The sequence below is a fragment of the Rhizobium mongolense subsp. loessense genome, assembly GCF_900099775.1.
Taxonomy (GTDB): Bacteria; Pseudomonadota; Alphaproteobacteria; order Rhizobiales; family Rhizobiaceae; genus Rhizobium; species Rhizobium loessense.
This window is the reverse complement of sequence record NZ_FMTM01000001.1, coordinates 1,341,161-1,526,119: the sequence shown is the minus strand read 5'-3', so window position 1 is coordinate 1,526,119 and position 184,959 is coordinate 1,341,161. Positions and strand designations below refer to the sequence as shown.

At 59.6% G+C, this 184,959-nt stretch carries 163 protein-coding genes, 2 tRNA genes, 1 rRNA gene, 1 other RNA gene and 9 pseudogenes (1 of these 176 running past the window's edge); 88 read left to right on the top strand and 88 right to left on the bottom strand.

Going from position 1 to position 184,959, the window contains the following annotated elements; all coding sequences use genetic code 11:
- Position 1 precedes the first annotated feature (1 nt).
- Positions 2-116, top strand: a 5S ribosomal RNA gene (rrf, locus tag BLP23_RS07700).
- 103 nt (positions 117-219) lie between these two features.
- Positions 220-296: transfer RNA gene (locus BLP23_RS07695), tRNA-Met, on the top strand.
- A 4-nt stretch (positions 297-300) separates the two neighbouring features.
- Here the strand turns inward: BLP23_RS07695 and BLP23_RS34365 are convergent.
- Positions 301-936, bottom strand: coding sequence for a LysR substrate-binding domain-containing protein (locus BLP23_RS34365; RefSeq protein ID WP_267890074.1), 636 nt, complete (start codon positions 934-936; stop codon positions 301-303).
- A gap of 367 nt (positions 937-1,303) precedes the next feature.
- On the opposite strand from BLP23_RS34365, the pseudogene BLP23_RS07685 reads away from it, so the two are divergent.
- Positions 1,304-2,043 (top strand): annotated as a pseudogene (locus BLP23_RS07685) (SDR family oxidoreductase).
- 150 nt (positions 2,044-2,193) lie between these two features.
- On the opposite strand, the gene BLP23_RS07680 reads toward BLP23_RS07685, so the two are convergent.
- The gene (locus tag BLP23_RS07680) at positions 2,194-3,090 is read right to left on the bottom strand and encodes a LysR family transcriptional regulator (RefSeq protein WP_092584324.1); all 897 of its coding nucleotides are present in this window, start codon (positions 3,088-3,090) and stop codon (positions 2,194-2,196) included.
- Positions 3,091-3,191: 101 nt separating this feature from the next.
- On the opposite strand from BLP23_RS07680, the gene BLP23_RS07675 reads away from it, so the two are divergent.
- Complete coding sequence (locus BLP23_RS07675; RefSeq protein ID WP_092584195.1) at positions 3,192-4,610, top strand: aldehyde dehydrogenase family protein; 1,419 nt, start codon at positions 3,192-3,194, stop codon at positions 4,608-4,610.
- A 32-nt stretch (positions 4,611-4,642) separates the two neighbouring features.
- Here the strand turns inward: BLP23_RS07675 and BLP23_RS07670 are convergent, their stop codons facing one another.
- The gene (locus BLP23_RS07670; RefSeq protein WP_208603125.1) at positions 4,643-4,873 is read right to left on the bottom strand and encodes a hypothetical protein; all 231 of its coding nucleotides are present in this window, start codon (positions 4,871-4,873) and stop codon (positions 4,643-4,645) included.
- Positions 4,874-4,987: 114 nt separating this feature from the next.
- On the opposite strand from BLP23_RS07670, the gene BLP23_RS34360 reads away from it, so the two are divergent.
- On the top strand, positions 4,988-5,329 hold the full coding sequence (locus BLP23_RS34360; RefSeq protein ID WP_376774913.1) for an NAD(P)-dependent oxidoreductase: 342 nt from the start codon (positions 4,988-4,990) through the stop codon (positions 5,327-5,329).
- A gap of 197 nt (positions 5,330-5,526) precedes the next feature.
- On the opposite strand, the gene BLP23_RS07660 is transcribed toward BLP23_RS34360, so the two are convergent.
- The 3 genes from BLP23_RS07660 to BLP23_RS07650 form a co-directional block, all read right to left on the bottom strand.
- Positions 5,527-6,297 (bottom strand): SDR family NAD(P)-dependent oxidoreductase, encoded by a 771-nt coding sequence (locus BLP23_RS07660; RefSeq protein ID WP_092584193.1) that lies wholly within the window; start codon positions 6,295-6,297, stop codon positions 5,527-5,529.
- A gap of 61 nt (positions 6,298-6,358) precedes the next feature.
- Complete coding sequence (locus BLP23_RS07655; protein ID WP_167363835.1) at positions 6,359-7,558, bottom strand: arabinose transporter; 1,200 nt, start codon at positions 7,556-7,558, stop codon at positions 6,359-6,361.
- Between the two features lie 64 nt (positions 7,559-7,622).
- On the bottom strand, positions 7,623-8,972 hold the full coding sequence (locus tag BLP23_RS07650) for an amidohydrolase family protein (protein WP_092584191.1): 1,350 nt from the start codon (positions 8,970-8,972) through the stop codon (positions 7,623-7,625).
- Positions 8,973-9,085: 113 nt separating this feature from the next.
- Between BLP23_RS07650 and BLP23_RS07645 the strand changes: the two genes are divergently transcribed.
- The gene (locus BLP23_RS07645; RefSeq protein WP_092584190.1) at positions 9,086-10,033 is read left to right on the top strand and encodes a LysR family transcriptional regulator; all 948 of its coding nucleotides are present in this window, start codon (positions 9,086-9,088) and stop codon (positions 10,031-10,033) included.
- A gap of 56 nt (positions 10,034-10,089) precedes the next feature.
- Here the strand turns inward: BLP23_RS07645 and BLP23_RS07640 are convergent, their stop codons facing one another.
- Positions 10,090-10,290, bottom strand: a complete 201-nt coding sequence (locus BLP23_RS07640) for a type 2 periplasmic-binding domain-containing protein (protein WP_139187034.1) — start codon at positions 10,288-10,290, stop codon at positions 10,090-10,092.
- 611 nt (positions 10,291-10,901) lie between these two features.
- Positions 10,902-11,291, bottom strand: a pseudogene (locus tag BLP23_RS07635) (substrate-binding domain-containing protein); the annotation flags it as partial.
- A 26-nt stretch (positions 11,292-11,317) separates the two neighbouring features.
- Between BLP23_RS07635 and BLP23_RS34355 the strand changes: the two are divergent.
- Positions 11,318-11,425 (top strand): annotated as a pseudogene (locus tag BLP23_RS34355) (LysR family transcriptional regulator); the annotation flags it as partial.
- Positions 11,426-11,441: 16 nt separating this feature from the next.
- Here the strand turns inward: BLP23_RS34355 and BLP23_RS07630 are convergent.
- From BLP23_RS07630 to BLP23_RS07585, 10 genes are all read right to left on the bottom strand, one after another.
- Positions 11,442-12,479 carry a Gfo/Idh/MocA family protein gene (locus BLP23_RS07630; protein WP_092584188.1) on the bottom strand — a complete coding sequence of 346 codons (1,038 nt, stop codon included), beginning with the start codon at positions 12,477-12,479 and terminating at the stop codon, positions 11,442-11,444.
- Between the two features lie 15 nt (positions 12,480-12,494).
- The gene (gene aroQ / locus BLP23_RS07625; protein ID WP_092584187.1) at positions 12,495-12,944 is read right to left on the bottom strand and encodes a type II 3-dehydroquinate dehydratase; all 450 of its coding nucleotides are present in this window, start codon (positions 12,942-12,944) and stop codon (positions 12,495-12,497) included.
- A gap of 28 nt (positions 12,945-12,972) precedes the next feature.
- A complete protein-coding gene (locus BLP23_RS07620) occupies positions 12,973-13,341 on the bottom strand; it encodes a tautomerase family protein (protein ID WP_092584186.1) in 369 nt (122 codons plus the stop codon).
- Positions 13,342-13,366: 25 nt separating this feature from the next.
- Positions 13,367-14,242, bottom strand: coding sequence for a shikimate dehydrogenase (locus BLP23_RS07615; protein ID WP_167363834.1), 876 nt, complete (start codon positions 14,240-14,242; stop codon positions 13,367-13,369).
- Between the two features lie 12 nt (positions 14,243-14,254).
- Positions 14,255-14,977, bottom strand: coding sequence for an amino acid ABC transporter ATP-binding protein (locus BLP23_RS07610; RefSeq protein ID WP_092584185.1), 723 nt, complete (start codon positions 14,975-14,977; stop codon positions 14,255-14,257).
- A 65-nt stretch (positions 14,978-15,042) separates the two neighbouring features.
- Complete coding sequence (locus BLP23_RS07605; protein ID WP_092584184.1) at positions 15,043-15,885, bottom strand: transporter substrate-binding domain-containing protein; 843 nt, start codon at positions 15,883-15,885, stop codon at positions 15,043-15,045.
- Positions 15,886-15,936: 51 nt separating this feature from the next.
- Positions 15,937-16,587: an amino acid ABC transporter permease gene (locus BLP23_RS07600; RefSeq protein ID WP_092584183.1), complete on the bottom strand. Its 651-nt coding sequence runs from the start codon at positions 16,585-16,587 to the stop codon at positions 15,937-15,939.
- A gap of 11 nt (positions 16,588-16,598) precedes the next feature.
- Positions 16,599-17,267, bottom strand: a complete 669-nt coding sequence (locus tag BLP23_RS07595) for an amino acid ABC transporter permease (RefSeq protein ID WP_092584182.1) — start codon at positions 17,265-17,267, stop codon at positions 16,599-16,601.
- A gap of 76 nt (positions 17,268-17,343) precedes the next feature.
- On the bottom strand, positions 17,344-18,174 hold the full coding sequence (locus BLP23_RS07590) for a sugar phosphate isomerase/epimerase family protein (RefSeq protein WP_092584181.1): 831 nt from the start codon (positions 18,172-18,174) through the stop codon (positions 17,344-17,346).
- The gene (locus BLP23_RS07585; protein WP_092584180.1) at positions 18,175-18,909 is read right to left on the bottom strand and encodes a GntR family transcriptional regulator; all 735 of its coding nucleotides are present in this window, start codon (positions 18,907-18,909) and stop codon (positions 18,175-18,177) included.
- 285 nt (positions 18,910-19,194) lie between these two features.
- Between BLP23_RS07585 and BLP23_RS07580 the strand changes: the two genes are divergently transcribed.
- From BLP23_RS07580 to BLP23_RS07555, 6 genes are all read left to right on the top strand, one after another.
- Positions 19,195-20,088: a dioxygenase family protein gene (locus tag BLP23_RS07580; RefSeq protein WP_092584179.1), complete on the top strand. Its 894-nt coding sequence runs from the start codon at positions 19,195-19,197 to the stop codon at positions 20,086-20,088.
- Between the two features lie 21 nt (positions 20,089-20,109).
- Positions 20,110-20,892 carry a 2-oxo-hept-4-ene-1,7-dioate hydratase gene (gene hpaH / locus BLP23_RS07575; RefSeq protein WP_092584178.1) on the top strand — a complete coding sequence of 261 codons (783 nt, stop codon included), beginning with the start codon at positions 20,110-20,112 and terminating at the stop codon, positions 20,890-20,892.
- An 8-nt stretch (positions 20,893-20,900) separates the two neighbouring features.
- Entirely contained in the window at positions 20,901-21,668 is a 768-nt protein-coding gene (gene hpaI, locus BLP23_RS07570; protein ID WP_092584177.1) for a 4-hydroxy-2-oxoheptanedioate aldolase, read from the top strand.
- 35 nt (positions 21,669-21,703) lie between these two features.
- Positions 21,704-22,432 (top strand): transporter substrate-binding domain-containing protein, encoded by a 729-nt coding sequence (locus BLP23_RS07565; protein WP_092584176.1) that lies wholly within the window; start codon positions 21,704-21,706, stop codon positions 22,430-22,432.
- Between the two features lie 376 nt (positions 22,433-22,808).
- A complete protein-coding gene (locus BLP23_RS07560; protein ID WP_092584175.1) occupies positions 22,809-23,411 on the top strand; it encodes a hypothetical protein in 603 nt (200 codons plus the stop codon).
- Between the two features lie 296 nt (positions 23,412-23,707).
- Complete coding sequence (locus BLP23_RS07555; protein WP_092584322.1) at positions 23,708-24,664, top strand: alpha/beta fold hydrolase domain-containing protein; 957 nt, start codon at positions 23,708-23,710, stop codon at positions 24,662-24,664.
- A 246-nt stretch (positions 24,665-24,910) separates the two neighbouring features.
- On the opposite strand, the gene BLP23_RS07550 is transcribed toward BLP23_RS07555, so the two are convergent.
- The 9 genes from BLP23_RS07550 to BLP23_RS07510 all read right to left on the bottom strand — a co-directional run bounded on the left by BLP23_RS07550 (position 24,911) and on the right by BLP23_RS07510 (position 37,710).
- Entirely contained in the window at positions 24,911-26,230 is a 1,320-nt protein-coding gene (locus BLP23_RS07550) for a glycosyltransferase family 4 protein (protein ID WP_092584174.1), read from the bottom strand.
- Complete coding sequence (locus BLP23_RS07545) at positions 26,227-28,395, bottom strand: hypothetical protein (RefSeq protein ID WP_233426644.1); 2,169 nt, start codon at positions 28,393-28,395, stop codon at positions 26,227-26,229. Before BLP23_RS07545 ends, BLP23_RS07550 begins: the two co-directional genes overlap by 4 nt.
- A gap of 86 nt (positions 28,396-28,481) precedes the next feature.
- Positions 28,482-29,213 (bottom strand): hypothetical protein, encoded by a 732-nt coding sequence (locus BLP23_RS07540; protein ID WP_092584172.1) that lies wholly within the window; start codon positions 29,211-29,213, stop codon positions 28,482-28,484.
- Complete coding sequence (locus BLP23_RS07535; protein WP_092584171.1) at positions 29,210-30,472, bottom strand: glycosyltransferase family 4 protein; 1,263 nt, start codon at positions 30,470-30,472, stop codon at positions 29,210-29,212. Before BLP23_RS07535 ends, BLP23_RS07540 begins: the two co-directional genes overlap by 4 nt.
- On the bottom strand, positions 30,469-31,308 hold the full coding sequence (locus BLP23_RS07530; RefSeq protein ID WP_092584170.1) for a class I SAM-dependent methyltransferase: 840 nt from the start codon (positions 31,306-31,308) through the stop codon (positions 30,469-30,471). Before BLP23_RS07530 ends, BLP23_RS07535 begins: the two co-directional genes overlap by 4 nt.
- Entirely contained in the window at positions 31,305-33,560 is a 2,256-nt protein-coding gene (locus BLP23_RS07525; RefSeq protein ID WP_092584169.1) for a glycosyltransferase family 2 protein, read from the bottom strand. Before BLP23_RS07525 ends, BLP23_RS07530 begins: the two co-directional genes overlap by 4 nt.
- A gap of 65 nt (positions 33,561-33,625) precedes the next feature.
- Entirely contained in the window at positions 33,626-34,285 is a 660-nt protein-coding gene (locus tag BLP23_RS07520; RefSeq protein WP_092584168.1) for a calcium-binding protein, read from the bottom strand.
- A gap of 270 nt (positions 34,286-34,555) precedes the next feature.
- Positions 34,556-35,956 carry an HlyD family type I secretion periplasmic adaptor subunit gene (locus tag BLP23_RS07515; RefSeq protein WP_092584167.1) on the bottom strand — a complete coding sequence of 467 codons (1,401 nt, stop codon included), beginning with the start codon at positions 35,954-35,956 and terminating at the stop codon, positions 34,556-34,558.
- Positions 35,953-37,710 (bottom strand): type I secretion system permease/ATPase, encoded by a 1,758-nt coding sequence (locus BLP23_RS07510; protein WP_092584166.1) that lies wholly within the window; start codon positions 37,708-37,710, stop codon positions 35,953-35,955. The genes BLP23_RS07515 and BLP23_RS07510 overlap by 4 nt, the downstream gene beginning before the upstream one ends.
- 196 nt (positions 37,711-37,906) lie before the next feature.
- On the opposite strand from BLP23_RS07510, the gene BLP23_RS07505 reads away from it, so the two are divergent.
- The 7 genes from BLP23_RS07505 to BLP23_RS07475 all read left to right on the top strand — a co-directional run bounded on the left by BLP23_RS07505 (position 37,907) and on the right by BLP23_RS07475 (position 47,665).
- Positions 37,907-38,479, top strand: a complete 573-nt coding sequence (locus BLP23_RS07505; RefSeq protein ID WP_092584165.1) for a MarR family winged helix-turn-helix transcriptional regulator — start codon at positions 37,907-37,909, stop codon at positions 38,477-38,479.
- A 44-nt stretch (positions 38,480-38,523) separates the two neighbouring features.
- Positions 38,524-39,771, top strand: coding sequence for a glycosyltransferase family 4 protein (locus BLP23_RS07500; protein WP_092584164.1), 1,248 nt, complete (start codon positions 38,524-38,526; stop codon positions 39,769-39,771).
- A gap of 182 nt (positions 39,772-39,953) precedes the next feature.
- Complete coding sequence (locus BLP23_RS07495) at positions 39,954-41,435, top strand: DUF6212 domain-containing protein (protein ID WP_092584163.1); 1,482 nt, start codon at positions 39,954-39,956, stop codon at positions 41,433-41,435.
- Positions 41,425-44,103 (top strand): glycosyltransferase, encoded by a 2,679-nt coding sequence (locus BLP23_RS07490; RefSeq protein WP_092584162.1) that lies wholly within the window; start codon positions 41,425-41,427, stop codon positions 44,101-44,103. The genes BLP23_RS07495 and BLP23_RS07490 overlap by 11 nt, the downstream gene beginning before the upstream one ends.
- A gap of 39 nt (positions 44,104-44,142) precedes the next feature.
- A complete protein-coding gene (locus BLP23_RS07485; RefSeq protein WP_092584161.1) occupies positions 44,143-45,321 on the top strand; it encodes a polysaccharide pyruvyl transferase family protein in 1,179 nt (392 codons plus the stop codon).
- Positions 45,322-45,360: 39 nt separating this feature from the next.
- On the top strand, positions 45,361-46,533 hold the full coding sequence (locus BLP23_RS07480) for a polysaccharide pyruvyl transferase family protein (RefSeq protein ID WP_092584160.1): 1,173 nt from the start codon (positions 45,361-45,363) through the stop codon (positions 46,531-46,533).
- Between the two features lie 4 nt (positions 46,534-46,537).
- Positions 46,538-47,665: a glycoside hydrolase gene (locus BLP23_RS07475; protein WP_233426643.1), complete on the top strand. Its 1,128-nt coding sequence runs from the start codon at positions 46,538-46,540 to the stop codon at positions 47,663-47,665.
- A 190-nt stretch (positions 47,666-47,855) separates the two neighbouring features.
- Here BLP23_RS07475 and BLP23_RS07470 read toward each other — a convergent pair whose 3' ends face one another.
- The 6 genes and pseudogenes from BLP23_RS07470 to BLP23_RS07450 all read right to left on the bottom strand — a co-directional run bounded on the left by BLP23_RS07470 (position 47,856) and on the right by BLP23_RS07450 (position 53,933).
- The gene (locus BLP23_RS07470) at positions 47,856-48,614 is read right to left on the bottom strand and encodes a GGDEF domain-containing protein (protein ID WP_092584158.1); all 759 of its coding nucleotides are present in this window, start codon (positions 48,612-48,614) and stop codon (positions 47,856-47,858) included.
- Between the two features lie 538 nt (positions 48,615-49,152).
- A pseudogene (locus BLP23_RS33010) lies at positions 49,153-49,311 on the bottom strand (transposase domain-containing protein); the annotation flags it as partial.
- A 46-nt stretch (positions 49,312-49,357) separates the two neighbouring features.
- On the bottom strand, positions 49,358-50,554 hold the full coding sequence (locus BLP23_RS07465; RefSeq protein WP_092584157.1) for a mandelate racemase/muconate lactonizing enzyme family protein: 1,197 nt from the start codon (positions 50,552-50,554) through the stop codon (positions 49,358-49,360).
- A gap of 17 nt (positions 50,555-50,571) precedes the next feature.
- Entirely contained in the window at positions 50,572-51,933 is a 1,362-nt protein-coding gene (locus BLP23_RS07460) for a mandelate racemase/muconate lactonizing enzyme family protein (protein ID WP_092584156.1), read from the bottom strand.
- A gap of 68 nt (positions 51,934-52,001) precedes the next feature.
- On the bottom strand, positions 52,002-53,168 hold the full coding sequence (locus tag BLP23_RS07455) for a mandelate racemase/muconate lactonizing enzyme family protein (RefSeq protein ID WP_092584155.1): 1,167 nt from the start codon (positions 53,166-53,168) through the stop codon (positions 52,002-52,004).
- A gap of 54 nt (positions 53,169-53,222) precedes the next feature.
- Positions 53,223-53,933, bottom strand: coding sequence for a GntR family transcriptional regulator (locus BLP23_RS07450; RefSeq protein ID WP_092584154.1), 711 nt, complete (start codon positions 53,931-53,933; stop codon positions 53,223-53,225).
- 207 nt (positions 53,934-54,140) lie between these two features.
- Between BLP23_RS07450 and BLP23_RS07445 the strand changes: the two genes are divergently transcribed.
- The 6 genes from BLP23_RS07445 to BLP23_RS07420 all read left to right on the top strand — a co-directional run bounded on the left by BLP23_RS07445 (position 54,141) and on the right by BLP23_RS07420 (position 60,615).
- A complete protein-coding gene (locus BLP23_RS07445) occupies positions 54,141-55,619 on the top strand; it encodes an ABC transporter substrate-binding protein (protein ID WP_092584153.1) in 1,479 nt (492 codons plus the stop codon).
- Positions 55,620-55,693: 74 nt separating this feature from the next.
- Positions 55,694-56,653, top strand: coding sequence for a carbohydrate ABC transporter permease (locus tag BLP23_RS07440; protein WP_092584152.1), 960 nt, complete (start codon positions 55,694-55,696; stop codon positions 56,651-56,653).
- A complete protein-coding gene (locus BLP23_RS07435; protein ID WP_092584151.1) occupies positions 56,650-57,540 on the top strand; it encodes a carbohydrate ABC transporter permease in 891 nt (296 codons plus the stop codon). Before BLP23_RS07440 ends, BLP23_RS07435 begins: the two co-directional genes overlap by 4 nt.
- A gap of 10 nt (positions 57,541-57,550) precedes the next feature.
- A complete protein-coding gene (locus BLP23_RS07430) occupies positions 57,551-58,648 on the top strand; it encodes an ABC transporter ATP-binding protein (RefSeq protein WP_092584150.1) in 1,098 nt (365 codons plus the stop codon).
- A 32-nt stretch (positions 58,649-58,680) separates the two neighbouring features.
- Positions 58,681-59,844, top strand: a complete 1,164-nt coding sequence (locus BLP23_RS07425) for a mandelate racemase/muconate lactonizing enzyme family protein (RefSeq protein WP_092584149.1) — start codon at positions 58,681-58,683, stop codon at positions 59,842-59,844.
- A 21-nt stretch (positions 59,845-59,865) separates the two neighbouring features.
- Positions 59,866-60,615 (top strand): ribonuclease activity regulator RraA, encoded by a 750-nt coding sequence (locus BLP23_RS07420; protein WP_092584148.1) that lies wholly within the window; start codon positions 59,866-59,868, stop codon positions 60,613-60,615.
- Positions 60,616-60,943: 328 nt separating this feature from the next.
- On the opposite strand, the gene BLP23_RS07415 is transcribed toward BLP23_RS07420, so the two are convergent.
- A complete protein-coding gene (locus tag BLP23_RS07415; RefSeq protein WP_092584147.1) occupies positions 60,944-61,561 on the bottom strand; it encodes a TetR/AcrR family transcriptional regulator in 618 nt (205 codons plus the stop codon).
- Between the two features lie 124 nt (positions 61,562-61,685).
- Here BLP23_RS07415 and BLP23_RS07410 point away from each other — a divergent pair, with 124 nt between their 5' ends.
- Genes BLP23_RS07410 through BLP23_RS07400 form a run of 3 tightly spaced genes read left to right on the top strand, consistent with a single transcriptional unit; the run spans position 61,686 to position 66,912 of the window.
- A complete protein-coding gene (locus BLP23_RS07410) occupies positions 61,686-62,762 on the top strand; it encodes an efflux RND transporter periplasmic adaptor subunit (RefSeq protein WP_092584146.1) in 1,077 nt (358 codons plus the stop codon).
- Entirely contained in the window at positions 62,759-63,847 is a 1,089-nt protein-coding gene (locus tag BLP23_RS07405; RefSeq protein WP_092584145.1) for an efflux RND transporter periplasmic adaptor subunit, read from the top strand. The genes BLP23_RS07410 and BLP23_RS07405 overlap by 4 nt, the downstream gene beginning before the upstream one ends.
- Complete coding sequence (locus BLP23_RS07400; protein ID WP_092584144.1) at positions 63,844-66,912, top strand: efflux RND transporter permease subunit; 3,069 nt, start codon at positions 63,844-63,846, stop codon at positions 66,910-66,912. Before BLP23_RS07405 ends, BLP23_RS07400 begins: the two co-directional genes overlap by 4 nt.
- 163 nt (positions 66,913-67,075) lie before the next feature.
- Here BLP23_RS07400 and BLP23_RS07395 read toward each other — a convergent pair whose 3' ends face one another.
- Positions 67,076-68,365, bottom strand: a complete 1,290-nt coding sequence (locus BLP23_RS07395) for an ABC transporter substrate-binding protein (RefSeq protein ID WP_092584143.1) — start codon at positions 68,363-68,365, stop codon at positions 67,076-67,078.
- Between the two features lie 139 nt (positions 68,366-68,504).
- On the opposite strand from BLP23_RS07395, the gene BLP23_RS07390 reads away from it, so the two are divergent.
- The 3 genes from BLP23_RS07390 to BLP23_RS07380 are packed head-to-tail and all read left to right on the top strand — an operon-like array spanning position 68,505 to position 72,403.
- Positions 68,505-69,533 carry a LacI family DNA-binding transcriptional regulator gene (locus BLP23_RS07390; protein ID WP_092584142.1) on the top strand — a complete coding sequence of 343 codons (1,029 nt, stop codon included), beginning with the start codon at positions 68,505-68,507 and terminating at the stop codon, positions 69,531-69,533.
- A 9-nt stretch (positions 69,534-69,542) separates the two neighbouring features.
- A complete protein-coding gene (locus tag BLP23_RS07385; protein ID WP_092584321.1) occupies positions 69,543-71,396 on the top strand; it encodes a DUF2264 domain-containing protein in 1,854 nt (617 codons plus the stop codon).
- Positions 71,393-72,403: a hydroxyacid dehydrogenase gene (locus BLP23_RS07380; RefSeq protein WP_092584141.1), complete on the top strand. Its 1,011-nt coding sequence runs from the start codon at positions 71,393-71,395 to the stop codon at positions 72,401-72,403. The genes BLP23_RS07385 and BLP23_RS07380 overlap by 4 nt, the downstream gene beginning before the upstream one ends.
- Before the next feature lie 2 nt (positions 72,404-72,405).
- Here the strand turns inward: BLP23_RS07380 and BLP23_RS07375 are convergent, their stop codons facing one another.
- The 5 genes from BLP23_RS07375 to BLP23_RS07355 form a co-directional block, all read right to left on the bottom strand.
- Positions 72,406-73,680: a Gfo/Idh/MocA family protein gene (locus BLP23_RS07375; RefSeq protein ID WP_092584140.1), complete on the bottom strand. Its 1,275-nt coding sequence runs from the start codon at positions 73,678-73,680 to the stop codon at positions 72,406-72,408.
- 36 nt (positions 73,681-73,716) lie between these two features.
- Entirely contained in the window at positions 73,717-74,547 is an 831-nt protein-coding gene (locus BLP23_RS07370) for a sugar phosphate isomerase/epimerase family protein (RefSeq protein ID WP_092584139.1), read from the bottom strand.
- Between the two features lie 27 nt (positions 74,548-74,574).
- The gene (locus BLP23_RS07365; RefSeq protein ID WP_092584138.1) at positions 74,575-75,738 is read right to left on the bottom strand and encodes a dihydrodipicolinate synthase family protein; all 1,164 of its coding nucleotides are present in this window, start codon (positions 75,736-75,738) and stop codon (positions 74,575-74,577) included.
- A 1-nt stretch (position 75,739) separates the two neighbouring features.
- A complete protein-coding gene (locus BLP23_RS07360) occupies positions 75,740-76,888 on the bottom strand; it encodes a Gfo/Idh/MocA family protein (protein WP_092584137.1) in 1,149 nt (382 codons plus the stop codon).
- A gap of 133 nt (positions 76,889-77,021) precedes the next feature.
- Entirely contained in the window at positions 77,022-77,699 is a 678-nt protein-coding gene (locus BLP23_RS07355) for a TetR/AcrR family transcriptional regulator (protein WP_092584136.1), read from the bottom strand.
- Positions 77,700-77,906: 207 nt separating this feature from the next.
- On the opposite strand from BLP23_RS07355, the gene BLP23_RS07350 reads away from it, so the two are divergent.
- From BLP23_RS07350 to BLP23_RS07320, 7 genes are all read left to right on the top strand, one after another.
- Positions 77,907-79,193: an ABC transporter substrate-binding protein gene (locus BLP23_RS07350; RefSeq protein WP_092584135.1), complete on the top strand. Its 1,287-nt coding sequence runs from the start codon at positions 77,907-77,909 to the stop codon at positions 79,191-79,193.
- 5 nt (positions 79,194-79,198) lie between these two features.
- The gene (locus BLP23_RS07345; RefSeq protein ID WP_092584134.1) at positions 79,199-80,161 is read left to right on the top strand and encodes a carbohydrate ABC transporter permease; all 963 of its coding nucleotides are present in this window, start codon (positions 79,199-79,201) and stop codon (positions 80,159-80,161) included.
- 1 nt (position 80,162) lies between these two features.
- Positions 80,163-81,041, top strand: coding sequence for a carbohydrate ABC transporter permease (locus tag BLP23_RS07340; RefSeq protein ID WP_407691770.1), 879 nt, complete (start codon positions 80,163-80,165; stop codon positions 81,039-81,041).
- Positions 81,042-81,059: 18 nt separating this feature from the next.
- Positions 81,060-82,133, top strand: a complete 1,074-nt coding sequence (locus BLP23_RS07335; RefSeq protein WP_092584132.1) for a Gfo/Idh/MocA family protein — start codon at positions 81,060-81,062, stop codon at positions 82,131-82,133.
- Between the two features lie 23 nt (positions 82,134-82,156).
- Positions 82,157-83,233: an ABC transporter ATP-binding protein gene (locus tag BLP23_RS07330; protein WP_092584131.1), complete on the top strand. Its 1,077-nt coding sequence runs from the start codon at positions 82,157-82,159 to the stop codon at positions 83,231-83,233.
- A gap of 69 nt (positions 83,234-83,302) precedes the next feature.
- Positions 83,303-84,178: a phosphotransferase gene (locus BLP23_RS07325; RefSeq protein WP_092584130.1), complete on the top strand. Its 876-nt coding sequence runs from the start codon at positions 83,303-83,305 to the stop codon at positions 84,176-84,178.
- Position 84,179: 1 nt separating this feature from the next.
- Positions 84,180-86,630 carry a GcvT family protein gene (locus BLP23_RS07320; RefSeq protein ID WP_092584129.1) on the top strand — a complete coding sequence of 817 codons (2,451 nt, stop codon included), beginning with the start codon at positions 84,180-84,182 and terminating at the stop codon, positions 86,628-86,630.
- A 183-nt stretch (positions 86,631-86,813) separates the two neighbouring features.
- On the opposite strand, the gene BLP23_RS07315 is transcribed toward BLP23_RS07320, so the two are convergent.
- Together BLP23_RS07315 and uxaC are read right to left on the bottom strand one after the other, a co-directional pair.
- Positions 86,814-88,268 carry a mannitol dehydrogenase family protein gene (locus tag BLP23_RS07315; RefSeq protein ID WP_092584128.1) on the bottom strand — a complete coding sequence of 485 codons (1,455 nt, stop codon included), beginning with the start codon at positions 88,266-88,268 and terminating at the stop codon, positions 86,814-86,816.
- Positions 88,265-89,680 carry a glucuronate isomerase gene (gene uxaC / locus BLP23_RS07310; RefSeq protein ID WP_092584127.1) on the bottom strand — a complete coding sequence of 472 codons (1,416 nt, stop codon included), beginning with the start codon at positions 89,678-89,680 and terminating at the stop codon, positions 88,265-88,267. The genes BLP23_RS07315 and uxaC overlap by 4 nt, the downstream gene beginning before the upstream one ends.
- Before the next feature lie 168 nt (positions 89,681-89,848).
- On the opposite strand from uxaC, the gene BLP23_RS07305 reads away from it, so the two are divergent.
- Positions 89,849-90,058 (top strand): SlyX family protein, encoded by a 210-nt coding sequence (locus tag BLP23_RS07305; protein WP_092584126.1) that lies wholly within the window; start codon positions 89,849-89,851, stop codon positions 90,056-90,058.
- A gap of 44 nt (positions 90,059-90,102) precedes the next feature.
- Here the strand turns inward: BLP23_RS07305 and BLP23_RS07300 are convergent, their stop codons facing one another.
- Both BLP23_RS07300 and BLP23_RS07295 read right to left on the bottom strand, forming a co-directional pair.
- Positions 90,103-91,584: an NAD-dependent succinate-semialdehyde dehydrogenase gene (locus BLP23_RS07300; protein WP_092584125.1), complete on the bottom strand. Its 1,482-nt coding sequence runs from the start codon at positions 91,582-91,584 to the stop codon at positions 90,103-90,105.
- A 21-nt stretch (positions 91,585-91,605) separates the two neighbouring features.
- Positions 91,606-92,886, bottom strand: a complete 1,281-nt coding sequence (locus BLP23_RS07295) for a 4-aminobutyrate--2-oxoglutarate transaminase (protein WP_092584320.1) — start codon at positions 92,884-92,886, stop codon at positions 91,606-91,608.
- A gap of 209 nt (positions 92,887-93,095) precedes the next feature.
- Here BLP23_RS07295 and BLP23_RS07290 point away from each other — a divergent pair, with 209 nt between their 5' ends.
- The 3 genes from BLP23_RS07290 (at position 93,096) to BLP23_RS07280 (ending at position 96,324) form a co-directional block, all read left to right on the top strand.
- Positions 93,096-93,905 carry a MerR family transcriptional regulator gene (locus BLP23_RS07290; protein ID WP_028739365.1) on the top strand — a complete coding sequence of 270 codons (810 nt, stop codon included), beginning with the start codon at positions 93,096-93,098 and terminating at the stop codon, positions 93,903-93,905.
- An 84-nt stretch (positions 93,906-93,989) separates the two neighbouring features.
- Entirely contained in the window at positions 93,990-94,616 is a 627-nt protein-coding gene (locus tag BLP23_RS07285) for a ribonuclease D (RefSeq protein ID WP_092584124.1), read from the top strand.
- Positions 94,617-94,824: 208 nt separating this feature from the next.
- On the top strand, positions 94,825-96,324 hold the full coding sequence (locus tag BLP23_RS07280; protein ID WP_092584123.1) for a hypothetical protein: 1,500 nt from the start codon (positions 94,825-94,827) through the stop codon (positions 96,322-96,324).
- A 67-nt stretch (positions 96,325-96,391) separates the two neighbouring features.
- On the opposite strand, the gene rpsA is transcribed toward BLP23_RS07280, so the two are convergent.
- Both rpsA and cmk read right to left on the bottom strand, forming a co-directional pair.
- Entirely contained in the window at positions 96,392-98,092 is a 1,701-nt protein-coding gene (gene rpsA, locus BLP23_RS07275; protein WP_022713201.1) for a 30S ribosomal protein S1, read from the bottom strand.
- Between the two features lie 177 nt (positions 98,093-98,269).
- A complete protein-coding gene (gene cmk, locus BLP23_RS07270; protein ID WP_092584122.1) occupies positions 98,270-98,914 on the bottom strand; it encodes a (d)CMP kinase in 645 nt (214 codons plus the stop codon).
- Between the two features lie 501 nt (positions 98,915-99,415).
- On the opposite strand from cmk, the gene BLP23_RS07260 reads away from it, so the two are divergent.
- The 4 genes from BLP23_RS07260 (at position 99,416) to BLP23_RS34350 (ending at position 101,060) form a co-directional block, all read left to right on the top strand.
- Positions 99,416-99,799, top strand: coding sequence for a TIGR02300 family protein (locus BLP23_RS07260; protein WP_022713204.1), 384 nt, complete (start codon positions 99,416-99,418; stop codon positions 99,797-99,799).
- A 147-nt stretch (positions 99,800-99,946) separates the two neighbouring features.
- A tRNA-Ala gene (locus tag BLP23_RS07255) sits at positions 99,947-100,022 on the top strand.
- A gap of 155 nt (positions 100,023-100,177) precedes the next feature.
- On the top strand, positions 100,178-100,624 hold the full coding sequence (locus tag BLP23_RS07250; RefSeq protein ID WP_092584121.1) for a helix-turn-helix domain-containing protein: 447 nt from the start codon (positions 100,178-100,180) through the stop codon (positions 100,622-100,624).
- Between the two features lie 67 nt (positions 100,625-100,691).
- Positions 100,692-101,060, top strand: a complete 369-nt coding sequence (locus BLP23_RS34350) for a PIN domain-containing protein (RefSeq protein WP_233426642.1) — start codon at positions 100,692-100,694, stop codon at positions 101,058-101,060.
- A gap of 466 nt (positions 101,061-101,526) precedes the next feature.
- On the opposite strand, the gene BLP23_RS07235 is transcribed toward BLP23_RS34350, so the two are convergent.
- The gene (locus BLP23_RS07235) at positions 101,527-101,940 is read right to left on the bottom strand and encodes a hypothetical protein (protein WP_208603124.1); all 414 of its coding nucleotides are present in this window, start codon (positions 101,938-101,940) and stop codon (positions 101,527-101,529) included.
- 179 nt (positions 101,941-102,119) lie between these two features.
- Between BLP23_RS07235 and recF the strand changes: the two genes are divergently transcribed.
- The 3 genes from recF to BLP23_RS07220 are packed head-to-tail and all read left to right on the top strand — an operon-like array spanning position 102,120 to position 104,535.
- Positions 102,120-103,244, top strand: a complete 1,125-nt coding sequence (gene recF, locus BLP23_RS07230) for a DNA replication/repair protein RecF (protein ID WP_092584118.1) — start codon at positions 102,120-102,122, stop codon at positions 103,242-103,244.
- Positions 103,241-104,065, top strand: a complete 825-nt coding sequence (locus tag BLP23_RS07225) for a molybdopterin-synthase adenylyltransferase MoeB (RefSeq protein ID WP_092584117.1) — start codon at positions 103,241-103,243, stop codon at positions 104,063-104,065. The genes recF and BLP23_RS07225 overlap by 4 nt, the downstream gene beginning before the upstream one ends.
- The gene (locus BLP23_RS07220) at positions 104,062-104,535 is read left to right on the top strand and encodes a GNAT family N-acetyltransferase (protein WP_092584116.1); all 474 of its coding nucleotides are present in this window, start codon (positions 104,062-104,064) and stop codon (positions 104,533-104,535) included. Before BLP23_RS07225 ends, BLP23_RS07220 begins: the two co-directional genes overlap by 4 nt.
- Here BLP23_RS07220 and BLP23_RS07215 read toward each other — a convergent pair.
- Positions 104,532-105,533 (bottom strand): 2-hydroxyacid dehydrogenase, encoded by a 1,002-nt coding sequence (locus BLP23_RS07215; protein WP_022713210.1) that lies wholly within the window; start codon positions 105,531-105,533, stop codon positions 104,532-104,534. The genes BLP23_RS07220 and BLP23_RS07215 overlap by 4 nt on opposite strands.
- A gap of 186 nt (positions 105,534-105,719) precedes the next feature.
- Between BLP23_RS07215 and BLP23_RS07210 the strand changes: the two genes are divergently transcribed.
- Complete coding sequence (locus tag BLP23_RS07210; protein ID WP_092584319.1) at positions 105,720-106,259, top strand: SH3 domain-containing protein; 540 nt, start codon at positions 105,720-105,722, stop codon at positions 106,257-106,259.
- Here BLP23_RS07210 and BLP23_RS07205 read toward each other — a convergent pair.
- Positions 106,252-107,244, bottom strand: a complete 993-nt coding sequence (locus BLP23_RS07205; protein WP_022713212.1) for an adenosine kinase — start codon at positions 107,242-107,244, stop codon at positions 106,252-106,254. The two genes, BLP23_RS07210 and BLP23_RS07205, sit on opposite strands and share 8 nt — an antisense overlap.
- A 422-nt stretch (positions 107,245-107,666) precedes the next feature.
- Here BLP23_RS07205 and BLP23_RS07200 point away from each other — a divergent pair, with 422 nt between their 5' ends.
- A complete protein-coding gene (locus tag BLP23_RS07200; protein WP_092584115.1) occupies positions 107,667-108,614 on the top strand; it encodes an AEC family transporter in 948 nt (315 codons plus the stop codon).
- Between the two features lie 57 nt (positions 108,615-108,671).
- Here BLP23_RS07200 and BLP23_RS07195 read toward each other — a convergent pair whose 3' ends face one another.
- Positions 108,672-109,250: a c-type cytochrome gene (locus BLP23_RS07195; RefSeq protein WP_092584114.1), complete on the bottom strand. Its 579-nt coding sequence runs from the start codon at positions 109,248-109,250 to the stop codon at positions 108,672-108,674.
- Between the two features lie 155 nt (positions 109,251-109,405).
- On the opposite strand from BLP23_RS07195, the gene BLP23_RS07190 reads away from it, so the two are divergent.
- Both BLP23_RS07190 and BLP23_RS07185 read left to right on the top strand, forming a co-directional pair.
- Entirely contained in the window at positions 109,406-110,161 is a 756-nt protein-coding gene (locus BLP23_RS07190) for a 3-deoxy-manno-octulosonate cytidylyltransferase (protein ID WP_092584113.1), read from the top strand.
- Positions 110,162-110,172: 11 nt separating this feature from the next.
- Positions 110,173-111,033 carry a prephenate dehydratase gene (locus BLP23_RS07185; protein WP_028739366.1) on the top strand — a complete coding sequence of 287 codons (861 nt, stop codon included), beginning with the start codon at positions 110,173-110,175 and terminating at the stop codon, positions 111,031-111,033.
- Positions 111,034-111,064: 31 nt separating this feature from the next.
- Here BLP23_RS07185 and BLP23_RS07180 read toward each other — a convergent pair whose 3' ends face one another.
- The 5 genes from BLP23_RS07180 to BLP23_RS07160 form a co-directional block, all read right to left on the bottom strand.
- Positions 111,065-111,433 carry a VOC family protein gene (locus tag BLP23_RS07180; RefSeq protein ID WP_092584112.1) on the bottom strand — a complete coding sequence of 123 codons (369 nt, stop codon included), beginning with the start codon at positions 111,431-111,433 and terminating at the stop codon, positions 111,065-111,067.
- 123 nt (positions 111,434-111,556) lie between these two features.
- Entirely contained in the window at positions 111,557-111,787 is a 231-nt protein-coding gene (locus tag BLP23_RS07175; protein ID WP_092584111.1) for a hypothetical protein, read from the bottom strand.
- A 70-nt stretch (positions 111,788-111,857) separates the two neighbouring features.
- Positions 111,858-112,541 (bottom strand): helix-turn-helix transcriptional regulator, encoded by a 684-nt coding sequence (locus BLP23_RS07170; protein ID WP_092584110.1) that lies wholly within the window; start codon positions 112,539-112,541, stop codon positions 111,858-111,860.
- A 9-nt stretch (positions 112,542-112,550) separates the two neighbouring features.
- Positions 112,551-113,513, bottom strand: a complete 963-nt coding sequence (nudC, locus tag BLP23_RS07165) for an NAD(+) diphosphatase (RefSeq protein WP_092584109.1) — start codon at positions 113,511-113,513, stop codon at positions 112,551-112,553.
- On the bottom strand, positions 113,510-113,920 hold the full coding sequence (locus BLP23_RS07160) for an HIT domain-containing protein (RefSeq protein WP_028739367.1): 411 nt from the start codon (positions 113,918-113,920) through the stop codon (positions 113,510-113,512). The genes nudC and BLP23_RS07160 overlap by 4 nt, the downstream gene beginning before the upstream one ends.
- Before the next feature lie 89 nt (positions 113,921-114,009).
- On the opposite strand from BLP23_RS07160, the gene ffs reads away from it, so the two are divergent.
- The 4 genes from ffs to BLP23_RS07140 all read left to right on the top strand — a co-directional run bounded on the left by ffs (position 114,010) and on the right by BLP23_RS07140 (position 117,021).
- Positions 114,010-114,106: signal recognition particle sRNA small type (gene ffs / locus BLP23_RS07155), an RNA gene on the top strand.
- 46 nt (positions 114,107-114,152) lie between these two features.
- Complete coding sequence (locus BLP23_RS07150; RefSeq protein ID WP_092584108.1) at positions 114,153-116,030, top strand: DNA polymerase III subunit gamma/tau; 1,878 nt, start codon at positions 114,153-114,155, stop codon at positions 116,028-116,030.
- A gap of 21 nt (positions 116,031-116,051) precedes the next feature.
- Positions 116,052-116,375, top strand: coding sequence for a YbaB/EbfC family nucleoid-associated protein (locus BLP23_RS07145; protein WP_022713223.1), 324 nt, complete (start codon positions 116,052-116,054; stop codon positions 116,373-116,375).
- Between the two features lie 34 nt (positions 116,376-116,409).
- Positions 116,410-117,021 carry a LysE family translocator gene (locus BLP23_RS07140; RefSeq protein ID WP_092584107.1) on the top strand — a complete coding sequence of 204 codons (612 nt, stop codon included), beginning with the start codon at positions 116,410-116,412 and terminating at the stop codon, positions 117,019-117,021.
- A gap of 75 nt (positions 117,022-117,096) precedes the next feature.
- Here BLP23_RS07140 and BLP23_RS07135 read toward each other — a convergent pair.
- Together BLP23_RS07135 and BLP23_RS07130 are read right to left on the bottom strand one after the other, a co-directional pair.
- Positions 117,097-117,297, bottom strand: a pseudogene (locus BLP23_RS07135) (Lrp/AsnC family transcriptional regulator); the annotation flags it as partial.
- A complete protein-coding gene (locus tag BLP23_RS07130; RefSeq protein ID WP_092584318.1) occupies positions 117,276-117,905 on the bottom strand; it encodes an MOSC domain-containing protein in 630 nt (209 codons plus the stop codon). The pseudogene BLP23_RS07135 and the gene BLP23_RS07130, both read right to left, overlap by 22 nt.
- Positions 117,906-117,963: 58 nt before the next feature.
- On the opposite strand from BLP23_RS07130, the gene recR reads away from it, so the two are divergent.
- Positions 117,964-118,569 (top strand): recombination mediator RecR, encoded by a 606-nt coding sequence (recR, locus tag BLP23_RS07125; protein WP_092584106.1) that lies wholly within the window; start codon positions 117,964-117,966, stop codon positions 118,567-118,569.
- Between the two features lie 120 nt (positions 118,570-118,689).
- Positions 118,690-119,955 (top strand): lytic murein transglycosylase, encoded by a 1,266-nt coding sequence (locus BLP23_RS07120; RefSeq protein WP_092584105.1) that lies wholly within the window; start codon positions 118,690-118,692, stop codon positions 119,953-119,955.
- Between the two features lie 5 nt (positions 119,956-119,960).
- On the opposite strand, the gene BLP23_RS07115 is transcribed toward BLP23_RS07120, so the two are convergent.
- Both BLP23_RS07115 and BLP23_RS07110 read right to left on the bottom strand, forming a co-directional pair.
- Entirely contained in the window at positions 119,961-120,416 is a 456-nt protein-coding gene (locus BLP23_RS07115) for a GNAT family N-acetyltransferase (RefSeq protein ID WP_092584317.1), read from the bottom strand.
- Positions 120,417-120,428: 12 nt separating this feature from the next.
- Complete coding sequence (locus BLP23_RS07110) at positions 120,429-122,060, bottom strand: MFS transporter (RefSeq protein WP_092584104.1); 1,632 nt, start codon at positions 122,058-122,060, stop codon at positions 120,429-120,431.
- Between the two features lie 235 nt (positions 122,061-122,295).
- On the opposite strand from BLP23_RS07110, the gene rimP reads away from it, so the two are divergent.
- The 11 genes and pseudogenes from rimP (at position 122,296) to BLP23_RS07055 (ending at position 135,529) form a co-directional block, all read left to right on the top strand.
- Positions 122,296-122,901, top strand: a complete 606-nt coding sequence (gene rimP / locus BLP23_RS07105) for a ribosome maturation factor RimP (RefSeq protein WP_092584103.1) — start codon at positions 122,296-122,298, stop codon at positions 122,899-122,901.
- A 59-nt stretch (positions 122,902-122,960) separates the two neighbouring features.
- Complete coding sequence (nusA, locus tag BLP23_RS07100; protein ID WP_022713231.1) at positions 122,961-124,565, top strand: transcription termination factor NusA; 1,605 nt, start codon at positions 122,961-122,963, stop codon at positions 124,563-124,565.
- Entirely contained in the window at positions 124,565-125,251 is a 687-nt protein-coding gene (locus BLP23_RS07095) for an RNA-binding protein (RefSeq protein ID WP_092584102.1), read from the top strand. The genes nusA and BLP23_RS07095 overlap by 1 nt, the downstream gene beginning before the upstream one ends.
- A gap of 99 nt (positions 125,252-125,350) precedes the next feature.
- Positions 125,351-128,038 (top strand): translation initiation factor IF-2, encoded by a 2,688-nt coding sequence (infB, locus tag BLP23_RS07090; RefSeq protein WP_092584101.1) that lies wholly within the window; start codon positions 125,351-125,353, stop codon positions 128,036-128,038.
- Positions 128,039-128,113: 75 nt separating this feature from the next.
- Entirely contained in the window at positions 128,114-128,521 is a 408-nt protein-coding gene (gene rbfA, locus BLP23_RS07085) for a 30S ribosome-binding factor RbfA (RefSeq protein ID WP_022713234.1), read from the top strand.
- A 12-nt stretch (positions 128,522-128,533) separates the two neighbouring features.
- Entirely contained in the window at positions 128,534-129,466 is a 933-nt protein-coding gene (truB, locus tag BLP23_RS07080; protein ID WP_092584100.1) for a tRNA pseudouridine(55) synthase TruB, read from the top strand.
- Between the two features lie 130 nt (positions 129,467-129,596).
- The gene (locus tag BLP23_RS07075; RefSeq protein WP_092584316.1) at positions 129,597-130,448 is read left to right on the top strand and encodes an alpha/beta fold hydrolase; all 852 of its coding nucleotides are present in this window, start codon (positions 129,597-129,599) and stop codon (positions 130,446-130,448) included.
- A 156-nt stretch (positions 130,449-130,604) separates the two neighbouring features.
- A complete protein-coding gene (gene rpsO, locus BLP23_RS07070) occupies positions 130,605-130,874 on the top strand; it encodes a 30S ribosomal protein S15 (RefSeq protein WP_026283114.1) in 270 nt (89 codons plus the stop codon).
- Positions 130,875-131,212: 338 nt separating this feature from the next.
- The gene (gene pnp, locus BLP23_RS07065) at positions 131,213-133,354 is read left to right on the top strand and encodes a polyribonucleotide nucleotidyltransferase (protein WP_092584099.1); all 2,142 of its coding nucleotides are present in this window, start codon (positions 131,213-131,215) and stop codon (positions 133,352-133,354) included.
- Positions 133,355-133,427: 73 nt separating this feature from the next.
- Positions 133,428-134,444, top strand: a complete 1,017-nt coding sequence (locus BLP23_RS07060) for a class I SAM-dependent methyltransferase (RefSeq protein ID WP_092584098.1) — start codon at positions 133,428-133,430, stop codon at positions 134,442-134,444.
- Positions 134,445-134,622: 178 nt separating this feature from the next.
- Positions 134,623-135,529: pseudogene (locus BLP23_RS07055) on the top strand (nucleotidyltransferase and HEPN domain-containing protein).
- A 118-nt stretch (positions 135,530-135,647) separates the two neighbouring features.
- Here BLP23_RS07055 and fabI read toward each other — a convergent pair.
- The 3 genes from fabI to fabA are packed head-to-tail and all read right to left on the bottom strand — an operon-like array spanning position 135,648 to position 138,257.
- A complete protein-coding gene (gene fabI / locus BLP23_RS07050) occupies positions 135,648-136,454 on the bottom strand; it encodes an enoyl-ACP reductase FabI (RefSeq protein ID WP_092584097.1) in 807 nt (268 codons plus the stop codon).
- 4 nt (positions 136,455-136,458) lie between these two features.
- Entirely contained in the window at positions 136,459-137,682 is a 1,224-nt protein-coding gene (gene fabB / locus BLP23_RS07045) for a beta-ketoacyl-ACP synthase I (RefSeq protein ID WP_092584096.1), read from the bottom strand.
- Positions 137,683-137,741: 59 nt separating this feature from the next.
- Positions 137,742-138,257 carry a 3-hydroxyacyl-[acyl-carrier-protein] dehydratase FabA gene (gene fabA, locus BLP23_RS07040; protein WP_092584095.1) on the bottom strand — a complete coding sequence of 172 codons (516 nt, stop codon included), beginning with the start codon at positions 138,255-138,257 and terminating at the stop codon, positions 137,742-137,744.
- Positions 138,258-138,555: 298 nt separating this feature from the next.
- Here fabA and irrA point away from each other — a divergent pair, with 298 nt between their 5' ends.
- Positions 138,556-138,972: an iron response transcriptional regulator IrrA gene (gene irrA, locus BLP23_RS07035; RefSeq protein ID WP_092584094.1), complete on the top strand. Its 417-nt coding sequence runs from the start codon at positions 138,556-138,558 to the stop codon at positions 138,970-138,972.
- Between the two features lie 3 nt (positions 138,973-138,975).
- On the opposite strand, the pseudogene BLP23_RS07030 reads toward irrA, so the two are convergent.
- Positions 138,976-139,610: pseudogene (locus tag BLP23_RS07030) on the bottom strand (trimeric intracellular cation channel family protein).
- 77 nt (positions 139,611-139,687) lie between these two features.
- Between BLP23_RS07030 and BLP23_RS07025 the strand changes: the two are divergent.
- Positions 139,688-140,197: a hypothetical protein gene (locus BLP23_RS07025; protein WP_092584093.1), complete on the top strand. Its 510-nt coding sequence runs from the start codon at positions 139,688-139,690 to the stop codon at positions 140,195-140,197.
- Between the two features lie 4 nt (positions 140,198-140,201).
- On the opposite strand, the gene BLP23_RS07020 is transcribed toward BLP23_RS07025, so the two are convergent.
- Positions 140,202-140,990, bottom strand: coding sequence for a YdcF family protein (locus BLP23_RS07020; protein ID WP_092584092.1), 789 nt, complete (start codon positions 140,988-140,990; stop codon positions 140,202-140,204).
- Between the two features lie 585 nt (positions 140,991-141,575).
- Here BLP23_RS07020 and BLP23_RS07015 point away from each other — a divergent pair.
- On the top strand, positions 141,576-142,379 hold the full coding sequence (locus tag BLP23_RS07015; protein WP_092584091.1) for a helix-turn-helix domain-containing protein: 804 nt from the start codon (positions 141,576-141,578) through the stop codon (positions 142,377-142,379).
- On the opposite strand, the gene BLP23_RS07010 is transcribed toward BLP23_RS07015, so the two are convergent.
- Positions 142,376-142,594 carry a hypothetical protein gene (locus BLP23_RS07010; protein ID WP_092584090.1) on the bottom strand — a complete coding sequence of 73 codons (219 nt, stop codon included), beginning with the start codon at positions 142,592-142,594 and terminating at the stop codon, positions 142,376-142,378. The two genes, BLP23_RS07015 and BLP23_RS07010, sit on opposite strands and share 4 nt — an antisense overlap.
- A gap of 402 nt (positions 142,595-142,996) precedes the next feature.
- Between BLP23_RS07010 and BLP23_RS07005 the strand changes: the two genes are divergently transcribed.
- Positions 142,997-144,040 carry a SagB/ThcOx family dehydrogenase gene (locus BLP23_RS07005; RefSeq protein ID WP_092584315.1) on the top strand — a complete coding sequence of 348 codons (1,044 nt, stop codon included), beginning with the start codon at positions 142,997-142,999 and terminating at the stop codon, positions 144,038-144,040.
- Between the two features lie 103 nt (positions 144,041-144,143).
- Positions 144,144-144,500: a helix-turn-helix domain-containing protein gene (locus tag BLP23_RS07000; RefSeq protein WP_092584089.1), complete on the top strand. Its 357-nt coding sequence runs from the start codon at positions 144,144-144,146 to the stop codon at positions 144,498-144,500.
- A gap of 80 nt (positions 144,501-144,580) precedes the next feature.
- On the opposite strand, the gene BLP23_RS06995 is transcribed toward BLP23_RS07000, so the two are convergent.
- Positions 144,581-144,787, bottom strand: a complete 207-nt coding sequence (locus BLP23_RS06995) for a hypothetical protein (RefSeq protein ID WP_039843519.1) — start codon at positions 144,785-144,787, stop codon at positions 144,581-144,583.
- Between the two features lie 227 nt (positions 144,788-145,014).
- Here BLP23_RS06995 and BLP23_RS06990 point away from each other — a divergent pair.
- From BLP23_RS06990 to BLP23_RS06975, 4 genes and pseudogenes are all read left to right on the top strand, one after another.
- Positions 145,015-145,347: pseudogene (locus tag BLP23_RS06990) on the top strand (RES family NAD+ phosphorylase); the annotation flags it as partial.
- 333 nt (positions 145,348-145,680) lie between these two features.
- Positions 145,681-146,028, top strand: coding sequence for a DUF2147 domain-containing protein (locus tag BLP23_RS06985; protein WP_092584088.1), 348 nt, complete (start codon positions 145,681-145,683; stop codon positions 146,026-146,028).
- Between the two features lie 28 nt (positions 146,029-146,056).
- The gene (locus BLP23_RS35205; protein ID WP_407691769.1) at positions 146,057-146,269 is read left to right on the top strand and encodes an isoprenylcysteine carboxylmethyltransferase family protein; all 213 of its coding nucleotides are present in this window, start codon (positions 146,057-146,059) and stop codon (positions 146,267-146,269) included.
- Positions 146,253-147,800: a DHA2 family efflux MFS transporter permease subunit gene (locus BLP23_RS06975; RefSeq protein WP_092584086.1), complete on the top strand. Its 1,548-nt coding sequence runs from the start codon at positions 146,253-146,255 to the stop codon at positions 147,798-147,800. The genes BLP23_RS35205 and BLP23_RS06975 overlap by 17 nt, the downstream gene beginning before the upstream one ends.
- Before the next feature lie 341 nt (positions 147,801-148,141).
- Here the strand turns inward: BLP23_RS06975 and dnaJ are convergent, their stop codons facing one another.
- The 6 genes and pseudogenes from dnaJ to BLP23_RS06940 form a co-directional block, all read right to left on the bottom strand.
- Positions 148,142-149,284, bottom strand: coding sequence for a molecular chaperone DnaJ (dnaJ, locus tag BLP23_RS06970; protein WP_092584085.1), 1,143 nt, complete (start codon positions 149,282-149,284; stop codon positions 148,142-148,144).
- Positions 149,285-149,362: 78 nt separating this feature from the next.
- Positions 149,363-151,273, bottom strand: a complete 1,911-nt coding sequence (dnaK, locus tag BLP23_RS06965) for a molecular chaperone DnaK (protein ID WP_028739374.1) — start codon at positions 151,271-151,273, stop codon at positions 149,363-149,365.
- Between the two features lie 279 nt (positions 151,274-151,552).
- The gene (locus BLP23_RS06960; protein WP_092584314.1) at positions 151,553-153,838 is read right to left on the bottom strand and encodes a transglycosylase domain-containing protein; all 2,286 of its coding nucleotides are present in this window, start codon (positions 153,836-153,838) and stop codon (positions 151,553-151,555) included.
- A 914-nt stretch (positions 153,839-154,752) separates the two neighbouring features.
- A pseudogene (locus BLP23_RS06950) lies at positions 154,753-155,415 on the bottom strand (SH3 domain-containing protein); the annotation flags it as partial.
- A gap of 476 nt (positions 155,416-155,891) precedes the next feature.
- Positions 155,892-157,280, bottom strand: coding sequence for a M20/M25/M40 family metallo-hydrolase (locus BLP23_RS06945; protein WP_092584083.1), 1,389 nt, complete (start codon positions 157,278-157,280; stop codon positions 155,892-155,894).
- A gap of 91 nt (positions 157,281-157,371) precedes the next feature.
- Complete coding sequence (locus BLP23_RS06940; protein ID WP_022713262.1) at positions 157,372-157,788, bottom strand: MarR family winged helix-turn-helix transcriptional regulator; 417 nt, start codon at positions 157,786-157,788, stop codon at positions 157,372-157,374.
- 816 nt (positions 157,789-158,604) lie between these two features.
- Here BLP23_RS06940 and polA point away from each other — a divergent pair.
- Together polA and BLP23_RS06925 are read left to right on the top strand one after the other, a co-directional pair.
- Positions 158,605-161,595: a DNA polymerase I gene (gene polA, locus BLP23_RS06930; protein WP_092584082.1), complete on the top strand. Its 2,991-nt coding sequence runs from the start codon at positions 158,605-158,607 to the stop codon at positions 161,593-161,595.
- Positions 161,596-161,760: 165 nt separating this feature from the next.
- Positions 161,761-164,040 (top strand): DNA translocase FtsK, encoded by a 2,280-nt coding sequence (locus BLP23_RS06925; protein ID WP_092584081.1) that lies wholly within the window; start codon positions 161,761-161,763, stop codon positions 164,038-164,040.
- Between the two features lie 6 nt (positions 164,041-164,046).
- On the opposite strand, the gene phnN is transcribed toward BLP23_RS06925, so the two are convergent.
- From phnN to phnG, 10 genes are all read right to left on the bottom strand, one after another.
- Positions 164,047-164,646: a phosphonate metabolism protein/1,5-bisphosphokinase (PRPP-forming) PhnN gene (phnN, locus tag BLP23_RS06920; RefSeq protein ID WP_092584080.1), complete on the bottom strand. Its 600-nt coding sequence runs from the start codon at positions 164,644-164,646 to the stop codon at positions 164,047-164,049.
- The gene (locus BLP23_RS06915; protein ID WP_092584079.1) at positions 164,643-165,782 is read right to left on the bottom strand and encodes an alpha-D-ribose 1-methylphosphonate 5-triphosphate diphosphatase; all 1,140 of its coding nucleotides are present in this window, start codon (positions 165,780-165,782) and stop codon (positions 164,643-164,645) included. The genes phnN and BLP23_RS06915 overlap by 4 nt, the downstream gene beginning before the upstream one ends.
- An 11-nt stretch (positions 165,783-165,793) precedes the next feature.
- Positions 165,794-166,489, bottom strand: a complete 696-nt coding sequence (locus tag BLP23_RS06910; protein WP_092584312.1) for a DUF1045 domain-containing protein — start codon at positions 166,487-166,489, stop codon at positions 165,794-165,796.
- A gap of 164 nt (positions 166,490-166,653) precedes the next feature.
- Positions 166,654-167,271: a DapH/DapD/GlmU-related protein gene (locus BLP23_RS06905; protein ID WP_092584078.1), complete on the bottom strand. Its 618-nt coding sequence runs from the start codon at positions 167,269-167,271 to the stop codon at positions 166,654-166,656.
- A complete protein-coding gene (gene phnL, locus BLP23_RS06900) occupies positions 167,268-167,978 on the bottom strand; it encodes a phosphonate C-P lyase system protein PhnL (protein WP_092584077.1) in 711 nt (236 codons plus the stop codon). Before phnL ends, BLP23_RS06905 begins: the two co-directional genes overlap by 4 nt.
- Positions 167,979-167,990: 12 nt before the next feature.
- Positions 167,991-168,767 carry a phosphonate C-P lyase system protein PhnK gene (gene phnK, locus BLP23_RS06895; RefSeq protein ID WP_092584076.1) on the bottom strand — a complete coding sequence of 259 codons (777 nt, stop codon included), beginning with the start codon at positions 168,765-168,767 and terminating at the stop codon, positions 167,991-167,993.
- The gene (locus tag BLP23_RS06890) at positions 168,764-169,642 is read right to left on the bottom strand and encodes an alpha-D-ribose 1-methylphosphonate 5-phosphate C-P-lyase PhnJ (protein WP_092584075.1); all 879 of its coding nucleotides are present in this window, start codon (positions 169,640-169,642) and stop codon (positions 168,764-168,766) included. The genes phnK and BLP23_RS06890 overlap by 4 nt, the downstream gene beginning before the upstream one ends.
- Positions 169,639-170,745 (bottom strand): carbon-phosphorus lyase complex subunit, encoded by a 1,107-nt coding sequence (locus tag BLP23_RS06885; protein ID WP_092584074.1) that lies wholly within the window; start codon positions 170,743-170,745, stop codon positions 169,639-169,641. The genes BLP23_RS06890 and BLP23_RS06885 overlap by 4 nt, the downstream gene beginning before the upstream one ends.
- A gap of 3 nt (positions 170,746-170,748) precedes the next feature.
- The gene (gene phnH, locus BLP23_RS06880; RefSeq protein ID WP_092584073.1) at positions 170,749-171,357 is read right to left on the bottom strand and encodes a phosphonate C-P lyase system protein PhnH; all 609 of its coding nucleotides are present in this window, start codon (positions 171,355-171,357) and stop codon (positions 170,749-170,751) included.
- Positions 171,357-171,833 (bottom strand): phosphonate C-P lyase system protein PhnG, encoded by a 477-nt coding sequence (phnG, locus tag BLP23_RS06875; protein WP_092584072.1) that lies wholly within the window; start codon positions 171,831-171,833, stop codon positions 171,357-171,359. The genes phnH and phnG overlap by 1 nt, the downstream gene beginning before the upstream one ends.
- Before the next feature lie 116 nt (positions 171,834-171,949).
- Between phnG and phnF the strand changes: the two genes are divergently transcribed.
- Positions 171,950-172,687, top strand: coding sequence for a phosphonate metabolism transcriptional regulator PhnF (phnF, locus tag BLP23_RS06870; RefSeq protein WP_092584071.1), 738 nt, complete (start codon positions 171,950-171,952; stop codon positions 172,685-172,687).
- A gap of 50 nt (positions 172,688-172,737) precedes the next feature.
- On the opposite strand, the gene BLP23_RS06865 is transcribed toward phnF, so the two are convergent.
- The 6 genes from BLP23_RS06865 to mepA all read right to left on the bottom strand — a co-directional run bounded on the left by BLP23_RS06865 (position 172,738) and on the right by mepA (position 178,668).
- On the bottom strand, positions 172,738-173,373 hold the full coding sequence (locus tag BLP23_RS06865; protein ID WP_092584070.1) for a 2,3-bisphosphoglycerate-dependent phosphoglycerate mutase: 636 nt from the start codon (positions 173,371-173,373) through the stop codon (positions 172,738-172,740).
- A 22-nt stretch (positions 173,374-173,395) separates the two neighbouring features.
- Positions 173,396-174,220: a 4-hydroxy-tetrahydrodipicolinate reductase gene (dapB, locus tag BLP23_RS06860; RefSeq protein WP_092584069.1), complete on the bottom strand. Its 825-nt coding sequence runs from the start codon at positions 174,218-174,220 to the stop codon at positions 173,396-173,398.
- 18 nt (positions 174,221-174,238) lie between these two features.
- Complete coding sequence (locus BLP23_RS06855) at positions 174,239-176,026, bottom strand: ABC transporter ATP-binding protein (protein ID WP_092584068.1); 1,788 nt, start codon at positions 176,024-176,026, stop codon at positions 174,239-174,241.
- Between the two features lie 95 nt (positions 176,027-176,121).
- The gene (locus BLP23_RS06850; RefSeq protein ID WP_092584067.1) at positions 176,122-177,147 is read right to left on the bottom strand and encodes a glucokinase; all 1,026 of its coding nucleotides are present in this window, start codon (positions 177,145-177,147) and stop codon (positions 176,122-176,124) included.
- A gap of 14 nt (positions 177,148-177,161) precedes the next feature.
- On the bottom strand, positions 177,162-177,527 hold the full coding sequence (locus tag BLP23_RS06845) for a methylglyoxal synthase (RefSeq protein WP_092584066.1): 366 nt from the start codon (positions 177,525-177,527) through the stop codon (positions 177,162-177,164).
- Positions 177,528-177,612: 85 nt separating this feature from the next.
- Positions 177,613-178,668 carry a penicillin-insensitive murein endopeptidase gene (gene mepA, locus BLP23_RS06840; protein ID WP_092584065.1) on the bottom strand — a complete coding sequence of 352 codons (1,056 nt, stop codon included), beginning with the start codon at positions 178,666-178,668 and terminating at the stop codon, positions 177,613-177,615.
- 295 nt (positions 178,669-178,963) lie between these two features.
- On the opposite strand from mepA, the gene BLP23_RS06835 reads away from it, so the two are divergent.
- The 5 genes from BLP23_RS06835 to BLP23_RS06815 form a co-directional block, all read left to right on the top strand.
- Entirely contained in the window at positions 178,964-180,799 is a 1,836-nt protein-coding gene (locus BLP23_RS06835) for an extracellular solute-binding protein (RefSeq protein WP_092584064.1), read from the top strand.
- A 147-nt stretch (positions 180,800-180,946) separates the two neighbouring features.
- Entirely contained in the window at positions 180,947-182,032 is a 1,086-nt protein-coding gene (locus BLP23_RS06830; protein ID WP_022713284.1) for a microcin C ABC transporter permease YejB, read from the top strand.
- A complete protein-coding gene (locus BLP23_RS06825) occupies positions 182,032-183,180 on the top strand; it encodes an ABC transporter permease (RefSeq protein ID WP_092584063.1) in 1,149 nt (382 codons plus the stop codon). The genes BLP23_RS06830 and BLP23_RS06825 overlap by 1 nt, the downstream gene beginning before the upstream one ends.
- Entirely contained in the window at positions 183,177-184,814 is a 1,638-nt protein-coding gene (locus BLP23_RS06820; protein ID WP_092584062.1) for an ABC transporter ATP-binding protein, read from the top strand. The genes BLP23_RS06825 and BLP23_RS06820 overlap by 4 nt, the downstream gene beginning before the upstream one ends.
- A 9-nt stretch (positions 184,815-184,823) precedes the next feature.
- A protein-coding gene (locus BLP23_RS06815; protein ID WP_092584061.1) for a 2-hydroxyacid dehydrogenase crosses the window boundary here: on the top strand, positions 184,824-184,959 show its beginning. Its footprint extends 824 nt past the window's final position; the window shows 136 of its 960 coding nt (coding positions 1-136); it begins with the start codon at positions 184,824-184,826; its stop codon lies beyond the right edge, outside the window.

Here is a 184,959-nt window from a genome sequence, read left to right as displayed (position 1 = left end):
ACCTGGTGGTTATGGCGGGGTGGCTGCACCCGTTCCCTTTCCGAACACGGCCGTGAAACGCCCCAGCGCCTATGGTACTTCGTCTCAAGACGCGGGAGAGTCGGTCGCCGCCAGGTCTGCAAAACGCAACAAATCAAAATCTTCTCTTAACAAAACAACGGCCATAAGCCGATATAAACCGGCCGCAACAATCGCGGTCCGTTCCGCTCAAAACAATAACGCGGGGTGGAGCAGCCCGGTAGCTCGTCAGGCTCATAACCTGAAGGCCGCAGGTTCAAATCCTGCCCCCGCAACCAAAAATTACCACAAACTCAATGGGCTCCGAGACAATCGGAGCCCTTTTTGCGTTTGCCGCAAAGCGTCATCCCCTCGGCCCAAATCAAAGACGAAAACAGGTGGCAGAGCGAGGCCAGCCACCAAATCCTTGGCAAATGGTCCAGGTTTACCAAGAATTCCGGCCTCGTGACGTCCCTTTGCGAGTTCGGATACAACTCGGTATCGCGGCACCTGGATGATGCCGAGACCAGCGCAGGCCGAGGCGACGTTGGTTTCCGCGCCAGTGACGGTGATGACGGTCAGCAGCAACATCTTGCGGACACGACCGTCTATCTGGAAGGCCAAGGGAGCAACCGAGGGCATATTGGGGGCGAGCATATCGACCATCCGATGGCCGTTTTCCAGATCCTCCGGCGTCGCTGGTGTTCCGAACTTCGTCAAGTAGCTTGGGCTCGCGAATGTGCCGCGCTTAAGTTCAGTGAGCTTGCGTTGGATGAGACTGGAGTCAGAGAGCGCTCCCACCCGCACGATGCAGTCGTAACCCTCGCGTACGATATCCATCGGCTGATGTGTCGCGCTTATAGGAAGATGAATGGGATAGCACTGCAGGAGGCCCGGTAACGTGGGCAGCAGGAAGTGGCGCGCTTGGGTGCCATGCAGGTCGAGCGCGCAGGAGACCGGACGGTTTTGTTCCGCTGAAACCTGCTTCGGCGTCGTCGAGGTCGGCGAGCAGGCGGATGCAACGCTGATAATAGGCCTCGCCGTCCAGCGTTGGACGTACTACGCGCGTCGTGCGCTCCACCGCACCCCAAGCCGCCAGGAGCGCGGCAGGCCCAGGTCTTCTGCCGCGAGTGAGAAGCTATGCCGCTCGGCGACACGCGTGAAGACGCCCATGGCGTCGAACCGGTCCATTGTTCGCCATCTCCGGATGATGATGGCGAATAATGCCTGATTATCTGAAGAGATCAATGAGCCATCTTGTTCTCGTCGAAATGCGCTGCTGCGCGTCGCTTGAAGGAGAACGGAAATGGCAAACATCGAAAACAGGATCGCGATCGTCACCGGCGCTTCGCGTGGCATCGGAGCGGCGATCGCCGGGCGGCTCGCCAGAGAGGGATATGCCGTCGTCGTCAATTATGCCAGCAATGCGAAGGCAGCCGAGGACTGGTCGACCGAATTGAGAGCGCCGGCGGAAAGGCGCTTGCGGCACAGGCCGATGTCAGCGATGCAGCGGCAGTCGGCCGCCTGTTCGACACGACGGAAGCCGCGCTCGGCGGCGTGGACGTGCTGGTCAACAACGCTGGCGTTATGACACTCGCCACGATCGCGGATGGCGACGAGGCCGTCGTTGACGGCCAGATCGCCATCAATCTCAAGGGCAGCATCAACACGCTGCGCGAGGCGGCGCGGAGGCTGCGCACCGGCGGTCGGATCATTAACTTGTCGTCCAGTGTGGTGGGTCTCTATCAACCTGCCTATGGCGTCTATGCGGCTACTAAGGCCGGCATCGAGGCGATGACGCATGTGCTTTCCAAGGAACTGCGAGGCCGCAACATAACGGTCAATGCCGTAGCACCAGGCCCCACCGCGACCGCCCTCTTCCTTGACGGCAAGCCGCAGGCGGTTATCGACAATCTTACCAAGCTGGCCCCACTGGAGCGCCTCGGGCAACCCGAAGACCTTGCCAACACAGTAGCCTTCCTTGCGGGCCCCGACGGCGCCTGGATTAACGGGCAGGTGCTGCGCGCCAACGGCGGGATCATCTGATGCCGCCCCCTTCCCATACGATTTCGATCGACGAGAAAGTAAAAAGGATCCTTACATGAGCAAGAAAATCGCCCTCGTCACTGGCTCGTCCAGCGGTTTCGGCCGCCTGACCGCTCGGGCTCGCGGGCGTCATGAGACCTGCCCGTGAGCTCAAACTCTTGCGGCGAAGCGTTTCGCCAGATCGATGAAAGCTCTTAGCTTTGCCGGTAAGTGCCGGCGGCCACTGTAGTAGAGGCACAGGCCCTCGTGCGAGGGCGTCCAGTCGTCCAGAACCTGGACGAGCCTGCCGTTGGCGACATAGGGCGCTACCGAATGCTCCGCCAAATAGCCAAGCCCGGCTCCGTCAAGTGCCGCCTCCAGCATCAGCCCGCTTTCGTCGAGAACCAGCCGGCCTGGCACATCGATACGGATCTCTTGCCCCTGCTGTTCGAATTCCCAGTGATAGTAGCGTCCACTCGCCATACGCGGGCGGATGCATTCGTGTGTTAGAAGGTCGTGGGGCAGAACAGGTTTATCCCGTTTCTCGAAATAGCTGGGTGCCCCTACCACCACTGAACGCATTGTGGGGATCAATGGAACGGCGATCATATCCGGCGAGACGAATTCCTTCAGCCGCACGCCTGCGTCGAAGCCCTCGCCGATCACGTCGATCAGTGCACCCTCGGTGATGATTTCCACCGCCATGCGCGGGTAGAGGCGCAGATATTCCAGAATCAAGGGCGCAAGCAGCATTCGCGCAGCACCCAGCGCCATGTTAAGACGCAACACGCCTGTAGGATCCGGTCCTTCGCTCCCGGCGTTTTCAAGTGCCACGCCGATTATCGCCAGTGCAGGAGCGATTTCTGCCGCCAGACGTTCGCCTGCCGCGGTCAGCGCCACACTGCGGGACGTGCGGTTGAACAATCTCACGCCGATCCGCGCTTCAAGACCAGATACGGCGTGACTCACGGCAGAGGACGAGATCCCCAGTTCACGTGCTGCGGCTCGAAACCCACCCCTGCGGGCGACGGCCGTAACCGCCTGCAGTTCGGGGAGGCTCGCTTGGATCATTGATCTATTTCCCTCATCAGTCCGTCAACGCTCGCGTGGATTTACTCAACTGTAATGCCTTCATATTTCTCATGCCAGGACAATATGAGGACTGAGGGATGCATAAAGTCGAACACGTTTACATCGATGGCCAATTCGTAATTCCAGACGGGGATCAGAGGCTTGACCTCTATAATCCAGCTACCGAGGAAAGAATCGGCGAGGTGCGGATTGCCAATGAGAAGGACGCACGCAGCGCCGTTCTTGCGGCAAAGCAGGCATTTCCCGCCATGGCCGCCACAACAAAGGCAGAGCGCATTGACATGCTCAACAGCCTGCGTGACGCTGTCGCTGCACGGCCTAGCGAACTAATCGAAACCATGACCGAGGAGTATGGCGCGCCGGCTTATTTCGCGGCGTTCTCAGTACAGAATGCGACTTCCATTTTCGATATTATGGCTGAGACTGTCGGTGGGTACGACTTCGATCGCGTTGCAGGACGAAGCGCTGTGAAGATGCTGCCGCGAGGCGTGATCGCTGCGATCACCCCGTGGAACAGCAATTTCGGCTTTATGGCTACCAAGATCGCTCATGCCATTGGGTCCGGCTCGACCATCGTCATCAAGCCGGCCGAACAGAGTGCAATGCAGACCCAGGTATTTGCAGAGAGGCTGCATGTGGCAGGTCTTCCGGGCGGCATCTTCAACATCGTCAACGGAACCGGCCCGGTGGTGGGTGCGGCCCTTACCGGCGACCCAGATGTGGCGACTATCAGCTTCACGGGCTCCACGGCGGCGGCAAGGATCATCCAGCGCGCAGCAATAGACGGCATGAAGCGGGTCATCCTCGAACTCGGTGGCAAGGGACCTACGGTTCTACTGCCTGACGCAGAACTCGACACGGCAATCCCGATTGCCCTGATGGCTGGCTTCGCCAACAGCGGACAGGCCTGTGTGGCCGGCACCCGCATTCTTGCCCCACGTGCACGGCTCGCCGAGGTGGCGCGGCGCCTAAAGAATGAAACGGAGGGGCTAAAGGTTGGCGATGCTCGCGATCCCCAAATTCGTATCGGACCACTTGCCAATGCGGCTCAGTGGGAGCGGGTACAGTCCTATATCCGACTTGGGCTGCGAGAGGGCGCCACGTTGCTGACGGGCGGGGAGGGGCGTCCCGGTGGTGTCGAGAAAGGCTGGTTCGCTCGGCCGACAATCTTCGCTGATGTGACCAACCAAATGCGGATTGCGCGTGAGGAAATATTCGGACCAGTGATCTGCCTGATCGGCTATGACGATGAGAACGAGGCAGCCGCCATTGCAAACAACAGCGTTTATGGTCTGCAAGCCTATGTACTTTCGGCGGACGTCGACCGTGCACGGTGCTTCGCGGATCGGCTGATGGCTGGCAGGGTCGTGATCAACGGCGCGCCACACGATCCCCGCGCGCCTTTTGGCGGCTTCAAGCAGTCCGGGTTGGGACGCGAAATTGGATCCTACGGTCTAGACGAATTGCTGGAGCCCCGCGCGATCCTTACGCCTTAACCCTTCTGGCGCGGATAAAGGTGACGGACGCCCTAGAGGCGGCAGACGGCAAGCGGGTCTCCGGCCAATAGAGCAGCTTCGCTGCCGAGCGACGGCGTCCAGTCTGCCATGATCTGCAAGATCTCGCCGCTCTCAAGGAAGGGCGCGGCCTCGCGCGCCAAGCCCGCTCGCCGCAGCCTTGCAGCAAGTTCCGTAGGTCCGACGATCAACCTGCGCGACACCTTCGATTCCGCATATTCGCGGGGGCGGCGGCCCATTTCCATGATCACGCCGCTTGGAAGCCGCGCCCTTATGCACTCGTGAGAAAGCAGGTCACCCGGGGTCTATTCATCGGAAAAGAGATATGCCTACCTTGCCGAGACAGACGTCTTGATCCTATGCCTGCGGCCGTCACAGGACAATGCCGGTGTTATCGGCGAGAAGGAACTGCGATCTATGCCGAGAGGCACCGGCTGGTCAATGTCGCTCGGGGCGGCCTCGTGGACTATGAGGCTTTGTTTGACGCGCTGCGCGACGAGCATTTGGGCGGCGCCGGTCTGGATGTTTTTTTCGAAGGAGCCGTTCGACGCCACGGATCCCTTGCTCGATTTGCCGAACGTCATCGCGACGCCGCATTTGGCGGGATCACCAGAAGTTCGATGAGCGACATCGCCAAGGGTGTCGCAGAGAATATTCTGCGTCTTCATGCCGGCGAGCAATTGGTAAATCGCGTTGCGTGAGGTGGGACAGCAACGCGGCGGCGCGGTCGATCACGGGACGACAACTTTTTCACGGCGGAAGCGGTCCGCCAGCAGCGCTGCGCATCCACAGCCTCCTCGAGAGGCAAGGTCGCGGCGATCTCCGCGCGAAGTGCGCCGCGCCCTCACTTCTCCAGCAGATCGCGAACGGGGATCCGCTACAACTGTCAGCAGGTGAATCATCCCGGCAGGGGCATGCCGGAAATCTCCTCGCAGATGGCGATAAGCCGATCTTGAAGCTCCGGATCATGAGCTTGCGGGTTCGCGGACCGACGCTTCATGTGATAGAAATATTCTCCGGTCACATCCGCTTTCGGGTCGTCGCCGGCCGCGAGCCACGCTTGCGTGAGATGCGCCTGCGCCATGTCGTCAGGCGCGCCGGGACCGCCCATCTTGGTGGGCACCCAGCCCGGTTCCAGCGAATTCGAGAATACATCCTTCCAGCGGCGCGCGACCGCGAAGGCGAGCATGGCATCGTGCAGCTTGCTTTCTGCGTAGGCTTCCGATCCGTTCCACCGGCGGGTTTTCCAGAGAATATCGTCGAGATTGGCGTCTGCATGATGATGCATGCCGGAAGAGAGAAAGACGAGCCGTTTGGGCCGGTCGATAAGGGCGGTCAGGATGTAGGCAGAGAGAGTGTTGATGGCGAAGACATGTGGCAGGCCATCGGAGGTGAGGCGATGGGCTTCGCGGTATCCGACGGCGGCATTGTGGATCACGGCATCGAAGTGGCCGAGTTTTTTGACCTCGGCGGCAACAAGCTTGGCGCCCGCGATGGTTTCAAGGTCGCCCGTCACGGCGGCCTCGGCCTGTGGCAGAGCGCGGCGGGCATCGCTGGCACGGGCGGCGCTTCGGGCATGAAGAACGACCTGATGACCTTGCTCGGCTAGCAGCTCAGCCGCCATGAGGCCAAGGCCGGTGGACGATCCGGTAATGAAGATGCGGGACATTAGGAAATCTCCTTTGTGTGGAGGGCGGCGACTTCTTCTCGCCGGCAACGTGGAACAATGGTCAGGATTGCGAAACGCGGGCCATCAGGGCGAGCGTGGCACCGGCGAGGGCGCAGGCGGCACCGAACAGATAAACAGAAGCATAGCCGAATTGTCCGGCGATGACGCCCGCGACTGGACCTGAAACGCCATAGGCAATGTCGAGGAAGGCTACGAAGGCGCCCAAGGCACTGCCGCGGTTGGCGGGAGGCACCCGCTTCAAGGCTTCCACGCCAAGAGCGGGAAAGACCAGCGCGCAACCAAAGCCAGTCACCAGTGCTCCGCCGAGCGCTACAGCCTCGCTTGGCGCTGTCCAAATTATGGCCTGGCCGATTGCCTCGATCACGAATGACCAGAGTGCGATGCGATAGCCGCCCATTCTGTCGGGCAGAGAGCCGAAGACAATCCGTACGAAGATGAAACCGGCACCGAAGGCGGTCATGACCAAGCCGGCATTGTCCCAGTGATGTGCTGCGAAATAAAGCGAGGCGAACGCGGTGAGGCCCGACAGTCCGACGCCTTGTAGCATCAGGCCGGCGCCTTCGCGCCAAATTTGCCCGATTACCTTGTAGAAGGGCAGGCGAGGGCCGGCGGCTGTCGCGTAGGGAATCTCACGCAAGGCGATTGCAGCCGCAGTCACTGGCGCCACAACGCAAGCAACTATTGCGGCTTCCAGGCCATAGCCCTGATAGAGCGCCATGCCAATCGGCGCACCGATCGCCAGAGCCGCGAACATGGCAGTGCCGGTCCACGACATCGACATGCCGGCGCGTTGCGGTCCGACCGAAGCAATCGACCAGGAGACACAGCCAGTGACGAACAGGCTCTCGCCGAGACCGGCGGCTAGGCGGCCGAGAATGACAATTGCAAGACTGACGTTCGGCGACAGCCCGGGCATGGCCACGGCGAGATAAAGCAGCCCTGCGGTCGTGCTGACTGCGGCACCCTGCAAGGCGGAACGCTTGCCGCCGTGGATGTCGGTCAGGCGCCCCGCATAGCCGCGGCTGAGCACAGTGGCGAGGAACTGGATGCCGATCACCAGGCCGACGACGAGATTGCTGAAGCCGAGGTTGTCGTGGATGAAGAGCGGAATGACGGGAAGCGGCAGCCCAACTGCGAGATAGCCACAGAAGAGCGCTGCGATGATGCCGCGGGCAGGGCGGGAAAGATTTGTAGGAGCAGCCTTCGGTTCGGCCGTGGCGTTGATAACAGATGCTGACATGACAGCCTCCATGCTGAATAGCTTGTGGGTGACAGCGCCGCCAGGAGCCGGCAGCGCTTCCGGTTCAGGCCGCCTTTGTGGGAGCGGATGTGTCGAACAGGTCCGGGCGATAGCCGCTCTTTTCCATCAGGTAGGCGCGCGAGGCGGTGACGTCCGCCGTCAGCTTGATGAGATCGGCGCCCACCAGCTTTCCTCCACGCTTGCGGATCTCGCCAGCGACCATGACCGTATCGACATCCGAGCGCGCGACCGCCTGGACGATTGTGCCGACGGCGTTGTTGACGGGGAGGACGGCGACGCCGTCGGTGCGCACCATGATGATGTCGGCTTGCTTGCCGGGCGCCAGCGAGCCGACCGCGCCCTCAAGTCCCGCGGCGCGTGCACCGTTGATGGTTGCCGCGTTGAGGACGCGCTCGACGGTGATCGGCGAAGGCACGTTCTCTTCGCCCCGGAATTTGCGGTAGCGCATGGCCGAGCGCTGCTGCGAAAACAGGGCGTGCATCTCGCCAAACATGTCGCTGCCGAAGGCAGTGTCGAGGTCGATGCCGATGGCCGGGGTCAGGCCGTGGTCGATGGCTTGCTGATAGGCGAAACTCTCGTCATCGAAGCCGAACAGTGCGTCCGAGCGCGGGTTGACCGTGATGTTCACGCCGGCATCGGCAAGCAGTCGCCACGTTTCCTGCGGAACCCGGGTGCAATGATTGAAAATGTTTTGCGGACCCAGCACGCCCTTTTCCGCGAACTCCGGCCCTAACTTGGCAAGATCGCCGATGAACTCGGTCAGGATACGCATATCGAGGCTACGGGCGACCTTCCACCAGTCAAGGTTGAGCTGTCCGAACAGGCCGACGCCCACAAGACCATTACCACTGTTCCAGTTGCTGGCCAGCCGCTTCAGGTCGCCGGGCAGATGCGTAGTAGACGCCTTCCTGTCCATGGCCGCGCCCACCATGTGCAAGGCGCGGATGCCACTGTCGTCAAGGGCATCGAGGGCCGCGTCGGTGTGTTCGGGGCTGCGGGAGGAATGGCACGCATCGATGACGGTCGTGATGCCGGCATCGATACACGCAAGCGCTGTGATCTTTGTGCTGAGATACATGTCGAGCGGGCGGTAATAGGCGCCCAGCTTTTCCGCGACGACATCGATATAGGCAAAGAGATCATCAACATCGGGCATCATGCGGCGCATGACGCCTAGCCACATATGGTGATGGGCGTCGATCAGGCCCGGCATTATTATGCTGCCGGAGGCGTCGATGACGGTTGCATTGCCGAGGGGTACATTTGGGGCGATGGCTGCTATCTTGTCGCCTTCGACAAGCAAGTCGCCGGTTGCAAGATTGGGGACGGTCCTGTCCATCGTTAAGATCGTGCCGCCCTTTAAGAGCGTGCGGTGATTGTTGAGGTTGCTCATGACTTGGTCCTTTCAGCGTTTCTTATCGGGCAGGACCGTTATCGCTCCGCAGAGTGCTTGATTTAATTGCGCTTATGTCAGATGTTTCCTGACGAAAAGTCAGGAGTTGTCGCATGTCTTTCGATGGACGGATTCTCTCCGGGGTAAGCGTACTTGCCGCCGTCGTTGAAGGCGGCAGCTTCGTCAAAGCCGCCGAATTGATCGGCATCACCGACTCCGGCGTCAGCCGAGCGATCGGCCGTCTGGAGACGCGCCTTGGAGTGCGACTGCTCGATCGGACAACGCGCTCGGTGACCCTGACCGACGAAGGACGACGTTTCTACCAAGAGGTGAAACCGCACCTGAACGCGATCGAAGATGCCGCCGTGGTCGCCTCCGGTGCGGCGTCAGCGGTACGCGGCCGCCTGAAAGTGGATATCGATCCGTTCTTTCTGCCACTCGTGCTCGCAGGCCGGCTCGGTACCTTCTGTGAAAGGCATCCCGATCTCTCAATCGAGTTCGTGACCAAGGAGCATGTCGGCGATCTTGTCGCGGACGGGATCGATCTTGCGATCCGTTTCGGTGAGCCACGTCTTGCCAGCCTGGTTGCGCGAAAGCTGATAGAAGCGCCGATCCTGACCGTGGCGTCGCCTCGCTATCTGGAGCGCCATGGTCGCCCGGCGCATCCCCGCGACCTCACCGCTCATCGATGTCTGCAATTTCTCGATCCCTATACCGGGCGGCCCTTCGAATGGGAGTTCATCCGGGGCGACGAGGCCATCGATTTTCCGACAACGGGACCGCTGACCTTCACTGACCCAAAGGCGATGCTCGACGAATGCTTCGCGGGAACGGGCATCGCTCAGGTTATCGGTTGGGGCATTGGGCAGGCCCTGGCGAGAGGATCGTTGGTCGACCTTTTCCCGGACTGGCATGGGGAGCGTTTCCCGCTGTTTGCCTTCCATCCATCGCGCAAACATCCGCCGGCAAAGGTGAGGGCCTTCATAGACTTCTGCGCCGAGATCGCAACGGAACTCGAGCGTTCGGCGCCAAGGGAACAGAGTTGGAAAGAGGGAAGTTGAGATTGTAGTATTGGTAATAAAGCGTGAGGGGGCCGAGCTCGAGAAGCTCCTCTGCGTTAGGCCAACGCGACAACCACCGTGATCTCGGTCTTCGCCGTTGTCATCGGACGGTCTGCGAAATAGGCCGGAGCTGCACAGATCACATAAGGCGTCGCCGGACCGAGCTTGCGTTCGGAAAGACCGGTACGGAACGATTCGTCATCGTCAAAATCGCGGCTGCCGATCACGACATCCACCGCGCGCTCCATCAGGTTCACGCACGTCGCCGAGACCCGTTGAGCGGAAATACCGAAACCGGCATCGCAATAAGCGTACCTTGTATTTCCACGAGTCGGCTAGTGCAGAATGAGGAGCGACTCCGTCGTCGATCCTCGACTGAATGTACGTGGGGTCCGAACCTCCGCATCGTCGGTGGGTCTGTGATGCTGCAGGTACCTTCTACGGCGACCATCACCACTTGCGCCCCATCATGCGGTCCTGTGTCGCTGGTCTCGGACCGTGTCTACCGCAGAAGTGCAGCCGTCGGATGTAGTTCAATCGGCACGTCATCGTTGCCGGCCGTTTGTCCCATCGTTTCGACCGTCACGATACCACTGAATGTCGGTCTTTGCGATCCGGGGAAGGGAGATCGCATGGCCTTCGAATCCTATGCATGCATCATGATTTCGGTGGCCGAGTCGGCAATCAAGACGTTACAAATCTCGGTGGTTTCAGGCCCCCGCAACCAAATTCCATACCAATTCAATGGGCTCCGAGATAAATCGGAGCCCTTTTTGCGTTCAAATCCACGAAAATCGGGTTCGCCAACCCTCGAAAGACCAGAGCAACCGCAGCCAACAAGACGGACATTTTACCCGCCAGCGTCAAGTTAGGCGGTTGCCCCTTCGATCAGCTCAAATCCGAGATCGACGACCTGGGATGGCGCATTATTGACGACAAGCTGTGCGGCCACCTTTCCGGTCTCAACGCGCGGGGTGCGGATGGTCGAGAGCGGTTGCGGCGTTGCCCGGCCGATATCGAGACCGTTATAGCCGAAGATGGCAAGCTGCGAAGGGATCGAAACTCCCGTTGCGAGGCAATGAAAATAACCACCAAGCGCCATGTCGTCGTTCGAAAAATAAACCGCATCGAGATCGGCGGTCCGGGCGAGCAGGCGCTCCAGCCCCAGCCTGCCGTTCTCCACGGATGATGCCCACGCGAGAATTTCTCGATCCGCGAGGCTCGCACCGCCAGAGGCGAGCGCTTCGCAGAAGGAGGATATCCAAGTTTATGGTCGACTTTTCGGATGTCCGCGTCGAATTGACGGTGGATGAGGGATGGACGGATATCGTTGCCGGACACTTCGACGCCGGTGTCCGGCTCGGCGAAAGCCTGGAAAAGGACATGATCGCTGAGTCTAGTTTTTCTTCTACCCTAGAACGATGCGCTCCCCACTTGCTGCCGATTGTTTGACGGCCTCAATGACCTTCAGCGTGTTCAGCCCTTCGCGCCCGCTGATCAGCGGCGGTTCTTCACCACGGATCACCTTGCAGAACTGCCGGATCTGCAGCGCCAGCGGGTCTTCGTCCCGAACGGCGACGCGGCGCTTTTCCAAGGGCTCCCACCAACTGCGTTTCATGCCGTTCTTCCACACGTCGAGCGACGGGATCGTCAGAGATCCGTGCGTCCCGCCGATCAAGTAGCATGCCTCTTGCGTTTTCGGATAAGCCGGGTTTTCGCCCGTCGTCATCTCCCAGCTCCAGGGTGCGACGACGGAGTCCGAAACGGACGCCGTGGCAAGAAGACCGCTTTGGAATTCCATCAGGATCACCGAGGTCTCCTCGACGACATTGCCGCGAACGGCGTTGGATTCGCGGGCCTGGACGGCAGCGATGTCGCCGAACAGGTAGCGCAGGTTGTCGACGTCGTGGATCAGGTTGAGGAAGACCGGGCCGGCTCCGGCTCGGCGTCGCCAGTCGATGTCGAAATAGTCGTCCGGCTTGAACAGCCAGAACATCACATTGGCCACGAGGATGCGGCCAAGCTCGCCGCTGTCGACAATCTCTTTCGCCTTCTGGATCATTGGATTGTGACGGCGATGGTGGCCGACCAGAAGCGGAACGCCAGCGGCTTCCGCTGCGCCGATCAGCTTTTCACCGGCCGCGATATCGTCGGCAATCGGCTTTTCGATCAGTGCCGGCACTCCGGCGGCAACGGCTTCGAGACCGTTGGCGACATGCACCTGATTGGGCGTCGCGACGATGATGCCGTCGGGACGATGCGTTTCGATCATGGCCGCAAAGCTTGGAAACCATTTAGCGCCGGATTCCTGGGCGATCTTCTGCCCAAGCGGCATCGGATCGATGACGGCCAGAAGTTCCGCCTGCGGCTCGGCAAGCACATGCTGGATATGTCGCTTGCCGATCAGGCCGGCGCCGAGCACCGCAAGTCTCACTTTCCGTTCCATGCTGAGCCCTTCCCGTCACTTCTTCTCGCCAGACGTGATCAGGCTTGCCACCCGGCGGATCGCAAACTGATAGCCTTCGGTGCCAAGCCCGGAGATGATCCCGTCGGCGCGGTGCGAGACGAAGGAATGATGGCGGAACGCCTCTCGCTTGTGGACGTTGGAAATATGCACCTCGATGACCGGCTGCTCGAAGGTGTTCAGCGCGTCGAGAATGGCAACGGAGGTGTGGGTGAAGCCGGCTGGGTTGATCACGATACCGGCGCCGTCCTCGCGCGCTTCATGGATCCAGTCGATGATCTCGTATTCGCGGTTGCTCTGGTGAAAGCGGATGTCATGGCCTAGTTCGGAAGCCACCCGGCGGCAATCGGCCTCGACATCGGCGAGCGTCTCGTGGCCGTAGATGTGCGGCTGGCGCTTGCCGAGCAGATTGAGGTTTGGGCCATTGAGAACGTAGATCAGGCTCATGTGTCTTCCTTTCGAATTGCCGGAATGATCACGGCAGTGTGGTCTCGTGGATCGCAAAATCGGGATCCGACTGGATGAGATCGGCCCGCAGGGCGCAGCGCCCCTCATCGAGCGCCGGACGTGCGACGCCTTCGGCTGCGTCATAGACCAACTGCAATATCGCTCGCTTTTCGCCCGCAGAGCGGCCGGGCGCGATCCGCAGGATGATCTGCACGAACTGATTGGCGGAATGCTCGTCGGCGACGAGCGAATGCGTAGCCTCGCGCGCAAAGGTGCGCACGGCATTCGGCTTGACTGCGCCGCTGTCACGCACGCTGCGATGAACGGCCCTCACTAGCGCCGGCATGTCTATGCGACTTCCGGCTCCCTCGCTGTATTCGATGACGATGTGCGGCATCCTGTTCCTCCTTCGCCAGCCTGGATCAGGAGGCACTGCACAGTTCCGTAAAATGGGTGCTCATGCGTTCGGCGTCGGGTTCGATACCGCTGAAAAGCTTGAACGCCGCAGCCGCCTGAAACACTGTCATCCCGCCACCCGGCAAGGTGCGGCAGCCGAGACGAGTGGCAAGCGCCAGAAGCTCAGTTACCAGCGGCATGTAGACGATGTCAGCAACCCAATGATGGGACTCCAGCCAGCTCTCTTCGATCGGCAGGCCCGGATGGTTTTTCATGCCAGTCGGCGTCGCATGGATGAGGCCATCAGCGGTCCGCATCGCTTCACCAACATCGGTGACCGCGAAGGCCCGTTCTGCGGAAAAGCGGCTGTTCAGATCCTCCGCAAGTTTTCTGGCGCGTGCATTATCCTGATCGAAAATCGCGAGATGCTCGATACCAAGTTTCATCGCGGCATGAGCAACGGCCACGCCGGCGCCGCCAGCGCCGAGAAGAACAGCCCGATGCCGCGGGACGTCAGGAAGTCCGCGCCGAAAGTTTTCATAAAAACCGTACCAGTCGGTGTTGTGGCCGGTCCGTTTTCCATTCTCGAACACCACGGTGTTGACCGCACCCAGCATGCGGGCATCGTCGGAGAGATCCGTGAGGTACTCAATCACCGTCTGCTTGCAGGGATGGGTGATATTGCTGCCGGCAAAGCCGCGGGCTTCCATTTCGGCCAGCACATCCGGCAGGGCGCTCGGAGGCAGTCCGCGCTCGGCAAGGTCGAGGAGTTCGTAGCGATAATCGAGACCCTGAAGCGTGCCCTCGCACTCATGCAGGGCAGGGGACTTCGACATCTGGATATCCGCGCCGATCAGTCCCACCGACACAGCGCGCTTCATCGTTTCGTTTGAAACAGTCATATGCGGATCGCCTCAGTGATGGGCCAGGATTTCGCCGAGGAAGGCCTGGGTGCGCGGATGCGTGGGATTGCGGAAGAAAATTTCCGGTGGCGCCTCTTCGATGATCTCGCCGGAGGCCATGAAGATCACGCGGTCGGCCACCTGCCGGGCAAAGCCCATTTCATGGGTGACGCAGATCATCGTCATACCGTCCCTGGCGAGACCGATCATCGTGTCGAGGACTTCCTTGACCATCTCGGGATCGAGCGCGCTGGTCGGCTCATCGAACAGCATGGCTTTCGGCTCCATGCAGAGCGCACGCGCAATGGCAACGCGCTGCTGCTGTCCGCCAGAAAGCTGGGCGGGGTACTTGTCAGCCTGGTCGAGAATGCGGACGCGTTCGAGATATTTGCGGGCGATTTTCTCGGCATCCGCCTTGCTGGTGCCACGGACGCGCATCGGCGCCAGCGAGCAGTTTTCAAGGATGGTCATATGCGGAAACAGATTGAAGCTCTGGAACACCATGCCGACTTCGCGCCGGACGGCGTCGATCGACTTGCCGCTGTCATCGAGCTTTGTCCCCTCGACCATGATCGTGCCTTTCTCGATTTTCTCGAGCGCATTGATGCAACGGATCAGCGTGGACTTGCCGGAGCCGGACGGTCCGCAAAGAACGATTTTCTCGCCTTTGCGAACCGTAAGGCTGATGTTCTTCAACGCATGGAATGCGCCGTACCATTTATCCACAGCTTCCATTGAGAGAAGCGGGCTTTGAGTGTCAACGGCGTGTGGCACGGCAGATCTCCTGCGCAGAACGTGTATCAGTTGATGGTGAAGGGGATGTTCGGAATGGATTCGGGGAACTTCGGAACGTCCATTTTCATCCACTTCGCATAGACCTTGGCGTGCTCGCCATTCGCCATGATCTTGTCGAGGAAGGCGTTGACGGTTTCATTCCAGTCCTTCTCGCCAAGTCGTGTTCCGACGCCATTGAACGTGGTGAGGAAATCGATCTTGCGTTCATATGTACCGGCACTGGCCGCTTCCAGGCGGTCGAGGTAGAACTGGTTGCCGCCGACAGCCTGCACCTGGCCGGAAAGCAGCGCCTGGATGGACGCGGCATCATCGTCGAAACGCCGGACGGTCGCCGTATCGCCGACAGCGGCGGTCACCGCCTTATCCTGCGAGCTTGACTTTGGAACGCCGATCTCCAGGCCTGCGAGATCGCCGATTTCGGCCATCTTCTTGTCCTTCGGTCCGTAAAGCGAAATTGTGTTACCAGCATACGGCTTGCTATATTGGATCGACTTGGCCCGTTCCTCCGTCATCGCCATGGTGGCAAACAGGATATCGACCTTGCCGGTGACAAGCGCCGGAATGCGGTTGGCGACCGCGAGCGGTGCAAATTCGACCTCCACGCCCAGCTCCTTAGCGAAAAGCTTGGCGATGTCGGCATCGAACCCGTCCTGAACGCCACTCGAATTGACAAAGCCCCAGGGCGCGTTGTCGCCCTGAATGCCGACGACGATCTTGCCCTTGGCTTTGACCTCCTCCACCGTCGCGGCCTGGGCAGACATCGGCGTTAGCCACGGGGCCATCACCAGAGCTGCGGCTGCGAACAGAATTCCACGGCGCTTCAGGCCGGTCTTAAAGCTGCTGATCATTACCTTCTCCTCCTTGGTTGATAGAGCTTGTGCGTTCGTTGGATTGCCGACTTACCGGACGGCCTTTGCCATCCGATTTTCGAGCCGGGCCCCATAGAGAGACAGGGGCCAGCAAATGATGAAGTAGATTGCGCCGACGATGCCGAAGATCAGCAATGGTCGATACGTCTGGTTCGAGACGATCTGTCCGGCGCGGGCGAGTTCGATGAAGCCGACGATGGCGGCAAGCGACGTGCCCTTGATGAGCTGGACGAGGAAACCGACGGTTGCCGGCAGCGAGATTTTGAGCGCCTGGGGAAGGACCACATCCTTCATCCGCGACACATAGTGGAGACCCAGCGCATTGGCCGCCTCCGTCTGGCCTTTCGGGATTGCCTGGATGCCGCCGCGCCAGATCTCGCCCAAGAAGGCGCTGGCATGCAGCGTGAAGGCGATGGCGACGGCGAGCCAGGCCTCGATGCTGACGCCGAGAAGCGCAATGCCGTAGTAGACGACGAAGAGCTGCATCAGCAGCGGCGTGCCCTGGAAGATGGAGATATAGCCCGCAGCCGTCTTGCGGAGCGCGGAATGTGCAGACGTCCTGGCAAGCGCGATGACGAGACCGAATATGCCGCCGCCGATGAAGCCGATCGCAGACAGAAGCAATGTCCACTTCAGACCCTGCAGCAGGAAAAGCATTTCGTTTTGGCCGATAACACCCATTGTCCTGCTCCTCATCGCACGGGATAGCTGAAGAAATGACGGGAGATCAGCGCAAACAGCCCAATCATCATCCAGGCGATGGCGAGATACATGAGCGTGATGGTGAAATAGACCTCGAAGCTGCGGAACGTGTCGGACTCGATGATCTGTGCGACGGAGGTCAGTTCATAGGCTGCGATCGACGTGCAGACCGATGTCGTCAGTGTCAGCATGATGAACTGGCTGGTCAGCGAGGGATAAATCGCTCGAAGCGCCGGTTTCAGGACGATCAGGCGAAACACCTGCGCCTTGTGCAGGCCGAGCGCGAGGCCGGCTTCGACCTGACCCTTGTGGATGCTGTCGACACCGCCACGAATGATCTCGATCGCATAGGCGCCGCCATTGACGGCGAGCGCGATGATCGCCGTAAAAGTGGGATTGAGGCGAATGCCCATCATCGGCAGGGCGAAAAAAATGAAGAAGATCTGCACTAGGAACGGGGTATTGCGGACCACTTCGACGAAGGCGATGACGGCCGCGCGCAAGGGACGGATATTCGATGTCCGGGCCGCAACGCCGATGACGCCGATCACCAGCGCTAGCGACGTGCCGGCCAGTGCAAGGCCGATCGTCGCCAGAGCCGCCATCAGCAGATCGGGCATCTTTTCGAAGACAACGCTGAAATCCAGCACGTAGTTCATGACAATATCTCTCTCCCGTCGACGGGCTCCTCTGCCTGTCTCCGTGTTTGGTATCCGTTTTGCGCTGTGCTTCTGGTTAGCCGGTCAACGCTCGGGCGGCATCATGCAGGTGACGCAAATGCTCCTCCGGCGACTGGCTGGCATGGATCGGCACCTCGACAGAGACGGCAGCGCCTGCCGGCAACTCATTTATCAGGCTGGCAACGGGAAGCTCACCCAACCCTGGGGCAAAGCGTCCAGTTCTGGCCTCGCTGACCATTTGATCCGCCGTCGTCGGCGCAGGTCCGCGGGCGTCGCAGAGCTGAATGCTTCGGATCATGCCCTCAGGGACAGACGAGACGTCCTTCGCCTGGCCGCCATTGCGGAAGAAGTGCAGAGCATCGACCAGCGCGCCGGCGTTGTCCCGGCCCGATCCCTGCACGATCGACAGGCTGTCATCAAAGCTGGCAATAGTGCGCCAACCCATGTTCTCCAGGTCGACGCCCATGCCGAAAGTGGCCGCGAGGTCGCAAAGCGCTGCGAAATTGGCAATCAGGCGTCCCCGATCAGGGTCGTCGCCGCAAACGCTGAGACGACGCGCACCGAGCGCGCTTGCGCCTTCGAGCATTGACGTCAGATAAGCGGCATCGAAATCCGGCCCGATGACGACGAATTCGATGTCGTAGAGCGAGATCCCTTCGCCATCCATACGGGCTTTAACGTCACGAGCCGTGTCGCTTCCCGCCGGCAGCTCATAATAGGGAGCGCCGGGAAAGGCCGGATGAAGGCGCAGGCCAACCGACGAAAAGCCGGCTACGGCCGCCATCGACACGAATTTCGCAGGCTCGACGTCGATCGCTGAAAAATGCGCAACCCCCAGCGACGGTGTGGAAGTCCTGGCTGCTATGGTATTCTCTAGGGTCTCCATTCAGGCGATCCCCTTTTCAGCGAGATGCCGTCGCAGATTTGTGCCGGTGCGATGGATGTGCTCGCGCAGCCGGTCGCAGGCATAGTCCATATCCCGCGCCACTGTCCCTTGGGCGATTTCGCTGTGCTCGACGCTGACATTGCGGTCGCCGGATGTACGGGTGAGAAAGGTGCGCCGGTAGCGGTCGTTCAAGTTCAGCATGGTCTTGCAGAAACTGAGAAGCAGCGGCTTACGGCATCCGGAAATCAAAGTGAGATGAAACTCCCGGTGAACGGCTTCCCATTGCTCAAGCGTTTCGGGTTTGGAGGCATCCCGTTCCGTACGGTTCAGGCGGTGCAGCGCACGCATGACATTGCCTTCCCATTCGACATCGCCGACGCGCATGGATTCCCGCAGCGCATAGGTTTCGAATTCCTCGCGCAGGCTAGTGATCTCTTCGAGGTTCGACAGCGAAACGGGCGACACGCGGTAGCCGCGATTGTCTTCGAACTCGACAAGCCCGTCCGAAATAAGACGCGCCAATGCCTCGCGCAAAGGACTGAGGCTAACGTTAAAACTCTGTTTTGCCCGATCGAGATTGATCTTGCTGCCTGCTTCGAGCTGGCCGGAAATGATCGCCTCGCGCAAGCGTGACACCAACTGGCTGGCGATCGTGTTCTTGCCGTCGTCCGGAAAGGATGGCGTTGCCGCCTCCGTGCCGCTTTCCAAAATGAGGCTGCCAGGTCCTGATCGCATTGACATCCTCCCAGATGGCTCCACCACGCTTTTTTGATGGCGAACTTCATTATCGACGATCGATATAATAAACGATTATTTATGTCAAAGCATTTTTGGCGAGATTTGCTGCGATCTTCTATGGTGGCTGCCTGGTGTCGATTTATCTAATTAAATCAGCAGGAGATAGATGGATTTTGAGTGCAAGAAGCACATTTATCCGAAATCGCCTAAGTTGAGGTCGTGGTTGGCTTGACAAATAATCGATGATTTATCAAAACAGGCACTCCCACAGGGAGGTGTGAGATGGTGATACGGACGCAAGAGGATGTGACGGCCGCTGTTCTGAAGGTGATGGAGCAGACCGCAGATGATCGGCTTCGCGAGATCCTGACGGCGCTGGTGAAGCATCTGCATGCCTTCGTCCGGGAAGTACGCTTGACGGAACCGGAGTTTCGCGACGCCACGGCGGTTCTCAACGAAATTGGTCAATTGCAGACGGACAGTCATAACGAGTTCGTCCTGATCTCGGGCTCGCTAGGCGTGTCGACGCTGGTCTGCCTGCTCAACAACGGCGACCAGGGACAAACGGAAACGTCCCAGTCGCTGCTTGGCCCCTTCTGGCGCCTCAACTCACCGCGCGTTAAAAATGGCGGTACCATCGTCCGGTCGGATACGCCGGGTTCTCCTCTTTTCGTTCACGCGCGGGTTGTAGATACACACGGTGAGCCCATTGCAGGCGCCGAAGTGGATGTCTGGCATGCGTCGCCGGTCGGCCTTTATGAAAACCAGGATCCCGATCAGGCCGAGATGAACCTGCGGGGCAAATTCACGACGGATGCAGACGGTCGCTTCTGGTTCAGCACGGTTAAGATGGTGGGCTATCCGATCCCGGTGGACGGTGTCGTCGGCCGGCTTTTGAAGGCGCAGGGACGTCACCCCTTTCGCCCGGCGCATCTGCATGCGCTGATCTTCAAGCGAGGATATAAGACCCTGATTTCGCAGGTCTTCGACCCGAGCGATCCGAATATCGATTCCGACGTTCAGTTCGGCGTCACGTCCGCGCTGACCGGTGATTTCGTGCAGCACGACGAACCGCATCCGGACGATCCAAGTGTCAGTATTCCCTGGTTTTCCCTGGAATACACATACGTGATGGAGCCCGGCGAAGCGGTCCTGCCGCGCGCGCCAATCAAATAAACAAACGGGAGAACCACATCCATGTTGACGGATGAAGAACGCCGCAGCGCGGCACAGGCACTGCTGGGCGCCGACGAAAACCGGGTGCCGATCCCGCAGCTCAGCAAGACCTATCCACACATCGAGATCGAGGATGCTTATCGCATTCAGGATATGTGGGCGGAAGGCAGGATTGCCAAGGGCGCGCGCGTCGCGGGCCACAAGATCGGCCTGACATCGCGGGCCATGCAGATGGCATCGAAGATGACCGAGCCGGACTACGGGCGCATCCTTGATGATGCTCTGTTCAACGACGGCGCCCAGATCAGGGCCGACCTCTTCATCAAGCCGCGCCTCGAAGTAGAGCTTGCCTTCATCATGGGCGAGGATCTCGAAGGCCCGAGCACCCGCGTCTACGACGTTATGCGCGCCACCGAATTCATCGTGCCGGCGCTCGAAATCATCGACTATCGGACCGAGGTTCCGCGCGCAATCACCGATACCATTGCCGACAATGCGGCCTTCGGAGCGATCGTCGTCGGCGGTCGCGTGATACGTCCGATGGATGTCGACATCCGGTGGATCGGGGCAACGCTTTCCAAGAACGGGATCATCGAGGAATCCGGTGTTTCGGCGGCCGTCATGGGACATCCGGCGGCGGGTATCGCCTGGCTTGTCAACAAGCTCCACGCGGTTGGCGGCAAGCTGGAAAAGGGACAGATCGTGCTGGCTGGCTCGTTCACGCGGCCCGTCGATATCACCGCCGGCGATGTCATCCAGGCGGACTACGGTCCGCTCGGCGCGCTCGGTGTTTCATTCCTATAGGTGGTGTCATGAATCTTCCGGAAAATCGCTTCAAGCAGGCCCTGCTCGAAAAAAGGCAGCAGATCGGTCTCTGGTGCAGTCTGCCGGGGAGCTATGCGGCGGAGATCGTTGCGCCCTCCGGGTTCGACTGGCTGCTGTTCGATACCGAACACTCGCCGGGCGACGTCCTGACGGTGCTGCCGCAGTTGCAGGCGGTCGCGGCCTATGATGTCTCGGCGATCGTGCGGCCCGCAAGCAATGATGCAGTTCTGATCAAGCGTTACCTCGATATCGGCGCGCAGACACTCCTCATTCCTTATGTGCAGAACCGTGAGGAAGCGGAAGCGGCGGTGTCCGCCATGCGCTATCCTCCTGCCGGTATCCGCGGTGTATCGGGACTGACGCGAGCGACACGTTTTGGGCGTGTCGCAGGTTATGCCCGGCGGGCGGAAGAGGAACTGTGTCTGCTGGTGCAGTTGGAAACCCGTGCAGCACTCGAGGCATTGGAAGCCATTGCACAGGTTGATGGTGTCGATGGCGTCTTCATCGGACCGGCGGATCTTGCCGCCAGCCTTGGATATCCGGGGGAGCCCGGCCATCCTGAGGTCGTCGCTGCCGTCGAGGATGCGATCACCCGCCTTGCAGCTCTCGGCAAACCAGCAGGCATCCTGACGCCGGACACCGCCTTTGCTGCCCGCTGCATTGAACTCGGAACGACTTTCACCGCGGTCGGCATCGATGTCGGTATTCTCGCTCGCGGGACCGAGGCGCTGGCAGCGAAATTCAGGCAAGAGTGACCGCAAGATTGCGCTGTCCGGCAGGAGATAAAGACATGACCGACGATATCGCAGCTTCGCTCAGCGCACTGATCCCCAAAGGCTATCTTCGGGCGGCGGTAAACCTTGCCAATATCGCCTTGGTGCAGTTCGATCCAGATACAGGAGCCTTTAAAGGTGTCAGCCCGCAACTCGCCAGAGAGTTTGCTGAGTGCCTCGGTTGTCGTGTCCAATTCGTCGCATACCCTTCGGCAGCCAGTATCCTGGACCGGGTCGATCAGGACGAGTGGGACATCGCCTTCCTGGCCGCCGACCCGGCGCGCGAAGACAGGCTGCTGTTTTCGCCTGCCTATGCGCTGATCGAAGGCACGCTTGTCGTTCGAGAGGCAACACCATATCGCACGTTTCACGAGATCGACGCGGAGGGCGTGGAAATTTGCGTCACCCGAAACGCTGCCTATGACCTCTATTTGTCCCGGCGTCTTGCGCATGCCAAAATCGTTCATTCGCCTACGCCGGGGGAAGCTCTTGAAATGCTTGTCGAAGGTAAACATCACGCTGCGGCGGGTGTGCGGCAAGCGCTTGAGCGTTTTGCGAGCACCCATATAGGCTTCCGCGTCTTAGCGGAGCCGTTCCTCGTTATCAGACAAACAATCGCTGTCAGTTGTTCTAATCCAGCCGCGGGTCTGTTGGTGCGCGAATTCGTCGAGGAGATTCTTCAGCAAGGCTTCTCGGAAAACGTCGTTCGCGATGCGCAACGCAACGGCGTTGCATTGCCGAATTGACCCAGCAACAATCGCGCGACTCGCTTACGACACTTGGCCGTGGGTCCGCCTGTTCAGACCCTTGCTCCGACCAACGGGGAGGTCAGAGCCGAGGGGAACAGCGGCACTTAGTTCGGGAAGAACGGTTTTAAGAAAGTCTGCGGCCGGCCTACAAGGATATTACTTGCCTCGATCGCGATTGGTCAGGTTTCTGCCCGAAGGTCACAACACAACCGGTCGCCGCCACCGAACTGCCTCCTGGGCGTCCGGAATCCGCCCCCTCTGACGCTCTTGTTGAAGTCTTTGCTCCGGTTCAGCGCAGCAAATCCGAGACGGTATCCTTCAATGGCGGCGCTGCCCTCTTGAATGCATCCAAAAGCCGACGAACAGAGAAACGTTGACCACTTACCAGGATGTAAATGGCGGCGGATACCCGGAATTGATCTCGAATAGCACTGCCGAGCTGACTTCGCCTGTGGGACTGCCGCGTCGCGAATGGTGGAAGTATTTTCGGCTTCAACCGGGTACGGACGGTCTGGCTAAAGAGATCTTTGTCGATGGTTTCGAAGCGAACGCCACTTCCCGCAGCACCGGTGCCGGCAAAGGGCTTAGTCCGTCAACCGCGGCTCTCTTCAAGAGCCACGGAACAAAGAACAATAACAAGTCCGGTTCGCCCGACCCGAACGTGGAGCCGAGTTTCGAATTCAACGCGGAAAATGGTAACGATACTGATTTTACCGAGTTGCGCGACCTCAACGGCGATGGGCTGGTCGATTCAGTACATGGTAGCACGGTCAATGCGCCGCTAAGACTGGTCTACAACACCGGTAACAGTGTTTTGACCACAGGCGATGGCGCGTTCACCGCAGGTGGCGAGCCGGTTGAAAGCGTATTCTATAACACTAGCCACTCAGCCGGTTTTGGTGTGCGCCTTGGTTACTCGACCGAATCCGGCAGCATCATTTGCTCCAGTTGTTGCTTGCTGCGTTGCAGGGCCTAAGCGTCCTCACCGGAGGGCTTTCCTGCGTCGTCGCAACTAGGCCTGTCTCTCTCTTCTCAAGTAAAGCCGCGTGCGGGAGAGACACGTCATGCGTGAACGCTGGACGTGGGTAATACCTCGGCAAGCTGGATAAGCCTCTTCTGTAACTCGGAGTAAGCCATTAAGAAATATATCGTTCAAGCGCGGGTATAAATTCGGAGTTGAATTTAAGCCTGTTTTTGCGCATACTTCCATCATGGATATTATATTTCAAATATTGAAGTATATTTGTTCTGTAATTGCTGATGGATCGCCGCATGCTCGTATTTTCAGATGAAAATTTGGAGGTGATACATCGTTCAGGATCATCTCCCTATCTTCTCGTCACCTTTAACGAGATGGAAATGAAGGCGAACGGCAGCCGCTTCTGGGGGCAGCGGTTCTGCGAGAAAGCTGACGTTTCGGCACTTGGCTTCATCAGTCGACGGCCGAACTGGTTTCCGGCGGCAAGTGTCGTCAAGGCGGTCGAGGCGACCGCGCCCATCCTCCGCGCAGCACCGGAGCGGATCCTTTACGGGCACTCGCAGGGCGGCTACGCGGCGTTGCGGTACCGAAGGCGCTTCAACGCTGCCGTTGCCATCGCTTTTTGCCCTCAGATCTCGATCGATCCGAAGGCCGTTCCTTTCGATGGCAGGTTTGCAAGCCATTTCTCGCCCGACCTCCACGCCAATATGGGGATCGCGCCTGACCACGCAACTGGCCGGGCCTATCTCTTCTTCGATCCGTTCCACGCCGTCGATCACCAGCACGCGGTTCGAATCGCGACGCTGCAGGCGAGGACGCACCTCGTGCCGGTCCACATGACAGGCCATGGCACCGTTCGGGCGTTCACCGGAACGGCACGCGCCCTGTCGCTGATCGAAGCCTGCCGCGAAGACGATCTTCCGGGTCTACGCGCTCTGGCTCGCGCAGCCCGAGTCATGGCGCCGATGCGACCCTATCAGATCGCTGTGACGGCGATCGCCCGGCATCGGGCCTGGGCCGACCGGTTTCATGCACGCTTCGGTTCGGCTTTCTCTCCGGTCGAGCGAGCAAACTTCCTCTATCATCGGGCCAACCGCCACATTCGCGACGGTGAGCTTGCGACGGCGCGGACCATGCTTGTGGACGCCATGACATATCAGCCGGAAAATCCCGGTTTCGCCCGCCGGATAGCGGAACTGGACGGCCGTATCGCGCGCCGCCTCGGGGCGGATGACGCCGCGCATTCGTGATCCGAATCTTGCCGAGCCTACTCGACAAGATGGCCTTGCTGAAGAGTGACAGCCTATCTCAGGTCCAACGCTTTTGGTTGCCGGAGCATCCTTGTTCCAAACCGGCGGCGCGGATGATGGTCTTGCGGACTTTCGTGTGCATGTAGCGAGCCCTCCAAGCGACCTTGCGAACGGTTTCTCAAGGGCTTGGTTGATCGATCCTCTCTTGGTCGAAGCCCTTTCAGCGCTTCACAAACGCGAGCGTCGCTAAAGTGAGTGGGCGAGAAGCGCGGGGCTCTCGGTCATCGCGGCATCTAGCTTCCGCCGCAGCAGCGCGCGATAGAGTTTGACGTGTTCTTGCGCGCAGGCGAGGCGGTCGGCGGGCTGTCGCATGGAAACGCGCAGCCGCTCCCAGATTTGGCTATCACCCAAGACTTCGACGATGCGGTCCGCGAGATCCTGGCTGCTGCCAGCGCGAAAGTGCAGGCCATCTTTTCCGTCACGCACCTTCTCGGCCATCCCGCCGATGTCGGAGCACATCATCGGCCTACGATGGAGTAGGGCCTCCTGGATCACGATGGGCGAGTTTTCCCACCAGACGGACGGCAGAACCACCCAGTCGACCGAACGCATGAGACGCGGCACGTCCGCGTTCTGGTAAGCGCCGTAGAAACGGACGCGGTGGCCGGCGTCTGCGATGAGCTTCTTCATCCGCTCCTGGAATTCGATCGGCTGTCGCTCGAGGTTTCCGCCGAAGATCATCAGGCAGGAGTCTTCGCCCCATATCTCCTTCGGGATGCGCAAAACAGCGTCGATCAGGAGGTCGGCCCCCTTGAACGGCGTCATTTGTCCGAAATAGGCAAAGCGGTTGCGGCGCGGGTTGGGACCTTGCGCTTCTCGCGCGGGCGCAGCTGTTTCCACAGCGATGCCGTTCTCGATCACGCTGAGCTTGTCCTTTTCGATGCCCCATGCGACGTAGCGCTCCGCCAGAAACCGGCTGGGGGAGACGAAAGCGTCGGCAAGGCCAAGCATCCCGCGCGCAAACAACTCCCGCTTCAGGAAGCGTGAGACGGGGATGTCGGGAAAGCAGCCGTGGCAAGCGACGGGGGATGCTGTTTCGCAGAGCTGACCGGAAGGCCGTTTCACCATCTGCCCATGATTGTGGCAGATCGACAGATACTCGTGGAACGTGACGAGTATGGCCGCGTGCGGAAATGCTTCTCTAAGGGCGTAGAGGGCTTCAAGGCCAATGCCTAGAACATGATGGAAATGCACGACATGGGGCCTGAGATCGCGCGCGAAACGCAACAGGTCTCGGCTGATTGCCTGGGTATCGCCATTGGACAAAAAGAAATGGTCGTAGTCGTCCGCGTGGAACAGCAACTCATCCTCGGCAAGGCGAAGGCTCATCAGCGCCGACGAGGCATGCCGCGGGACCGGATGGCCGACCCGGGCCAGGTAAACCGATTGCACGTTCGGCAATGCGTTCAGGCCGCGATGCAGGTTGTGAGAGGCGATTTCCGCCCCGCCGAGCGAAACCGTTGGGTGCGCATGCGAGACGACAAGGACGCGAAGCTGCTCGTTCATGCGGGCCTCTTTTCCGGGTGCTTTTCAACGGTGAGGATAGGCAACCATTGGCTCTTGAAAATCTTTCGATCGATCTCTTCCACCAGAGCCGCCATCACCGGATTATCACCGTTGCGTGCGTCGTCGCAGCCCCACATCTGCACCGATGGCAGCAAATAGGAGTCAAACCCGGAGCGGCTGAGACGGAGGCCGAGATCCAGACCCTTTTCCTGCGAGCCAAGATAGCCGCCAGAACAGCCGCCGGTGCGCAACAGGGCATCGCGGGGCATGACGCAGCACTCGAGCGAGGCCGCGGCGATACGGGTCAGCTTCATGTCGGTAACCGCTTTGAGAGGATATCCCGTATAGCGGCCCACAACTGGTTCGTCGCAGTCGCCGTCATCGATCCAGCTTCCCGCCCAGCGAATGGAATGGTCCTCGTAAACCAGGACGGGCGAGACGACGCTTCCTTTGAGCGTCGCGGCCCTGGCCAAGAGCTTGCCATACCAGCCTGTCCCGCGCGGGATCAGTGAGGCGGAGAGCGACACGACCGTTTCACAGGAGAGTGCTTGCGTGCCGGCTTCCAGCATGTCGTAGACGTCGCCTGTTCCCTTCGCCGATACCAGCCTGGCCGAAAGGCTATAGAACCGCGCGAGTTCCCTGAGGCGAGCAGCCTGCCTGCGAAAGCGTTCCGCGGGCATGGCGATCACGATCGGCGTGCGGCGAGTCTCCGGATCGAGCGCAAGCAAGGCCAGCAGCGGGGAAATGTCCTCCTCGCCCTCCCCGGCGCCGATGACGATCGGCGGGCTGTTTTCCTCATCGAAGGAGCCGGCATCGAGGATTGTCTCGATAACCGGCGTTAACCTTCCGGATTGTCCGAGGAACGGGACAATTTGTGAATCGGCTATCGCCGGCAGCGCACAGTTTGCGGGATCGATGGAGCCGATCTGGCGCAATGCCGCCAAGCGCGCAGAAACCCTTGTTGGTTTCACTGGCAGAAACGCACGGCGCGAATCGTGCAGCGTTAGTTCGAAGTAGAGGGGCGCACCAAGATCTTCATTCGGTAATTGGGCGTGGGCGATGAAGCCATGCGCGCGCTGTTCGCTCCGAAGGCTCGGTGTGAAGTGCTGCTGGTCGTCGAAACTGTCCGTGACATCGGGGCGATCAAAACGCGTCCAGCGTTCGTCGAGGCGAGCCGCGGCATCGCGTCGACGCAGCCTTACCGTTGCGACGTGGCCGTCGGGGTCATAAAGCCAGCCGGAGACGAGGAGGTTTCCTCCATCGGCCTCAAATGTGCTGTCTATTCCCATCCGGACGGGATACGGCAGGCTGGAGACGGTTTCTTTGCCCTCAAAGCTGTTGGCGGCTGCTCGCAGGGACAGGAGCACGTCCGGGGCGCCATGGGTCCGCAGCAGAATCGACCGGATATGTTCGGGCGTTTCCAGCGGGCCGGCGATGCGCTTTCGGGGGTGGACCGCAACATACCTCCAACCGGCGCGCCCCCGAAAAACCAGACCTTCGATGTCGAGAGCGAGGGCAGCCTGGCTGGCCTCGAGAAGGCCGACAAAACCAGAGGCGCCATCGGGAGCGTCCGGGCGAGGAAAGATGGCGACACCGCACTCCGCGACCACCGGTGTCACATTGCCGACCACGGACACCCGGCAAGGCCCCGGCGCCATGCCGCGGCTCCAGCCCTGCAGGAACGTCGCGCCATCATGGCTCTCACCAATCAACTCGATAAACCCATCGCTGGCGTGGGCTGACTGCAAAAGCGCGGTTACGGTCAGAAGTCTGCGGCGGCTGACATTGCCGACCATCAGAGCGTCCACGAGCCGGTCGAGGACCGCGGCTGACTGAGATCCCGCAGACTCGACCACAAGCGCGGCTGCTTCCTCCGCGGAGGTAAGCCGGGGCGCAAAGATGTAGCGTGCGCCCGTCTCCTCCGCTCCGAACCGGATCGTGGTCATGGCCAGGTCCGTGCCCACAGCCGGAAGGAGCGCCGCGAAGCCGTGCTTGGCCCGCGGTGAGGATGCGGCCAATCGCCATTCCGAGACAAACAAGCTTGGCGTGACTGCTTGATCCTCACCGAGGCCGACCACCACGTCGCCGGCCGTGACACGGCCGAGGCCGATGATCAGCAAGGTTGTGTCGTCGACGCGGCAGCCGATAACCCTTCCAGAGCGCATTGCCCTGCTCGCCCCATGCCCGCCTGCCGAGGGGCTAATGACAGCGGGGGATTGTTCTCTAACCAGCACGCTTTACCCTCCCTGGATCAGATTCTGGCAACCAGCGTAAGGCTGGCGCCCGCGGCAAATCCCACGAGAACAAACAGCAGCAGCAGCAGGGGCTTTATTTCGCCGTTCGCACGCTTCCGCAACGTATTCAGGTTCTTCTCCATTCCTGCCACAACCCCATCCAGCCGCATCAGATGGACATCGAGATCATTCAGCCGTTGGCTGATATCCACCTTGAGGCTTTCGACGGCGTTGCTGACATCGGTGAGGCCGGCGGTCTCGGTCTTGTCGGCATCGATTTCCGGTGTGCGCTGCAGCGAGCGCTGTGAGACCTGCAACTGCCGCTGCGCCGCCATCAGCAAATCGAGCTTATCGAGCACTTTCGCCAGCGGTGCGGCGATAAGAGCCTCGGCCGCCTGCTCGTTTGGCTGGGGAACGCGCAGGGCCTGCTCGGAACCGCTTCCATTTCGCGCCATGACGACAATATCGTTCGCCCGAGACTGGACGGGATCGGGCAGCGCGATTTCAAATGCGTGTTTGCCGTCGCCGATACCGTTGCGCCGCAGGTCGGGACGATTGCGGTCGGCAACAGCCTCGGCAATCACCTTGCCATCGAGGAGGACACGAATGGTCAGCCGTTGATCCGGCGCCATCGGGTCGAATGCCCAGCCGAAGACCTTGCCCATGTCAACGGCATCCACCCGGCCGTTCATCGGCTTGGCGTTGTCCTGTTCGGATGCGGCATCCGGTCGTTCAGCGGGACTAATCATAAGCTCTCCTGTGCCTGAACCTGTGCCGTCTCCATCCACTTGAGGTAGCGGCGGGCGGTCGTGTCGATGTCGTCGGGCTTGCGGGCGTTTTCGGAGAGCTGGCGCAGCAGGTTCGGCTCTTGCACTATGTTCCGCATCGCCACGGCGAGCGCTCGGGAATCGTTGGGTGGAACAGTCAGGCCGTTGACGCCATGCTCGATCAGTTCAGCCATTCCCCCGATGTTGCTGGCGATGACCGGACGGCCTTGAGCCTGGGCTTCCTGAATGACAAGCGGCGCGTTCTCCCACCAGACGGAAGGAACTATGGTGCAATCGACCGCGGCCACCAGATCGCCAATATCTTCGCGTCGATAGGGGCCTCGGGACTGGACGGATTCTGACGTTTCGGTAAAGCGCCGATTGATCTCATCGACGAAGGCCTCGCTCTGGAAGGGCGCTCCGCCATGGACGCGGAGTTCGAAATCAAGGCCATCGGCCAGAAGCTGGCGCGCAGCGTCGAGCAATACGGTCACCCCCTTCCAGGGGTTGAGATTTCCGAAATATCCGAAGACCGGCTTCCCGCCCTGGAGCAGCTCCCTTCGCGCGCCGGCATTTCGGGTGGGGATACCATTGGGAATGACGCTAATCGCATCTTCGTCCAGTCCCCACCGCACGAAGCGCTCCCGTAAAAAAGCGCTTGGCGAGACGAAGTGGTCAACCGTGCTCAGCAGGGCCTTCAGGTGGCGTTCGCGCAAGGCAAAGCGATCGAGCGGAATGTCCTTGAAACAGCCATGGCAGCGGTCCGGGCTGGATTGGTGACAAAGCTCCTTGCTGCCGGTGCGTACCATCAGGCCTTCATGGTGGCAAATGGGGTAGTAGTCATGGAGCGTCATGACGATCTGGCAGTGGGGTAAGGTGCGGCGGACGATGTGAGGGAACTCAGCGCCAAGCAGCAGCAGGTGATGGAGGTGAACAACATCTGGCCGGAAATCGCGCAGCAACTCCGCTATGTCCGGCACAACACCATAGAGGTCGATCTGACTCATGAAGAAGCGATCGAAGTGTCCGGACCAAAGCAGGACCTCATCTCCCGCCGAGCTGATGCTCTGAAAGCTCGTGCCCGGTCTGGCTTCGCGATGGATTTGGTTCGTGGCACCGAGAAACAGGGCTTCGTGCCCCTCGCGCTGGTAGGCACGAAACAAGTCGTGAGCAAATATCTCCGTTCCACCGGGGTGAAGGGACGGATGGTTGTGGGCTGCCACCAGAATGCGCTTGCTCATCGACCATTTCCCCGGCGCTTCGCCACGATGAAGTCCTGATGGTGGCCTGCGTTGGTGCCGCGCCAATGGCCAAGCGATTTCAGAGCGACTGAGAGGCCGGCCCGTTCGAGCGCCTTGTCCAGAAAGCCGTCTTCGAAACCGACCGCGGCAAGCGGTGGCTGGTTGGGTACGAACCAGCATGGGCTTTCGCCATAGCGGCGGAAGGCGAGACGCGGATCGCGCCGCCCGTTTTCGTTTGCCGCCGCGATCCGGTCGACCACGAAGGCGGTCATGAACAGGCGCCCGCCGGGTGAAAGGATTCTGCGGACCTCGGCGAGGTAGACAAGGACCTCCGCGGGCGGCAGATGAGTGACCAAGGACGTCATGATGACGAAGTCGAAATGACGATCCGGAAAGGGAAGCGTCAAGGCCATCCCGCTGATCTTGCCCTTCGGATTGTACAGCTCGTGCGCGATGTCCAGTTGCCGGAAGGCGAATTTGGGGTAGGCAGGCGCAATCGTTCGCTGGCACCAGCCAATACCGCTCTCGACTGGATCGATACCATCGTAGCGGCTGGTTTGCGGATCGAGATATTGGGTAAGCGGCACGGCCATCCGGCCGATGCCGCACCCGATGTCGAGAACGCGGCTGTCTTCGCGCAGGCCGCCGATGCGAATGAAGTACCCGAGAAACTCCGCTCCTATCGCGCGAAAATCCCCGTCCCCCACGAAGACGTTGGTGGATTCCGGTTGCGGCAGAAAACGATTGCCCCGAACGGATTCGATTAGCCAGCGAACACGGTCTTCATCGATCAGCCGGGCCGGCTTGGTGGGATGCAGGAGTGCCGCATGAGTCACGCCGCGTTCCTTTCCCGGATTCTCACACCCGCCGCAGCGGGTCGATCGTGATCTCTATCGAATAGGTTCGCCATCAGTTCGGCGATATCGTTCTCCCAGCGCTGCGTGTGCAGCCATGAATTGTATTGGCTTGCAACGCCGCGCATGTAGTCCTGGCTGCGGCGGATCGAGCGACGCTCGAAATGATACAGGCACGCTGCCGGCTCATAGGCAATCTGGAGCCCGACGCGACGGATCTTGAGGCACAGGTCGCTGTCCTCGTAGTCGCCGATCACGTAGTCCTCGCTGTACCCGCCAACGCGTTCGTAAGTGTCCCTGCGGGTCACGAGGCAAGCGCCGGTAACGCCGGGAACGTCGCGGGCATGTTGCGCAGGCGCGTAGTCGCCAGGCATGCCCTTGTAGAAATGGTGGTTCAGCCAGATCCCGCGCTGGCCGCGGCCGAAGTACAGCCCAGCGTGCTGCAGCGATCCGTCTTCGAAGATCAGTTTCGGGCCGACGGCACCCAGCTCGTTGCTTTCCAACAGCGCTCGCGACAACACCTGAAGCCAGCCTGGCGCGCAAGGCACGACGTCTGAATTGAGCATGACCAGTATGGCGCCGCGTGCAAAACGTGCGCCGGCATTGCAAGCACGCGCATAACCGCCGTTGCGATTCATAACGACCAACTTCATCGGCAGCCCATGCAGAAGGTGCAGGCCGCCCAGCAGGTGCTCCGTCTCATCCTGGATTTCCGGTGAATCGAGGACATAGATGAGCTCCGCGTTGGCTGCTAGCCATGGATCCGTGGCCATCCCCGACAGTTGGAAGCGCAGGAAATCGAGAACCCGGTAGAGGGGCACGACAATGGAAACGAGGGGTGCGCTTTTGGGCAGGCTGTAGTCCTTTGTGCTGTCGACCTCTATGGTCTTGCCCAATCGTCGTTCTATGTCCTGCAGGGCAGGGGCGAGAATCGTGCGGAAGGCACCGTCGACCGCATGCTGTGGCGGCACGGCGCGCAGGACATGGTTTCGTTGTGTCGCGGGCTCGAAAGGCTGTGGCGTCGGTATCAGCGGCCTGACCGTTCCCGAGGCAAGCCGCATCTGAAATCGCGGTTGCAGGAGCGGCCCGGGGGATTCCGAAAGAGGGACCCAGGCAACGAAACCGGTCACATCGGTCTTACTCTTCTCATCCTTCCCTTGCGCCCATGCCGGAAATTCGTAGCTGTTGCCGTCGAGCGGCACGGCCGTGCCGTCCTCTTTGACGTAGTCGATGCCGGCGAACGCGGATGACGGCGCGTGGAACCAGCCGCCGGCCAGCAGACCGTCGTCGAGCGCCAGAGCGAGATCGACCTCACCGGACGGATGCATCGATGACTTAGCAATCCGACTTGTTGCCAGTGGTGCGCGAACTTGAAGGTCGATCGCCGTGGCGGCGCCGCTTTCCGGCAGCGCGGCGAGTCGACGGACAATCATTTCGCGCAGTTCCACCGCCTCGGGGTTTTTGCCCCACCAACTCTGAAGGTTGGGATGGCGAGGCTTGCCGTGAGCAAGCTGGCGAATGGCGACGCCGTTCTTGCTCAGGAGGACGATGAGAAACGGAGGGGAAGGGGAACGCGCCTCTGCGATGAAATGGCACGATTGCAGGCCGTTTTTCGCGTTGCGTCCGAGGACGAGCCTTACGGCCATGCGTGTAATCGAAGCTGCGCCGACCGCATAGATCGCTGTGACGTTGCCTAGATCCGGATTGATAGCCGTCTCAATCAGATGGCGTCCTTGCGCAATCTGGCAGACGATGCTGGCGGCCTGCGGTTCGGGCACGAGCGCGTGAAGGGCGTCTTCGACCACCATGTTGAAAAGATGGTCGCTGGTGATGCGGAAGGCGCTTCGCCACACGGTCAGCAGGTTGTTGACGAACTTGATGCGGGCATCCGGCGCGAGATCCGCGAAAAGTGCCTCCACATCGAGGGGCACGAGCGTGCGCGCCGGCTGCATCACGATGGTTTCGGCGGCGCTGCCGTGTTCCGTGCAAATGCCCACACTCACTGGCTGCTTTTCCGGTCTCATCGCCCAGAACATTCGTTGTCTTCCGTTGCCAAGCGGCAGCATCATGCTGACGAGCGGTATCGGCGACTGGTCCATGGACAACAGGCACTTTGTGGTGGCGGGAAGGGACGGGGGGAGATCCCAGATAAGGAGGGCCAGCTCCGCGCCGAGCCGAAAGATCTTTGCCTTTCTGAAAACGCCAGAGGCGTCTATCGATTCGTCGAACGTCACACGCTACCTCTCTGGATCGGAGTTGCGCGCCCAACGGGAGGAGGCAGGGCGCGCAGAAGTCATATTCAGTGAACGGTGAAGTAGTTCTCGGGATTGGCATGGATGTCGTCGGCATCGACATTTACCAATGTGAGCGTATCGCCATGGCCGAGATCCACGACGACATTGCCCCCTACCTGCGTGACACGCGAGGCCAGGTCTTCGGGCGAAGACACGTCGAGGCCATTGATGCCCTTCGAGATCTGCAGCAGATCCTCGCCAGCGTGAAAGTCGAGGATGACGTCATTCCCGCCGCCGCCGTCGAAGACGAAGATGTCGTGTCCAGCACCGCCTGCCAGGACGTCGTTGCCAGCACCGCCATCAATGATGTCGGCACCATCGCCGCCATAAAGTATATCGGCGCCCTTGCCGCCGGACAGGAGGTCGTTTCCCTGGCCGCCGAGCAGGGTGTCGTTGCCTTTGTCGCCGTACAGAAGATCATCACCCCAGCCGCCGACGAGGTTGTCATTCCCGTTTTCACCGTTCAACAAGTCGCTGTCCTCGCCGCCGAACAGGGAATCGTTTCCCTTTCCGCCGAACAGCAGGTCGTCACCGTCATCACCGAACACGAGGTCGTGCCCGTTGCCGCCGCTCACGAAATCAGCGCCCCCATGGGCGCGAATGAAGTCGTTAAAGCGGGAGCCGAACAGCGCATCGTCGTATGCTCCGCCTTCCAATGTGGCCATCTGCCTCTCCTCTTCGGATTGATATTCATGCGTCTCGGCGCAGGGTGCGACGATTTCGCGCTTGAAATGTGCACTGCAAAAAACCGAAGTGCAACATATCTTGAATCTAAAATGGCTTGTCTTGAGAAATATATTTCCCAAATTGAATATTATTGGCACATTGTTTCGATAATATCCGCGATCATAAAGTAATATGTAAATATTTTACTTTGGAATAGCTTCAAAATTTGAAACAATTTCTGCTGTGCAGCATGCCAATTTCCTGGAAATCTAGTCTTCCCTGAACGCGCGATTGAAGCTCTCGAGGACGGGAGAAGTGAGGTAGTCGATCGCACGGCGTGACTCGTGGATGATCAGCACCTCCGCGGGCATGCCGGGATAAAGGTGGACATCCGGGTTTGCCTTGAGCGATGCCGGATCGAGTTTTGCGCGCGCGACGAAAAACGCACTGTTTGACTTTTCATCTACCGACTGGTCCGCGGCGACATATGTAATGGTGCCTTCCATCGGCAGGCGGGAGCGTTGATTATAGGCTGTCAGCCGGACTTGTGTATGCGAGCCCACGGAAATGCTGTCGATGTCGCGAGGATTGACGCGCATTTCGACCAGCAGTGGCTCATTTTCCGGAACGATCTCGAGCAACGGCTGGCCTGGCGTGACCGCGCTGCCAGGGGTGCGCAGCAAGATGTTGCTGATGATGCCATCCTGCGGAGAGCGAATCTCAAGGCGCCGCAGCACGTCCTTCGAAGCGATGATCTGCTCTTCGACGTCCGCCAGATCGATGCGTGCCGTGGTGATTTCGCCGGCAATCGTCGACTGAAAGTCACTTTCGATCCCGGTCAGCGCAAGCTGTGCGCCTGCTGCGGCTTTTTCTGCCTGGGCCTTGTTGCCGACGAGTTCGCCCCGTTCCCTCGCAAGCTCACTTAGCTTGGAGTCGATCTCGATGAGTTGCGTGCGCGGTGCCGCGCCTTTTTTCGCCAACGTTTCCGTCGCCGTCCGGTGCTCTTTCATGAGATCGATTTGCTGGTCGGTCGCCTGGATCTGGATGCCGAGCGACGTTGCTTGTTCGATATGCTCCTCGATGGTCTTTTGCTGGACCTCGACGCGTCCGACCTTGGTCTCGCGCCGCTTTTCGAAGAATATCGTCTCCGCCCTGACGGCGTCATCGACCGTATCGTCCCGGCTGTCACCCAAATCGCGTGGAAAGCTGATTTGCGGCATGTCGGTCTGCTCGGCTTTCAATCGCGCCAGTTTCGCGATTAGGCCAATGCGTCGGATTTGGAGCGACTGCAGGCTGGAACGGGCGCGCGTATCCTCCAACGCGATTAGGGGCTGCCCGGCGGAAACTTTGTCGCCCTCCTGAACGAGCAGTAGACTCATCACGCCGCCTTCGAAATGGCTGATAGTCTTTCGCTTCGAATCGACGATGACCGTGCCGTTGGCGACCGTCGCGCTGCTGAGCTCGACCGAAAAGGCCCAGGCAAAAAATCCCCCGAAGGACACAAGGATCGTGGCGAGCCCCGCAACGACAAGGCGACGAAGCGGCGAACGGCTATCAAACCGGTCGAATTCCAAGTTCGAGTAGCCAACATCCCGCGATGCCGGCTGACGCCGCTGGAGGCGACGTTCGGAGAGATCGGAGCGGACCGCAAGGGGCCTCTTTTCAGTCATATTGCGGCTACCTCGCGGTGTGGTTCGCCCGGCATCGTGGCTGTAACCACAGCCGTTCGCGGTCCGAACTGTGTGATGCGGCCGTTTTCGAGCACGAGCAGCTTGTCGGCGACCTGCATGATGGCTGGCCTGTGAGCGATTATGATAACGATGGCGCCGTCGTCGCGCGCACGTTGGATCGCGCGGATAAGGGCCCGCTCGCCGATCGAGTCCAGGTTTGCGTTCGGCTCGTCGAGCACGATGAGGCGAGGTTGGTTGTAGAGGCAGCGCGCCAACGCTATGCGCTGCCGCTGCCCTCCCGAAAGGGTCAGATGTCCGTCGCCGACGGGTGTGTCGTAACCGAGTGGCAGGCGTCCGATCATTTCGTGGATGTCGGCCAATCGCGCCGCCTCCAGCACCTTGTAGGGATCGCTGTCCGCCATTCGCCCAATGTTTTCTCGAATGGTGCCTTCCAAAAGCGAGACGGATTGCGGCAGATATCCGACCACCTGACCGAACGAGCCACGCTCCCAGAGATAGGTGTTGTTGCCGTCGAGGAAGACGCCGCCGGACGTGGGGCGCAAGATGCCGACCAGCAGCCGCGCGAGTGTCGATTTGCCGGCCGCGGAGGGACCGATCACGCCAAGAACCTCGCCCGGAGAGAGGGAGAAAGAAATGCCCTTGATGATGGGCACATCCAGCCCCGGAGCTGCGTAGACGAGCTTATCGACCACAATGTCGCCCGACGAATGTGGCGTGGGCATCGTTTGGCGGATTGCAAGATCCGCCTTGAGAAGGGCCTCGAGGCGACGCCAGCCAGCGATCGCCAGCACCCATTGCCGCCAATTCTCGATGATCGAATCGAAGGGGATCAGTAGGCGCCCGACAAGAATGCTCGATGCCATCATGGCGCCAGGCGTGATTTCCTGCTCCAGCACCAGATAGGCTCCGGCTGCCAGCGTCATGATCTGGATGGAATAGCGCAGGCTGCGGGTGATGGACGACATCGCCTTGCTCCTGCACCCACTCGTTTCAAAGGCGCTGAGAGCCTGCAGTTGAAGGGAGCGCCAACGGCTCGCCAGAGCTGGCAGCATGCCCATCGCCTCGATGGCCTCGGCATGTCGCAGCGAAGCGCCAATCCTGGACACGGCCTCGATATTTGTTTGATTCGCTTCCTTGATGAGTTGGTGCGTCAACATGTCCGTGACCAGTCCGCCGCAAATGAGCAGTGCGGCGGAGACGGCTCCGATTAGACCAAAAAGCGGATGCAAAAGGAAAAGGGCGCCGAGGAAAATCGGTGACCAGGCAGCGTCTAGGGGCGCACTGACCGCTGACGAGGTCAGGAAGCTTCGCAATTCTGCGATGTCCCGAAGCGACTGGGTCGCGCGCGACAGGCCCTGATCGACAGAAGCCTGAACGGCGGCCGCCAGGACGGGCATGTTCAGCCGACGCACGAGCGCGCCTCCGATGGCTTGGAACGAGAGGGCACGGATGAATTCCAGAACACCGAGCACCACAAGGGCGCCGACGGCCAAGATGGTGAGCATTGCAAGTGTGTCCATGCTCTGACTGTTGAGTACCCTGTCATGAACTTGCAGCATGAACAGGGGCATCGTCAGTTGTAATATGTTCAGACACACGCTTAGTGCAGCTGCATAAAGCAACCCAAACAAAAATACACGCTTTGCTTGAATAACCAGCAACCTTGGGCTGTCTTGTTTTTGGACTCCCCCGGTTTGCCCCTTGCTTCGTGTCTCATTTTGAACTTCATGCATGAAAATTTGCCTCGAGTTAACGTTAGATCCATCTGTTGGAGGACAGATTTGGTTGTAACTGAGCCTAAGGATAGTATTGCGTCGACCAATCTGGCACATAACAGCGAGCTTGTGCAAGCTCATGGTGATCGGCGGTGATAAGCATATTTGAATATTACTTCAAATTTTGAAGTATTATCTTGAAACGGAGAGTCGAATGAAAGAAAATGATGTGTTCAGTTTGCTGGCAGAACTGAATGACGATCCGAGTCTTCGAATAAGCCAGACAGCACAAACAGACCCCCGGCTTCCTCAGGGTGCCGAGCTTGGGGACCTCCAGCAGGTTACGTATTTCGAGCTCGCTCGCCTCATGGAGCGGGCAAGCCGGCGCTTCTCGGGCCTGATCCGTGCGGAGCTGACCAAGCTCCGTGTAGACGATATCGGGCCGGCGCAGGCGATGATTTTGCTGGCAATCGGCGATTCGGAACTGTCGGTCGCCGAGCTTCTGGATCGTGGGCATTATGTCGGCTCCAACGTTTCCTATTATCTGAAGCAGCTTGGCGATGGCGACTACATCGATCGCGTTGCCTCCCAGCGCGACAAGCGGTCGGCGCGCATCAAATTGACAGCGAAGGGACGCCAGCTCAGGGCAAATCTCCGCGACGCAGCGATGGCTTATGAGCGCGCGGTGAATCGTGGCGACCAGGACCAGCGGATGCTTGAGACGGCTTTCCAGACGCTGCACCAGCTCGAACTGGCCTGGGGCAGCGCTTCGCGGTACGGCGTCTAAGCGGTGAGTGATGCCGTGCACCTGGCAGGGGCGGGCTAAAGGCGATGCACGTGGCGTTTGTTCATCGCCGGGGTTTCGGTCAGTTCGCTGCCTTGGCCGCTCAGCTCGCGCAGGCGGGAAACGAGGTCAGCCTCATCACCGAGACCATAGACCAGAAGATCCCATCCGTTCGCGTCGTTCGACATCGAGCGGAATCCGGCCCGCGCGCAGATCCGCATATGGCCCGACACATGGGCACTCCCGATCACCATGCGCGAATCGGCCATCGCGTTGCCGAAACGCTCGACGCCATGGCGCGGCAAGGGCTGGTACCCGACGTTGTCGTTGGCCATATCGGTTGGGGAAGCATGATGTTCTTCAAGGACGTGCTGCCGCGGGTGCCCGCATTGGGGTATTGCGAGTTCTTTTACCGATCGGAAGGGGCGGACATCGGGTTTTCCCCCGACGATCAGCCCGATCTGGAGACGCGCAAGAGGCTGCGGCTGCGCAACATCGCGCAGCTCCTATCCCTTGAGGCCATCGAGGCCGGCATTAGCCCCACCCATTGGCAGAGAAGTCTGTACCCCGCCGACGCCCGCGGGCGCATTTCGGTATGTCACGAGGGGATCGATACGGCGCGGTTTCGACCGGACCCATCAACTTCGGTCACGCTTTCGGACGGGCGTGTGCTCAGCGCCGGTCGTTCTCCCATTGTCACCTTTGTCGCGCGCGACCTTGAGCCGTATCGCGGATTTCCACAGGTCTTGGAGGCTGCCGCCAAGGTTGTGCGTCAACGCCCCGATGCTTTGTTCGTTTTCGTCGGAGGAGATGGCGTCAGCTATGGTGTGCCGCCGCCCGGCGGCGGGGCGTGGAAGGATCATCTCCTCAAATCCCTTGATATACCGCGGGAGAATATCCTCTTTCCCGGCGCGGTGCCGCATTCGGTTTTGCGGCAGCTTTTCCAGATCTCGGCCGCGCACCTCTACCTGACCTATCCGTTCGTTTTGTCGTGGTCGATGTTGGAGGCGATGGCGTGCGGCGCCCTGGTCATCGGATCGGACACCGCGCCCGTCCAGGAGGTTATACGCTCCGGCCGGAACGGCCTGTTGGTGCCCTTCTTCGATACGGACGCACTCGCTGAGGCCATTCTCGGCGCCCTGAAGTGTCCCGAACGGCATTTTGGGATGCGTGCCGCGGCGCGCCGGACGGTGGAGAGGCGTTTTCGACTCACGGACTGCCTCGATCGCCAACAGTATCTTCTTGAGAAATTGACTGGAAAGTTACTTCGCCGCAATGCAGAGATGAATTCATAATCATTACTTTGATTTTTAAAGTATATATGAAATATTTTTCTTTACGACGGCTAATTTTTATTATTGTGCACTGCAATGTTAGTTGTTAGGCTCCCTATATATGGCGCGGGATGATTTGGATAAATATCTGATTATTCGGCGTCTTTGCTTTTTGTTCCGAGATAATTCTTCAGAGGCCGCGCGTGCAAGAATTGACGTCTTCCGGCATTGGGAAACGACTGGTGACGAGAAAGCTGATAGCGGCATCGGACCGGGATCGATCATGCTTCGAAGGGAGCGATATCGAGCATCTGGTTGTTTACCTCGATGTTGATGGCCATCCTCCAGCGACATTGGAGAATGCTTTTCCATTGATCGCCGTCGCCTTTTCCGAAGAGGGCGAGGCGGATTTGCGGGAGCGTCTGGCGCTGCTTGGACCACTGGGAACTGTCCCCGCGGTTCCCATGCAGCGGCTTGATCTCGCAAATAAGTCGGACAGTTTTCCGCTTCTGCGGGCGCTGACCGAGGGCGGCGTCGGCCGGCTTGCCCGGTATAGCGCCTCAATCACCTCGGAACTTGCGATCCTGCGCCGGGAACGCGAGACGTTGCTGGAAAACTACCGGGCGCTCGAAGATGCGTTTCAGGCGCGAAACTGGGAGCCGGTTTCTGAAGTTTTCTCCCATGATCCCTACGCCGATCCAAAGGACGAGGGGATCGGGCAATTGCTTGCCGCCGCCTTCGTCGAGCAACTGCTGCCAATATCCAGCCTTGGCGTGGCAGGGTTTGCCCTTCACCTGCACTCGGTGCCCAGGATCACCGGAGAGCTTGTCGTCGTATTGAGCTGCCTCGAGAGCGGCGAAGGAGTCGCCGAGTGGACCGTACCCTATGCGCAACTCGTGCCGAACTGGAATTTCTTCTCGCTGCCCCGGGCCTGCGGAGGGGCTGCGCGCACGCTTCGGCTGCGGATCTCCGCGACCGGACCGGAGACCGTCGGCCTTTCTCTCGGCTATCCGATCGCCGGCGAGCGCTATTCGGCGCGGTCGGAACTCCCGCATCCGGATCTCGACCTGCGCCCACTGGCGTTCAAAGTGTTTACGGGACTGCCGGGAGTAAAGCCCGCCAGAACACCCAACATGATTGCGCCCAGCAGCCTGCTCGAAGGCCAGTACACTGTCGATTATCGCCTGGCGGTCGGTACGTTGAGGCAGATTGCGGACGTTTCGGTCACGCCGATCGTCCCGGAATTCCAGACGGTGCGCTTCCTCGAGCATGAGCATGCTGTTGTCTGCCACCCGTTGCCGAGTGGCATATCGGCAGGCGCGGTCAGTCGCGCCGTCGAGCCCGGAACGATATCCTTCTCGGCGAGCGCCTTTATCGATCATCCGGAAGGTCAGCCCGCGGCGGTCAGCTTCCTGATCGCACCGGCGAATTCAAATGCGCGTTCCGAAGTGGCCGAGCTTGCGCGAAAGGGCGCGGCCAAGCCGTCGGCATTCTTCAGCGGATGGCGTGAAGTCAGCTCCAGTGAGGTCGTCAACATCAACATCCAGCTGGACGAGCCGGCACGCGGCCCGATGGACCTGATGATCCTCAGCCGCGCAGTCACGGATTCGGTCGATTTCTCCTGGCTCAAGGTGTCCGGCTTCAGGCTGGTCAAACAATTTACGGAGGCCGCCGATGTCCAGTAACAGGGAGCCAACGGACCTGATCGCCGTGGCCATGCCCCTTTACGGTCACGCGGCACTTGCCCTGGAGGCGATCGAGTCGGTATTTGCCTCGAATGTTAGCAGCTGCCGGATCGTCATTGTCGTCTCGGTCGACGGTGATCCACGGCACGAGACGTTCGATCAACTGTTGCTCTTCGCCGCGGCCCATCCTTCCGTCCATGTCGTGTTCGGCCAAAACGCCGGTCCGGGTGGCGCGCGCAATCGCGCCATCAACTTCGTCCTCGAGCGCTTTCCAGAGACGAAGGCTGTCTATTTCCTCGACGCCGACAATCGCGTCCTTCCCGGCACCATCGAGACGCTTTACCGGCACCTCCTCTCCAGTGGCTGCGGGTGGGTCTACACGAATATCGACACATTTTCGGTAAGCTGGCGCGCTCACTACGGCAACCGCTATTCACGACTGGTCCACTGCATCACCGACAACATCTGCGATACGGGATCGATGATCTCGATCGAGGTTTTTCAGCAAGGCGTCCGCTTCAACGACGACAGGCAGAACGGCTTCGAGGATTGGGAGTTCTGGCTGTCCTGCATCGAGCATGGTTTCGTCGGCACGCCCTGCCATGACACGGTCTTCGAATACAGGCTGAGGGCGGAGAGCCGCTTCAAGGAGGCCAATCGAGACCGCGCCACGTCGGTAAGCTTCCTGCGCAAGCGCCACAGGCCGCTGTTCCAGCGGCCGATGCTGGTGGATTTCGAGCATGAGGAGTGCCCGCGCTACCTGTTTGCACGAACGGAAGATACGGCGATCTCCTTCTTCACTGATCCTACCAAGCCACCGATGATGCTTCGCCTCGACGACATCATACCGGCGTTCTGGGGCAATATCGGCGAGCCCGACAATGAACATTTCCCGCCTTTCCTGGTCGCCGGAAGCGGCGCGGCGCTCGACCTTCTGCGGCGTTCGCGCATGCTGCCGAACGTGCTTGCCCATCTTGAGCGCCTGAGCGAGAACAGCAACGTCGTCTTCGTCCAACTCGCCAACGATGCCGCCCAGCGCAAGATCGAGCCGATCGTTCATGGGGCGGGCGCGCAAAAAATCGGCCCCGCCGATCTCGTTTTCCTTTCGATCCGGCTCGTCCAGGAGGTGGTCCAGAACAATGCTGTGGACTGGTTCGCCTCGATCGGAAGCCAGCAGGTATGGCCGACATCGACCGTTCTGAAAGTGCACTTCCCTTTTCCAAGAAGCCTCCCGCGCCGCTCTCTCATCACGCCTCAGCAGGTGATGATCAATTGCGTCAACGCAATTGCCATGAGCCCCCTGCGCGAGACGGCGGGCAGGCGGTGGACCTGGCGTCCCGCCCGGCTCGTGCCTTACACTGATCTCTACAAGGCGCTGCGCAAGGAAGTCGGAGGATCACCAGTCCTGCCGCTCGGCCATAGCGAGGGCAAGCGGACCGTGGCGCTGCTCGTGCCGAATGCCTCGTTCGGCGGAGCCGAAAAGGTCGTCTATGCAGCCGCCCGGGAATTGAAGGCGGCGGATTACGAAACTCATCTCTTCGTGCTCGGCACGTCCCGGATGGATGTGATCGATGAATTCGATTCCAGCTTCGACTACATTCACTTCTGGGACGCGGGAATTCCGGCCTGGGGAGGGTCGGGCTCCTTCCTGGGACAGGATTTCATCGACGAGGGGCATTCGGTCGACTGGGAGGCGCTGAAGGGACAGCTTTCCGGCTTCGACCTGGTCATCAACAACCACGTGATGGCCGTCCATCCCCTCATCGCGCGACTGCGCTCCGAAGGCACGCGCACGGCCTGCTATCTTCACGTCGTGGACAACACGGCCTTCAAGAGGCCTGCCGGTCAGCCCTTCGCAGCGATTGCCCATGAGCATTGCTACGACGCCTTCCTAACCTGCTCCGAACAGCTCAAGATCTATCTGCACAGCTACGGCGTCCCCCACGAGAAAGTCTTTGCCGTCGCGAACGGAGCGAGCTTCTCGGTACCGCCCAAGGCCCTGGCGGAGGTTCTGGCCGTCAGGCGGATCGAGCGCAGGGATGACCGCTTGCGGCTTCTTTACATGGGCCGGTTCGATCAGCAGAAGGGGATCGACCGGCTGGCGGCAGCGCTCGCGGAACTGCGGGCCTCCAACGTCAATTTCGAAGCCCGGGCCATCGGAGGGGAAATCCTCGCCGATTCTAGGGTCTCCTGGAGCGAACGGCTGAAGGACCTGGGCGTCGACGTGCGCTCGCCCGTCTTTGCGAGCAAGGATCTGATCAAGGCGCTGGGCTGGGCCGACGTTCTCGTCATGCCCTCTCGATGGGAGGGCGCGCCGCTGATGATCGCCGAGGCGCAGCAACTCGGCTGCGTGCCCATCGCGACCGCGGTCGGCGCGGTGGACGAGCTCATTACCGACGGCGAGGACGGCATACTCATCAACGCGCCTTCCGATCCTCAGGTGGTGAGGGAGATGGCGCGGATCATCGAAGAGGTCGCGCGCAATCGCGAGAGGCTCGCTCCGCTCATGGAGGGCTGCATCAGGACCGCCGCACGCCGGTCATGGGCTTCCTCTTTCTCGGATTTTATCTCTTGGAGCGATCGGTCCGTGAAGAATTCGTCACTGTCCCGCGCTGCGGTCTTTCGCGAGCAGGCGGCGGCAAATCCCGTGGTCGCGGCAATTGGCTGATTGCCGCGCCGCTTCTTTGAAACAGAAAGGTCTAGTCGAATGCGTCCGCGAATTCTCGTGACGGGTATTCCCGGTCACTACACGCGTCTTGCCAACGGCGCCCACGGCCTGTCCGTCTCCTATGCGGAGCGGCAGAAGCAGCCGGAAACGAAGGAGGAGTTTCTGCAGGAGCTGCGCAACATCAGCAATACCGGGAACTACCTCATCGGTGAGGGCGCCCTGCATGCGCTCGCGCCACATGCGAAGCAAGTTCCCTTCTGGCATCTCTACAATTTGAGCAAGAACGGCAATGGATTCGACGAGTTTAACGCCAACTTCGACATCTGCGTCTTCACCTGCGCAAACCTCTTGCGCAAGGGACTTTCCGCGGACGCAGAGGCGGATGTCCTAAGCCGACTCAATATGCCGATCGTCATGCTGGGCATCGGCCTGCAGAACCGCAAGGACCTTGAGAACAATCTTCCGGAGGGTACGAAGCGGCTTCTGGCCGTCCTAAAGGAGCGTGAGCACTACTTCCTGACACGCGGCTACGAGTCCGCCGGCTTCCTGAAGGACCAGGGCTTCTCCTTCGTGCGCCCGACCGGTTGCCCTTCCGTCTATTTCATGCCGGACAACATGCGCCGGTCCATGAGGAAGCTGTCGAGCGTAAACATCGGCAAGGCGCGGACAATCTTTTCAGGCTATCTCGGCGGCGATCAGGATGCGATCCTTGATGCGAACGCGCTGGCCCCGCGGGACACCGTGCCTCAATACGTGGTGCAGGACGAGTTCCTCCACTTCGATATGAAGGTGGCGCCTAACGACGAGGGACGCGTCTATGATTCCGCATCGGGCCTGATGATCGGCGATCTGGCCTATCCCGGCACTGAGCGGGAGACGCAGCGGTTCGAGATTCGCACCTTCTTCGACACCAACCAGTGGCGCGCCTGGGCCTCGTCGATGGACTTCAATTTCGGCCGTCGTTTCCACGGCTCGATCATCGCCATGCAGGCGGCTGTGCCGAGCCTGATGGTGGCGGTGGACGACCGCATGCGCGAGATGCTGGGCTTCACCGGCCTACCGGCCGTCGACATCACCGAGGTCGAGAAGGCCGAGAACCGGGCCGAGTTCGTGGCCGATCATCTGGCAAAGCTCAACACGAACGAACTTGTCGACCGCTATTCCGACCGCGAGCGCGCCTTCCGCACCACGCTTCGTGAAATCGGCATCGGTCTATAGCGGCCTGAGGGCCATCACTTTTCGGTTCAGAGGACAGTTATGCGTATCTTGCTTACGGGCATTCCATCCTATTTGCAGCGGACGATTGCGGACGTCTCAGGCACGACCGTCATCCATCGGCCCTACTTCGACGAAACCAGGACCAGGAAGGACCTGATCTCGCAGGTCAGGAAGATCGCCAACACCGGCAACTATCTGATCGGCGAAGGAGCGGCTGAGAGCCTGCGCGGTCATGACGTCACCTATCTGCCGTTCTGGCATCTCGCCAACAATCGGGACTCGAACGAGCTTTACGAGCGCGTGAACCGCGAATTCGATTTGTGCGTCTTCGCCTCCGCTAATCTGCTGCGTCCTGGCTATTCCGCCGATCTCGAAGCGGAAATCTTCGCGAAGCTGAAGATGCCGGTTGTGGTGATGGGCATCGGCATCCAGCGCAAGGAAGGCCTCAAGGATCAGCTGCCGGCTGGCACGATCAAGTTCCTGGAGGTGCTGAGGAACAAGGAAAGTTTCTTCCTCACGCGTGGCTACTTCACCGCCGAATTCCTGAGGGAGCAGGGGATGAAGTTCGTCAAGCCGACGGGCTGCCCGTCGCTCTACTTCTCGCCGAACGACATGAAGCGTTCGCTTTCGGCACTTGCCAATCCGGGACTGGCGGAGGCCCAGAGGATCGTCTTCGGCGGCTATCTCGGTAGCGTTGCCGATACAATCGTCGATGCTCATGCGCTGCTCAAGCCCGACAGCGTGGCAAGCTATGTCGTCCAGGACGAAGTGGTTGCCTACAGCCTCTCCCTGACAGGTGACGATAATGACATCGTCTATGATCGCGCGAGCGGGCGCATCACGGGAGGGACGGAGTACAAGCATTCGGAGAAATGGCAGCGGAAATACGAGCTGCTGGTCTATTTCGATACGAACCAGTGGCGCGGGGCGATGTCCGCGCGCGATTTCTGCTTCGGCCGCCGCTTCCACGGCTGCATCATCGGCATGCAGGCCGGCACACCTGCCCTCATGATCGCGGTCGATGACCGCATGCGGGAGATGCTGGAATTCATCGGCTTCCCCTATATCGAGGCAGCCACTTGGAATAGGGAGGCGGACAAGCGCGCCTATCTCGCCAACTTCCTCGGCAAGATCGACACGCAGGCCGTGATCGACCGTTATTCCGCTTGCGAGGCGAATTTCCGCAATGCTCTGGGGCAGGTCGGACTTTGAGCGGATGAGGGTGTTGGCGCAAACGCGAGCGCGCCTTGCTTGCGCGCTGGCAGTGCTCTGGGCCTTTGCCCCGGCGCTGCCGGCGGGCGCTGACGAAGTGCTCTCCGATCGTATCGGAATCAACCGCGTAAACCTAGCCTGGCTTTCTCGCGGCGATCAGGAGCGCGTACTGAATGAAATCGTGGCAAGCGGTATCACCCATGTCCGGCTTTCGCTGTCGAGACCGGTGGACAAGAGCATCGAAGCGCTCGAAATGGCGGACCGGCGGGGGTTGAAAATCCTCCTCGAGATCCAACTCGGCAACAAGGATTATTATCCCGCGGAGGCGCGTTCTCGCACCGGTTTCGGCCGCATCTGGGATGTTCAGCGGCTTTCGGATCTCGATCTCGATCTCTACCGAGCGCAGTTGCGCTCGGCGCTTCGCCGCATTGACGAATTGGGCATCCGCATCGACGCCGTCGAGCCCGGAAATGAAATAAACTACAGCGCTTACAACGGCGACCTCGTCGTCTATGAAAAACCTGGGCGGCAGACGCCGCGCAACGTTTCGGAAGTCGCAAATCGCTCGGCCTTCGAACGCGGGCTCGACGCATATGTCGGCGCCCTCCGCATCACCCGGGAAGAATTGCGGGCGACGGTCGATAGCCGCGACGCGCTTCTGATTTCGGCCGGACTTTCCGACGTCGGCACTGGCGAGGCCGACCGCCGCGGCATGGAACGGCTCGAACCCGGCGAGTTCATTTCACTCCTGCGGAAGCGGGGGATCGATGCGCTGGTCGATGGCTACGGCATTCATGTCTACCCGGGGCGCAAAGATGACGCGGCGCTTGCACGCTATGTGACGACGCTTCTCGACTTTTGCCGGCCTGAAGGGGAAGGCAAGCCGTGCTGGGTGAGCGAATGGGGCATTGCCAACACCGCGCTTTCCTGCCCGGTCGATGATCGCGAGCGGGAAGTGGCGGTCCGTGCCGTGCGCCGCAGCTTCGCGGAGCTGATGGAGAAGGGAAGGCTGAAAGCGGCCTTTTACTATGACTGGGACACCCAACCGGTCTACAGCGTCTGGCGTTGCGGCGCCTTGAGCCCGGCCGGCGTTGCGGCCACCGAGGCCAATAGCGGCGGGGTAGCGAGATGACGGGTCAAATCTGTCCGTTCGTAGCCAAGGTCCGCGCGGCCGCGATGGGAAACGGTGACGGACGGTCGGCGGATACACAACTGGTTGCATTCCCCGTCCCTGTTAAGGATAAGACGACGGCCGCCGGAGGCAGCTCTGGTCTAAAGACCGTAAAGCCCGATTATTCGCGGCAGACCCTAAACCCTCTCGGTCACGAGAACAGCTCCCGGAATAGGGGTGGGCCAGCTTCTTCCTCCGCGAGGGCGGCGCGGTTAGCAGCCTCGCGAAGTGCCTGAAAGTCGGCCTGGTCCTCGACCCTGGTACCGCCAAGCCGCACCGTCACCGATATCTGGCGCTCTTGTCCGGCTGTGAACGTGGTTTCCTGCACCCGCGCGCGGATGCGCTCGCAGATGTCGCTGGCATTTTCCGTTGTTGTGCCGGGCAAATAGATGCCGAGTTCGTCGGAGGCAAGGCGGGCGACGAGATCACCATAGCGCAGGGAAGAATGTACGATCCGAACAATCGATTGAAGCAGCGTGTCGGCCCATTGCGGACCATAGCGACGACCGATCTCATCGAAATTACCGACATTGAGAACGAGCATAACGCCATCCGGGTTTTCCGCGCTGCTCACGCGCCTGCGGTCTATCGCTTGCTCGACTGAGTTCGCAAATTCGCTGGCGCGCAATGTACCCGTGACGGGATCATGACGGAGCGCGTACTGAAGTTCTTTTTGGGTATCACGAAGCGCGTCGTTGCGCAGACAGATTGCCAATTGAAACCGAAATGTGAGAGCAGCCGATATTAACGCCACGGCGGTCAATTCCACCCAAAATGGAGGTTCGGGAACAAGCAGGCTCAGTGCCCAAACGACCACTGTCGCTCCAGTCGCAGAGGCGAGGGCGCGGAGCGTTGCCTTCTTGATATGCGGGGCGATTACGGCCTGGCGACAACGAAATTGCAGAGTCATCGATTAACGGAGCTTTTGCAGTGGTCGCTATCTTTAAGGGCTTCGGTGAAATACCAGGTGAATAAATCTGATGGCATTTTAGCAATGGGCCACGAAGAATTTGATCGTCACGTCAACCAGATCACGGCCTGCGAGACCCAGGCCAATGAGCTCGTTTAAAAAACATTCGCACCTTCTGCGTTAACGCCGGGAGTATTTGCTTCAAACACAGAAAACCGTGGAGGCCTGCGGCTCGATTGCCATAGGGTGAAAATTTACAAGTCTCCGCGCCATCAGGCCCCCGCAACCAAATTCCAAATGGACCATACTCAAAAGCCCGCCTCGTGCGGGCTTTTTGCGTTGCCAGAAGAGAGCAATATCGCTGGCGCGAAGACTTCATCTTCGCTGGCAATGGTAGCTCCTCGTCCTGCGGACCATAACCTGAAGGGTGAGCGGTCGCTCGGGCCGGCCCGATAAAACAGTCCAGTGGACTGTTTTAAGACCCGAACGGGACAAATCCTGAAACCGAAACCAATGAGTAAGCGTCTAGCGAGACCGTTCAGGCGGCGTGGTTCCAAGGCATGAGCGCCTCAATCTTACTGCTGGGCCATGCGTTAGAGAGGCGATCAAGCGTCTGAGTTAGCTAGGCCTGTGGATCGACGTTGTTCATTTTGGCGGTCTGGAGAAGTGTCGCGATGGTAGCCCAAGTCCTGCCTCCACAGTAATTTGCGTAGACGATTCACGTCGTGCAGGTGGAGGGAGGTTCAGTCGAAGAAGCCCGCATCCTCTTCCCTGAGATATCTCCTGGCCGCTTCGGCGTCGATATCGAGGCCCAGCCCCGGCGCTTCCAGTAGGTCCACCATGCTGTCCTTCACGATCTGCGGTGGCAAGCCGATTACCAGATCCTCCCACCAGGGGTCAGCGGCGCTCGGATATTCGAACGCGATGTAATTTGCAGGCAAGGTGGCGCAGACATTGATCAACGCGCCGAGGCCTAGCAGGCCGTTGGCGACCCCGTGCGGTGCCATCAGGATCGAGTGCATGTAGGCGTGCTCAGCGACCCATTTGAGTTCGGCAATGCCGCCAACATCGGCTGGATCAGGGCCGATGACGCGCACCGCCTGCGTCTCGATCAGTTCCTTGAAATTGTGCCGCAGGTAGATCTGCTCGCCAGTGTGGATTGGCGTCGTGGTGGAGATGGTCAGTTCCCGATAGGCCTGCGGATTGACCCACGGCACATAGTCGCCGGTCAGCATGTCCTCGAGCCACATCAAATTGTACTTCTCGACCGCGCGAGCGAACTTGATCGCATCGGGCAGCATCCAGCCCGGACCGCAGTCGAGCGCCAGGCTGACTTTGTCGCCCAGCACTTCCTTCATCGCGATCACGCAGTCGAGTATGTGATTGAAACCGCGCTCGCTGATCACGCCCTGATCCATGGCACCGTGATAGCCGGCCTTCTGCGTCACGCCGTAGTGGAAGCCCTCAATGGTGTCCTTCATGTTGGAGTGGAACGAGATTCCTTGCTTGACCATGAAGAAGTTCTGCGGCTGCTCCATCATCCATTTGACGTCAGCGGCGTAATCCTCCGGCCGGTCGCCCGTGCGTTTCTGGCGGATCGAGCCGTTGTAGACGCGCACCTTGTCGCGCACCTTGCCGCCGAGCAGTTTATAGACGGGCACGCCCGCGGCCTTGCCGGCAATATCCCACAGCGCATGCTCGATAGCGCTCACCGCCGCGCCGTAGGGCTTGAAAGAGCCGCGTTGGCGGATCTTCAGCATCACTCTCTCGACGTCAGTCGGATCCTCGCCGATCAGCGCCTCGCGGAAATGCAGCACCCAGGGCTTGAGGTAGGACTTGGTGAATTCGACTTCGCCCAAGCCATGGAGGCCCTCGTCCGTCACGATGCGGACGATCGGGTGTTTGCCGATAACGGCGCAGCGCAGATCGGTGATCTTCATTTTCGTTCCTTTCCGCCTCAGCTCCAGGTGCGATCCCAGGAATATTCATCGTCCCAGTGATCCGTGGGCTGCCAGATGCCGGTGATACCCGGCTGCAGATGTTGCGAGATCATCTCGTCGACGACGTCGTCAATCCCCAGGCCCGGCTTGTCCGGAACAGTGATAAACCCGTCCTTCACCAGTGGCTTGGGAAGGCCGGTGACGATATCGTCCCACCAGTCGACATCGGCGGAATGGTATTCGAGCGCCATGAAATTTTCGGTCGCCGTCGCGACATGTGCGGCGGCCATTGCGGCGATTGGACTTTCTGCCATGTGGATGGCCATGGCGACACCATGGTCCTGCGCCATATCACCGATCTTCTTGGTCTCGAGGATGCCCCCGCTGGTGAGCAGGTCCGGATGGATAACGGAGACGCCGCCGCTCTTGAGCAGAGGCTCGAAGCCCTCCTTGAGGTATATGTCCTCGCCGGTGCAGATCGGCACCGTGGTTGCGTCCTGCAGTTGTCGGTACTGCTCGGTATACTGCCATGGGATCACATCCTCGAGCCAGGCTGGCACGTATTTTTCAATTCGCCTGGCAAGGCGAATGCCGTTCTGCATGGAGATATGGCCGATATGGTCGATCGCGAGTGGAACCTGCATGCCGATGACCTCACGAACCTCGGCAATGTATTGCTCAAGCAGGTCCAGGCCCTTGTCGGAAAAGTGGAGGCCGGTAAACGGGTGCGGGACGTTATGCAAATCGTACGCAGCGTTGCGGACGCGCCGCTCTTCAACGGTCTTCAGCGGGCCGCGGCCGGGGTGGTCGCGGTACCCTTCCAGTGAGCCGGCAGGAAAAACGACCGCACCGGGCACCTCCGCGATCTGCATCAGCCCCAGATCCATCTTGAGGAAAGTGAACCCGAGCTCCATGCGTTGCTTGAGGCGCCTGCCGGTCTCGGTGCCGCTCGGCACGGTGGCATCAGTGTCGCAGTAGACACGCACTTTCTCCCGAAACCGGCCGCCGAGCATCTGGTAGATAGGGACGCCATAGGCCTTGCCGGCAAGATCCCACAACGCGATTTCAACCGCCGATACGCCACCGCCTTGCCGGCCGTGCCCGCCGAACTGCTTGATCCGGCGAAACAGTCGATCGATGTGGCAAGGGTTCTCGCCAAGCAACCGGCTCTTCAGCATCAGCGCGTAGGTGGCGCTGGCACCGTCGCGCACCTCGCCAAGCCCGACGATGCCCTGGTTCGTGTAAATCTTGAGCAGCACCGAGGTGAACGGCGCGCCGACAATTTCGGCTACCCGCATGTCGGTGATGCGAAGGTCGGATGGCTTGGAATGCGTGTTCACCCGATTGAGCGCCTCGTCGGCTCCATCTGCCTCTGGCATGATTTATCCTCGTTGTGGTCGGAGAGGCTCGTCGTCGCGCACGCTGAGGCGGCGTAGAGCGTTGCTAGCTAATCCAGCTCTATCTCGTGATTTTGAAGGTAGTCGCGGTTCATTTCGACGCCGAGACCAGGCTTGGGCGTAAGCTTAAGGCTCCCGTTCGAAACATCGAGTGGTCTGTCGATGAGGTGATCGTATTTGTCCAGGTTCCACTCTGACGTTTCGAGTTTGTAGAAGTTAGGAACGGTCATCATCACCTGCGCTCCCGCAACCACGTTGATCGGTCCTGCGGCGTCATGTGGCGAGACCGGGATGTAGTAGGCTTCGCATAGGGCAGAAATCTTCTTGAGTTCGGTAATGCCGCCGGTCCAGGTGACGTCCGGCATGATGTAGTCGGCGAGCTTGTTTTCGAGCACCGGCACGAAATCCCACTTCGTATGGCCGCGCTCGCCCCACGAGATGGCGGCACTGACCTTCTCACGGACCTGTCTGAGAGCGTTGAGGCTCTCCGGTGGACAGGGCTCCTCGAACCAGTCGATCTGACCAGCTTCCTCGAGGCTCCGACAAAGGCGAATGGCAGTGGGAACGTCGAACCGGCCATGCGCATCAATGAGGATGTCTACATCAGAGCCCGCCGTTTCGCGGATCAGAGCCGTGAGTTCGGCGGCTTCGCGCTCATCCTTGCGGGTCATGCTGCCATCGAGGTAGCCGTCCCGCTGTTCGCGAGGCTGTCCGTTGGCGGTGCGGCCTTGTTGGGGGAAAGGATCGAACTTGAGCGCAGTGTGGCCGGACTCGACGATGTCTCGAATTTCGCGGACAACAGCCTCATTGCTGGTAAATTTAGCCTGGTTAGGGTGGGTGTAGAGCGCAATTTCATCGCGTACTGGCCCGCCCAACAGCTCGTAAATCGGCTTACCCAAGACTTTGCCTTGGATGTCCCAGAGGGCTATGTCAATGGCGCTCACGCATTCGACCGCGGCGCCGCGACTGCCCATGTAGGTGAAGCTGCGGAATATCTTGTGCCACAAATACTCGATACGCGCCGGGTCCTCGCCTGTCACAGCGGCACCGATCTGCCTCAGGATCGTGCAGAGGGCGCGATTGGCGAGCCTCGTCGTGGTGGTGATCTCTCCCCAGCCGCTCACCCCCTCATCGGTCGTTACTTCGACGAACAGAAACTCTCCCCAATAAGAAGCATCGGACTTGATGAGCCACGGCCGAACGCTGGTGATTTTCATCTCAACTGCCCTTATCTGAGGTGGTCGGTATAGCGATATTCCGGGCCAGGTATTCTATCCTGCCCGAGCGGCGTTACGCGCACGCATGTGTTCGAGGATGTGCCGGCCGGAGCCTTCGACATGGCGTGCAATGAGTTCGCCTGCCTCGTTCGCATTTCCCGCTTTTACATGCGCGATGAGCTCGCGATGCTCGCTAAGGATCGCGGCACGCCGAGCAAGCGTGAAGTTGAAACGCCGGCTCACGGCCCGAAGCACTTCGCGATGCTTCCACCAAAGCTCGGCGGCATGGCGGTTGTAGTGCCTTTGGTACATTACGGTGTGAAAGGCGGTGTCCAGCTCGCTGTGCCTCAACGTGTCGGCGAAGTTGTTCTCTTCGATCAAGCCTTGGATGCGCTCGAGTTCAGCAATGTCCTCGACGGTGGCCATATTCACGAACCATCGCGTCAGTGCCGGCTCGATCAAGACTCCTATCTCGTAGATGTCCCGAACAAAATCCTGATCAATGGGCCGGACGCGCGCTCCGCGATTGGGAACGAAGGTGACAAAGCCCTCCCCGCGCAACAGTTGCAGAGCCTCGCGCACGGGGTTGGTCGAGGTGCCGTGGCGCCGGGCGAGATCGGTGACCACAAGCCGTTCGTTGGCAGCGAGCCGCCCTTCGATGATATCTTCCCTGATCAGTTGATAAAGCGAGGCACCCTCGCTGGAAGCCCCGATAGCGTCGATCCCTTCGGGTGGCTGTGCTTTAAAATCGCTTGTTTCCGCCAATTCTATCCCCAATCGATACATACACTGCTCAGATATCACGCGAGTTGTCTGTAAACAATGTACGATTTCTCTTATTGACAGGCAATCCACGATCTGAAAACGTATGATAAGGTCAAAGGGATACATTGGGTGGAAAATCCCGCGGCCGGGGAGCAAAGACCGCTCGCTTCGACGCAGAGCGGCATGGGAGAACCTGGAGGATACCCTATGACGAGGATTTCACTCGGCGGTGCCGTCCTGCGCGGCACTATATCTACTGCTTTGATGGTATCACTGATGTCGGCGTCGGCGCTCGGCGCGCCGGTCGACCTGAGCAAGTGGTCGCCGCAATATGTGCGCTCCATTGCCGGCACACAGAATTTTGACACGGCAGCTGATTGCGGCAAGGTCACTCCCCTCGACTACAAGGGGCGGCTGACTTTCTGGTATCAGGGGGTGTTCGAGGGCGACCCCGACCTCCTGCGCGAGTATTACAAGGATTTCTTCGCGACCTTTCGCAAGACCTATCCAAACATCGAACTCGAGGAACAAGCCCTCACCTATAACGACCTCTTGGACAAGTTCCGCACCGCGCTGCTTGGCAATGCCGCGCCCATGGCGGTCCGCCTGCAAATCTTAGGCGGCACTGAGTTCGCCTCAAAGGGCTATTTGCAACCTCTGAAGCCGGAGGATGTAGGTTATTCGACCGAGGATTTCTGGCCCGGCGCCATGAAGGCTGTAACCTGGGAAGATGTGACTTACGGCATTCCAACCAACAATGAGACGATGGCGTTCATCTGGAACGCCGACATCTTCAAGCGTGCAGGCCTTGATCCGGACAAGGCTCCAGCAACTTGGGGGGACGTCGTCAAGTATTCCAAGCAGATCCACGACAAGCTCGGCATTGCCGGTTACGGCCTCGTGGCTCGCAAAAATGCCGGCAATACGCCCTACCGCTTCATGCCGCAGCTGTGGGCCTATGGGGGCGGCGTCTTCGATGAAGCCACCGCCGATCCGACCTATAAGGAGGTCGAGCTCGATAGCCCGCAGAGCAAGGCGGCATTGCAAGCCTCCTACGATATGTATGTTCGCGACAAGTCGGTACCGGTTTCGGCGCTGACCAACCAGCAGGCCGACAACCAGCCCCTTTTCCTGGCTGGCCAGCTCGGCATGATGATCTCGCATCCGTCCGATTACGACGTTATGCTCGACCTGCAGAAAAAGGCGACGGACACCGACAAGGAAAAGGCGCAGACCGTTATCGACAATATGCGGTACGGCCTGATCCCGACTGGCCCCGACGGCAAACGTGCCGTGGTATTTGGCGGCTCAAACATTCACATCCTCAAGCCCGAATATGTGGAGGGCGGCAAGGTAGACGAGCCGGCGGCAAAAGCTATCATCTGCATGTGGACGAGCCCTGAATGGTCACTGAAGATGGCTTATGCCGGCTCGAACCCGGGAAATCTCAACGGCTTCAAGACGAAATGGATGAAGGAACGTTTGGACAGCATCAAGTTCCTTGATGTCACGACCTCGATGCTGCCTTACGGCATCCCGTTCCCGGCACTGCCACAGGCCCCCGAGATCATGAACATCATCATCCCGGACATGCTCCAGAATGCTCTGACTGGGGCCATGACCGTCGACCAGGCAGCGGACGACGCGGCCAAGAAGGTCAAAGACCTGATGGACGGTGGGCTCTAGTCCAAGTCCGACGATCTGACCGGCTGCGCATCGATCGCAGCCGGTTTCGTTCCCAAGGATGAGGGCTCTGCACAGTGACGATCTTGACTGCGAAGGCCGAGGTTCCCCGACGACTGCAACCTCGTAGGTCCGGAGTGCTACGAAAGATCTGGGAGCATCGCGCTGACTACGCGTACGTGCTTCCTGCGATCGCCGTCATGCTCATCGTCATAGCCTACCCTATCTATTACACGATCGAGCTGTCGTTCTTCAATACACCGCCTGGCCTGCAGCTTCGGGACAAGATTTTCGTCGGTTTCGACAACTACACTTCCATCCTCAAAAGCCCGGTGTTCTGGACGGTTACCTCGAACACTCTTATCTGGACATTGGGATCGACCATCATCGCGTTTGTCCTGGGGTTCGGTTGCGCCCTCGCACTTCATCGTGACTTTGCCGGCCGCGCCATCCTGCGCGCCGTCCTGATCATTCCATGGGTTATCAGCGCGGTTGCCGCGTCCTATATCTGGAAGTGGATCTACCATTCGGACTTTGGGATCATTGGCGCAGTGCTGGTTGGCCTGGGATTGAGCGACCGGCCACCGAATTTCATCGACAGCGTCAGTACCGTGCTGCCCTCGCTGATCGTCGTGAATATCTGGCGAGAGTTTCCGTTCGCCATGATCATGATGATGGCTGGCCTGCAGACGGTTCCCGACCAGTTGCTGCGCGCCGCAAAAGTCGACGGAGCCAATGCATGGCAGCGGTTCTGGCACGTCACCTTTCCGCACTTGAGAAACGTCTCGACGGTGACGATCCTTCTGCTGGCTGTGGCCAACTTCAATTCGTTCATCATCCCCTGGATCATGACCGGCGGCGGGCCGTCGAACGCATCGCATATCTGGATCACCCACATTTACGAACTCGCCTTCGGCCGCCAGCGCTGGGGGGTGGCATCGGCCTATTCGGTGCTGCTGTTCCTGATCCTGATGTCGCTCGGCTACTTCTACGTTCGTGCGCTGAGCGGCAACGACCAGAAGGGTGGGAGCGAATGAGCACGATTGCCGAGACTGCTTCTCGAGGCCAGGCGCGTCACCGTATGCGCATCGATGGGTGGCGGTGGGGCGGACGTATCTTCCTTGTGTTCATGCTGCTTTACACCGCATTGCCGATGATCTGGATGCTGATCACCTCGATCAAGTCCGGCTTCGCGGCCATGCAATTCCCGCCGCAATGGTGGCCGGACCAACCCACTCTTGCCAGCTACCAGAAGCTGCTCGATCCGCAAAACAGCGTCGGCCAGGACTTCCTTCGTTTCTTCTGGAACAGCCTTTTTGTCTCCACTGCCACGACCATCCTTTCGGTGATCGTGGCGGTTCCTGCGGCTTATGCGTTTTCGCGCTTCACTTTCCCGGGCCGGAACTTTCTGTTCTTCGCCGTCTTGCTGCGCAACATGTTCCCGGCGGTGATCTTTCTCGTGCCGCTCTTCATCCTGATGCGCGCGATCGGGCTGGTGAACACGCATGGGTCGCTCGTTCTCACTTACCTCACTTTCGGCCTGCCGCTGGCAATCTGGCTCCTCAAGGGCTTCTACGACAACATCCCGGTGCAACTCGAGCAGGCCGCGCGCATCGATGGGGCAACGAGGTTCCAGGCCTTTATCCTGATAGTCATGCCGCTCTCGGCGCCAGGAATCATCGCCACGGCGATCTATTCCTTCATCGGCGCTTGGAACGAGTACATCTACGCCTACACCTTCCTCTCCAAGAACGAGCAGCTGACACTGCCGGTCGGCATTCAGCGCTTCTTCTCAGAAAATACGACGGACTTTCCCGGCCTTATGGCGGCCAGCTTTATGATGAGCGTGCCCGTCGTGGTCCTGTTCCTCGTCCTGCAACGATACTTCGTACGCGCCCTTACTGAGGGCGCAGTCAAGCACTAGGGAGTTGCCGGTGGCCCACGTGGTCCTCAAAGATCTTGTCAAGACCTATGGCAGTTTCAAAGCTGTCAACGATGTTTCGCTGACGGTCAATGACGGCGAATTTGTTGCGCTCGTCGGCCCTTCAGGCTGCGGCAAGACAACCACGCTCAATCTTGTGGCGGGGCTCATCCCCATCACATCTGGCGACATCGTCATCGGCGACCGGGTGGTCAACGACCTCGACCCCAAGGACCGCGACATCGCAATGGTGTTCCAGAACTACGCGCTCTATCCGCAGAAATCTGTCTATAAAAATCTGGCTTTCCCGCTGCAGATGCGCAAACTGCCAAGGGACGAGATCGACAAGAAGGTCAAGGAAGCAGCGCGCGTGCTCGACATGACGCAGTTGCTCGAGCGCAAGCCGCGCGAACTTTCGGGCGGTCAACAGCAGCGCGTCGCCCTGGGCCGTGCCCTCGTTCGCGACCCGGCGGTATTCCTGATGGATGAACCACTCTCCAACCTCGACGCAAAGCTGCGCGTGCAGATGCGGTCGGAAATCAAGCGTTTCCACCAGGACCTCAAGGCGACGATCATCTACGTGACGCACGACCAGCTCGAAGCGGTAACCATGGCCGACAGGATGGCGGTGATGAACGGCGGCTACCTGCAGCAATACGATTCGCCGGCGCAGGTCTTTGCCCATCCGGTGAACATGTTCGTCGCCAGCTTCGTCGGCAGCCCGGCAATGAGCCTTGTTCCGCTGGAGGCATCAACGGCAAGCGGCAACACTGTGTTGACGAGTGCGGAGGGCTGGCGCCTCGAGCTTTCGCCAAACAACGCGCAGAAGGTCGCGAGGGCAACGACCAAGAAAGTCGTGCTCGGCGCACGTCACTCGACGATCAAGCTGCACAAGAGTGCGGTGCCAGGCAGCATCCCTGCCAAGGCCTACACGGTCGAGCCGACCGGAGACGTCACCTTTGTTCAGGCGTTTTTGTCTGGCGCCATCGTCAACGTCAGCGTGCCGCCGACCATTGCCGTCGCGCCCGACGAACAGATTTGGCTCGAGTTCGATCAGGAGCGGATGCATCTGTTCGACGGCGAAACAGAAATGGCCCTCAAGGCCCACTGAGACAGAGCCGATGCGTGCGAACGAGGGCGTGAATGACTACGAAGCTTAAAATCACGGCAATCAAGCCCTATCCAGTATGGGTGGGAACGCGCAACCAGATGCTGGTTAAGGTCGAGACCGACAACGGCATTTTCGGCTGGGGCGAGAGCGGCTTGAGCGGTCGCGAAAAGGCCGTGGCCGGCGCGATCGAGCACTATCGCGAGTTTCTCATCGGCCGCGATCCGATGCAGATTGGTCGGATCTGGCAAGAAGTTTATCGCAGCCAATACTTCGAAGGCGGGCGCGTTCTGCAGGCCGCGATTTCCGCGATCGACATTGCCCTTCACGACATCAAGGGCAAGGCGCTGGGAGTGCCGGCCTACGAACTGTTGGGCGGTAAGCAGCGCGACCGAATTCCTACCTTCGCCTCGACAGGTGACGAGGCCGAGGGCGATGTTGCCATCGAACGAGCCCGCGAACTACGCGAACAAGGGTGGCAGGCGATCCGCTTCTTTCCCATCGGGCAAAACAGCAAGGACATCTTTGAGCCGCGGGAGTCGATCGGCGCGACCGCAACTATGCTGAATAAGGCGCGTGAGGCGCTGGGCGACGAGGTCGTCCTCGGCATCGACTATCATCATCGGCTGTCGGTGGCAGAGGCGGCGAGCTTCTGTAACAAGCTCGGCCGTGGCGTGCTTGATTTCCTCGAGGAGCCGATACGAGATGAAACACCCGAGGCCTACGAATCCCTGCGCACGATGACCGACATCCCCTTCGCCATCGGCGAGGAATTTGCCAGCAAGTGGCAATTCCTGCCCTACGTCGAGCGTGGTATCCATCAGTTCAACCGGCTCGATGTTTGCAATGTTGGCGGGCTCACCGAAGCGATGAAGGTCGCCGGTTGGAGCGAGGCGCACTATGTGGACCTGATGCCCCACAACCCCCTCGGCCCAGTCTGCACGGCCGCGACCATCCATCTCGCCGCCGCGGTGGCGAATTTCGCCTGGCTCGAGACCAGGGCTCCCGAAGCAAAGCTGGGCTTCGATAATTCCGACTTCTTCCCCGTGCAACCACGGCTCGACGGACCCGACTATCCGGTCAGCGATCTGCCGGGGCTCGGCGTCGAGGTCAACGAAGAGGCGGTCAAGGCGGAGAGCTTTCGTTTCTGGGAAGCGCCTCACCTAAAGCGCCGCGACGGTTCTGTCACGAACTGGTAGTTTCATCCACCGGAGCCTAAAATGACGCATACACCCGACATAACGCGACCGACCAAAGAGCTGATCGACGCACTGAAGGAAATCGGCGCCGCGACGGTTTCCGGCACGCTTGGCCACATGGGCTTCCGCAATCCGCACATGGTCGGTCCCGTGCCGCAGAACCGCGGGAAGTCGATCGTCGGGCCGGCGCTGACGCTCCAGTTCATGCCGCAGCGGCCGGACCTCTTCACCGAGGGAGAATATGCCGATCCGGAGACGCAGTTGCACCGGCACGTGCTCTATCACGTGCAGGAGGGCGATGTTGTGGTGGTCGACGCGCGCGGCGACATGAGTTCGGGCGTCTTTGGCGATATGATGTCGACCTATTTCAAAGGCAGAGGCGGCGCTGGCATCGTGATCGATGGGTGCATGCGCGATCGGCCCAATGTCGAGAAGCTAGATCTCCCCCTATGGCTACGTGGCTGGACTCCCAACTATCATGTGCAGACCAGCATCTATCCGAATGCGGTCAACGTTCCGATTGCCTGCGGCGGTGTCACGGTCATCCCCGGCGACATCATCGTCGCCGACGATGACGGGGTGGTGGTGCTTCCAGTCGCAATGGCCGCGAAGGTAATCGAAGAGTCGCAAAAGCATCACGATTGGGAGGAGTTCTCGCGAGTGAAGCTCATGGAAGGCGGGTCGTTGCAGCGCTACTATCCGCTGCATGACGATGCCCGCGGAGAATACGAAGAGTGGCGCAAAACAAACCGCTTGGAGAACCGAAGTTAGCCCATTGATTACCCTCCGCGGGCCGCGAACCTTCTGAGGTATCGCCGACGTCTCCGAAAAAAATAAGGAGTCGAATTTCGCCGTGGTGACCAGCCGCCGCGGTCCCGCCGAATATCACTTTGCCGGCTGGTCCTTCCGATCCATGACCAAAATGTACAAATCTCTGTGCATTCAGGCCCCCGCAACCAAACGTTACAACACGCCGCAATCGTCTTCGAGACACAGCGGCGACAACCGCCAAGAGCCAGATATTCAAGGACTATGCATTTATGGGATAAGACGCAGCGACAGCCCTGAGTTGGGGCTTAGTTCTGGGCGAATGAGGCGGTCAAGCCATTAGACCATGCAAAATGAGATCGACATGCGCTTCCAGGTACGTCGTCTTATCCAGAGTTCTTCGATCATTGAAGATGAGCTTGAAAATCAGCATGGCGATGGCAGGAGCCACTACCGCGTCGGCGAATGCGGCTGGCGCCGGCCGGAACTCCCCGTGCTTCACACCCTCATCGATGAGGGATTGCAGATAAGCGTTGAGTGGGTCGATGAACTCTTCGTGGTGCCGATCGACGACTTGGGGAAACCGTGATCCTTCCGCGATGACGAACCTCATCAGTTCCCGCAATCTGCGGTTCTCGACAATGCGATCGTAGAGCATCGCTATCAGGCCCTCGAGCCGCTCCGAACATGTTCCGCTTAGCTCATGGGCACTAGCCAGGAGATCTTCGAACGGCACGGAGATGTGCCGGATCATTGCTTCAAAAAGCTGCTCCTTGGTTTCGAAGTAAACGTAAATCGTCCCCTTCGTTACTCCGACCCTGTCAGCGATGTCTTCAACGCGGGTCGCCACGTAGCCGCGTTCCACGAACTCCTCAAAGGCCGCATCGAGAATCTGTGCAGGGCGGCGAGCTTTCTGCTCCGCACGCGTCAGTTTCTTTGTATCAGGCATGTCTCACCTTTGAGCGGTCCTTGTCGTTCCGTGGCTCGGCATCAGGCAATCTTCCCGCAATTTCTATTGACTAATGAGTCAGTCAATTATATCGGTCGCGCGAACGGATGCAAGAGGTCAATTCATGAGAACTATCCTTGTTGCCGCCTTGCTGGCCATAGGCGCAGTCGCGCTTTCGTCATGCGAAAAGCAGGCCACGAATGAAGTGAAGCCCAAGCGGGTGGAGACTGTCGTCGTGAAGACTGCACCTGTCGGCGAAATCAACTTCATAACCGGCGAGGTAAGCGCCCGCGTGCAGAGCGACCTGTCCTTCAGGGTCAGCGGACGGATCGTCGAGCGCCTTGTCGATGTTGGCGCGTTCGTAAAGGCAGGGCAGGTGCTTGCGCGCATCGACGCTGAGGAACAGAAGGCCGATCTGGATGTCGCCACAGCGAACCTGCAGTCAGCTCAAGCCCAGCAGACCCAAGCCCAGTTAGCCTTCAGTCGGCAGCAGAATCTCTTTAAGGCTCAGGTCACGACCCGTGCGGCACTTGATCAGGCCCAGGAGGCGCTGCTAACGGCCCAAGGAAGCCTGAAATCGGCGCAAGCCCAGCTCGACACGGCGCGAGACGCTTTCTCTTACACGGAGCTGCGCGCCGATGCCGACGGCGTGATCACGGCGCGAAACGCCGAGATCGGTCAGGTCGCGCAGGCTGCGCAACGGATCTTCACGCTTGCCCATGAAGGACCGCGTGACGCGGTCTTCAACGTCTTTGAATCCCTCTATCTCGGACGAAAGCTTGAGGACAAAGTCACGGTTGGCCTGCTTTCGACCCCATCCCGGAAAGTAGATGCGGCTGTACGCGAGATCTCGCCAACTATCGACTCATCGACCGGAACGATCAGGGTGAAGGTGGGTCTCGAAGGGGCGCCGGACATGTCGCTTGGCGCTCCAGTCGTCGGCTCCTTCCGTTCCATCTCACAGGACACAATCGAACTGCCATGGTCGGCAATGGCCTCGAAGGGTGGCCAGCCTGCCGTTTGGGTCGTGGACCCGTCGTCGTCCAGCGTGTCCATCCGGCCGGTTGATGTTTCCAGCTATGGGACCGGCCGCTTCGCCGTGCGCACGGGGGTGTCTCCAGGTGAAATCGTCGTATCCGATGGAACCAAATTCCTACGGCCCAACGAGGTCGTCTCATATGACAAGGAAGCCGCGAAATGAGTATCCGTTTAACACTCGGGCTCCTGCTCCTTGGGCCATTGCTGGCGCTGTCATCTTGCCAGGGGCAGGATGAAGCGCGTGAGGAACCGCCCCGCCCCGTTCTTTCCGTTGTCGCCAAATCAACAGCCGCTTCGTCCCTGAGCCTGCCAGGCACAGTCGAGGCCAAGATCGAGACCGAACTTGGATTTCGCGTCCTCGGACGGGTGATAGCCCGCAAGGTCAGCGTCGGCGACATCGTCAAGAAAGGTGACGTCGTTGCCGCCATTGATCCGCTGGCGCTAGAGCTTGCGCTCAGAAGTGCGCAGTCCGAGCTCTCCAATGCACAGGCACAGCTGACAAATGCTGTCTCCACGGAAGAGCGGCAACGGAGTCTGACCGAAACAAGGTCTGGAAGCGAGGCCGCTTTCGAGGAGGCTCAACTGGGGCGGCGGAGTGCCGTTGCTGCGGTTGCAAAAGGGCAGGCCAATCTGGACAAGGCCGAAGAACAATTGAGCTATGCGCAGCTTCGCGCAGAATTCGATGGCGTTGTGACGGCCACCTCTGCGGAAGTGGGCCAGGTTGTCGCCGCAGGCCAGAGCATAGCCACCATCGCCCGTCCCGATCAGCGGGATGCGGTCATTGATATACCGGATGCGAGCTTCGACGGCCTCAAGGTGGGATCACCCTTCGAGATCTCCCTCCAGCTAGATCCAACCATTCGCGCGAGCGGTGTCGTTAGAGAAATTGCACCCGAAGCCGAGACCACGACCCGAACACGCCGCACGAAGATAACGCTCGTCAACCCGCCAGCGGCGTTTCGCCTCGGCGCGGTCGTGACGGCCACTGCGACCATTGCCGCCCAGCCGCGGATCCTGCTCCCATCGTCCTCGGTGCTGATGAAGGATGGGAAACCGAATGTCTGGGTCGTCGATACGACGGCCGGCAAGGTCTCCATTCGGGCGATCAAGATGGACGGAGACCTTGCGGAAGGAGGCACCATTCGCATCGCTGAAGGCGTCAATCCAGGCGAACGCGTCGTCGTTGCAGGTGTTCACAAGCTTACTGACGGCCAGGCTGTCAGGGTGGATCAAGGGGAAAACCCGTGAAAAAATTCAATCTTTCCGACTGGGCGCTCGAGCACCGTTCGCTCGTCTGGTATTTCATGATCGTCTTCATTCTTGCCGGCGTGGTTTCCTACATCGGTCTCGGCCGTGAAGAAGACCCGGACTTCACGATCAAGACCATGATCATCCAGGCGCAATGGCCCGGTGCATCCGCCGAGGAAGTGACCAAGCAGGTCACTGACCGTATCGAGAAGAAGCTCGAAGAGCTGGAGTCGCTTGACTATACCCGCAGCGAGACGGTTGCCGGACGGACAACGATTTTCGTGGAGCTATTGCCGACCACTAAGGCCCGGGACGTCAACCCAACCTGGGTGCGCGTCCGCAACATGATCGACGACATCAAGGGAGATTTTCCGAGCGGCGTCGTGGGGCCGTTTTTCAACGACCGCTTCGGCGACGTTTTCGGCAATATCTACGCCTTCACCAGCGACGGGCTCACGCAGCGCCAGCTTCGCGACCTTGTCGAGGACGCCCGCGCAAAAGTCTTGACCGTTCCCAATGTCGGCAAGGTGGACATTATCGGTGCGCAAGACGAAGCGATCTACCTTGAATTTTCGACCCGAAAGATCGCGGCGCTTGGTATCGACCAGCAATCGGTTATCGAGACGCTGCAGGCGCAGAACGCCGTCACTCAGTCGGGTTTCGTTGACGCCGGCCCCGAGCGTATCGCCTTGCGCGTCGGCGGTCAGTTTACATCGGAGGAAAGCCTCAAGTCGATCAACCTGCGTGTCAACGACCGGTTCTTTCCGCTGACCGATGTTGCCACGATCAAACGCGGCTATGTCGATCCTCCGTCGTCGCTGTTCAGATACAACGGGCAGCCCGCGATCGGTCTCGCCATCGGCATGAAGACCGGGGCAAATCTTCTGGAATTCGGCAAAGCGCTTGACCAGCAGATGGATCGCATCGTGACTGATCTGCCGATCGGCGTGGATGTCCAGCGCGTTTCCGATCAGCCTCACGTCGTCGACGAAGCGGTCTCGGGCTTCACGCGCGCTCTGTTCGAAGCGGTTGTCATCGTCCTTGCGATCAGTTTCATCAGCTTGGGCGTTCGCGCGGGCCTGGTTGTCGCCATCTCGATCCCGCTCGTTCTGGCGATCACGTTCCTCGTCATGGCCTATTCGGGCATTTCGCTGCAGCGTATTTCGCTCGGCGCGCTGATCATTGCGCTTGGCCTTCTCGTCGACGATGCGATGATTGCCGTCGAGATGATGGTCGCCCGGCTGGAGGCAGGAGACGATCTGAAAAAAGCAGCAACACATGTCTACACGTCTACGGCCTTCCCGATGCTCACGGGCACGCTCGTAACGGTCGCCGGCTTCATTCCCATCGGCTTGAATAACAGTGCCGCGGGCGAATTCACCTTCACGCTTTTCGTCGTGATTGCTGTCTCGCTCCTGGTCTCATGGATCGTCGCCGTGTTGTTCACGCCACTTTTGGGCGTGAGCATCCTTCCGAAGACGATGAAGTCGCATCATGATCAGAAGGGCCGGCTGGCGAGAGCTTTTTCGTGGCTTTTGAACCTTTCCATGCGGTGGCGCTGGATCACCATCGGCGCGACAGTCGTTGCCTTCGCGCTCTCCATCGGTGGAATGAGCCTTGTGCAACAGCAGTTCTTCCCTTCCTCGGACCGACCCGAACTGATCGTCGATTGGAATTTGCCGCACAACAGTTCGATCTTCGAGACGAACAGGCAGATGGCCAGGTTCGAGCAGGAGATGCTCGCGAACAATAAGGATATCGAGCACTGGACGAGTTATGTCGGACAAGGCGCTCCCCGCTTCATCCTGTCCTTCGATGTTCAGACGCCCGACGTGTCGTTCGGGCAGACCATCATCGTGACCAAGGGGCTTGATGTTCGCGACAAGGTCAAGAGCGAACTGCAGGACTATCTGACGAAAACCTTCCCCGGGACCGATGCGTTCGTAAAGCTCCTGGACATCGGGCCTCCGGTCGGCAAGCCTGTGCAATATCGCATCAGCGGGCCGGATATCCAGAAGGTTCGCGATATCGCCCAGCAATTTGCGGGCATCGTCGGCCAACATCCGCTGCTCTCCAACATGACCTTTGACTGGAATGAACCGTCGCGTGTCGTGAAGGTCGATGTTCTGCAGGACAAGGCGCGGCAACTGGGCGTCTCGTCGCAAGACATTGCAACAACCCTTAACGGCATCGTGGAGGGATCGTCGGCCACGCAGATCAGGGACAACATCTATCTCATCGATGTGATCGGCAGGGCGCAAACCTCGGAGCGCGGCTCCATCGAGACGCTGCAGAACCTTCAGCTGCCAGGCTCAAACGGCAAATCGGTACCGCTCTCGGCAGTTGCCAATTTCCGCTACGAGCTGGAGCAGCCGACGATCTGGCGTCGCACGCGTACGCCGACAATTACTATCAAGGCTGCCGTCGTCGGGCCGACACAGCCTGCGACCATCGTCACCGAACTGCAGCCCAAAGTCGATGCGTTCCGCAAGGGTCTTCCAGCCGGCTACAGCATCGCCAATGGCGGTTCCGTCGAGGAAAGCGCCAAGGCGCAAGGACCGATCGCTGCGGTCGCGCCGCTGATGTTGTTTGCCATGGCGACGATCCTCATGATCCAGTTGCAAAGCTTCAGCAGGCTGTTCCTGGTATTCGCAGTGGCCCCGACGGCACTCATCGGTGTGGTTATAGCACTGCTCTTCAGTAACGCTCCCATGGGATTCGTCGCAATTCTTGGCGTGCTTGCGCTGATAGGGATCCTGATCCGAAACTCTGTCATCCTGGTCGTGCAGATCGAGCAGCTTCGGAGCGAAGGCGTGCCCCCATGGCGCGCCGTCGTCGAGGCGACGGAGCACCGGATGCGTCCGATCATGCTGACAGCGGCGGCCGCGACCCTGGCCCTCATTCCCATCTCCCGGGAAGTCTTCTGGGGCCCCATGGCCTATGCCATGATGGGGGGCATTGTCGTCGGTACCGCACTGACGCTTCTTTTCCTTCCGGCGCTCTATGTGGCCTGGTTCCGGATACGAAGAGAGAATCTGGGGGAGCGGAAACCCGCGCATTCCTAGCATCGGGGGAACCGGTTTACCGTCGCCCTCCGCCGCGGCGCGCCCGCCTATCGACGGGTCGGAGCCTGCAACCAACGCTCAATAAAGAGGCCCGCCACACTGAACTGACCCCTGAAAGTTGTCAGTTCACGACGGCGGGCCTTCCGGGAGGAAAAACCTGGATTCAGCTTCTGATCGTTGCCTTGCCTTGTTCCACCAGGCGAGCGGCGGCATCGGCGGGGGTCGTGCGTTCGAACGCGAGCTCGTCAGCGAGGGGCCGAAGGACGCGCTGGTCGAATTCCGTCGCGCCAAGCGGGGCAGGCGCCGGGTAATCACCGACCTGATCCTTAAGAAGGTTGACGTATTTGACGGTATCCTGCTCCGTTGGGTTAAGGTTCGGCAGGATCGCCTCGCGGACAGTCGCCGACATCGGTACGCCCCGCTCCACTCCGAGGATCCTGCCGGCGTCGATGTCGTTGACGAAGAAGTCGATGAACTTGGCGGCCGCTTCGCCGTTCTTTGTCGTCGCTCCGATGCTCCAGATAAGCGCGGGACGGTAGTAATGGCCGGAAGGACCGCCCTTCCTTTCGCGCGGCAGCATGGTGATCGCCAGTTTATTCTTCGAGATCAGCTGATATCCGACGAGCTGGTTTGAATAGGCCATGCCGATCGCCGATTTGCCAAGCGCCAGGCAGTTGGTGTCGATGGTGTTCTGGTCGAGCGTCTGTACATCCGCCGCGACCGTGCCACCCTTCTTGCGCAGGTCCTCCCAGAAGCTGTACCACTCCTTGGCATCCTCGACGTCGAAGCCCAGGCTGCCATTGGCGTAAAGGCTCTTGCCACGCTGGCGCAGCCAGGCATCGAAGACATAGGCATAGCGCGCGCCGTAAGGGCCGCCCCAGTAATTGTCCTTGCCGGCAGCTTTTGTAAGCTCGACGGCCAGTTTGGCATATTCGTCCCAAGTGAGGTCTGGCGTCGGCAAGGGAAGTCCAGCCTTTTCAAAGGTGGTCTGATCAAAAAAGAGCGCAAAGGAGTTAAGGCCGAGGCCGATGCCATAGAGCTTGCTATCGACGGTCGTCAGCTTGAGCATATCCTTGCCGAAGGTGTCGACCTTGAGAGCCGAGGGAACGAACTCGTCGAGAGGCATGCAGGCGCCGCGCTTTGAGTAATCGGAGATCGTGCTGGGCTCGAGCTGGAACACATCGGCGATCGCGCGGCCAGCCATCTGCGTCGCGAGCTTCGTCCAATAGCCGTCGCCGCTGAGCGACTCGCCGACGATCGTGACGCCCGGCGTCTTGGCCTGATAGAGCTTTGCAACCTCCAGCGTACGCTTGGCGCGGTCGTTAGAACCCCACCACATGGCACGCAGTTGCGCGTCTTCGGCAAATGCCGGGATGACACTACCCGCGCCGAATGCGAGGCCCGTAGCCACACCGGCCGAGCCCATCAGAAATGAACGTCGATTGATCTGCATGATGATCCTCCTTTGTCGCCTGCCCGTGCCGTCCTCCAACGTTTCTCGAGCATGTCACGCGTAGAGTACGCAAATAATTTCGGTTTGCAACAAATTATATTTCCATTGCAAATTTGCATGATTTGCATATGTTTGAGTTATGAACGAAATCAAACCCAGACGGCCGCGTCAGGCCGACATCGCAGCTTTGGCTGGCGTCTCCGTTTCAACGGTTTCACGGGTGCTTGCCAATGAGCCAGGCATAAGCGAGAGCGTGCGCGAGCATATTCTGAGGGTGGCGGTCGAGCATGGATACCAAATGAGGTCTGCTCCGGAAGCGGTTCCGGGCGGACTTGCGCTGATTGCCAGCGATGGCGTCACGGGCGGACTGAGCGTTTTCTACGAGTCGATCGTCGAAGGTCTGCGTACGGCGGCGGCCGAGCACGGCATGTCGTTTGAGGTTCGCCTCATCCGGGAAGACCGTGCGACGCCCGAGGTCATTCGAGACTATATGAAGTCGGCGCGTGCCGAGGGCCTCTTTCTCGTCGGCATTGATCCGAGTGGGGCTTTGCGCGGCTTCATCGACGACGAGAAGGTTCCGGTTGTCCTCGTCAACGGGACGGATCCTCAGCTCCGCCTCGACGGTGTTTCGCCTTCCAATTTTTTCGGTGCCTTCCAGGCTGCCCAGCGGCTGCTGAAGGCCGGTCACCGCCGCATCCTCCATCTGACCGGTTCCCACCGCAATACGATTCGCGAGCGTGTTCGCGGTTTCGAGGCGGCGATAACCTCGATCCCGGATGCCGAAGGCCGGCTTGTGCCGATGACGTTTCATGGCAGTGCCAGCCGCGAGGCGCATGAGCTGACGGCGGCGATTCTTGCGGAGAATGCCGGTTTCACTGCCGCCTTCTGCATGAACGATTTTATCGCAGTCGGTGTCTTGGAGGCCGTCACGGAAGCTGGCCTTCGGGTGCCGGAAGACTTCGCGATCGTCGGTTTCGACGATCTGCCCTGCGCATTGATGACCAATCCGCCGCTTTCCACCATGCGCGTCGATCGTGCGGCGCTTGGCCGGGAGGCGATCGGTCTCATGATGTCCCGTTTCCGGGACCGCGCGGCCCCCGCCCGTCATGTATGCCACGGGGTCATCCCCGTCGCCGGGGGCACCGTATCTGATATTGCAACCTCATGAGTGATTCCGATGACCTATGATCCGGCCAGCGCCAATCCGCTTGCAGGCAACCCGCTCGAAACCCGCGAGGACATGGGCCGCGCGCTTCTCGATCTCTTCGATCCACTGCTGCCCTATTTTTCGAAGGGCAATGCTCGCGTGCGGCTGGATGGCGCCGGTGCGCATTTCGATCGCGCCGCGGCCGATCTGGAAGGCTTCGCCCGGCCTCTGTGGGGTCTTGCGCCTTTGGGTGCGGGAAACGGCCGGTTCGAGCACTGGGACCGTTTCGCCGAAGGCCTCGCTAATGGCGCCGATCCGCAGCATCCGGAATATTGGGGCACGGTCAACGGCCGCGACCAGCGCATGGTGGAGCTTGCCGCGCTCGGTTTTGCGCTGGCGCTTGTCCCGGAAAAGATCTGGGAGCCACTAGATGGGCATGCACGGAACAACGTCATCGCTTATCTCAAGCACGCGCGCCAGTTTGACTATGCCGACAACAACTGGAAGTTCTTCCGCATCTTCGTCGATATCGCGCTTGAACGATTGGGCGCGGATTTCGATCGCAGCCTCACTAGGCAATATCTGGAAGAGCTGGAGGGCTTCTATATCGGCGATGGCTGGTATCGCGACGGCAATGTCCGCCGTATCGATCACTACATTCCCTTCGCGATGCACTTTTACGGCCTGATTTATTCGAAGCTTGTCGATGATGACTATGCCAAGCGATACCGCGAAAGGGCAGTACTCTTTGCGAAGGATTTCAAAAACTGGTTTGCAGCCGATGGTGCGACGATCCCCTTCGGCCGCAGCCTGACATACCGCTTTGCCTGCGCAGGTTTCTGGTCAGCGCTGGCCTTCGCCGACCTCGAAGCTTTGCCTTGGGGTGAAGTCAAGCACCTTTGCCTCCAGCATCTGCGCTGGTGGAGGGACAAGCCGATGACGAACCGAGACGGCATCCTTTCAATCGGTTTCGGCTATCCCAATCTGATGATGTCGGAAAGTTATAATTCTGCAGGCTCGCCCTATTGGGCTTTCAAGGCCTTCTTGCCGCTCGCAATTCCAGCAGACCATCCATTCTGGACCTCAAAGGAAAGGGCGCCGGAAGCGGTCGCCGTCTCCCCGCAGCGCCACCCGGGCATGGTCATGATACGGGCGGGCGGCGATGTCGTGGCGCTTTCTTCCGGCCAGGAAAACTTGCAGATGCGGTTTGGAACGGAAAAATACGCAAAATTCGCATATTCAGCGCGCTACGGATTCAGTGTTGAGGCCGACGAGCGAAATTTCGTCGGCGGCGCTTTTGATTCGGCGCTGGCTTTCAGCGACGATGGATTGCATTACCGAGTTCGCGAGACGAATGCGGAAGCCAAGATTGCCGGCAACGTGCTTTATTCGAAGTGGTCGCCGTTCAAGGATGTCTCGGTCGAAACATGGCTCGTACCGGCAGCGCCCTGGCATATTCGCGTTCACAGGATCAACACGCCACGTGCGCTGCAGACGTCAGAAGGCGGCTTCGCAATCGCCAAACGGGATTTCGATTCTGATACGCTTTCGGCAGAAGCAGGTGCCGCGCATGTCATCGGCGAGACCGATTTTTCCGGCATCGCCGATCTTGGCTCGACCGTGACGCGCACCGGCCTTGCGCAGAAAGCCTTGCCGAATACGAACCTCATTGTTGCAAAGACATTGGTGCCGCAGTTGCGCGGCGAAATCCCGGCAGGTGAGACCGTGCTGATCACGGCAGTGCTCGCAGTCAATGATCCGCAAGCTGTTTGCGGGGTTTGGATGAAGCGCCCTGTTGTCCCGGACATCGCAGCTTTGGAACAGCAGGTGAAGGAATATGGCGTGACTGTCAGCGCCATTGTCGCGCCGGGACAGATGCCATGAGCCGTCCCGGCATCGCGCTTGCCATGCATCCGGGGCGCACGGAACATGTCGTCTCGGATGAGTTGTTTAAACGCCTGGAAGTCATCGGCCGCTTGCTCGACCGCGAGCCGCTGCAGAATTTTTCTGATGAGCGCGCCCGGCGCGTGCTCCCGGAGACGGAAATCCTCATTACAGGCTGGGGGGCGCCGCAGGTGGGCGGTGAGGTGCTTGCCGCAGCGAGGCGATTGAAGATTGTCGCTCATGCGGCCGGCACCGTCAAAGGCATTATCGGGGAAGAGATTTTCAGGGCCGGGATTGCGGTCAGCCATGCCGCGGAAGCCAATGCCACACCGGTTGCGGAGTTTACGCTCGCAGCCATTCTCTTTGCCGGCAAACAAGTTTTCCGCTTCCGCGACTATTACGTGGCAGACCGCAACCGTGACCGCACACATCCGATGCAGCGTCTGGCGATCGGCAACTACCGGCGCACGGTCGGCATCATTGGTGCATCGCGGATCGGTCGTCGCGTCATCGAGTTGCTGGAGCCGTTTGACTACCAGCTTGTCCTTTTCGATCCGACGATTAGCATGGCTGAAGCCCAGGGGCTTGGTGCAGAGAAGGTCGATCTGGATACGCTCATGAAGGTTTCCGACATCATTTCGCTTCACGCGCCGTCCCTGCCTTCCACGCAACATATGATCGATGCGGACAGGCTGGCTTTGATGAAGGACGGCGCAACGCTCATCAACACGGCCAGGGGCGCAATCATCGATGAAGCTGCGCTGCTGGCGAGGCTTGCAACCGGCCGCATCGATGCCATCATCGATGTCACGGACCCGGAAATCCCCGAGCCTTCATCGGCCTTTTACGATCTGCCGAATCTGTTCCTGACACCCCATATTGCAGGCGCCGTCGGACTGGAGCGCATGCGCCTCGGTGAAATGGCGGTGGACGAGATCGAACGATTCCTAAAGGGCGAGCCGCTTCGTTATGGCGTCACACTCGCGGATCTCGAAAAGATGGCCTGAGCCTATCCAACCTTGCGGGAATTCGGTGAGTCGTCATTGGCAAGCTCAGGCATCAGGTCGGCGAGATTGACGACCTTGCCGGTGCGGGAACTCTGAAGCGCTGCGATGCCGCAAAGCACAGACATGGCCCCGGCACGCGTTCCCGCACGCTGATGAAGCCTGTCCTGCATGTCCGGCTTGAAGATCATGTTGCGCATCCGGTCGTCGCCGCCGTAGTGGCCGCCGGAGGAATGCGGCACGATGATACGCTCAACCGCCTCCTTCCCATTGGGGAAATTCCGGATCAGCAGGATCTCATCCTCTTTCTTCACCTCCCATGGTTGGGCTTCATGCTGGCGGATTTCGATCCGGCCTTTGGTGCCGTTGAATGCCAGATGGTGGCCCTCGATCGGCTGGAAGGTGTTCAGCGAATAGGAGACATGCACGTTGTTTCGATAGCGGATGCTGGCGACCATCGTGTCCGGAATGTCGATATCCTCGCGGAAGACGCAGCCGTCGCGAAAATACCCGTCGATCTTCGACGGCTCCTCGTAGAGTGCGTCCAGGAAGGGATCTGCTTCCAGATCGAGAAAGTAGTCGCATTCATGCGTGTGCGGACAGAGCTTGCAGCGTGGGCCGCGAAAGGGGCCCTTGCGGCCGTAATTCTGTAGATCGGCGAAGGACGTCACCGCTTCGGGATCGCTGTCGAGATACCAGTTCAGCAGATCGAAATGGTGTGTTGCCTTGTGGACGAAGAGGCTGCCGGAATTTTCGGTATAGGCGTGCCAGCGGCGGAAATAGTCGGCGCCGTGTTTCGTGTTCAGGTACCAGTGGAAGTCGACCGAACTGACGCGGCCGATCTCGCCGGAATTGAGCAATTCCTTGATTTTTGCTGCGGTCGGCGCATAGCGGTAGTTGAAGGACACGTCGACGCGCCTGCCGGTCCGCTTTTCGGCGTCGATGATCCGGCGAATCTTGTCGACTGCGGTCGTCATCGGTTTCTCGGTGATGACGTCAATCCCGGCCTCCAGCGCCCGCACGACGATCGCATCGTGCGTGTGATCCGGCGTGCAGACGATGACAAGGTCCGGTTTGACCTCGGCCAGCATCGCATCGATATCCTCGTAGATCGGCGCATTGCTGCCGATCATCGTGCGGGCGCGCTCGCCGCGAAGAGAGTTCTTTTCGACGATCGCGACGAGATCGACATGTTCGCGCCAACCGGCGAGCAGCTCTTTGCCCCACATGGTGGTTCCGCGATTTCCTGTCCCGATCAGTGCAAAACGGCGTTTCTCCATCGAATGATCCTCCTCATGCGTGCTAAAATGCATCGACTATGCTTGGCAGCAGCTACGGTAGCGCTCGACGCAGGTCGCGATGGCCTCGTCCGCTGGCCGTTTCCACCAATTCTCTGCCGAAAAGATTTCGACCTCCTGCGCGCCGAAGAAGCCTGCCTGCTCGATCATGCGCCGGATGCCTTTGAGATCGATCACGCCATCGCCCATCATGCCGCGGTCGGTTAGCATGTCCTTTGTCGGTACCAGCCAGTCGCAGATGTGATGCGCGAAGATGCGCTTCATCTGGCCGGCGCGCGCGATCTGGTTGGCGAGATCCGGATCCCACCAGACATGGTAGACGTCGATTGCAACGCCGACGTTTTCGCCCAGCTGCTCACACATATCGAGCGCGTGAGCAAGCGTGTTCACGCAGGCTCGGTCGGCCGCATACATCGGATGCAAGGGTTCGATTGCCAACGGCATGCCGGCGGCTTCTGCGTGCGGCGCTATCGCAGCGATGCCGGCGGACACCATCTGGCGCGCTGTGCCGATGTCCTTGGAACTGCCCGGCAGCCCGCCGACGACGAGCACGAGGCAATCGGCGCCGAGCGCGGCAGCCTCATCGATTGCGCGCCTGTTGTCGTCGAGGTTCCTCTGCCGTCCTGCCTCGTTTTCCGCCGGAAAGAAACCGCCGCGACAAAGGCCTGTCAGCTTCAATCCGTTCGATTTGACGATGCGAACGGCCTCGGCGAGCCCAACTTTCGCGACCTGCTCCCGCCAGGGTGCGATCCTGGTGATGCCGTGCTTCAGGCAGATATCGACGGCTTCGGCAAATCCGCATTGTTCGCGGATCGTCGCGAGATTGATCGAAAGTCCTTCGATCTGCATATGAACTCCTCCCCGTCCCGATCGGCGTCAGTAAACGCCATGAACGGCGAGCACCCGCTTCATGTGGTTGACCGCCATATCGGGATCGGCAAGAACGCGCGCCTTGTCCGCCAGCCGGAAAAGCTCCGCGAGATGCGTCAGTGAACGCGTGCTCTGCTGCCCGCCGATCATCGTGAAGTGATCCTGCAGGCCGTTGAGATAGGCAAGGAATACGACGCCGGTCTTGTAAAAGCGCGTCGGCGCCTTGAAGATGTGACGTGAAAGCGGAACGGTCGGATCGAGCAAGTCGAAGAACTCGCGGTTGCTCTTGCGGCCCAATGCTTCCATAGCGGCGGAGGCGGCCGGCGCAATCGCATCGAAAATGCCGAGCAAGGCGTCGGAGTGCCCCAGTTCGTCGCCGGCTATCAGTTCCGCATAGTTGAAGTCGTCGCCGGTATACATGCGCACGCCCTTCGGCAGTTGCCGGCGCATTGCGATTTCCTTCTCCTTGGAAAGCAAGGAAACCTTAATGCCGTCGATCTTTGCGGCATTGGCTTCGATCACTTGCAGGCAGGTGGACATGGCCTTGATGTGGTCCGGATTGCCCCAATAGCCTTCCAGCGCCGGGTCGAACATCTCGCCCAGCCAGTGGATGACGACCGGTTCTTTCACCTGCCGCAGGATGCGGTCATAGACGCGGATGTAATCATCTGGCCCTCTCGCAGCGGCCGCAAGCGCGCGGCTTGCCATCAGGATGATGCGCCCGCCCTCTGCCTCGACGGCTTCGATCTGTTCTTCGTAGGCCCTGATGATCGTGTCGATCGTCACGTCGGGACCGGGAGCCAGATGATCGGTACCGGCGCCGCAGGCGACCAGCGCATCCTTGCGAGTGCGTGCTTCGGCAAGCGCTCGGCGAATGAGATCGCGGGCTTCCGGCCAGCCAAGTCCCATACCGCGCTGCGCCGTGTCCATCGCTTCGGCAACGCCGAGGCCGAGGTCCCAAAGGCGGTGGCGGAAGGCGAGTGTCCGTTCCCAATCGATGGCAGGTGTCAGCCATGGATCGTTGTCCGCGAGCGGGTCGGCGACGACATGGGCCGCGGCATAGACCACGCGCGGAAAGTCTTTCGCGTCACGCTTCTTGAGCTCGATCGGCGATCCGGTCAGCGTATAGGGGGCGATCCTGCCGTCGAGGGGAAGATTGATCGTCTGCATATCAGAACTCCAATGCGGGAACGTCGAGCCAGCGGCGCTCGGCCCAAGATTTCAGGCCCAACTCCGCAAGCTGGACGCCCTTGGCGCCCGCCTCTAGGCCGTAGGGCCACGGGGCGCCTTCGGCGACATGGCGCAGGAACATTTCCCACTGCACCTTAAAACCGTTGTCGAATGTCTGCGTATCCGGCACCTCGTCCCAGGTTTGGTAGAAGTCGATCGTTTGCGGCTGGTCCGGATTCCACACCGGCTTCGGCGTATTGACGCGATGTTGCGTCCAGCATTTCGTAAGACCGGCGACGGCAGAACCGTGAGTGCCGTCCACCTGGAAGGTCACGAGATCGTCGCGGCGCACGCGCACGGCCCAGGACGAATTGATCTGCGCGATGACGCCGCCTTCAAGCTCGAAGGTAGCATAAGCCGCATCATCCGTATCGCAGTCGTAGGACTTGCCCTGCTCGTCGACGCGGCTGCCGATATGCGTTGCGCCGAGGCAGGAAACCGCTTTCACCTCGCCGAAAAGATTGTCGAGCACGTAGCGCCAGTGGCAGAGCATGTCGAGGATAATGCCGCCGCCATCGCCCTTGCGGTAGTTCCAGGACGGGCGCTGCGCCGGAACGCCCCAATCGCCCTCGAACACCCAATAGCCGAACTCGCCGCGCACCGAGAGAATTTTCCCGAAGAAACCGGAATCTCGCAACAGCGCCAGTTTGCGAAGACCCGGCAGGAAGAGTTTGTCCTGCACGACGCCGTGCTTGAGGCCGGAGGCCCGCGCTTTCCTTGCAAGGTCAACGGCCACTTGCAGGTCGTCGGAGATCGGCTTTTCGCAATAGACGTGCTTGCCGGCATCGAGTGCCTTGGAAAGCAGCTCGGCACGCATCAAGGTCGTTCCGGCATCGAAGAAAATCTGATCGTCCGGGTTGGCGAGTGCTCCGTCCAGATCTGTCGACCAGCGTTTGATGTTGTGCTTCTTCGCCAGCTCTTCCATCTTGTCGCGGTTGCGGCCGACGATGATGGGGTCGATCTCCAGCCGCTCGCCGGATTTCAGGAACAAACCGCCCTGGTCGCGGATGGCCAGGATCGATCGCACTAGGTGCTGATTGTAGCCCATGCGGCCTGTAACGCCGTGCAAAATGATCCCCAGACGAGCCATCTTATTTCTCCCTGCCAAATTGTCGAACGGCGGGAGCGGGCGTTGCCCCGGCCCTCCCAAGCCAGTAACTAAACGGTTACTTGATGGCAGATCGGAAGTAGGGCTGTCAATAGTCAAATCCAATTTTGAATTCTCAGCGCTTGATGGAGGCGAGTGTCACGTGGACGATATGCTGTTCCCAACTGTCGAGATTTGACGGCTCAATCAGTTCGCGCCCGAAGATCGTCGAGAGCGTATGTTGGTTCGAAAGGTAGAAGTATCCGAGCGAGGCGATCGTCAGATAGACGTGAAGGGGATCGGCGTTCTCGATGAAAACGCCTTCCTTCTTGCCGCGCTCGAGAACCCGCGCAAGCTCACCGATCAGGTGAGAATGCAATTCCTTGAGCCGGACGGACTGGCGAAGCCAGCGGGCGCGGTGCAGGTTTTCCGTACCGAGAAGGCTTAGAAACTCCGGATGCTTGAGGAAATAGCGCCAGGTGAAGAGCGCAAGTTCGCCAATTCCTTCTTCCGGGCTGCGATCGCCGATATGCAGGGCACGCTCCGCTGTACGGATGCCGACATAAGCCTCCTCCAGCACACGCAGATAGAGCTGCTCCTTGTCGCCAAAATAGTGATAGAGCATGCGCTTATTGGTGCCGGCCCGCTCGGCAATTGCGTCGACGCGCGCCCCGCCCATGCCGTTTTCGGCAAATTCGCGCGTAGCTGCTTCCAGGATCGCGGCCTTGGTTCTTTCAGGGTCTCGTTGCAATACGCGCTCGCTGGCCACCCGCTTGGCTTTTTTCTTTTCCCCGGTCTCTGCGCTATTATCCATCCGCTTATCTCCCCAGACGCTCTGTTGCGCTCATAAGGCTTCGGTGCGAGATTGTAAAAGCGACAATCCGGGAGGAGAACCTCGCGAAATTATCACCGCTTGACAGGCCCGATGCTTGTCCATAGCTTGTAACCAATTAGTTATTTGTTGCAAGAGAAACCAGCAAGGAGCGTGTGGAGGCGCTCCCCAAGGGAGGAGGAAAAACAGATGACACTACGCGTAAGCAGACGTAATTTCATGGCAGGCGGGGCAACGCTTCTCTCGCTTTCGGCGCTGGGTTCCAGTGCCTTTGCGCAGGACACACGCCTGCGCCTGCTGTGGTGGGGATCGCAGCCACGTGCAGATCGCACCAACAAGGTATCGGAACTCTACAAGGCGAAGAATCCGGGTACGTCGATAACCGGCGAGTTTCTCGGTTGGGGTGACTACTGGCCTCGCCTCGCGACGCAGGTCGCTGGCAAGAATGCCCCCGATGTGATCCAAATGGATTACCGTTACATCGTCGAGTATGCACACCGCGGCGCACTTGCGCCTCTCGAATCCTACATGCCGTCGAAGCTCAATCTAGGTGACTTTGACAAGGCGCAGATCGAGGGCGGCAGCGTCGATGGACATCTTTATGGCGTGAGCCTGGGTGCGAATTCGGCGGCAACCATGCTGAGCAAGACCGCGTTCGAGGAAGCGGGCATTGATCTTCCGACTAAGGCAACGACCTGGGAAGAGTTTGGCAAGATGGCAGCCGAACTGACCAAGGCCGGCAAGCGCAAAGGCATGTTCGGAATGGCCGATGGCAGTGGTGGGGAGCCGCTTTTCGAAAACTACCTCCGCCAACGCGGAAAGGCGCTTTATACTGCTGATGCGAAGATTGGCTTTGGCGTCGAAGAGGCATCCGAATGGTTTGACATGTGGAACAAGTTCCGTGAAAGCGGTGCATGCGTTCCGCCCGACATTCAGGCTTTGGACAAGAACGACATCGAGACCAATACGTTGACCCTTGGCAAGTCTGCCGCTGGTTTCGCGCACTCGAACCAGTTCGTGGCATATCAGCAGATGAACAAGGACAAGCTCACTCTGGCAAACCACATGCGAGTGACAAAGGACTCGAAGGGCGGCCACTACCGCAAGCCTTCGATGTTCTTCTCGGTTTCAGCTCAGTCGAAAGCGGTCGATCAGGCAGTCGATTACGTGAACTTCTTCGTGACGAACCCGGATGCCGCGCTGGCGCTGGGTGTTGAACGCGGCATTCCGGAATCGGCAGCGATGCGTGAGGTCGTGGCAGCCAAGCTCGACGCAGTCGGGAAAGTGCCGCTGGAATACGTCTCCGGCCTCGGCGATCTCGCCGGCAAGTTGCCGCCACCGCCGCCTGCGGGTGCCGGTGAGGGCGAGCTCACGCTTCGAAACATATCTGAGCAGGTCGGCTTCGGGCAGTTGACAGCGGCAGACGGCGCCAAGCAGCTCGTGGACGAACTTACGCGCATTCTCGCGCGGGGCTGATCCATATGAATAATGCGATGCGCACGATGCCTGCAGAGGCCGCGACGGTAGAACGGTATCGGAGGGCGGTGGCCGACAGCCGGTTCAGGCGGCTGTGGAATGCCAATGCTCCAGGCTATCTCTTCCTGCTGCCCTGGCTGCTGGGCTTCTTCGGGCTGACGTTCGGACCTGCCCTGATGTCGCTCTACCTATCCTTCACCGACTTCGACATGTTGAGGTCGCCGGGCTGGGTGGGCGCGGCAAACTACGTGCGCATCGCCACTGCCGATCCGAAATTCGCCTCGGCAATGTCGGTCACACTGACCTACGTGATGTTGGCGGTGCCCTTCAAGCTTGCTTTTGCGCTGATGGTTGCGCTGGCGTTGAACCGGGGCATCAAGGGCCTGCCAATCTACCGCGCTATCTTCTACCTGCCCTCGCTGCTCGGCGCGAGCGTGGCGATCGCCGTCCTCTGGCGCCAGCTTTTTGCCGGTGACGGCTTGGTCAATGCGGCACTTGCACAATTTGGCATTCAGGGACCGAGCTGGATTTCGCATCCGAACTATTCAATCTATACGCTGGTTGCGCTCAGCGTCTGGCAGTTCGGCTCGCCGATGATCATCTTCCTTGCCGGTCTGCGTCAGATCCCGCAGGACATGTACGAAGCCGCCAGTCTCGACGGCGCCTCGAAGTTCCGGCAGTTCTACAAGATCACGCTGCCGCTTCTGACGCCGGTCATCTTCTTCAACGCCGTCGTGCAGACGATCGATGCCTTCAAGGCCTTCACGCCCGCCTTCATCATCTCCGGCGGCACCGGCGGCCCGATCAATTCGACGCTGTTCTATACGCTTTATCTCTACCAGGAAGCCTTCGGGAACTTCCGCATGGGCTATGCCTCGGCGCTTGCCTGGATCCTAGTGATCATTATCGCGATCTTCACCGCCTTCTCGTTCCTGTCCTCGCGTTACTGGGTGCACTACGATGACTGAGATGACTGCCATTGTCACCGCCCCGCAGCCGCCCTCGGACGTCAACAAGCGCAGCCTGGCAGGCTCGATCTTGGTCCATGCCCTGCTGATGGGCGGCTCGCTGCTGATGCTCTATCCGTTGCTTTGGATGGTTTCGGCTTCGGTGAGGCCGGAAAACGAAATCTTCACGTCAACGTCGATTTTTCCATCGTCCATTGATTTCTCATCCTATCTTCGTGGATGGGTCGGCCTCGATGTCAGCTTCGGTCGGTTCTTCTGGAACTCCCTGGTGATCTCGGTGCTGACGGTGATCGGCAATGTCATTGCCTGTTCCCTCGCTGCCTTCGCCTTTGCGCGCCTGCGCTTTGCTGGCCGGAACTTCTGGTTCGCGATCATGCTCGGCACGCTGATGATCCCCTATCACGTGACGCTGATCCCGCAATATGTGCTCTTTCTGAACCTCGGCTGGGTCAATACCATCCTGCCGCTGGTGGTGCCGAAGTTCCTGGCAAGCGATGCCTTTTTCATCTTCCTCATGGTGCAGTTTTTCCGCGGCATTCCGCGCGAACTGGATGAGGCCGCCATGATGGACGGCTGCAGCGCTTGGCGCATCTATTGGAAGATCATGCTGCCGCTATCGCTGCCAGTGTTGGCGACAGCCGCAATCTTCTCCTTCATCTGGACCTGGGACGATTTCTTCGGTCCGCTGATCTACCTGAATGACATGAACACGTACACGATCCAGCTCGGTCTGCGAACCTTCGTCGACTCGACCAGTGCATCGGATTGGGGCGGCCTATTCGCCATGTCGACACTCTCGCTCGTGCCCGTCTTCTTCTTCTTCCTCTTCTTCCAGCGCCTGCTGATCGAAGGCATCGCCACGACCGGCATGAAGCGCTGATGCGGATGGGAAACTGACATGAGCATCAAGACTGTTGCCATCGTCGGCTGCGGTATCGGGCGTTCTCACATCGTCGAGGGCTACCTGCCGCATCCAGATAAGTTCAGGGTCGCAGCCATCTGCGATCTCAATGAGGATCGCCTGAAGGCCGTCGGCGACGAATTTGGAATTGAGAAGCGTACGACCACCTTTACGGAGCTTCTGGGCGACGACGGCATCGACATCATCGACATCTGCACGCCACCTGGCATTCATCGTGAACAGGTCGTGGCAGCTCTTGCGGCGGGCAAGCATGTCGTCTGCGAAAAACCGCTCACCGGCTCGCTCGCCGCTGTTGATGAGATCGTGGAGGCTGAAAAACGTGCCAAGGGCGCTTTGATGCCGATCTTTCAGTATCGCTATGGCGATGGCATCCAGAAGGCGAAATACATCATCGACGCAGGCATAGCCGGCAAGTTCTACATGGGCGCTGTCGAGACCTTTTGGCTGCGCAAGCCCGAATATTATGCGGTTCCCTGGCGCGGCAAATGGGCGACTGAACTCGGCGGCGTACTCGTAACGCATGCGCTGCACCTGCACGATATGCTCTTCCACCTCGCAGGTCCGGCCGCCCGAGTCTTTGGCAGGGTTGCTACGCGCGTCAACAACATCGAGGTGGAAGATTGCGCCTCCGTTAGCCTTCAGATGCAAAACGGCGCCTTCGTTTCGCTTTCCTGCACGCTGGGTTCGCAGCAGCAGATCAGCCGGCTGCGGCTACATTTCGAGAACGTCACTTTCGAAAGCAACCACGACCCTTACGCGCCGGGCAAGGAGCCGTGGCAGATCATCGCCGCGAACGATGAAGTGCAGGCAAGGATTGACGCTGCGGTTGGCGACTGGCGACCGGTGGCGCCGCGGTTCAACACGCAAATGGCCCGCTTTCATGATTACCTCAACGGCAATGGTCCGCTGCCGGTCACCAGCGCCGATGCGCGGCGTGCGCTGGAACTGGTAACAGCAATCTATCAATCGTCCGATAGCGGCGCAGACGTAGCGCTGCCCATCGGTCGCGACAGCCCTAAATACGCCGACTGGCGTGCAAGAACGAGATAACGGACCAGGAGAGGGTTTAGAAGATGGCAACAAGTGTCGTTCTTCAGAAGGTCGAGAAGCGCTACGGGTCGCTGGATGTCATCCATGGCATCGACCTCACGATCGATCCCGGCGAGTTCGTGGTCTTCGTCGGCCCGTCCGGCTGCGGCAAGTCCACGCTGTTGCGCATGATCGCCGGCCTTGAGGAGATTTCAGGCGGCGGACTGCTGCTCGACAACGAGCGCATGAACGAAGTGGCGCCCGCCAAGCGCGGCATCGCCATGGTCTTCCAGTCCTATGCGCTCTATCCGCATATGTCGGTCTACAAGAACCTCGCCTTTGGTCTTGAGACGGCCGGATACAAGAAGGCCCAGATCGAGCCGAAGGTGCGCCGCGCCGCTGAAATCCTGCAGATAGAGAAGCTTCTGGAGCGCAAGCCGAAGGCCTTGTCCGGCGGTCAGCGCCAGCGCGTCGCGATCGGCCGCGCCATCGTGCGCGAGCCACGCATCTTTCTCTTCGACGAGCCGTTGTCGAACCTTGATGCGGAACTGCGTGTTCAGATGCGCGTCGAAATTTCCCGCCTGCACCGTAATCTCGGCAACACGATGATCTATGTCACCCACGATCAGGTCGAAGCCATGACCATGGCAGACAAGATCGTGGTGCTGAATTCGGGCCGCATCGAGCAGGTCGGCGCTCCGCTCGACCTTTACAACAATCCGGCAAATCGCTTCGTCGCAGGCTTCATCGGCAGCCCGAAGATGAACTTCCTGAAGGCGAAGATCGAGCGGGTTAATGACGGCGAGACGACGATCAATGTCTGCGGCAGTTCAATCCGCCTGCCTCGACGCTTGAAAGGTTCGGCCGGTCAGGAGGTTACCTTCGGCATCCGTCCGGAACACTTGTCCGTGGCCGATGGTGGCATTGCACTTGCGACCGTCGACATCGACCTGGTCGAAAACCTTGGCGGCGCCACCATGCTCTATACGAAGACGCCGGACGGCCAGCACCTGACGGTGGCTCTGGACGGTCAGCAGAAGGTTGAGCGCGGCACGAATGTTACAGCGTCCTTCGACCCGGCCCGCTGTCATGTTTTCGATGCTTCGGGCGCCACGATATAAAGCCTGCTCTGCTTGACAGCCAAGCCTGCTCTGGCCCATCCTTTGCAGGTGGGTTGCGAGGGGGAAAGCGTGACGCCTGAAGATAGGATTCATGCACTCGGCATCTGGCAAGGCCCGATCGAAATCACACCGATTGCCGGCGGCATTACCAACCGGAACTATCTCGTAACCGATCGCATATCGCGCCGCGTCGTGCGCCTCGGCGTCGATATCCCGGTTCATCATATCAGCCGCCGGAACGAGCTTGCGGCCAGCCAGGCAGCCCACGCTGCCGGACTTTCGCCTGCGGTCATCCATCATGAGCCCGGCGTGCTCGTCCTCGATTTCATCGAGGCGCGGGCTCTGACGGCGGAAGACATCCAGGATGCGCAAATGCTTGCACGTATCGTGCCACTGGTTCGCGCCTGCCATCATGACATCCCCCTTCATTTCCGGGGCCAGGCGATGATCTTCTGGGTCTTCCATGTCATCCGCGACTATGCGGCCACTCTGGTTGTCGCGGAAAGCGGCTATGCGCCGATGCTTCCCGCGCTGCTTGAAAAGGCCGAAATCCTCGAACAGGCCGGCGGCCCTTTCGATATAGCCTTCGGCCATAACGACCTTCTCGCTGCGAACTTCCTTGATGACGGCAAGCGTCTCTGGCTGATCGATTGGGACTACGCGGGTTTCAACACGCCTCTCTTTGATCTCGGCGGTCTCGCCTCGAACAACGAGTTTTCGCAAGGTGCCGAGCGGCAAATGCTGGAAACCTATTTCGGCCAGCCGCTGACGCGGGATCTTTGGCAGCGCTATAGCGCCATGAAATGTTCTTCTCTGCTCCGCGAAACGCTTTGGAGCATGGTCTCCGAGATCCATTCGACCATCGATTTCAATTATGCAGCCTACACAGCCGAAAACCTCGCGCGCTTCGAGCGCGCCTATAAGGCATTTGAACAGGACCAGTGATATGGCGAAGGAATTACCGAAGACGGCGAAAGCCGTGGTCATCGGCGGCGGCATCATCGGTTGCTCGACGGCCTATCATCTGGGCAAGCTCGGCTGGTCGGATACGGTGCTGCTCGAGCGCAAGAAGCTCACCTCCGGCACCACATTTCATGCCGCAGGCCTCGTCGGCCAGCTGCGCACCAGTGCCAACATCACCCAGCTGCTCGGCTATTCCGTCGATCTTTACAAAAAACTTGAAGCCGAAACCGGTCTCGGCACCGGCTGGAAGATGAACGGTGGATTGCGGCTTGCCTGCAATGAAGAGCGCTGGACGGAAGTGAAGCGCCAGGCAACGACAGCGCAATCTTTCGGTCTCGACATGCGATTGCTCACTGCGCAGGAAGCCTTCGAACTCTGGCCGCTGATGACGATCGACGACCTTGTGGGCGCAGCCTATCTGCCGACCGACGGCCAGGCCAATCCTTCCGACATTACGCAGGCGCTGGCGAAAGGCGCCCGGATGTCCGGCGTCTCGATCTTCGAGGATACGGAAGTTCTCGACCTCGTAATCGACAAAGGAAAGATCCGCGCCGTCATCACCGAAAAGGGCCGCATCGAATGCGAGCGAGTCATCGTTTGCGCCGGCCAGTGGACCCGGGCTTTCGCTGCTCGTTTCGGCGTCAACGTGCCGCTCGTCTCCGTCGAGCATCAGTACATCATCACCGAATCCTTCGGCGTGCCTTCGAACCTGCCGACGCTGCGCGATCCGGATCGCCTCACCTACTACAAGGAAGAAGTTGGGGGGCTCGTCATGGGCGGCTATGAGCCGAATCCAATCCCTTGGGCGGTGAACGGCATTCCGGAAGGTTTCCATTACACGCTGCTCGACGGCAATTTCGATCACTTCGAGCAGATCATGGAGCAGGCGCTGGAGAGGGTTCCGGGCTTGCAGAAAGCGGGGGTCAAACAGCTCCTGAACGGACCTGAGAGTTTCACGCCGGATGGCAATTTCATTCTCGGCGAAGCGCCGGAGCTCACGAATTTCTTCGTCGGCGCCGGGTTCAACGCTTTCGGCATCGCCTCCGGCGGCGGTGCCGGCATGGCGCTCGCCGAGTGGGTCGCCAAAGGTGAGCCGCCTTACGATCTCTGGCCGGTCGACATTCGCCGCTTCGGCCGCCCCCACTTCGATACCGACTGGGTGCGTACTCGCACGCTGGAGGCCTATGGCAAGCATTATACGATGGCTTGGCCTTTTGAGGAGCATTCGAGCGGTCGCCCTTGCCGCAAGTCGCCGCTTTACGATCGCCTCAAGGCTCAGGGCGCCTGCTTCGGCGAAAAGCTCGGTTGGGAGCGGCCGAACTGGTTCGCCGATCTCTTTGCCGACGAGGAGCCGAAGGATGTCTATACTTACGGCCGCCAGAACTGGTTCGATGCCGTCGGCCGCGAGCACAAGGCCGTGCGCGAAGCGGCTGTCATCTTCGATCAAACATCTTTTGCAAAGTTTGTTCTGAAGGGGAGGGATGCAGAGGCCGCTCTTTCGTGGATCGCCTCGAATGATGTCGCCAAGCCCGCCGGATCGCTCACCTACACGCAGATGCTGAACGACAAGGGCGGCATCGAATGCGACGTCACCGCCGCCCGCATTGCCGAGAACGAATTCTACATCGTTACCGGCACCGGCTTTGCCACTCACGATTTCGATTGGATCGCCCGCAATATACCGGCAGACATGCGGGCCGAACTTGTCGATGTGACATCGGCCTATTCGGTTCTTTCGCTGATGGGGCCGAATTCCCGCGCTGTCCTTGAGAAAGTCACCACCAGTGATGTGTCCAACGCCGCCTTTCCATTCGGCCGGGTAAAGACTATCGGCATCGTCGGCTGCCCCGTCAGGGCGTTGCGGATCACCTATGTCGGCGAATTGGGCTATGAACTCCATGTCCCTGTCGAATATGCAACGACGGTCTATGATGCCTTGATGGCTGCCGGCAGCGGTTTTGGTCTCGTCAATGCCGGCTACCGTGCCATCGAAAGCTGCCGTCTGGAAAAGGGCTATCGTGCTTGGGGTTCGGATATCGGCCCAGATCATACACCGATCGAGGCGGGGCTCGCCTGGGCAGTCAAAACGAAAAAGAACATCGACTTCCGTGGTCGCAAGGCGATCGAGCGCCAACTTTCAGGCGGCGTGAAAAAGAGGCTCGCTTGCGTCGTACCGGATGATCCGGAGACCGTCCTTCTCGGCCGCGAAACCATTTATCGGAATGGCAAACGTGTCGGCTGGCTTTCCAGCGGCGGCTTCGGCTACACGATCGGCAAACCGATCGGCTACGGCTACATCCGCGATCCCGACGGCGTGACCGAGGATTTCATGTTGTCGGGAACCTATGAACTGGACGTTGCAAGGGAGCGTATTCCCTGCACGGTGTCGCTGAAGCCGCTCTATGATCCGGAGATGAAGCGCATCAAGGCTTAATAGGCGTTTGCAATGCGGCTATACTGCCAGATTTTGGCAAGCGCTCAGCTCTCTCCTCATTCCAGTCCTTGTGACAGGCGCCCAGAGACGTCGCGTCTGCGCCGTGAATCACCCGCTTAACGAGCCTTCAGCGCCTAATGACCTGGGCGCGCAGTGGCGGCGGAGTAACGCGGCGCCCCCCACTCAAATCAACGGCAGCCTGTTATCCTGGATCAAAATCTCCAGCTTGTTCGCCACGTCCTCGGTCCAAGCAGCGTTTTTCGCCAGTGCCGCCGGGAAGAGCCCAGGCAGGCCGAAAATCGTCGCCGCTACCGCAGCGCCGTTTCGCGGGACATCTTTAAGGAGATCTGCGATTTCACCAGCTCTCGGATCACGCAATTCGTAACTTTTGCCGTTCCGGTCGACGCCCAGCGCATAGCGCATCCAGGCGGCGACTGCGATTGCATAAGTCTCCGCCTTGCTGCCATAAGCAAGCGCTTCGGTTGCCGGCTCCAGGAGACGTTGCGGCAGTTTCTGCGTCCCGTCCATAGCGATCTGATAGGTGCGGTGCGCGATCGCCTTATTTGCAAAGCGCGCTATGAGTTCTTCCGCATAGTGCTCGAGATTGATCCCGGGAACGGGATCGAGGGTCGCAGCTGCCGCGCTCATGTGCCGCCGCGCAAGCGCTGCCAACCCGGCATCTTCCATGACATCGCGAATGTATTCATAGCCACCTATATATCCGAGATAGGCGAGCAGGGAATGCGCCCCGTTCAGCATGCGAAGCTTCATCTTCTCGTAGGCCGAGACCTCCTCGACCATCAGGACGCCAGCTTTCTCCCAGGCCGGGCGGCCATTGGCGAAATGGTCTTCGATCACCCATTGCGTGAAGGGCTCGGTCTCAATCGCCGCAAGATCCTGTCGTCCCGTCAGGCGCTCGGCATCGGCATAGGTAACGTCGGTACTGGCCGGGGTGATGCGATCCACCATCGTGGAGGGAAAGGGTACGGTCTGTTCGATCCAGTCGTGCAACGAAGGATCGATGCGGCTCGCGAATTCGAGAACCAGGCGCTTGAGGACTGCGCCGTTGCTCGGCAGGTTGTCGCAACTTAGCGGCGTGAAGGGCGCAGTACCCTTTTTACGCCGACGGGCCAGCCCTTCGACAAGATAGCCGACAACGCCGCGCGGCGTATGCGGATGGATAAGATCGGCGGCGATGTCGGGATGGTTGAGATCGAGGCCGCCGGTAAGGGTATCCAGACCATAGGCCTTCTCGGTCACCGTCAGGCTGACGATGCGGATTGCCGGATCTTCCAGGCGGGCAAGCAGCCCTGTCGGGTCACGCGTTGCGACATGCGCCTTCAGGATCGGGCCGATCACCTGCGCCGTCGTTCCCGACGTATCGCGGATCAGCATCGTATAGAGGCCGTTCTGCTCGTTCAGGTGATCCGCGACATCGGCGGTGCGCAGGCTTGCGACTTCAATGCCCCAGTCGCCGCCGGCGGCCGCAAGTGCCGCATCGGTAAAGGGTGCAAAATGCGCGCGGAAAAAGGCACCCGGACCGAGATGCAGGATGCCGCTTTTCAGCTTGCTTCGATCATAGGCCGGAAGTTTTGCCGTCGGCGCGAGGCCCGTCAGGTTTTGCAGTCGCTCCGTCACAGCTTGTATGCCTTCTTCGCATTGTCATAGGAAAGTTCGCGCGCGACGATTTCGGCATCCTTCTTTGAAATCCGGTGCTCGGCTGCGAGCTGCGCCAGGAAGCGGCAGACCTCGCGGCGCCAGACGTCGTGGCGGGCGGGGATTGAAAGCAAAGCCCGCGTGTCGTCGTTGAAGCCGGCGAGATTGGCAAAGCCGGCGGTTTCAACGACCTGGTCGAGATAGCGGCGAATGCCGTTCGGGCTGTCATGGAACCACCAGGGCGGGCCGATCATCAGGCACTCCCAGTGCCCGGCCATCGGTGCCAGTTCACGGGCATAGGTCGTCTCGTCGAGCGTGAAGAGCACAACTCTGAGACCGGGCGCATGGCCGTATTTCGACAGCAGTGCATTCAAGCCGCCGACCCAGTCCGTGCGTGTCGGAATATCGGCGCCCATGTTCGGACCGCGCGTCTGGAAAAGGCCGCTGTCGGTGTTACGGCGGGAGCCGGCATGAATTTGCATCACCATGCCGTCTTCGGCCGAGAGGCCGGCCATCTCCGTCATCATAAGGCCACGGAAAAGCTCGGCATCTGCCCCAGAAAGACGGCCTCTCAGGGCTTTGTCGAGCAGCGCCTGCTTGTCGGCAAGCGGGAGATCGGCGGTAAAGGCCGTCGGCACGCCGTGGTCAGTGGCCGTTGCGCCGAACTGGCGGAAAAAGGCGCGGCGCTTGCGGTGCGCATCGACCATGCCATCCCACCGGGTAATGTCGGTGCCGGTGATTTCGCCGAATTGCAGGAGATTGGCACGGAAACCGACGGCATCTGGATCGGTGACACTGTCCGGCCGGTATGTGGTGCGCACGCGGCCGATCCAGCCCTCCGCCGCCATCTTCTGGTGATGGGTCAGCGGGTCGAGCGCGCCTTCCGTCGTCGCAATCGTTTCGATACCGAAACGCTTGTGCAGGGCGCGCGGCCGGAATTCGGGCAGCGCCAATTTTGCGTTGATGTGGTCGTAAAGCTTATCGGCATTATCCGGCGTCAGCGGTTCGTCGCAGCCAAGCACGGCCGACATCGCATGATCGATCCAGAGGCTGGAAGGCGTCCCGCGGAAAAGGTGATACTGTGCAGAAAAGGCTCGCCAGATCGCCCGGCCCTCTGCGACCGGCTTTCCGTCGAGCCGCGGCACGCCGAGATCGTCGAGTTTGACGCCGACACTGTGCAGCATGCGGAAAAGATAGTGATCGGGAATGACAAGCAGCGAAGCCGCATCCTCGAAAGGCTTGTCCTCGGCAAACCACGAAGGTTCGGTGTGCCCGTGCGGGCTGACAATCGGCAGATTGCGAACCGCTTCGTAAAGCTCGCGCGCGATGGTTCGCGTTGCCGGATCGGCCGGAAAGAGCCGGTCCGGATGAAGAAAGCCGTTTCCTACATCCATCAGATTTCCTCCCTGATTAGACAGGGCCTATCCCACCTGAGCAAGGACGGCAAGCCCTATTAGTAACTAAACGGTTCACTTTCGGAATTGTTTTTTACGAGCCTCGAAAGCATTGACGCAAAGACTTATTTCCGGTTTGGAAAGGCAGAAATTGCCGGGAGAAAACCGATGTCCGACGAGACGGGTCGAATTACCAAACTTGAGGAAATGGTTGCCCATCAGGCAAAGACGATCGACGAGCTTTCCGATCAACTCGCAAAGCAATGGAAGGCAGTCGAGCAGATGCGCACCAAGCTCGACCGGCTGACGGAACGCTTTCTGTCCCTTGAGGAGCAATCCCTCGAAGCCCCGGCGATCACGCGTCCACCGCACTATTGACTGGCAGGAAAAGGGCGTCAACGACGGCGCCCTTTTCTTTCGGCTCAGAGATTGCCGATGCAGAGGTATTTTATTTCGAGATAATCGTCGACGCCATGGCGCGAACCTTCGCGGCCGTGCCCGGATTGCTTGACGCCGCCGAAGGGTGCCGTCTCCGTGGACATCAGGCCGGTATTGATACCGACCATCCCATATTCTAGCGCTTCGGCAACCTTCCAGACCTTCTTCAGATCGCCGGCGAAGAAATATGCGGCAAGACCGAATTCGGTGTCGTTCGCCTGTTGAATCACCTCTTCAACAGTATCGAAGCGAAAGAGTGGAGCAACAGGACCGAAAGTTTCTTCACGTGCTACCTTCATGCCGCGGGCAACGCCGGTCAATACGGTCGGCGTGAAGAAGGTGCCGGCGCCTTCGATGCGCTTGCCGCCGGTCAGAACCCTGGCGCCCTTGGAAAGCGCGTCGCTGACGTGATCTTCGACTTTCGCAAGTCCCTGCGCGTCGATCAACGGGCCGATCGTGACGCCTGCCTCGAAGCCGTCGCCGACGGACATGCCTTCGACCTTTGCTGCCAGCTTCGCCGCAAATGCGTCGTAGACGCCTGACTGGACGTAGAGCCGGTTGGCGCAAACGCAAGTCTGGCCGGCATTGCGGTATTTGGAGGCGATCGCGCCTTCGACGGCGGCATCGAGATCGGCATCGTCAAATACGATGAAGGGTGCGTTGCCGCCGAGCTCGAGGCTCACCTTCTTGATCTGGTCGGCGCACTGGCGCATCAGAATGCGGCCAACTTCCGTCGAACCGGTAAAGCTGATCTTGCGCACCTTGTCGTTGCTGCAAAGTTCCTTGCCGATCGCCGGACCGTCTTCGCCGACAATGACGTTGAAGACGCCAGCCGGAATGCCGGCCTGTTCGGCAAGAACCGCAAGCGCGATTGCCGAAAGCGGGGTTTGCTCGGCGGGTTTCGAAACAACCGTGCAGCCGACAGCCAGCGCCGGAGCGATCTTGCGGGTGATCATCGCCGCCGGGAAGTTCCAGGGCGTGATGGTGCCCACGACTCCAACCGGCTGTTTGATAACGATCATGCGCTTGTCGTTGGAAGGAGCGGGAATCGTTTCGCCGTAGATGCGCTTGGCTTCCTCCGCATACCATTCGATATACGCGGCGGCATAAAGGATCTCGCCGCGCGCTTCAGGAAAGGGCTTACCCATTTCCGCCGTCAGGATCGCCGCCAGCTCATCGGCGTTGGCAACCATCAGGTCGAACCACTTGCGCAGGATAGCGCTACGCTCCCTTGCAGGACGTGCCGCCCATGCAGGTTGCGCCGCATAGGCCGCGTCGATAGCTTTGCGGGTGTCGACAGCACCCATGTCCGGCAGCGAGGCGAGCACCTCGCCTGTGGCCGGGTTCAAAACGTCGAAGGTTTTGGTTGCTTCGCCCCTCGTCCATTCGCCGTTGATGTATCCGGAGTCGCGGAGGAACGGCGAGGAAAAAGGCACATGCTTGGTCAGTGCAGTCGTGAATGGCATGTCATTTACTCCGAAGGGCGGTTACTTGCCCGCACTTGCTTGAAGGATGGAGGCTTCGAGGATATCGAGCGCTTCGACGAAGATATTGTCCTGGATGGTGATCGGGGCAAGGAAGCGAATGACGTTTCCGTGCACGCCGCAGGTCAAGAGAATGAGACCCTTCTCCAGCGCGATCAGGCGGACCTTGTTCGCGAAATCCGCGCTCGGCAGCTTTGTCGCCTTGTCGTTGAACTCGACGGCGTTCATGAAGCCCGGGCCGCGGATGTCGGCGATTTCCGGCACCTTGTCGCGTAGAGATTCCAACCGTTGCTTCAGGCGGCTGCCGAGTTGGTTGGCTCGGTTGCACAGATCCTCATCCTTGATGACGTCGAGCACGGCATGCGCCGCGGCGATGCCGAGCGGGCTGCCGCCATAGGTGCCGCCGAGACCGCCAGGGGCAGGTGCATCCATGATCTCCGCGCGGCCGGTGACGGCAGCCAGCGGAAAGCCGCCGGCAAGGCTCTTTGCCATGGTCATCAGGTCGGGCGCGACCTCATGGTGGTCCATCGCAAACATCTTACCCGTGCGTGCAAAGCCTGTCTGCACTTCGTCGGCGATTAGAAGAATGCCGTGCTGGTCGCACAGTTCGCGGAGCGCCTTCATGAATGCGACCGGCGCCGGATAGAAACCGCCTTCGCCCTGAACCGGCTCGATGATGATAGCGGCCACGCGCTGCGGATCGACATCGGCGGCGAAGAGCTTCTTCAGGGCGGCAAGAGACTGTTCAAGAGACACGCCATGCATCTCTACGGGGAAGGGCACGTGGAAAACATCGCCCGGCATCGCGCCGAAGCCAACCTTGTAGGGCACGACCTTGCCGGTCAGCGCCATGCCCATGAAGGTGCGGCCATGGAAGCCGCCGCCGAAGGCGATGACAGCGGAGCGGCCGGTCGCAGCACGCGCTATCTTCACGGCGTTTTCGACGGCCTCGGCGCCCGTCGTCACGAAGATCGTCTTCTTTGCAAAGTTTCCGGGCGCCAGCGCATTCAGACGTTCGGCGAGATGCACATAGCTTTCATAAGGCACGACTTGATGGCAGGTATGGGTGAAGTGATCGAGTTGATCTTTTACCGCGGCGATCACCCGTGGATGACGGTGGCCCGTGTTGAGCACTGCGATACCGGCCGCGAAATCGATGTAGCGACGTCCCTCCTTGTCCCAGATCTCGGCATTCTCCGCCCGGTCGGCATAGATCTGCGTGGTCATGCCGACGCCGCGCGAAATCGCGGCATTCTTCCGCTCCGTAAGGGTGATCGTGTTCATCGTGCGCTCGCGCTCCTGCGCTGGAAAGGGTAGAGGAATTATCTTGCATAATTTCTGCAAGGCAGCTAGAAAATTCCTACATTTTTCCTGCAGGAAATCAAGCGGCATTTTTTGCTTCAAACATCACGCTTTTTGATGGATGCTCGCGCCAGAAGATTCTGACGCGCACGGCGCCTAAAACAAAAACGGAATCAGGGATTTATTGCTTGATGAACAACAACGGTCCGGTACGCTACAAGGTGGCCGAAGCGGCAAGGCTGGCAGGCATTTCCGCCTCCACGGCGCGCCTCTGGGAAAGCCAGGGCCTGCTCGTTCCCGGCCGCTCGGAAACAGGGCATCGGCAATACAGCGCCGAGGATGTCGCCCGCCTGAAGCGGATCTCGTGGTATCGCGTCGAGCGCGGCCTCAATCCGGCGGCGATCCGCGAGGCACTGGAAATCGAGGAGCCGTCGGCCGAAAACGCCGAGAGCAGCAGCACTTCTGACATCGGCCGCAGGCTCCGCAGTCTTCGCCATGCGGCGGGCAAGACGCTGGAGCAGGTGGCGAGCGATATGGGCATCACCTCTTCGACCCTGTCGACACTGGAGCGCACGTCGCAGGGTGTCAGCTTCAAGACGCTGCACGATCTCGCGGAATATTACGGCACCACAGTCTCGCGCCTTTCCGGCGAGGAGAGCGAAGACGTTACCGCAATCATTCGTTCCGGCGAATGGCGCACCTGGCCGCAGACGACGCCCGGCGTCACGGTGCAACTGCTGGCCGAAGGGCGACGGATGATGGATTGCCATCGTTTCGTGCTGGCACCGGGGGCTGCCAGCGAAGGCGCCTACCGGCATGAAGGCGAGGAGTTCATGCATGTGCTTTCGGGTCGCCTCGAACTCGTTCTCGATTCCGACCAGTTCTTCGATCTCGGGCCTGGTGACTCGCTCTACTTCGAAAGCCGCCGCTATCATTCCTGGCGCAATCGTCACGATGGCGAGACCGTGCTCCTGTGGATCAATACGCCACCGACATTCTAACTCACAAAGAGCGTTAAGCGGTATCGCTACGGCTGCCTTTGCGCTATAGCGCGACGTGAGACATTGAAACGATAAGAGACAACCATGGCCGCCACCATCCGTTACCACGAAGGCGATATTTCAGAGCCGGACGCCGCCCGTTATAAAGGCGCGATCGCGATCGATACGGAAACGCTCGGCCTCGTGCCGCGCCGCGACCGGCTCTGCGTCGTGCAGCTTTCGCCGGGCGACGGCACCGCCGATATCGTCCGCATTGCCGCCGGACAGAAGGAAGCGCCCAACCTCGTCGCCATGTTCGCCGATCCGGCTCGCCAGAAGATCTTCCATTATGGACGCTTCGATATCGCTGTGCTGTTCCACACCTTCGGCGTCACCACGGCGCCGGTGTTCTGCACCAAGATCGCATCGCGCCTATGCCGCACCTATACGGATCGTCACGGCCTGAAGGACAATCTTAAGGAAATGCTCGACGTCGACATCTCCAAGGTGCAGCAGTCGTCGGATTGGGCAGCGGCAACCCTGTCGCCGGCGCAGCTCGAATATGCCGCCTCCGATGTGCTCTATCTGCATGCGTTGCGCGACAAGCTGACCGAGCGGCTGATCCGCGACGGCCGCATCGACCACGCAACCGCCTGCTTCGAATTCCTGCCGACCCGCGCCAAACTCGATCTGCTCGGCTGGGAAGAAGCGGATATCTTCGCCCATAGCTGAAGTCTTCAAGGCCAATAACACGGCTGCGGCGGCCGTTAGCGTTTCATTAACGAAATTTCGGTAACATTATCGTTAATTTTTATGCATTCGACGGTGCGATGACGCGCCATGCGGACAGGAGGATCTGCGGGAGAATGCGAGGGACCGGATGAGCGCGGTCCTCTTGTGATCTGCTTTGATCGTCACTTTGCGACAAAAGGAGCATGCCATGTTGACTCCGGTTCGTGCAGCGTCAAATGCAAGCCTTTCCTCCCACGGCCAAACTGCGGTGATCGTTGCCAACGGGCTCGGTCGTTCAGTCGTTGCGCCGACGCCTGTCCAGGCGGTCGAAGCCGCAGACCTCAATTCAGCGATTGCCGGCAAGCTCAATATCCTTCTCGCAGCCGCTCGCGAGCGCATGTTCGACGCGCTGCTCGATGCCATCAATGCCGCCTCCCGCGCGCTGCCGCTGCCGCGCCGGGAATTGGAAAGCAACCTCGCTTTCGCATCGCGTCTCGCAGAAGCCATCCAGAAGCTTCCGGCCGCCCGGATCAACGAGATCGAGACCCAGCTCGCGGGCGCCGGTCATACTCTGCCGCTGCGGTTGATTGCTGAGGCACTGAAGAATCCGGCCGGTCCGGAGGCAGCCCGTGTGATCGCCTATCTGGAAACGATCCGTTATAAGGATCGTGATCTGGCGGCCCGCGCCGTCGTTCGCTCCTATCGTCAGAACGATGCTTCGCCTCTGCGCACGGAAGCACGACCAAACATAGCAATCCAGGAAGAGAAATTGCCGCCAATTGCAAAGGCGCAGCAATCGCCCGTACGGGAAGCTCAGGCCTCCCTGCCAACAAAGAGAGCGTTGCCGCTTGCGCCAGCTGTTCTCATTGCCGAATTGGCGGAGCAACCGGTCAAAATCGTCGAGGCAGCATTTGAAAAGCCTGCGCGCGCGGAGGACAACCCTCTCGAATTCCGTGATGCGGTTGACGTGCACGCCGAGGATCCGGCTTCGGCGGATACGCCGAAGTTGATCGACGAGCCAATGGACGTTGAAGCTCAGATCCCGGAAGTGCGCTCCGATCATTCGGAGCCGGTTATTCCGAAAGTTTGGACCGGTGTTCTTGCCTCGATGACCGAAGAAGCTTCGGAGCTTATCGTTGCAATCATCGGCGAGCAGGAAACGGCAACACTCCTGGACGATTTGGCAGCGGTGCCGGGATCAACCGAGCCGACAGCCGGAGACGTGGTAGCCGAGGCAGAGCCGGCGGCGGCAGACATTTCCAAATTTGCGGTCTCTGCGAAGCTGCAGCCGACAGTGGTGACTGCGCAGTTACCGGTCGCTGATTCCACACAGATTATCCACCAGCAGAAAGACATCGTGGCGCAGCCGCAGGTTCTTCCTGCCGATATTGCAGAGGCCGTGCAGAAGTCAGGTTTGCTGAAGCCAATTGATGGGATGCCATATGCCCAGCATCCTTACCAGTTCGCCAAGGACGGTGCCCAACGTCGCGACGGCGAAATGCATCGTCGCGACTACGAAGGCAGTGGCTCCGAGGGCGAGCAGCAGGCCAACAGGGGCAGCGAGCATCAGGACGCAGAGCCTGAAGGCGAGCAACGAGCGGAAGGCGTCGCGCCGCAGGATCTGCCCGAGGTTGACGCTAGAGCATCCGGCAATAGCGTCGCCGATCCGGTTTACGCACTCTATCAGCGCATGGCCGGCTGGGAATAGGCATCCAAGCAAACAAAAAACCCGCCGGATCGCTCCAGCGGGTTCTTGATTTTCAAAGGCTTAACGATTACTCGCCGCGGTTCTTCAGAGCCGCGCCAAGGATGTCGCCGAGCGAGGCGCCGCTATCGGATGAACCGAACTGAGCGACAGCTTCCTTCTCTTCAGCGATTTCCAGCGCCTTGATGGACAGCATGATCTTGCGGTCCTTCTTGGAGAAGTTGGTGACGCGGGCATCAACAACCTGGCCAACCGAGAAACGTTCCGGACGCTGCTCGTCGCGGTCGCGCGAGAGGTCTGCGCGGCGGATGAACGAAGTGATGTCTTCGTGGTCGACGAGCTTCACTTCGATGCCGCCGTCGTTGACTGCGATGACTTCGCAGGAAACGACTGCATTCTTGCGCAGGTCGCCGGAAGCAGCTGCTTCGCCAACCGCATCCTTGCCGAGCTGCTTGATGCCGAGCGAGATGCGTTCCTTCTCGACGTCGACGTCGAGAACGACTGCCTTGACGACGTCACCCTTGTTGAACTCTTCGATGACCTGCTCGCCCGGACGGTTCCAGTCGAGGTCGGAGAGATGCACCATGCCGTCAACGTCGCCGTCGAGACCGATGAACAGGCCGAATTCGGTCTTGTTCTTGACTTCGCCTTCGACTTCAGTGCCGGCCGGATGATTGCGGGCGAATGCTGCCCACGGATTTTCCAGCGTCTGCTTGAGGCCGAGCGAAATACGGCGCTTGGACGGATCGACTTCGAGGACGACGACTTCGACTTCCTGGCTCGTGGACAGGATCTTGCCGGGGTGTACGTTCTTCTTGGTCCAGGACATTTCCGAGATGTGGATCAGGCCTTCGATGCCCGGCTCCAGCTCGACGAACGCACCGTAGTCGGTGATGTTCGTGACAGTACCGGAAATCTTCTTGCCTTCCGGATACTTGGCCTGGATGCCATCCCACGGATCGCTCTCGAGCTGCTTCATGCCAAGCGAGATGCGGTGGGTTTCCTGGTTGATGCGGATGATCTGAACCTTGACCTGCTGGCCGATGTTCAGGATTTCCGACGGATGGTTCACACGGCGCCATGCCATGTCGGTGACGTGCAGCAGGCCGTCGATGCCGCCGAGGTCAACGAACGCACCGTAATCGGTGATGTTCTTGACGACGCCGTCAACAACCTGGCCTTCTTCGAGGTTCTGAACGATTTCAGAACGCTGCTCGGCACGGGACTCTTCCAGAACCGTTCGGCGGGAAACCACGATGTTGCCGCGGCGCTTGTCCATCTTGAGGATTTCGAAGGGCTGCGGGTTGTGCATCAGCGGGGAAACGTCGCGGATCGGACGGATATCGACCTGAGAACGCGGCAGGAAGGCGATCGCACCGTCGAGGTCGACCGTGAAGCCGCCCTTGACCTGGTTGAAGATTACGCCTTCGACGCGCTCGCCGGCTTCGAACTTTGCTTCAAGCTTGATCCAGCTTTCTTCGCGGCGAGCCTTCTCGCGCGACAGAACCGCTTCGCCAAGCGCGTTTTCGATACGCTCGACATACACCTCAACTTCGTCGCCGACCTTCAGCGAACCATCCTTGGCTTTCGCGCCGAATTCCTTGAGCGCGATGCGGCCTTCGACCTTCAGGCCGACGTCGACAACGGCGACATCCTTTTCGATGCCGGTGACGATGCCCTTGGTGACATAGCCTTCAGCCAGATCGTTCTTGGCAAAGGACTCTTCGAGAAGGGCCGCGAAATCCTCGCGAGAGGGAGTAGCTACTGACATAAAATCTCCTGCGTGACCTTTGATACTGACAAGGCCCACGTATGCGCCGGTTGGTTCGTGTTAAACGGGCCTGAACCCAGTCCGCCTCCCTTGCAAGGAAGCAATCCGGCGCTTGGACGGAATTTCAGGCTTCTAATAAAGAGCTTCCCCGCAAAAGCACGGAACGATCGCTCGAATTCAGTTATTTCGGCTCAATGCCGCGTCGATGATCGATTTCGCAGCTTGAAACGCGGCCTCTATACTCATTTCCGACGTATCAAGCAAGTGTGCTTCCTCCGCTGGTTTCAAGGGGCTGTCGGCCCGTCCCATATCGCGTTCGTCGCGCCGCTTCACGTCCTCGAAGATCGCATCGAAATCCGCCGTTCCTCCCTTGCCGATGATTTCCTCGTAGCGGCGCTTGGCGCGCACCTCCGGGGAAGCCGTCACATAAAGCTTCACCGGCGCATCCGGGCACACGACGGTGCCGATATCACGTCCGTCGATCACTGTTCCTGGAGCCTTCTCTGAAAACCGCCGCTGCGCTTCCACCAGCGCCCGGCGCACGGCCGGCATGACGGCAATCTTTGAGGCGGCTTCGCCGATCTCATGCTTTGAAAGTATATCGCGTTCGAGGTCGCCCAGTTCAACCTCGCGGGCCATCTTTTCGGCGACCTGCTCGTTATCGAGCGGCAGGCCGGCATCGAGCAACGCCTTGGCAGCCGCTCGATAGGTCAGACCACTATCGAGATGATGAAAGCCGTACGCATCGGCGATCTGCCGCGAAAGGGTGCCCTTGCCCGCGGCTGCGGGCCCGTCGATGGCGATTGTAAATGTCTTGCTCAATGGTTTCCTTCCAGCCTGCCGTAGCGCTTCACAAGATCCAGCATCTCGGTTTCACCAGCGGTCTTGCCGAGGCCTTTCGCCACACCTTCGCGATGTGCGACCGGCCGGTTTTGGCTGACCTTCCCAGTTGCTTTCGATCGCCGTGATCTATTTCGACGCCTAGGATGCCTTTCAGCCGCGCGCGGATGAAATCCTCAGGTGCGTCACGGACGGCCCATGGATGGGTGCGGATCAGTTGGTGCTGGGTCGCCAGATCATCTTCCCTGAAATGGAGCGGTTGATACATCTGTTTCTCGCTGGTTTATCGTTTCCGGCGCTACCTAACACAATGTTATTTGCCGGTCATCTGACGATCATTTCACGATACTGATTGCAGCGCGAAGTTTAGCTTTGACATCGTTGGCCGCAACGATTATGGGGACCGGCTTATAAATTCCGATGAAACGCCGGTTTGAACGGCATTGCCGAATTTAGCATTCGGCCATTCTCACGAGGCTTATAGTGGCGAAAGCGGAACTTGGAACCAAGCGTACCGATCCGGAAACCGGCAAGAAATTCTACGATCTGAACCGGGATCCGATCGTTTCACCTTATACCGGAAAGTCCTACCCATTGTCCTTCTTCCAGGAAACCTCGGCCGCAGCAGCCGAGATCGCCGAAGAAGACGAGGTTCAGGAAGTCGATACCGAAAACACCGAAGTCGAACTGGTATCACTGGAAGACGCTGATGAAGGCGCATCCGGCGATGATATCCCGGATATCGGCGATGACGACGTCGAAATCGAAGGCGATGACGACGATACCTTCCTCGAAGCCGACGAAGACGATGAAGATGACGACATGAGCGACATCATCGGCGTCACCGGCGACGAAGACGAAGTCTGATCGTGAAGCGCGGCCCGGACGATAAAAAGTCTCCGGGCCGGTTTTTTTGGCTTGCCATCTGCGAAAACCGCAAGTAAGAAGCCGCCACTCCGCTAGGCATATGCCGCGGAGTATCCCAGGACCGGCAAAATACCGGACCACCCTGATGGGGCTATAGCTCAGCTGGGAGAGCGCTTGCATGGCATGCAAGAGGTCAGCGGTTCGATCCCGCTTAGCTCCACCAAGATCTCCAAGAAATTCAATGCTCGCTGAACGCCGTGTGGTTCGTACGCCGGAACCTAAGGTCTCATGAAAAGTTTACATATTGCGGATATTGCACTTGTTGCGGATATTGCGGATAGTGATTCGCACTAAAAATTATAAAGAAGGATGTCACCAATGTCGCAACTGCTCGAACGCCCAATCCTGCCATCGGCGGACGATACTGAATTGGCCGCCGAGGCCAGTCGCTACATATCCCGTGCGAAGCACGAGGGTGCAGAACTTCGAGTTCAAGTGGATGGCGGGGAGCTTCTAAAGCTTCCGAAGGCTGTCAGTGAACTGCTGTATCATCTCCTGACCGAAATGGCTCAGGGTAATGCTGTAACTTTGATCCCCGTCCATGCCGAACTGACAACTCAGGAGGCGGCAGATCATCTCAATGTGTCGCGGCCTTACTTGATCAAGTTGTTGGAAGAGGGGAAGATTCCCTTCCATATGGTCGGCAGCCATCGCCGCATCAAATTCAGCGACCTCGACGGATTCCGCAGAAAGGTGGAGGACGAAAGAAAGCGGCTCATGGACGAACTGGCCAGCCAAGCCCAGGATCTGGGGATGGGCTATTAAGAAGTCTAGCTACACAGTCGTCCTGGACGCCTGCGTCCTGTACCCCGCACCGCTGCGAGATTTCCTTATGGAACTCGCGGCGGCACGGCTTTATCGTGCCAAGTGGTCAGAGCAAATTCACGATGAATGGATCCGCAATGTCCTGAAGAACCGAGAGGATCTGACGGCAGAGCAACTCGGTCGCATTAAAGACCTCATGAACGCCGCCGTGCCAGATAGCACAGTAGAAGGCTATCAGAACCTTGTTCCGGCTCTTTCGCTTCCAGACGCGGACGACCGACATGTCCTTGCGGCGGCAATAGTCTCGTCGAGTGACGCTATCGTTACGTTCAATCTCGTCGATTTCCTAAGAAGGCTGTTTCTCAATACGATATCGAGGTTTTGCACCCCGATGATTTTATTTTCCACCAATTTGGCCTCAACAACGCGGGCGTAATAATCGCTGCACAACGTTGTCGAGCCCGGCTAAAAAATCCACCAAAGTCTGCAGCGGAATATTTGGAAACGCTGGAAAGGCAAGGCCTTCCTAAAACTGTCGCCGAGCTGAGGGAATATCTCTTTGCTATCTAGTGCGTATTAGCATTTCGTCGCATACCGAACCTGGCGACTGTCAATGAAAAGCCCTGTTTCGTGCCCTTGCCTCGTCGCACCCAATCGTACGCGACGCCGGCGGGGGTAACCGAAAACCGTTCCTCGCCCGGATGCGAACACAGCTTGAAGGCAGGCTTCCTATCGAACTCAACGATGGAGCTCATCGTCGCCTATCCTCCCTGAATATATGCCGAGAAGGTTTTCCACCGTGCCGAACACGGTGTCGTCGGTGAATTCGCCGCTTGGCATGTGCACACCGCTATGTCGCAAGACCCCAGGGGAACCCGACATTCCTTGGCGAGTTGCGGTGTCTACGAGCAGCAGCGGAAGCTTGTCATGATCCAGTTCAGGTTCAGTGCTATCGACGCCTTCTTCCAGATCGGAGTTGCCACCCGGCCGGTTAGCCCAAGTGGGTAACCGACCACAAAGCAGTCCATCCCTATCGAAGGTTTCCAGATCCATCGTTTCAGCAGTTCTTCCGTCTCTAGAGCTTTCCTATGCGCCTCGATGATGGCGACGACGCTTTGCGCTTCGGATGGGACAATCTCACTGTTGGTGACAGCCTGCAGTATCGCTGCGATGGCCGCCGGCATGTCATCCGCGCCCTCGATCTTCGGCAGAGCAAATGAAATGCACCGAGGGATCGGAGCGGGCCGCGGATGAAGGGTTGCCGCCTTTTCTGCGGCCCAGTCCCGGCGCATCTGCTCAGCATCCTCATTCATCATGACCTCCAGCAGACAAGCAAGCGGAGACTTGCCGGAGCCGAGGATGTCGGCGGCAAGCTCTACCGTCTGCTGATTGCAGCCGCCCCGCAGTTATCAAGCGGCTTGTCTCATATCCGACCCCTTGCCATGAACTACCGTTCGGCATAGCTCTGCCCCAATACCCCGAATCCGGATATTCGATGCCCCACAAGGTTTCCCTTTCGCGTCTGAAGCTGACCGACTTCCGCAACTACGCGGCGGCTTCGCTCGTGCTCGACGGGCGGCATGTCGTGCTGACTGGGGATAACGGTGCCGGCAAGACCAATCTGATGGAGGCGGTTTCCTTCCTCTCGCCTGGTCGCGGTCTTCGCCGCGCCACCTATGCTGATGTCACGCGGGTCGGGGCCTCCGCGGGGTTTTCGATCTTTGCCGAACTTGACGGCATGGAAGGTGAGGTCGAAATCGGGACTGGCATCGATACTAGCGATGAAAATGCCGGCCGCAAGCTGCGCATCAACGGCACGCCCGCAAAGACGGCCGACGAGTTGACCGATCATCTACGCGTGCTCTGGCTGACGCCTGCCATGGATGGCCTTTTTACCGGCGGATCTTCAGACCGGCGCCGCTTTCTCGACCGGCTCGTGCTGTCGCTCGATCCCGCACACGGCCGCCGCGCCACCGATTTCGAGCGCGCCATGCGCAGCCGCAATAAACTCCTGGACGACGGCCGTTTCGATCCCTCCTGGCTCTCGGGCATCGAAGAGCAGATGGCAAGCCTCGGCATCGCCATGGCGCTTGCACGCGAGGAAATGCTCGGCCTGCTTACCCGCCTGATAGAGGAAACGCGCGAAACCTCGCCTTTCCCCTCCGCTACACTCGAACTTTCCGGCTTCATGGATGGCCAGTTCGCGCGTCCTTCCGTAGACCTGGAAGATGAATATGCCGCGATGCTCGCTCAAAATCGCTATCGCGACGCCGGCGCCGGGCGCACGCTTGACGGCCCGCACCGAGCCGATCTGCTGGTCCGGCACCGCGAAAAGCAGATGGAGGCGGAGCGTTGCTCGACGGGCGAACAGAAGGCGCTGCTTGTCGGCCTCATCCTCGCCCATGCCAAGCTCGTCGCCAATCTCACCGGCCATGCGCCGGTTCTGCTTCTCGACGAAATCGCCGCCCATCTCGACGAGGCCCGCCGCGGCGCGCTCTTCGATCTCATCGATGCGCTTGGCGGCCAGGCCTTCATGACCGGCACAGATCGCTCGATGTTTTCTCTCCTCGGCGACCGCGCTCAATTCTTCACTGTTGCCGAGGGCCGCGTCTTCGAATGAAGGATGCCGCTTTCCCCGCGCCTTCAGGCCATGATAGCATTGCGTCCATGGAACCTTTGAGCTCGGAAGAAATCGCAAGATATCAGCGTCACATTCTGCTGCCTGAGATCGGCGGGGCGGGTCAGCAAAGGCTGAAGGCCGCGCGTGTGCTGGTAATCGGCGCGGGCGGGCTTGGCGCACCTGTTCTGCAGTATCTGGCAGCTGCCGGGATCGGCACACTCGGCATTGCCGATGACGATCGCGTTTCGCTCTCCAATCTGCAGCGGCAGGTCATCCATGACTCCGGCACAATTGGCGAACTGAAGACGGAAAGCGCCGCCCTTGCGATCGCCCGGCTGAATCCGCATGTGAACATCATCCGCTTCGAAGAGCGCTTTTCGTCGGAATCCGCCCGCCGCCATCTTTCTGGCTTCGATTTGCTGATCGATGCGTCGGACAATTTCGAGACGCGTTACGCCGCTGCCGATGCCGCTGAGAAAGCGGAAATTCCGCTCGTGAGCGGCGCTGTCGGCCGTTTCGACGGTTCTTTGACCGTGTTGAAACCTTACGAACGGGCCGAAGACGGCGCGCTCAACCCCGCCTATCGCGATCTCTTTCCGGAAATCCCGCCCGAGGGCCTCATTCCCGCCTGCGCCGAAACCGGCATCATCGGAGCATTGACCGGTGTCATCGGCACGCTGATGGCGATGGAGGCGATCAAGCTCATTACCGGCGCCGGCGAACCGCTTATCGGCCGGTTGCTGCTCTACGATGCGCTTACTGCCCGTTTCGACAGCGTCCGTTACAAGCGCCGCCGGGCGCAAGGGCCGAGCGTTCCATGAAGATCGTCCGGATCGATGCGAATTTTCACCGCTGGAACGAGTTGCTGCAACTCATCCTCTCGTCCTTCGCCTATATGAATGGCCGCATCAATCCGCCGTCTTCGGCCTTAAGCCTGACACCGCAATCGCTTGCCGAGAAAAATCTAAACGAGATCGGTTATGTCGTGCTTGAAGACGAGGATTTGCTTGGCTGCATGTTCTTGAGGCCCGAGCTTGGATGTCTTTATCTCGGCAAACTCGCAGTCGCGCCGGAGGCGCAGGGCAGGGGTATCGGCAGGCTGTTGATGCAGGTCGCCGAGGCGGCTGCGAGAGAGCGCATGCTATCTGCGCTGCGACTCGATACGCGCATCGAATTGATCGGCAATCATTCAGTCTTTGCCGCCTGGGGCTTTGCGAAGACGGCCGAAAAATCTCATCCGGGTTTCGATCGGGTCACCTATATCGAAATGCGCAAGGCTCTCGCCCTTTAGCGGCCGGGCAATACGCGATTCGGCGGCCGGTGGCCGTCGATGAAGGCGCGGATGTTGATAATCACCTTGTCGCCCATATCGATGCGGCCTTCGATCGTTGCCGAACTCATGTGGGGCAGCAGCACCACCTTGCCCTCGTTCGCAAGTTTGACGAGCTTCGGGTTGACGGCAGGTTCGTTTTCGAAAACGTCGAGGCCGGCGCCGGCGATCTTTCCCTCCCTCAGGCACTTGATCAAGGCGCTCTCATCCACGACGTCACCGCGCGCCGTGTTGACGATATAGGCTGTTGGCTGCAACAGCGCGAGGCGGCGAGCGGAAATCAGGTGAAAGGTTGCGGGCGTCGAAGGGCAATTGATGGAAACGATGTCGACCCGTGCCAGCATCTGGTCGAGGCTTTCCCAATAAGTCGCCTCAAGTTCGTCCTCGGTCGCCGGGCTCACCCGCTTGCGGTTGTGATAATGGATCGACAGGCCGAATGCCTTGGCGCGGCGCGCAACGGCCGTGCCTATCCGGCCCATGCCGACGATGCCGATGCGCTTGCCGTGAATGCGCCGGCCAAGCATCCAGGTGGGCGACCATCCGGCCCATTCGCCGGGTTTGTCGGTAAGCACCCGTGCACCTTCGCCGAGACGCCGGGGCACGGCGAGGATCAGCGCCATGGTCATGTCGGCCGTGTCCTCGGTCAGAACATTCGGCGTGTTGGTGACGGTAATGCCCCTGCGCGCTGCCGCCTCGACGTCGATGTGGTCGGTGCCGTTCGAAAAGCTCGCGATCAGCTTCATTTGCGGCCCGGACTGCTCGATAAGAGCGGCATCGATGCGGTCCGTCACCGTCGGCACCAGGACGTCGGCTGTCTTTACGGCCTCGATGAGTTCAGAGGCAGAGCGTGGCGAATCATCGATATTGAGCTCGGCGTCGAAAAGTTCCCGCATGCGGGTTTCCACCGCATCCGGCAGTTTCCGGGTGATGTAGACCTTCGGTTTTTTCTTTGATGTCATCGCGGCCGGCCATGCCTTGTTCAGAGGTCTTTAACCAAGACGGGGGATAATTTTCCCGTCTCGGGCATTTTCTACCAGACCCGCACGCGAAGACAAACAAAACTCGCGGGTAGCGTTAGGTGAATGTCAAAGCCCGGTGGCAAGCAGGCTGGATCTGCTGGCGAACTTGAGCGAACGGAAATCTCCATGCGTGGAAAATATTTGAAGGTCTGCCTCGTCTTTGCGGTTGGTCTGGTATTTGCGGCGGAAGCCGTCGAACCCGCGTATGCGCAGGTGGCAAAGGGCCCGAGCGGCCTACCGCTTCCTCGGTTCGTCTCGCTAAAGTCGAAGCGCGTCAATCTTCGCATCGGCCCGGGAACGGATTATGCCGCGTCGTGGATGTATCTGAAAGCCGGCCTGCCGGTCGAAATCATCCAGGAATACGACAACTGGCGCCGTATCCGCGATGCTGATGGCACGGAAGGATGGGTCAACCAATCGTTGTTGTCGGGCCAGCGCGCGGCGATTGCCGCACCGTGGATGAAGGGCAAAGGCAAGTTCGTCTACGTCAATATGCGCCGTGAGCCGCAGTCGTCAGCGACCGTGGTTGCCAAGCTGGAGCCGGGTGTGATGATCAATATCGCCGAATGCAACGGCGATTGGTGCCATGCCGAAGCCGACAGCGCCGAAGGTTGGGTGGCGCAGTCGGAAATCTGGGGCGCTTACCCGGGCGAAGCTTTCAAATAAGCTGCGCGTCGCGGGCGGCTTCGGAAAGCGATTTCATCGGCCGCGGGCCGATCTGCTGAATGACGATCCCAGCTGCAAGGCAGCCAAGCTTGCCGCAGTCTTCCAGCGTCCGTCCCTGCGTGTAACCATAGAGGAAACCGGAAGCGAAGAGGTCGCCGGCGCCGGTCGTATCGACCACTTCCTTGATGCGGATCGCATCGACATACCAGCGCTCGTTGCCCTTCAGCATAACGGCGCCGTTTTCGCTCATCGTCACGGCCGCGATCTTGCAATCCTTGGCGATCTTGTTGAGCGCTTCCTCGAAATCGTCCGTCTCGTAGAGCGCGAGTACTTCCTGCCGGTTGGCAAACACGATGTCGACAGTACCGGAGCGCATGAGGTCGAGGAACTCCGCGCGGTAGCGATCGACGCAGAAGCTGTCCGAAAGCGTCATGGAGACTTCGCGGCCGTTCTCATGGGCGATGCGGGCGCATTCGCGAATCGCTTCCTTGGCGCGCGGCGGATCCCAGAGATAGCCTTCGAAGTAGGTCACCTTGGCTTGTGCCACGACCTCGGGCTCGACATCCTCCGGGCCGAGTTCGACGCAGGCGCCGAGATAGGTATTCATCGAGCGTTCGCCGTCATCCGTGACGAAGATCATCGAGCGCGCGGTCGGTGGAAACGTGCCCTTTGGCTTCGTCTGGTAATGTACGCCCTGTGCCCGGATATCGTGGGCGAAAATCTCGCCGAGCTGATCCTCTGCAACCTTGCCGAAATAGGCGGCCCTGCCGCCGAGGCTTGCAACGCCCGCTGCCGTATTGCCGGCGCTGCCGCCTGAAGCTTCGAGTGCCGGTCCCATGCGGGAATAAAGAAGTTCGGCGCGGGCGGCGTCGATAAGGTTCATCGCCGCCTTGGTGATGTTGTTGTCAATGAGGAACTGGTCGTCGCAGCGCGCGATGATATCGACGATGGCGTTGCCGACAGTCAGAACATCGAATTTTGTCATGAAAGGGAAGGTTCCGGATTAGATGATAGCCGGGATCCGGTCTTACCGGAATTTCCGGGCTTTGGAAGAAAAAACGCCGCCAGTGGGCCCATTTCTTCGCAAATGCCGCCGATCCGTCATGGCGTTGTCACCTTGCGCTTTTAGATAGGATCACAAGCAGACCGGCATGAGCAGCCTTTGGGTTGCGGCCGGATGAGAAGGGGATGATGCCCTTCGACTGTACCGGAGCAGGCGCTGACCACGGATGAACTGGCAGCACCGGAACCGGGTGTCCGGCCAGTCCGGATGCGGAAAAGCGGGCAGTGCCCGCTTTTTTTGTTTCTGCCGTCCGGTTCCTTGCGCGCCTTCTTTGGCCAATCCATTTGTCAAAGAAGAAGTTTTGCTGCTAGAGCAGGGTATCCCCGCGCAAGGCATCCCTCCGCATGATAGCCATCATCTTCGACGTCCTTCCCATCTTCATCATGATCCTGATCGGCTGGCTGATCGTCAAAACTGGACTGATGAAGGCAGATGTCGGCGACGCCTTGAGCGATTTCGTTTTCAAGATTGCCGTCCCTCTGCTGCTTTTCCGCACGATTGCGGAAGCGGACTTTCATGGCGCTTCGCCGTTTCGTCTCTGGATCGCCTATTTCTCCGGCGTTGCGGTGACCTGGACGGCGGGTCACATCGCAGCGACCCGCTTTTTTGGCCGTGACGATCGCATCGGGGTGCTTGCCGGCGTTTCGTCAGCATTTGCCAATACGATCTTCGTCGGTCTGCCGCTTGTTCAGCGCACCGTCGGCAATGAGGGCCTTGTGCCGCTTTCCATCCTAATCGCCGTGCATCTGCCCGTCATGATGGTCATCGGCACGATCATGATGGAACGGGCGGAGCGGAAGATTGCGGGCAAAGGCGAACGCAGCATGCTGAAACTCTTTCGCCAGATCGGTCTCAATCTTGTCCGCAATCCGCTCGTTATCGGTCTTGTCGCAGGTTCTGCGGTGCACGTTGCTGGTCTTCCAATGCCGCTGCCGGTTTCGACCATTGTCGACCAGCTGGCAGGCGTTGCTGGGCCTGTTGCCCTGGTATCTCTGGGAATGGCGCTCGAGAAGTATGGTGTTTCCGGCAATGTCGGCATTGCCAGCGTCACATCTGCCTTCAAACTGGTGCTGCTTCCATGCTGCGTTTGGGCCGCAAGCCACATGGTTGGATTGACCGGCAGCTGGACCGCGGCGCTGGTGCTGATCGCCGCTGTTCCCACCGGCGTCAACGCCTGGCTGATCGCCAACCGTTTCGGCGTCGGCCACAGCCTCGCGGCCTCTACCATCACGGTCACGACGGCACTCGGCGCCATTTCGGTTTCGCTCTGGGCCTACCTGCTCGGCGCCTGATCGCAAAAAAGCCCGGCGGCTGCCGGGCTCTCGTTTCCGTCGGAAAGTTCTGCAGGATTACTGCGTAACCGTGTCGGGCGCGTTCGGATCCGGCAACGGAACCGGGGCGTCTGCCAGCGTGTGCAAGTAAAGGATCACGTTCGCGCGATCCTGTTCCTTCGGCAGACCGGCAAAGCCCATGGCCGTGCCCGGAACCTGCTTTTTCGGTGCCAGCAGGAAGTGGTTCAGGTGATCGAAGGTCCACTTTTCGCTGCCGCCCTTGGAGAAATCCTTCATGGGGGAGGAGTAGGCGAAGCCCTCATGCGAAGCGATCGGACGATCGACGAGACCATAGAGGTTCGGGCCGACCTTGTTTGGCCCTCCCTTGGTCACGTCATGACAGGACTGACACTTCTTGAATACCGTTTCGCCAGCCTTGGCATCGGCGCTGGCAAGAAGCTTGGCGATCGGAACCACAGCTGCTGCAGGTGCAGCGTCGCCACCGCCGGCAGCGGGTGCCTCTTCCGCAACGATGGCAAAACCTTCCTTCTCCGGCGCTTCGGAGTGGAAGATCCCTTCGGACGCGATCGACACCGACATCAGGACGAAAATCGTTCCTAGCAGCGCCCCAACGCCCATATTGACATAAGAATTCATCTGCAATGCTCCCCGTGCAGTCGGCAGACCCTGAATAGGCACCATCTTGAAATCGCGCGGAACCTATGTCTTTTGGCAGTTCGTTGCAACTGTCTAAATGGTCTTGTACGTGAGACTTTTTGACACTTTCCCGCCTGGAATAGAAGGTTCGAACGATGACTGCTTCAAATTTAGATGACGTGCTGGTTCTGATCCCCGCCCGCATGGCGTCCACCCGCCTTCCCGGCAAGCCGCTAGCCGATATTTGCGGATTGCCGATGATCGTCCAGGTCGCTTTGCGGGCGAAGGAAGCGGAGATCGGCCGTGTCGTCATCGCGGTCGACGACGAGGAGGTCTTCGAGGCGGTTTCGAAGGCCGGCTTCGAAGTCGTTATGACCCGCAAGGATCATCAATCCGGTTCCGATCGCATTTTCGAAGCCTTGCACAAGGTCGATCCGGACCAGACCGCCAGGATCGTCGTCAACGTCCAAGGCGATCTGCCGACCATCGATCCCGAAACGATCCGCGCTGCATTGCGCCCTTTGGAAGAGGAGACCGTCGATATCGCGACGCTCACCGTCGAGATCACTGACGAGGAAGAGAGGACCAATCCGAACGTTGTCAAGGTCGTGGGGTCTCCGCTCTCCGAAACGCGCCTTCATGCGCTCTATTTCACCCGCGCGACGGCACCTTATGGCCAAGGGCCGCTCTATCACCATATCGGCCTTTATGCATATCGCCGGGCTGCGCTCGAGAAATTCGTCTCGCTCGGTCCGTCGGCCCTTGAGAAGCGCGAATCCCTGGAGCAGCTTCGCGCGCTCGAAGCCGGCATGCGCATCGACGTGGAGATCGTTAAAACCGTTCCGCTTGGGGTCGATACGCCTGCCGATCTCGAGAAAGCCCGCCGCATTCTTTCGGCAAGGAAGGCATGAAGGACATCGTCATGAACATCAAGACCAATCGAATCTCGTTTCAAGGCGAATTCGGCGCGAACTCCGACATGGCCTGCCGTGACATGTTCCCGACAATGGAGCCGTTGCCTTGCCAGACATTTGAAGACGCCTTCATGGCGGTCGACAACGGCGATGCCGATATTGCGATGATCCCGATTGAAAACACGATCGCAGGCCGAGTAGCCGATATCCATCACCTTCTACCGGAGTCGCGGCTGCATATCATCGCCGAATACTTCATGCCGATCCGTTTTCAACTGATGGTGCTCCCCGGCGTCTCGAAGGACGAAATACGCACCGTGCACAGCCACATCCACGCGCTGGGCCAATGCCGCAAGATCGTGCGCGCAAATGGCTGGAAGCCGGTGATTGCGGGAGATACGGCGGGGGCCGCGAAGCTCGTCAAGGAAACCGGCGACAGAACCATGGCGGCGCTTGCGCCGCGTCTTGCCGCCGAACTCTATAGCCTCGACATCGTTGCCGAAAATGTCGAGGATACGGAGAGCAATGTTACGCGCTTCGTCGTGCTCTCCCGCGACGAGGAATGGGCAAACCGCAGCTCCGGGGAAGAAAAGATTGTCACAACCTTCGTCTTCAACGTCCGCAACATTCCGGCCGCGCTTTACAAGGCTCTCGGTGGTTTCGCGACGAACAACATCAACATGACGAAGCTCGAAAGCTATCAGCTGGGTGGCAAATTCGTGGCGACGCAGTTTTACGCCGATATCGAAGGCCATCCGAACGACGCCCATGTGCGCCGGGCTTTGGAAGAGTTGCGGTTCTTTTCAGAAAATGTCCGCATTCTCGGGGTCTACAGGGGCCACCCGATGCGCGGCCAACTGCACAAGTGAGGAAGGGCGTCGGCGCGCCCTTCCTGTTCTCTTACTTGTCGGGTTCGCAGACGCGCAACCGGTGGCCGTCCGGATCGAGCGCGACAAAGGTCGGGCCGAAATCGAGATCGGTCAGCTCCTGAGCAATCGGCAGACCGCGCTTTGTCCAATCCTCGTATTGTTTGGCAACGGCATTTTCGCCAGCCACCATGAAGGCGACCTCGCCGCGATTGCCGATCGCGGAAGGTTGCGGCTCGACCGTGCTGCGCCGCCACAGGCCGAGCGTGAAGCCGCCGTCGAGCGGGAACGCGACGAAATTCGGCGCGGCAACCCCGGGTTCGCGGCCGAGCAGATCCTTGTAAAACATCGCACTTTCGGCAGGATCCTTGACGTAAAGAATGATGAGGTTCGGGCTGGTCATATCGGTGTCCCTGGTATTTGGAAAAGGTTGCACAGATTTAGCGCTTGCCGGCGACTAAGGACGGCAAGCGCTAAAGCCGCCGCTGATGCGGCGGCGCTGCGTCGATTAGGCGATGTAGTGAATTCAGTTGCTCTCGTGGTGTGGGTGGTTCCAGTCCATGAACCCGATATCGCGCTTCATATAGTCGGACATCGCATCGGGATCGAGCTGAGGGTAGCGGCTCCGCACCATGTTGCGCGATGCGTTCAGCATCATTCGCAGCATCAGAGATTGCGGGTATCTTGCTTGCGTAGTCGTGTCCTCGACAACGCGATTTCTGCATGTCGATCGGATGAGGTTCAAGCTCGTCATCATCGGTCCTCCAGTTTGGGATTGTCCCGATATTAGCGCTGACCACTGTCAGTTTATGGCAGTAGCGTCGAGGCTAAGACGAAATTTCCTGTTGATCCCGCCACTCCTTGAGAAGCACCGCGCGGCGGCGCGGATAGCGTACCTCTTGGGGTCTCATTTCGACGATCCGGTCGGTGCGGAAATGACGGTAATCCTGCCGCAGTTCGCACCACGCCACCACGACGCGGACCTGCTCGAAGTAGCTGAGCGCAAAGGGCCAGATATTGCGGACGGAGACGGTTCCGCTCTCATCGGAGTAGGTCAGCTTGAGAATCCGTTCGCTGCGGATCGCCTTGCGAATGGCGTCAAGATCCGCCTTGTCGGCAACGGGCGGACGTAGGTGAACGAGGAGCGTCGAGGTCTCGATTTCATCGCGCATTTCGTGTGGCAGGACATCGGCAATCTTCGCCAGCGCATCGGCGCCGGCAGCAGCAAGACGCGGATCGGCGGCGCGGGCGACCCAGCGCGAGCCGAGGACCAGTGCCTCGATTTCGTCCTGCGAAAACATCATCGGCGGCAGCATGAAACCGGGTTTCAAGACGTAGCCGACGCCGGGTTCGCCGTCGATCAGAGCGCCCTGCCCCTGGAGGCTTGCGATATCGCGATAGAGCGTGCGGATGCTGACGCCTGTTTCCGTTGCCAGCACGGCACCGCTCACCGGACGGCGGTAGCGCCGCAACGTCTGGAGCAGGGTCAGAAGGCGTTCCGAGCGCGCCATCGCATCAGCCTATTGCTTTTTCCACTCCACCCAATCGCGCATCAGGCGGTGCGCGATTGCGCCTTTGGGCGGCGAAGCCTGGCCGTTGGCGCCGGGACGTTCGAGCATTTCAAGTGTTTCCTCGCGGGTGAACCAGCGGCAATCTTCCAGTTCCGATTCGTCGCGGTGGACCTCGGTCGATTTCGCCTCGGCATAGCAGCCGATCATCAGCGTATGCGGCATCGGCCAGGGCTGCGACGCGTGGTAGCGAATCCGGCCGGTCTTGATTCCGGCCTCCTCCAGTGTCTCGCGGCGCACGGCGTTTTCGATCGTTTCGCCGGGCTCGACGAAGCCGGCGAGGCAGGAATACATGCCCGGCGTAAAATGGTGGCTGCGCCCGAGCAGGCAGAGGTCGCGCTGTTCATCGATCGTCAACATGATGACTACCGGGTCTGTGCGTGGGAAGATCATGTGTTCGCAGGCCGTGCACACGCGTTTGTAGCCGCCGATACGCATCTCCATCGTGCTACCGCAGCGGCCGCAGAAGCGGTTGTCGCCGTTCCAGCGAATGAGGCTTGCGGCCTGGGCGAATTCGCCAAGCAGAACGTCGTCGACGAGCTGGTCGCGGTAGAGCGTCCGGCCGTCGGCGGGCTTGTAATGGCTTTCAAGTTCTTCGGCCGGAATGCCGACGGGAACGGCGAGCCGCGGTTCGCCCGTCTTGCGGTAGCCGAGCAGGATCGTCTCGTCCCAATGTGGCTGCAGTTCCTGCAGTTCGTAGCGGGCAAACAGCGGATCGAGCACTTGTCCATCATGCTTCAGGACAAGCCTGTCCTTGGCGAAGGCGAAGATGTGCGTGCCGTCTTTTGCCAGTGCATTTTCGACGGACTGCTCGTCGCGATGTTCAGAATCGCGATTAAGGTCGTTTGCGGCAAAGGCGGTGAGATTACTGGGTTCCGGATGTGGGACGTCCGAATCGAAAAGCGAACGGTTCATGATGAAAGGGCTTCCCGCAACTTCGCTATGAATTCATCTCTCTTGCCCGCTTCATAGGGCTCGGCCTTACCGAAGCTCCAGACGGGGCCTGGCCAGTTGGCATCGCCTTCGAAGCGGGCAATGACATGAACATGAAGCTGACGGACGATATTGCCAAGGGCCCCGATGTTGATTTTTGTGGCGCCGGTGATCTTCTTCAGCGCAGCCGCGGTCATTTCCGTTTCGAAGGTGAGAAGCACCTGATCGAGTGGCGTGAGTTCGAAGATCTCCGTCATGTTGGCCCTGCGTGGCACCAGGATCAGCCACGGCCAGCGGGCGTCCTTCGATAATCGGAGATCACACAGACCCGTTTGCATGACGCTGTCGCTATCGCTCTCCAGCCGACGGTCGAGAATGAAATCGTCCAACAGGCATTCCTCCATATTTTTCCTATGATTAGCAGTTTTTTTTGAGCTTGGCTTGCTTTTGATGGCGATATTGCCGATATGTGCATCCGGGAGGTTGGTGGTGGACGAGCCACTCGCCAACCGGGTCAGGTCCGGAAGGAAGCAGCCCTAACGAGCCCGGCACGGGTCATCGTGCCAGCCTCCCACCCTTCTCTCTTCCAAATGCCCGGCGTTCCGGGCGATAAGCAGGGCGATGAGCGACACCGAGCGACAGTCACAAGATGCCGCCTCGACGGGCACCGGGTACCGGGTGCTGGCACGCAAATACCGCCCCAAGGATTTCACGGACCTCATGGTCGGCCAGGAGCCGATGGTCCGCACACTGACCAACGCCTTTGAGACAGGCCGCATTGCGCAGGCCTACATGCTGACCGGCGTCCGCGGCGTCGGCAAGACGACGACAGCCCGGATTCTGGCGCGCGCGCTGAATTACAAGACGCCCGAGATCGACAAGCCGACGATCGATCTGCGTGTGCCGGGCGAACATTGCCAGGCGATCATGGAAGGCCGCCATGTCGACGTGATCGAGATGGACGCCGCCTCCCATACCGGTATCGACGATATCCGTGAAATCATCGAGCAGGTACGCTATCGGCCGGTCTCGGCGCGCTACAAGGTTTATATAATCGACGAAGTGCACATGCTGTCGACACAGGCCTTCAACGGCTTGCTGAAGACGCTCGAAGAGCCGCCGGAGCACGTGAAGTTCATTTTTGCGACCACCGAAATCCGCAAGGTTCCGATTACCGTTCTCTCGCGCTGCCAGCGCTTCGATCTCCGCCGCATCAGCGCGGCGGATCTCGTCGGCTTGTTTACAACCATCGCAGCGAAGGAAGGCATCGATGCGGAGCCGGATGCACTGGCGATGATCGCACGTGCCGCCGAAGGCTCGGCACGTGACGGCCTTTCGCTGCTTGACCAGGCAATCGCCCATGGTAGCGGGGTAGTCCAGGCGGAAGCGGTTCGCGGTATGCTCGGCCTTGCCGATCGTGCTCGCATCGTCGATCTCTTCGAGCATGTTGCCAGAGGCGATGTCGCCGCAGCGCTTGCCGAATTTCAGGCGCAGTACGAGGCCGGCGCAAATCCCGTCGTCGTGTTGACCGACCTTGCCGATTTCACCCATCTCGTTACCCGGCTAAAATATGTGCCGGACGCTGCTAATGACCCGTCGCTCAGCGAAGTCGAGCGAACCAGGGCCCGCGTGTTCGCTCAAGGGATTGCCGTGACGACGCTGTCGCGGATCTGGCAGATGTTGTTGAAGGGCATTCCGGAGACCGAAAGCTCTTCGCGCACGGCCGGTGCGGCGGAAATGGTGCTGATCCGGCTGGCACATGCGGCGCATCTGCCGTCGCCCGAAGATGCTGCGCGTCGCCTTGCCGAGCTCTCCGAAAATGGCAGCGGTACGCGTCCGTCGCCTACGCCCTCGGGTAACGGTAGCGGCAATGGTGCCCATGTATCATATCAGTCGGCGCTAGCCGTACGCGCGACGGAGAGCACGCCGAGGCCGCAGCCTTCCGGGGGACCGGCCATGTTGAGGGCCGTACCCGCTCCCGATCCGCAGCTAATGCAGACGGCAGGCCGCATCGAGACGAAGCCAGCGGAAGCGCCGAAGCCGCTCGTTCATGTCAATTCGATCGCCGATATCGTCAATCTCGCTGCGGAAAAGCGCGACCCGAAGCTGAAAGCACTCGTGCGCAATTTCGTGCGGCCGGTGAAGATCGAAACAGGCCGTCTCGACGTTAGCCTTACCGACGGGGCGCCGGCGACACTGCTCAACGAGCTTGCCGTCAAGTTGAAGGAATGGACCCGCATACACTGGATCGTCAGCCTCAGCCGTGAGGCCGGCGACCCGACGATGGTCGAGGCAGAAGCCAAGGCCAAGGAGCAGCAGGTGAGCGACGCCCGGCAGGATCCGGATGTGGCGGCAATCCTGGCGCAGTTCCCGGGCGCAAAGATCATCGACGTCCGGGTAAGGGCACCCGAACCGGAGGAGGAAGGCGAGGCGAAACCGCCTGCAGTAGCTGAATCCGAAGAGGGTGACATTCTGCCCGGCGACGACATAGAATTCTGAAGTTGAAGAAGGAACCAGACGATGCGCGACCTCATGGGCATGATGGGCAAAGTCAAGGAAATGCAGGCCAAGATGGAGCAGATGCAGGCGGAAATTGCCGAGCTCCAGGCTGAAGGAAAGGCGGGCGGCGGTCTCGTGACCGTTGTCATGAGCGGCAAGGGCGAACTCAAGAGCCTGAAGATCGACCCGTCGCTCTTCAAGGAAGACGATGTCGAGATCCTCGAGGATCTGATCATTGCCGCCCACAAGGATGCCAAGGACAAGGCGGAAGCTGCTGCAGCCGAAAAGACGAAGGCGCTGACTGCCGGTCTGCCGATCCCGCCCGGCTTCAAGATGCCGTTCTGAGCTCTGCAGCGATCGAGCTGGGGGGAGAGCGCCGATGACGCTGACCAGTCTCATTGTTTTTGCCGGCGCTCTCGTCATGGCCGCCGGTTCACCGGGGCCGAGCGTTGCGGCGCTTGTCGCCCGCGTATTGTCGAAGGGCGCCCGTGATGTTCTGCCATTCCTCGCCGCCATGTGGATCGGCGAAGGGATTTGGCTGACCTGCGCGGTGGCTGGCCTTGCCGCCGTTGCCGAAACCTTCCATTTGGCCTTCGTCGCCATCAAGTGGCTCGGTGTCTGCTATCTGCTCTATCTCGCCTGGAAGATGTGGTTCGCCTCGTATGATGCGAGCGAGGAAAAGCTGCCTGAAGCGCAATCCGCCACAAAGCTCTTCTTTGCTGGCATGACGGTGACGCTCGGCAATCCGAAGATCATGATGTTCTACGTCGCCCTGCTGCCTTCGATCATCGATATCCATTCGGTGACGATTGTTGGCTGGACACAACTCGTCGCGACCATGTTCGTCGTACTGATTCTGATCGACGTCAGCTGGGCACTGCTTGCCGCAAAAGCCCGCGGCTTCCTGAAAAGCCGCCGTGCGATCAGGATCGCAAACCGTGCCAGCGCCGGAACCATGGCCGGTGCCGCCGTCGCAATCGCGATGCGCTGAGTCACATCTGGGCGAAATCCAGAACATCGCTTTCGTCAACAAGCAGCGGACTGACCAATCCGGTCAGGAGCGGTTCTAGGTCAGTCGCGACAAATCGCGACCAATCGGCTTTGGCGGTTCGCCGCGCAGAACGAGCGAAATCGCAACCGCCTCTCCCGTCAGCCGCAGCACCTCAACCACCTGCGGAATCTCGTAAAATTGCTTCAAGGAGGGGCGTATGTGCTGGTGCGTGCTTGGCAGCCGGATGACCGCCATCATTGCACGTCCGAGAGCTGCGCTTCCAGAAGGTGGCGCAGCTTGTAGTGGATGGGCGCGGCGAGATACCGCCCACGGTCCTCGGCGGAGAGCAACTTGCCGAATGTTGCGAGCATCTCGGGCATCGTCACCTTCTGACCCCCATACGGCACGTATTCGACGGGCATTCCGGCCTCCGCCACCCCACCAGTGATAACCCGGCAATAAATGCCGGGGCGGCTGGCCCTGGTGTAACGCTTCACGAATTTCGGATCAGCCATCCTTGCGGCGAAGGTCGCGCACGGAATGCGCGCCGACGTCGCCTCGAGAACGAGTTCGCCCGCTATCAAGCGGTCGCCAACTGAAACTGCGCGGTTGTCGAGGCCATCGATCACGAGATTTTCGCCGAACGTGCCGGGCTCGATCGGGCGCCGGAGCTCTCTCGCCCACCAGTCGAGTGTCAGCGATCCTTCGAGATAGACGGCCTGATCGACACCGCCGTGATGCTTGCGGTTGCAAATGGCGTCGCCGACGAGACCTTCGGAGTCGATGATCACGGCGCCCTTGACGGCATGCTTGTAGATCCCCGTCTTGTATTTCTTGCCGGGCAGTCGCTCGGGATTGGCGGTGCAGACGGCGCGTATTTTCATCATTTGGTCGACTCTTTCCGCGATTCCGTTTTGGCAACATATGGGCTAAGAACGGCACATGACAAAGCGAGTCACCGGCCCCGAAATCGAAAAACTCATCCAGCTTCTGGCGAAGGTGCCGGGTCTCGGGCCTCGCTCGGCCCGGCGCGCGGCGCTGCACCTGATCAAGAAGAAGGACCAACTGCTCGGACCGTTGTCGAGCGCGATGGGTGAGGCCTATGACAAGGTGAAGGTCTGCTCGCGCTGCGGCAATGTCGATACCGTCGATCCCTGCACCGTTTGCACCGACGAGCGTCGCGACCACTCCGTCATCATCGTCGTTGAGGATGTTTCCGACCTGTGGGCATTGGAACGCGCCGCAGCAATGAACGCAGCATATCATGTGCTCGGCGGCACGCTTTCGCCGCTCGATGGCGTCGGGCCGGATGACCTGAACATTCGCGGGCTGATCGATCGCATCGGGGAAGGCGGTATTCGCGAACTCATCATCGCCGTTAACGCGACCGTCGAGGGGCAAACCACAGCGCACTATATAACGGACCAGCTGACGGGATTGGACGTGAAGATCACGCGGCTCGCGCATGGCGTGCCGGTCGGCGGTGAACTCGACTACCTCGACGAGGGGACACTGGCTGCTGCCTTGAGGGCAAGGACTGCGATCTGAGGAGGAAAAATGCGAGACGACACCCCCCTCTGCCACTTTGTGACATCCCCCTTACGAGGGGGTAGATCAGATGGAGCTCGGCGAGGCCGCTTCCTGCCCATCTCCCTCATTGTGGGAGAGATGCCCAGCAGGGCGCAGTGGAGCAGCATTTGCCGTTGGGCCATCGCTTTTGCATGTTTTCTCGCCCTCCTCCCTCTTCCTGCGCTTGCCCAGAACAGGCCGGCGGTGGAAAGACAGTTCCAGCAATGGATCATCAGCGACCTTGGCCCTGATGCGAAGAAGGCCGGCATTTCAGAAAAGACGCTGCAAGCCGCATTTAAGGATATCGCGCTTAATTGGAGTCTTCCCGATCTTGCGCCTCCCGGATTCCCACCGGCGAAAGAACGCAAGCAGACGCAGGCGGAGTTTTCTTCGCCGGGTCCGTATTTCAACGAGGACCGGCTGAAGAAGCTGGCGGCAACGGGACGCGGTTTTGCCTCACAGTATGCCTCGACGCTGAAGCGCATCGAAAAGACCTATGGCGTGCCGGGCTCGATCGTATTGGCGATCTGGGGCCGTGAGACGGGCTTCGGCGCGGCGAAGATCCCGAATTCGGCGATCGAGGTGCTGGCGACCAAGGCCTTTATGTCGACTCGCAAGGAAATGTTCCGGGTCGAGCTGATCGCGGCGCTTCACATTCTCGATGGCGGTGACGTGACGCCGGCCGGCTTTAGGAGCTCTTGGGCGGGAGCGCTCGGCCAGCCGCAATTCATGCCGACCAGCTATCTGAAGTATGCGGTCGACTTCGATGGCGACGGGCACCGCAATATCTGGACGTCCGTACCTGATACACTGGCATCCATAGCCAACTATCTTGTCAAGAAAGGCTGGCAACGAAATCGTGACTGGGGCTTCGAGGTAACGATCCCGGCGGCGGTTTCCTGCGCGCAGGAAGGACCGGATATCGCACAGCCGCTTTCGCACTGGGCGTCGCTCGGCATCAATCGCAAGTCCGGCAAGGGCTTTCCACCCGGCGAAATGAAGGCTGCGGGTATGATGCTTGTGCCGGCGGGGCGGGATGGGCCGGAATTTATCGTCACGCCGAACTTCTACATCATCAAGGAATACAACAACTCCGATCTCTACGCGCTCTATATCGGCAACCTCGCCGATCGGATCGCTTATGGCTCTGGCGCCTTTCAGGGTGCTTGGGGCGATGTCGGCAAAATGCTGCGATCCGATGTGGCAGCAATGCAAAAAGCACTGGAGCGCCAAGGCTACGACGTCGGCGGATCGGACGGCTTGCCGGGCTACAAGACCCGCCGTTCGATCGGACAATGGCAGGAAAAGAACGGTATGCAACCGACCTGTTTTCCCGATGCTTCAATGAAGGGCAAGCTGAAGTAACCGTCTTATAGGCTACGCTTCAGCCCTTCATGGCTCGCAGTAAAGCCGAGCTTTTCATAGAAGCGGATGGAATCCACCCTGGATTTGTCCGAGGTGAGCTGCACGAGCTTGCAGCCGCGCGCCCGGCATGTCTCTACCGCCCATTCGATAAATTCGGTCCCTAGCCCGCTGCCGCGCGCGTCCCTTGCAATCCTTACGCTCTCGATCTGCCCGCGCCACGTGCCGATGCGCGACAGTCCGGGAATGAACGAGAGCTGCAAACAGCCGACGACGTGATGCTTTTGGTCCACGGCAACCGCCAGCAGTTGGTTTTTATCCGCCTCGATTGCGGCAAAGGCAGTCTGATAGCGCCCATCGACAGGATTGGCGACGACCTCTCTGCCTTGGCCGATATCGTCGTCGGCAAGCAGCCGGATGATGTCGATAAGATCGGTTTCGCGGGCTTTTCGGAATGCGTGGATCATCGCATTGCCTCAGTGGTGAAGATCGATGGGCGCCTTGTGGAACACATCATCGGATGGCGGGATGGTCTGTCGCTCAATCATGCGGTGAACATGCGGCGCTGCCGTGCCGCGGTGGAGGGCGCGCAGGCGATCGGCGTTTTCCGCATCGGCCTGCGTGCGGCGCTGATTGTGGCGGATGTACTCGACCCATGTCGGCGTGTGATAGGTTTCGGTCCAGGTGCCGGGATTTTCGAGGTCGCGCATCAGTGCCCAGTTGCGTGCGCCGTCGCGGATTCGGATGCGCCGCCGTTCCCCCATCAGTTTCAGGAATTCGGACAGGTCGTTATCGCCGATCTGATAATCGACCTGAATGACGATCGGCCCGCTGCGGGGCGTGATGTCGAGCCCAAGCGCCGGCTCGATGAAGCGGTTGAGCGGGTCGAGATTGAGCGAGGCAAAGGCCGGCATCGAGAAGCGAAGGCCGGTAACGATGCCGAGCAGCATCACCGCGGCTGAACCATAAAGCGCATTCGAAACGCCGAAGCGATCGGCGGCCACACCCCAAAGCCAGCTGCCGCCGGCAATGCCGCCGAAGGTGACCGTCTGATAAAGCGACAGCGCCCGGCCGACGACCCAGCGCGGTGTCGAAAGCTGCACGATCGTGTTGAATAGCGAAAGCGCGAGTACCCAGCACGCGCCGGAAACGAGCAGCCCCGCCGAGGTGAGCACGGCAAACGGGCTCGCCGCGGCAATCACCATGCTGATGGCAAAACCGGTAAAGGCGTAGCGGATGATGGTCTCGCTGCTGAACATCTCGCGCAGCCGCGCATTGAGCGCCCCGCCGCCGATTGCGCCGATGCCGAAGGAGCCGAGCATGAAGCCGTAGGTCAGTGGCCCGCCGGCGACGAGATCGATTGCGACGATCGGCAGAAGCGCGAGCACCGAGCTCGCGCCCACGCCGAAGATCAAGCCGCGGATCAGTACCTTTTCAAGGTTGGGCGACATCGAGACATATCGAAGACCGGCGGAGATCGCGCTCCCGAGGCTTTCACGCGGGAGACTGGAAGCGGGCAGCGATGGCTTCCAGCGCGTGAGTGCGTAGATGAGCGCAAAATAACTGACCGTATTCACCATAAAGGCAGCGGCGGCACCCGCCGTCGCGACAATGACGCCGCCGATGGCGGGGCCGACGCTGCGGGTCATGTTGAAACCCATACTGTTCAGCGTCACCGCGTTCGGCAGGTCTGCCCGCGGCACCATATCGCCGACGGAGGCCTGCCAGGAGGGGTTGTTGAGCGCCGTGCCGCAGCCGATCAGGAAGGTGAAAAACAGGAGCAGCCAGGGCGTGATCCAGCCGAGCAGGGCACAGGCGGTGAGGATCGTCGAGACGGCCAGCATGAGGAATTGCGCCGTCAGCATCACCTGCCGCCGGTCGAAATTGTCGGCGAGCGCGCCCGAGATGAGCGAGAACAGCATTATGGGAAGCGCTGTCGAGGTCTGGACCAGTGCCACCATGTCCTGTGAAGCGGTGAGGGTCGTCATCATCCACGCGGCCCCTACAGCCTGGATCAGCCCGCCGAAATTCGAGGCGAGGCTTGCGAACCAGATTGTGCGGTAGGTTTCATGCTTCAGCGGCGCCAGCGTTGATGAATTGGATGGCACGATTCCTCCCGCTTGCTAAATTTCCCTCGGCTTCCAATATATGATGAAGCTCGACGGTGGCTAGGCGCGATTGCGCCGCCGCGGCGCATTTGAGCCGAGAGCTTGCAATTTCGTAAAAACAGGCCTATATGCCACTCAAATTCTTGATCGTGCGATGAAGAGTGGGCCGCAAGGACCCGCTCTTTTTTATTAGCGTGATCGCCTAAATGCATGAAAATTGCGAGGAGCGCATCGCTTGTCGGATCCGACGAACGCAGACAATGAACTTGAGCCGAGGTTGATTACCGAAACCGGGCTTGACCAGCGCCTTGCCGACATCATCGAACCCGTGCTCGTCGGCATGGGCTTCCGCCTGACCCGCGTGCGCATGCTCAACCAGAACGGCGCTACGCTGCAGATCATGGCAGAGCGCAACAATGGCACGATGAGCGTCGAAGACTGCGAAGAGGTCTCGATGGCCATTTCTCCGGTTCTTGATGTGGAAGATCCGATCGATCGGGAGTATCATCTGGAGGTGTCTTCGCCTGGTATCGACCGTCCTTTGGTGCGGAAATCCGATTTCACCCGTTGGCAAGGGCACCTTGTGAAGTGCGAAACGTCGATCATGATCGGCAACCGCAAGCGCTTTCGCGGAAAGATCATCGAAGCGGGCGCGGATGGTTTCACGCTCGAACGTGACCAAGTTGCCGATGGCGAAGAGCAGAAGGTCACCATTCCCTTCACGGCGCTCAGCGATGCGAAGCTCATTCTGACCGACGATCTGATTCGCGATGCGCTGCGCGCCGATAAGGCCGCGAAAGCGCAGGCAGCGAACCAGAACGAGGCGGAAGACGAAGAATAATCGATCAACTACGGCTCCAGGGACGGGAACCCGCAAGGCCAGGACGGAGAGATAAGACAATGGCAGTTAGTGCGAACCGGCTCGAACTTCTGCAGATCGCAGATGCAGTGGCGCGCGAAAAGGTCATCGACCGCGAAATCGTGCTTGCCGCGATGGCGGATGCGATCCAGAAGGCGGCGCGCTCCCGTTACGGCACGGAATCGAACATCCGCGCCGATATCAATCCGAAGACCGGCGAAATTCGCCTGCAGCGCCTGCTCGAAGTCGTCGAGAAGGCAGAAGACTACTCCACGCAGATCCCGTTGGAGCTGGCCCGCGACCGCAACCCCGACGCAGCGCTTGGCGACTTCATCGCCGATCCGCTGCCGCCGATGGATTTCGGCCGTATTGCCGCCCAGTCGGCCAAGCAGGTCATCGTCCAGAAGGTTCGCGAAGCCGAGCGTGACCGGCAGTTCGACGAATTCAAGGATCGCGTCGGCGAAATTGTCAACGGTACTGTCAAGCGCGTCGAATACGGCAACGTCATCGTCGATCTCGGCCGTGGCGAAGGTATCATCCGCCGTGACGAAATGATCCCGCGCGAAAACGTCCGCTACGGCGACCGCGTTCGCGCATATGTCTATGACGTCCGCCGCGAACAGCGCGGTCCGCAGATTTTCCTGTCGCGCACGCATCCGCAATTCATGGTCAAGCTCTTCACCATGGAAGTGCCGGAAATCTACGACGGCATCATCCAGGTCCGCTCGGTCGCCCGCGACCCGGGTTCGCGTGCCAAGATCGCTGTCATCTCGAACGATAGCTCGATCGATCCGGTCGGTGCCTGCGTCGGTATGCGCGGTTCGCGCGTCCAGGCCGTCGTTGGCGAGCTTCAGGGCGAAAAGATCGACATCATTCCCTGGTCGCAGGACCCGGCGACCTTCGTCGTCAACGCGTTGCAGCCGGCTGAAGTCGCCAAGGTCGTTCTCGACGAAGATGCAGAACGCATTGAAGTCGTGGTTCCCGACGAGCAGCTTTCGCTGGCGATCGGCCGTCGCGGTCAGAACGTGCGCCTCGCGTCGCAGCTGACCGGCTGGGATATCGACATCATGACGGAAGCCGAAGAATCCGAGCGCCGTCAGAAGGAATTCAACGAACGTACCAACCTCTTCATGGATGCGCTCGACGTTGACGAAATGGTCGGCCAGGTTCTGGCTTCCGAAGGCTTTGCCGCCGTTGAAGAGCTCGCCTACGTCGACCTCGACGAAATTTCGTCGATCGACGGCTTCGACGAAGAGACGGCGCAGGAAATCCAGCAGCGTGCTCGCGAATATCTCGAGAAGCTCGAAGCGGAAATGGACGAGAAGCGCAAGGCGCTCGGCGTTTCCGACGAATTGCGTCAGATCGACGGTATGACCGCCCAGATGATGGTTGCGCTTGGCGAAGACGGCATCAAGACGCTGGAAGATTTCGCAGGCTGCGCGGCGGACGATCTCGTCGGCTGGACAGAGCGCAAGAATGGCGAAACCAAGAAGTTTGAAGGCCTCTTTTCGAAGTTCGACGTTTCACGTGTCGAGGCCGAGCAGATGGTCGTCCAGGCACGCCTTGCTGCCGGCTGGATTACCGAAGAGGACCTTGCGAAGGACGCTGAAGTCGTCGAAGCCGACGCTGCCGAGCAGGAAGCATAATGATCGCGGAGCTGCACGCTTCTCCTGAGGATGATGATCTTGCAGGTTATGACGTGAACAGCCGCATGTGCATTGTGACGCGTGAAAGCGGATCGCCGGATGAGTTGATCCGCTTCGTTGCAGCGCCCGACGGGACGGTGATCGCCGATCTGAAGCGTCAGCTTCCAGGACGCGGCTGCTGGGTCAAGCTTGATCGGGTGTTGGTCGACAAGGCGGTGGCGAAGAAGTCTTTCGCCCGCGCATTGAAGGCGGATGTGAAGGCAGCAGCCGATCTCGGTGAAACCGTCGACCGGCTGCTCGCACAGCAGCTGATGCAGATGATGAACATGGCGCGCAAGGCGGGCCAGTTCGTCAGCGGTTCCTCGAAAGTGGATGCCGCAGTCAGAAGCGGAGCAGCACTCGCCGTGTTCCATTCGACGGATGCAGCCGACGATGGCGTGAGAAAAATCGACCAGGCTCGTAAGGCCTGGCACCTCGGAATGGAAACCGAGGAGAAAATACCTTCTTTCCGCCTCTTCTCGGAGAGCGAAATGGAAGGCGTGATGGGCCAGAATGCTTTTATCCATGCCGCAGTGCTTGCAGGGCAGGCAGGTGAGGGTGTAGTGAAGCGCGCAAAGATGCTCGAAAAGTACCGCAGCGGCGGTCAATCCCGGGCACCAGGCGGCGCTGGCCAGCAAAAACAATGATGCGGCGACCGGCACCGGCCGGCCCATCATTGATCGAAAAGTATTTGAACGATAGGGTTTGATGACGTCATCGCTCCCTGTCCGAAGGAACGGGAACGAATGACAGATAGCAATGACGACAAGACGCTTGGAGCAAAGAAGACGCTTACCCTGAAGCCATCGGGGATAAGCCAGGGCACCGTGCGCCAGGATATGGGCCGTGGTCGCACCAAGGCGGTCGTTGTCGAGACGCGCAAGCGGCGCCCGATGCGCCCCGAAGACGATCGCCCGACCACGCCGGCTCCAGCGCCCCGCGCGGCAGAAACCGCTCCGGCGGCAACGCAGGCGCAGGCGCCTGCGCCCCGCATCCAACAGCCGGGCGGCCAGCCGCCGCGCCCGCAGCAGCCGGCTTCGCAGGCTCCTCGCCAGCAGGACCGCCCGCGTCCGGTTGTGCTGAACCATCTTTCGCCTGAGGAAATGGACGCCCGACGGCGCGCGCTGGCGCTGGCCCAGGTCCGTGATGCAGAAGATGCAGTCCGACGGGCTGAAGAAGAAAAGCGCCGTGCAGCCGAAGAAGCCGCCCGCCGCGAAGCGGAGGCAGCCGAAGCAGCCCGACGTGCAGCCGAAGAGGCCGCCCGTCCTTCTGCGCCGGTCGAGGAGGCTCCTGCGCCCGAAGCAGTTGAGGTCCAGGCGGAGGCTCCGCGCCCGGCGCCGGCCGTGCGCCGTCCCGAGACTTCGGCGCCTACTTCTGCACGTCCGGCCCCAGCTGGGGTTGCGCCGGTGGTCCGTGGCCGCCGTCCGGAAGGTGAGGAGGAAGAGCGCGGATCTCCTCGTGGGGCTCCTGCCCGTGGCAGGGTCGTTCGTCCGGAACCGGCAAAGCCGGTGACGACGCGTCCGAAGACCGAAGAGGAGCGCCGCCGCGGCAAGCTGACGATCACGACGGCAAATGTCGATGACGACGGCAATGCGCGCGGCCGTTCGCTTTCCGCTATGCGTCGCCGCCAGGAGAAATTCCGCCGCAGCCAGATGCAGGAAACGCGCGAGAAGATTTCCCGTGAAGTCATTCTGCCGGAGACCATCACCATTCAGGAACTGTCGCAGCGCATGTCCGAACGCGCCGTCGATGTCATCAAGTTCCTGATGAAGGAAGGCCAGATGATGAAGCCAGGCGACGTCATCGACGCCGATCTGGCAGAACTCATCGCTGGCGAATTCGGTCATACCGTCAAGCGTGTTTCTGAATCCGACGTCGAACTCGGCATCTTCAACGTGACGGATGAGGGCGGCGAACAGGTCTCGCGTCCGCCGGTCGTCACCATCATGGGTCACGTCGACCACGGCAAAACCTCACTGCTCGACGCCATCCGCCATGCGAACGTGGTTGCTGGCGAAGCCGGCGGCATTACGCAGCATATCGGCGCTTACCAGGTGGAACAGAACGGTCAGAAGATCACGTTCATCGACACCCCCGGCCACGCCGCCTTTACGGCAATGCGTGCGCGCGGTGCGCAGGCGACTGATATTGCCGTTCTCGTCGTCGCTGCCGACGATAGCGTGATGCCGCAGACGATCGAATCGATCAACCATGCCAAGGCGGCAGGGGTTCCGATCATCGTTGCGATCAACAAGATCGACAAGCCGACGGCCAATGCCCAGAAGGTTCGCACCGAACTTCTGCAGCATGAGGTCTTCGTCGAGTCCATGGGCGGTGAAGTTCTCGACGTCGAGGTTTCGGCGAAGAACGGCACCAACCTCGACAAGCTGCTCGAGGCGATCCTGCTGCAGTCGGAAATCCTAGATCTGAAGGCCAACCCGGACCGCACCGCGGAAGGCACGGTCATCGAAGCTCAGCTTGATCGCGGTCGCGGTTCCGTTGCGACGGTTCTCGTCCAGAAGGGTACGCTGCGTCCCGGCCAGATTATCGTCGCTGGTGATGTCTGGGGCCGCGTGCGTGCCCTCGTCGATGACAAGGGCAACCATGTCAAGGAAGCGGGGCCGGCCACTCCGGTTGAGGTTCTGGGACTTTCGGGCACGCCGCAGGCGGGCGACAAGTTCGCCGTTGTCGAAAACGAAGCTCGCGCCCGCGAGATCTCCGAGTACCGTCAGCGGCTTGCCCGCGACAAGGCTGCTGCCCGCCATTCGGGCCAGCGCGGCTCGCTGGAACAGATGATGAGCCAGCTTCAGACGGCTGGCGTCAAGGAGTTCCCGCTGGTCGTCAAGGGCGACGTGCAGGGCTCGATCGAGGCGATCGCCGGCGCGCTCGACAAGCTGGGAACGGACGAAGTTCGCGCTCGCATCGTGCATTCTGCGGCTGGCGGTATCACCGAGTCGGATATCTCCCTTGCGGAAGCATCCGGTGCTGCAATCATTGGCTTCAACGTTCGTGCGAACGCGCAGGCACGTACGTTCGCCGAGCGTCAGGGCATAGAAATCCGTTACTACAACATCATCTACGACCTCGTGGATGACGTTAAGGCAGCGATGTCCGGCTTGCTCTCTCCGGAGCGGCGCGAAACCTTCCTCGGCAATGCAGAGATCCTCGAGGTGTTCAACATCACGAAGGTCGGAAAGGTCGCGGGTTGCCGCGTTACCGAAGGCAAGGTCGAGCGTGGCGTCGGCGTCCGCCTCATCCGCGACAACGTCGTCATCCACGAAGGCAAGCTCAAGACACTTAAGCGCTTCAAGGATGAAGTCTCGGAAGTGCATTCCGGCCAGGAATGCGGTATGGCCTTCGAGAATTACGAAGACATCCGCGCGGGCGACACGATCGAATGCTTCCGCGTCGAGCACATCACCCGCACGCTCTGACGGCGCGAGACTGGATTTTTCGACGGGCGCCGGATCATCAGAGGCCGGCGCCCGAACCTATTTGGGCAGAGAATAATGGCAACAAAACCCACATCCTCGGCACCTTCGCAGCGCATGCTGCGTGTCGGCGAACAAGTGCGTGCCGCGATCACGCAGGTTCTCCAGCGTGGCGAAGTGCGCGATGACGTGATCGAAAAGACGGTCATTTCGATCTCTGAAGTCCGGATGTCTCCGGACCTGAAGATCGCCACAGCCTATGTGACGCCGCTTGGCATTTCCGATCACGGCGCAGTCATCGATGCGCTGAACCGCAACGCAAAATACATCCGCGGCCGTCTCGGCCCGCAGCTTCGGCAGATGAAATACATGCCGGAGGTCCGTTTCCGCGACGATACGAGCTTCGACAACTACAAGAAGATCGATGAATTGCTGCGCTCGCCCGAAGTCCAGCGCGACCTCGACGGCGACACTGAAGAAGAATAGCAGAAGAAGCGAATGTCCAAACCACGCAAACCCAAAGGCCGCCCGGTTTCCGGCTGGCTGATCCTCGACAAGCCCGTTGATTTCGGTTCGACGGAGGCCGTCTCCAAGATCAAGTGGCTCTTCAAGGCGCAGAAATGCGGCCATGCCGGCACGCTCGACCCGCTGGCGTCTGGAATGCTGCCGATTGCGCTGGGCGATGCGACGAAGACTGTTCCCTATGTCATGGACGGCCGCAAGATTTACGAATTCAAAGTGACCTGGGGGGAGGAGCGCGCAACCGACGACCTTGAAGGCGAGGTGACTCGGAGTTCCAACAAGCGCCCGACAGAGGAGCAGATCCGCAATCTTCTTCCGAAATATACCGGTGTCATCAGCCAGGTGCCGCCGCAGTTTTCCGCGATCAAGATCGCCGGCGAGCGCGCATATGACCTGGCGCGCGACGGCGAGACGGTCGAGATTCCTTCGCGTGAAGTCGAGATTTTCCGGCTGACGCTGCTTGCTTGCCTGGATGAGAATACCGCGCATTTCGAAGTCGAGTGCGGCAAGGGCACGTATGTACGCGCGCTTGCTCGAGATTTCGGCCGCCAGCTCGGCTGCTTCGGCCATATCTCCGGGCTACGCCGGACCTTCGTGGCACCTTTTGCCGAAGACAGCATGGTGGCGCTCGCAAGCCTCGTCGCGCTTGAGAAACTTGAAGACATGGACGAGCGTCTTGCCGCGCTCGACGCCCTGCTGATCGATACCAGCGAAGCCTTGTCCTCACTCCCACACCTTGCCGTCAACGACGAACAGGCACATCGCCTGAGGATGGGCAATCCCATTCTGGTGCGTGGCCGTGATGCGCCGGTTGCCGAAAGCGAAGCCTATGCGACGGCACGCGGAAAGCTCATCGCCATTGGCGAGATCGGTCAGGGAGAGTTCCGCCCGAAGCGCGTCTTCGTTTAAGTCGCAATGCGTCTTTCCGGGAACACCACCGCGCCGAATTGAGCGACGGATGGTAATTGTCAATCATCCCCCTTGAGCTATGTTTCTCCTCTTTGCGGCTTTGAAGGCCGCCCAGCTTGAGGAGCAGGTCATGCGCGCAGTTGCGGTCGCAGTCGCGATATTTTTTTCGGCCGTTCTCGCGGCCGCAAGCGCCCGGTCGGCCGAGCGCTGGGCGGAATTGCCCGCCTTCCCTCCCATGCCGGCGGCGAAGACGAGCGGCATGGCGCCAGTAAACGACATCAAGATGTATTACGCCGCGTACGGTGCGGGCGACCCGATCCTGTTCATCCATGGGGGCCTCGGCAGTGCCGACGTATGGGGCCGCCAGGTCGAGGATTTTGCCAAGGACCATCTTGTGATAGTCGCCGACAGCCGCGGGCACGGGCGTTCGACGCGCAGCGGGCAGCCCTTCGGTTATGATCTCATGACGTCCGATTATGTCGCACTGCTCGATTATCTGAAGCTCGACAAGGTCACGCTTGTCGGCTGGTCGGATGGAGGCATCATCGGCATCGACATGGCGATGAAGCATCCCGAGAAGTTGACGCGTGTCATCGCGCAGGCTGCCAATGTGACGACGGAGGGCGTAAAGCCGGACGTGATGACGAACAAGACGTTCAGCGCCTACATTAATTCCGCGGGCGAAGCCTACAAGAAGGTCTCGCCGACACCGAACGAATATGACGCATTCGTCAACCAAATTTCGGCGATGTGGATGAGCGAGCCCGCCTGGACTGCTGCCGACCTCGGAAAGATTACCGTGCCCGTCACCCTGGCCATCGGCGATCACGACGAAGCGATCAAGCTCGATCACACCGAAAGGATGGCGAAGGAGATCCCCGGGGCCAAGCTCGTCATCCTGAAGGATGCCAGCCATTTTGCAATGCTGCAGGATCCGGAAGGATACGATGCGATGATCCGTGACGCGATGGCGGGCAAGTGATAAATCCGCCATCTGGTGCAGGCCCCTTTCCATCGAAGCTCATTTGGTTTATAGGCAGCGCCAGCATCAGGCAGGACCTGAGTGCGTTCGCGGCCGAAGCTGGACGACATCCCGGCTTTTGGCGACCTAATCTCCTCTCATAGAAAGGAACATCCGATGTCGATTACAGCTGAGCGCAAGACGGCTCTCATCAAGGAATACGCAACGTTCGAAGGCGACACCGGTTCTCCCGAAGTTCAGGTTGCGATCCTGACCGAGCGTATCAACAACCTGACGGAACACTTCAAGGGTCACAAGAAGGATAACCATTCCCGCCGTGGCCTGCTGACGATGGTTTCGAGCCGCCGCTCGCTTCTTGACTATCTCAAGAAGAAGAACGAAGGCCGCTACACCAAGCTGATCACCAGCCTGGGTATCCGCCGCTAATGATTTCCGGCGGGCGTTCCTTATGGACGCCCGCCGGATGCTTTTGAGGGGCCGATGGCCCCATGAAATTCTACCGCCGCGCCCTATCTTCGCGTGGAGGAAATACGGTGGACCCGGATGGGCCGGCTCTGCCAAACCAACCGTTGACCTGTCATGGGGCAGGATTGCCGGATGCTTTCGGCCAAAGTCTTTTAAGGAGGGCTTTGGTCCGGTTTCTCAGGAAGCTGGGGATGAAAAGCCTCCCGTTGTCTTGCCCATGATACGTCACATTAATTGCGGTCGACTGTGCGCTGCGCTTTTTGCGACGGCGCGCGCTCCCGCATCGAAGGACAAGACATATGTTCGATACCCATACCGTGGAAATCGAGTGGGCTGGCCGCCCGCTGAAGCTCGAAACTGGCAAGATCGCCCGTCAGGCTGATGGTGCCGTTCTCGCGACTTACGGCGAAACCGTGGTTCTCGCTACCGTCGTTTCCGCCAAGGCGCCGAAGCCGGGTCAGGACTTCTTTCCGCTCACCGTCAACTACCAGGAAAAGACCTACGCGGCCGGCAAGATCCCCGGCGGCTATTTCAAGCGCGAAGGCCGTCCGAGCGAAAACGAAACCCTCGTTTCCCGCCTGATCGACCGCCCTATCCGTCCGCTCTTCCCGGAAGGCTACAAGAACGACACGCAGGTCGTCGTCACTGTCGTCCAGCATGACCTGGAGAACAACCCGGACATCCTATCGATGATCGCGACTTCAGCCGCCCTGACGCTCTCCGGCGTTCCCTTTATGGGTCCGGTCGGCGGCGCGCGCGTCGGATATATCAATGGCGAATATGTCCTGAACCCGCATCTCGACGAAATGGATGAATCGAGCCTCGATCTCGTGGTTGCCGGCACGCATGACGCGGTTCTGATGGTCGAATCGGAAGCCAAGGAGCTTCCGGAAGACGTCATGCTCGGTGCCGTCATGTTCGGCCACAAGGGCTTCCAACCGGTTCTCGAAGCGATCATCAAGCTCGCTGAAGTTGCCGCCAAGGAGCCTCGCGATTTTGCACCGGAAGACTATTCGACTCTCGAAAGCGAAATGCTTGGCCTTGCAGAAGCCGAACTTCGCGAAGCCTACAAGATCACCCAGAAGGCTGATCGCTACGCCGCTGTCGATGCCGTCAAGGCGAAGGTAAAGGAGCACTTCCTGCCGGAAGAAGGCGAAGCCGAATACACGGCCGAAGAAGTCGGTGCGATTTTCAAGCACCTGCAGGCAAAGATCGTTCGCTGGAACATTCTCGACACCAAGAGCCGCATCGACGGCCGCGATCTCGAGACCGTTCGCCCGATCGTCGCTGAAGTCGGCCTGCTGCCGCGCACGCACGGTTCGGCTCTGTTCACCCGCGGTGAAACGCAGGCGATCGTCGTTGCCACGCTCGGCACCGGCGAAGACGAGCAGTACGTCGATTCCTTGACGGGTATGTACAAGGAAAACTTCATGCTGCACTACAACTTCCCGCCCTACTCGGTCGGTGAAACGGGCCGCATGGGTTCCCCGGGCCGCCGCGAGATCGGGCATGGCAAGCTTGCATGGCGCGCCATCCACCCGATGCTGCCGTCGGTTGAGCAGTTCCCCTATACGCTCCGCGTCGTATCGGAAATTACCGAGTCCAATGGTTCCTCCTCGATGGCAACCGTCTGCGGTACGTCGCTGGCGCTGATGGATGCAGGCGTTCCGCTCGCAAAGCCGGTCGCTGGTATCGCCATGGGCCTGATCAAGGAGGAAGAGCGCTTCGCCGTTCTTTCCGACATCCTCGGAGATGAAGACCATCTCGGCGACATGGACTTCAAGGTTGCCGGCACGGAAGCAGGCATCACCTCGCTGCAGATGGACATCAAGATCCACGGCATCACCGAAGAGATCATGCAGATCGCTTTGGATCAGGCGAAGGGCGGCCGTCTGCACATCCTCGGCGAGATGGCGAAGGCCATTTCCGAAAGCCGCGGCCAGCTCGGCGAATTCGCTCCGCGTATCGAAGTCATGAACATCCCGGTCGACAAGATCCGTGAAGTCATTGGCTCCGGCGGCAAGGTCATTCGCGAAATCGTCGAAAAGACGGGCGCGAAGATCAACATCGAAGACGACGGCACCGTCAAGATCGCATCGTCTTCCGGCAAGGAAATCGAAGCGGCCCGCAAGTGGATCCACTCGATCGTCGCCGAGCCGGAGATTGGCCAGATCTACGAAGGCACGGTCGTCAAGACCGCTGACTTCGGCGCTTTCGTCAACTTTTTCGGCGCCCGTGATGGCCTCGTCCATATTTCGCAGCTGGCTTCCGAGCGCGTTGCGAAAACGCAGGATGTCGTCAAGGAAGGCCAGAAGGTCTGGGTCAAGCTCCTCGGCTTCGATGAGCGCGGCAAGGTCCGCCTGTCGATGAAGGTCGTCGACCAGACGACTGGCCAGGAACTGCCGGCTGCCGAAAAGAAGAAGGAAGAGGCGGCTGAGTAAGCCGCGCCTTTCCAACCGTTCATGGGCGCGGGATTTTTCTCGCGCCCTTTTTGTATGAAGTCGAGAAGAGATCATGAGCCGCGAAACGCTGAAGACCCTGCTCCATCCCTTTGCGAGCGGTACCATTGATCCGCCGCGCGAGGGTGCGCGCGTGCTGTTCCTGGGTGCCGAGGCAGGTTTTGTGCTGCCGGAGGGCTTTGCCGCGTCCCTTAGCGCCGTACAGGGCTTCCGGCCGCTCTACCGGCAGCTTCTGTCGCAGCGAATCGAAGCATCGCCTGAGATCGAAGGCGAAGATTATGATGCGGCGCTCGTGCTCTGCACGAAGCACAAAGGCGAGAACGAGGCGAATATCGCTGCAGCACTTTCCCGCCTGAAAGCCGGTGGCCTGATCGTCGTTGCCGGTGGCAAGGAAGATGGCATCCAGCCGCTGCGCAAGCGTCTGGATGGCTTCGGCCTCGATATCAAACACATGCCGAAATATCACGGTGTTGCATTCTGGTTTACGCGGCCGAAGGACGTCAGCGAAGCTGTTTCGAAATTCGCCAAGTCACCGGTGCGCGTCGACGGCCGCTTCAATGCTTCAGCCGGCATGTTCTCGCATGACCGTATCGATGACGGCTCGGAGTTGCTCGCCTCGCGCCTTCCGACAGATTTCACCGGCGACGCAGCCGATTTCGGCGCAGGCTGGGGCTATCTCTCAGTCGAGCTTGCCGAGAAATCGCCGAACATCGAGCGCCTCGACCTCTACGAGGCCAACCACGCGGCTTTGGAGGCCGCTAAGGTCAATCTGGCGGAGAACTGCCCGAACGCACCGGCACGCTTCTTCTGGCACGATCTGGCGGCCGAACCGGTCAGGGACAAGTACGATTTGATCGTCATGAACCCGCCCTTTCATGAAGGACACGCGGCGGAGCCCTCGCTTGGCCAAGCAATGATCAAGACGGCTGCATCGGCGCTACGCGGTGGCGGCCGTCTCATGCTCGTCGCCAATCGCGGTTTGCCCTACGAGCCGGTGCTTGCTGCAAATTTCAAGGAAAGCGGCGAAACCTGCCGAAACGCCCGCTTCAAAGTGCTCTGGGCGAAGAAATAAGAATGGCGGCCAGCGGTCGCCTTTCTCATTTCCGGTAGTCTAATTGCAGTCGCTCGGAGACGCCATAGACCCATCGATTTGGCTGCACCGCCGGATCAATCTGCTGCTGCCTTTATACCGCAGTTCCTACAGTTTCCAGTAGTAGACGGCGAATCGTCTTTGGCCTATCGATGGACCCATGCGATCGTCCCTGGAACATCTGCCGGAAGAAAAGCAGCGCGAGCTGGCCCGCGTCGTTGCGATCATCCATGAGGAGTTCGCCGATGCGCTTTCAGGCACGTCTGCCGCCTTCAAGAAGCGCGGCAGGATCTTAAAGATCATCCTGTTTGGCTCTTATTGCCGCGGCACCTGGGTCGACGAACCGCACACGATGAAGGGCTACCGCTCCGACTATGACATCCTGGTACTGGTCAATTCCAAGCATCTGGCTGAACCGCAATACTGGGACAAGACGACCGACCGGCTGATGTGGGACAAGGACGTGAAGACGCCGGTCGGACTGATCGTCCATGGCGCCCGGGAGGTGAACAACTTCCTGGCCGACGGCCAGTATTTCTTCGTCGACATCCGGCGCGAGGGCATCGCGCTCTACGAGCTCGACGACAGGCCGCTGGCCGAACCGAGAAAGCTCTCTTCCGTCGATGCGTATAGGGTGGCGAAGGAGCATTTTGAGAGGCAATACAAGGCCGCAGCCGTTCCGTCAGCTTGGCAAGTACGCAGCTGAGAGCGGCTGGCAAAAGCGTGCGGTTTTTCTCCTCCACCAGGGTGTTGAAACTGTCTATTCCTGCCTGCTTCTCACGCTGACCAATTACAGCCCGCCATCGCACAACTTGAAATTCCTCAGGGGGCTGGCGGAAGATCAGGACTGCTTGATCGACGCCTGGCCGCGCGACCAGCACCGCTATACCGCCTGGTACAACATCCTCAATGAAGCCTATGTGAAGGCGCGCTACTCGAAGCACTTCGAGATCACCGAAGAGGCGCTTGGTTGGCTGCTTGAGCGAACGGAGCAGCTCCACCAGATTGTCGCGGCGATTTGTAAGGAGCGTCTTTCAGAACTGGAGCAGACAAGCGCTGCCAACTGACGGCTTTCCGAACTTTATCCTGTAACTGAGCAGATACCTGGTGTGGCCGTTTCGCTGATAGAAAGCCAGTGCCCTGCCGCCTGGAGCAACAGGGGTCGCCGGCGACCAATAGACTCGCTTACTCTACATCCGCCTTGCGCAGCGCATCCAGCGTCGGCATCGAGGTGATGTTGTAGCCGGCGTCCACAAAATGGATTTCGCCGGTCACGCCTGCAGACAGGTCGGAGAGCAGGTAGAGGGCGGAATTGCCGACCTGATCAATGCTGACCGTCCTGCGGAGGGGAGCATTCCGCTGATTCCAGGAGAGGATTGCACGGGCATCCGAAATGCCAGCGCCGGCCAGCGTGCGGATCGGGCCTGCCGAGATGGCGTTGACGCGGATGCCGCGCGGACCGTAGTCGGCGGCGAGATAGCGCACGGAGGCCTCCAAAGCAGCCTTTGCCACCCCCATGACGTTGTAGTTCGGGATGACGCGTGTGGAACCGTTATAAGTCAGCGTCAGCATCGAACCGCCCTCGGCCATCAGCGGTGCGCAGCGCCTGGCGATCTCCGTAAAGGAAAAGCAGGAGATGACCATCGTTCGGCTGAAGTTTTCGCGCGTAGTATCCGCGTAAAGGCCCTTCAGCTCGTTCTTGTCGGAAAAACCGATGGCATGGACGATGAAGTCCAGTTTGCCCCAACGCTCCTCCAGTGCACCGACAACGCCGTCGACTGAGGCAATGTCTTCGACGTCGCAGGGTACGACGAAATCCGAACCCACTTCCGCCGCGAGCGGTTTCACCCGCTTGCCAAGCGCCTCTCCCTGATAGGTAAAGGCAAGCTCGGCGCCTTGGGCTGCAAGCGCCCTTGATATACCCCAGGCGATAGAATGGTTATTGGCGACGCCCATGATGAGCCCGCGCTTACCCTGCATGATTGCGGTCATGTTCTTATCCGTTGTAGCGCTGGAAAACGAGCGTCGCGTTGGTTCCGCCGAAGCCGAAGGAGTTGGAGAGGGCAATGTCGATCTTGGCGTTGTCGATGCGCTTGCGGACGATCGGCACTCCATCGAATTCAGGATCGAGTTCCGTGATGTGGGCGCTTTCGCCGATGAAGCCTTCCTGCATCATCAGGATTGAATAGATCGACTCCTGGACGCCGGCTGCACCCAGCGAGTGACCCGTCAGCGACTTGGTCGACTGGATGTGAGGCATCTTGTCGCCGAAAACCTCCCGGATCGCGCCGATTTCCTTGCTGTCGCCCACCGGCGTAGAGGTGCCGTGCGTATTGATGTAGTCGATATCACCCTTCACAGTCGAGAGTGCCTGACGCATGCAGCGCACGGCCCCTTCGCCGGAAGGAGCGACCATGTCGTAACCGTCGGAGGTCGCGCCGTAGCCGACGATCTCTGCGTAGATCTTCGCGCCGCGTGCCTTGGCATGTTCCAGCTCTTCAAGAACGAGAACGCCGGCGCCGCCGGCGATGACGAAGCCGTCACGGTTGACGTCGTAGGCGCGTGAAGCCGTTTGCGGCGTGTCGTTGTACTTGGAAGACATCGCGCCCATGGCGTCGAAGAGGTTGGACATGGTCCAGTCGAGGTCTTCGTGACCGCCGGCGAACATCACGTCCTGTTTGCCCCACTGGATCATTTCCGCAGCATTGCCGATGCAGTGTGCAGAAGTCGAGCAGGCCGACGAGATCGAGTAGTTGACGCCGTGGATCTTGAACCAGGTTGCAAGTGTCGCCGAGGCCGTGGACGACATTGCTTTCGGCACGGCAAACGGGCCGATGCGCTTCGGACTGTTGTTCTTGATGGTGATCTCGGCAGCTTCGATGAGCGTGCGGGTAGATGGACCGCCGGAGCCCATGATGATGCCGGTGCGTTCGTTGCCGCTGATCACGGACTCTTCGAGACCGGAATCGGCAATCGCCTGCTTCATGGCGACATGGTTCCAGGCACCGCCTTGCGACAGGAAGCGCATTGCGCGGCGATCGACCAGATCGGTCGGATCGAGGCTGGGACGACCCCAGACCTGGCACTTGAAGCCATGCTCGGCAAAATCGTTGGAGAAGGAAATGCCGGACTTGGCATCGCGCAGCGAGGACGTGACCTCACCAGCATCATTGCCGATCGAGGAAACAACGCCCAGACCCGTGACAACTACCCGTCTCATGTGTTTCGACCTTTTCGTTTTTTCTATCTTGGGATACCGAGCCGTTTCGCCCGGTAGAGTCAGGTGGCCTTTTCCTGGAAAAGACCGACGCGCAGATCGGTAGCCTTGTAGATGACCTCACCGTCGGCCTTCATCCAGCCATCGGCGATGCCGAGAACGAGACGGCCGCGCATGACGCGCTTGAAGTCGATGCCGTATTCGACAAGCTTCGTCTTCGGCGTCACCATGCCAGTGAACTTCACCTCGCCGGTAGAGATTGCACGGCCCTTGCCAGGCTCGCCGAGCCAGCCGAGGAAGAAGCCGGTCAGCTGCCACATGGCGTCGAGGCCGAGGCAGCCCGGCATCACGGGATCGCCCATGAAGTGACAGGGGAAGAACCAGAGGTCGGGCGTGATGTCGAATTCGGCGCGAATGAAACCCTTGCCATGCGGTCCACCGTCTTCGGAAATCTGCGTAATGCGATTGAACATCAGCATCGGCGGCAGCGGCAGCTGCGCATTACCCGGGCCGAACATTTCGCCGCGGCCGCAGGTCAGGATTTCCTCATAGGTGAAGCTGGATTGTTTCGTTGTCATCAAAATTCTGTTTCCCCCGCACGTGCCAATGGAGTGAGTGTTTAGTCCAAGTTCCAAGGAAAATGAAGCATAAGCATGGCTAGTTCTACCCCGCCTTTGAACTGACTTGTCGCCTTATTTGGTGGTCGCATACAGGAAGGCCAAGGCCCCGGCCAGACCCAATTGCGTCAAAAGCCCGATTTTCCGGCGTTTCGGTGACCATTGTCCCCATCGGAACTATTGAAAGGCTCCCGCGCAAAAGATATATGGCTTAGGAAACCTGATTGATTGACGCTAGAATAACCGGAGTTCTTCCCTTATGGCGGCTGCAGCCCCGATCGCAATCGAAGCCAGACTGCGCAGCGCAGGCTTGCGACCGACGCGTCAACGCGTTGCGCTCGGCGATCTGCTTTTCGCGAAAGGCGACAGGCATCTGACTGTCGAGGAACTGCACGAGGAAGCAGTTACCGCCGGCGTCCCGGTTTCTCTGGCGACCGTCTACAACACGCTGCACCAGTTTACCGAAGCTGGCATGATCCGTGTTCTCGCCGTCGAGAGCGCCAAGACCTATTTTGACACCAACGTCTCCGACCATCACCACTTCTTTGTAGAAGGCGAAAATGAAGTGCTGGATATTCCGGTCAGCAACTTAACGATCGGCAATCTACCGGAGCCGCCGCAGGGCATGGAAATCGCCCATGTCGACGTTGTAATCCGCCTGCGCCCGAAGCGCTGAAATTCACATGACATCGTCAGGGTGGCGACCGGGCATGTGCCTGTAGGTCGGGAACGTCCATCCGTACCATAATGCGCCGCCGCGTACGGCGAAGGCTGCGACAACGCCAAGGGCGGATGCGCCATAAAGCGGCAGGCCGAGTTCAGTTGCACCGGTAAAGATCCCCGCACCGAAGAGTGCTGCAGTGATGTAGATTTCAGGTCTAAGGAGCACGGAAGGCTCGTTAGCCATCAGATCGCGTAACACGCCCCCGAAGGTTGCCGTCAGTGTCCCTGTCACGATCGCGATTGTCGGCGAGCCTGTCGCAGCAAGTCCCTTCGCCGCACCCATGACGCAATAGGCAGCAAGCCCCACCGCATCGAGCCAGATCAGCAGCCGGTAACGCGACTCCACGAGATGGGCGGTGAAGAAAACCACGATGCCGACCAGACAGCAGATGACGATATAGGCTGGGTTCAGCACCCAGAATACCGGCACGCGGCCAAGCACGATATCGCGCAACGTACCGCCGCCGGTGCCTGTTACCATCGCAAAGAAAAGGAAGCCGATGAGGTCGAGCTGCTTGCGCGAGGCGGCAAGCGCACCCGTCGCGGCAAGAGTGCGATGCCAGCATAATCGAGATAGACGAGCAGAGACATTGATTGGCCCCCAGAGCCGGCAGACGATACTGAACTGAATCACGGTGGCAAGGGCGGCGCAAGGCGGATCGTCCAGAATGGACGCCTGTCAGTGTCCATCCCGACAAAAGAGGAAAGCCGTGAAAGCGCGTCTCATCGTCCTGAACTTCATAGCCCTCCTTGTTTCTCAGTCGGCCTCTGCGCAGCAATCGCTGATCTCGGATCCGGAAATCTACGAGAAGAAGCATTTCACCGAGCAATGTACGAAGGCCGAATTTTCAGACGCTTACATCACGCGCCAGGACATCAACAATGACGGCCTTGTCGACGCCGTGGTCAATGAGGGCGAATTGACCTGCGACGGAAAGAAGGGGCCGCAGTGCAACGACGATGGCTGCACCTATAATTTCTACCTGCAGGTGGCCGAAGGCGGCTATTTCATGATCGCGACGGCGCAGATTTACGGCTACGATTTCATCAAGCGCTTCGGCAATATGGTGCTGGCCATGAAGATGCATCCACGCTTCTGCGATCGCACCGACGGCAGTCCCTGCATCGTAACGGCACGCGTTCGCGGCACGAAGTTTGTCACCATTTCAAAGAAATAGTGGTTCAGCCTGGATATAGCTCGGATGTTCGACCAGCAAAGTAATAGCCGACCAGACCGTACCATTCGCGCACGGCGGTCGCCATGTTCTGGGCATTGAGGCTCGGCTGCGTGAAGTCGATGCCAAGCGCTACATGACCGTCCGTCCGGTAATCCGTCGGCCACGGCACGACATCGATGCCCTGCTTGCGGAAAATGCCGACCGAACGCGGCATGTGATAGCCGGATGTGATCATCAGGCAGTTCGAAAGTCCCTGGCTTGTTAGCAATTCCTTGGTATTAATCGCATTTTCGAAGGTCGTGCGGGATGTTCTGTCTTCGACAAGCCGTCCAGGCGCAATCCCGAAAAGCGGAAAGAAGCGCGCAGAGGCGGCCGCATCGCCTTCATATTTTCCAGAAATCGAGCCGTCCCCGCCGGAAATCAGAATACGCGATTGCGGATATTGCCGCGCCAGCCGCAACGCTTCGATAAAACGGTCCGCACCCGCATTGAACTCGATTCCGTGGCTGGTCGTGTTCACTTCATTTTCAAACGCTCCGCCGAGAACGATCATGCATTGCAAATTATCCGGATCACGGTCCGGCTTTGGAAAACGCAACTCCAGATCCTGGAGGAGGTAATTGCCTGTTGTGGTGAAAAGGATGACGAAGAGCAGCAGCGTGCCGAGCGCCGAGAAAAACAGGGCGAGCCTTCTGAAGCGGAGAACGACGGCAAGGAATGCGAAGAGAATTAGGAAGAACACCAGCGATAGCGGCTGGCCGACGACCCAGACTAACTTCGAGAACAGAAACAACGGTACCCCCATGTCAAAACCAGCCGCATCTTATCCGATTCGATTGTGACGGGGATGACGGACGCATAGCAGGATCGGAACCTTGTGGGCTTTCGGGCATAGGAATGCCGTTGCTTCAAGCAAAGGTCCAAAAGCGTTTACGCCAATCGGCGTGCAACCGCCGCCCGGGCATTTCGCATTGGTTCGGCCGATGGCAAACGCTCCAAACGCTATAACACGATTGCCGTCCTCTTATCTTGTCGATGCTGATGACGGGCGTCGGTCTCCGACATCAGTATCGTCGCCACGCAAGGCGGTGGCCCGCTTGCTTTGGCTGTGTGACCATCCGCATGGCTGCTGTCTTAGGGTGGCGCTTTTCCGGTGCTGTTGCTGGTAAGGCCGGCCTGTCTGGCGCATCGCTTCATTCATCGTTGAATCACAACGAAAAAATACCGGCAAAGCACACGGGCTGCCGGTAGTGTGTATCGCCGCCGCGCAGATCAGGCTCAATCGGATCATCCCCGGATTTGTCTTGCCGCCCGTTTGTGTTCCGTCTTTCGAGCCGCTAGTTTGAGGCCGAATCATCTCCTGGAAGCCATCGCGGACATGTCTGCACTTGAGAATTTCGCCGAAAATCTGCGGCGCCTCTGCCTTGCCAAGGCAGGCAGCATCAGCGCTGCCGCGCGGGGTATGCAGATCGGCCGTTCGCAGATTGAATCCTATCTTCAGGCGCGGCGCGCACCCGGCCGGGCCTCGGTAAAGAAGATCTGCGAATATCTCGGTGTGACCGAGGAAGAGATGTACCAGCGGCCGGTTGCAGTCGATCTGGATCACGGCCGTCCATCGGCGCAACGCATCCTGTCTGCTGCGCGGGATGCGCTGGAACCGCTCCTCTTTGCCGATCCTTCCGCGGGTATCGCACCCGGCATTTATCATGCCTACATGACGATCCCCGGTGCGCCGGAGAGCCTACTTTGTGCCGTTGTCGTGATTGCCAAGCAGGGAAGCGCCACGACTTTCCGGCGTCTAACCAATCGAGCGATCAAGAAGGGCGAATATTGGTCTCGCTTCACCGGCGATCACAAGGGCATTGTGGTCGAGCGGCTCAATTGCCTTTCCTTCGTCGCGGCCAATCAGATTGGTACACAAGAGCCGACGCTGATGCGCCTTCGGTGGCTTCCATTCTCCGAGAAGCTGCTTGGAGGGCACGCCATGATTTTCACGCCCGCTGGACCGTCCTTCAGCGCCGTTGTGATGGTGCCGCTGAGCACGAAGATAAATCTCAGAACGGCGCTGCGCGTCGCGAAAGTCTACCGAACGGCCGATGAGGCCGTTCCGCGGATCGTACGGGACATGATTACCCAGCAGCGTGCCGATTTCATCTCTTCGGTCACACGCGATCTCGGTTAGTTGAGCGACAGCCCGGCTTCGTGAGTCGCGGGCGCGTGATCGACGTTGACGCGGTGCGCCTCGATCAGCGCCATAGACAAGAGGTAGGTCAGCATTGGCTGCCGGGCGCTGCGGCTTTGCGCGATCAGCGTGTTCAGCATGTCGATCGTATAGTCACCGACCCCATCATTCAAAATCAGCGTTTGTTCGGCTTGTGCAGTCTTTTTATGGGCCATCGTGCTTTCTCCGGCGTCTTGTCGAGTTCAGTCGCGCATTATGATTGGCATAATTCACGTTTTTCGGCTAGATATTTCTGTATAAACACAAAAATAACGATTTTAATTCAGAAATTCTCGATTTTTGACTTGAACTGAAGCAATACGCCACTGCGATGTATCAAACTAATATTTGCGAATTAATCGAATATTTTCGGTTGGCGCCTCATTGTTCGGGCTGCGATCAACACCGATTGCTTTCGAACCGAGGAGATGGAGCATGCAAAAGAAGAGCAAGCCGAACCTTAAGGTTACCGTAGCCAAGGCCAAGCCGACTTTTGTCAGCCGCGGCATGATGTTCCGCATCGATTAAGCGATGAGATGCCTGCCGGGCGAATGCGTTGCGGCGGGCATTTTTCTGTGATGCGCTATCGTTCCTCCCGCACGCTCGTCTTCCATAATGATGGTGCCGAGTTCGTAGCCTGTAATTTCCTCACCAAGGCTGTCTTCGAGTGCAGCCCGGACCTTCTGGATTTTCTGCGCGCTGTTGCCGAGTGGAGTGATCGCGCCGCGATCCGCGATCAAGCGCCCGGCCATAGCGAGGACGAACTCGATGAAACGCTTGCGGCGCTTGTCGAGATGTCCGCACTCGTCGTCGAAGGGTCCGAACTTGAGATGCGGGAGAACGCCTTCCGCCAGCATTGGAAGTGGGGCGTGCCCGCCGCCCTGATGCATTTTTGCGTTCAGGATCCCGACTACATGTCCCTTAATGAGGCCGAAGATCTGCAGCGCGATGCGCTCGCAAGCGATGGCGAGATCGAGCTCTACAGCCTCAATTCGGGGCAAGGCGATGTCACTTGGCTATCTGCCGAACCCTCCGGAAATTCCCTGCTGGAGCTGATGGCGAGGCGGCGGACTCAACGAAACGGTCTTACGAGAGCCGTGTCATTGCGCGCGCTCTCCGAAGCGCTTTTCGCGGGCCTTGGGATTACCGGCACTGCACGAAATTCCGTGGTGACGCTGCCGTTGTCGATGACACCGTCCGGGGGCGCGCGCAACCCTTATGAAGCCTATGTTTTTGTGAAGGCGGTCGATGGGCTGGCGCCAGGAATCTATCACTACTCGGCCTTCGAGCATTCGCTGGCAAAGATATCGGACGCTTCGCCTCCTCTCGCCGATCTCGTGGGCGGGCAGGAATGGGCGGATACCATGCCCTGCATGATCGTGCTCGTCGCCCATATGGACCGCAGCATGTGGAAATACAGCGATGCCAACGCCTACCGCGTGGTTTTGATCGAGGCCGGGCACATTGGGCAAAACATCATGCTTTCGGCCACGGCGCACGGCATGACGGCTTGCCCGACCGCGGCTCTGAGCCATACGCGGATCGGCGAATTGCTTGGTCTGCGCAATCCTGCTCATGCGCCGATCTACGCACTGACGCTCGGTTACCCTGACGTAGCGTAAAGTCCAAAAAAAGTCGGTTGAATTTTGCAACTACCGGGTTGAGTTCTGCTCAAGAACCGTCATAGTATCGTTAGGAATTCGTTAATAAATGAGGGAATGCTAGGTGCCGGATCCCGTAGATATCCTCGTCGGTCGCAATGTCAGACAACTCCGCGCCCGCCACCGTGTCTCGCAACTGGAGCTCGGGGAAGCTCTTGGTCTGACGTTCCAGCAAATTCAGAAATACGAAAAAGGCACCAACCGGGTCTCCGCCAGCAAGTTGCACCAGATCGCGGTCTTTCTTGGCGTTGAGATCTCCGCACTCTTTGAGGGCGCGGAAACGTCGCAATTGCCGTCAAAAGTAGCGCTAAGCCCCGAGGCTTATGAACTGGCTGTCAATTATGACAGGCTTCACTCGCCGGCGGGCAAAGAAGCGGTGAAGACCATTCTAACGCTGATGAGCGCGGAAAAGGCTGCCTGACGCTCCGATTGCGGCGCCATAACAAAAGAATATCCCGGTACTATGCCCGCCGCAGGCGGGTTTCTTTTTGTTTCGGGATTCTAATGAAGTTCGCGCTCGTGCAGCGCGACAAGCAAGTCGTCCTGCGTGTGATGCCCGGCATGATAAAGGTCGATCGCGATGCTGGCGATCGAAAGGCCCTGCTGGCTGCGAAGCTTGATGTTGCGCTCGGCACACCAAGTATAAAGTGCGCCGGCAAGGACGTCGACGTCATCCGGCTGAAAGGACAAGGAGGCTGCTGCCGTCATGGAAGTGACCTTCATTTGGTTTGTTCCCCAGAATTATGACGGTAGTAGTGCTGCCATTTCAGAAGGTTGCAAGCGGCATCCGCAGCCTGCGTTAACGCAGGACGTATTGCCGGTTTTCTCTGTTTCAAATTGGAACAGAATTGGCCGGCACCACGGAGCGGTTCTGATTCGTATGGTTTTGAGACATGCACGCCATGTGTCGGGCGGCGGTCTATTGTCTATCGGGTGCCACGAACGAAGACTCCGGCTGGACGGCGGGCTTCCGGGTCCTGATCGGCAGCGTCGATCGGGACCTCGATGATGGTCAACGCGGTGCCTGACGTGCTGCAGCCGGACGACAACACTGCCTCCCGGGCGAGGGACGGCCTCCGTGCCGCCGGAAGCGATGATCTCTCGTGTGGGGTGGCGTCCGCATGCCAGGCTGACAATGCATCGGCATATTCGGGCCAGGCGCAATCATGATACCGATGCGAGGGCGGCACTACAGCTACCACTGGAACGGAACGCGCGTGGATTTCGTGCGCCAGCACGACACCGGACTCGTGCTGGCGGTAAGCTAATTGGGGCTACCGTGGTCGGTTGAAGGGCGGCGCTGAGCCTGCGAACGGGAGATTCCAACGCTGCCTCCTAAGCTCCGATCACGCCAGCCTAGGGATCATCCGATCATCGACTATGACTGGCGGGCTCCCGGATTTCGGGCCACCGGGCTCAATCATCGCAAGGACGAGATCATTGAAATCGTCGCTGCCGCATCTTTAAAGATATCAGCGCAGAAGATCGCTCAGCCGCAATGAGCGCACTGACATTGGCACTATAGCCTATCAAAAGTCCGAGGAACTCGATGGCGCTATTGTCGTTACATATCAGGCAGACATCGCAATGGGAGTTTCCAGATGACGATCAGGTCTGTTTTCGTAACAATCTTCATATTGACAGCCAGCGGCGCAAGTGGTGCCGATACAGTTGTGGGAACCTGGAAGACGGAAACCGGCGAGACATCGGTGATCGACCATTGCGGAGCGAATTATTGCATTGTGGCAAAGAGCGGGCGATATGCGGGACAGCAGATCGGTTTCTTTTCAGGCAGGGCGGATACATATACCGGCCGGCTCACAGACCCGCGGACCAAGACAACCTATAGCGGCAGGCTCACTGTATCAGGAAACAGCCTCAAACTCCGGGGCTGCGCAACGAGCGTATTGTGCAAGACCCAGACTTGGACCCGCCTGAAACTGAGATAGCCCTATCATCGTTTTGTTGAGCATCATCGTGGCGCTGGACGGGGCGATTGTCTCCAAGCGCCCGTATCGTTTCTTTCGCCATCCGAACTATGTTGTCGAGATGGGCGAGATCGCGGCTCCCACTCGGTTTTGCCAATTCACGCACTTCTGTTCTCCATCGCCAATTGCAATCATTGTGACCATTCGCGTCAAGGCCGAGAATGCCGCACTTGCAGGATTGTCCCATGCCGAACCGGCTTGAGTCTGAACTTACCGATCGCCGCCAGACCGTCATCTGGATCGGTTTCTTCGCCATGTGCATCGGCATGTTTATGGCGATCTTGGATGTGCAAGTTGTGGCGACGTCGTTGCCAACGATCCAGTCTGCTCTCGACATCGATCCTGAGCAGATGAGCTGGATTCAGACCGTCTATCTGATTGCCGAGGTAGTCGCCATCCCGTTAACCGGGTTCCTGACGCGGTTTCTCACCATGCGATGGCTGTTCGTGACGTCGCTGGTACTTTTCGTGATCGCGTCCGCGGGGTGTGCGATCAGCGGTGGCTTCAGCGAACTCGTCGCCTGGCGGGTTCTGCAGGGCTTCTCGGGCGGAACGCTAATACCCTCTGTCTTCTCGGCGGTGTTCATTCTGTTTCCAAACGAGCGCCAAGCCCTTGCCACGACCATCGCTGGCGTTCTTGCCGTCCTTGCCCCGACCGTCGGGCCGATTGTCGGCGGCTGGCTGACAGAGACCTACTCCTGGCATTGGCTTTTCTTGATCAATATCATTCCTGGATTTCTTGCGGCTCTCGTCGCAATGCGATCGCTTCCTCGAGAGCGCGTCGACGTCTTGGAACTTCGCGGGCTTGACGGGGTGGGATTGGCCACAATGGCCGTCGCTCTGATTACGCTGGAGCTTGGATTGAAGGAAGCGCCTACGAGCGGCTGGATGTCAGTCTATGACAGTGGTCTGTTCGCCGTCTCAGCCCTATCAGCATCGGCATTCATATGGCGATCGCTCCATCGAGCCCGTCCGTTGGTAGAGCTTCACAATTTCCAAGATCGAAACTTTATGGTGGGCTCGACGCTAAGCTTCATCCTCGGCTTCGGTCTATTCGGGTCTGTCTATCTGATGCCTGTGTTTCTGGCCTTTGTCAGAGGACATAACGCATTCGAAATCGGTATGACAATGCTCGTAACGGGCATCGCGCAATTGTGTACAGCGCCAATTGCTGTTGCGCTCGAGAAGCGAATGGATCCCCGCCTGCTGTCGGCGGCCGGCTTCGCGCTCTTTGCAATCGGCATCGGTATGAGTGCTTCACAAGACCCTCGCTCAGATTATGACGCAATGTTCTGGCCACAGATCATAAGAGGCGTCTCCATCATGTTTTGCCTTCTGCCGCCGACCCGTCTGGCGCTCGGCACACTGCCGCCCGAGCGTGTTCCAGACGCAAGTGGACTGTTCAATTTGATGCGAAACCTTGGCGGCGCAATTGGGATCGCGCTCATCGATACCATCCTATATACCCGCTCGGAGCCGCTTGGACAAAAGCTCTGGGATCGCTTGCAGGCAGGGGATCTGGAGGCTGCCGAGTTCATCGGCGCATCGGCACAGATCGTTGCCGGTCACACTGGCGCTTTTGATGCTGACACGACAGCAATATTGAACCCCCTTGTCCAGACAGGGGCAACCGTCCAAGCGCTCAACGAAGCGTGGATGATGGTCGCAATCATCACGGCATGCGCGGTCATATGCCTCCCTTTTGCAAAGCCTGTTTTGCCGACGCAGTCCTGATCGCGGTCGCGCGTAATGCGCGCACATCAGGTCCATGGAGCCGGCGGTGAGCACGGGGTCAGCAATCGCGGATACGGACCCCCGATTCTGATTTTTGTCATGAGCGGGCACCTGAAGGGTTCTTTCAGAACGGGAGGCACTATACGACCTGAGGGGTCAGCCGCTGCGTCTGACTACCCAACCAAGACTGCACCGGAGCATGATGCCGTGAACTGGCATCGGAAGGAGCGTTTCCTCGGCTAACATGAGCGATTCATGTCCGGGCGAGCCCTTCCAGGGCATGAAAAAAGCCGGGATGGAAACCCCGGCTTTCGAACTGTGCTGTATTTGCACGCCCGTCCTTATCCTTCGAAAAATTCCTTCATGCGCGCAAAGAAGCCCGTCGATTCTGGATTGTTCTCTTTCGAGGAAAGCTGCTCGAATTCCTGGAGCAGTTCGCGCTGCCGCTTCGAGAGCTTTTGTGGCGTCTCGATCTGGATCTGGATGTAGAGATCGCCCGTCTGGCTGGAACGCAGCACCGGCATGCCCTTGCCCTTGAGGCGGAACTGCTTGCCGGCCTGTGTGCCCTCCGGAACGGTGACGCGCGACTTCGTGCCGTCGAGCGTCGCCACATCGAAAGTGCCGCCGAGCGCTGCCGTCGTCATCGAGATCGGAACGGCGCAATAGAGGTCGGCTCCATCGCGCTGATAGAATTCGTGCGGCTTCACCGACAGGAAGATATAGAGATCGCCCGCCGGTCCGCCGCGCATGCCGGCCTCGCCTTCGCCCTGCAAGCGGATGCGCGTGCCGTCTTCGATACCGGCCGGAATATTGACCGAGAGCGAACGCTCTTCGGTTACGCGGCCCTGGCCATGGCACTTCGGACATGGATCGGGAATGATCTGGCCGCGCCCATGACAGGTCGGGCAGGTTCGTTCGATCGAGAAAAAGCCCTGCGCCGCGCGAACGCGGCCGGAGCCCTGACAGGTGCCGCAGGTTTTCGGTTGCGTGCCGGGCTTGGCGCCAGAACCCGAGCACATATCGCAGGTGATCGAGGTTGGAACACGAATCTGCGCTGTCTTGCCGGAGAACGCCTCTTCCAGCGAAATTTCCATATTGTAGCGAAGGTCGGCACCACGCTCGCGTCCGCCGGATGAGCGCTGCCGTCCCCGGCCACCACCCATCATCTCGCCGAATATGTCTTCGAAGATGTCGGAGAAGCCGCCGCCACCGGCGAAGCCTGCACCTCCGCCGAAGCCGCCAGCACCCATGCCGCCATGCTCGAAGGCTGCGTGACCATAACGGTCGTAGGCAGCACGCTTCTGCGGGTCCTTCAGCGTTTCATAGGCTTCGTTGATTTCCTTGAATTTGATTTCGGCGCTCTTATCGTCCGGGTTCTTGTCCGGATGATATTTCATTGCCAGTTTGCGGAAGGCGCTTTTCAGCTCTTTTTCATCCGCCGTTTTGGCGACGCCCAGAGTTTCGTAAAAGTCCGCTTTTGCCAATTTAAACCCCGGAAATGGATTTCCGGCTGCCCTCGGGCAGCCGGATTGCAGTGTTTAGCATAACCGCTTCGCCGCGGATTATGCGGACTTCTTGCGGTCGTCGTCCTTGACCTCTTCATAGTCGGCATCAACGACATTGTCATCGCCTGCCGAAGCATCTGCCGTACCGGCTTCCGCCTGCTGGGCTTCGTAGATTGCCTGACCGAGCTTCATGGACACTTCCATGAGGGTCTGCGTCTTCGCCTTGATGTCCTCGGCATCCGGGTCGGTCGCCTCAGCTGCAGACTTCAGAGCCGCAATCGCATCGGAGATCGCGGTGCGGTCGGCCTCGGAAACCTTGTCACCGTAATCCTTCAGCGATTTTTCCGTCGAGTGAACCAGGCTTTCGGCCTGGTTCTTGGCCTCTACGGTTTCGCGGCGCTTCTTGTCTTCCGCGGCATGCGATTCTGCATCCTTGACCATCTTTTCGATATCGGCGTCCGAAAGGCCGCCGGAAGCCTGGATGCGGATCTGCTGTTCCTTGCCGGTTCCCTTGTCCTTGGCCGAAACCTGCACGATGCCGTTCGCGTCGATATCGAAGGTAACTTCAATCTGCGGAACGCCGCGCGGCGCCGGCGGCAGGCCGACGAGGTCGAACTGGCCAAGCAGCTTGTTGTCGGCAGCCATTTCGCGCTCGCCCTGCGAAACACGGATGGTGACGGCCTGCTGGTTGTCATCGGCAGTCGAGAAAGTTTGCGACTTCTTGGTCGGGATCGTCGTGTTGCGCTCGATCAGACGGGTGAAGACGCCACCCAGGGTTTCGATGCCCAGCGACAGCGGGGTCACGTCGAGCAGCAGAACATCCTTGACGTCGCCTTGCAGAACGCCGGCCTGGATGGCAGCGCCGAGCGCAACGACTTCATCGGGATTGACGCCCTTGTGCGGCTCCTTGCCGAACAGCTGCTTGACGACTTCCTGAACCTTCGGCATGCGGCTCATACCACCGACGAGAACGACTTCATCGATCTCAGCAGGGGTGACGCCGGCATCCTTGAGGGCTGCCTTGCACGGCGCGATCGTGCGCTGCACGAGGTCATCGACGAGGCTTTCAAGCTTGGCGCGCGTCAGCTTCAGTGTGAGGTGCTTCGGGCCGGAAGCGTCAGCCGTGATGAAGGGCAGGTTGATTTCGGTCTGCTGCGAGGACGAGAGCTCGATCTTGGCCTTTTCGGCAGCTTCCTTCAGGCGCTGCAGTGCGAGCTTGTCGTTCTTGAGGTCGATGCCGTTGTCCTTCTTGAACTCTGCAACGAGGTATTCGACGAGACGCATGTCGAAGTCTTCACCGCCGAGGAAGGTGTCTCCGTTGGTGGACTTCACTTCGAAGACGCCGTCACCGATCTCGAGGATCGAAATATCGAAGGTACCGCCGCCAAGGTCGTAGACGGCAATCGTCTTGCCTTCCTTTTTGTCAAGCCCGTAAGCGAGGGCCGCTGCGGTCGGCTCGTTGATGATACGCAGAACCTCAAGACCCGCGATCTTGCCAGCATCCTTGGTTGCCTGGCGCTGCGCATCGTTAAAGTATGCCGGAACCGTGATGACGGCCTTCTCGACCTTTTCACCGAGGTAGGATTCAGCCGTTTCCTTCATCTTCTGAAGGATCATTGCGGAGACCTGCGCGGGCGAATAGCCCTTGCCATTGGCTTCGACCCAAGCATCACCGTTGTCGCCCTTCGAAATACTGAAAGGGACAAGACCCTTGTCCTTCTCGACGGTCGGATCTTCGTAACGGCGGCCGATCAGGCGCTTGACAGCAAAGAGCGTATTCGTCGGATTGGTGACGGCCTGACGTTTTGCCGGCTGGCCGACAAGGCGTTCGCCGTCGTCGGTAAATGCTACCATGGAAGGAGTCGTACGCGCGCCTTCCGCGTTCTCAATGACCTTCGCGTCCTTGCCGTCCATGACAGCGACGCAGGAATTTGTCGTTCCGAGGTCGATACCAATTACTTTTGCCATGTCATTTACTCCTTGAAGCAAGCTGTCGGAACCCCGAGAAGGCATTTCCCTGACAGCCCCTTACGGGATGTGGGTCTTCGGAATTAACGCAATCGTGATTGCGGTGATGCGGCGTATATAAGGAGCGGTTTTCTTGACTGCAAGGCGAGAATGAGCCCGAAATCCAGCAAAACGAACGTGTTGCATTCACTTTCTACAGTGGGCGAAAAAAGTCCGCCTTGCTTCGCGTCTCCGCGGACTTGCCAAAGCCGGCTTGCACCGAGCATGAGGCGGCTGCGATCATTGGCCCATGATCAGGTCAAGCAGCGTGGTGCGGCGCGGCTGGACGGAAGAGGTGGCCGCAGGGCTGCCGACATCTCCCGGTGGAATCGGTCCGCCAGGGAGCGCCACGGCCTGTTGCTGCTGGCCGGGCGCCGGTGGAAACGTGGTTTGCGCCTCCGTGCCGCTCCCACCTCCGAAAACGCCGGAAATGATGCCGCCGATCGTTGTCGGTTGCTCCTGCATCGGCTGCGGTTCAGCCTGCGCCATCGGCTGATTGCCGAAACCATTCGGGTCCGCAATGAACTGGCCGTTTCCGAAAAGCGGAGCTGGAGAAAGACCCTTGTGCGCGGCAATCATGAATTCCTGCCATGCTTTCGCAGGCAGGCCGCCGCCGGTAACCTTCCTCATCGGCGTGCCGTCGTCATTGCCGAACCAGACGCCGGTCGTCAGATTGCTGGTGAAACCGACGAAGAGCGCATCGCGCGAATTCTGGGTCGTGCCCGTCTTGCCGGCCGCCTGCCAGCCAGGAATTTTGGCGCTTTTGCCAGTGCCGGTCTCGATCGTGCCCATCATCATGGCATTCATGTTGGCGGCGACCGTTTCAGAAACAACGCGCGGCGGGTTGTCATAGGTGTTCTCATAGAGAACCTTGCCCTCGGCGGTCGTCACCCGGCGGATCACATGCGGGGTTGCCTTATAGCCGCCGTTCATGAAGGCGGCGTAGGAAGCGGTGAGCTCCGTGAGCGACACTTCAGACGTGCCAAGCGCGATCGAGGCATTCGGCTGCAGCTCGGTCTCGATGCCTAGTCGGTGCGCAAGCTTGACCACCTGCTCCGGCCCGTCATACATGACGAGCTGAGCGGCGACGGTATTCAACGACTTGGCAAGCGCGGTCGCAAGTGTCACCTCGCCATTGTATTTCTTTTCGTAATTTTCAGGCGTCCAGTTGCCGATGCGAATCGGTGCGTCGTTGAAGACGGAATAGGGCGTCAGGCCCTTTTCGAGTGCGGCGGCATAAACGAAAGGTTTGAAAGAGGAGCCGGGCTGGCGCTTTGCCTTGACCGCGCGGTTGAACTGGCTTTCGGCATAATCCCTGCCGCCGACAAGCGCCCGGATCGCGCCAGTCCCGTCGATCGAGACGAGGGCGGCCTGGGACGCATCGAGCTTTGCGCCGTCCTTGCCGAGAATGTCGTTGAGCGACTGCTCGGCCTTCTTTTCCAGCCCCTTGTCGATCGTCGTATCGACGATGAGGTCCTCTTTCACCTCGCCGACCAGCCCGGGTAGCTCGTCCATGACCATGTCGGCCACATATTGACCAGCCCCCGACCAGTAGCTCTTCGCCTTGGACGGCGTCTGCGTCATCGCCGTTTTCACCTCGTTGTCGGTGATATAGCCCTGGTCGCGCATGGCCTGCAGTACGACCTGGGCACGGGCGTTTGCGGCGTCTGGATCGCGGGCCGGAGAGAGGCGCGACGGCGCCTTGACGAGACCGGCGAGCAAAGCCGCTTCCCCGAGGTTCACGTCACGCGCGGACTTGTTGAAATAGCGGCGGGCGGCCGCCTCGACGCCGTATGCATTCGAGCCGTAGAAGACGCGGTTCAGATACATCGCAAGGATCTGATCCTTCGTATATTTCTGCTCTAGCCAGAACGAGAGCAGCACTTCCTGCACCTTGCGCTCCAGAGTGCGATCCGGTGACAGGAAGAGGTTCTTCGCGAGCTGCTGCGTCAAGGTGGAGCCACCCTGAATCGGCTGGCCCGTCAGGTTGTTGACGACGGCGCGGGCAAGCCCCATTGGGTCGACGCCGAAATGGGAGTAGAAGCGCTTGTCTTCTATCGCGATGATCGCTTCAGGGATGTAGGGCGACATCTGATCGAGCGATAGCGCCTCGCCGCCGGTGGCGCCGCGATTGGCAATCACGCTACCATCGACAGATGTGATCTTGACGTTCGGCGGCCGGTCAGGGATCGCCCAGGTGCTGGCGCTCGGCATGCGCGAGCCGTAGTAGAAAACCAGCCCAGCTGCGCCGATGCCGGCCCAGATACCAAGAACGATGCACCAGTAGACCAGGCGGCGGATGAAGCTGAAAAGACCGCCATCCAGGCGTTCCGGCGGCTCGCGTCTGTTGCGCCTTTTCCTGTCGGGTGCGCGGGTTCGAGTTGCCTCCGAGGAAGAACGTTTGGTGCCGCGTCGGCCCGCGATACGATCGTCGTCATCGAGCGAGAAATCGTCGTCGTCTTCAAAGCGGCTACGGCCGCTGAAGGACGGTTCGATTCTATCGCGTGATCTGCCCCTACCTGCCATCGTGATCCGGCCGCACCCCATATGTCGCAAGCGCTCTTTGCGCAATCCTCCGGGTGGACTTTAAATACGGCGATTTAAGGGGTGGTTAAGACTACCGGTAAGCGGTCCCGCAGGCGCGCTTCAGCCCTGCCGTTTGCGCATGGCTGCCATTCGTTGCGGCTGTCACGAAAGTGACATATATCGCGCCACCTTACGCCGAAGAAAAAAGCAATAAGCATAGTAACTAGGCATTTAATATGAGCATTGACCTTAAGAGAATAGACGAGACCTGTCTTCGCGAGATCTGGAGCATCCATGAGTTTGCCCGGCAGCATCGGCTGAGCAAGATGGAGGAAAGCCGCTTGAAAATGCTGCACGGTCCGTTTGCAGAGATGCGTGAACTCGTGGCAGGCTGTGATCGAAGAGCTTCTGTTTGGTAATTTGGAACCTTTAGCTGTTCCGCTAGTTTCCTCAAAAGCGGGACAGCCCTCAAGTCCCGTTATGGATCGGTCGTTTCCCCTCAACACGGCCGATCGAAATCAGGCCCGGCGCCTCCGTCTTGGAGCGTCGGGCTTTTTCTATGCAGCCTATCGCAAAAGAAAGGGCGGCATCTCTGCCGCCCCTGGGTCGCGTTAGTTCCGGCACCCCGGATCGCCCGGTTGGCAGGCGCCTCGCTGCGGCCTGCGGCGGTCATTGTCACCACCGCCGCGGTTACGATTGTCGTCGCCACGGACGCGACTATTGCCATCATCGCCTCCACGTTCGAAACGCCGGCGGTCATTGTCACCACCGCGGCGGTTACGATTGTCGTCGCCGCGGACGCGATTATTGCCATCGTCGTCTCCACGCTCGAAGTTCCGGCGGTCGCGGTCGCGGTCACGGTCGCGGCGGTTACGATTGTCGTCGCCACGAACGCGACTGCCATCATCGCCTCGACGTTCGAAGTTCCGGCGGTCGCTGTCCCGGTCGCTGCGGTTACGGTTGTCGTCGCCGCGGCGGATGACGCGATTGCCCTCATCGTCTCGGCGTTCGAAGTTCCGGCGATCGCGATCGCCGCCGCGCAGATCACGGTCAAAGTCCGGCCGCCTATCGACATTGGGCCTACGGTCGGGCGCGCGATCGAAATCCGGCAGGCGATCCCGACGATCGTCAAAGTCACGGCGTCTTTCACGGCGATCCGAGTCGCGATAGAAGTCCGGTCCGCGGCGCCAGCGATCGCGGTCGCGATAGAAGTCACGGTCGCGGTAGTAACGATCCCAATAGTTGCCGAAGCTGAAGACAACGACGGGAATACCGAGCGGGCGATAATATTCAGGCCCGACATAAACGCGGCGCTGTTGATAAAGTGCCTGGATATATCCGCCGTGCACCCAGCCACGGCCGCCGTAGAACTCCACGTCGCACCATGGCATGTCGGCAAGACAGCCGTAGATTTCGATGGATTCGCCGGCCGGAATTACGGTGACCGCCGGATATGCTGTGCTTGGGCCGGCCCGCATATTAACGTTCGTCGTCGCGAAGCCTTCTGCCGCCTGAGCGATCGCCGGAGCAAACAGGAGCATACCGGTCGCGGCAATTTTCAAGAGGGTGCGTTTCACGTTTTCAACTCCCTGGGAGGCAGCGTCATGCCACATCCGGTATTTGTTTTTACTCCGGTTTCTGCCGGTTCCGGGCATAGTCGAAGGCTTGCCGACTTTTGTTAGCCGGCAACCATTCGTCTTGTCTTTCAATGGTTTATAGCGCGTGTTGCATGAACGCAGCTTGAACGGAGAAGTCTAGGCTCTAGGCCATGAAAGTGCCGGAGCAACTTCCGATATGGCGCACAACACGTCGCAGCCAAGTAGATGCTGTGCGCGCCTTAAGCGTTTGCCAGTTTCCATCATTTCGACTGCGGGGCGCCTTAACGGCGTGTTAACCTTTCGGGACCAATCTTAGCTGCAAAGTCCGCTTTTTCCTTGACCACGGATGTACTGGCATTGAAGCGAGGCGGATGATGAAGGCCGGTTTATCCGGCCTTTGTTTTTTGTCTGAATGCGTACCCCGCGTAAATCATCGCGAGGCACGCTTTTTTTGTTCAAGCGGCCAATGCGCCGAGGATGCGCACCCAGGAGCGGATGCCCTTGTGGTAGGAGGCGAGTTCGTATTTCTCGTTGGGCGAATGGATCCGGTCATCTGCGAGGCCGAAGCCGACGAGCAGCGATTCCATGCCGAGCATTCTCTGGAAATCGCCGACGATCGGGATCGAGCCGCCCATGCCGATAACGACGGCGGGCTTGGGCCATTCGTCGGAAAGCGCGTTCTTCGCCTTCGTGATTACTGGAGAATCATAGGCAAGGTGAATTGCCGGCGAAGCGCCATGGGGATGGAACTCGACCGAGCAATCGGCGGGAATCTTCGAGCGGACATAGTTTCGGAACGTCTCTCGAATCTTTGCCGGATCCTGTTTGCCGACGAGGCGGAAGGAAACCTTGGCCGACGCCTTGGCGGCAATCACTGTCTTGAAACCTTCGCCGGTATAGCCGCCCCATATGCCGTTTACTTCAGCCGTGGGGCGCGCCCAGGTGAGTTCCAGAACGGAGCGGCCTTTTTCACCCGACGGCACCGAAAGGCCGACTTGGCCCAGTAAGTCCTCAGCGGTCTGGCCGAGCTTTTCCCATGACGCCTTGACGTTTGCAGGCGTTTCCTCGACGCCCTCATAGAAATTCTCGAGAGTTATGCGGCCGGTTTCGTCGTGGAGACCGGCAAGCGCTGTTGTAAGGACATGGATCGGATTCGCTGCCGCGCCGCCGAAAAGCCCGGAATGCAGATCGCGGTCGGCCGCCGTAACGACGACTTCTTCACCGACAAGGCCGCGAAGGGCAGCAGCAATCGCCGGGGTCTCGCGGTCCCACATGCCGGTATCGCAGACAAGCGCATAGTCAGCCTTCAGTTCTGCCGCATTTGCCTCCAGAAAGGGCTTGAGCGACGGCGAGCCGGATTCCTCTTCGCCCTCGAAAAGGATGGTGATGCGGCAAGGAAGCGCGCCGTTGACCTCTTTATAGGCCCGGCAAGCTTCGACGAAGGTCATGAGCTGGCCCTTGTCGTCGGAGGTGCCGCGGCCAGTCAGGATCTTGCGGCCATTGCCGATGTCCTTGACGGCGGGTTCGAAGGGATCGTTTTCCCAAAGCTCGATTGGATCGATCGGTTGAACGTCGTAGTGGCCGTAGAACAGCACGTGCGGCACATCCGCGCTGGCACCGGCATGATGCGCGACGACCATGGGGTGTCCGGGAGTATCGCGAACGGAAGCTTCGAAACCCAGTGTCTTCAAATAGGCGACCAGCCATTCGGCAGCCGTGCGGCACTCGGCTTTGTACGCCGGGTCAGTCGAGATCGATTTGATACGCAGCAACTCGAACAATCTGTCCAGGCTTGAACCGAGGTTCTGATCGGCGCGCGAAAGCACCGGGGTTACGTCTGTCATTTCTGACTCCTTTAGAGATTCGGCCGGACGATAGACCAAAGGCGGGGACGTTTCGAGGAAGAAAAATCGAAACAAGGTAGGGCGTCGTCGGTCAGATTTTCTTGGCGTTTTCGAGGAGGCGGCGGATATATTCCAGCATCAGTTCGCGTTCGAAGGTCTTGAAGCCTTGGAAAAGCGCCAGATCGGCTTCACGTGCGATCTTGACCGCTTCATCTTCGATGGCCCGCGCATTGGGCGTCAGGAAGATCAGTTGCGCTCGCTTGTCTGAAGGATGGGGACGGCGCTCGATGAGGCCATCGCGCGCCATACGCGCAAGCGTATTTGCCATCGTCGCCTGTTCGATATCGACGCGTTCGAGCAATTGCTTCTGCGTGAGGCCGTCTTCCGCCCAAAGTTCGAGAAGGATCGGGAATTGCCCGGGAGAAAAACCAAGTCCCGCCGCACGCTGCTGCAGCGAGCGGGCAAAACCCTTGGCCAACTGGCTGGCAAGGTATGCTCCCGAATCCATCCTGTTAAATCCCATGATTGCAGTTAGGCTCAAAAACTGACGCGAAACAATGCAACAAATCGCATGCGATGGATCAAAACTTGTCCGTTAGCTTCATAAATGTGCATCTTCGCCAAAAAACAAAGCCGCCATGGCCTGGAGGTTGGCCATGGCGGCTTGAAAATGGGGACAAAGGCCCGGAGAGGGGGATAAGGCCTTTGTCCAAGCCTGATGCGGCGGGGGACAAGCCGGTAATCAGACCCTCGGCGCGATCAAACGCCGGTAGAGCTGATTTGTGACCGGGAATGTGGTTTTTCAAGGGAAGCAGGCCGAGCCGACAATTACAAATTGGTAACAGTTCGGTGAAGCATTGTTCCCGCGCCCTCCGGCGATCATTCCAGAAGAACGCAAGGTTCCATCCGGCAATCAAATTGGTGATGCCTCCAAAGGCGCAGATCAGCGCAATGATGCCAAGTGCCTCGTAAGGGCCGACGGATATTAAAAAAGGTGGAAAGAAGTAAACGTTCAGCAGCTGAAATCCAGCCTCGGTAGCGAAGCTTCGCGTGCGATCGAGGCGCTGCGGAAAAAAGCTCCCAGACCCTTACCCGCCAGCAGCAACACCGGCGCGAAGTGCACTTTTGCGAAAGACAGTCGTAAGGCCGTCCCCCAGTGCGTAGGAGCTGGCAAGGACGACCGCCATGAGAGCAGGCGGTATGGCACACAGGCGGCAGCGAACCCGCGCGTTTCCACAGTTCGAAGGCCTGGGTCAGCAATAAATAATACCGCAAGCTGCATGTGCAATGGACGTTTTCATCCCGCCACGCTATCCATGCAGCCATGAAAAAAGGCGATCATCTTTTCCTTATCGACGGTTCAGGTTTCATCTTCCGGGCGTTTCACGCCCTGCCGCCACTGACGCGCAAGTCCGACGGCTTGCCGGTCGGCGCAGTCTCTGGCTTCTGCAATATGCTCTGGAAGCTGCTGACCGATGCGCGTGACACCTCCGTCGGCGTCACGCCGACGCATCTTGCGGTTATCTTCGACTACTCGGCAAAGACCTTCCGCAAGGATTTGTATGATGCCTACAAGGCCAATCGCTCTGCACCGCCTGATGAGCTGATACCGCAATTCGGGCTGATCCGCGAGGCGACGCGCGCCTTCAACCTGCCCTGCATCGAGACCGAGGGGTTCGAGGCCGACGATATCATCGCTACCTATGCCCGGCAGGCGGAAGCGACCGGCGCCGATGTGACGATCGTCTCCTCCGACAAGGATCTGATGCAGCTCGTGACGCCGAACGTCCACATGTACGACAGCATGAAGGACAAGCAGATTGGCATCCCGGACGTCATCGAGAAATGGGGCGTACCGCCCGAAAAGATGATCGACCTGCAGGCTATGACCGGCGATTCGGTCGATAATGTCCCGGGTATTCCCGGTATCGGACCGAAGACCGCCGCGCAGCTTCTTGCAGAATACGGCGATCTCGACACGTTGCTGGACCGCGCGCATGAGATCAAGCAGGAAAAGCGCCGCCAGGCGATTCTCGAGAATGCCGACAAGGCCAGGCTCTCGCGCGAATTGGTTCGGCTGCGATCTGATGTGCCGCTGGTGCTTGATCTGGACGACCTCGTTCTCGAAGTACAGAACGGCCCGAAGCTGATCGGCTTCCTGAAGGCGCTGCAATTCACGACGTTGACGCGCCGTGTGGCGGAGGCGTGTAACTGCGATGCCAGTGTCATCGAGGCGGCCGACGTAAAAGTCGAGTGGGGTACTGCTGCGCACGGCCCCGATCTCGATGCCGTTGAACCGGAGCCGGTTGCGGGCGGCATCCCGGATGTCGGGGGCGCTGCCGTTCCGATTCCCGTCAAGGCCAAGCCCGCCGGCAAAGGATTTGCACCCGCCGAACTTGCCAAGGCGCGCGCCGAAGCCTTTGCAGCGCTGCCATTTGATCATTCTAGCTACGTGACGATCCGCGATCTCGCGACACTCGACAAATGGATTGGCGATGCGCGGGCAACCGGTCTGGTTGCCTTCGATACCGAAACCACTTCGCTTGATGCGATGCAGGCGGAGCTGGTCGGTTTCTCGATGGCGATTGCCGATAACGACAAGGACCCGGCGGGCGTCAAGACCCGCGCCGCCTATCTCCCGATCGGCCATAAGAACGGTGTCGGCGATCTCCTTGGCGGCGGACTTGCGGACAATCAGATACCGATGCGGGACGCGCTGGCGCGGCTGAAGTCGCTGCTCGAAGACGAATCCGTCCTCAAGGTCGCGCAGAACCTGAAATATGATTATCTGCTGATGAAGCGATATGGGGTCGAGACAAAGAGCTTCGACGATACGATGCTGATGTCCTACGTGCTCGACGCCGGCACCGGGGCGCACGGGATGGGCTCGCTCTCAGAGAAATTTCTCGGCCATAAGCCGATTGCCTACAAGGATATCGCAGGAAGCGGCAGGGCGAATGTGACGTTCGACCTTGTCGATATCGACCGTGCTACGCATTACGCTGCTGAAGACGCCGATGTGACATTGCGGCTCTGGATGGTGCTGAAGCCACGACTTGCCGCAGCAAAGCTGACGGCTGTCTACGAGCGTCTGGAGCGCCCGCTACTGCCGGTCCTGGCGCGCATGGAAGAACGCGGCATCACGGTCGACCGTCAGATCCTGTCCCGCCTTTCCGGGGAACTGGCACAAGGCGCTGCGCGCCTGGAGGACGAAATCTATGCGCTGGCGGGTGAGAAGTTCACGATCGGCTCGCCGAAGCAGCTTGGCGACATCCTCTTCGGCAAGCTGGGGCTTGCTGGGGGCAGCAAGACAAAGACCGGGCAATGGTCGACTTCGGCAAGCGTGCTGGAAGATCTTGCCGCTGCGGGTTTCGAGCTGCCGCGCAAGATCGTCGATTGGCGCCAACTGACTAAGCTGAAATCCACCTATACCGATGCGCTGCCGGGTTACGTGCATCCGCAGACGAAGCGCGTCCACACCTCCTATTCGCTGGCTTCGACGACGACAGGGCGTCTTTCGTCGTCCGAGCCTAACCTGCAGAACATTCCGGTGCGGACGCTGGAAGGCCGCAAAATCCGCACCGCTTTCATCTCCACGCCCGGGCATAAGCTGATCTCGGCCGATTACAGCCAGATCGAACTGCGCGTGCTCGCGCATGTCGCGGAAATTCCCCAGCTGACCCAGGCTTTTGCCGAAGGCATCGATATTCACGCCATGACGGCCTCCGAAATGTTCGGCGTTCCCGTCGATGGCATGCCGGCCGAAGTGCGCCGCCGCGCCAAGGCGATCAACTTCGGCATCATCTACGGCATTTCGGCCTTTGGCCTCGCCAACCAGCTCTCGATCGAGCGCTCGGAAGCGGGTGACTACATCAAGAAATATTTCGAGCGCTTCCCCGGCATTCGCGACTATATGGACAGCCGCAAACAGATGGCGCGCGACAAGGGCTATGTCGAAACGATCTTCGGGCGGCGAATCAACTATCCGGAAATCCGCTCCTCCAATCCTTCGGTGCGCGCCTTCAACGAGCGGGCTGCGATCAACGCACCGATCCAGGGCTCGGCAGCCGATGTCATCCGCCGGGCAATGATCAAGATCGAACCGGCACTCGCCGAAGCCGGCCTTGCGGATCGGGTGCGCATGCTGCTGCAGGTGCATGATGAACTCATCTTCGAAGTCGAGGATACCGACGTCGAAAAGGCGATGCCGATCATTGTTTCCGTGATGGAAAACGCTGCCATGCCGGCGCTTGAAATGCGCGTGCCGTTGAAGGTGGATGCGCGCGCCGCCACCAATTGGGACCAAGCGCACTGAGCGCTTCGTCCTTCCGGCCTCAAAGATTTTTCTCGATGACTTAACTCATTGGCGGTTCTGCGTTTTTGGTTCGGAGGGTGTGTCGTTTAGATGCGGCTGGAAGGAACTTGTTAACCTTCATTTTCTAATCCGGTTGGGTCAGAAATTGAGTGAGTAGCGGGTCGCATGCGTTTTCCCAGAACGAATTTGACGGATGCCGGTGATTTTTCCTCGGAAATAGACGTACAGCATGCGGGCGATGACATGAATGTCGCTCCGGCAGCGCCGGTTTGGCAGAGTAATTTCTCGCTTGCACCGAACGTGCGTTTTACCCGCACGCCGGAAAACCTGATCAGTAAACGCCGGCCGACGGCCGAATCGGAACCGCCGTTTCGCGAGGAGATCGTCAGCGAAGGGCCGGCTGTTGATGTCGAACCAAGCGCCCCGATGATGGTTGACGTGCCGTTCGACATCTATCTGCCGGAAGCCGGTCCATCCGTGCCCGAGATCGATCATCCCAAACATGTCGCCGAAATTCAGGTCGAGCCGGAATATCGCGCTTCGTCCGAGTTGACCGGCATTTCCGATTTCGCCTTTTGGGAAGTCATGGCCTTCGAGGAAGCGACTGCGGCCCCGATTGCCCTCCCAGTTGCTTGCCTGCCGAAGGTTGAGGTCACGCCGGAATCGATCATCTCACACTTCCGCGTAATGGAATGGCGCCCGGGAGGGAGACCGCCGAAGCCCGACGCACCCGCCACGGCCACGGCCGCTCCAGCGCCCATAAGGTCGATATCGAACGTGGCTCCGGCAGCCCGACCGGCCGCCGCACCGGTGACCGCGAAAACCCAGCCGATCGCGCCGATGCCGGTTCGCGTGCAGGCCCCTGCACCCCTGGCGCCCGCACCGCGGGCTGTAACGCAGAAGACAATCCCGGCGAATATCGATCCATCCGGTTACGAGTTTCCGCCGCGCTCCCTGCTGCAGGAACCACCGGAGCGTTTTGGCGAGATCATGCCGCAGGAAACGCTTGAGCAGAATGCCGGGCTGCTGGAAAGTGTGCTGGAGGACTTCGGCATCAAGGGCGAGATCATTCATGTCCGCCCGGGTCCGGTCGTAACGCTTTACGAATTCGAACCTGCACCCGGAGTGAAGTCGTCGCGCGTCATCGGCCTTGCCGACGATATAGCCCGCTCCATGTCGGCGCTGTCGGCCCGTGTCGCCGTCGTGCCCGGCCGCAATGTCATCGGCATCGAATTGCCGAACGTGATGCGCGAGACGGTCTATTTCCGCGAGATGATCGAGAGCCAGGATTTCGAAAAAAGCGGCTACAAGCTGGCGCTCGGCCTCGGCAAGACGATCGGCGGGGAGCCGGTGATCGCCGAGCTTGCGAAGATGCCGCACCTGCTGGTGGCCGGCACCACCGGCTCCGGCAAATCCGTCGCCATCAACACGATGATCCTCTCACTGCTCTATCGCATGACACCGGAGCAGTGCCGTCTCATCATGGTCGATCCGAAGATGCTGGAACTGTCCGTCTATGACGGCATTCCGCACCTATTGACGCCGGTCGTCACCGATCCGAAGAAGGCCGTGATGGCGCTGAAATGGGCGGTGCGCGAGATGGAGGAGCGCTACCGCAAAATGTCGCGCCTCGGCGTGCGCAACATCGACGGCTACAACGGCCGTGTCGCGCAGGCCCGCGAAAAGGGCGAGACGGTCCACATCATGGTCCAGACCGGTTTCGACAAGGGCACAGGTGCGCCGATCGAAGAGCAGCAGGAAATGGACCTGACGCCGATGCCCTATATCGTCGTCATCGTCGATGAAATGGCCGACCTCATGATGGTCGCCGGCAAGGAGATCGAGGGCGCGATCCAGCGCCTGGCCCAGATGGCGCGCGCCGCCGGCATCCATCTCATCATGGCGACACAGCGTCCGTCGGTCGATGTCATCACCGGAACCATCAAGGCGAATTTCCCGACGCGCATCTCCTTCCAGGTCACATCGAAGATCGACAGCCGCACGATCCTTGGCGAGCAAGGCGCCGAGCAGCTGCTCGGCCAGGGCGACATGCTGCACATGCAAGGTGGCGGCAGGATTTCCCGTGTGCACGGCCCGTTCGTCTCCGACCTCGAAGTCGAAAAGGTCGTCGCGCATCTAAAGACGCAGGGCCGGCCGGAATATCTGGAGACGGTCACGGCTGACGAAGAGGAGGATGCCGAGCCGGAAGAGGGCGCCGTCTTCGACAAGAGCGCGATCGCATCCGAGGATGGCAACGAGCTTTACGATCAGGCGGTCAAGGTCGTGCTGCGCGACAAGAAGTGCTCGACCTCCTACATCCAGCGCCGCCTCGGCATTGGCTACAACCGTGCGGCATCGCTTGTAGAGCGCATGGAAAAGGAAGGCCTCGTCGGTCCCGCGAACCATGTCGGCAAACGTGAGATCGTGTCGGGGCGTGAAGAGTGAAGCCGGCTAACCAACTTTTGTGAGGAAGCCGTTGAGCGTCTCGATGATCTTGCGCCCGGCTTCCTCCAGCGAGCGACTGTTGTCTAGTTCGGTGACGTCGTAGTCGCCGCGTACGGTCAGCGGGCCGCGGGCGAGGCGGGCCATAATGTCTTCGTGCGTCTCGCGGCCGCGCGCTTCGAGGCGGCCTGCCAGCACTTCCGGGCGTGCGGTCACGTTGATGACCTTGAGGCGGGGAAAAACGGCATGGAAGAGATGGAGTGCCGAGCGTGAGCCGTTGGCGATTACCATATGGCCCTTGGCGAGCGCGACGGAAACTTCTGCTGGAATGCCGTATTTCAGGCCATGCGCTTCCCACCATACGGCGAAGTTGCCGGATTGCTCCATAGAGACAAAGCCTCCGTCGGAAACGGACAGATGATCTTCGCCGCCGGCATCGCGGTCCCGTGTGATGACGCGGCGGACGAAATGCACGTCGGGACGGCCGGCAAAATGCTTTGCCGCCAGGTTTATCAGCGTGTCCTTGCCGGCGCCGCTCGGGCCGACGACAACGACCATGATGCCTCGCTCTGTGCCGGGTACCAAGTGTGGCTCGTGCGAGGGGATCATGCGACCCGGCGCCCTTCGCGCCAGACGGATCGTGTCACCGGCACGCCCTCGTCGCGGAAGACGCGGACAAGATCGGCACGGAGGCCGGTGTCGATTCGACCGCGATCATTGAGGCTGACGGTGCGCGCGGGCGTGGCGGTCACCATCGCGATGGCCTTGGACAACGAAATGGTCTCCACCTCGTCGGCAAGAATGAAGGGTGCGTAGAGCAGGCTGAGTGGCACGTAATCGGAAGAGAGCACGTCGAGGACGCCGCGCTCTGCAAGATCGCGAGCGGCGATGTTGCCTGAGTGAGACTTGCCGCGCACGACATTGGGAGCGCCCATCAGTACGCTCATTCCATGCGCGTGCGATGCCTTGGCGGCGTCGAAGCTCGTTGGAAACTCCGCAAGGCGCACGCCGTTTTCAATCGCCTCGTCGACATGGGCAAGTGTCGCATCGTCGTGGCTAGCAACGGTGATACCACGCTCCTTGCAGACCTTGGCGATCGCGGTGCGGTGCGGCGTCGAATTGCGAGCGGATTCGCCGAGGCGCTTTTCGATGAAGCGCGCGAACTCCTCGTCCGAAAGGCCGCGCTTCTTCTGATAGTAGAAGACGTACTGATCCATCGTCTGGAACTGACGCTGGCCCGGCGCGTGGTCCATCAGCGAAACAAGGCGGACATAGGGATCGTCCTCGAAGTCCGCGAAATGCGCCAGCACGTTGTCGGCCGAGACTTCGCAGCGCAGGTGGATCAGGTGTTCCGCGCGAAGCCGGCCTTCCTGCTCGGCCTTCTGGATGGCGTCAGCCATCTCGCGCATTTCGCCGTGTTCAAAGCCACCGTCCTCGTCCGCGCCCATGCGCAGGCAGTCGAAAACGGTGGTGATGCCGGAGGTGACGATCTGGGCGTCATGGGCCTGGATGGCCGCCGTCTTGTTCCAGCGCAGGCCCGGGCGAGGCGAATAGTGGCCTTCCAGATGGTCGGTATGGAGTTCGACGAGGCCGGGGATGAGGTAATCGCCTTCGAAATCCTCTCCGATTGCCGAATTGCCCTCTGAGATATCGGCAATCCTGCCGTCGCGGATCAAAAGCGAGCCATTGACGATCTCGTCTTCAAGAACGATGCGGGCGTTGGAAAGGACTGTCTCTGTAGTCATCTGCGGATCTCTCAGGGTTTGGCGCCAGCAAGCGGCAGCCAGGAATAAATCTTGAACGGCTCGCCGCGCTCTTCTTCTATGAATACCGCGAGGCCGGAAATGGAAAGCGGCCGGCCGATGAAGGCGGCAAAACGCTTCTCCAGGATCGATTTCATCAGTGCTGAGCGCTCTTCCGGCACCTGGCCGGTCAGCGTCATGTGGAAACCGAAATCCTCCATCACATAGGGATAACCCCAGCGCATAAGGTTGGCGCGCTGGCTTTCCGTCAATTTTTCAGGCTTTCGCCTTGCAATATCGGCCTCGCAAAGCGCTGCGCGAAACGGCTCGAAGGACTTTACCACGCTTGCCGCGAAATCCTGAAGCGGCGCATGCAGAAAACCTGGAACGAGCGCAAAGAAGCGGCCGATCTGCCCGAGGACAAGTTCAGGGATTTCGAATGCCGGTGTACGGCCGGTGAAATCCTCGACCACAGTCATCAAGTCTCTCTCGGTGACCGAAGAGGCAAGCGCAAAAGGCGCCTTTATCGTCGCATGAAAGCCGTAACGGCGCGGATCGGCTGTCAGCTCGAACTGCTCTGCAGCCGGCATCCCATCTTCCTCGGGAGCCGGATAAGTTTCGCCCGCAAATGCGTCGCGCCCAAGCCAGATGGAGGCAGTGCCAGTCAGGGGATCGTTCTTTGGCGGCGTGAAATAAAGGGCGTAGCGCAAAATTCTTGTCCTGAAAAAAATGGTAGAGCAGAGCCGCAATGTCAGCGATTTGACGACGGACTGCAAGCAAGCTCCCCGGCTAAAAGATTTCCGTGACAGAATGATGATCAAGCGGCGACATAGAACTTTCAGCAGGTCTTGCCTGCGCCGTCGTGAACAGAGCTTTAGCCATCATGCCGGCAAAGGAAGTCTTCGGCCGACAGCGCCCGGAAATCCTCGAGCGCTGCGCGCAACCTTGAATGCTCCCAGTCCCACCAGGCAAGTTTGTCCATCCGCTCACCGATTTCCTTGGGGAAGCGTTCACGGATAAGCTTTGCGGGAACGCCGCCGACGATCGTGTAGGGTGCGACATCGTTCGAGACGACTGCGCCGGCACCGACCACCGAACCGTTGCCGACGGTGACGCCGGGCAGGATGGTGGCCCCGTGGCCGATCCAGACGTCATGGCCGATGACGACGCGGTTGGAGCGTCGCCATTCGAAGAATTCCGCCTCCATATTCGCATCCGGCCAGTAGTCCGCAGCGCGATAGGTGAAGTGATGCAACGTCGCACGCCATGTCGGATGGTTGGTCGCGTTGATGCGAACGGCGGCGGCAATATTTACGAACTTGCCGATCGTCGCGCACCAGATGGAGCCGTCCTGCATGATGTAAGAATAGTCGCCGAATTCGACTTCGCTGATCCGGCAGCGTTCGGACACTTCCGTATAACGGCCAAGCGTGACATCGCTGACGGAGGCAGTCTCATGAATATAGGGCGTTTCGCCAAGCTTCCGGCTCATGCTGCAACCGCCTTTCGCGGCGAAAACTGCTGGACGTCGAGGATGCGATCGGCGACCGCCTCTCGCACCTCCTCGTCATGGAATATGCCGAGAAGGGCAACACCCGCCTTTTTCTTCTCCGCGATCATGCTCACGACAACGGCGCGATTTGTTGCATCGAGAGAAGCGGTCGGCTCATCGAGCAGCAGCACCGTATGCTCTGTGATAAAACCGCGAGCGATGTTGACGCGCTGCTGCTCACCACCCGAGAAAGTCGCAGGCGGCAGTTGCCATAACGCTTCGGGAAGATTTAGCTTTTCAAGCAGTGCTGCCGCTTTCTCGCGCGCGCCGGCTGCGGCCTCTCCGCGAGCAACCAATGGTTCGGCAACGACATCGATCGCGGCAACGCGCGGCACGGTGCGCAGGAACTGGCTGACATAGCCGAGCGTATGACGGCGGACATCGATAACGGTGCGTGGGTCCGCAGCGGCAAGATCGACAACCCGGCCCTTGTGGCTGATCAGGATCTGTCCGGTGTCGACGGCGTAGTTGCCGTAAATCATCTTGAGCAGGGAACTCTTGCCGATGCCCGAAGGGCCGCCAAGCACGACGCATTCGGTGGCAGCGACGGAGAAGGCGACATCGGCAATGACCGGCAGCTTGATGCCATCGCGCAAATGCATGGTGAAGCTCTTCGAGACTTCGGAAACGACGAGGGGGGTTGCCATGATTGTTGCCTTTCAGACCTGCAGGATCGATGAGACGAGCAATTGCGTGTAGGGCTCGCGCGGGTCATCGAGCACGCGATCGGTCAGACCGTGCTCAATGACATAGCCATCCTTCATCACCATCATGCGATGCGAGAGCAGACGCGCGACGGCGAGGTCGTGCGTGACGATGATGCCCGAAAGACCGAGATCATTGACGAGACTGCGAACCAGATCGAGCAGGCGCGCCTGAACCGAGACGTCGAGGCCGCCGGTCGGTTCGTCCATGAAGACGAGCCGCGGGCTGGTGACAAGATTGCGAGCGATCTGCAGGCGCTGGCGCATGCCGCCCGAAAAAGCGCGGGGCTGGTCATCGATGCGGCCGGCGTCGATTTCGACACGCTCCAGCCAGTCGATGGCAGTCGACCGGATTTTGCCATAGTGCCGGTCGCCGATCGCCATCAGCCGTTCGCCGACATTGGCGCCGGCCGACACCGTCATGCGCAGGCCCTCGGCCGGATTCTGGTGCACGAAACCCCAATCGGTGCGCATAAGGAAGCGACGCTCCGCCTCGTTCATGCGGTAGAGATCGCGATAGTTTCCGTCGCGCATTTGATACTCGACGCTGCCGGTGGTCGGCATGAGGCGCGTCGAGATACAATTGAGTAGGGTCGTTTTGCCGGAACCGGACTCGCCGACGACGGCCAGCACTTCGCCCGGCCAGAGCTCGAAAGAGGCATTCCGGCAGCCGATACGATTGCCATAGAATTTCGAAACGTCGTTGACTTTGAGGAGAGGGGTGTCGGTCACTCCGCAGCCTCCTTCGGCGCAAGCATCTCGCCTGCATGTCCCTTCTCGCGACGGTGTTCGCAATGGTCGGTATCGGAGCAGACGAACATCCGGCCGCCCTTGTCGTCAAGGATCACTTCGTCGAGATAGACATCCTCCGCGCCGCAAAGAGCGCAGGGTTTGCCGAAGCGTTGGATTTCGAAAGGGTAGTCTTCGAAATCGAGGCTGACGACTTCCGTATAGGGCGGCACGGCATAGATCCGTTTCTCGCGGCCGGCCCCGAAGAGCTGAAGCGCGCCCGACAGATGCATTTTCGGATTGTCGAATTTCGGCGTAGGCGAAGGATCCATCACGTAGCGGCCGGCGACCTTCACCGGATAGGCATAGGTCTTGGAGATGCGGCCGTTATGGGCGATGTCCTCATAGAGTTTCACATGCATCAGGCCGTATTCTTCTAGCGCATGCATCTTTCGCGTTTCGGTTTCGCGTGGCTCGAGGAAGCGGAGCGGTTCGGGGATCGGCACTTGGTAGACGAGCACTTGGTTGGCTCCGAGCGTTTCTTCCGGGATGCGGTGGCGGGTCTGGATGATCGTCGCATCTTTGGTGTGGGTGGTCACCGCGACGTTTGCGACCTTCTGGAAGAAGGCGCGGATGGAGACAGCGTTTGTGGTGTCGTCGGCGCCCTGGTCGATGACCTTGAGCACGTCGTCCGGCCCAATGATCGAAGCGGTCACCTGCACCCCACCGGTGCCCCAACCATAGGGCATGGGCATTTCGCGCGAAGCAAAAGGCACCTGATAACCGGGAATCGCGATCGCCTTCAAGATGGCGCGACGGATCATCCGCTTGGTCTGCTCGTCGAGATAGGCGTAGTTGTAGTTGGCAAGATCGCTCATTCGGCCGCCTCCTTGATGGTGTCGCCGCCGGCACGGTTCGTTTCGAAGTCGCGGCGCATGCGGCGGACAAGGTCCAGTTCGGCCTGGAAATCCACGTAGTGCGGCAATTTCAGATGCTCGACGAAGCCGGTCGCCTGGACATTGTCGGAGTGAGAAATGACGAATTCCTCATCCTGTGCCGGCGCCGTGATGTCTTCCCCGAGCTCTTCCGCGCGTAGCGCGCGATCGACCAGCGACATCGACATCGCCTTCCGTTCGCTTTGACCGAAGACGAGGCCGTAGCCTCGTGTGAACTGCGGCGGTGCCTTGGCCGAACCCTTGAACTGATTGACCATCTGGCATTCCGTCAATTGGATCACGCCGAGCGACACGGCAAAGCCGAGTTCGGGAACGTAAAATTCCACGTCGACCTCGCCGATGCGAATTTCCCCCGTGAAGGGATGATTGCGGCCGTAGCCCCGTTGCGTTGAGTAGCCGAGTGCCAGGAGGAAGCCCTCATCGCCGCGGGCGAGCGCCTGCAGGCGAAGGTCGCGGCTCATGGGAAACTCCATCGGTTCACGGGTAAGGTCACCGATCACGTGGTCCTCCGGCATATCGCCGTCGGCCTCGATCAGCCCCTCCTGGCCAAGGATCTCCGACACGCGCATGATGCGGCCGGCTTCAGCCGGACGTTGCGCCGGTTCTTCAACAATCTCGTCGGAAAGCAGCGAAGGATCGAGCAGTCGGTGCGTGTAGTCGAAGGTCGGACCGAGAAGCTGGCCGCCAGGCAAATCCTTGTAGGTCGCCGAAACGCGGCGCTCGATCTTCATCGCCGCGGTGTCGAGCGGTTTGGAATAGCCGAAGCGTGGCAGCGTCGTGCGATAGGCGCGCAGCAGGAAAATTGCCTCGATCATGTCGCCGCGCGATTGACGGACGGCAAGTGCGGCGAGCCTGCGGTCGTAGAGCGAGGCTTCCGCCATGACACGGTCGACGGCAAGAGCCAGCTGTGCGACGATCTGGTCGATGCCGATCGCAGGCAGCGAGCGGTCGCCGCGACGGCGGTCGGCAAGCAGGCGATGGGCATTCTCGATGGCAGCCTCACCCCCTTTGACGGCAACATACATGGCTCACATCTCCGTTGCGATGATCTTGGTGGTGCGCGGCAAGCAAAGGAAACGGCTGCCTGCCGTCAGCACGAGGTCGATGCCACGCGGAAAGAGGGCGCGGTTTTCCGTCCAGAGCCGCAGGAACGTCTCCGGCAGGCCGATAGGCGCAATCTCGTTCACGCTTTGAATGCCGGGGCCTGTCAAGGCCAGCCGGCGGCCGCCTTCGAGTCCTGCAAGTTCGACGATCAGCGTCGTCGAGCGATCAGGATATTCCTGCGTGCCTAAGGCAAAGAGTCCGAACGAGGAAAGCGTCACGCCGTGCTCAATAAAGGCAAAGCGGGCTTCAGCCTTTTCCGGCGCCACGGGCGCGCCGGTGTGAAAGCCGAGCCAATCGAGCGTTGCGGATTTTGCAAGCCCGGAAGATAGCCAGACCGGTGTATCATGGTCGCACAGCGTGAGCGCAATTGCGCCTGCCGCTATGCCAAGTGGCGCAGGTGGCGCGACTTCGGGCGCGACGGTCTGGATCGTGCCAGGGCGCGCCATGCCATCCATCATGGTCTTGAAGACGCTTTGGGCGTGGAAGACCGGTTCGGCAAAACCACCCGTCAGGGCTTCTGTCTTGATGCTCATCAGTCGTCTCCGCGCACCATGGTGAAGAAATCGACCCGTGTCGCCGCCGTCTCGTCCGCCTTGCGCCGATCGACCCCAGCGATTCGCGCCGTGATCGGCGAAAGCAGCTTCTCCTCGACGAAATCCTTCATCCCATCGTCCTGCCACAGTGCGTCGAAGATCGCGGCAAGCCTTGCCTTTTCGCGGTCGGTACCGAGCGCCTGTGCATGACCCACGGCACCGGAACCAAGCCGTATTGTTGCGCGCGTAACCGTGACCTCGCCGAGATTGAAGGGGGCGCCGCCGCCGCCGATGCGGCCGCGCACCATCACGAGACCGGTTTCCGGCCCGCGCACCGGTTGAACCGCTGGCTTTTCAATGAGAGCGTCAAAGGCTTCAACGAGTTCGTGCCGTTCAGCCCGCGCGAGAAGATCGGCAACGCGCTTGCGGTCAATCTCTGGCAGGGTCGCAAGGCTCTTCTGTTTCGCTGATGTCATCGCCGTTCCTTTAAATGTCTATTGATATAGACAACCATACAAGGTATTTGTAGCCTTAAGGTGAGGACGTGACAAGCGTGTGACATCACTCAAGTGAAAGTGCAGGGCGGGAAAAAATGGCCGGGCTGAACCAGCTACAGAGACAAACGGGCGTGGCGCTATGGCGCCAGATCGCGGACCGTATTCGCGACGCAATCAGTGCCGGCGCTTATGACGAGACCGGCATGGTGCCGCCGGAAACTAACCTGGCGCTGCAATTCGGCGTCAATCGTCACACGGTCAGAAGCGCGCTTGCCGCCCTTGCTCAGGAAGGCATCGTGCGCGCGGTGCAGGGCCGCGGCACCCTGATCGAGCGGAAGGAGAGGCTGAATTTCCCGATCACGCGGCGTACGCGCTTCACCGCCGGTATTGGCGCTCAGGCGCGCGAGATGCGCGGCCTGCTACTCGACCATGCGGAAGAGAGGGCTGATGCCGACGTTGCGCGCTGGCTGAGGCTGAGGCCGGGGACGGCGGTGATCCGTCTCGAAACATTGCGTCTGGCCGACAAGCGGCCGGTATCTTGCGCAACGACATGGTTTCCGGCCGACCGGTTTGCCGGTATCGACGAAGTCTATCGCAAGACGGAATCGATCACCAAGGCCTTTGCCGAACTCGGCCTGCCGGATTACGTCCGCGCAACGACCGAGATTACCGCCGCTCACGCCGATTCACACGACATCAGCACGCTCGAATTGACGCCGGGCGCCATCCTGCTCATCGCCAAGGCAATGAATACCGATCTTGACGGCGTGCCGGTTCAGTATTCGATCAGCCGCTTTGCAGCCGACAGGGTGCAGTTCACGATAGAGAATTGAATTGAAAAAGCCGGGCAGCGAGCCCGGCTTTTGAATGAGATGTCGAAGGCTTAATGCGCCCCGGACATATCGCCGAGCACTTCCTTGGAAGCGACGGTGGAGTCGGCATTGAGCTTGTAAACCATGGGAACGCCGGTCGCGAGGTTGAGTGCCAGGATCTGTTCCTTGGTCAGGCGGTCCAGCACCATGACCAGCGAACGCAGCGAGTTGCCGTGGGCAGCGACGAGCACTTTTTCACCGCGTAGTACGCGTGGCAAAATCTCGGTGAGATAGTAAGGCCAGACGCGCGCGCCGGTGTCGCGCAAACTTTCGCCGCCAGGAGGCGGGACGTCGTAGGAACGCCGCCAGATATGAACCTGCTCCTCGCCCCATTTGGCGCGGGCATCGTCCTTGTTGAGGCCCGACAGGTCACCGTAGTCGCGCTCGTTCAGTGCCTGGTCGCGGATCGTCTTGAGGTCCGGCTGGCCGATTTTGTCGAGAATGAGCGTCAGCGTGCGCTGCGCGCGCACGAGCGCCGACGTGAAGGCGATATCGAATTTTATGCCGTAGTCGGCAAGCGCCTGCCCTCCGGTATTGGCCTCTTCGATACCGAGTTCCGTGAGGTCCGGATCCTTCCAGCCGGTGAAGAGATTTTTCAGGTTCCAGTCGCTCTGGCCGTGGCGAACGAGGACGAGGGTGCCGCTCATGGAATATGCCTCCGTAATGAGATCAATGTGAGGAGAGCCCGAGCACGTCGAGCATGGAGTAAAAGCCGGGCTTCTTGTCGCGTGCCCAGAGCGCCGCCTTGATGGCGCCGCGCGCGAAGATCGAGCGGTCAGCGGCGCTGTGCGACATCGATACAATCTCGCCTTCTCCGGCGAAGAGAACGGAGTGTTCGCCGATTACCGAACCGCCGCGCAGCGTCGCAAAACCGACCGTACCCGTCTCGCGCGCGCCGGTATGGCCGTCGCGGACGCGGACCGATTGCGACGACAGGTCGATATTCCGGCCTTTGGCGGCAGCTTCTCCCAGAAGCAGTGCGGTGCCCGACGGCGCATCGACCTTGCGCCTGTGGTGCATTTCGAGGATTTCGATATCCCAATCGGCAGCATCGAGCGCTCGAGCAGCCTGCTCCACGAAAACGCTGAGAAGGTTCACGCCAAGGCTCATATTGCCCGATTTCACGATACGCGCATGACGCGCTGCTGCCGCGATCTTGGCATTATCCGCATCCGAACACCCGGTGGTGCCGATGACATGGACGATGCGCGCCTGAGCGGCCAGCGCAGCAAATTCGGTTGTCGTCCCGGGCGTTGTAAAATCCAGGACGCCGTCGGCATGAAGAAAGGCCGCGAGAGGGTCGTCCCCAATGGTGACGCCGTTTGGTCCAAGGCCCGCGATTTCGCCTGCATCCTTGCCAACGAATGGCGAGCCGGGCCGGGCCACGGCCGCATGAAGCGTGACACCTTCCATGGAATCGATAAGCCGGATCAGCGTTTGTCCCATGCGACCCGCTGCCCCAATCACCACCAGCTTCATCGCAGCATCGCTCATGTCAGCTCATAATCCGTGTCAAAAAGAATCCGAGGCGGCGGGCCGCTGAAGATTGTTGAGGCGAGCGTAAAGTCCGTCGTTGCGCTTCGCAAGCGTCTCGTGATTGCCTTCTTCGACGACACGGCCCTGTTGCATCACGACCATCTTGTCGGCACGTACGACCGTCGAAAGACGATGGGCGATGACGACGACGGTGCGGCCGGTCATCGCTTCATCGAGCGCCCTCTGCACGGCCGCTTCCGATTCCGTATCGAGTGCCGATGTAGCTTCGTCGAGAAGCAAGATCGGCGCTTTCCGGACGAGCGCCCGGGCGATCGACAGTCGCTGGCGCTGGCCGCCTGAAAGCGTCACGCCGTTTTCGCCGACAGGTGTGTCGTAGCCGTCGGGTTGCGCGAGGATGAATTCATGGGCGTAGGCAAGGCGGGCGGCCTCTTCCACCTCGGCGTCCGTCGCTTCCGGCCGCCCATAACGAATGTTTTCGCGGATCGTGCCTTCGAAGAGATACGGCTGCTGCGACACATAGGCGAGTTGCTGGCGAAGCGACTGTTTGGTGACGTGTGCAATATCCTGGCCATCGATGAAAATCTGCCCGCTCTTCGGGTCGAAGAAGCGCGGTATGAGATTGATGACCGTTGATTTGCCGGCACCGGAAGGGCCGACAAGCGCCGTCGTCTTGCCGCCCTCTGCAACAAAACTCACGTCGTTGAGGATCGGATCGGCACTGTAAGCAAAGGATACGCTACGGAATTCGATGCGGGCTTTCGTCACGTTCAACGGCTTGGCATCAGGAAGATCGCGCTGACGCGGCTCCATGTCGAGTAGTTCGTAGATCATGCGGGCATTGACGACGGCGCGCTCCAGCTGAACCTGCAGTCTTGCAAGGCGGCGGGCGGGATCGTAGGCGAGCAGCAATGCCGTTACGAAGGAGAAGAATGCGCCCGGCGGCACGTTATGATAGATCGAACGGTAAGCGGCATAGGCAAGGATGCTGGCGACGGCGAAACCGGCGAAGGTCTCCGTCATCGGCGCATTGCGCTCCGAGAGGCGCGCGATCCGATTTGCGCGGTTTTCCGCAGCCCCGACAAGCTTGTTGAGCTTACGTACCAGTTCGCCTTCCATCGTGAAGGCTTTGACGATCGCAATTCCCTGGATCGTTTCCTGCATTGCGCCCAAGACGTGGCTGTTGAGATGAATCGCTTCCCTGGTCACCTGACGCAGACGCTTAGAAAGATATCGCAAGCCGTACAGGAGTGGCGGAGCCAGGATGAAGACTGCAAGGCTTAGCAGCGGATCCTGAAAAACCATCACGCCGAGCAGCGCGATGAACGTGAGCAGGTCTCGCGCAGTCGACGTGATGGTCAGATTCATGACATCGCGGATGCCGCCGACATTCTGGCTGACTTGCGCTGCGATGTGTGCCGAACGGGCTTCGTTGTAGAAGCCGACGGAGAGCGTCATCAGGTGGGCATAAAGGCGCCGCTGGTAGCGCGCCACGATGTTGTTTCCGATTCTAGATAGAGCCACCGCTTGGCCGTAGCTCGCAAAGCCACGCAGTACGAATGCGATGAAGATCGCAAGACAAATGATCCAGACCATGTCCGCACGGCGATTGGCGAAGGCTTCGTCAATGATGACCTTCATGATCCAGGCGGTGAACGCAGTCGAAAGTGCGACAACAACGAGGCAGCTGATCGCGAAAGCATAGCCCCCAATATGATCACGGCCGTTTTCGGCGATGATGCGCTTCAAGACGCCGGTGATGGTATCGCTGCTGACGGTGCGCTTCTTGTTCGCGGACGATTCCAAAAATAAAGCTTCCTGTCTCGGACTACGTGCGCCAGATGAGCCGCGCGCTTGGGGCGGCTCTATAAAGAGTTGGCGCGCTTTTGGCTAGAGCGGCACTATCGGCGCCAGCGGCGGCCCTCGGTTGAGACGCCGAAGCTTGCGGGCTGGCGGGCATAGAAGGAAAGCCCAGCAAGGGCTGCAAGCGGGTGAGTCACCACATAAGTCGGAATCGCCCTCAGCCAGTGCGAGTGCGGCGCTTTGTCCTCGAACGCGGCGCGGAATTCCGACCTCCTCAATGCCGGCAGGATCTTCTGCGAGATGCCGCCTGAAAGATAGACGCCGCCCTTGGCCATGAAGATCATCGCCAGATCGCCCGCGAGCCGGCCAAGGTAAGTTGAAAAAAGCGAGATGGTCTCCACGGCGGTCTTGTCGGTTCCAGCAAGCGCATGAGAGGTGATATCGGCTGGATCGTGGTATTTGGAAACAATCCCGTCCGCCTTGCATATCGCGCGGTAGAGATTGACGATACCGCGTCCGCAAAGGATCTGCTCGGCTGCGACGCGGCCCTCGATAGTCTCGATATATGGGAAGATTGCCAGGTCGCGCTTGCTGCGTGGTCCGAGATCGACATGGCCGCCTTCGCCCGGCACGGGAATCCACGAGCCTTGCGCACGCACGAGCCCGCCAACGCCGAGGCCGGTTCCGGGACCGAGCACAACACGGGAAGCGACAAGCTCTCCGGATGCGGCGCCAATGCGCTCGCGATCGTTCTCACCGAGGGCGGAAATCGCCAGTGCCTGCGCCTCGAAGTCGTTGATGACAACCACGTCCTCGATGCCGAGACGTTCAAGCATCGTATAAGGACGGACGATCCAGTCGCAATTGGTCAGCGGAATTTCATCGCCGTTGATCGGGCCGGCAACGGCGAGAATAGCCGCACGCGGGCGCATGTCCGTCTTTGCAAAAACGCCCTCCAGGATCGCTTCATCGATGGTTCCGAAATCGGCTGTGCGAACGTTCGGGAAATTGACGGCCTCGGCCGAGGCGTCCCCTAGAATGGAGAAGCGCGCATTCGTTCCGCCGATATCGCCAATCAGGATCGGAAAAGGCAGGTGGGCATTGCTGGTGTTGGGCATGGACATAGCCGGTTCCGTGTCTAGGCGTGCAGAGTCGGGATGAGCTTTTCGGCGGTCGCTTCGTTCAGCGCCATTGGAATATCGTAAACGATCGCAAGCCGCATCAATGCCTTCACGTCAACATCATGCGGCATCGGCGTCAATGGATCGACAAAAAATTCACCGGTCGAAATCAATGCGCCGATCTGCTGATCGCCGCCAAGCGGCCCGCTCTTCAGCCGAGTGACATCGAGCTCGGGCACCGCATCGAGGACGCGGCCGCCGGTTGTTCCGGTTGCCACGATCTTCCATTTGGAAAGCGGGTCTTTGTTGCGGCGGGCAAATTCCGCCATCTCATTCTTCTTCTGGTCATGCGCAATCAATGCGAGGCATTTGCCGCCGGCCATGAAAAAGAACCTCCATCCCATGAATTCAATCGATTTGGCCGCTTCTATACCAAGCCCACGATCTGAAAAACAAGCATTTCCACTCTCATTGCACCAAGGGCTTGTCGGTGGGAACAGGGCCCACGGCAGGAAGAAGGTCTCCGTCTGCTGCCGGTACGGCCGGTGCTGCTGTCAGGGCGGTTGCAGCCGAGCCACCATCAGTCGCCGCCATGGATGCAGCAGCCGGCGCATCCAGAACGGCGGCGCAAGATTTCGGAAGATCGGACACCATCATTTCGCGCGGGGGCTTAGGTGGCCGGGCATTGGGCTTCGGTGCGGCCCACGGCTCCTTGGTGAACCACCAGGCCAGCGACTTGCCGCAGCCATCGCCGTCAGTAATTGGCGCCTGCGGCTTGCAGGCCGCAGCGCCTGGCGGGCATTTCATACGAATGTGGAAATGCGAATCGTGGCCGTATATCGGGCGCAGCTTGCCGAGGTTCGTGCGGTCCCCCGTCCACGTATCGCACATCTTTTTCTTGATTGCGGGGTTGACGAAAATGCGCTCCACCTCGGGATAGCTTGCCGCAAGCATCAACAGTTTGGCATGGGATTGCGTCCAGACCTTAGGGTCGATTGTCAGGAACTTCCCCTTCTGCAGCGTCGTGGTGAAGGGAAGATCTTCGCGCTCCTGCGCTGTCATCCGACGTGAAGGCATCGGCGTCAGCCAGACGTCGGCATCGAGGCCGATCTGATGCGAGGCGTGGCCGTTGAACATCGGCCCGCCGCGTGGTTGGGCAATATCGCCGACCAGCAGCCCCGGCCAGCCGATCTTCTGTTGCGCATCGCGGGACAATTGCTCAAGCAATGCAATCATAGCCGGATCGCCCCAACGGCGGTTTCGGGAAAGGCGCATCGTCTGCCATGTCGGACCATCCACGGGCAAGGCGACGCCGCCCAGCATGCACCCCTTCGAATAAAAGCCGATCGGTTGGGCCGGGCCCTGTGCGGGCAGGGAAGCCGAACCGAAGAGCGCTTTGGCGCTGCCGGGACTCGGCTGTTTCTGCTGTGCTGCCGCATCGCCCGCAATCAGGCTTGCACCGATGATACCCGCCAAAGCGAGTCTGCCGACTGTCTGGAAAGGCGGAGCGAGGCGGAATGTCATGCGGTATCCTGAATGTCTGCCGGAGTGATTTGCGTCGAATCTACCGTGAAAAGCAATTTTGGTGAATCGATGTTTTGCCAGCAGGGTCGGGGTGGCATTCGTGGAGCGGCGATCCGCAGCTCGTCTCGGAACTGCCCGGCATACTGCGAAGGCGGCTTGAGCAAGCCGCGCCCTGACGGCTCCCATCCGGTCAAAACATCGCGAGATGGCCGAAAACTGCACACTCTCCTGTTTTTTGCCCCTATTTCCCGTATTCTCTTCTCGGTGAAAGCTAAAATAACATGGGGTTTGGTGAATGGTATCGTTGAGGGCGAAGCTTGTTTTATGCGCCTTGGGTTCCGCACTGTTTGCATGGAGTGCCGGCGCGCAGGATGCGGATGGATGGCGGACCGGTATCTCCACCGTGGGCGACCTGAAGCATCCGTCCGGCTTTGCCCATTACGACTATGTCAATCCGCAGGCGCCGAAGGGCGGAACCCTTCGTCTATCCGACGAAGGCAGCTTCGATACGCTCAATCCCCTTCTAGCTAAGGGAGAGGCAGGCGCCGGACTAGCTCTCGTTTTCGAAACGCTGATGACGACTGCGCTCGATGAAGTCTCGTCGAGTTATGGCCTGCTTGCAGAGGCGGTAAAGTATCCGGACGACATGTCTTCCGCGACTTTTCGTCTTCGAGCCGAGGCAAAGTGGGCGGATGGTCAGCCTGTGACTCCTGAGGACGTGGTCTTCAGTTTCCAGCAGGCGACGAAGAACGACCCGCAGCAGGAATTTTATTACCGGCATGTCAAATCCGTCGAAAAAACGGGCGAGCGCGAAGTCACCTTCCAGTTCGATGAGGCGAATAATCGCGAATTGCCGCAGATCGTCGGACAGCTCGTCGTCGTTCCTGAGCATTGGTGGAAGGCGAATGGGCCGGACGGCAAGCCGCGCGATATCTCGCGAACGACACTGGAAATACCGATGGGTTCTGGCCCCTACAAAATAGCCTCTGTCGCACCCGGCTCTACCATCCGCTATCAATTGCGGGACGACTATTGGGGCAAGAACCTGAACGTAAACATCGGCCAGAACAACTTTGGCGCCATCGAATACACTTATTATGCGGATCGTGACGTGATGTTCGAGGCTTTCCGGTCCGGTAATACCGACTACTGGTGGGAAAATGCCGCAAAGCGCTGGGCAACAGCCTACAATTTTCCGGCCGTTTCCGACGGGCGTGTAAAGCGCGAGGAAGTCGAAAACGAAATGCGCACGGTCGGGGTGATGGTGGGCTTTATCTTCAACCTTCGCCGGGAAAAATTCGCCGACGAGCGCGTGCGCGAAGCGCTGAACTACGCCTTTGATTTCGAGGAGCTGAAACGAACTATTTTTTACGGCTCGTACGACCGTATCGACAGTTTCTTCTTCCGCACCGAGCTTGCTTCTTCCGGACTTCCGAAAGGAAGAGAGCTGGAAATTCTCAATGAAGTAAAGGATCTCGTTCCGCCGAAGGTCTTCACGGAGCCCTACAAAAACCCCGTCAACGGCGATCCGGCAAGACTGCGCGACAATCTCCGTACAGCGATCGGCATGCTCAAGAATGCGGGCTACGAACTGAAAGGCAGCCGGATGATGAGCGTCCAAACCGGCCAGGCGCTTTCCTTCGAAATATTGCTGAACGGCCCGACGATCGAGCCTATAGCGCTGTCTTTCTCCAAAAATCTGCGGAAAATTGGCATCGAGGCGACAGTTCGCAGCATCGAGCCCTCGCAGTTTACCAACCGCTGGCGGTCGCGGGATTTCGACATGATCTACAGCGGATGGGGGGAGTCGATGAACCCCGGCAACGAACAGGCCGAGTATTGGGGCTCGGATGCCGCAAAACGCGATGGCTCACAGAACTATAGCGGCATCAGCGATCCCGGTATCGACGCGCTGGTGAAGAAAGTGATTTTTGCCAAGAATCGCGAGGATCTGGTAGCCGCGACCAAGGCGCTGGACCGGGTTCTGCTGGCCCACCACATCGTCGTTCCGAGTTATGGCTCCAGAACTTCGCGGATTGCCTACTGGAACGGGATCGCACACCCACCCGAGCTGCCTGAATACTCACTTGGAATGCCCTCCGTCTGGTGGTCGGCGAATGCCGGCAAGTGAAGACGTCTTGCCATTCCGGCCGGGAAGCGTTCACAGTGAACCCGCGAATCAAGGACAGGTTCGCGACAGAATGATTGAAAGGAAGATCGCATTGGGGAAGCTTGGACGCCGTAAGACGGTGATCGCCCGCGGGACTGGCAAGCGCTGATGGGAGCATACATTCTTCGACGCCTGCTTTTGATGATACCGACGATTGTCGGCATCATGGCAATTTCCTTTACCGTCATTCAGTTTGCGCCGGGTGGCCCTGTTGAACAGGTCATCGCGCAGCTGACAGGTCAGGCGGATAGTGCCGACCAAAGGATTTCCGGCGGCGGCGATCTCGCACAGCAGTTTGATGACAGCGGCTCCAGCTACCGCGGTGCCCAGGGCCTCGATCCGGAACTGATCGCCAAGCTCGAGAAGCAGTTCGGCTTCGACAAGCCGCCACTGACGCGCTTTCTGGAAATGATGTGGAATTACATCCGTTTCGATTTCGGCGAGAGCTTCTTCCGCAATACCTCGGTGCTCGATCTCATCAAGGAAAAGCTGCCGGTTTCGGTTTCGCTCGGCATCTGGATCATGATTTTCTCATATGCCATCTCCATTCCGCTCGGCATCCGCAAGGCGGTGAAGGATGGTTCGACCTTCGACGTATGGACATCCGGTGCCATTATCATCGGTTACGCCGTGCCGAGCTTCTTGTTCGGCATCCTCTTGATCGTGCTTTTCGCCGGCGGCTCGTTCTACAACTGGTTTCCGCTTCGCGGATTGGTATCGGATAATTTCGACCAGCTCGCCTGGTGGCAGAAGCCGCTCGATTATTTCTGGCACCTGACGCTACCGCTGATCTCGCTCTCGCTTTCCGCCTTTGCGACGACGACGCTGCTGACGAAGAATTCCTTCATCGAGGAGATCAAGAAGCAATATGTCACGACGGCCCGCGCCAAAGGGTTGAATGAGCGGCAGGTGCTCTACGGTCATGTCTTCCGCAATGCCATGCTGATCGTCATCGCCAGTTTTCCGGGTGCCTTCATTTCCGCCTTCTTCACCGGCTCGCTGCTGATCGAAAATATCTTCTCGCTCGACGGACTCGGCCGCCTCGGCTATCTCTCGGTCGTCAACCGCGATTACCCGATCGTCTTTGCGACGCTCTACATCTTCTCGCTGCTCGGCCTTTTCGTCAGCCTGCTCTCGGACCTGATCTATACCTGGATCGATCCACGTATCGATTTCGAGCGGAGGGATGTCTGATGGATGCAGCTGCCAATCCGACGCCCGTCACGCCGGTCAAGCCACCGCGCAAGGGCCTGCTTTCCCCAACGAACATTCGCCGCTGGCGGAATTTCAAGGCAAACCGGCGCGGCTACTGGTCGTTCTGGCTGTTCATGGCGCTGTTCGTCCTGACGCTGTTTTCGGAATTCATCGCCAACGACAAGCCGATCATCGCGTCCTACAAGGGTGAAATCCTGTTTCCGGTGCTGGTGGATTATCCGGAGGAAAAGTTCGGCGGCTTCCTGGCGGAAACGGATTACCGCTCGGATGTGATCGCCGATGAGATTAAAGCCAATGGCTGGATGATCTGGCCGCCGATCCACTATTCATATCGGTCGGTGAATTCCAACATCCCGCATTCCGCGCCGACGCCGCCGTTCTGGCTGATGAGCAAGGAGGAGCGCTGCTCGGGCTATCCGCAAGGCGTCAACGACCCCAATTGCAACTACGGCAATCTCAACTGGCTTGGAACCGACGATCAGGCGCGCGACGTGCTGGCACGTATCATCTACGGTTTTCGCGTTTCCGTGCTCTTCGGCCTGGCATTGACCATCTGCTCGGCAATTGTCGGCGTGACGGCCGGCGCCGTGCAAGGGTATTTCGGCGGTTGGACGGACCTGCTTCTGCAGCGCCTTATCGAGATATGGTCGTCGATGCCTGTGCTCTACATCTTGCTGATCATCGCCGCGATCCTGCCACCGGGCTTTTTTGTACTGCTCGGCATCATGCTGCTTTTCTCCTGGGTGGGGTTCGTCGGTGTCGTGCGCGCGGAGTTCCTGCGCGCCCGCAACTTCGAATATGTCCGTGCCGCCCGCGCGCTCGGTGTCAATAACCGGACGATCATGTGGCGCCATATGCTGCCGAACGCCATGGTGGCGACCCTGACGTTTCTGCCCTTCATCCTGTCCGGCTCGATCACGACGCTCACTTCGCTCGACTTCCTGGGCTTCGGCATGCCGCCCGGCTCGCCATCGCTCGGCGAGATGATCGCGCAGGGCAAGGCCAATCTTCAGGCGCCATGGCTGGGGCTGGCAGCCTTCTTCACGATGTCGATCATGCTTTCCCTGCTGATCTTCATCGGCGAGGCCGTGCGCGACGCGTTTGATCCGAGAAAGACCTTCGCATGAGCCAGATGCCTGAACCTCTTCTCTCCGTCCGCGATCTTTCCGTCGCCTTCCATCAAAGCGGTGAAACATCGCTGGCTGTCGACCGCATCTCCTTCGACATCAAGAAAGGCGAGGTCGTCGCGCTGGTCGGCGAATCCGGGTCGGGCAAGTCCGTCTCCGCAAATTCCATCCTGCGGCTTTTGCCTTATCCTGCAGCAAGCCATCCGACCGGCGAAATCGTCTTCAAGGGCAAGGATTTGCTCAAGGCATCGGAGAAGGCGCTGCGCGAGGTGCGCGGCAACGACATCACGATGATCTTCCAAGAACCGATGACCTCGCTCAATCCGCTTCACACGATCGAGAAGCAGATCGCCGAAATCCTCGATCTGCACCAGGGCGTGACGGGCCAGGCGGCCCGCACGCGGGTGCTGGAACTCTTGAACCAAGTCGGCATCCGCGAGCCGGAAAAACGGCTGAAAGCCTATCCGCACGAGCTCTCTGGCGGCCAGCGCCAGCGCGTCATGATCGCGATGGCACTCGCCAACCGGCCCGAACTGCTGATCGCCGACGAGCCGACGACGGCGCTCGATGTCACGGTCCAGGCACAGATATTGGACCTGCTGCGCAAGCTGAAAGGCGCGCATGGCATGTCGCTGCTCTTCATCACCCATGATCTCGGTATTGTCCGAAAATTTGCTGATCGCGTCTGCGTCATGACCAAAGGCAGGATTGTCGAGACGGGCACGGTCGAAGAGGTCTTCAGCAATCCGAAGCATGACTACACGCGCCATCTGCTCGCCGCGGAGCCGCGCGGCGAGCCACCTGTTGCCGATCCGTCCAAGCCGTTGGTGATGGAGGGCTCCGATATCCGGGTCTGGTTCCCGATCAAGGCCGGATTGATGCGCAGGGTCGTTGACCATGTGAAGGCCGTCGACGGCATCGATCTCTCGCTGCGCGCCGGCCAGACGCTCGGGGTTGTCGGCGAATCCGGCTCGGGCAAGACGACGCTTGGCCTGGCGCTCACCCGGCTGATTTCCTCCAAGGGGCGCATCAGCTTCGTCGGCAAGGATATAGCGGACTATTCGTTCACAGAGATGCGGCCGCTGCGCAACCAGCTTCAGGTCGTTTTCCAGGATCCGTACGGCTCGCTCAGTCCACGCATGTCGGTCGGCGATATCATCGCGGAAGGGCTGAAAGTCCACGAGCGCTCGCAGTCGCATGAAGAACGGGACCAGCGCGTCTGCTGGGCGCTGGAAGAGGTTGGCCTCGACCCGCTGACACGCTGGCGCTATCCGCACGAATTCTCCGGCGGCCAGCGTCAGCGTATCGCGATTGCCCGCGCCATGGTGCTGAAGCCGCGTTTCGTCATGCTCGACGAGCCGACATCGGCGCTCGACATGAGCGTCCAAGCACAGGTCGTCGATCTGTTGCGCGACCTGCAGAAGAAGCACGATCTGGCCTACCTCTTCATCAGCCACGACCTGAAGGTCGTCAAGGCACTCGCCAACGACGTCATCGTCATGCGTTTTGGCAAGGTGGTGGAGCAGGGGCCGTCGGCAGAAATCTTCCGCGCGCCGAAAGACGACTACACCAAGGCGCTGATGGCAGCCGCTTTCAATATCGAGGCAGTGCCGACGCCTGCCGTCCAGCAGTGAAAAAAGATCATGCCCGCAAGACCTCCCGTTCTCATCGATTTGAAATTCAACCCCGAAGGCATCGCCCGTATTCTGAAAACCGCCTTTCCGGATCGCGGCAGCATCAACCTTGCCGATCCGGCGGCCAAAAACCGCGATTTGAGCG

Coding starts and splice junctions, on each gene's coding strand:
- BLP23_RS07675 (WP_092584195.1), top strand. CDS start 3,192: ATGCATAAAGTCGAACACGTTTACATCGATGGCCAATTCGTAATTCCA.
- BLP23_RS07670 (WP_208603125.1), bottom strand. CDS start 4,873: ATGGAAATGGGCCGCCGCCCCCGCGAATATGCGGAATCGAAGGTGTCG.
- BLP23_RS34360 (WP_376774913.1), top strand. CDS start 4,988: ATGCCTGCGGCCGTCACAGGACAATGCCGGTGTTATCGGCGAGAAGGA.
- BLP23_RS07660 (WP_092584193.1), bottom strand. CDS start 6,297: ATGTCCCGCATCTTCATTACCGGATCGTCCACCGGCCTTGGCCTCATG.
- BLP23_RS07655 (WP_167363835.1), bottom strand. CDS start 7,558: ATGTCAGCATCTGTTATCAACGCCACGGCCGAACCGAAGGCTGCTCCT.
- BLP23_RS07650 (WP_092584191.1), bottom strand. CDS start 8,972: ATGAGCAACCTCAACAATCACCGCACGCTCTTAAAGGGCGGCACGATC.
- BLP23_RS07645 (WP_092584190.1), top strand. CDS start 9,086: ATGTCTTTCGATGGACGGATTCTCTCCGGGGTAAGCGTACTTGCCGCC.
- BLP23_RS07630 (WP_092584188.1), bottom strand. CDS start 12,479: ATGGAACGGAAAGTGAGACTTGCGGTGCTCGGCGCCGGCCTGATCGGC.
- aroQ (WP_092584187.1), bottom strand. CDS start 12,944: ATGAGCCTGATCTACGTTCTCAATGGCCCAAACCTCAATCTGCTCGGC.
- BLP23_RS07620 (WP_092584186.1), bottom strand. CDS start 13,341: ATGCCGCACATCGTCATCGAATACAGCGAGGGAGCCGGAAGTCGCATA.
- BLP23_RS07615 (WP_167363834.1), bottom strand. CDS start 14,242: ATGACTGTTTCAAACGAAACGATGAAGCGCGCTGTGTCGGTGGGACTG.
- BLP23_RS07610 (WP_092584185.1), bottom strand. CDS start 14,977: ATGGAAGCTGTGGATAAATGGTACGGCGCATTCCATGCGTTGAAGAAC.
- BLP23_RS07605 (WP_092584184.1), bottom strand. CDS start 15,885: ATGATCAGCAGCTTTAAGACCGGCCTGAAGCGCCGTGGAATTCTGTTC.
- BLP23_RS07600 (WP_092584183.1), bottom strand. CDS start 16,587: ATGGGTGTTATCGGCCAAAACGAAATGCTTTTCCTGCTGCAGGGTCTG.
- BLP23_RS07595 (WP_092584182.1), bottom strand. CDS start 17,267: ATGAACTACGTGCTGGATTTCAGCGTTGTCTTCGAAAAGATGCCCGAT.
- BLP23_RS07590 (WP_092584181.1), bottom strand. CDS start 18,174: ATGGAGACCCTAGAGAATACCATAGCAGCCAGGACTTCCACACCGTCG.
- BLP23_RS07585 (WP_092584180.1), bottom strand. CDS start 18,909: ATGCGATCAGGACCTGGCAGCCTCATTTTGGAAAGCGGCACGGAGGCG.
- BLP23_RS07580 (WP_092584179.1), top strand. CDS start 19,195: ATGGTGATACGGACGCAAGAGGATGTGACGGCCGCTGTTCTGAAGGTG.
- hpaH (WP_092584178.1), top strand. CDS start 20,110: ATGTTGACGGATGAAGAACGCCGCAGCGCGGCACAGGCACTGCTGGGC.
- hpaI (WP_092584177.1), top strand. CDS start 20,901: ATGAATCTTCCGGAAAATCGCTTCAAGCAGGCCCTGCTCGAAAAAAGG.
- BLP23_RS07565 (WP_092584176.1), top strand. CDS start 21,704: ATGACCGACGATATCGCAGCTTCGCTCAGCGCACTGATCCCCAAAGGC.
- BLP23_RS07555 (WP_092584322.1), top strand. CDS start 23,708: ATGCTCGTATTTTCAGATGAAAATTTGGAGGTGATACATCGTTCAGGA.
- BLP23_RS07550 (WP_092584174.1), bottom strand. CDS start 26,230: ATGAACGAGCAGCTTCGCGTCCTTGTCGTCTCGCATGCGCACCCAACG.
- BLP23_RS07545 (WP_233426644.1), bottom strand. CDS start 28,395: ATGCGCTCTGGAAGGGTTATCGGCTGCCGCGTCGACGACACAACCTTG.
- BLP23_RS07540 (WP_092584172.1), bottom strand. CDS start 29,213: ATGATTAGTCCCGCTGAACGACCGGATGCCGCATCCGAACAGGACAAC.
- BLP23_RS07535 (WP_092584171.1), bottom strand. CDS start 30,472: ATGAGCAAGCGCATTCTGGTGGCAGCCCACAACCATCCGTCCCTTCAC.
- BLP23_RS07520 (WP_092584168.1), bottom strand. CDS start 34,285: ATGGCCACATTGGAAGGCGGAGCATACGACGATGCGCTGTTCGGCTCC.
- BLP23_RS07515 (WP_092584167.1), bottom strand. CDS start 35,956: ATGACTGAAAAGAGGCCCCTTGCGGTCCGCTCCGATCTCTCCGAACGT.
- BLP23_RS07510 (WP_092584166.1), bottom strand. CDS start 37,710: ATGCATGAAGTTCAAAATGAGACACGAAGCAAGGGGCAAACCGGGGGA.
- BLP23_RS07505 (WP_092584165.1), top strand. CDS start 37,907: ATGAAAGAAAATGATGTGTTCAGTTTGCTGGCAGAACTGAATGACGAT.
- BLP23_RS07500 (WP_092584164.1), top strand. CDS start 38,524: ATGCACGTGGCGTTTGTTCATCGCCGGGGTTTCGGTCAGTTCGCTGCC.
- BLP23_RS07490 (WP_092584162.1), top strand. CDS start 41,425: ATGTCCAGTAACAGGGAGCCAACGGACCTGATCGCCGTGGCCATGCCC.
- BLP23_RS07485 (WP_092584161.1), top strand. CDS start 44,143: ATGCGTCCGCGAATTCTCGTGACGGGTATTCCCGGTCACTACACGCGT.
- BLP23_RS07480 (WP_092584160.1), top strand. CDS start 45,361: ATGCGTATCTTGCTTACGGGCATTCCATCCTATTTGCAGCGGACGATT.
- BLP23_RS07475 (WP_233426643.1), top strand. CDS start 46,538: ATGAGGGTGTTGGCGCAAACGCGAGCGCGCCTTGCTTGCGCGCTGGCA.
- BLP23_RS07470 (WP_092584158.1), bottom strand. CDS start 48,614: ATGACTCTGCAATTTCGTTGTCGCCAGGCCGTAATCGCCCCGCATATC.
- BLP23_RS07465 (WP_092584157.1), bottom strand. CDS start 50,554: ATGAAGATCACCGATCTGCGCTGCGCCGTTATCGGCAAACACCCGATC.
- BLP23_RS07460 (WP_092584156.1), bottom strand. CDS start 51,933: ATGCCAGAGGCAGATGGAGCCGACGAGGCGCTCAATCGGGTGAACACG.
- BLP23_RS07455 (WP_092584155.1), bottom strand. CDS start 53,168: ATGAAAATCACCAGCGTTCGGCCGTGGCTCATCAAGTCCGATGCTTCT.
- BLP23_RS07445 (WP_092584153.1), top strand. CDS start 54,141: ATGACGAGGATTTCACTCGGCGGTGCCGTCCTGCGCGGCACTATATCT.
- BLP23_RS07435 (WP_092584151.1), top strand. CDS start 56,650: ATGAGCACGATTGCCGAGACTGCTTCTCGAGGCCAGGCGCGTCACCGT.
- BLP23_RS07425 (WP_092584149.1), top strand. CDS start 58,681: ATGACTACGAAGCTTAAAATCACGGCAATCAAGCCCTATCCAGTATGG.
- BLP23_RS07420 (WP_092584148.1), top strand. CDS start 59,866: ATGACGCATACACCCGACATAACGCGACCGACCAAAGAGCTGATCGAC.
- BLP23_RS07415 (WP_092584147.1), bottom strand. CDS start 61,561: ATGCCTGATACAAAGAAACTGACGCGTGCGGAGCAGAAAGCTCGCCGC.
- BLP23_RS07410 (WP_092584146.1), top strand. CDS start 61,686: ATGAGAACTATCCTTGTTGCCGCCTTGCTGGCCATAGGCGCAGTCGCG.
- BLP23_RS07405 (WP_092584145.1), top strand. CDS start 62,759: ATGAGTATCCGTTTAACACTCGGGCTCCTGCTCCTTGGGCCATTGCTG.
- BLP23_RS07395 (WP_092584143.1), bottom strand. CDS start 68,365: ATGCAGATCAATCGACGTTCATTTCTGATGGGCTCGGCCGGTGTGGCT.
- BLP23_RS07390 (WP_092584142.1), top strand. CDS start 68,505: ATGAACGAAATCAAACCCAGACGGCCGCGTCAGGCCGACATCGCAGCT.
- BLP23_RS07385 (WP_092584321.1), top strand. CDS start 69,543: ATGACCTATGATCCGGCCAGCGCCAATCCGCTTGCAGGCAACCCGCTC.
- BLP23_RS07380 (WP_092584141.1), top strand. CDS start 71,393: ATGAGCCGTCCCGGCATCGCGCTTGCCATGCATCCGGGGCGCACGGAA.
- BLP23_RS07375 (WP_092584140.1), bottom strand. CDS start 73,680: ATGGAGAAACGCCGTTTTGCACTGATCGGGACAGGAAATCGCGGAACC.
- BLP23_RS07370 (WP_092584139.1), bottom strand. CDS start 74,547: ATGCAGATCGAAGGACTTTCGATCAATCTCGCGACGATCCGCGAACAA.
- BLP23_RS07365 (WP_092584138.1), bottom strand. CDS start 75,738: ATGCAGACGATCAATCTTCCCCTCGACGGCAGGATCGCCCCCTATACG.
- BLP23_RS07360 (WP_092584137.1), bottom strand. CDS start 76,888: ATGGCTCGTCTGGGGATCATTTTGCACGGCGTTACAGGCCGCATGGGC.
- BLP23_RS07355 (WP_092584136.1), bottom strand. CDS start 77,699: ATGGATAATAGCGCAGAGACCGGGGAAAAGAAAAAAGCCAAGCGGGTG.
- BLP23_RS07350 (WP_092584135.1), top strand. CDS start 77,907: ATGACACTACGCGTAAGCAGACGTAATTTCATGGCAGGCGGGGCAACG.
- BLP23_RS07345 (WP_092584134.1), top strand. CDS start 79,199: ATGAATAATGCGATGCGCACGATGCCTGCAGAGGCCGCGACGGTAGAA.
- BLP23_RS07340 (WP_407691770.1), top strand. CDS start 80,163: ATGACTGCCATTGTCACCGCCCCGCAGCCGCCCTCGGACGTCAACAAG.
- BLP23_RS07335 (WP_092584132.1), top strand. CDS start 81,060: ATGAGCATCAAGACTGTTGCCATCGTCGGCTGCGGTATCGGGCGTTCT.
- BLP23_RS07330 (WP_092584131.1), top strand. CDS start 82,157: ATGGCAACAAGTGTCGTTCTTCAGAAGGTCGAGAAGCGCTACGGGTCG.
- BLP23_RS07320 (WP_092584129.1), top strand. CDS start 84,180: ATGGCGAAGGAATTACCGAAGACGGCGAAAGCCGTGGTCATCGGCGGC.
- uxaC (WP_092584127.1), bottom strand. CDS start 89,680: ATGGATGTAGGAAACGGCTTTCTTCATCCGGACCGGCTCTTTCCGGCC.
- BLP23_RS07305 (WP_092584126.1), top strand. CDS start 89,849: ATGTCCGACGAGACGGGTCGAATTACCAAACTTGAGGAAATGGTTGCC.
- BLP23_RS07300 (WP_092584125.1), bottom strand. CDS start 91,584: ATGCCATTCACGACTGCACTGACCAAGCATGTGCCTTTTTCCTCGCCG.
- BLP23_RS07295 (WP_092584320.1), bottom strand. CDS start 92,886: ATGAACACGATCACCCTTACGGAGCGGAAGAATGCCGCGATTTCGCGC.
- BLP23_RS07290 (WP_028739365.1), top strand. CDS start 93,096: ATGAACAACAACGGTCCGGTACGCTACAAGGTGGCCGAAGCGGCAAGG.
- BLP23_RS07285 (WP_092584124.1), top strand. CDS start 93,990: ATGGCCGCCACCATCCGTTACCACGAAGGCGATATTTCAGAGCCGGAC.
- BLP23_RS07280 (WP_092584123.1), top strand. CDS start 94,825: ATGTTGACTCCGGTTCGTGCAGCGTCAAATGCAAGCCTTTCCTCCCAC.
- rpsA (WP_022713201.1), bottom strand. CDS start 98,092: ATGTCAGTAGCTACTCCCTCTCGCGAGGATTTCGCGGCCCTTCTCGAA.
- BLP23_RS07250 (WP_092584121.1), top strand. CDS start 100,178: ATGTCGCAACTGCTCGAACGCCCAATCCTGCCATCGGCGGACGATACT.
- BLP23_RS34350 (WP_233426642.1), top strand. CDS start 100,692: ATGGAACTCGCGGCGGCACGGCTTTATCGTGCCAAGTGGTCAGAGCAA.
- BLP23_RS07235 (WP_208603124.1), bottom strand. CDS start 101,940: ATGATGAATGAGGATGCTGAGCAGATGCGCCGGGACTGGGCCGCAGAA.
- recF (WP_092584118.1), top strand. CDS start 102,120: ATGCCCCACAAGGTTTCCCTTTCGCGTCTGAAGCTGACCGACTTCCGC.
- BLP23_RS07225 (WP_092584117.1), top strand. CDS start 103,241: ATGAAGGATGCCGCTTTCCCCGCGCCTTCAGGCCATGATAGCATTGCG.
- BLP23_RS07220 (WP_092584116.1), top strand. CDS start 104,062: ATGAAGATCGTCCGGATCGATGCGAATTTTCACCGCTGGAACGAGTTG.
- BLP23_RS07215 (WP_022713210.1), bottom strand. CDS start 105,533: ATGACATCAAAGAAAAAACCGAAGGTCTACATCACCCGGAAACTGCCG.
- BLP23_RS07210 (WP_092584319.1), top strand. CDS start 105,720: ATGCGTGGAAAATATTTGAAGGTCTGCCTCGTCTTTGCGGTTGGTCTG.
- BLP23_RS07205 (WP_022713212.1), bottom strand. CDS start 107,244: ATGACAAAATTCGATGTTCTGACTGTCGGCAACGCCATCGTCGATATC.
- BLP23_RS07200 (WP_092584115.1), top strand. CDS start 107,667: ATGATAGCCATCATCTTCGACGTCCTTCCCATCTTCATCATGATCCTG.
- BLP23_RS07195 (WP_092584114.1), bottom strand. CDS start 109,250: ATGAATTCTTATGTCAATATGGGCGTTGGGGCGCTGCTAGGAACGATT.
- BLP23_RS07190 (WP_092584113.1), top strand. CDS start 109,406: ATGACTGCTTCAAATTTAGATGACGTGCTGGTTCTGATCCCCGCCCGC.
- BLP23_RS07185 (WP_028739366.1), top strand. CDS start 110,173: ATGAACATCAAGACCAATCGAATCTCGTTTCAAGGCGAATTCGGCGCG.
- BLP23_RS07180 (WP_092584112.1), bottom strand. CDS start 111,433: ATGACCAGCCCGAACCTCATCATTCTTTACGTCAAGGATCCTGCCGAA.
- BLP23_RS07175 (WP_092584111.1), bottom strand. CDS start 111,787: ATGATGACGAGCTTGAACCTCATCCGATCGACATGCAGAAATCGCGTT.
- BLP23_RS07170 (WP_092584110.1), bottom strand. CDS start 112,541: ATGGCGCGCTCGGAACGCCTTCTGACCCTGCTCCAGACGTTGCGGCGC.
- nudC (WP_092584109.1), bottom strand. CDS start 113,513: ATGAACCGTTCGCTTTTCGATTCGGACGTCCCACATCCGGAACCCAGT.
- BLP23_RS07150 (WP_092584108.1), top strand. CDS start 114,153: ATGAGCGACACCGAGCGACAGTCACAAGATGCCGCCTCGACGGGCACC.
- BLP23_RS07145 (WP_022713223.1), top strand. CDS start 116,052: ATGCGCGACCTCATGGGCATGATGGGCAAAGTCAAGGAAATGCAGGCC.
- BLP23_RS07140 (WP_092584107.1), top strand. CDS start 116,410: ATGACGCTGACCAGTCTCATTGTTTTTGCCGGCGCTCTCGTCATGGCC.
- BLP23_RS07130 (WP_092584318.1), bottom strand. CDS start 117,905: ATGAAAATACGCGCCGTCTGCACCGCCAATCCCGAGCGACTGCCCGGC.
- recR (WP_092584106.1), top strand. CDS start 117,964: ATGACAAAGCGAGTCACCGGCCCCGAAATCGAAAAACTCATCCAGCTT.
- BLP23_RS07120 (WP_092584105.1), top strand. CDS start 118,690: ATGCCCAGCAGGGCGCAGTGGAGCAGCATTTGCCGTTGGGCCATCGCT.
- nusA (WP_022713231.1), top strand. CDS start 122,961: ATGGCAGTTAGTGCGAACCGGCTCGAACTTCTGCAGATCGCAGATGCA.
- BLP23_RS07095 (WP_092584102.1), top strand. CDS start 124,565: ATGATCGCGGAGCTGCACGCTTCTCCTGAGGATGATGATCTTGCAGGT.
- infB (WP_092584101.1), top strand. CDS start 125,351: ATGACAGATAGCAATGACGACAAGACGCTTGGAGCAAAGAAGACGCTT.
- rbfA (WP_022713234.1), top strand. CDS start 128,114: ATGGCAACAAAACCCACATCCTCGGCACCTTCGCAGCGCATGCTGCGT.
- truB (WP_092584100.1), top strand. CDS start 128,534: ATGTCCAAACCACGCAAACCCAAAGGCCGCCCGGTTTCCGGCTGGCTG.
- BLP23_RS07075 (WP_092584316.1), top strand. CDS start 129,597: ATGCGCGCAGTTGCGGTCGCAGTCGCGATATTTTTTTCGGCCGTTCTC.
- rpsO (WP_026283114.1), top strand. CDS start 130,605: ATGTCGATTACAGCTGAGCGCAAGACGGCTCTCATCAAGGAATACGCA.
- pnp (WP_092584099.1), top strand. CDS start 131,213: ATGTTCGATACCCATACCGTGGAAATCGAGTGGGCTGGCCGCCCGCTG.
- BLP23_RS07060 (WP_092584098.1), top strand. CDS start 133,428: ATGAGCCGCGAAACGCTGAAGACCCTGCTCCATCCCTTTGCGAGCGGT.
- fabI (WP_092584097.1), bottom strand. CDS start 136,454: ATGACCGCAATCATGCAGGGTAAGCGCGGGCTCATCATGGGCGTCGCC.
- fabB (WP_092584096.1), bottom strand. CDS start 137,682: ATGAGACGGGTAGTTGTCACGGGTCTGGGCGTTGTTTCCTCGATCGGC.
- fabA (WP_092584095.1), bottom strand. CDS start 138,257: ATGACAACGAAACAATCCAGCTTCACCTATGAGGAAATCCTGACCTGC.
- irrA (WP_092584094.1), top strand. CDS start 138,556: ATGGCGGCTGCAGCCCCGATCGCAATCGAAGCCAGACTGCGCAGCGCA.
- BLP23_RS07025 (WP_092584093.1), top strand. CDS start 139,688: ATGGACGCCTGTCAGTGTCCATCCCGACAAAAGAGGAAAGCCGTGAAA.
- BLP23_RS07015 (WP_092584091.1), top strand. CDS start 141,576: ATGTCTGCACTTGAGAATTTCGCCGAAAATCTGCGGCGCCTCTGCCTT.
- BLP23_RS07010 (WP_092584090.1), bottom strand. CDS start 142,594: ATGGCCCATAAAAAGACTGCACAAGCCGAACAAACGCTGATTTTGAAT.
- BLP23_RS07005 (WP_092584315.1), top strand. CDS start 142,997: ATGCGCTATCGTTCCTCCCGCACGCTCGTCTTCCATAATGATGGTGCC.
- BLP23_RS06995 (WP_039843519.1), bottom strand. CDS start 144,787: ATGACGGCAGCAGCCTCCTTGTCCTTTCAGCCGGATGACGTCGACGTC.
- BLP23_RS06985 (WP_092584088.1), top strand. CDS start 145,681: ATGACGATCAGGTCTGTTTTCGTAACAATCTTCATATTGACAGCCAGC.
- BLP23_RS06975 (WP_092584086.1), top strand. CDS start 146,253: ATGCCGAACCGGCTTGAGTCTGAACTTACCGATCGCCGCCAGACCGTC.
- dnaK (WP_028739374.1), bottom strand. CDS start 151,273: ATGGCAAAAGTAATTGGTATCGACCTCGGAACGACAAATTCCTGCGTC.
- BLP23_RS06960 (WP_092584314.1), bottom strand. CDS start 153,838: ATGGCAGGTAGGGGCAGATCACGCGATAGAATCGAACCGTCCTTCAGC.
- BLP23_RS06945 (WP_092584083.1), bottom strand. CDS start 157,280: ATGACAGACGTAACCCCGGTGCTTTCGCGCGCCGATCAGAACCTCGGT.
- BLP23_RS06940 (WP_022713262.1), bottom strand. CDS start 157,788: ATGGATTCGGGAGCATACCTTGCCAGCCAGTTGGCCAAGGGTTTTGCC.
- polA (WP_092584082.1), top strand. CDS start 158,605: ATGAAAAAAGGCGATCATCTTTTCCTTATCGACGGTTCAGGTTTCATC.
- BLP23_RS06925 (WP_092584081.1), top strand. CDS start 161,761: ATGCGTTTTCCCAGAACGAATTTGACGGATGCCGGTGATTTTTCCTCG.
- phnN (WP_092584080.1), bottom strand. CDS start 164,646: ATGATCCCCTCGCACGAGCCACACTTGGTACCCGGCACAGAGCGAGGC.
- BLP23_RS06915 (WP_092584079.1), bottom strand. CDS start 165,782: ATGACTACAGAGACAGTCCTTTCCAACGCCCGCATCGTTCTTGAAGAC.
- BLP23_RS06905 (WP_092584078.1), bottom strand. CDS start 167,271: ATGAGCCGGAAGCTTGGCGAAACGCCCTATATTCATGAGACTGCCTCC.
- phnL (WP_092584077.1), bottom strand. CDS start 167,978: ATGGCAACCCCCCTCGTCGTTTCCGAAGTCTCGAAGAGCTTCACCATG.
- BLP23_RS06890 (WP_092584075.1), bottom strand. CDS start 169,642: ATGAGCGATCTTGCCAACTACAACTACGCCTATCTCGACGAGCAGACC.
- BLP23_RS06885 (WP_092584074.1), bottom strand. CDS start 170,745: ATGTATGTTGCCGTCAAAGGGGGTGAGGCTGCCATCGAGAATGCCCAT.
- phnH (WP_092584073.1), bottom strand. CDS start 171,357: ATGAGCATCAAGACAGAAGCCCTGACGGGTGGTTTTGCCGAACCGGTC.
- phnG (WP_092584072.1), bottom strand. CDS start 171,833: ATGACATCAGCGAAACAGAAGAGCCTTGCGACCCTGCCAGAGATTGAC.
- phnF (WP_092584071.1), top strand. CDS start 171,950: ATGGCCGGGCTGAACCAGCTACAGAGACAAACGGGCGTGGCGCTATGG.
- BLP23_RS06865 (WP_092584070.1), bottom strand. CDS start 173,373: ATGAGCGGCACCCTCGTCCTCGTTCGCCACGGCCAGAGCGACTGGAAC.
- dapB (WP_092584069.1), bottom strand. CDS start 174,220: ATGAGCGATGCTGCGATGAAGCTGGTGGTGATTGGGGCAGCGGGTCGC.
- BLP23_RS06850 (WP_092584067.1), bottom strand. CDS start 177,147: ATGTCCATGCCCAACACCAGCAATGCCCACCTGCCTTTTCCGATCCTG.
- BLP23_RS06845 (WP_092584066.1), bottom strand. CDS start 177,527: ATGGCCGGCGGCAAATGCCTCGCATTGATTGCGCATGACCAGAAGAAG.
- mepA (WP_092584065.1), bottom strand. CDS start 178,668: ATGACATTCCGCCTCGCTCCGCCTTTCCAGACAGTCGGCAGACTCGCT.
- BLP23_RS06835 (WP_092584064.1), top strand. CDS start 178,964: ATGGTATCGTTGAGGGCGAAGCTTGTTTTATGCGCCTTGGGTTCCGCA.
- BLP23_RS06830 (WP_022713284.1), top strand. CDS start 180,947: ATGGGAGCATACATTCTTCGACGCCTGCTTTTGATGATACCGACGATT.
- BLP23_RS06825 (WP_092584063.1), top strand. CDS start 182,032: ATGGATGCAGCTGCCAATCCGACGCCCGTCACGCCGGTCAAGCCACCG.
- BLP23_RS06820 (WP_092584062.1), top strand. CDS start 183,177: ATGAGCCAGATGCCTGAACCTCTTCTCTCCGTCCGCGATCTTTCCGTC.